Here is a 230686-nt window from a genome sequence, read left to right on the forward strand (position 1 = left end):
GGCCCCCGATTTGCCGGTGGTGGCGATGACGGCGTGGGGCAACGTGCCGCTCACGGTGGAGGCGATGCGTCGCGGAGCGGCGGATTTCGTCGAGAAGCCGTGGGACAACGCACGCCTGCTCAGCGTGCTACGCGCGCAGGTGGCCTTGGCGGATGGCGCGCGCAAACAGCGCCGGCTGGAGGCGGAGAACGCACTCTTGCGCGGCGAGGCGGGCGAGGATTTCATCGCCGAATCGCCGGCGATGCGCCGCGTGCTAGCGCTGGTCGAGCGCATCGCCCCCAGCGACGCCAACGTGCTGGTGCTGGGCGAGAACGGCACTGGCAAGGGCGTGGTCGCGCAGCTGCTGCACCGGCGCTCGACGCGCGCGGCGCACTCGCTGGTCAAGGTGAACATGGGCGGCATCGCCGAGAGCGTGTTCGAGTCGGAAATGTTCGGCCACGTGCGCGGCGCCTACACCGACGCCAAGAGCGAGCGCATCGGCCGCTTCGAACTGGCCGACGGCGGCACGCTGTTCCTCGACGAGGTAGGCAACGTGCCGGCCTCGCAGCAGCCGAAGCTGCTGCGCGTGCTGGAGGATGGCGAGTTCGAGCGGCTGGGTTCCTCGCGTACGCAGAAGATCGACGTGCGGCTGGTTTCGGCCACCAACGCCGACCTGCAGGCGGAGGTTGCCGCGGGCCGCTTCCGCAAGGACCTGCTTTATCGCCTCAACACGCTGGAAGTGCGCCTGCCGCCGCTGCGCGAACGCGCGGAAGACATCTTGCCGCTGGCGCGCGCTTTTCTTGCCCGCAACGCGCACCGCTATGGCCGCGACGGGCTGCGGCTGGCGCCTTCGGCAGAGCGCGCGCTCGCCGGCTGGCGTTGGCCCGGCAACGTGCGCGAGCTGCAGCACCTGATGGAACGCGCCGCGTTGCTCGCCGAGCACGACGAAGTCGGCGCGGCCGCGCTGGCTTTCGGCGAGTCCACCGCCCAGCCGGCGGCGGACCTCGACGGCATGACGCTGGAACAGGCTGAGGCGCATCTGGTGCAGCGCGCGCTGGAGCGTTTCGACGGCAACCTGCAGCGCGCCGCCGACGCGCTGGGGATCACCCGCCAGTCGCTATACCGGCGGCTGGAGAAGCACGACCTGCGCGACGCGGGCGGCGATGCCGACTGAACCCTCAGCATGGCGCGCCGGACGCATGCCGCGCTTCGAGCGGCGCGTGCTGCTCGGCAGTCTGCTGGTGGCGACGCCGGCTTTGCTTGCGGCGCTGGCGCTTGCCGTGGCGTCGTGGGATGCGTCGTTGCGCTGGACCTGCGTCGCCGTCGCCGCGGTGGCCACGCTGCTGCTGGCGCGCGGGCAATACCGGCGCGTGGTGTTCCCGCTGTACACATTGTCTGGCTTGCTGGAAGCCCTGCGCCAGGGCGACTACAGCCTGCGCGGCGTGCAAGGCGGGGTGCTGGGCGATGCGATCTACGACATCAACGCGCTGGCCGAGCGGCTGCAGAAGGAGCGGCTGGAGTTCGAGGAGTCTTCGTACCTGCTCGGCAAGACGCTGGCGGCGCTGGACAGCGCGGTGTTCGTGTTCGACGAGGGGCAGCGGTTGCGCCTGCTCAACCCGGCGGCGCAGCGCCTGCTGGATGCCGAGCGCCATCGCCTGTTCGGCCTGAGCGCTGCGGAACTCGGTCTTGCCGCGTTGCTGGAAGGGCCGGCCGCACGTCTGCTCACGCATGTGTTTCCGGGGCGCAGCGGACGTTTCGAGATCCGTCATGCCGCACTGCGCAGCGGTGGACGGGGCGGCCAGCTGCTGGTGGTCAACGACGTGGGCCGCGTGTTGCGCGAGGAGGAGCGCGCGGCATGGCAGCGCCTGCTGCGCGTGCTCGGTCACGAGGTCAACAATTCGCTGGCGCCGATCCAATCGATGGCCGGCACGTTGGCGACACTGGCCGCGCGCGATCCATTGCCGGAGGACTGGCGCGAGGATTTCCGCGGTGGTCTGGAGCTGATTGGCCACCGTGCCGAGGCGCTGGGGCGCTTCCTCTCCAGCTACAGCCGACTGGCGCGCCTGCCGCCGCCGCAGCCGCGCGCGGTAGAACTGCCCGCGCTGGTGGCCAAGGTGGCGAAGCTGGAGCAACGGCTGGCGATCGTGGTCGAAGCCGGCGAATCGCTGACACTGCAGGCCGATCCCGATCAGCTCGAACAAGCCTTGATCAATTTGCTGCGCAACGCGGTCGAAGCGTCGCTGCCCGACGGTGGCGTGCGGCTGCGTTGGCGGCGCGATGGCGAGAACGCCTGCATCGAGGTGGAAGACGACGGCCCCGGTCCGCCACCCAGCGACAACTTGTTCGTGCCGTTCTTCACCACCAAGCCCGGCGGCTCCGGCATCGGCCTCGCGCTGACACGGCAGATCGCCGAGGCGCACGAGGGCGGGGTGACGCTGGCCGCGCGCGCGGATGCGCGCGGCGCGGTGGCGCGGCTGTGGTTGCCGATGCCCCAGGAGGCGGGGCAGCTTGACGCGTGATGCGTGATGCGTGATGCTTGATGTCGACCGCCGTGAGATACGGTCGTCAGGAGCGTCGATCATGCGTACCACCCTGCAACTGGATGAAGACGTGCTGGCTGCCGCGCGTGCGTTGGCGGAGCAGCAGGGCCGCACCTTGGGCGAGATGGTGTCAGAGCTGGCCCGCAAAGGGCTGGCACCGGCCGTCGCCGCACCGCAATTCCGCAACGGGATCCGCCTGATGCCAGTGCGCCCGGATGCGAAGCCGATGACGCAGGATCAGATCAACGAACTGCGCGACGAGGCGCCATGGTCAGCGTGAGCCGCAAGGCCCGGTCGGAGGTGCGCGAGCCTCGCGCACCCTGGCCCGAAGGGAAAACGACCTGGTTGCTGGACGTCAACGTCCTGCTCGCCTTGCTCGACCCGACGCATGCGCATCACGCGGCGGCGCATGGGTGGTTCGCTACGGCACGCGAGTCCTGGGCCAGCTGCAACCTCACCCAGAACGGCGCACTGCGCATCATGTCGCACCCGCGTTATGGCAACGCGGTCGCCTCCGTCGCGCTCGCCGCAGAACTGCTGGCGGAACTCTGCAGCCAGCCGGGACACGTCCGCTGGTCGGCCGACCTCAGCCTGCTGGATTCGCCGCTCGTCGATCGCACCCGCCTGCTGTCGTCCAGCCAGGTCACCGACACCTATCTGCTGGCTCTCGCCGTGAAGCACGGGGGCCGGCTGGCGACGTTCGACAAGCGTCTGGTGACCAGCGCGGTGCGTGGCGGCGAGGCGGCGCGCTTCGTCATCGAGTAAGCGCAACGGCGGATCGCCGCGCGCTCTCGAGCGTTCCCAATCCTGTCCCGGACTCTTGGCTTCCATGATGGCCGTGCCGCGCGTCGGGCGGCATGACCAGGGCACAGGCACCGATGCCGCATCGGCGCCTGTGCAGTCGATCAGCCGTCCAGTTCCGCCCAGCGCGCGTAAGCGTTTTCCAGCTCCAGCTGCAGCTTCGCCAGCGCCTCGTTGGCTTTGACGATGGCCGTGCTGTCCTGCTGGAAGAAGGTGGGATCGTTCATCGCATCGCCGCGCGCCGCGATGTCGGCTTCGAGCTGCTCGATGCGCGCAGGCAGTTGTTCGAGTTCGCGCTGGTCCTTGTAGCTCAGTTTGCGTTTCGCCTCCGACACAGGCGCCGGTGCGGGCGCCGCGCTCTTTGCAGCAGGGGCGGCGACCGCGACAGTCGAGGCCGGTTTCTGGCGCAGCCAGTCGGTGTAGCCGCCGACGTATTCGCCCACCTTGCCATCGCCTTCCAGCACCAGGGTGCTGGAGACCACGTTGTCGAGGAAGGCGCGGTCGTGCGAGACCAGCAGCAAGGTGCCCTGGTAGTCGGTGAGCAGTTCTTCCAGCAGCTCCAGCGTCTCCACGTCGAGATCGTTGGTGGGTTCGTCCATCACCAGCAGGTTCGACGGCTGCGCGAACAGCTTGGCCAGCAGCAGACGGTTGCGCTCGCCGCCGGAGAGCCGGGTGATCGGCGCGCGCGCGCGTTCGGGCGAGAACAGGAAATCCTGCAGGTAGCCGATGATGTGCTTGCGCTGGCCGTTGAGCTCGATGTACTCGCGCCCTTCGGCGACGTTGTCCAGCGCGTTCTGGGTGTCGTCGAGCTGCAGCCGGTGCTGGTCGAAATAGGCGATCTGGATGCCGGTGCCCAGCGTGGCGCTGCCGTGCCCGGGTTTGAGTTCGCCCAGCATGATCTTGAGCAGGGTGCTCTTGCCGGCGCCGTTGGGGCCGATGATGCCGATGCGGTCGCCGCGCATCACCGTGGTGGTGAGGTCGTCGATCAGTACGCGGCCGCCGTAGGCCTGGCGCACGTGTTCGAGATCGACCACCTTCTTGCCCGAGGCCTGTGCATTGGCGGCGGTCATCTTTACGTTGCCGCCCAGCTCGCGCCGTCGCGCACGCTCCACGCGCAGCGCCTTCAGCGCGCGCACGCGGCCCTCGTTGCGGGTGCGCCGCGCCTTGATGCCCTGGCGGATCCACACTTCTTCCTGCGCCAGCTTCTTGTCGAACAGCGCGTTCGCCTGCGCTTCGGCGTGCAGGCGCTCCTCGCGGCGGCGCAGGTAGTTGTCGTAGTCGCCGGGCCAGTCGGTGAGCTGGCCACGGTCGATCTCCACGATGCGCGTGGCCAGCGCCTGCAGAAAGCTGCGGTCGTGGGTGACGAAGATCAGGCTGCCGTCGAAGGATTTCAGGAAACCTTCCAGCCAATCGATTGCTTCGATGTCGAGATGGTTGGTGGGCTCGTCCAGCAGCAACACGTCGGGTTTGCGCACCAGCGCCTGCGCCAGCAGCACGCGGCGCTTCATGCCGCCGGAGAGCGCGGCGAAATCGGTGTCGGCAGGCAGCTCCAGCCGGGTCAGCACTTCGGTGACGCGGCGGTCGAGATCCCAGCCGTGGCGTGCCTCGATCTGCGCCTGCACTTCGCCCAGCGCGTCGAGATCGCCCTCGTGCAGCACGTGGTGATAGCGCGCCAGCAATTGGCCGAGGTCGCCCAGGCCCTGCGCTACCACGTCGAACACGGTGCCGGCGGTGCCGTGGGGCACTTCCTGCGCCATGCGCGCGATCACGATGCCGTTCTGCACGCGCACCTCGCCGTCGTCCGGCTTGAGCTCGCCGGCGATCAGCTTCATCAGGGTGGATTTGCCTTCGCCGTTGCGACCGACGATGCACACGCGCTCGTTGCGATCGATGGACAGATCGACGTGTTCGAGCAGGAGGGGGCCGCCGATACTGAAATCGACGTGATGGAGTTGGATCAGGGACATGCGCCCATTCTAGCCGGCCATGGCGTGCAGGCGCGCTCCACACCCTGGCGGATGGTGTCAGACAATCCGTTGCAGAACATGGATTTAACGAATTTATTTCAAGTCTTGCCTCTGGATTTCACCGCGACCTTGCGTTAAGGTCGCGACCACGCGGGGTAATGTTGCAGTTTGTTTGCGAGGAATAGTCGGGTGGCCATCGAATCGACGGGGCTGGGGCAGGTACTGGGTCGTCTGCGCGCGATTCTGCTGCTGGTGCTGCTATGCGGCCTCGGCGGTTTCGCCAGTGCGGCGCGCGCCGGTTATGCGGCCATCGTCGTCGACGGCACCAGCGGCCAGGTGTTGCAGCAGGTCAATGCCGACCAGCGCGACTATCCCGCCTCGCTCACCAAGATGATGACGCTCTACCTCACCTTCGAGGGCTTGAAGAGCGGCAAGCTGCGTCTCGACCAGGCGATGCCGGTATCCGCCTGGGCGGCGGGCAAGTCGCCCACCAAGCTGGGCTTGCGCGCTGGCGAGACCGTTTCGGTGCAGGACTGCATCCTCGGCATGATCACCAAGTCGGCCAACGATGCCGCCACCGCGATGGCCGAGGGCCTCGGCGGTAACGAAGGCCACTTCGCCGAGATGATGAACGCGCAGGCCGCGCTGCTTGGCATGAGCGATACGCACTTCGCCAATGCCTCCGGCTTGCCCGATCCGAACAACACGTCGACCGCGCACGATCTGGTGAAGCTGTCGATGGCGCTGTACCGCGACTTCCCGCAGTACGCGCATTTCTTCGCTACCCAGGAGTTCGTGTTCCGCGGCCACATCGTGCGCGGCCACAACCACCTGATGTACCGCTACCCGGGCATGGATGGGCTGAAGACCGGCTTCACCGACGCCTCGGGCTTCAACCTCGCCTCTACCGCGGTGCGCGACGGCCACCGCCTGTTCGCCGTGGTGCTGGGCAGCCGCACTGCGGCAGTGCGCGACAACCTGATGGCGCACCTGCTGGACGATGGCTTCGAGGGGCGCCAGACCCCGCCGATCCTGATCGCCGAGGCCGCTGGTGTGCGTCCTGGCAGCAGGGCTGCCCGCATCCTGGAGGCGATTTCGCCGATCCAGACCGCCGATGCGGATACCGTGCCGGCCTCGCAGCGTCGTCCCGGGGCCAGCCAGCCGCGCCATGGCAAGCGCGCGGTCGTGGCCAGCCGCAGCCACCGCTCGCACCGCACGCGGCATGCCGCCCCACGGCTGGCTGCCCATCATCCGCGGACCAAGAAGACGGTTGTGGTCGCGTCGCGCAGCGACACGGACGGCTAGGCAGCCGCTCCGCCCCATCCCCTTTCCCAGCGCCGCACGGCATGAGCCGTGCCGGCCGGTCCGGCATCGACCGGGCTGATGGCTTATCCTGCGCTGCTGAGACGTGCAGTACGGCTGCTGCGCACGCGTGCAGGGAGCGCGCGGCGCATCTACAGGGGGATCCATGACCGGTCAGCTGACCGACCGCTATCTGCGGGCAAAACACATCGCCATGGGCGTGCTGGAAACCGGCGCGTCAGGGCGCGATGAGGCCATCGCGCGCGAATGCGGCGACGATGATGCGCTGGCGCGCGAAGTGCGCTGGATGATCGCCGCGATCGAACGCAGCCACACCGCCACGCTGCCGCTGTTGCCGGGCGACACGGTCGACCTGAGTGGTCTCGATGCGCGGGCCGATACGCCACGCCGCTACCGCCTGGTACGCCGCGTGGGCGAGGGCGGGATGGGCGTGGTCTATCTGGCCGAGCGCGCGGACGCCGGCTTCGTGCAGCAGGTGGCGCTGAAGGTGCTGGGTGCCGGCGCGGTGGGTTCGCCCACGCTGCTGGAGCGCTTCGCCCGCGAGCGGCAACTGCTGGCGCGGCTGGAACATCCCGGCATCGCCCGCTTGCTCGACGGCGGGGTGCTCTCCGATGGCCAGCCCTTTCTGGCCATGGAATACATCGAGGGCGAGCGCATCGATGCATGGTGCGAGCGCCACGGGCTCGACCTGCGCGAGCGCATCGCGCTATTCCTCAAAGTCTGTGCCGCGGTGGAGTACGCGCATCGCAGCCTGGTGATCCATCGCGACCTCAAGCCCGCCAACATCCTGGTCGACGCGCAAGGCCAGCCCAAGTTGCTGGACTTCGGCATCGCCCGCCTGATCGACGCCGAGGCCGTCGAGACCACGCTCACCATGACCGGCCAGCACGCGCTGACCCTTGCCTACGCCAGCCCCGAGCAGATCGAGCAACAGCCGCTGACCACCGCGGTGGACGTCTACGGGCTGGGCATGGTGCTGTACCAACTGGTGGCAGGGCGGCGTCCCTGGCAGCACATCACCACGCCACACCAGTTGAGCCAGGCGATCGTCACTGGCGAGATCGTGCCGCCCAGCCGCAGCAGCGGGAATCACGACTCCAGCGGCCATGCCGGATCGCCGCGCCGGACGGTGCCCGCGGATATCGACGCGATCGCGCTGAAGGCGTTGCGGCGCCAGGCCGGCGAGCGTTATGCCACCGTCGGCGCGCTCGCCGACGACTTGCGCAACTGGCTGGAGCGGCGGCCGGTGCTGGCGCGGCGGGGGCGCCGTCTGTATCGCCTGCGCCGTTTCCTGCAACGCAACCGCTGGCCACTGACCGCCGCCGCTGCGCTGGTGCTCAGCGTGCTGGCCGGCCTGGCCACGTCGCTGTACTCGCTGCACCAGGCGCGCGTCCAGCAGCGCCTGGCAGAGCAGCGCCGGCAGCAGCTGGAGCGCATGGTGCAGTTCCAGCAATCGATGTACGACAGCGTGGACATCGGCGCGATGGGGCACGCCGTCGTCGCCGCGGCGCAGCAGCAGGTCGGCGCGGCACTGGCATCGGCGTCAGCCGCGCCGGCGGCGGACGGCGTGCTGGTCAAGGCTTTCGCCGGCGTGCAGGCCACCGACATCGCGCGCGAAGCAATGGACGACTACGTGATTGGCCACACCTTGAGTGGCCTCGACGGCGCCTTCCCCGACGCGCCGCTGCTGGATGCCGACCTGCGCCAGTCGCTGGCGCGGGCGCTGCTGGGCATCGGCAGCTACGCGCATGCCGCCGACGAACTGCGCAAGGTGCTGGCGGTCCGTACGAAGCTGCTGCCGGCAGGCGATCGCAGCCAGCTTTCCGTGCGCGTCGACCTGGCGCAGGCGCTGGAGAAGCAGGGGCAGACTGCCGCGGCGGCGGACATGTACGCCCAGGCCGAAAAGCTGGCGCAGGCCGAGTCGCCCACTGACGCGCTGCGGGTCGCGGCCGCATCCGGCGCGGCGCGGATGCTGGGTGAACAAGGTCATCTGCAACAGGCGCTGCAGCAGCAGGACGCGCTCTATGCCGCGCTGAAACCGCGCCTGCCGGCCACCGATCCCGGCCTGATGCAGTTGCAGCGCGACCTGGTGATGACCCTGATCGGGCTAGGCCAGCGCGAACGCGCGTTGCAGCTGACCGAGCCGCTGGTGGCGCTGGAGCGCCGCGCGCTGGGCGCGGAAAACCCGCAAACCCTCGACGCCATGCTGGTCCAGGCCCGGCTGTTGCACTACCGCTACGAGTACGAGCGCTCGCTCGCGCTCGCGCGCCAGGTGGCCGCCGTCCGCGCACGACGCCTGGGCGCGGATCACCCCGACACGCTGGCCGCCGCATTCATGGCCGCCACCGACGAGGTGTATCTGGCGCAGGAGCCGAAGGCTTTTGCAGCGGCTGGCGAGGATTTGCAGCGGGTGATCGACGTGCGTCACCGCGAACTGGGCGGCGACCACCCCGACACCATCGCTGCCGAGACGGTGATGGTGCGGCTGCTGTCCAAGCAGGGCAGTTATGCCAAGGCGCCGGCCGAACAGCGCGCCTATTACGCGCAGGCGATCGCGCTGGAGCGGCAGATCCTCGCCGCCCACGAACACCAACTCGGGCCCGACCATCCCAGTACCTTGATGGCGCTTGGCAGCCTCGCCAGCCTGCTGGACGAGGCCGGCCAATACGAGCCGGCGCTGACCGAGGCCAAGCTGTGCCTCGCCGGCCAGTTGCGCGTGCTGGGACCGCAGCACCCGCTGATTTCCGCCACGCGCACCCTGATCGGCGACATCGAGGACGACGCCCATCACTGGGACGCCTCGCGCGACGCCTACCGGCAGGCGCTGGAACAGCGCGAGCAACTGCTGGGCCTGCGCGATGCGCACACCATCGAAAGCGCCTCGCGGTTGTACTCGGTGCTGGCGAAGCTGCGCGATACCGGCGCGGCGACCGAAGTGCGCCAGCGCTACATGGATCCAGTGATCGCGATGGACCCTAAGACGCTCAACGCTGCCATGCGCAGCGTGCGCGACGAGGCGATCCGCATGCTCAACCCGTAAGCCGGTTTCCCTGCGCCAGCGCCAAACGAAAACGGGCCGCATCATGCGGCCCGTTTCGATTTCGTCCTTTGACGTCGCGCCTGCGGCGCTACGCCAGGGCGTGTGGCGGCGGCTTACTTCAGCTTGGCAGCCTTGCGCAGTGCCTCGGCCTTGTCGGTCTTTTCCCACGAGAACGCGGTGTAGCCCTTGCCGTCCTTGCCCTTGACCTCGACCGGGCTGCGGCCGAAGTGGCCGTAGCTGGCGGTCTGCTGGTACATCGGATGGATCAGGTCGAGCATCTGCAGGATGCCGTACGGGCGCAGGTCGAAGTGCGCGCGGATCAGCTTCTCGATCTTGTCGTCGCTGATCTTGCCGGTACCGAAGGTCGTGACCGAGATCGAGGTCGGGTGCGCCACGCCGATCGCGTAGCTCACCTGCACTTCGCAGCGGTCGGCGATGCCGGCAGCCACGATATTCTTGGCCACGTAGCGCGCAGCGTAGGCGGCCGAGCGGTCCACCTTGGACGGATCCTTGCCCGAGAACGCGCCGCCGCCGTGGCGGGCCCAGCCGCCGTAGGTGTCGACGATGATCTTGCGGCCGGTCAGGCCGCAGTCGCCCACCGGGCCGCCGATCTCGAACTTGCCGGTCGGATTGATGTGGAACTTGGTGCCCTTGTGCAGTAGCTTGGCCGGCAGCACCGGCTTGATGATGTGCTCGCGCACGGCCTCGATCAGATCCTTCTGCTTCACGCCCGGATCGTGCTGGGTGCTGAGCACCACGGCGTCGATCGCGGTGGCTACGCCGTTGTCGTAGCGCAGGGTGACCTGGCTCTTCGCGTCCGGGCGCAGCCACGGCAGCGGCGAGTTCTTCTTCTTGCGGACCTTGGCCTGCTGCTCGACCAGGCGATGCGAATAGTGGATCGCCGCCGGCATGTAGTCCTTGGTTTCGTTGGTGGCGTAGCCGAACATCAGGCCCTGGTCGCCGGCGCCCTGTTCCTCGGGCTTCTTGCGGTCCACGCCCTGGTTGATGTCGGGCGACTGCTTGCCGATCAGGTTCAGCACGCCGCAGGTGGCGCCGTCGAAACCGACGTCGCTGGAGTTGTAGCCGATGTCGAGGATCACCTTGCGGGTGATCGCCTCGAGGTCGATCCAGGCGCTGGTGGTGATTTCGCCGGCGACGATCGCCACGCCGGTCTTGACCATGGTTTCGCAGGCCACGCGGGCGCGCGGATCCTGCGCGAGGATCGCGTCGAGCACGGCGTCGGAGATCTGGTCGGCGACCTTGTCCGGATGGCCTTCGGAGACGGACTCGGAGGTGAACAGGTGGCTGGACATCGCGATTATATCCTCGTGTACGGATAAAGAGATAAAAGAAGCGGCATCATACAACGCCGTCCCGGCTTTTGCAGCCGGCCGAGATTCTGGCGGCCTGCCGGTTAGCTGCGCGTTCAGACGTCCGAATGGCCGGCGGCCCCGCCGCGGAGCCGCCGGCCGGCGGACTCAGGCCATGGTAGGCGCCAGTTCCGCGCGGAGCTGGCGGGCGCAGGCCAGCATGCCGTGCAGCGCCGCTTCCACCTCCGGCCAGCCGCGGGTCTTCAGGCCGCAATCGGGGTTGACCCAGAGCTGGCTGGGCTGCAGCACCTGCAGTGCTTTGCGCAGCAGCTCAAGCATCTCCTCTTGCGTGGGCACGCGCGGCGAATGGATGTCGTACACGCCGGGGCCGATGCCGTTGGGGTAACGAAAGCGCACGAAGGCATCCAGCAGTTCCATCCGTGAGCGGCTGGTCTCGATCGAGATCACGTCGGCATCCATCGCGGCTACCGCCTCGATGATGTCGTTGAACTCGGAGTAGCACATGTGGGTGTGGATCTGGGTGGCGTCGCGCACGCCGCCGGCGGTGATGCGGAAGCATTCCACCGCCCAGGCCAGATAGTTCGGCCAGTCGGCGTGGCGCAGCGGCAGGCCTTCGCGCAGCGCGGGCTCGTCGATCTGGATCACCCGGATGCCGGCCGCCTCGAGGTCGTGCACCTCGTCGCGCAGCGCCAGAGCGATCTGTCGGCACACGGTTTCGCGCGGCAGGTCATCGCGCACGAACGACCACTGCAGCATGGTGACCGGGCCGGTGAGCATGCCCTTCATCGGCCGCCCGGTGAGCGATTGCGCGTAGGTCGACCAGCGCACCGTCATCGGTGCGGGTCGCGCCACATCGCCCCAGATCACCGGCGGCTTCACGCAGCGCGAGCCGTAGCTCTGCACCCAGCCGAGCTTGGTGAACAGGTAGCCGTCCAACTGCTCGCCGAAGTACTCCACCATGTCGTTGCGCTCGGGCTCGCCATGCACCAGCACGTCCAGGCCGATTTCCTCCTGGAAGCGCACCACGCGCTCCACCTCGGCCTGGAGCCGCGCCTCGTAGGCGGCATCGTCCAGTTTGCCGCCACGGTGTGCCGCGCGTGCCTTGCGCAGTTCATCGGTCTGCGGGAACGAGCCGATCGTGGTGGTGGGCAGCGGCGGCAGGGGCAGCGACTCGGTCTGTGCTGTACGCCGCGAAGCATAGGGTGATCGGCGCAACGCCATCTGTGGGCTCAGTTCGCGCAGACGGCCACGCACTGCGGGATTGCGCACACCTGGCTGCTGGGCTTGGCGATCGAGCAGGGCTTGTTGCGCCTGCAGCGCAGCTTCGGCTTCCGTGTGGCCGGCCAGCGCGTCAGCGTAAACACGCAATTCCTCTATCTTCTGCCGTGCGAACGCCATCGTGGCGCCGCGCGCCGGAGCGAGTGCGGTTTCGGCATCGAGATCGATCGGCACGTGCAGCAGCGAGCAGGACGATGCCAGCCACAGCCGCGAGGCGCCCAGGTGTGCGCGTGCCTTGCGCAACAAAGGCAGCACGCGCTCGGGGCGGCTGCGCCACACGTTACGGCCGTCGACGATGCCGGCACTCAGCACGCGATCGGTAGGCAGCGCGCCGAGCACGGCATCGAGCTGCTGTGGCGCGCGCACCAGGTCGACGTGCAGGCCGGCCACCGGCAAACCGGCGGCGAGCGCGAGATTGTCGCCCAGCGCGCCGAAGTAGCTGGCCAGCATGATCTTCGGGCCGCCGGCCTCCGCCAGCGCCGCATAGGCGCGGCGATAGGCGGCGTGATCGTCGGCGTCCTGATCGAGCACCAGGCAGGGCTCGTCCAATTGCACCCAGTCGGCGCCGGCCGCGGCCAGCTGGCGCAGCAGTTCGACGTAGGCAGGCAGCAGGGCGTCGAGCAAGGCCAGCCGGTCGCTGCCGTCCACGGTCTTGGACAGCAGCAGGAACGAAACCGGACCCAGCAGTACCGGCCGTGCGTGGTGGCCCAGCGCCCGGGCCTCGCGGAATTCCGCCAGCGGCTTGTCGCCGACCAGGGCGAAGCGTTGGCCGGCATGCAACTCGGGCACCAGGTAGTGGTAGTTGGTATCGAACCACTTGGTCATTTCCAGCGCGTGCAGGTCGTGGCCGCCGCGCTTGTGGCCGCGGGCCATTGCAAAATAGCCGTCCAGATGGCTTTCGGCGAACACCGGGCGATAGCGCTCGGGAATCGCATCGAACAGCACGGCGGTGTCGAGCACGTGGTCGTACAGGCTGAAGTCGTTGCAGGGCACGACATCGGCGCCGGCGTCGTGGGCGAGCTGCCAATGCCGCGCGCGCAGCGTGCGGGCGGTATCGAGCAGGGCCCCGGCTGGCGTATCGCCTTGCCAGTGGGTTTCCAGTGCACGCTTCAGCTCACGCTTCAGGCCGATGCGCGGAAAACCGAGGTGGGTAACGAGTGACATGGATGATTCCTCTTGCATGAATGGGCAAAGAGGAACGAAGGGTGGTCGGCGTGGCGGCCGGCCGGTGACCTTCGCCCCCGCGGGCGAACCGGCGCGGCCGCGGGCAGGCAGAGCCGGCACAGCCTGGGCGGCTGCGCACGGCTCCGGTGTCTCCCCGCGGAGACGCCAGGTCGGACGGATGCGGCGATGCCGCTTCCGGCCGAGGCAGGTATTCGGGCTCGTGGACAGAGTGCCTACTGTCCGTCGCTTCCCAGATGCGTCGCACCCAGTGCTGGTGACGGAGGTCGTTTCCACATACCGCTGCGGGGCAGCGCCGGATTCGCACCGGCTTCCCTCTTCATTCCATCCTTTCATTCGGATGAAAGGATGGAAACCTCGGCGACGCGCAAATTACGCCTGTCGCCGGGCATCCGTCAACGAACGGATTTGCATAATGCCGGTTCGCATCCGTGGAGCTTTGCTATGAAGCATTCCCTGCGCACAGGCGTCCGCTGGCTGTTGGGTATGGCCTGGTTGCTCGTCGTGTCGGTAGCGGTGGCGGCCGACGGGCATCCGCCCGCGCCCTCGCAGTGGCGCGCCGACATTGACGCCTTCGTGGCGCACGACCGCATCGACCCGCCGCCGCCGCACGGGGTGCTGTTCATCGGCAGCTCGTCCATCCGCTTCTGGACGCCCACGCTGGCCGGTGACTTTCCCGGCGTGCCGGTGATCGACCGCGGCTTCGGCGGCTCGGCCATCGCCGACTCGACCTACTACGCCGACCGCATCGCGGTGCCGTACCACCCCGCGCTGATCGTGATGTACGCAGGAGACAACGACATCGAAGAGGGCTTGTCGCCGCAGCAGGTGGCCGGCGATTTCCGTGCCTTCGTGGCGCGCGTGCGGCGCGATCTGCCGGGTGCGCCGGTGGCCTATATCTCGATCAAGCCCAGCCTGGCGCGCTGGTCGCTGTGGCCGCGGATGCGCGAGGCGAACCAGCTCATCAGGCAATGGGCAGTGACGCAGCGCGACGTGCGCTTCGTGGATGTCGCCTCGCGGATGCTGGATGCGCAGGGCAAACCGCAACCGCAGCTGTTCCGTGCGGACGGCTTGCATATGAGCCCGGCGGGCTATGCGATCTGGATCGCGGCGCTTACGACGGTGTTGGCGGATTACGGTTTCCACGTCGCCGCGCCCGCGGCTCGCGCGCCGGAATAAGCATGCGCCGGTTGCCCTTTCTTCACGCGCCGGGAGCCTTGTCACGCGGCTGACGCGGGAGCGCAACGCGGCCGTCCCGGTAGCCGCGCAATCTTGCGACGGGCCAAGCCGAGGGTCGTCGCCATGCAAGCGATCGAGCAGCGTGTGCAGCAACGCTATCCGCACTGGTTCCGCGGCGGGCGCGGACGTCTGGCCGTGCCGCTGCTGCACGGGCTGGCGCGCTGGTCGGGATTCGACGGCATCGACACCTTCTGCGCCGAGCACGGCCACCTGCGCGGGTTTGCCTTCGTCGAGGCGAGCATGCGGTGGCTGGAAATGCGTTACGACGTCGACACGGACGCGCTGGCGCGGATACCCGCGCAAGGACCGTTGCTGATCGTGGCCAACCATCCGTGCGGCGCGCTCGACGCGCTGACGCTGCTGGACATGGTGGGACGGGTGCGGCGCGACGTGCGCATCGTCGCCAACGAAATGCTGGCGCTGGTGGAACCGCTGGCGGAACTGATGCTGCCGGTGCGCGTGTTCGGCGGCAGCGCCGGCGCGGCCAGCCTGCGCCGGGTGGAACGCGCACTGCGCGACGGGCAGTGCGTGATCGTGTTTCCGGCCGGCGAGGTCTCGCGGCTGGGTCTGCGCGGCGTGAGCGACACGCGCTGGCGCCCCGGCTTCCTGCGCTTCGCGCGCCGTGCGTCGGCACCGGTGTTGCCGGTGCGCATCGAGGCGCGCAATTCGGCGCTGTTTTATGGAGTCTCCGCGCTGTGCCGTCCGGCGTCGACGGCATTGCTGGCACGGGAGATGCTGGCCCGCCGGCATCGGCCGGTGCGCCTGCATGTCGGCGAGCCGATGAGGGTCGTCGACGAGGAGCGCGAACAGGATGCGCTCCGGCGCATCCGCCAGACGCTGCACGCGCTCGGTCGCGGCGAAATGGTGGCCGCGAGCGGTCCCGCGCCGCTGGCGGCGCCGGTCGACGCTGCCGTGCTGGCGGCGGCGGTGACCGCCGCCGAACTGCTCGGCGCTACCAGCGACGGCAAGCAGATCCGCCTCGCCCGCGCCATCGGCGGTTCGCCGCTGCTGCAGGAGATCGGCCGGCTGCGCGAGCTGACCTTCCGCGAGGTGGGCGAGGGCACCGGCCGCAGCCGCGACCTCGACGCCTACGATGCGTACTACGACCACATCCTGGTGTGGGATCCGCAGGCTGCGCGCATCGCTGGCGCTTACCGCGTGATGCGCGGCGCCGAAGCGCTGGCGCGCACGGGGCTGGCCGGCTTGTACACCGCGTCGCTGTTCCGCTACGCGGACGCGGCCGTGCCGCGGTTGGCGGCGGGGCTGGAGCTGGGGCGCAGCTTCGTGGTACCGGACTACTGGGGCAGCCGCAGCCTTGACTACCTGTGGCAGGGTATCGGCGCGTACCTGCAACGCTACCCGGGCGTACGCTACCTGTACGGCGCGGTGTCGATCAGCGCCGCATTGCCGCGCGCGGCGAGCGAACAGATCGTGGCGTATTACCAGCGCTACTACGGCAGCACGCAGCCACTGGCCGATGCCCGCCGACCGTTCGCCTTCGAGTCCGCGGCGACGTCCTTCGACGGGCTCGACGACAACGCCGCACACGACGCGCTGAAGCTGGCGCTGGATCGGCTCGGTGCGTCGGTGCCGATGCTGTACAAGCAGTACACCGAGCTGTGCGAACCCGGCGGGGCGCGCTTCCTCGCCTTCGGCGTGGATCCGGACTTCAGCGGTTCCATCGACGGATTGATCGAGGTGGACCTGGAGCGGCTGCGACCGCGCAAACGCCAGCGCTACCTGGAACGCCGGCAGGACGCGCTGGCATGAAGCGGCCGGCCGCCCCGTCCGAACGGCGGTTGCGGACGGCGTTCATTTCCGACGTGCACCTGGGCACCAAGCACTGCCACGCGGCGGAGCTGGCGGACTTTCTCAACAACCTGCGCTGCCGCCAGTTGTACCTGGTGGGCGACATCGTCGATCTGTGGTGGATGGTGGAGGGGCGCACGCAATGGAACGACGCGCATGCGCGCGTGATCGAGGCGCTGCACGCGTTGCACGCGCGCGGCACGGCGATCGTCTATGTGCCCGGCAACCACGACCGGCCGCTGCGGCGGGTGTGCGGGCTGATGCTGCCCGGCATGCGGGTGCGGCGGCGCGCGGTCCACGTCACCGCCGATGGTCGCCGCCTGCTGGTGACGCACGGCGACGACTACGACAACGTCACCCAGTTCGGCGGCCTGCAGGAGCGCCTGGGCGACTGGCTGTACTACCGCATCCTGACCTGCAACCGCCTGCTCAACCGCGCGCGCCGGCGCGCCGGCTTGCGTTATTGGTCGCTGTCGGAGTTCGTGAAGCGGCGCAGCGGCGCTGCCGAGCGCTACATCGAGCGTTTCGTGCAGGCCGGCCTGGACGATGTCGCGCGGCGCCGGCTCGACGGCATCGTCTGCGGGCACATCCACCGCGCCGGACTGATCCAGCGCGACGGCCTGATCTACGCCAACGACGGCGACTGGGTGGAAAGCCTCACCGTGCTGACCGAGGACATGGACGGCACGTTGCGCTTGCTCGGTCATCGCGGCGAGGTGCAGGCCGAGCTGCCGCCGCGGTTGCGTCTCACGATGGTGGAGTTGCCGCAGGAGCTGGCTGCTTGAACGCTTGTTCGCAATCTACGGGTACTGGGCACCCGTAGATTGCGGACAAGCTCTGGATATCAGGCGGCGAGGCGCTCGCCGGCCGACTGCGCGGCGAAGTAGTCGCGGGTCAGGCGGAGTTGCTCGGTCGCGGTCTCCGCGCGGTTGACCACGCTGCGGAAGGCGGCGTTTTCCGGGCGGTCCTTCGCGTACCAGCCGAGGTGCTTGCGCGCGATGCGCACGCCTCCCTGTTCGCCGTAGAAGGCGTAGAGGTGTTCCAGGTGGCCGAGCAGGATCGCCGCCACTTCGTCCGGTGTCGGTTCGGGCAGCTGCTCGCCGGTGGCGAGAAAGTGGGCGATCTCGCGGAAGATCCATGGCCGGCCTTGGGCGCCGCGGCCGATCATCAGCGCATCGGCGCCGGTGGCGTCCAGCACGTGCCTGGCCTGCCGGGGTGTTGTCACGTCGCCGTTGGCGAACACCGGGATGCGCACGCTGGCCTTCACTGCGGCGATGGTTTCGTATTCCGCTTCGCCCTCGTATTTGTCGGCACGGGTACGCCCGTGCACAGCGAGCGCGGCGATGCCCGCGTCCTCGGCGATGCGCGCGATGCTGAGTGCGTTCTTGTGCTCGCGGTCCCAGCCGGTGCGGATTTTCAGCGTCACCGGCACCGCCACGGCATCGGCCACGGCCTTGCAGATGCGTGCTACCAGGGGCTCGTCCTGCAGCAGGGCGGAGCCGGACCACACGTTGCACACCTTCTTCGCCGGGCAGCCCATGTTGATGTCGATGATCTGCGCGCCGTTGGCCACGTTGAAGCGTGCGGCCTCGGCCAGCATCGCCGGGTCGTAGCCGGCGATCTGCACGCTCACCGGTTCGGGTTCGCCGGCATGGTCCATCCGCCTGAGCGACTTGCGCGTGTGCCACAGGCGCGGGTCGGCGGTGGTCATCTCCGACACGGCCAGGCCGGCGCCCAGCCGCTTGCACAGCAGGCGGAACGGCTTGTCGGTGACGCCGGCCATGGGGGCCAGCACCAGCGGCGGGTCGAGGCGGTAGGGGCCAATCTGCATCCCGCCATTGTAGGCGGAGAGTGTGACCGGCGCCCGGAAAAGCTATGATCGCGACGAGTGGTACTTGACAGGGAATGGGCCTGGGATGCGCAGGGGGCCGTGGCTGGGGTTATTGCTGGCGCTGGTGGCGATGCCGGCCGTCGCGGCATCCATGAATGGATTCCGCGAGCAAGTCGTGGCCGATCCACATGGCCTGATCGCCGCGGTTCGCCAGCAGCTCGACCAAGCGGGTACCACCCTGCAGCCGGCGCGTGAGCGCGAGCTGCTGTGGGGCATGGGCACCGCCGCGATCAACAGCAACGACGATGCCGCGCTGGCCGAGGCCACGTTGCGGCTCGATGGCCTGGCCGCGGTAGCGCACGACCCGGTGGCCGCTGCCGCCGCGGGTTTCCTGCGGGCCCGGCACGACATCGCGAACGGGGTGGGCGACGGCCTAGGCGAGGCGCTGCGGGCTGCCGACAAGGTACTGGGCCACGCCGATCCCGGCATCGCGGCCTGGGCGCGTTTTCAGCTGTGCGATGCCTATGCGCTCGACGAAAAGGCGGCCAAGGCCTTGCCGTTGTGCCATCAGTCGACGGAGGCCTATCGCGCGCTCGGTGACGATTTCGGCATGGGCGATGCCGAGAATGACGAGGGCATCGCCCTGGCGACGCTGGGCCGAGTGGATGACGCGGCCGCAGCCTACGAGCGGGCGCGCCAGTACTACGCCAAGGCCAATGCGGAGCAGCTGGTGGTGATGGTGGGCGACAACCTGGCGAAGATGTATCTGAAACAGGGCCGCGCGGGGGAGGCGCTGGCGTTGTCCCAGGCCTCGCTGAAGCAGGAGCTCGCCGCGGGGCGCATCAGCGATGCGCTGGATTCCAGCACCGACATCGCCATGGCCGAGGCAGCGCTGGGTCGCCATCGCCAGGCCTACACACGGATGCGCGCGGCGGTGGCGCAGGCACGCAGGGCAGGCATCAACGGTCAACTGGTCGACATGCTCAGGACGGAAGGACTCATGGCCGAGCAAGCCGGCGACCTGCGCCAGGCGCTGGCCGACGAACGCGAGGCGGCCAAGCTCTCCAGCAACGTCGATACGCCGGCGCTGCGCGCCATCGAGATTGAACTGGAACAGCGCTATGCCGCGCGCGAAAAGGAACTGCGCATCAGCGAGCTGGAGCACGCCAATGAGCTGAAGGACCTGCAGCTCAAGGCGGCGCAGGCCGATGCGGCGCGCCGCCGCGCGCAGCAGCAACGCCAACGCCTGATCAACGTGACGATCGGGCTGCTGGCCGCGGCGCTGCTGCTGATCGTCGGCCTGCTCGTGCTGCTGTTGCGCGCGCAGCGGCGGCATGCCGCCGAGCTGCAGGCACAGACCTTGCGCGACCCGCTCACCGGCATGGCGAACCGGCGTGCGTTCCAGCAGCGCGCCAACGAATTGCTGGGTCGTGCGCGCGACGCGGCCGCGCCGTTGCACGTGCTGCTGCTGATCGACATCGACCACTTCAAGAGCATCAACGACAGCATCGGGCACCTGCAGGGCGACCGGGTGCTGCGGCTGCTGACCGACTACCTGCGCGCTACCGTCGACGATGCGAGCTTCGTGGCGCGTATCGGTGGCGAGGAGTTCGCCGTGCTGTGTCCGCGGGCCGGGCTGACGGCGGGCCTGCGGCTGGCCGAAACCCTGCGCGCAGGGGCGGCTGGGCTGGCGCTGCCACAGGACCTTCCGGTGACCAGGCTGACGATCAGTATCGGTGTGGCGCAGTTCGATGGTGTGCGCTGCCACGACCTGTCGAGCTGGATGCGTGCCGCCGATCTGGCCTTGTACTCGGCCAAGTCCGGGGGGCGCGATCAAGTGGTGGCGAGCAAGCTGGCCGGCTGACGCAACGGGGCGGCTGGTTCAATGCGAAGGCACGACGCGGCCGGCGGCCGCGGCGTCGTGGCGATGCTTGAACAACGGCACGAACAGCAGCGCCATCACCAGCGCATAGCCGGCGAAGGCCAGCCAGATGCCGTGCCAGTCCTTGCAGATCAGTACGGCGTCGTCGCAGCTGTGGTTGGTGAAGAAGTGGTCGATCACGAAGCCCGCGATCAAGCTGCCCAGTACCGCGCCGACGCCATTGGTCATCAGCATGAACAGACCTTGCGCGCTGGCGCGGATCTTCGGATCGGCCTGGCCCTCGACGAACAGCGAGCCGGAGATGTTGAAGAAGTCGAAGGCCATGCCGTAGACGATGCACGACAACACGATCATCCACAGCCCGCCCATCGGATCGGGATTGCCGAACGCAAACAGGCCGAAGCGCAGCACCCAGGCCAGCATGCTCATCGTCATCACCGCCTTGATGCCGAAGCGCTTCAGGAAGAACGGGATGGTGAGGATGAACGCGGTTTCGGAGAACTGCGAGATCGAGATGATGATGGTCGAGTACTTCACCGTTAGCAGGTTCGCGTACGCCGGCACCTTGACGAAGTCGCTGAGGAAGGCGTCGCCGTAGGCATTGGTGAGCTGCAGCGCAGCGCCCAGCAGCATGGCGAAGACGAAGAACACCGCCATGTTGCGGTTCTTGAACAACACGAACGAGGTGAGGCCGAGGCGGTCCGTCAGGCTGCGGCTGTGCGCGGCGTCGAGCCGGGGCGGGCACTTCGGCAGGGTGAACGCGTACAGGCCCAGCAGCAGCGAGGCGCCGGCGGCTACGTAGAACTGCGCCGGGGAGGCCTTGAAGCCGAGCAGGCTGGTGGTCCAGGTGGCGGCGATGAAGCCCACCGTGCCCCAGACGCGGATCGGCGGATAGGTGCTCACCACGTCCAGCCCTTCCTGCTTCAGCGCGTTGTACGCCACCGTGATGGCGAGCGAGATGGTGGGCATGTAGAAGCACATGTACAGCAACACCACCCAGAACATCTGCTGCGGATCGCCCGCGTGCGGTATCGCGCACAGCATCGCCGCGCCCGCGATCTGGAACAGGCCGTACAGACGTTCCGCGTTGATCCACTTGTCCGCCACGATGCCCGCCAGCGACGGCATGAACAGTGCGGCGATGCCCATGGTCGAGAAGATCGCGCCGAAGCTGGTGCCCGACCAGTGCAGGGTCTGGAACCACCACGTGCCGATGGTCAGCAGCCAGGCACCCCAGATGTAGTACTGGAAGAAGTTCAGAATGACGAGGCGGAGCTTGAGGCTCATGGATGCGGGTTCCCCTGTAGGCCGGGGACGATCCCGTGGCCATGCTGCTTGGAATCGGGCCAGATTAGATGAAGCTCCGGCCGGCCAGCAAGGCACGGTACATCGTGCGGTTGCGGCTAAACTGCGCTTCCGCCGTCCCGTCCGGAGCGTGTCGCATGAGCCTGTTCCTGACCATCGCCGTGGTGCAGCTGATCGCCCTGATGAGTCCGGGTCCGGATTTCTTCTACGTCTCGCAGACCGCGGTGAGCCATTCGCGCCGCGAGGCGCTGGCCGGCGTGCTTGGCATCACGCTGGGCGTGGCGGTGTGGGCTGCGCTGGCGCTGCTCGGCCTGCAGCTGCTGCTGCACCGGCTGCTGTGGCTGGAGCGCGCGATCGCCGTATGCGGCGGCGGTTACCTGTGCTGGATGGGCCTGAAGATGCTGCGTGGCGCATGGGCTTCGCCTTCCGGCGGTGCGCCGGCACATGCGGTAAAGCTGGCCGACGGCCCGTGGCGCGCCATGCGCAACGGCCTGTTCACCAACCTCGCCAACCCCAAGGTGGTGGTGTATTTCGGCAGCATCTTCTCCGCCTTCGTCGGCGATGGCCAGAGTGCCTGGGCACGCTGGGGGCTGTGGCTGATGGTGGTGGCCGAGACGCTGCTGTGGTTCGCCCTGGTGGCCGGTGTGTTCACGCTGCCGGCGATGCGCCGCGGTTACCTGCGCCTGCGCCGCTGGATCGACGGCTGCGCCGGCGCGGTGTTCGTGCTGTTCGGGTTGCACCTGATCTTCGCGCGCCGCGCGGCCTAGCGCAGCGCGAGCTGCACCTGTCTGCGCAATTCCGGCAGCAATGCCGCCTCGAACCAGGGATTGCGCTTCAGCCAGAGCTGGTTGCGCGGACTCGGGTGAGGTAGCGGCAGCACGCCGTGCGCGAGATGTTCGCGCCACGCAAGTACGGTGTCGGTGAGCGTACGTCCGCGTCGCTGGCCGAGCAGGCCGGCTTGTGCGTACTGGCCGATCGCCAGCGTCAGCCTCACTTGCGTCAGTCGCGGCAGCAGATGCGGATGCCAGGCCGGTGCGCATTCGGGGCGCGGCGGCAGATCGCCGCCCTTGCCGGTACCCGGAAAGCAGAAGCCCATAGGCACGATGGCGATCTTGTCGGCGTCGTAAAACACAGGTTTGTCGATGCCCAGCCAGTCACGCAGCCGGTCGCCGCTGACGTCGTTGAAAGGAATGCCGGTGTCGTGCACCTTGCGTCCCGGGGCCTGGCTCACGATCAGCAACCGCGACTGCGGCGACGCCTGCAGCACCGGTCGCGGCCCCAGCGGCAGATGTGCCTCGCACAGGCGGCAGGCGCGGATGCGTATCACCAACTGCTCGAAGGATTCCTGCCTGCTCACGGCAGCAACTTGCCCGGGTTGAGTATGCCGTCCGGATCGAACGCGGCCTTGATGCCGCGCATCAGCCCCAGCGTTTCGCCCGACAGCGCCAGCGGCATGAACTCGCGCTTGGCGATGCCGATGCCGTGTTCGCCCGACAGCGTGCCGTCCAGCGCAATCACCAGCGCAAACAGTTCGGCCAGCGCGGCATGGGCGCGCTCGCGTTCCGCGTCATCGCGTGGCAGCAGGTTCACGTGCAAGTTGCCGTTGCCGGCGTGGCCGAAGCTGACGATGGGTAGCGCATGCTTTGCCGCCAGACGTTTCACGCCATCCACCAGTTCGGGCAGGCGGCTCACCGGCACCACCACATCTTCGTTGATCTTGTGCGGCGACAGCTTGCGTTGCGCCGGCGACAGCGCCTTGCGTGCGGACCACAACGCCTTCGTTTCGGCGGCGGTTTCGGCCACACGCAGTTCGAGCAACCCGTCGCCGCGCGCGGCCTGCGCCACGGCTTCGGCGGAGGCGGGCAAGGCATCCGGCTCGCCATCCACCTCGATCATCAGCAACGCGCCGGCCACCGGCACGCCGGCGTCCGGCGCATGGTCGCGCGCGAGCTTCAGCGCCACATCGTCGATGAATTCCAGTGCGCAGGGCGTGACTGGCTGAGCCATGATCCGTGCCACGGCACGTGCGGCCGCGCCGACATCCGTGTAGGTCGCGCGCAGGGTACGCACGGCGGATGGCTTGGGCGTGAGCTTGAGCGTGGCCTCGGTGATCAGCGCCAGCGTGCCTTCCGATCCGATCAGCAGGCGGGTGAGGTCGTAGCCCGTGGCGCCCTTGCTGGTGTAAGTGCCGCAGCGAAAACCCTCGCCCGTGCCGGCCACCGCGCGCAGTCCCAACGTGTTCTCGCGTGGGCTGCCGTATTTCACCGTGCGCGGCCCGGCGGAGTTGCAGGCCAGGTTGCCGCCGATGCTGCACCACGGCGCGGAAGACGGATCGGGCGGCCAGAAGAAACCGTGCGGTTCGAGCGCCTGCTGCAGATCGCCGTTGAGCACACCCGGTTCCACCACAGCGAGACGGTTGTCGGTGTCGATGCGCAGAATGCGGTTCATCCGCTCGAAACTCGCCACCACGCCACCTGCCACCGGCACCGTGGCGCCGGTGGTGTTGCTGCCGCGGCCGCGCGCCACCAGTGGTACATGGTGCTCGCGACAGGCGCGCACCAGCGCCCCGGCCTGCGCGTGCTCCGTGGGGAACACCACCGCGTCCGGCGACGCGCTGAGCCGCGAGTTGTCGTAGGCGTAGGCGAGGCGTTCGGCCTCGGCGACGGAGAGTGCGTCGTCACGGAAAATGTCGCGCAGCGTGTCGAGCAGGGCGGCGGGCAGGGGCATTCGCGTAGCCTAGCGGATTGCGGCCTCAACCGGCCTCGAACGCACTGCGCAGCCATTGCATGCGCGCATCGATGGCGGGGCCGTCGTAGCTGACCACGTCGAAGCGGCAGGTGCGTTGTGCGTGCTGTGGATGGGCGGCCAGCCACAGCTGCGCGGTGTGGATCAGCTTGTCCCGCTTGCTGCGGGTGACGGAAGCCAGGGCGTCGCCGTGGCCGGCGCGCACGCGATAGCGCACCTCGACGAATACCACGGTGTCGCCGTCCAGCATGACCAGGTCGAGTTCACCGTGGCGGGTGGTGTAATTGCGTGCCAGCAACTTGAGGCCGGCGCGTTCGAGTTCGGCGCCGGCGCGCAGCTCGAAGGCGGCGCCGGTGCTGCGCATCAACCTGCCGAGGAAGCGGGGGCAGGTTGCACGCTGCTGGCCGGTGCGGGCAGATCGTCGACCTGCAGGCTGCCGCCCAGCAGACGGGCGAGGCCGTTCTGGAATTTCGCCCAGATCAGCACGCGACGGATGCGGCCGAACTGGTCGGCGGTGAGCTGGCCGGTGGCGCCGGGCAGGTAGCTGCCGGGATGGTTGCGCAGCCAGTCGAGATAAGGCACCAGGTTCCATGCATCCATGCCGAACGCGAACAGCCGTGCGCTGCCGTCGCGCGCCGCCGGCAACAGCGTGGCGATGTCGTCGTGGTGGGGCAGGCCCGGCTGTGCGTCGAACAGCCACGGCGCGTCGCAGAACTCCACGCCGTTGAGATCGCCGTCGGCGGTGGGGTTGTCGGTGCCGGCGTAGATGTGCGAGGTGCCGAACACCGGCAGCGCGATCCTGGCGATCTGCAGCTGCGGCAGCAACAGCCGCGCCTGGTTGGGGCGCATGCTGATGAAGATGCCGGTATCGTCCACAGTGGCGCCGGTGGCGGTGCCCGTGCTGGCGCCGGCGGCGGGAGCGGAGGCATCGGGCGTGCCGGTGGCCGGCGCGGCGGCGACGGGCAGGTGCAGGCTGGTGATCAGATTTGCGTAGTTCAAGCCATCGGCGGGCAGCGTGGCCATGCCAACGACGCTGCCGCCACGGGCGAGCAGCTCCGCCTTGAACGCGTTGGCCGCGCGTTGGGCGAAGTCGTCGCCGGAAATCACCATATAAGTCTGGTGCAAGCCGCGCTCGATCATGTGATCGGCGGCCTGGGCGCCCTCGGTCTCCGGCAGCAGGCCGAATTCGCTGGCGTCGCTCGCGGGCAGCTGCCTGTTGTCCGGATGGTTCAGCGCCAGCACCGGCACCGGCAGCTTGGGTTGTGCGAACAGTGCGGCCACGGCGCCGCGGGTGAGCGGGCCGACCACCAGTTGCGCGCCGTCGCTCACCGCCTGCTGATAGGCCTTGATCGCGCCGTCGGTGTTGCCTTGCGTGTCGTAGATGCGCACCGAGGCGCGAGGCGCGTGGGTGCGGGCGTCTTCCGCATAGGAGGCAAAGAAACCATCGCGGATGGCGTCGCCGGCGCCCTTGTAGGCGCCACTCACGGGCAGCAGCAGGGCGACGTGGGCGGGCATCTTGTAGCCCTCGCGCACTTCAGCGCCCGCGCCGGGCAACAAGGTGCCCACCGGCTGCTGCAGCGTCGGTGGCGCCTGCGCCACGGTGACGCCGAGCTGGCTCAGTGCTTCGTTGGTCCACGACAACATGGGGTCGCCCGGCTTCATGGCGTCGGCGCGCTGCTTGAGCGAGGCCACGTCGAGCCGGGTCAGTTCGGCGAGGATCTGCTTGCGGTTGTCCGCACGATCCAGCCCCTGCAAATGGTCGTCCATCTGCACGCGCGTGCGGGCGGCGCCCCAGTGGTCGCCGGTGCCGGCCTGCGCGCGGGCGCGCAATTCGAACAGGCGGACCTGCAACTTGTCCGGCACGGCGACCGTGGGCTGGGTGGTGAGCCGCAGCGCAGTCGCGGGATCCTGGTGGCGCAGCGCGAGATCGGCGCGCAGCAGGTCGAAGCGCACGGCATCGTCGCCCTGCAGGTTGTTGCGCTTGATCTGTGCCAGCGCGGGACCGGCGGTCTCGATGCGACCCTCTTCGCGCCAGGCTTCGGCCGCCAGCAGGCGGTAGTGGTCGGCATGGCCGCCGTATTGCCCGGCCAGCGCGAGGTAGGCTTGCGCGGCCTGGTCGAACTCGCCTTGCCGCGCCAGCGATGCGGCGCCGTCAGCCGCGCTGACTTCAGCGGGCGAAGGCTTTGTGTTGCCGGGGACGCAACTGCTCAAGGCCAGCGTGCCCGCGAGCAGCAGGATCGGACCGAGGGCAGGCAGGGATGGCCGGGGGACGGGGCGCAGGCGCATCGGAAGTCTCTTGTCGGTATTCGCGGCGAGTGTGCGCGATGATAGCCGATCGTTTCCGTGACCTGAGGCTGCGTCGTGTTGCCCGGCGCGTCGTCGAATCCGCAGGAGTGTGCGCATGTCATCTGTCCAATCCGGTTGCCTGTGGGTGGTCGCCACGCCGATCGGCCATCGCGACGATTTTTCTGCGCGGGCGATCGCGACACTGCGTGAAGTGGCGGTGATCGCCGCCGAGGACACCCGCCACAGCAAGCCGCTGCTGCTCCACCACAACATCGCCACGCCGTTGATCGCCTTGCATGAGCACAACGAGCGCGAGGTGGTGGAGGGCATCGTGCGGCGGCTGCGGGGCGGCGAGTCGGTGGCGCTGATTTCCGATGCGGGCACGCCGCTGATTTCCGATCCCGGGTTCCGGCTGGTGCGCGCGGCGCGCGCGGCGGGCGTCCGCTGTGCACCGGTGCCGGGCGCCTGCGCGGCGATCGCCGCATTGTCGGTGGCGGGTCTGCCCAGCGACCGCTTCGTGTTCGAAGGTTTCCTTCCGCCGAAATCCGCGGCGCGGCGTGCGCGCCTGCAGGAGCTGGCGGGCGAGCCGCGCACGTTGATCTTCTATGAATCCTCGCACCGTGTCGCCGAGAGCCTGGCCGACATGCGCTCGGTGTTCGGCGACGAGCGCGAGGCAGTGCTGGCGCGCGAACTCACCAAGCTGTTCGAGACGGTGATCGGCGAGCCGCTGGGGCAGCTCGCCGAACGCGTGGCGGGCGATCCCGACCAGCAGCGCGGTGAATGCGTGCTCCTGGTCGCCGGTCGTGGTGAGGAGGCCGATGCGAAGCTCGCCGAAGGCCAGCGCGTGTTCGCGGTCCTGCGCGAGGAGTTGCCGCCGGCCAAGGCGGCCAAGCTCGCCGCGGCGATCACCGGCGCGCCGCGCAAGGAGCTTTACAGGAGTGAATGAAGTGGAACGGGAGAAAGCGCTGTCGCATGCTTTTCTCTCGTTTCTCGCCCCGCTTCACACTAAACTACGCCCTGGAGTCGGCCGGACAGTCGCGTCGCGCGCAAGCGCATCGAGGAAAGTCCGGGCTCCATAGGGCAGAGTGCCAGGTAACGCCTGGGCGGCGCGAGCCGACGGCCAGTGCAACAGAGAGCAGACCGCCGATGGCCCGCAAGGGTACAGGTAAGGGTGAAAGGGTGCGGTAAGAGCGCACCGCGTACGGGGCCAACGTCGTACGGCACGGTAAACCCCACTCGGAGCAAGACCAAATAGGGGAACGATAACGCGGCCCGCGTTGTTCCCGGGTAGGTTGCTGGAGCCAGGCGGCGACGCCTGGCCGAGAGGAATGACTGTCGCGCCGCAAGGCGTACAGAACCCGGCTTACAGGCCGACTCCGCCTTTCCCGTCCATGTCCCGGCGCACGTGTGCGCCGGGACATGTGCCTGTGGCTGGGCATGAGTGGCGAGGTGAACGGAGGTTCATGTCGCTGTCGGCTATGGCGGGCATGGGTGTGGCGATTCTCGCTGGTTGGTGTGCGAGCCGTTCCGCAAAAAATTCCCTGCATTCAAGCACCTTGGGGATGTTCCTCAGAAAGTGCTGGAAACACGGCCACAACTTCGCCTTTCTCCTTGATTCACAAGCAAAAATCCCTTGACAGTCTCAGGGGGCGAGACTATCGTGGTTTTCAGTGTGAAATCGTGGGTTTTCGTGGAGTCTGCTACGTGTTCCAGGGCGAGACCGCCATCACCGTCGACGACAAGGGCCGGCTGGCCATACCGACCGCGTACCGCGAGTTGGTGGCCGATGCCTGCGCGAACCGGCTGGTGGTCACCTACAACCCGTTCGAGCCGGGCTGCCTGTGGCTGTTTCCGCATGCCGAGTGGGAAAAGGTGCGCGACCAGGTCAACGCGTTGTCCAAGGTGGTCAAGGCGCACCGCGACATGCAGATGAAGATCGTCGGCGCCGCCGCGGTGGTGGAGCCTGACGGCGCCGCACGCATCCTGCTGCCGGCCAGCCAGCGCGCCACCACGGGCATCGAGAAGAAGGCGGTTCTGCTGGGCATGGGCAACAAGTTCGAGCTGTGGAGCGAACAAGCCCATCTGGCCAAGATCCGCCAGACCATCGGCGAAGACGAGATCACCAACGACATGGCCGCGCTGCAGCTGTAGTGCGAAGCATGGTTTTGCGGGCGGGTTACGGGACGGGAGATGCGGCATGGCCGAGTTGCGGCACATCCCGGTGATGCTGGATGAAGCGGTGGAGGGCCTTGCCGTGCAGGCAGGCGGGCGTTATCTGGATGGCACCTTCGGACGCGGCGGTCACGCTCGCGCCGTGCTGTCGCGCCTCGGTCCCGGCGGGCGACTGCTGCTGATGGATCGCGACCCGCGGGCCATCGCCACCGCGCAAGCCGGTTTCGCCGACGATCCGCGCGTCTCCATCCGTCACGCCAACTTCTCTTCGCTGGCCGAGTGGGACGAGACTGCCGCCGGCCTCGACGGCGTGTTGCTGGACCTGGGTGTCTCTTCGCCGCAGCTGGACGAAGCTGCGCGCGGTTTCAGCTTCATGGCCGATGCGCCGCTGGATATGCGCATGGACACCACCCAGGGCGAGAGTGCTGCGGATTTCCTCGCGCATGCCACGGAGCGCGAGATCGCCGACGTGCTGTGGCAGTTCGGCGAGGAGCGCTTCAGCCGCAAGATCGCCCGTGCCATCGTCGAGCGCCGTGCGGAACAGCCGCTGGCCCGCACCGGCGAACTGGCCGCGCTGATCGAGCGCGTGGTGGGTCGGCGCGAGCCCGGCAAACACCCTGCCACGCGCAGCTTCCAGGCGTTGCGCATCCGCGTGAACGGTGAGCTGGAATCGGTGCGGCGTGGACTGGACGCCGCGCTGGCGCGACTGAAGCCCGGCGGCCGGCTCGCCGTGATCAGCTTCCACTCGCTGGAAGATCGCATCGTCAAACAGTTCATCCGCGATCATTCCGGCCGCGTGCAGGGCAGTCGACGCGGTCCGCCGCAGGCCGCGGCGCCGGCTGAGCTGACGGCAGTGGGCAAGGCGCAATTTCCCTCCGATGCCGAGCTCGCCGTGAATCCGCGTGCCCGCTCGGCCGTGCTGCGGGTGGCCGAGAAGCTGGAGGCGGGACACGCATGAAGGTGATCCGGGCCATCTTCATGCTCGCGCTGCTGGCTGCCGTGCTGGCCAGCGCGATCAGCGTGGTGTGGGCCCGCCACGAGGGTCGCGTGCTGTTCGTGCAGCTCACTGCGCTGCAGAACCAGCGCGACGACATGAATATCGAATACGGCAAGCTCGAACTGGAGCAGGCCACCTTCGCCGAACCGCGCCGCATCGACGAGGAGGCGCGCCAGCAGCTCGGCATGGTCGATCCGCGCCCGCAAGACATCCGGTTGCTGCGCCGATGAGGTGGCGCGACCGCACCCGTCCGCAGCCGCAGCGCGCCACGCCGTCGCCGAGCCGCCGCCGCGGCGCCGGCCCCAGTGCACGCAAGCGCATGGTGGTGGTGGTAGGCCTGCTCGGCCTGGTCTCGCTGGGCCTGGTGGCGCGCGCGTTCGACCTGCAGGTGGTGCGCAAGCAGTTCTACCAGAAGCAGGGCGACGCGCGTTTCCTGCGCGAAGTGCCGATTCCGGTGTCGCGCGGCACCATCTTCGACCGCAACGGCGAGCCGCTGGCGGTGTCCACGCCGGTCATGTCGATCTGGGCCAATCCTGCAGAGCTGCTGGCGAACGACGACCGTATCCCCGAACTGGCCAAGGCGCTGGGCGGCAATGCGACCGACATCCAGAGCTACCTCGAGCAGCGCGCGAACCGCGAATTCGTCTACCTCCGCCGGCAGATGCCGCCGGAGGCGGCGCAGGCCGTGCTCGACCTCGACATCCCCGGCGTCAACGGCCAGCGGGAATTCAAGCGCTTCTACCCGTCGGGCGAGGTGACCGCGCACATCCTCGGCTTCACCAATATCGACGACCACGGCCAGGAAGGCCTGGAGCTGGCCTACGACGACTGGCTGGCCGGCAAGCCCGGCACCAAGCGCGTGATCCGCGACGGCAAGGGCCACGTGGTGGAGGACCTGGAGCAGGTGCGCGCGCCCAAGCCGGGGCAGAACCTCACGCTGAGCATCGACCGCGGCATCCAGTTCCTCGCCTACAACGAACTGAAGAACACGCTGGACAAGTTCAACGCCGCCTCTGGCGCGATGGTGGTGCTCGACGTGCACACCGGCGAGATCCTGGCGATGGCCAGCCTGCCCACCTACAACCCGAACGCGGTAGCCGGCAGCAAACCGGGGCAGCGGCGCAACCGCGCGGTCACCGACGTGGTCGAGCCGGGCTCCACGATGAAGGCCTTCACGCTGGCGGCCGCGCTGTCCAGCGGCAAGTACACGCCGACCGGCCCGATCATCGATACCGGCAACGGTCACTGGTACTTCTACGGCCACGACATCCGCGACGACGATCCGAACGGCGTGCTTACCCCGACCGGCGTGCTCACCCGCTCCAGCAACGTGGGCGCGGCAAAGATCGCGATGACGCTCGATACCTCGCTGATGTACGACACCTTCCGCGCGTTCGGTTTCGGCAGCAGCACCGAGAGCGGTTTTCCGGGCGAGTCGGCCGGCCTGCTGAAGATCGGGCGCAACTGGCGCCCGCTGGAAAAGGCGATCATGGCCTACGGCTACGGCCTGAACGTCACGCCGCTGCAGCTGGCCAACGCCTACGCCACCATCGCCGACGGCGGCGTGATGCACACGCCCACCTTCATCAAGGGCGACGACAGCCCGGGCAAGCAGATCATTTCGCCGCAGGTGGCGCACGAACTGGTCAGCATGCTGGAGACAGTGACCGGCCCTGGCAGCACCGGCGCGAAGGCGCGCATCGCGAACTACAGCGTGGCGGGCAAGACCGGCACCTCGCACCAGGCGATCGCCGGCGGCTACTCGAAGAACACCTATAACTCGCTGTTCGCCGGCATCGCGCCGGCCAGCAATCCGCGCCTGGTCGGCGTGATCGTGATCAACGGCACCACCAAGGGCGGCTATTTCGGCGGCACCGTGTCGGCGCCGGTGTTCGCCTCGGTGATGGGCGGCGCCCTGCGCCTGCTCGACATTCCGCCGGACAACATCGGCCGTTGGTATGTGGGCGGTCCGCTGCAAGGCAACGGCGGCCTGGTCGGCAACCAGTCGCCGGTCACGCCGGCGGCCAACGACGTGCCGATCAACGAGGCGCCGGTCGACGAGGCGCCGACGGAAGGAGGCCTGCCGTGAGCACGGGCCACCTCGACCAGTTGCTGCTGGGCCTCGCCGACGCGCCGCTGGCCGCGGCGCCGGGCGCGGCGCGCATCGTGGTGTCCGGCCTCACGCTGGATTCGCGCAAGGTTCGCCGCGGCGACGCCTTCGTCGCCCTGCGCGGCACGCAGAGCCATGGCATCCAGTTCGCCGCCACCGCGGTGCAGCGCGGCGCGGCCGTGGTGCTGGCCGAGGCGCCTGCGGTGGAGTGCGCGCCGCTGGACGTGCCGGTGCTGTGGATCGAGGGCTTGCATGATCTGGTCGGCGAGATCGCCGCGCGTTTCCATGGACGGCCGTCCGAAGCATTGCGCGTGATCGGCGTCACCGGCACCAACGGCAAGACTTCCACCGTGCAATTGCTGGCGCAGGCGCTGAGCTTCCTCGGCCATCGCGCCGCGAGCATCGGTACCTTGGGCGCTGGCCTGCACGGCCGGCTGCGTGAGGGTGAGCGCACCACGCCGGATGCGATCAGCGTGCACGGCCTGCTGGCCGAATTCCGCGACGCCGGCGCCACCCACGTGGCGATGGAGGTGTCCTCGCACGCGCTGGAGCAGGGCCGGGTCGGCGCGGTCGACTTCGAGGTCGCCGCTTTCACCAATCTCACCCGCGACCATCTGGACTACCACGGCAGCATGGAGGCCTACGGCGCGGCAAAGGCGAAACTGTTCGCGTGGCCGGGACTGCGCGCCGCGGTCATCAATGGCGACGATGCGTTCGGCGCACAGTTGCTGGAGCAGCTGCCGGCCGCCGTGCGTGCGTTGCGCGTGAGTGCGCGGGGCGACGCCGCGGCGGACGTGGCGGCCAGCGCCGTGGTCAGCTCCGCGGAAGGCCTGGCCTTCGTGCTGCGCACGCCCTGGGGCACGCATACCTTGCGCAGCCATCTGCTGGGACTCTTCAACGTGGCCAACCTGCTCACCGTGGCGGCCTGCCTCGGCGCACTGGACGAGCCGTTCGAGCGCATCGTGGCCGCGTTGGAGAACCTGCAGCCCGTCAACGGTCGCATGAGCCGGCTCGGCGGTCAGCGCGGCCTGCCGCTGGTGGTGGTGGACTACGCACATACGCCCGACGCGCTGGAGCAGGTGCTGAACGCGGTGCGCGCGCACTGCCGCGGGCGGCTGATCTGCGTGTTCGGCTGCGGCGGCGAGCGCGACGCGGGCAAGCGCCCGCTGATGGGCGAGATCGCGGCGAGGCTGGCCGACGTGGCGATCGTCACCGACGACAACCCGCGCGGCGAGAACGGCGACGCCATCGTGGCGCAGATCGTTGCCGGCATGGGCGCGGCGCGCGAATACGGCGTGCAGCGCGACCGCGCCGCCGCGATCGAGCAGGCGCTGGACATGGCGGCGGCCAACGATGTGGTGGTGATCGCCGGCAAGGGTCACGAAACCTACCAAGAGGGCGCGGCCGGCAAGCGCCCGTTCGACGACATGATGGTCGCGCGCGCGGCCCTGGAGCGGCGCGCGTGATGCAGCTGAGCACCATCGCGATGTGGACCCACGGCCGGCTGCTCGGCGACGATGCCGCGGTGGCTGGCGTCGCCATCGACACCCGCAAGCTCAAGGCCGGCGACCTGTTCGCGGCGTTCAAGGGCGAGCGCGTGGATGGCCACGACTATCTGGCCCAGGCTGCCGCTGCCGGCGCTGCCGGTGCGCTGGTTTCGCGCAAGGTGGACAGCCCGCTGCCGCAGGTGCTGGTGGACGACGTGGAGGCGGCGCTGGGCGATCTTGCCAGCGCGATGCGCGCACAGCGTCACGCGCGGGTGATCGGCATTACCGGCTCCAACGGTAAGACCACGGTGAAGACGCTGACGGCGGCGATCCTGTCGCTGCACGGTCGCACCCACGTCAATACCGGCAGCTTCAACAACGAGATCGGCCTGCCGCTGACCCTGCTGGCGATGCCCGAGGATGCCGAATACGCGGTGCTGGAGATGGGCGCCGGCAAGCCCGGCGACATCGCCTATCTCGCCGCCATCGCGCGGCCCGAAATCGGCCTCGTCAACATCATCGCGCCGGCGCACCTTGAGCGCATGGGCAGCGTGGAAGGCGTAGCCGAGACCAAGGGCGCGCTGTACCAGGCGCTGCCCGCGGACGGCGTGGCGGTGATCAATGCGGACGACGCCTTCGCCGGCTTCTTCGCGGGCCTGGCCGGTGCGCGCCGCGTGCTGCGCTTCGGCCTGGAGCACAAGGCCGACGTGGGCGCGGAGATCGTCGAGCAGCGCGCCGACGGTTCGCGGTTCGTGCTGAGTACGCCGGTCGGTGACGTCAAGGTGGAGCTGGCGCTGCCCGGGCGCCACAACGTGGCCAATGCGCTGGCGGCAGCATCCATTGCGCTGGCGCTGGAGGTGCCGCTGGGCACCATCGCGGCGGGGCTGGCGCAGGCCCGCCCGGTAGAGGGACGCCTGCGCCGGGTGACGCTGCCCAGCGGCTGGACGCTGATCGACGACAGCTACAACGCCAACCCCAGCTCGATGGCCGCCGCAATCGACACGCTGGCGCTGGCGACAGGCGAGCGCTGGCTGGTGCTGGGCGACATGGCCGAACTGGGCGCCGACGCCCGCGCGCTGCATGCCGGCGTGGGCGCCAAGGCGCGCGAGTGCGGCATCGAGCGCCTGTTCGCGGTCGGCCCGCTGGGCGAGGCGACGGTAGCGGCATTCGGTGCCGGCGGCGGGCATTTCGCAGACAAGGCCGCACTGGTCGATGCGCTCAAGGCCGGCCTGCATGCCGGCGTGACCTGCCTAGTCAAGGGCTCGCACTCGGCGGGCATGAACGAGGTTGTGAAGGCGCTGGAAGCGGCGACTGGAAAGGAGGGCGCATCCGATGCTGCTTGAACTTGCGGACTGGATGGCGCGGCACTTCACCACGCTGCATCTGTTCCAGTACATCACCTTCCGCACCATCATGGCCGCGCTCACGGCGCTGGCCGTGTCGTTGCTGCTGGGTCCTGCGCTGATCCGCAAGCTGGCCGCGCTGAAGGCGGGACAGGTGGTGCGCAGCGATGGTCCGCAGACGCATCTGTCCAAGGCCGGTACGCCGACCATGGGCGGGGTGATGATCCTGCTTGCAGTGACCGTCGCCACGCTGCTGTGGGCCGACCTGCGCAACCGCTACGTATGGGTGGTGCTGGCGGTGATGCTGGCGTTCGGCGTGATCGGCTTCTACGACGATTACCGCAAGCTGGTGCTGAAGGACAGCCGCGGCCTGGCCTCACGCTGGAAATATTTCTGGCAGTCGGTGTTCGGCCTGTGCGCGGCGCTGTTCCTGTACTTCACCGCGCCGCAGGCGGTAGGCCAGTTGCCGGTGGCGGAGACCGCGCTGTACCTGCCGCTGTTCAAGCACGTGGCGATCCCGCTGGGCGTGTTCTTCGTGGTGGTGGCTTATTTCATCGTCGTGGGCTTCTCCAATGCGGTGAACCTCACCGATGGCCTCGACGGCCTCGCGATCATGCCCACGGTGCTGGTCTCCGGTGCATTGGGCGTGTTCGCCTACCTGGCCGGCAACAAGCTGTTTTCCGAATACCTGGGTATTCCCTCGATTCCCGGCGCGGGCGAGCTGTCGATCTATTGCGGCGCACTGGCCGGCGCGGGTCTGGGGTTCCTGTGGTTCAACACCTATCCGGCGCAGGTGTTCATGGGCGACGTGGGCGCGCTGGCGATCGGCGCCGCACTCGGCTGCATCGCGGTGATCGTGCGCCAGGAGATCGTGCTGCTGGTGATGGGCGGCGTGTTCGTGCTGGAGACCGCCTCGGTGATGATCCAGGTCGCCAGCTTCAAGCTCACCGGCAAGCGCGTGTTCCGCATGGCGCCGATCCACCATCACTTCGAGCTCAAGGGCTGGCCCGAGCCGCGGGTGATCGTGCGCTTCTGGATCATCAGCGTCGTGCTGGTGCTGATCGGTCTCGCCACGTTGAAGGTGCGCTGACATGTTCGGCCTCTTCGGCACATCGCAGGCGATCAAGCGGCAGGGGCCGCGCGGCAGCTACGACCTGTGGCTGCTGATCGCGCTGATCGGGCTGGCCAGCGTCGGCGTGGTGATGGTGACCTCCAGTTCGATCGCGGTGGCCGACAACGGCAAGGACGGCGCGTTCTATTTCCTGAAGAAAGACCTGCTCAATCTCGCGTTCGGCGCGGTGGCGGCCGGCGTGGCGATGCGCACCGAACTGAAGCTGCTCGAGAAGCGCGCGTTTCCGCTGCTGGGGCTGGCGGTCGTCCTGCTGCTGGCGGTGTTCGTGCCGCACCTGGGCATGCGCATCAACGGCGCACACCGCTGGCTGAACCTGGTAGTGACCAGCTTCCAGCCGGTGGAGGCGGTGAAGCTGATTCTGGTGGTGTACCTGGGCAGCTACCTCGTGCGCCACCGCGACAGCATCGAGACGGAATTCCTCGGCCTGATCAAGCCGATTGCGGTAGCCGGCATCATCGTGTTGCTGTTGCTGGCGCAGCCCGACTTCGGCTCGGCCACGCTGGTGATCTCGGTCACCATCGCGATGGTCTGGCTGGGCGGCGCGCGGCCGATCTATCTGTTCGTCATGGGCTTGCCGCTGATGCCGCTGCTGGTGATCGCAGCGACCGGCGAGAGCTACCGCGTGAAGCGCCTCACCTCGTTCATGAACCCGTGGGAGCACCCGTTCACCGACGGCTTCCAGCTCACCCAGTCGCTGATGGCGATCGGCCGCGGCGAGTGGGCCGGCGTGGGGCTGGGTTCCAGCGTGCTGAAACTCTCCTACCTACCCGAGGCGCACACCGACTTCATCTTCGCGGTGATCGGCGAAGAACTGGGCCTGGTCGGCGTCGTGCTGGTGATGGGCTTGTTCGCGCTGGCGGTGGGGCGCGGCCTGTACCTGGGTCTCAAGGGCGTCGAGGTGGGTCAGCGTTTCGCCGGCTATGTCGCGTTCGGCATCTCGCTGATGCTGGCGATGCAGGCGATCGTCTCGGTGGGCGTGAACCTCGGTGCGCTGCCCACCAAGGGGCTTACCTTGCCGCTGATCAGCTACGGCGGTTCGTCGATGGTGCTGACCTGCGCGATGGCCGGCGTGTTGCTGCGCGCTACCTGGGAAATCAACCGGGCGCTGGATGCGCGGCAGATGGCCAAGCGCATGCCGGAGGCGGTGGCCGCCCCCGAAGTGAACGACGCGGCGCGCCCGCGCGAGGTGGCGGTGGCATGAGCGCCGCGCCGCGTCCCGTGCTGATCATGGCCGGCGGTACCGGCGGCCACATCTTCCCCGGCCTCGCCGTGGCCGAGACGCTGCGCGCGCAAGGCGTGCCGGTGGCGTGGCTGGGTGCGGTGGGCGGCATGGAGACGAAGGTGGTGCCGGCGCACGGCATCGAATTGCACGAGATCCGCGTGGGCGGTTTGCGCGGCAAAGGCTGGAAGACGCGCCTCGCCGCACCGTTGATGCTGGCGCATGCGCTGCTGTCCGCGCTCGCCGTGCTGCATCGGCTGAAGCCGCGCAGCGTGTTGTCGATGGGTGGTTACGTGGCCGGGCCTGGTGGCCTGGCTGCGCATCTGCTGCGCCGGCCGCTGCTGGTGCATGAGCAGAATCGCGTGGCCGGGTTCACCAACCGCAAGCTGGCCGCGCATGCGCAGCGTGTGCTGGCCGGTTTCGCCGACGCCTTGCCGAATGCCGAGTGGGTGGGCAATCCGGTGCGTGGCGCGATCGCCGCGCTGGCGCCGCCATCGCAACGCTTCGCAAGCCATGTTGGCCGTGCGCGCCTGCTGGTGTTGGGCGGCAGCCTCGGCGCGCGCGCGCTGAATCTCGCGTTGCCGCAGGCGCTGGCCTTGCTGCCGCCGGAACGCCGCCCGGAGGTGTTGCATCAGTGCGGCAACCGCGGTCTCGACGAGGCGCGCGAGGCATACGCGAAAGCCGGTGTCGAAGCGCAGGTGGTGCCGTTCATCGAGGACATGGCCGGTACCTACGGCTGGGCCGATCTCGCGGTCTGCCGCGCCGGCGCGCTGACCCTGGCCGAACTTACCGCGGCCGGGCTGGGCGCGGTGCTCGTGCCGTTCCCGCACGCGGTGGACGACCACCAGACCCGCAACGCCGAGGCGCTGGTCGCCGCCGGCGCGGCCGAATTGATCCAGGAACGTGATTTGAACATCGAAACACTCGCACAGCGTCTGGATACGCTGCTGTCCGACCGCGCGCAATTGCTCGCCATGGCGGATGCGGCGCGCACGCTGGCCAAGCCCGACGCGGCGACGGTGATCGCGCGCGCCTGCCTGGAGGTGGCCGCATGACGCCCCGCCGGCTGCTCGCGCATGAAGACCTGATGACCACGTTCCGCCGCGTGCATTTCATCGGCATCGGCGGCGTGGGCATGAGCGGCATTGCCGAGGTGCTGCACAACCTGGGCTACGCGGTGTCCGGCTCGGACAAGGCGAACTCGCCCACCGCGCAGCGCCTCGCGCGACTGGGCCTGGTGGTGCACGAAGGCCACGACGCAGCCAACGTGGGCGATGCCGACGTGGTGGTGACCTCCAGTGCGATCAGGCCGGACAATCCCGAACTGCTCGCCGCGCGCGCGGCACGCATCCCGGTGATCCCGCGGGCGGAGATGCTGGGCGAGCTGATGCGCTTCCGCCGCGGCATCGCGATCGCCGGCACGCATGGCAAGACCACGACGACCAGCCTGGTCGCCAGCGTACTGGCCGAGGCGAACTACGACCCGACTTTCGTGATCGGCGGCCAGCTCAACGCGGCCGGCGCCAATGCGCGCCTGGGCACCGGTCAGTACCTGGTGGCGGAAGCCGACGAGTCGGACGGCTCCTTCCTGCTGCTGTCGCCGGTGATCGCTGCGGTCACCAACATCGACGCCGACCATCTGGAGAACTACCACGGCGATTTCGCCGAGGTGAAGAAGGCCTTCGCCGACTTCTTGCACCGCCTGCCGTTCTACGGTCTCGCCGTGTTGTGTGTGGACGATGCGGAAGTGGCGCAGCTGGCGAAGAACACCACGCGCCGCGTGATGACCTACGGCATCGCCACGGCGGACGCGGACGTGCGCGCATCCAACGTGTCGCAGAATGGCTTCGAGATGCACTTCGACCTGCATCTGCCCGGTCGCGCCGAGGCCTTGCCGGTGACGCTGAACCTGCCGGGGCGGCACAACGTGCTGAATGCGCTGGCTGCCGCCAGCATCGGCTGGCAGCTCGGCGTGAGCGCCGAGGCGATCGCGCGCGCACTGGCGAGCTTCCAGGGCGTGGGCCGGCGCTTCCATCGCCGCGGCGAAGTCGCGCTGGACCACGGCACCGCCTTGCTGGTGGACGACTACGGCCACCATCCCAGCGAGCTGGCCGCGGTGTTTGCCGCGGCGCGCGGCGGCTGGCCCGAGCGCCGTCTCGTCGTCGGCTTTCAGCCGCACCGCTACAGCCGCACCCGCGACCTGCTGGACGATTTCGCGAACGTGCTGGCCGAGGCCGACGTGCTGGTGCTCACCGAGGTGTATCCGGCTGGCGAAGCGCCGATCGCCGGCGCCGACGGCCGCGCACTGGCGCGCGCGGTGCGTGCGCGCGGCAAGGTCGATCCGGTGCTGATCGAGCATCCGCGCGAACTCAAGGACACCTTGCCGGCGCTGCTGCGCGACGGCGATCTGCTGCTGCTGCTCGGCGCCGGCGACATCGGCGCGGCGGCGGTGGAACTGGCGCAGCTGGGCCAACTCAAGACCAAGGGCGCCGCGTGATGGCAACGAACTCCGAAATCCGCATCTCCAACCCCGCCGACTTCGGCCGCGTCGCCGTGGTGATGGGCGGCAGTTCGGCCGAGCGCGAGGTGTCGCTCGACTCCGGCCGCAACGTGCTGGCTGCGCTCAAGGCGCGCGGCGTCGATGCGCATGCGATCGACGGTATTCCGGCCTTGCTCGACGCACTGCGCGCCGGCCATTTCGCGCGCGTGTTCAACATCTTGCACGGCCAGCACGGCGGTGGCGAGGACGGCGTGCTGCAAGGTGCGCTGGAATCGCTCAACGTGCCGTATACCGGCTCGGGCGTGCTTGGCTCGGCGTTGTCGATGGACAAGACGCGCTCCAAGCGCGTGTGGCAGTCGTTGGGCCTGCCCACGCCGAAGTTCGTGGCGCTGCCGCGCGGCGGCGATGCTTCGGCCGTGCATGCGGCGGCCCGCGAGATCGGCTTTCCGCTGATCGTGAAGCCGGCCTGCGAAGGCTCCAGCGTGGGCGTCACCCGCGTGTTCGAGGAGGCGCAGCTGGATAGCGCCGTCGAGTTGGCGGCGAAGTACCCCGGCGACCTGCTGATGGAAACCCTGATCGAGGGCGACGAGCTGACCGTCGGCATTCTCGGTCGCGAGGTGTTGCCCTCTATCCACATCGTGCCGAAGGGCGCGTTCTACGACTACAACGCGAAGTACGTCGCCGAGGACACGCAGTACCTGTGCCCCGGACTGGAAGGTGCGGCCGAAGCGGAGCTGCGCACGCTGGCGCTGACTGCGTTCGATGCGCTGGGTTGTGCCGGCTGGGGCCGCGTCGACGTGATGCGTGACCGCCAGGGCCGCAACTGGCTGTTGGAAGTGAACACCGCGCCGGGCATGACTTCGCATTCGCTGGTGCCCAAGGCCGCCCGCGCCGCCGGCGTCGACTACGAGACGTTGTGCTGGCGCGTGCTTGAAACGAGCTTCCGGGGGGATGCATGAGGGGAAGCGCCCGCCTCATTGCCTGGTGCCTGGTCGCCGCCCTGCTGGCGCTGCCCATCGTGGGCGTGCTGAACGGCTGGTTCGCGGCCAACCGCTGGCCGGTGACGCAGCTCACGGTGCAAGGCGAGTTCAGGCACGTGGCCATGGAAGATATCCGTGCCGCCGTGCTGCCGCGGCTGGGCAAGGGCTTCTTCGCGCTGAACCTGGACAACGTGCAACAGGCCGTGGCGGCGCTGCCGTGGGTGGAGTCGGTGGAGGCGCGCAAGCGCTGGCCGGACACCTTGCAGCTGCGCGTGATCGAGCGCCAGCCGTTCGCGCGCTGGAACGAGAAGCAGCTGATCAGCCGTCAGGGCAAGGTATTCGACGCGCCGATCGGCGCCGCCGATGCCGCCACGCTGCCGAATCTGGAGGGGCCGGACGACCGCCTCGCCGAGGTAGTGAGCTTCTACGCCGACGTACGCAAGGCCTTCGCCGGCACGCATCTTTCGATCAACGGCGTGGTGCTCACCGCGCGCGGCAGCTGGAGCGTCACCACGGCGAGCGGCGCCCGCATCGTGGTCGGCGATCGCGATCTGGCTGGTGCGCGGCTGCGCCGCTTCCTCGATGTCTATCCGCAACTGATGGCGGGCCACGGCGACGGTTTCGTCTACGCCGACCTGCGCTACACCAACGGCTTCGCCGTGCGCTGGCCGCAACAGGCGCCCGCCGCCGCAAAAGCAGGAGTCACGCGCCGCTCATGAGGACGCAATGCATATGAAGACGCGCAACGACAAACAGCTGGTGGTCGGCCTCGATATCGGCACCTCCAAGGTGACCGCGATCGTGGGCGAGTACGAGCCGGGCGAGCCGATCACCGTGATCGGCATCGGTACCCATGTGTCGCGCGGCATGCGCAAAGGCATGGTGGTGGACATCGAATCCACCGTGCACTCGATCCAGCGCGCCGTGGAAGAAGCCGAACTGATGGCGGGCTGCGACATCCGCTCGGTGTGCGCCTCGATTTCCGGCAGCCACCTGGAAACCCGCAACTCGCACGGCAACGCGGCGATCCGCGATCGCGAAGTCACGCCCGGCGACCTGGAGCAGGTGCTGGAAGCGGCCAGCGCGGTGGCGATTCCGGCCGACCACAAGGTGCTCTACAAGGAGCCGCAGGAATACCGCATCGACGGCCAGGACGGCATCCGTTCGCCGGTCGGCATGAGCGGCGTGCGGCTGGAGGCGAACGTGCATCTGGTCACCGGCGCGGCGGCTGCGGTGCAGAACATCACCAAGTCGATCCAGCGCTGCGGCTTGTCGGTGGACGAACTGGTGCCGTCGTCGCTGGCCAGCGCGAAGGCCGTGCTCACCGACGACGAACGCGAGCTGGGCGTCTGCCTGGTCGACATCGGCGCCGGCACCACCGACATCGCGATCTACACCCAGGGCTCGATCCGCTACACCGCCTCGCTGCCGATCGGCGGCGACCAGGTCACCGGCGACATTGCCTACGGCGTGCATACGCCGACCGCGCATGCCGAGGAGATCAAGATCAAGTACGCCTGCGCGCAGACCGGGTTGGCGCACGCCGAGGAAACCATCCAGGTGCCCAGCGTCGGCGACCGGCCGCCGCGCCGGCTGGCGCGGCAGGCGCTGGCGCAGAGCGTGCAGGCGCGCTACGAGGAAATCTTCGAGATGGTGCAGGACAGGCTGCGCAGCTCCGGCTACGACAGCCTGGTGGCGGCCGGCGTGGTGCTCACCGGCGGCGCTTCGAAGATGGAAGGCGCGCTGGAGCTGGCCGAGGAGATCTTCCACAAGATGGTGCGCCTCGGCGTGCCGCAGGAAATCAGCGGCCTGGGCGAAGTGATCAGCAGCCCGCTGCACGCCACCGGCGTGGGCTTGCTGCTGCATGGCTCGCGCCACAACGCCCCGGTGCGCGGCGGCAATCCGGCGCTCGGCAATGTCGGCGGCCTGCTCGGCAAGTGGCGCAACTGGCTTACGAAGAACTTCTAACGGGTGCCTCGCGAGATGCGGGACACCCGGCAAACCCATGGATGGGTTGCCCGTGATCAGGCATCTGAATGCCGGATCACGGAGGCCAGTCCGGACATGTGCCGGACTGGCCGACCCGGACGACGGCCAGGACGGCAGTCGTTCGGGCGACGGAATACGGCTGCGCAGGAGGCGCGGCCACGGGCGGAGGGATGTCCGCCCACCACCACGGAAGCGACAGGAGTCGCGCCCGCGGTTACAACGACAACAACTCTGGAGGACGGGAAATGTTCGAGCTGATCGAGAAACTTGCACCAAACGCAGTCATCAAGGTCATCGGCGTGGGCGGCGGCGGCGGCAATGCCGTGGCGCACATGATCAATGCCAACATCGAAGGCGTGGAGTTCATCGTCGCCAACACCGACGCGCAGGCAATGAGCAACTGCAACTCGCGCAGCCATCTGCAGTTGGGCGCGAACGTCACCAAGGGCCTGGGCGCGGGCGCCAACCCCGAGGTCGGCCGCCAGGCCGCGCTGGAGGATCGCGAGCGCATCGAGGCGATGCTGGAAGGCGCCGACATGGTGTTCATCACCGCCGGCATGGGCGGCGGCACCGGCACTGGCGCGGCGCCGGTGGTGGCGCAGCTGGCCAAGGAGAAGGGCATCCTCACGGTGGCGGTGGTCACCAAGCCGTTCCCGTTCGAGGGCCGTCGCCGCATGCAGGTCGCCCAGAAGGGCATCGAGGACCTCAGCCAGCACGTCGACTCGCTGATCACCGTGCCGAACGAGAAGCTGCTCAGCGTGCTGGGCCGCGAGGTCACCCTGATCAATGCGTTCAAGGCCGCCAACAACGTTCTGCAAGGTGCTGTGCAGGGCATCGCCGACCTGATCACCGCCCCCGGCCTGATCAACGTCGACTTCGCCGACGTGCGCACCGTGATGAGCGAGATGGGCCTGGCGATGATGGGCACCGGTACCGCCAGCGGCGACGATCGCGCGCAGGCCGCGGCCGAGGAGGCGATCAAGAACCCGCTGCTGGAGGACGTCAACCTCAACGGCGCCTGCGGCATCCTGGTCAACGTCACCGCTGGTCCCAACCTCACCATGCGCGAGTTCGACGAGATCGGGCGTATCATCCACGACTTCGCCAGCGAAGACGCGACCGTGGTGATCGGCACCTCGCTCGACCCGGAGCTGAAGGACGAGGTGCGCGTCACCGTGGTCGCCACCGGCCTCAACCGCGCCCCTGCTTCGCGCAGCGTGCGCACGGTCGAGCAGAAGCAGGTGGAGATGCGTCAGCGCCCGCGGCCGGTGGTGTTGCGTACCGGCACCGGCAACGAGGTGGTCGACTACGCGCAGCCGGAGTCGGTGATCAGCACCAACCCGCGCAGCGAGGCGCCGGCCAGGAGCCAGGACAACGGTCTGGAATACCTGGATATTCCGGCTTTCCTGCGCCGTCAGGCGGATTGACGTGGCTGGTGCCTGAACCAGGTACCCGTGGCTTGTTAAAGAGGAGTTGAACAAAAGCCTGTCGAACTGGTCATTGCAAACAGCATGAAGGGTGGGTTCGGGTCTAGTGACGCGGCAAAGCGCCGTGGCTGTCAGCGAACGGCCGTTTGGCGCGTTCGAGCCTGAAATCCGCAAGACGATGCGTCAGGAGGACGCATGATCCGTCGCACCGGGCGAAAGCCCGGTATGGCCGATCCGTTACCCCGGTGCCGGAATCCCGTCCCGGCCCGGGGTAGCGTGTCGCCCCCGCGCGCCTGGCGCGCGGAAACATGTTTGCAGCGCATGCCTTCCGGGATGAAGGGGGCATGAAAGTCCGACCAGACTGTACGGTACGGTTTGCTATTGCAGCTGGTTAAAACTGTGTTAGCATCCGACCCCTGATTGGCTGCTACTTGGCAGGTACCAACGACAATGATCAAGCAGCGCACGCTCAAGAACATCATCCGCGCCACCGGCGTGGGCCTGCACACCGGTGACAAGGTGTACATGACCCTGCGCCCCGCGGCGCCCAACACCGGCATCGTGTTCCGCCGCACGGATCTCAATCCGCCGGTGGACATCCGTGCGCGCCAGGACAACGTCGGCGACACCCGTCTTTCCACCACGCTGATGAACGGCGAGGTGCGCGTCGCCACGGTCGAGCACCTGCTCTCGGCGATGGCCGGCCTCGGCATCGACAACGCCTACGTGGACCTGTCGGCACCGGAGGTCCCCATCATGGATGGCAGTGCCGGCCCGTTCGTGTTCTTGCTGCAGTCCGCCGGCATCGAAGAGCAGAACGTGGCCAAGCGCTTCATCCGGATCAAGAAACCGGTGAAGGTGCAAGAAGGCGACAAGTGGGCCAGCTTCGAGCCGTTCGAAGGCTTCAAGGTCGGCTTCTCGATCGAGTTCAACCACCCCATCATCAGCAAACGCACCTCGCGGGCGGAGATCGATTTCTCCACCACCTCGTTCGTGAAGGAAGTGAGCCGCGCGCGCACCTTCGGCTTCATGCGCGACATCGAGATGCTGCGCGAACACAATCTCGCGCTGGGCGGTTCGATGGACAACGCCGTGGTGCTGGACGACTACCGCGTGCTGAACGAGGACGGCCTCCGCTACGAGGACGAGTTCGTCAAGCACAAGATCCTCGACGCGATCGGCGATCTTTACCTGCTCGGCCACAGCCTGATCGGTGCCTACCATGCGCACAAGTCCGGCCACGAGCTCAACAACAAGCTGCTGCGCACCCTGATGGCCGACGCCTCGGCCTGGGAAGAAGTCAGCTACCAGGACGATCCGGCCACCTCGCCGATCTCCTATGCCCACCCCGCCCAGGCGATCTGATCGCCCGAGCTGTCGGCAACAGACAAACGAAGGCCGCCGCATCCAGCATGCGGCGGCCTTTTTGTTTGACGTGCGGCTCAGCGCGTGGGTTTGTCGGATTTGGCCAGCGCGGCCAGGCGGCCGAACAGGTCCTGCCATTCCGGGTCCGAGGCGGCCGCTGCCGCGGCGCGCAGATGGCTGGCGGCTGCGGGCGACAGCGTACGCGTGCGTTCGGGTTCCAGCTCGATCCGCGGCAGTGGGCTCACCTTGATGGCGATAGCCTCGGCGCGGATGTCGAGGTTGCGGGCGGTCGCGAGAATCTGCGCCTGCAGCAGGCGCAGCCGCGTGGCCCAGGCGGGCGTGGTGGCGAGGAACAGCAGCCGGCCGCCACGCAGGTTGGCGAAGCGCACCTGGTCACGCAGCGGCAGCGGCAAGGTCTGGCGCAGCGCGCGATCCAGTGCATCCAGCGCGGCGGCCCGGCCGGCCAGGGTGGCGAAGGATCCGCAGGCGCCAAGCGCTTGCGGGCCGCGGGAACGCGAGGCGGCGCGGGACATGGGCCGGTGGTTCCGGAATGAGGCGATGTACCGATGATACCCGTCGCGAACCGTGTCCGCCGCCCTTGAATCCACGTGTCGGCGTCGCCATGCCGGAAGGTTCCGGGACGATCGCCCTGCGTGCCGCCCGAGCCCGTGTAGTAACATGCCCGTTTGGGTCGCGCCAAGGCGCGCCCCTCTGTCCTCGCCATCCGGAAGATCGATGCTCAATCGTGCCCTCACCAGCATTTTCGGCAGCCGCAACGAGCGCGTGCTGCGCCAGTTGTCGCGGATCGTGGTGCGCATCAACGCGCTGGAACCCGAGTTCGAGAAGCTGAGCGACGAGGCGCTGCGGGGCAAGACCGAAGAATTCAAGCAGCGCGTCGCCGGCGGCGAATCGCTGGACAAGCTGCTGCCCGAGGCATTCGCTGTGGTGCGCGAGGGCGCCAAGCGCGTGCTGGGCATGCGCCACTACGACGTGCAGATGATCGGCGGCATGGTGCTGCACCAGGGCAAGATCGCCGAGATGCGCACCGGCGAGGGCAAGACCCTGGTGGCCACGTTGCCGGTGTACCTCAATGCGCTGGAAGGCAAGGGCGTTCACGTGGTCACCGTGAACGACTACCTGGCCCGCCGCGACGCGGCGCAGATGGGCAAGCTGTACGGCTTCCTCGGCCTGACCACCGACGTGGTGTGGCCGGGCATGGATCATGCCGACAAGCACAAGGCCTACGCGGCCGACATTACCTACGGCACCAACAACGAGTTCGGCTTCGACTACCTGCGCGACAACATGGCGCTCAGCAAGGAGCAGCGCTACCAGCGCGGGCTCAACTACGCCATCGTCGACGAGGTGGACTCGATCCTGATCGACGAGGCGCGCACGCCGCTGATCATCTCCGGCCCGGCCGAGGATTCGCCGCAGCTGTACATCGCGGTGAACAAGATCGTGCCGCGCATGATCCGCCAACAGGAAGAGGACGGCGCCGGCGATTACTGGGTCGACGAGAAGCAGAAGCAGGTGCATCTCTCCGAGGACGGCATGCAGCATGCCGACGAGCTGCTGCGCGAGGTCGGCGTGATCAGCGAGGACAGCGGCCTGTACGACTCCAAGAACCTCGCCGTGGTGCACCACCTGAATGCCGCGCTGCGCGGCAACGCGATCTATCAGCGCGACGTGGATTACATCGTGCGCGACGGCGAAGTCATCATCGTCGACGAGTTCACCGGCCGCACCCTGCCGGGTCGGCGCTGGTCCGACGGCTTGCACCAGGCGGTGGAGGCGAAGGAAGGCGTGCCGATCCAGCGCGAGAACCAGACGCTGGCCACGGTGACGTTCCAGAACCTGTTCCGCATGTACAAGAAGCTGGCCGGCATGACCGGCACGGCCGACACCGAGGCGTTCGAGTTCCAGAGCATCTACGGTCTGGAAGTGGTGGTAATCCCCACCCACAAGCCGATGATCCGCAAGGACAACGCCGACCTGGTGTTCCTGGGCCAGCAGGCCAAGTACAACTCGGTGATCGAAGACATCAAGGATTGCCACAAGCGCGGCCAGCCGGTGCTCGTGGGCACCACCTCGATCGAGGTGTCCGAGCTGCTTTCCGCACAGCTGCGCAAGGCCAAGGTCGAGCACGAGGTGCTGAACGCCAAGCAGCACGAGCGCGAGGCGAACATCGTGGCCCAGGCCGGTCGGCCGGGCCAGGTCACCATCGCCACCAACATGGCCGGCCGCGGCACCGACATCGTGCTCGGCGGCAGCCTGGATGCGGAACTGGCCGCGCTGCCGGCCGACGCCTCCGAGGTCGAGCGCGCCCGCGTCAAGGCCGAGTGGAAGAAGCGGCACGAACAGGTGCTGGCTGCCGGCGGCCTGCACATCATCGGCACCGAACGGCACGAATCGCGCCGCATCGACAACCAGTTGCGTGGCCGCTCCGGCCGCCAGGGCGATCCGGGCTCTTCGCGCTTCTTCCTGTCGCTGGAGGACAACTTGCTGCGCATCTTCGGCGGCGAGGGCCTGATCCGCTGGATGAAGCGCTTCGGCATGAAGGAAGACGACGCGCTCGAAGACAAGATGATCAGCCGCCAGATCGAGAAGGCGCAGCGCAAGGTCGAGCAGCACAACTTCGACATCCGCAAGCACCTGCTCGAGTTCGACGACGTCGCCAACGACCAGCGCAAGGTGATCTACCGCCAGCGTGACGAGTTGCTGGAAGGCGAAGACGTTTCCGCCACCGTGGCCGACATCCGCAGCGACGTGGTCGAGCGCATGGTGCGCGACCATGTGCCGCCCGACAGCATCGACGAGCAGTGGGACATCCCCGGCCTCGACCGCGAACTGGAAGGCAGGTTCGGCCTGTCGCCGGAGCTGCCGCGCTGGCTGGAGCAGCAGTCCGAGATCGACGCGACGATGCTCCTCGAGCACGTGCGCGGCGAGATGGACGGGCTGTTCCAGGCCAAGGAGGCGCAGATCGGCCCCGAAACCATGCGCCAGCTCGAGAAGCACATCATGCTGACCGTGGTCGACAACGCCTGGAAGGAGCACCTGGCGAACATGGACTACCTGCGCCAGGGCATCTACCTGGTGGGTTACGCACAGCAAGACCCCAAGCAGGCGTTCAAACGCGAATCGTTCCGGCTGTTCTCCGACATGCTCGACCGCATCAAGGCCGAAGTGGTGCAGATGCTGGCGCGTATCCGCATCCGCAGCGAAGAGGAAGTGGCTGCGATGGAAGCCGAGCAGCAGCGCCTTGCCGAGCGCCTGCAGCGGCAGATGCTGGCCAGCGGCGGCGGTGCGCCCACCGGCGGCCTCGAAGCCGATCCGGCCAGCGCGACCGGCGGTCTCCAGCTGCATCAGCCAGAGGGGCCGCGCGTGGGCCGCAACGATCCCTGTCCGTGCGGCTCGGGCAAGAAGTACAAGCACTGCCACGGTCAGCTGGCCTGAAGCAGCCCATGAAAAACCCCGCCACGGCGGGGTTTTTCATGGGCAAGTTCAATCGCCGCCGCCAGGCGGCCGCTTGCGGTGCGGCTCGGCGTTCACCGTGATGTAGCGCGGCTCCTCGCTGTCCAGCTGCAGCGCGGTGAGCTGGCCGCCCCATACGCAGCCGGTGTCGATCGCGTACACGCCGAGGCCGGCGAAGCGCCCCAGCGCGGACCAGTGCCCGCAGACGATGCGCGTCTCGCGCCGGCGCATGCCGGGCACCTCGAACCAGGGGTACAGCCCCGGGCGCTGGGTGCCGGGTTCGCCCTTGCCCTCGAAGTCGATGCGGCCGTTGACGTCGCAGTAGCGCATGCGGGTGAGCAGGTTGATCGTGGCGCGGTGGCGATCCAGCCCCTGCAGGCGGCTCGACCAGCTGGCCGGGCGGTTGCCGAACAGGTTCCTGAGGATGCGAGGATGGCGCGGGCTGGAGAGCTCGCGTTCCACTTCCTGCGCCGCGCGCTGGGCCTGGCGCAGCGTCCATGCGGGCGCCAAACCGGCGTGGACCATGGTCCAGCCAAGTTGCTCGTCGTGATGCAGGAGCTTCTGCGAGCGCAACCACTCGAACAGCACGGGTGCGTCGTCGGCGAACAGCACCTCGCGCAGCTCCGGATTCACCTTGGCCTGGGCCTCGGGCTTGCGCAGCGCGATCGCCAGCAGGCTGAGGTCGTGGTTGCCCAGGGTGACGATGCATTGCTCGCGCAAGCCGTGGATCAAGCGCAAGGTGTCCAGCGACTGGCCGCCGCGGTTCACCAGGTCGCCGCAGAACCACAAGCGGTCCGCCGCCGGGTCGAAGCGCAGCTTGTCCAGCAGGCGCTGCAATTCCGGATAGCAGCCCTGCACGTCTCCGATCGCGTAGGTAGCCATCAGCGCCTCGCCATCAGTGCAGCGTGCGCGGGATGGACAGCGTGAACGGTGGGATCGGCGCCTCGAAGCGGGTGCCGTCGTCGGCCAGCATCTGGTAGCTGCCGCCCATCGTGCCGACCGGTGTTTCCAACACCGCGCCGGAGGTGTATTCGAAGTCGTCGCCCGGGCGCATCCACGGCTGTTCGCCCACCACGCCTTCGCCGCGCACTTCCTCCACCTTGCCGTTCGCGTCGGTAATCACCCAGTGCCGGGTCAGCAACTGGGCGGGCACGCTGCCGGCATTGTGCAGGGTAATGGTGTAGGCGAACACGTAGCGGTTGTCGCCGGGGCGGGACTGGTCGGGGACGAAACGGGTGCTGACCTGCACGTCGATCGTGTAGGGATTGTTTTCTCTCATGGGCCGATTGTACGGCCTGGCGCCGACGAACGGTCGCCGCATGCGCCGCGCGCGGATGGATTCAGCGCGCGCCGAGCTGCTTCGCCAGTCGCACGAAATCCCCCGGCGACAGCGTCTCTGCGCGTGCTTTGGGATCGACGTCGGCGCGGCGGATCGCGTCGGCGTCGAGCAGTTGCCGCAGCGCGTTGCCGAGCGTCTTGCGGCGCTGGCCGAAGGCGGCCTTGACCACCGCGTGCAACAACTCGGGATCGGCGTCGTGGCGCTCGTGCGGCGGCAGCGGGATCACCCGCACCACTGCCGAATCCACCTTGGGCGGCGGGCGGAACGCTTCCGGTGGCACCTCGAACAGCGGCACCACCTTGCAGGCCAGCTGCAGCATCACCGACAGGCGGCCGTAGACCTTGCTGCCGGGTTCGGCGGCCATGCGGTCGACGACCTCCTTCTGCAGCATGAAGTGCATGTCCTCGATTGCCGCCGCGTGATCGACGCAATGGAACAGGATCGGGCTGGAGATGTAGTAGGGCAGGTTGCCGGCGATGCGCAGGCGCTCCACGCCATGGCGATGCGCCAATGCCTTGAGGTCCACCTTCAGCACGTCGGCGTGAATGATGGCCAGTTCACCGACGGCGCTCGCGCGCGCCTGCAGCGCCGGTATCAGGTCGGTGTCCAGTTCGATCGCGGTGAGCGAACCTGCGGCCGCCAGCAGCGGCAGCGTGAGCGCGCCTTCGCCGGGACCGATCTCGACCAGGAAATCGCCATCGCGCGGCGCGATCGCGCGCACGATGTCGTCGATGTAGCGGCGGTCGTGCAAGAAGTGCTGGCCGAAGCTTTTCTTGGGGCGGGCAGGGGCGTGGTTCATGGGATCTTTCACAGGATTAGCCCCTCATCCCGTTCCTCTCCACCAGGGGAGAAGACGGATGAGCGTCGCGGCGCGCCACGAGTTCCAATGCCATGGCTGCGGCGGCGATCAGGCTGGCGGGATCGGCGCGGCCACTGCCGGCGAGATCCAGTGCCGTGCCGTGGTCGACCGAGGTGCGGATGAAGGGCAAGCCCAGGGTGAGATTGACGGTGCGGTCGAAGGCTTCGCTTTTCAGTACCGGCAGCGCCTGGTCGTGGTACATCGCCAGCACGGCGTCGTAGCGCGTGCGCTGGGCGGGCACGAAGGCGGTATCGGCGGGCAGCGGGCCGATCAGCTGCATGCCTTCGGCGCGCAGGCTGTCGAGCAGCGGGATGATGGTGTCCAGTTCCTCGCGGCCCAGATGGCCGCCCTCGCCGGCGTGCGGATTCAGGCCGAGTACGGCGATGCGCGGTGCGGCGATGCCGAATTTCGCCCGCAACTCCGCATGCACGATGCGCAACATGCGATCCAGCGCATTGCGGGTGATCGCGGCGGATACGGCGCTCAACGGCAGGTGCGTGGTGGCCAGCGCCACGCGCAGCTCGGGGCTGGCCAGCATCATCACTACGTCGGCACGGGCGCGCTCGGCGAAGAACTCGGTGTGGCCGCTGAAGCGGATACCGGCCTCGTTGATCGAGGCTTTCTGCAGCGGCGCGGTAATCACGGCGGCGTAGCGGCCGGCCATGCAGCCGTCGGCAGCTTCGGCCAGCGTGGCAAGCACGTGCTGCGCGTTGCGCGGGTCGGGTCGGCCGGGGATTTCCGAGATGCCCAGCGGCACGTGGCGCACGCGCAGGCTGCCGGGATCGCGCTGTTCGCGCAGTGTGCTGTCGTCGTCGAACAGCGTCAGGCGCAGGCCGCAGCGCGCCGCAGCGCGTTCGAGCAGGTCGCGATCGGTGATTGCCACCAGATCGGCCGCCAACGGCGTGGCGGCCAGTCGCGCGATCAGTTCCGGACCGACCCCGGCCGGCTCACCAGCGGTGACGGCGAGCCGAGGGAGCGCCATGCCAGTGACTCCCGGTCAGGAGGCTTTCCCGGCGTCGGCCGGCGTGTTGACGTCGTCGCGCAGCGTGGGCACCAGCACGTCGATGTAGGCATTCGCGCGCAGGTCGCGCAGGAAGTCGTCGTAGGCCTGCTCGGCCTTGCGGTTGCCGATCGCCTGGCGCGCCTGGTCGCGTTCCATCTGGGTCGTGAGGTCGCTCTTGCGGGTACCGAGCAGCTGCAGGATGTCCCAGCCGTCGCTGGTCTGGAACGGCTGCGAGACCTGGTTCTCCTTCAGCTGGCCGAGCTGCTGCGCCACGGCGCTGCCCCAGGCCTGCTGCGCAAACCAGCCCATGTCGCCGCCGAGGTTGGCGCTGGTGTCGTCCTTGGAGTTGTCCTTCGCCAGCTTGGCGAAGTCAGCGTGCTTGTTGACGATCTGGTCGTACAGCTCCTGCGCCTTCTGCTGCGCCTGTTCCGGCGTCATCAGTTCGCTGGGCTTGAGCAGGATCTGCCGCGCGTGGTACTCGGTGACGATCTGCTTGGACGGTTCGCGCTGACCGACCAGCTTGAGGATGTGGAAGCCAGTCGGGCCGCGCAGCGCCGAGCTAACGTCGCCGGACTTCATGTTGGCCACGGTGTCGGCGAAGGCCGGCGGGATCTCGTCCATGCGGCGCCAGCCGAGATCGCCGCCGTCCAGCGCGTCGGCCGCGTCGGAGAAGCGGATCGCCGCGGCATTGAAGTCCATGCCGCCCTTGATCGCGTTGATCGCCTGCTCGGCCTTGGTTGCGGCGGCCTGGATCGCGGCGGCGTCGGCACCGCCCGGGATGCTGATCTGGATGTGCGCCAGATGCACTTCGCCGGCCTTGTAGCTGGGGCTGGCGAGCAAGTTGTCGATCTCGCTGTCGGTGACCGACACCGAGTCGTGCACCACGCCTTGGTGAAGCTGCTGAACGGTGAGCTGATCGGCCAGCTGCTGGCGGAAGGCGGCGAAGTCCTCGCCGCTGCGCTGCACTTCGCTACGCAGCTGGTCGGCACTCATCTTGTTCTGCTGGGCCACCTGGGCCACGGCCTGGTCGACCTGGGCATCGGAAACGTGCACGCCCTGGTCGTCGGCCTTCTGCAGCTGCAGCTTCATCAGGATCAGCCGGTCCAGCACCTGCTTCTGCAGCACGTCCAGCGGCGGCAGCTGGCCGGGCTGGCTGGCGTATTGCTGCTGGATCGAGCGCACGGCGTTGTTGAGCTCGCTTTGCAGGATCACGTCCTCGTTCACCACTGCCACGATGCGGTCCAGCGAATTGGACTGGCCGGCAGCCGCAGCGTTGGTGCTGGCGTTGGGCAGCAACTGGGCATGTGCGGGCAGCGCAAGCGCGAGGGCGGGCAGGAGCAGGGCGAGGAATCGCTTCATCAGGGAGCAGCCGGAAAGTGGATACAGCGGTTTATTGATAGCCGAGAATATCACGGCGCAGCAGTGGGTCGATCTGGCCGCCGGTAGAGCCCAGGCCCTTGAAGATCACTTCGAACATGATGGCGTTGTCGCGGTAATTGGTCTGGCCCGCCGTTACGGGCGGGGCGACGCCGTAGTAGCCCTGGTTTACGTAGCTGCGGTCGACCACCCGCAGGGTGACGCAGCAACTGTCGTACTCCACACCGGCCAGCGCCTCGATCGTGCCCTTCAGCGGGTTGACCACGCCCTTGACCGGCTCGGCATACGTCCATGCGCCGACCAGGCGCCAGCGCTCGGACAGCGGGTAGACCGCCGAGACGCTGTATTGTTCCATCAGGCCGTTGCGGTAGCGGTACGAGAAGTTGACCACGCCGTCCAGGCCCAGCCTGCCCTGCAGCTGGAACATAGCCATGTCGTTGTGGTGGGTGTTCGGGTTCCACTGGTAGGAGCTGCTGGCTTTCCAGCGATCGCTCAGCTGCAGGTCCAGTTGGGCCACGTAGGCCGAGCCGGACCAGTCGGTGGCCGAGGACGACGTGTTGGCGCTGTTCGGCATCTGCACCCGTTGCGGGGTGAAATAGCGGATCTGGCCGAAGCTGGCGGACAGCCGCTCCACGCCGCTGTCGTCGAGCAGGCGGGTGGTGATCGCGGCAGTGAGGTTGTTCGCGTTCATCTGGCGATCGGCGCCGGCGAACTGGTTGCTGGAGAACAACTGCCAGTAGTCGAACGACATCGGGCTGCTGTCGAACAGCGGCAGGTTGTTCTGGTTGCGGTAGGGCACGTACAGGTAGTACAGCCGCGGCTCCAGCGTCTGCGTGTAGTCCTGGCCGAACAGCGAGGTGTTGCGATCGAACACCAGGCCGCTGTCGATGCTGGCGATAGGCAGCGAGCGGCTGGGCGACTTCTGCGTGAACGGCGTCGGCGTGCCGCTGCCCAGCAGGCCGTAGAAGCCGTAGTTCTGGTAGCCGCTGCTGAGCTGGTAGTCGGTGTAGCGCCAGGCGACGCGCGGGCGCACGAACCAGGCCGGCGTGCCGAAATCCGCGCCGATCCAGGGCTCGATGTCCTCGCGGCTGCCTTCCACGTAGCCCGGCTTGCGGAACGCCACGAACTGGTTGGTCATGCCGAATTCCAGCCAGCGGTTCAACGGCAGATCGATGTTGAAATTGGCGTACGGCAGCTGCCGGTAGGGCAGCGACGCATCGGTGAGGAACGGGTTCATGTTCTGGTAGGCGGTGCCGCCCACCGAGGCGTTCCACCACTTGCCGCCGCCCGCGATCTGCGCGTTGGAAGTCAGCGTGTAGACCGGGGCCCCGCCCATGTCGTTGCCGAAGTCGTAGTAGAAGTTGCTGTCGGAGCTGCGGTCGATCGAGGTGCTGAAATTCCAGCTCTGCCACAGGTGGGTGGTGTCGGTGAAGGTGACCCGGTAACGCCGCGTGCCCACGGTGTCGGTGGTGGTGCCCGGATCGACGGTGCCGTGGTCGTTCGGCACGTATTGCACATCCAGCGCGCCGCTGCTGCCCGGCACCAGGTAGCGGAACTCGCCGTCCAGCATCGGGCCGCGCGCGGTGTAGATGCGCGGGTCCAGCGTAGCGTCGTAGTTCGGCGCCAGGTTCAGATAGAACGGCGCGCTGAGCATGTAGCCCGAACGGCTGGTGTGGCCGATCGTGGGGTACAGGAAGCCGGTCATGCGCCGGTCGTCCACCGGGAAGCTGAACCAGGGCAGGTAAAGCAGGGGCACGTTGCCGACGCGGAAGGTGGCGTTGCGCGCCACGCCGCGGCCGGTTTCCTCGTCCACCGCGATCGACTTGCCGCGGAACTCCCACAGGTGGTGGCCCACGTCGCAGGTGGAGTAGGTGGCCTGGGTGTAGAGCCGGCGGTCGGCGTCGAACATCTGCGCCTGCTTGGCCTCGCCGTTGCCGCGCGAACTCAGCATCTGGTAGCGCACGTCGTCGGCGATGCCGGTGCTGGCGCTGTCGTTGCCGCGCGCGTGCGTGGCCGCCATCAGCTGGCCGTAGTCCTGGTAGCGCACGTTGCCCCGTGCGTCGTAGTCGGTGGTGTCGTCGTTGTAGTAAACCGTGTCCGCCTGCAGCCGCTGGTCGGCCCGGTCCATGCGGACGTTGCCGGAGAGGTGGTAGACGGTCTGGTCGGAACTGTCGATGTGTTGCGCCCAAACGTAGGTGTTGCTGGTGTCGCGCACGCTGCTGTCGCGGCTCAGCGTGGGATCGTAAAACGCCAGCATCGCGTTCGGGCGGCACATTACATAGTTGTACGGGCGTGGCGGGCAGTGGAAGGAGCCCAGCGGACAGACTTGTTCGCTGCCGTCCAGCGAGGTCTTGCGATGCGGTCCCGTGCCGCCGGCCATGGCGTCGACCGGGCTGCCGACCAGGGCGAGGGCGGCAGCGACCGCCAGCAGGCGTCGGGGAGGGAGCGTGCGCGTCACAATGGAAATCCGGCGGCCGTGAGGCTCGTTAAGCTAGCAGAAAGACCCCAGATCAGGCAGATACGAAACCCACCGGTACGCAACGAAGATTCAGTCATCGACGAATCCGGGCTGCTCAAGAACGAGGCGGAATGGTGCGCTGAGCTCAGTCCCGAGCCGTATGCGGTATGCCGCTGCTCGGCCATCGAACCGTCATTCAGCGGCAAGTGGCATCGCCATCACGCCGCCGGCACCTACGCCAGCAGCGCCTCGACGTGCGCGGCCGCGCTGGCCGCCAGCGCAGCGAGGTCGTAGCCGCCCTCAAGCGTGGACACCAGCCGGCCGTCTGCGTGCTGGTCCGCTACCTCGACCAGCTTCGCGGTGATCCAGGCGTAGTCCTCGCTGCCAAGGCACAGATCGGCCAGCGGGTCGTTCTGGTGGGCATCGAAACCGGCCGAGACCAGCAGCAGCTGCGGCCTGAAGGCGCGCAGGCGTGGCAGCAGGTCGCCTTCCCATAGTTCGCGGAACAGGTAGGGGCCGTCGCCGGCAGACAGGGGCCGGTTGAGGATGTTGCCGACACCGCTTTCATCCGGGCCGCCGCTGCCCGGATACAGCGGCATCTGGTGACTGGAGGCGAACAGCACGCGCGGTTCGCGCCAGAAGATGTCCTGGGTGCCGTTGCCGTGGTGCACATCGAAATCGGCGATCGCCACGCGCTTCAGGCCGTGCGCGGCCAGCGCATGCGCTGCGGCCACCGCTACGTTGTTGAACAGACAGAAGCCCATCGCCTGCCCGTGGGTGGCGTGGTGGCCGGGCGGACGCACCGCGCAGAAGGCGCGCTGGCACTGACCGCCCAGCACGGCATCCACCGCCGCCGTGACGGCTCCCGCTGCGCGCAGCGCGGCCTCGGCAGAGCCGGGTGAAAGTACGGTGTCCTCGTCCAGCCGCTGTATCTCGCCTGCCGGCACGGCGGCAAGCATGCGTTCGACGTGGGCGGCGGTGTGCGCGCGCAGCAACTGCTCGCGGCTGGCGCGAGGCGCCTCCACGCGGTCCAGCGCGGCGTAGCGATCATGGTCCAGTGCGCGCAGCACGGCGGCCAGGCGTGCCGGCGATTCGGGGTGGCCGGGGCCATTGTCGTGTTGCAGACAGGCGGAGTGCGTGTACAGCCGCAGCATGCGGCCCTTCAGCCGGAGGCAGGCTTGCGCCGCCGCTCGTGCTGCCAGAGCACCTCGCCGTGGCCGCCGGCGCGCGCCAGCACCCGGCAGAGCACGAACAGCAGATCGGAGAGGCGGTTGAGGTAGCGCTGTGTCTGTGGTCGCACCTCGGGCTCCACATGGCGCAGCGAGATGACCTCGCGCTCGGCGCGGCGGCACACGGTGCGTGCCAGGTGGCAGCAGGAGGCGGCCATGCCGCCGCCGGGCAGGATGAAATCCTTCAGCGGCGGCAGCGGTTCGTTGAAGGCGTCCAGCACGGTTTCAAGGCGGGCGACGTCGGTGTCCTCGATCATCGCCATGCCGGGAATGCACAGTTCGCCGCCCAGGTCGAAAAGCTCGTGCTGCACCTGGGTCAGCGCCTCGCGTACCGCCTCGTCCACGCCCTCGCAGGCCAGCACCATGCCGATCGTGCTGTTGAGCTCGTCCACGGTGCCGTAGGCGGCCACGCGCGGCGAATCCTTCGGCACGCGCGAACCGTCGCCGAGGCCGGTGGAGCCGTCGTCGCCGGTACGCGTATAGATCTTGGAGAGGCGGTTGCCCACGTTCAGTGCAGGGTATGGCCGCCGCGTTGCGAAGCGCGCGACAGCTGGGTCGCCAGCGCGTGCAGCACCGCACCCAGCGCCACGTAGGCGGCGGTACCGGTCAGGAACGGCAGGTACCAGTCGCCGAGGTTGGCGAACCACGCAGCGACACTGCGCGGCGCCGGCACGCTGGCGCTGATCCAGTAGAAGCTGCCGTTGGAGACCAGGTAGCACAGGCCTTCGGCGACCAGCAGCGCGGCGACCGCGAGGCCCAGCGTGGCGAGGCTGAGGCCTTGCTGGCGCTTCGCCAGCCAGCTGCCGCCCAGCCACAGCGCACCGTACGACGGCACCAGGAACCAGTAGGCCGGCGACACGCAGTAGTGGCTCCAGAAGTCGATGCCCTGGCCGGTGATGACGAGGTAATCCACCAGCACCGCCTCGACCATCAGCAGCGGGAAGGCCCAGCGGCCCTGGCCGCGCAGCCAGAAGCCGGCGAGGAAGAACACGCCCCACGAGGCGTCCCACAGGGCGTGGTGAAGCAGCGAGGGATGGAAGCGGGTGACGCCCATCACCAGGGCCAGACCCAGGAAGATGGCCAGGCGTCGGGTCGTTGTGGTTGCCATGTGTACTCCGTGCAGCGCGGCTGAAAGCAGGCGGGAAGTTTAACGCAAGGCAGCCGCGCCGACGCGCCGGCGCGTATCATCCGGCGCATGAATCTCCCCGCATCCCCTGTCGACGGCGGCGTGCTGATCGTCGGCGGCGGCCTGGTCGGTGCCAGCCTCGCCATCGCGCTGGACGCCGCCGGCGTCGCTGCCACCCTGGTCGAAGCCGCCGCGCCGCGCGCCGACGCCCAGCCCAGCTACGACGAGCGCAACCTCGCGCTGGCCCGCGCCACCATCAACGGCCTCGCCGCCATAGGCGTATGGCCGCATGCGGCAGCGCAGGCCACGCCGATCCGCCACATCCATGTCAGTCGCGCCGGCGAGTTCGGCAGCGCGCGCATCGATGCGGCAAAACATGGCGTCGACGCGCTGGGCTGGACCCTGCCCGCGCGCGAGCTGGGTACGGCCTTGCTGCGCCGGCTGGATGCCTGCACCCGGCTGACCCGGCTCGCCCCTGCGAAACTCGAGTCGCTGGAAGGGCGGGCCGAGGGCTGGCGCGCACGTATCCGCACCGCCGACGGCGAGCGCGTGATCGATGCTGCGCTGTTGGTGGGCGCGGACGGCACGGAATCCTTCGTGCGCGCCCAGCTCGGCATCGATGCCCAGCGCCACGACTACGAACAAGCCCTGTTCGTCGCCACGGTGACGCCGGAGCGCGCCCATGCGAACCGCGCCTTCGAGCGATTCTCCGATGCCGGTCCAGTGGCTCTGCTGCCGTTGGCCGAAGGGCGCTGCGGGCTGGTGCTCACCGTGCCGGCGGAAGCGGCCGATGAGGTCGCCGCGCTGGACGATGCGGGCTTCATCGCGCTGGCACAGTCGCGCCTCGGTTGGCGGCTGGGCCGCCTTTCGCGGCCCGGCAAGCGCCACCCGTACGCCATCCATCGCGTGGCCGCGCAGCGGCTCACCGGCCCGCGCGCGGTGCTGGTGGGCAATGCGGCGCAGACCGTGCATCCGATTGGCGCGCAAGGCTTCAACCTCGGCCTGCGCGATGCGCTGACCCTGGCCGAGCTGGTGGCCGCCGCAGAGGACCCTGGCGCACCGGCGTTGCTGGATCGCTACGCTGCGCGCCGTGCGCCCGATCGCGAAGGCACCATGGCGATGAGCCACAGCCTGGTGCGGCTGGCCTGCCTCGAGCAGCCCTTGCTCGCGCCGCTGCGCTCGCTGGCCTTGCTCGCCCACGACCGCATGGCGCCGCTGCAGAATCGCCTGGCGCGACATGGCATGGGCTTCCGCGGCGAACCGCCGCGCGCGGTGCTGGAGCGGCTGCCATGAGCGTGTCGCATTACACCCATGCGCCGCGCCGTGGCCCGGCGCTGGACATCGCCGTGGTCGGCGGCGGCATGGTGGGCGCCGCCGCGGCTCTGGCGCTGGCCCGGGCCGGTTTCGCCACGGCCTTGCTGGAAGCACGCGCGCCGCAGCCCTGGAACGCCGCCGACGAAGTGGACCTGCGCGTGGTGGGGCTGGCGCCCTCGTCTCTATCCTTGCTGGACGCATTGGGTGTCTGGACATCCATCCGGCACGCCCGCTGCAGTCCGTACACGCACATGCATGTATGGGACGGCGCAAGCGGGGCAGCCATCGATTTCGATGCCGCCGGCGAAGGCCGCGATCTGCTCGGCCATATCGTCGAGAACAACCTGGTGCAATGGACGCTGTGGCAGGCGCTGGAAGCCGCCGGCGTGCGCCGGTTGTGCCCGGCCGAAGTGCGCGGGTTGGATGCCCGCGAGGATCGTGTGACGCTGGAGCTGGCCAGCGGCGAAAGCCTGTCCGCTCGCCTGGTGGTGGCCGCCGACGGCGCCGCCTCGCCGTTGCGCGAGATGGCCGGCATCGCCACTTGCGGCCGCGATTACGCGCAGCGTGCGGTAGTGGCGCATGTGGTCACTGAGCGATCGCACGAACAGACGGCGTGGCAGCGCTTCCTGCCCGGCGGTCCGCTGGCGCTGCTGCCCTTGGTCGACGGGCGAAGCTCCATCGTCTGGTCGCTGCCCGAGGACGAGGCGCAACGCGTGCTGGCGCTGGACGACGCGACGTTCCTGCACGAGCTTGGCGTCGCCAGCGACTTCCGGCTGGGGCGCATCGTGTCCGCCACGAAGCGCGCCGCGTTCCCGCTCAAGCTGCAATTAGCCGAAGGCTACCAGGCGGAACGCTTCGTACTGTTGGGCGACGCCGCCCATGCGGTGCATCCCCTGGCCGGACAGGGTGTGAACCTGGGGCTGCGCGATGTGGCCGAGTTGCGCGACGTGCTGGTCGCTGCACGCGATGCGGGGCGCGATTTCGCTGCTGCGCATGTGTTGCGCCGTTATGCACGCCGGCGCCGTAGCGCCGATACGCTGGATGCACGCGGTTTCGATGCACTGGCGCGCATCTACGCCTGGCAGTCGCCGCCGCTGGTTGTCGCGCGAAGCCTCGGCGTGCGCCTGCTCGACAAGCTGGCGCCGCTCAAGCGACGCATTGCGGAGCATGCGGCCGGGCTTTGAATCCCGTTCTTCAACTCAGGTGTCAGGCATCCGTCAGGAGGATCCGTCATGCGTATCGTTCGATTCTGCAGTGCCGTGTTGCTTTCGGGGTTCGCCTTCGCCGCCCAGGCGACGATGGTGCATCGTCCGGTGGAATGGACGCAGAGCGGCACCCGCTTCCACAGCGTACTGGTCTACGACGACGCCAGCAGCGCCAAGCGCCCGGGTCTGGTGATGGTGCCGAACTGGTACGGCGTGAACGATGCGGCGGTCAAGAAAGCCGAGATGATCGCGGGCAAGGACTACGTGATCCTGCTCACCGACATGTATGGCGCCGACGTGCGTCCGCAGCAGGGCAACGCCGAGCAGGCGCAGGCCGCGGTGAAGCCCTTGTACGCGAACCGCGATTTGATGCGCCAGCGCATCAACGAGGCGCTGGCCCAGCTCAAGGCGCAGGCGAAGAGCGCGCCGATCGACACCGCGAAGCTCGCCGCCATCGGTTTCTGCTTCGGCGGCGCGGCGGTGCTCGATCTTGCGCGCAGCGGTGCCGATATCGCCGCCGTTGCCTCCTTCCATGGCGATCTTTCCACCGATGACCCGTCGCAGGCGAAGCACATCAAGGCGCGTGTTCTGGCGATGAATGGCGCTGACGACAGGGGCACCATGCCCGATGCCGACAAGTTCATGGACGAGATGCGCCAGAGCCCGGCCGACTGGCAGTTCGTGGTGCTGGGCCACGCGGTGCATTGCTTCACCGAGGTGGGCGAGAACTCGCCGGGGTGCAAGTACGACGCGAAGGCGGCGGCACGCTCGTACGGGTTGATGCGTGCGTGGTTGCGGGAGGCGTTTTTGGGGCGCGATTGATCGCGGGCTTTAGCGTTTTGTCTATCCCAGATTCAGAGCGGTTTCGTGCGCCTTTCGGCCCCCGAGTTACTTCTCCTTTGCTTGTCCAAAGGAGAAGTAACCAAGAGGAAACGACACCCCGGTTGGCGCTTGCCGGGCGTCCTGCCCGGCAAGTTCGTGAGGCGGGGACGGGCTTTTCGAGCGGGCTCCTGCCCGCGCGAAAAGGCGTTGCCATCCATGGCAACGCCCGCTGCGCGGCCTGATCGTCCCCGCCTCACCGCCGCCCAGGGGCCCCGGAAAAGCAGGCGTGCTTCCTGCACGCCAGAAGCAACGGCAACGGCAATAGCAAGAACGCCGCGCATTGCGCGGCGTTCTTGCTTTGGGTCTTTACGAAGGTGTGCCCTGGGCGGCTCGGAATCGCTTTGATGCACGCCAGGCCAACACGTGACCACGAGATCGGAAACTCAGCGCCCGGTGACGCGCTCCGCATCCAGTTCGTCCGGCGGTATCACCGGCGCATCCGGATGTGCGTGGGCTTCCAGTTCGGCGGCTTCCACCGACGGCGTACGCCAGCCCGACTTCACGCCCCAGAGGTAGAACACGAAGCCGATCACCGCCACCACCACGAGGTCCCAGCCGTAGGGCAGGTAGCCCTGGCCGCCGAAGGTAGTGCTGCCGGCCCAGGAGACGAGGGCGATCACCGGCAAGTAAGCGACTAGCCACCATGCGCCCTTCATCTGGCGGCCGAAATCGTGCCAGCCGGACTTGGCCTGGTAGTAGAGGTAGATCGGCAGCGCGACGACCATCAGCAGGATGATTTCGCCGGTCAGCGGCCACTTCGCCCAGTACAGCAGCTCGGTGGACATCACGAAGGCGATGCCGGCGAGCACGGGCAGGGCAGCGAGGCGGAAGGGGCGGTACAGGCTGGGTGCGGTGCGGCGCAGGGTCATCGCGCTGACCGGGCCGGTGAGGTAGGAGATGATCGTGGCTACCGAGATCACCGCCGCCAACGTGCCCCAGCCGCGGAACTTGAACAGGAAGAGATAGGACACGGCCAGGTTGAACCACATCGCCGGACGCGGCACGCCCCACTTCGGATGGATGCTGCCGAAGATCCTGGGCAGCGTGCCATTGCGCTCCATGCCGTACAGCATGCGCGCGGTGGTGGCGGTGTAGGTCATGCCGGTGCCGCTGGGGCTGACGAAGGCATCGGCGTACAGCAGGATCGCCAGCCAATTGAGATTGACGATGACGGCCAGCTGCGCGAACGGCGAACTGAAGTCGATGCCGTGCCAGCCGGCCTTGGCGAGAAGGTCGGGCGGCACCGCGCCGAGATAGGCTACCTGCAGAATGATGTAGATGACGGTGGCCAGCGCGATGGAGCCGACGATCGCGACCGGGATGCTCTTGCCCGGGTTGCGCGCTTCGCCGGCCAGGTTCACCGGACTCTGGAAACCATTGAAGCTGAAGACGATGCCCGCGGTTGCCACGGCGGTGAGCACGGCGGCGAAATCGATGGCGTGCGCGTCACCATGCACGCCCACCGAGAAATTCCCGCCATGGAAACCGCTGGCAATCAGTGCGAGGCCGGTGGCGGCCGGCACGATCAGCTTGAACACGGTGATCGCGGTGTTGGAGTGCGCGAACAGCTTCACGCTCCAGAAGTTCAACAGGAAGTAGACCAGCACCAGTGCTGCGGCAATCCACAGGCCAGGCTCGGACAATTCCCCGTGGCCGCCTGGTGCGTGCATGTACAGGTTTTGCGCCCACTGCCACTTCCAGCCGGCCATGTATTGCACCGAGGCCTCGGCTTCCACCGGGATCACCGAGACGATGGCGATCCAGTTGGCCCATGCGCCGATGAAGCCGACCAATGAGCCATGCGAGTAGTGGCTGTAGCGCACCATGCCACCGGACTCGGGGAACATCGAGCCGAGTTCCGCGTAGGTCAGCGCGATCGTCATGATGATCGCCGCGCCCAGCACCCACGCCCAGATGGCTCCCGGCCCCGCCAGGCCCGCCGCGCGCCAGGCGCCGAACAGCCAGCCGGAACCGATGATCGAGCCAAGGCCAGTAAGCATCAGGGCGAACGGGCCGACGTCGCGGCGGATCGAGCTGCTGGAAGACATGGAAACTCCTGAAGCGCGGGCCGCGCATCCCCAAAAGATACCGATGGTTGCAGACTGGGCCGGACCTGTCACCCCGCGAAGGTCATATGCGGCCGTACCCAAAGGTACACGCACCGGCCGCAGGCCGGCATGTTCCGGGCGCGATTTTCCCGGCTTGCGCGCGGCCTGGGGCGGCCGGACCCGGGCGGAATACCCTCCCTGCAAGCGCAGGGAGGGTGGTCGTCAGCACTCGATCACGTTCACCGCAAGGCCGCCGCGGCTGGTTTCCTTGTACTTGTCCTTCATGTCGCGGCCGGTGTCGCGCATGGTCTTGATCACCTTGTCCAGGCTCACCCGGTGCTTGCCGTCGCTCTTCAGCGCCATGCGGCTGGCGTTGATCGCCTTCACCGAACCCATCGCGTTGCGCTCGATGCAGGGAATCTGCACCAGGCCGCCGATCGGGTCGCAGGTGAGACCGAGGTTGTGCTCCATGCCGATTTCGGCAGCGTTTTCCACCTGGTGGATGCTGCCGCCAAGCGCGGCGGTGAGGCCGCCGGCGGCCATCGAGCAGGCCACGCCGACCTCGCCCTGGCAACCCACCTCGGCGCCGGAGATCGAGGCGTTTTCCTTGTAGAGGATGCCGATCGCCGCGGCGGTGAGCAGGTAGTCGATGATGCCGTTCTCGTCGGCCTTGGGGCAGAAGCGCAGGTAGTAGTGGCCCACGGCAGGCACGATGCCGGCGGCGCCGTTGGTGGGCGCGGTGACCACGCGGCCACCGGCGGCGTTCTCCTCGTTCACCGCCAGCGCGTAGAGGTTGACCCAGTCGAGAATGGTCAGCGGATCCCTCAACGCGGCCTCAGGCTGGTTGCGCAGCTCCTCGGCCATCGCCGGCGCGCGGCGCGCCACATGCAGGCCGCCGGGCAATGTACCGGGCGAGCGCAGGCCGCGGGCGACGCAGTCCTGCATCGCCTTCCAGATCGTCAGCAGGCCGGCGCGGGTCTCGGCCTCGGGACGCCATACGCTTTCGTTCGCCATCATCAGTTGCGCGATGGTGAGGTGATGCTTTTCGCACAGCGCCAGCAACTGGTCACCGGTGGAGAACGGATAGGGTTGCTCGGTGGTGTCGGCGACGATGCGGTCTTCCGCCGCCTCGTCTTGGTTCACCACGAAGCCACCGCCCACCGAGTAATAGTCGCGCGTGGCCAGTTCGTTGCCGTCGGCGTCGTAGGCGCTGAAGCGCATGCCGTTGGTGTGGAACGGCAGCTTCTGGCGCTTGTTGAACACCAGGTCGGCCTTCTCGTCGAAGGCGATCTCGCGCTTGCCGAGCAGGCGGATGCGACCGCCGCCGCGGATGCGCTCGAGGATGCCGGGGATCGCGTCGGGGTCCACCGTGTCGGGATGCTGGCCCTCGAAGCCCAGTAGCACCGCCTTGTCGGTGCCGTGGCCGCGGCCGGTCATCGCCAGCGAGCCGTACAGCTCGGCGCGCACGCGCGTCACGCGATCCAGTACGCCCTTTTCCTCCAGCCAGCGCTCGGCGAAGCGCGCCGCGGCGCGCATCGGCCCCACCGTGTGCGAGGAGGACGGCCCGATGCCGATCTTGAACAGGTCGAATACGCTGACGGCCATGGTGCGCTGCGAGTAGGTGAGGGAAGCCGGTATTCTACGCGGGCACTTTCCCATCCGCAGGCGCATGCCCGATCTCGTCCTCTACCAGCGCGACTACTGCCACCTGTGCGACATGGCGCTGGCGGTGCTGGCCGAGGCGCAGGCGCCGGAATTCGACAGCGTGTGGGTGGACGACCGCGTGGAACTGGAGCAGCGTTACGGCACGCGCGTGCCGGTGCTGCGCGATGCGCGCGACGGTCGCGAACTGGACTGGCCGTTCGACGCGGCGGCGGTGCGCGCCTTCCTGTCTGCCGCCTTGTAGGAGCGCACTCCGTGCGCGAATGCCCTGGCGCTTGATCGAGGCCAAAAGCATTCGTGCACAGGATGCGCTCCTACAGGCAGATCATTTCGCCGTCAGCAGCAGATGCGCGTGGACCTTCACGTCGGCGCCGATCACCGAGGTGTCGGCGTAGTCGCCTACGCCCACGCCGAAGTCCAGCCGCTTGAGCGTGCCGTCCACGTCCAGCGTGGCGTTCTTCCCCTGCGGCTTGAAGTCCACGGCGAGGCTCACCGGCTTGGTGACGCCGCGCAAGGTGAGTTTGCCGTCGGCGACGACCTTGCCGCCGACCTGGCGGAAGCCGGTAGTGACGAAGTGCGCCGCGGGGAATTGGGCGACGTTGAAGAAATCCTTGCCCGGCAGCGCGCCCTGCTGGTCCTTGTCGCTCACCGCGACGCTGGCCATGGTCACGTCGACGTCGAACTTCGACTGCGCGAGCTGGGCGGGGTCGTAGCTGATTGCCGCATGCCATTGCTTGAAGCTGCCACTGAAGCTGGTGCCCTGGAAGCTGCCGGTGAAGCCCAGCGTGCTGGCGGGCTGCATGGCGTAATCGGCGGCCAGTACGGCACCGGGGAGGGCGAGCGCCAGCAGTGTCGCGGCGGCGAGGAATCGGATGTTCTTCATGGACGTTCTCCTGCTTGCGTCTTGTCGTTGCGCAGCTTGCCGAACGGCAGCATGCGCCTCAGCACATCGTCACCGTCGAACACGTGGTGCTTGAGCGCGGCACCCACGTGTCCCACCAGTACCAGTACCAGGAACCAGAACAGGTATTCGTGCACCGCATGCGAGAAGTGGCGCAGCGCATCGTCTTTCGCCGCGATGCCCGGCAGGTTGAACAGCTTGAAGAACTGCAGCGGCTTGCCGGTCACCGAGTTGTACCACCAGCCGCTCAGGGGCAGCGCCAGCGCGAGCAGGTACAGCATGGCATGCGTGGCGCGCGCGGCGATCAGCTGCCAGCGCGGCGCTGGTTCCTCGCGCGGACGGCCGTCGGGCCAGCGCCAGGCCAGGCGCAGCAGCATCAGCGCCAGCACGGTGAGGCCGATCGACTTGTGCAGTGCCAGCCAGTTGATCTTCTGCATCGGGTTGCTGGCCAGGTCCATGCACAGGCCGAATACGCCGTTGCCGAGAATGGCCAGCGCCACGATCCAGTGGAAGGACTTGGCGATCGTGCCCCAATGGCGGTCGTCGCTGCGCAGCTTCATGGAGAGTCCTTGGTGGCGGTGGTGCCGGTGGAAGAATGATCGTCGCGGATTGCCTCGAGTTCCATCCACACCGATACGTGATGGCCGATCGAGTCGGAAAACGCGGTGATGCCGAAGTCGGTGCGGTCGAGGCTGGCGGTGGCCGAGAAGCCGGCGACGGTGTGCAGGCCGTACAGCGTGCGGGCTTCGCGGTTGAGGCGGAACGGGATATCGAGCGGACGGCTGACGCCATGCAAGGTCAGCGTGCCGTGCAGCACGCCGTGGCTGGCGTCGGTGCGCTCGACCGAACGGCTGGCGAAATGCGCCTCGCGGTTCTGCGCGCAGTCCAGCAAGGCATGCCCGCAGACGGCCTTGTTCCAGCCGGCGTCGCCCATGTCCACGCCGGCCAGGTCGACGTCGAGCTCCGTGCTGGCGTGGCTCCAGTCGTCCGGATCCAGGCGCAGCCAGCCACGCGCGATGTGCAGCCGCCCGAACGGTCGCGAATAGCCGTTGTGGTCGATGCTGAAGACGATCTGGCTGTGCACGGTGTCGTAGCGATAGTCGTGCGTGCCGGCGAACGCAGCCATGGCCGGCGCGGCCAGCAACAGCAATAACCAGCGTGTGGGGTGTGCCCGGGACATGCGGCGAAGTCTGGACGAACACCGTTCCCCGCGCCAGCGGCGGCACCGGAACGCAGCGTTCGCGTCGGGGATCGATGCGGCCTGTCGTGCCGGCGGCGAAGTCGCGCAGGTAGCACAGTTTTGGCATGATGCGGCGAGGGCAGGGGAATAAGCCAATGTTTGCATCGCTCGTGTTGGGAGCCGTTTTGTCTGTCGCCGCGCCGGTGCCGGGCACCGCTGGTGCGGGCCAGGCAGGCGTCGCAGCCACGGCACCCGCGCCGGCCACCGGCTTGCTGCCCACGCCGCAGTTCAAGCACTTCGACATGAGCGATGGCTTGCCCAGCTCGGCCATCAATGCGGTGGTGCAGGACCAGCGCGGGTTCATGTGGTTCGGCGGTTCCGGCGGCCTGGTGCGCTACGACGGCGTGGAATTCAAGACCTACGCGCACGTGCCGGACGAGGCGAATGCGCTGTCGTCCAACGACATCACCCAGCTGGTATGCGCGACGGACGGCAAGTTGTGGATCGGCACCGGCGACGCCGGGCTGGACCGGCTCGACCCGGCCACGGGCCGCTTCGAGCACTGGCAGCACGATCCCAAAAATCCGGCGAGCCTCTCCAGCGACGTGGTGTCCTCGCTGGCGCAGGACAGCGACGGCAGCCTGTGGGTAGGCACGCGGAACGGCCTCGAACACTTGTCGCAGGATGGCGCCAGGCTGGAGCACGTGGCTTATCTGAAGGCCATCGGCGGCGGCACCGGCAGCAACCGGGACTTGATGGTCGGCGCGCTGAAGGTCGACACCGACGGCACGTTGTGGATCGGTACCTGGTCCGGCCTGCTGTTGAAGCGGCTTCCGGACGGCAGCATCCGGCAGGTCCAGGTGGTGCACGGCGAGGACAAGCCCGACCAGATCTGGCGCATCAACGGCAGCGGCAAGGATCTGCGCATCGGCACGCGGCTCGGCTTGCTGCACGTCGACGGCGATGGCGTGGCGCGGCCGATGTTCGACGCCGCACAGTTGGCGCCGGAGTACGCCTTCGACAGCGCCCGCGACCGCTCCGGTCGCCTGTGGGTCGCCACGCTGCATGGCGTGGTCATGGTCGATCCGCACACCGGCATCCATCGATTCCACAGCCAGCCGCTGGTGCTGGGTGGCCTGCCCGGCGAATGGACCTGGCGCGTCGTCGCCGATCGCGAAGGGGGACTCTGGTTCACCTTCTACGACGGTGGCATCGCGTACCTGGCGCCGGGCTGGGAAGGGTTTTCGCGCTACACGCACATTCCGGACGACCCCAACAGCCTGCGCGACACGCTGGCCTCGGTGGTGGCGCCCAGCGCCGACGGCAAGCTGTGGGTCGGCGAGCGCGGCAAGCTCGACAAGCTGGACCCGGCCACCGGCAAAGTCGAGCACGCGCTCGACGATCTGAAGACCGAAGTGATCTCGATGGCCGAGGCCGGGGACAGCCTGTGGTTCACAGTGCGCGGCGCGCTGCACCGCTACCAGGACGGCAAGGACACCATCGTCGACGGAGACCACAAACAGTTCACCCGGCCCGAGATCCTGGTGAAAGGGGAGGACGGCGCGATCTACGTGACCGTGACGAAGGATGGCGTGGTCCGGATCGATACCCAGACGCTGCAGGCCACCCCGGTGCCGATGCCGGCCGATGCGAAGGACGTCGATGTGCGGCCGTCGGGCCTGGACATGGAGGGCGGCGTGCTCTGGTACGCGAACCACGAAGGATTGATGCGCTGGAATCCGTCCATCCGGCGGATGGAATTCGCGCCCGGCGTGCCGCGTGGCGAAGACATCCTCGCCTTCACTCCGATCGGTTCGACGTTCTGGATGCTGCGCAACGACGGGCTAGAGCATTACCACTGGCAGAATGGCAGCGCCGTCCGCGACCGCCTGGTGGGGGCAGCGCAAGGATGGAAAAGCCCGGTAGTGCTGGGCATGGACGAGGATCGCACGGGGCGCTTGTGGATCTTCGGCCAGACCGGCTTGTGGAGCTTCGATCCGGCCACCGGCAAGTTCAAGCACTACGGCGTGCAAGACGGACTGATCAACAGCGAGTTCATCAATGGCGCCGTGCGGACCGCACCAGACAGTCCGCTCTACGCGCCCACGCAGGGCGGCGTGATCGGCTTCAATCCGCTGCAGCATCGCGATCGGGCCATGGCGCCCCTGCTCGCCGTCGTCGGCATCGACGTGCATGGCAGTCGGGGCGTGCATGCGCTGCCGACCAGTCAGCAAGACATCACGCTGGCCTGGGACGATCGCGATCTGCGCGTCAGTGTACGTGCGCTTTCCTATATCAATCCGCTGGCGAATCGCTATCGCTTCCGGATGGACGGCATGGACGACGGCTGGGTCGACACGGACAACCGTGGCGATCGCGAATTCGTGGGGCTGCGCGCCGGCGACTACACCTTGCACGCCGAGGCGGCCGGTGCCGGCGGGGAGTGGGGCCAGCTGGCGGCGCCGTTGCACATCCACGTACAGGCGCCGCCATGGCAGCGCTGGTGGGCATGGCTGCTGTACGTGCTGGCCGTGGTGGCGACGGTGAGCTGGATCATGTGGGCGTGGCGGCGGCGGCTGGCGCAGCGCCATCGCATCGAACTGATCGAGCAGCGGCGCGCGCTGGCCGAGCAGGCCAGCGCGGCGAAGACACAATTCCTTGCCACGCTCAGCCACGAGATCCGCACGCCGATGACCGGCGTGATGGGCATGGCCGAGCTGCTCCTGAATACGCCGCTCGACGCGCGGCAGCAGGACTACACCAAGGCCATGCAGCGCTCCGGCGGCATGCTGATGAAGTTGCTCAACGATGCGCTGGACTTGGTGCGCATCGACGCTGGCCGGCTGGAGCTGGAGCCGGCTCCGTTCGATCCGCGCCAACTGGTCGAGGACGTGGCGCAACTGGAGCAGGGCCTGGCGTGGAGCAAGGGCCTGCGCTTTGTGGTGGAGATGGCCGACAACCTGCCGGCACAGGCGGTGGGCGACGCGGTGCGCATCAAGCAGGTGCTGCTGAATCTCGCCAACAACGCCTTGAAGTTCACCGAGCACGGCAGTGTCACGCTGCGCGCCACACTCAGCGGTGACAGCCTGCTATTCAGCGTCAGCGACACGGGTCCGGGCATTCCCGAAGGCAGCCAGGCCCGGCTGTTCCAGCGTTTCGAGCAGGAGGAGAGTCCGCAGCGCCGCGCTGGTAGCGGCCTGGGTCTGGCGATCTGCCGCGAACTGGTGGAGATGATGGGCGGCAGCATCGAGCTGCAGTCGCGGCTGGGCCACGGCAGCACCTTCCTGGTGCGGCTGCCCTTGATCGAGGTAGCTGCCGCGCCGGACGAACAGGCGGCGCCTGCGGAAACCGGCGAACGCCACCTGCGCTTGCTGCTGGTGGAGGATGACCCCATCGTCGCGGCCGTCATCACGGGCCTGCTGCAGCAGCAGGGCCATGCGGCCTGTCACGTGGCGAACGGCCTGCTGGCGCTGGCCGAGCTGGACCGGAACCGCTACGACGCGGTACTGCTCGACCTCGACCTGCCCGGTGTGGACGGTTTCCAGGTGGCGCGGCTGATCCGCCAGCGCGAGACGGGGAGGCATCTGCCGATCGTGGCGGTGACGGCGCGCTCGGGCGAAGCGGACGAGGCACATGCGCGCGAGGCCGGCATGGACGGTTTCCTGCGCAAGCCGCTCAGCGGCGAGCAACTGGCGGCGATGCTGGCGCGTGTGTTGCGCGGGGCGGGCGAGCGTGCGGAGGCCGCGGTCAGCTGAGCGCCGCGGCGGGCGTCACATGTCGTTCTTGTGCAGCTCGAAACCGCGCCGTTGGTATTCGCGCCAGCGCAGGCGCGAGCCATCGCGCTCGGCCGGGTCGGCAGCCACCACTTCCAGTACGCGCTCGCAGCGTCCGTCGTGGCAGTTCTCGCGAAGGTTGATCACCAGCGGCCGGTCGGGCGTGTCGATGCCGGGCGGCACGATCAGCACTGCAGTGTCGGCATCGTCGTCATCGCCGGCGAGCTGGTGCGGGATGAATGCATCCTCGTCGAATGCCCACAGCAATTCGTCGAGTTCCTCGGCCTGGGCGTGGTCGCGGGCGAGGATCAGGGTCGGCTGTTGCGACGCAAACGCCCGCTTCGTCAGCTCGCATACCAGCAGCAGCGGCTGCTCGCGGAAGCGTGGCTTGTCGATCAGGTAGAAGTCGGCGCGCATAGGGCAGGGATGAGTGGAGAGGAGCGAAGGAGGGGCGATGGGCATGATGCCTCAAACCATCGCCTCTAGTGCTTCACTTCGCTTCGCTCACTTTTCGCCCCGCTCGATCAGCCACTGCGCCAGCAGCGCCACCGGGCGGCCGGTGGCCAGGCCCTTGCGGCCTTCATCCCATGCGGTGCCGGCGATGTCGAGGTGGGCCCAGCGCAGGCCTTCGGTGAAACGCGACAGGAAGCAGGCGGCGGTGATCGCGCCGGCACTCTTGCCGCCGATGTTGGCGACGTCGGCGAAGCCGGAGTCGAGCTGCACCTGGTAGTCATCCCACAGCGGCATGCGCCAGGCGCGGTCCAAGGTGTGTTCGCCTGCGGCGAGCAGCTCGGCGGCGAGGTCGTCGTGCTTGCTGAACAGACCGCTGGCGTGCTTGCCGAGCGCGATCACGCAGGCACCGGTGAGGGTGGCGGCGTCGATCATCGCCGATGGCTGGAAGGTGCGCGCGGTGTAGGTCAGCGCGTCGCACAGGATCAGGCGGCCTTCGGCGTCGGTATTGAGCACTTCGATGGTCTGGCCGGACAGGCTGGTGAGCACGTCGCCGGGGCGGTAACTGTCGCCATCGGGCATGTTCTCCGCCGCAGGCACCACGCAGACCAGGTTGAGCTTGAGGCCCATCGCCACCGCGGCGATGAAGGCGCCGAGCACGCCGGCTGCGCCGCCCATATCGAACTTCATCTCCTCCATGCCGGGGCCGGGCTTGAGGCTGATGCCGCCGGTATCGAAGGTGATGCCCTTGCCGATGAACGCGTAGGGCGCCGTGCCCTCGGTGCCGCCGTGGTACTGCAGCACGACCAGCTTCGGCTTGTTCGCCGAGCCGCGGCCCACCGCCAGCAGCGAGCCGAAGCCCAGCTTTTCCATCTCGACGTGGTCGAGCACGCTGCAGTCGACCTGCTCGTGCGCCGCGGCGAAGGCCTCGGCCTGACCGGCGATGTACGCAGGCGTGCAGATGTTCGGCGGCAGGTTGGCCAGCTCGCGGGCGAAGCGCACGCCCTCGGCGATGCCGCGTGCCTGCGCCAGGCCTGCTTCCGCTTCGGCGCCGGCAGCGAAGGCCAGCGCGGCCAGCTCCGGCTGCGCGCTCTTTTCGCGCGGCTTGAAGGTGGCGGTGTAGCGGTAGGCGGTGTGGTCGGCGGCCAGCGCCGCGACGCGCACGCGCCAGGCGGCATCATGGCCGGGGACGTCCACCTCGGCGAGGTACGACACTGCCTCGGTGAGCGGCAGCTTGCCCAGCGCGCGTGCGGCCTCGATGGCCACCTTCTGGTAGCGGGCGGCGTCGAAGCCTTTCTGCGTGCCCAGGCCCACCACCAGCACGCGCCTGGCGGCGATGCCGGCCGGTGCGTAGATCAGCGTGGTGCTGCCGGCCTTGCCGCTGATGTCGCCGCTCTCTACCTGGCGCTTGATCGCGCCGCCGATGGCGCCGTCCACGCGGGCGGCAGCGCTGGTCAGCACGCCCTGTTCGTAGACGCCCACCAGCACGCAGGCGGTGTCGGCGGCTTCGGGAGCGGCGGTGGCGAGGCTGAACTGGAGGGTCATCGAGTGTTCCTGCATGGGCGCGGCGAGCGGCGAACCGGCTAGACTGGCGGTTCGCCGGCCGGCCGGGTCGGCGTTGACGGAAGCCCACAAGTTTATCGCATGCTGAGCATTCTCGACCGCTATTTCCTGCGCGAGCTGGCGCAAACCGTGGTTGCCACCGTGGTGGTGCTGATGGTGATCGTCGCGGGCACGGCGTTTGCCACCGTGCTGCAGCAGGTGGCCAAGGGCAGCTTTCCCGCCAGCGTGATGTTCCAGGTGCTGGGTCTGCGCACACTGGGAGGGCTCACCAACATGCTGCCGCTGGCCAGCATGGTCGGCGTGCTGATGGCGCTGGGCCGGATGTACCGCGAGAGCGAGATGCACGTGCTGCTGTCCTCGGGCATGGGGCCGCGGGGCTTGATGCGGCCGACGTCCATCCTCGCCGTGATACTGGTGCTGCTCACCGCGCTGGTTTCGTTGTGGCTGGGGCCGTGGGCATCGGCCACCAGCAACACCTTGGTGGCGGCCGCGAACCGCTCGGTGATCGCCGCCGGCCTCGATGCCGGCCGCTTCACCGAGCTGCCGGGCAAGGGCGGCATCATTTTCACCGACGCATTGAGCCAGGACGGCACCCGACTGGGCCGCAGCTTTGTCTCCACCCAGCGCGCCGGCAGGGACGGCCAGCAGCACATCAAACTGGTCACCGCCGGCAGTGGCGAGCTCTACCAGGAGAGCAACGGCTCCAACCGCTTCATCTCCTTCCACGATGGCTGGCAGTACGACATCCCGCTGGGTGCGGACAACTGGCGGCGCATGCAGTACCAGCGCAACGACTCCTCGCTCTCCAGCGTGACCAGCAACGATGAGGAGGATCCGGCCGAGAGCATGACCACGCTGCAGCTGCTGCGCACCGAAACGCCGGATGCGCGTTCCGAACTGGCTTGGCGCACCAACGCGCCGGCGCTGACCCTGGTGATGCTGATGCTGGCCCTGCCGCTGTCGCGGCAGAGTCCGCGCGAAGCCCGTTACGGACGCCTGATGCTGGCGATGGCGAGCTTCTATCTCTACTACTTGCTGCTGGCGCTGGGTCGCGCACAGATCGGCAAGGGGCATTGGCATCACCAGACGGCGCTGTGGTTGCTGCACCTGGTGATGTTGTCGATCGCTGGCTGGCTGTGGTGGAAGCAGTACTCGCCGCGCAAGCCCGGCAACGACAAGGCGCTGTCCGCATGAGCAGGCTCTCGATCAAGCGCGTCGACCGGCTGGTGGCGCTCAGCGTGCTCGGCGCGCTGATCGGCGTGTGGCTGGTACTCACCGGCTTCGATGCGGTGACGCAGTTCCTGCGCCAGCTCGGCAACATCGGCAAGAACGGCTTCACGCTGACCGACGCCACGGTGTACGTGCTGGTGACCACGCCGCGCCGCGCCTACGAGATGTTCGGCAACGCGGCGCTGATCGGCGGCCTGCTGGGCCTGGGCGGCCTGGCCGCCACCGGCGAGCTCACCGCGCTGCGCGCCTCAGGCATGTCGCGGCTGCGCATCGCTGCCTCGGCCACCGGCGTGATCGCGGTGCTGATCCTGGGCGTGGTGATCCTCGGCGAGACCGCCGCGCCGTGGGGCGATCAGCTCGGCCAGGCCATGCAGCTGCGCCTGAAATCCAACAACATCGGCAGCACCGGCAGCGGCCTGTGGGCCCGCGACGGCGACCGCATCATCAATGCGCGTGGCGGCACCGTGGTGCGCCACGGCGGCGACCACGACACGGTGGCGCTCGCCGACGTGCGTGTGTACACGCTTACCAAGGACGGCCAGCTCAGCCGCTTCGACTGGGCCAAGACCGCCGACCACGACGGCCGCGAATGGGTGCTGCACGACGTGCGCAGCACCACGCTGGACGATACCGGCGTGCACAGCAGTGCCGCGGCCAGCGAGCAGTGGGAGTCCAGCCTCAACCCGCAGGTGCTGGCGCAATCGGTGATCCAGCCGCAATACCTGTCGATGCGCGACCTGCGCCGCAACATGCGTTACCTGGAAAGCAACGGCGAACGCCCAGGCGTCTACGCCGTGGCGTTCTGGACCCGCGCACTGTATGCGCTCAACGTGCTGGTGCTGGTGTTGTGCGCGATGCCGTTCGCTTTTGGCACGATGCGCTCCGGCGGCCTCGGCAAACGCATCTTCATCGGCATGCTGCTGGCGATCACCTGGTACTTCCTGCAGAAGGCGATGGTGAATTTCGGTACCGTTTACGGCTTGCCGCCGCTGCTCGCCAACCTGCTGCCGGCGACCTTGCTGGCGCTGGTGGCCTGGCTGTATTTCCGCAAGCACGCGTGAGGCGGGAGAAGCAATGAACCTGGTCGACCTGCGCAGCGACACCGTGACCAGGCCCACGCCGGCGATGCGCGCCGCCATGCTGGATGCCGAGGTGGGCGACGACGTCTACGGCGAGGACCCCACCGTCAACGCGCTGCAGCAGCGGCTGGCCGGAGATCTGGGTTTCGAGGACGCGCTGTTCGTGCCCAGCGGTACGCAGAGCAACCTGCTGGCGTTGATGAGCCATTGCGAGCGTGGCGACGAATACCTGGTCGGCGCCGATGCGCACACCTACAAGTTCGAGGGCGGCGGCGCGGCGGTGCTGGGCTCGATCCAACCGCAGCCCATCGTGCAGGCCGACGACGGCACGCTGCCGCTTGCGCGCATCGCCGCGGCGATCAAGCCGGTCGATCCGCACTTCGCACGCACGCGCCTGCTGGCGCTGGAGAACACCTGGCACGGCCGCGTACTGCCGCTGGATTACCTGGGCGCCGCGCACGATTTCGCCCGCGAGCGCGGCCTGGCCCTGCATCTGGACGGCGCGCGCCTATACAACGCGGCCGTGGCAAGTGGCGTCGGCGCACGCGCCATTGCCCAGCACTTCGACAGCGTGTCGATCTGCCTGTCCAAGGGCCTGGGAGCGCCGGTGGGATCGGTGCTGGTGGGCTCCGCGCCCTTGATCGAAAAGGCGCGGCGCTGGCGCAAGGTCGCCGGCGGCGGCTGGCGCCAGGCCGGCATGCTTGCCGCCGCGGGCATGCATGCGCTGGACCATCATGTGGCGCGGCTGGCCGACGACCATCGCCGCGCGGCCTACCTCGCCGGTTGCCTGCGCGAGATCGCCGGTGTCGATCTGCTCGGGCAGCACACCAACATGGTATTCGTCGACGTGCCGACCGCGCGCTTGCAGGCGCTGGACGCGCATCTGCGCGCGGTAGGCATCCGCATCAGCATCGGCTACCTGCCCACGTTGCGGTTGGTGACGCACCTGGACGTGGATGACGAAGGTGTCGAGCGGGTGGTGCGCGCGTTCCGCGATTTCTTCGGCAAAGCCTGACGCGGTTCAGGTGTCTTCGCGCCATCCGGTCTGCGACGCCGGTTTGCTAGCATGCGCGCAATGATTTCCAGCGCGCTAGACATCCTCCACAGCGTTTTCGGCTACCCCAGTTTCCGCGGCCAGCAGCAGGCCGTGGTCGAGCACCTGGCCGAGGGCGGCGATGCGCTGGTGCTGATGCCCACCGGCGGCGGCAAGTCGCTGTGCTACCAGATTCCGGCGCTGCTCAGGCAGGGCACCGGCATCGTGGTGTCCCCGCTGATCGCGTTGATGCAGGACCAGGTGGATGCGCTGCGTGCCGCCGGCGTGGCGGCGGCCTATCTCAACTCCAGCCTCGATGCGCAGGCGCAGCGCGAGGTGGAGCGGCAGTTGCTGGCGGGCGAGCTGAACCTGCTCTACGTGGCGCCGGAGCGGCTGCTGACCGGGCGGTTCCTCGGGCTGCTGGAACAGACCGAGGTGGCACTGTTCGCGATCGACGAGGCGCATTGCGTATCGCAGTGGGGCCACGACTTCCGCCCCGAGTACCGCGAACTCACCGTGTTGCACGAGCGTTTTCCGCAGGTGCCGCGCATCGCGCTCACCGCCACCGCCGACCCGCGCACGCGCGAGGAGATCGTGGAGCGCCTGGCGCTGACGGAGGCACGCCAGTTCGTTTCCAGCTTCGACCGGCCGAACATCGGTTATCGCGTGATGCTGAAGCACAACCCGCGCACGCAGTTGATGCAGTTCCTCGACGGCCACCGCGGCGAGGCCGGCATCGTCTACGCGCTCAGCCGCAAGAAGGTGGACGACACCGCCGCATGGCTGGCCGAGGCGGGCATCGAAGCCCTGCCGTACCATGCCGGCCTCGATGCCGCCACGCGCGCGAAGAATCAGCAACGTTTCTTGCGCGAAGACGGCGTGGTGATGGTGGCTACCGTTGCCTTTGGCATGGGCATCGACAAGCCCGACGTGCGCTTCGTGGCGCACCTGGACCTGCCGCGCAGCATGGAGGGCTATTACCAGGAGACCGGTCGCGGCGGCCGCGATGGCCTGCCCGCCGAGGCGTGGATGATCTACGGCCTCGCCGACGTGGTGACGATGAGCCAGATGATCGCGCAGTCCGAATCGGCGGACGAGCGCAAGCGTATCGAACGGCAGAAGCTGGAGTCGCTGCTGGCCTACGCCGAAGCCACCCGCTGCCGCCGCGAGCTGCTGCTGGGCGCGTTCGGCGAGGACTACCACGGTCCCTGCGGCGGCTGCGACAACTGCGTGGAGCCGCCGAAGACGTGGGACGCCACCGTGCCCGCGCAGAAGGCCTTGTCGGCGGTGTACCGCAGCGGGCAGCGTTTCGGCGCCGGCCACGTGATCGACATCTTGCGCGGCGTGGACAACGAGCGCATGGGCCAGCTCGATCACGACAAGCTCAGCACCTTCGGCATCGGCGCCGACATGGACGAAAAAGGCTGGCGCTCGGTGTTCCGCCAGCTGCTCGCTGCTGGCCTGTTGGCTACCGATGCAGAGGGTTACGGCATTTTGCGGCTCACCGTGGCCAGTCGCGACGTGTTGCTCGGCAAGCAGGCGGTGCGTTTGCGCGAGGATGCCAAGCCGGTGCGCTCCGCGCGCCGCCGCCGCGACAGCCAGCTGGTCACCGGCGCCAACCTCGGCATCGAGGCCTACGAGCAGCCGCTGTGGGACGCCTTGCGCGCGCTGCGCACGCAGCTGGCGCGTCAGCAAGGCGTGCCGCCCTACGTGGTGTTCCATGACGCCACGTTGCTGGCCATGCTGCGCGCGATGCCCGCGAACGAAGACGAGCTGGCCCAGGTCAGCGGCGTGGGCGAGGCCAAGCTCAAGCGCTACGGACGCGATTTCCTCGCGGTGATCAACGCGGCGGAGTGAGCCGCCGCGGCGACGCGCTTGTGCCTGTCGCCGGATGCTCTTACAAGGGGAGCCGCACCGCACACGGAAAGCCCACCCGCCGAGGATCGCCCATGCACGAAGCCCCGCTCATCGCCACCCTCGTCAGCGGCATCGTGCTGGCCTTCGTGTTCGCGGCGCTGGCACATCGGCTGAAGCTGCCTGCGCTGGCGGGTTACCTGCTGGCTGGCGTGGTGGTGGGGCCGTTCACGCCGGGCTACGTGGCGGACGGCCACATCGCGCACGAGCTGGCCGAGGTCGGCGTAGTGCTGCTGATGTTCGGCGTGGGCCTGCATTTCTCGTTGAAAGACCTGCTGTCGGTGAAATCCATCGCGATCCCCGGCGCGCTGGGGCAGATGGCGGTCGCCACTGTGCTGGGTCTGTTGCTGGGCTGGGCGATGGGCTGGCCGTTCGCGCAGGGCTTCGTGTTCGGCCTTGCGCTCTCGGTGGCGAGCACCGTGGTGCTGCTGCGCGCGATGGAGGAGCGCCGGCTGATGGAGACCGAGCGCGGCCGCATCGCAGTGGGCTGGCTGATCGTCGAGGATCTGGCGATGGTGTTGGCGCTGGTGCTGTTGCCCGCGGTGGGCGGAGCGCTGGCCACGGGGCAGGGTGTCTCGCTCGGTGCGCTGGCAGGCACCGTGGGCCTGGCGATCGGCAAGGTGGCGCTGTTCGTGGCGCTGATGCTGGTGGTCGGCAAGCGGCTGATTCCATGGATCCTCGCGCGCGTGGCGATCAGCGGTTCGCGCGAACTGTTCCGCCTCGCGGTGCTGGCGATCGCGCTGGGCGTGGCGTTCGGGGTTGCCGGGCTGTTCGGCGTGTCCTTCGAGCTGGGCGCGTTCTTTGCCGGCATGATGATGGGCGAGTCGAAGCTGGCCCACGACGCGGCCGAGGAAACCCTGCCGTTGCGCGACGCGTTCGCAGTGCTGTTCTTCGTTTCCATCGGCATGCTGTTCAACTTCCGCGTGGTGCTCACCGAACCGCTGGTCGTACTGGCAGCGCTGGCGATCATCGTGCTCGGCAAGTCGCTGGCAGCGCTGCTCATCGTGCTGGCGTCGCGGCGGCCGCTGCGCACCGCGCTCACCATCGCGGTGAGCCTGGCGCAGATCGGCGAGTTCTCCTTCATCCTGATCGGCGTAGGCGTGGCCCAGCAGATGGTGTCGAAGGAAGCGCAGGACGTGCTGCTGGCCGCGGCGATCGTATCGATCCTGGTCAATCCGCTGCTGTTCAAGTTGTTCGATCGCGCCAAACCATGGCTGGACGCACGCGAGGCGGCGCAGGCCGCCGCGATCGCACCGCCCGACGAGCCCGCGCCGGAACAGGCCGGCGACCTTGCCGGCCACGTCGTGGTGGTGGGCTATGGCCGGATGGGGCGCTTGCTGTGCGACGAACTGTTGCATCACGGCAGCAGCTTGCTGGTGATGGAGATGGAGCCAGAGCGCGTCAAGGAATTGCGCGCCCAGGGCATCCGCGTGGTGTCTGGCCACGCCGCGCGCGACGAGGCGCTGGCCGCCGCCAATCTCGGCGCCGCCAAGGCCTTGCTGGTGACCGCGCCGGATGCGTTCGAGGCCGGCGAGATCGTGCGCGTGGCGCGCCGGCTCAATCCGCGGCTGTCGATCTATGCCCGCGCCGGCTCCGGCGCTGCCGTTGCGCACCTGCGCGAACAAGGGGCCGACCTGTGTGGTGTCGGGCGAGCGCGAGATGGCGCGCGGCATGCTCGACAACTTGTTCGCGGATGTGGCGGAAGCGGCGCCAGCCACCGCCGCCTGAGCAGTTCAGCCGACCAGCAGCCAGTCCTCGTCATTGATGCTGGCCTGCGCCAGCCGCGCCGGCGGTTCCGCCAGATAGCGCCAGTGCTCCAGTACCACCGGCAGGCGTGCGCGTGGGCAGCTCGTATGCAGGTATGCCAGCGCCGCCGCCACGTCGTCGTGCCGCGCCAGCTCGCAATCCCCCAACAGGCTGCGCCAGCGGCGCCCGTGCCGCACGATGCGGAACAGGCCGAACTTCGAGGGGGCTACGTACTGCGCCGGCATGACCACGATCCTCGAGAGACGAGACGTGCAGTCTGGATCGCGTGCATGGCTCGCCGGTGATCCGCCGGTGGCAGTGGGGTGACAATCGCTGGTCGCCCGGCGGCCAGTGTGGCGGAATTGCGTCGCTGACCGTCGGGCAAGGGGTGGCCGACCGACTTGTATGCCTTGCCGCGGTTTGAACCGTTCCGTGAGGCGAGCCTCCGTGGTTGCGTGCTTGCCGCTTCGCGGCAGTGGGCCCGCAGGGGTAGGCGACCGAATGGCACTGCTTTTGCTTAGCTTGTGTTGACGCTACTGACCCGGGTCCGTTCCGGGCTGGCATGACTCGCGATCCGGTTCTATGCTTTCCCGGCTAGCGCTACGAGGCGACGGCTCAGCGCAGAGACACGATGTAAAGGGTGCGATCTGGTCTTTCAGAGGTCAGGGTCAAGGATCGAGTCAGGGGAACGCAATGCGCGATGGTTCATGGGTGGGGACCCTGCGGCGGCAAGCCTTGGTAGGCGGTGTCTACCTGGCTGCGCTGTTGCTGTTCCGCGCGGTGTCCATCCAGCACTGGTTTCTCCTGACCGGTTTTCACCTCGTGGTGTTGATGCTGGTGCCGTACCGCTACTGGCTGGCGATCTTCATCGGCGATACGGTCTGGCTAGCTTATGTGAGCTACAGCTGCCTCGATCAGTACGGCCTGCTCTGGGCTGCGGTCAACACGATCCCCTCGCTCGCTTACGAGGCCCCCGTGGTGTGGTGGCTCCGCGAGCGTCTGCGGCTGTTCCCGAGCCGGGGGACGGTCAACATGCCGGTCTTCGTGCTGGGTGCGCTGGTCGTTGCCGTGATCGCGACGGCCGAGACCCTGGCGCAGCTGCAAATCACACCGCTACCGGCCGGCTACGTCATCCACTACGGCGCGGCGACGGCGCGCATGGTGCTGGGCAATTTCATGGGCGTGCTGACGGTGGCGCCGATCACGTTGGTGGCCTATCAGAGCTTCGTGGCGGCGGATCTTCGTTGGCGACGCTGGCTCCGTGTCTTGCCGGAAAGCCGTTTCCTGGCGGAGGGCGCGCTGGGGGTGCTTCCGCTTGTCGCCTTCCTGGTCTGGCTGGGTATGCACAATCCCGAGGCCCGCGTCGTGGCGCAGATGGCGATGTTCATGCCGGTCATCTTCATGGCCTTCCGCTACGGCTGGCAGGGGGCGGCGGTGGCCGGCACTCTGGCCAGCCTGGGCATCGTGACGCTGATGCCCGCCACCAATGATCCCGTCACCATGCAGGCCGAGACCCTGGTGGCCATGGCCATTTCGACCATGCTGCTGGTGGGTGCCCGCATGGCGGCGCTGACGGAGCGGGTGGAGCGGGAGCGTTTCGATTCGCGCATGGCCATGGCCTTGGCGCATCGCAACGTCGCCTTGGGGGAGGCCCAGCTGCGAGTCACCGCGCAAGCCCTGGACCAGTTGCGCAACCTGACCCAGGGCGCCTTCAAGCTGATGCTTCGCGAGGAACAGCACCAGCCGCAGCTGGCGACAAACGACACGGTTTACCGCCGGCGCGTCGAGAGCGCCCAAGAGCAGCTTTTCCTGCTGACCGACAGCCTGAATCCCTCCATGCTGCGTGAGAACGGCCTGCCCGGAGCGCTGGTCCATGGCTCACTGGCCCGGACCCTGCACGTGGCCGGCATCAAGTACTGGTGCGACCTGCGCGGGGCGGTCAGCGTGCTGCCGCCGAACATGAACCTGGCTGTCTACCGCGTGGTGTGCGAGGCCATCCTGGAGGCCTGCCTGACGCATGAGCCGTCGGATGTCCTGGTAAAGGTCCGCTGCGGAACCCGCGGCCGGACATGGGCGGTCGTGATGATCGATGTCCGCTGGAACACGGCGCAGCCATCGCACGTGGACTGGATGACCTTGCGGCAACGCCTGCGCATCAGTGCCACGGGGCTGGGGCGCAAGGCCATCGAAGATCGTGCGGCCACCTTCGATGGCCGAGTGCGCGAGCGCGCCATCGGCGATGGCAAGCGGTTGATCGTTTCGTTCCAGGAACCGAACCACCCCCACCTCTGACGCAGGGGTGGTTGCAGACATCACGGGCCGGTAATGCCCTTCATGTTGCAGTCGATCGGGTCCGTGCAAGGCTGCGCGGCGGCCATGGCGTTGAGGCGCACGGTGCCATCGTTCAGTGGTGTGGCCGTTACCGTCGTGGTGCCGTCGGCGTAGACCGTGGCGGGCGTCGCGGCCGCGGCGGCGGTCGTGGATGCGCTGGCCGGCTGGCTGGGCGTGACGACTTGCTGGGCGAAACGGCCGATCGGCAGTGTGATGAACTGGCCGCCTGCGGTGCCGACGCTGCCGAGCACGTTGCCATTCAGATCGTTGACCTGGATGTACTGGACGCCGCCCATGGCGAACACGTACACGTGGAAGTTCGGGTTGGTGCTGACGTCGCTGGCATTCGGCCATGACTGGCCAAGGCCGGTGGCAGGCGTGGCCGCCAGGGCGGTACCGGTGGCGACGGCGATCGATGCAGCGAAAATTGCACGAGTCAACAAGCGCATGATGTTCCCCTTGTGTGTGGTGTGGGCAATGCTTGCCCGGCCGAAAATCTAGCATCCGCGAAAATAGGCAACTGCAAAACGAAACAGGCAACCGTGCTTGCCGTCACGCTTCAGCGAAGATCGTTCGTTGTGGGCCTGTCGCGCGCGTTCCAGCCTGCGCACAGCAAAAAGGGCGGCGACCATGCGGGTCGCCACCCTTCGTGTCTTGTATTCGATGGTGGCCGGGGACGGAATCGAACCGCCGACACGGGGATTTTCAATCCCCTGCTCTACCAACTGAGCTACCCGGCCATGCGCCGCGCCAGCATGGTCGGGCGTGATGCCCGTTGGCGTGGCGTGGAGCCGTGCATTAGACCCAATGCACGGCTTGCCGTCAAGACTCCGGGGCGGGCGGGGTGAAGCCGGAGGCCTGGTCGACGTCGCCGCCGAACAGGAATTTCTCCATCTGCTCGGCGAGGTATTTGCGCGCCTTCGGGTCGAGCGGATTGAGCCGGTATTCGTTGATCAGCATGGTCTGGTGGGCCAGCCATTGCTGCCACGCGGGCTTGGAGATTTCGGCGTAGATGCGCTGGCCCAGCGGCCCGGGCCAGGGCGCGAAGTCGAGGCCCTCGGCATCGATATCGAGCTTGGCGCAGTGGATGGTGCGGCTCATGCGATGGATCCTTCGAGTTGCTGCAACAGCTTGCGCACCGGGGCGGGCAGGCCCAGTGCGGCCAGTTCGCCAGCGCCGCACCAGCGCAGGTCGGGATTATCGGCGATGCCGCGCGGCGCTGTCGCGCCGTCGAACAGCAGCGGCTCGATGCGCAGCTTGTAGTGGCTGAACACGTGGACGAACGACGCCAGCGATTGCGCGTCGTCGATGTGCGCGTGCTGGCGGGCGCGACGCCACGCGGCATCGTGGTCGCCGGCTTCGGGCAGGCTCCACAGGCCGGACCACACACCTTGCGGTCCGCGCCGCTCCAGCAGCACGCGGCCGCGCGCATCGCGCAGCACCAGCATCACCGTTTCGCGCACCGGTATGGTTTTCGCAGGCTTCGCGCCGGGTAGCGCAGCGGTGAGTCCGTCGCGCCGGGCGATGCAGCCCCCGCTCAGCGGGCAGTCCTCGCAGCGCGGCCGCGTGCGGGTGCACACGGTGGCGCCGAGATCCATGATCGCCTGGGTGTAGTCGGCCACGCGCGTGGCCGGCGTATGCGCGTCGGCGTGTTGCCACAACTGTTTTTCTACCGCGCTTTCGCCCGGGTAGCCGTGGATGCCGTGGTAGCGCGTCAGCACGCGCTTCACGTTGCCGTCGAGGATGGGAAAACGCAGGCCGTGCGCCTGGGCGAGGATCGCGCCGGCGGTGGAGCGGCCGATGCCGGGCAGCGCGGCGAGCGCATCGAAGTCGCGCGGCAGTTCGCCGCCGTGGCGCTCCACGCAGAGCTGGGCGGCGCGATGCAGAAAGCGTGCGCGGCGGTAGTAGCCCAGGCCCGACCACAGCGCGAGCACCTGATCCTCGGCAGCGGCGGCGAGTGCGCGCAGGCTGGGCAGGGCGGCGACGAAGCGCTCGAAGTAGCCGACCACGGTGGCGACCTGGGTCTGCTGCAGCATGATCTCCGACAGCCACACGCGGTAGGCGTCGCGCGGATGCTGCCAGGGCAGATCATGGCGGCCGTGGCGATCGAACCAGGCCAGCAAGGCAGCGGCGAACGGCTTCACTTCGACTTGCCGCTCGCGTTGGCGGGCATGGCGGGTTTCGCGGTCGTGGTGGACGGGGCCGGCGCGGCATCGCTGGTCCGCACGCTCAATCCTTCGACGCTGAGGCTGCCGACCTGCAGCTTAGCCATCTGCAGCGTGCCACTGCCGGGCGGCATGTCGGGTTGCGGCCCGGTCTGTTGCCCGGCCGGCGCGTCGAGCGTGCCCCACCAGTGCGCCAGCGCCAGCGGCGGCAGGTGCAGGTCGGCGTGGTTGTTCGGGCCGTCCAGCTTCAGGTGCAGCAGCAGCGGGTTGGTCTGGTCGGCGGGGGTAAGTGCCAGGGCGATGTCGTAGCTGCCGGCGTCGGCCTGGTCGAGCTTGCCGCCGAGCTGGGCGGCTGCATTTGCGGCGCCGTGCCAGCGCGCGCTGCCGCGCAAGGCGAGGGTAGTGCCGCCGCCTTGCGACAGGTGCAGCTGAATGTCGTTCAGTTGCAGCGTGTTGCCTTGCATGTGCGGGGTGGCGGTGAGCCGCAGCTGCAATGGTGCGCCGGCGGCCGTGGTGGCTGACATGCCGAGCGGAAATACCTGGTCGGGCGCGAGCGTGCCCGCCGTCAGTGTCACGTTGTTGAGCAGCAGCTGGTCGCCGCGCATCAGGCTGCCGTGCTCGATGCTGATGCCCGCATCGATGCGCGGGATGGCAGGGGGGCTGCCTTCCGGCTGCGGGGGCAGGGTGGTGAGCCAGTTCTGCAATGCATCCAGATCCACCCGCGGCGCATCGACTTCCATCTGCGAGATCGTGGTGTGGCCGCCGAGCAAGGTGCTCCAGGGCAGCACCAGCCTGCCGCGTGCGGCCAGCAGGATCGGGCTGTCCGCTCCTTCGGCGTTGAGCGTGATGCCGCGCAGGTCCAGCGCCGGGCGCGGAAACAAGGTGGGGCTGGCGGGGCTGGACAGGCTCAGCACCAGGCCGGCTCTCTGCGCCTGGTCCTGCAGCATCGCGGTGAAGCGATCCGGCTGCAGCAGCAGATAGACCACGATCACCACGGCGAGCAGCGCGGCGAGCGCCAACGCTCCTGCGGCCAGCAGCAGTCGTCGCAGTCCACGCGTCATGTCAGCCCTGCTCAGCCATGCCCGGCTGCAGGCAGCAGGCCGTCGACGAAGGCCGCGGCTTCGAACGTGCGCAGGTCGGTAGCGGTTTCGCCAAGGCCCACGAAACGGATCGGCAGACCGAACTCGCGCGCCAGCGCGAACACCACGCCGCCCTTGGCGGTGCCGTCGAGCTTGGTCACCACCAGGCCGGTGACGCCGACGATCTGGCGGAACTGGCGCACCTGGTTCACCGCGTTCTGGCCGGTGGTGCCGTCGATCACCATCAGCACCTCGTGCGGCGCCTCGGGGTCGAGCTTCTTCAGCACGCGGGCGATCTTGCCCAGTTCGTCCATCAGGCCGCCCTGGGTGTGCAGGCGGCCGGCGGTGTCGGCGATCAGCACATCGGCGCCGCGCGAGCGCGCGGCCTGCAGTGCGTCGAAGATCACGCTGGCGGCGTCGGCGTCCTGGCCCTGCGAGATCACCGGCACGGCATTGCGCTCGCCCCAGGTCTTGAGCTGTTCGACGGCAGCGGCGCGGAAGGTGTCGCCGGCGGCCAGCAGCACGCTGTGGCCTTCGTCGCGCCACCGGCGCGCGAGCTTGCCGATGGTGGTGGTCTTGCCCACGCCGTTGATGCCCACGGTGAGCACCACGAAGGGCTTGCGGCCGGCGACGCCCAGCGGCTGCTCCACCGGCTTCAACAGCGCCACCAGCGCCGTGCGCAGCGCATTGCGCAGCGCCGCGGCATCGGCGAACTCGCGCTTGTGCATGCGCGTGCGCAGGTCTTCCACCAGCGCGGTGCTGGCTTCCACGCCGACGTCGGCGGTGATCAAGGTGGTTTCCAGCTCGTCGAGCAGGTCGTCGTCGAGCTTGGGATTGCGCTGGAACAGTGCCCCCAGGCCGCGGCCCAGTGCACTGCCGGCGAGGCGGTCGCGCCAACCGCGCCTGGCGGGTGCTGCCTCGACTGCCTCGGTGGCGACGGGCGCTTCCGCCCCGCCGTCGCGAGGCGTTTCGATGGTCAGCACGGGTATGGGTGCCTCCACCGCCATCGGCGCAGGTGCGGCCGCCTCACGCGACGTATCCGCCAGCGGCGCCTCGGCGGGGGCTGCGGGCGGGGTCCCGACGGGTTTCTTCTTCCAGAAATTGAGCATTGCGGGGGCGATTCAAAGACAATGGGCGGCATGCTAACACCCTCACCCGTACCGGCCGCTGAGCCGCGCCAGGCCACGTGAACGGCCGCCCCGGACGCATCCGCATCATTGGCGGCAGCCTGCGCAACTCGCGGCTGGAGGTGCCCGAACTGCCCGGCCTGCGGCCCACCCCGGAGCGGGTGCGCGAGACCTTGTTCAACTGGCTGGCGCCGATGCTCGCGGGGGCGCGCGTGCTGGACCTGTGCGCAGGCACCGGCGCGCTAGGCATCGAGGCTTTGTCGCGCGGCGCGGCCGGCGCGTGTTTCGTCGAGCCCGAGGCGCGCGCGGCGCGGGCCCTGCGCGACAACCTGGCCAGGCTCAAGGTCACGGCCGGCGAGGTCGCGGCCATCGATGCGCAGGGGTTCCTGAGCGGCACCCCGCGGCCGTTCGACCTGGTGTTCCTCGATCCGCCATTCGCGCTGGACCTGTGGGGCACGCTGGCTGCACGGCTGGAGCAGGGCGGCTGGCTGGCCGGACAGGCATGGATCTATGTGGAATCGCCTCGCGGGCAGCTGCCCGCCGTGCCGGCCGACTGGTCGCCGCATCGGGAAGGACAGGCCGGCGAGGTGCGTTTTGCGCTCTACCGGCGCGCGCTTCCGTTAAGCTAGGCCCGTTTCCGCTGCCTCCCGTATGTCGTGACCAAACCCTTCGGCAATCCCCGCCTGGCCGTGTACCCGGGCACGTTCGATCCGATCACCAACGGCCATGCCGATCTGGTGGCGCGTGCCGCGCCGCTGTTCGATCGGGTGGTGGTGGCGGTGGCCGATAGCTCCAGCAAGGGGCCGGGCTTCAGCCTCAACGAGCGCATCGCGCTGGCGCGCCTCGCGTTGGCCGACCTGCGCAACGTGGAGGTGCGCGGCTTCGACAGCCTGCTGGCCGATTTCGTGGTCGAGATCGGCGCGGGCGTGATCATCCGCGGCCTGCGCGCGGTGTCGGATTTCGAATACGAATTCCAGCTGGCCAGCATGAACCGGCATCTGATCCCGCAGGCGGAGACGCTGTTTCTCACGCCGGCGGAACAATACAGCTTCATTTCCTCGTCGCTGGTGCGCGAGATCGGCCGCCTGGGCGGCGATATCTCCGGTTTCGTGCATCCGGCGGTGCAACAGGCCATGCGTCAGCGCTGGCACAAGGGCCGCAGCAGCGGCCTCCCCAAGCAACCCGAAAAAGAAGGTGACCATCATGCGTAAGTTCGTTCTCATCGCCGCCATCGCGCTGACCGCCGGCCTCGCCTTGGGCGGCTGCTCGAAGGGCCAGGATCAGGACCAGCAGGCCGCGCAGCAGGCCCAGGCGGTCGCCAAGCCCACCAGCATCGCCGACGCCAAGGGCTGGAACGCCTACCTCGGCCAGCTGGTGCAGAAGAACCTGCAGGGCATGGCTGCGCAGGCGCCCTATCCCTACCTGGTGACCCCGGGCCAGACCGCCGACGACAAGGCGCAGAACGACCGCCAGCTGCAGAATGTGCAGGACGCGGTGGCCCGCGGCGTGCTGCCGGGCAACCTGATGGCCTTCGCCGGTCCGGTCTCGGCGACCACCGCCGACCTGGTCGTGGCCGCGTTCAAGGATGCCAAGCCGGGCACGTTCAAGGACGTGATCGTGGTGTTCATCGGCGACAAGGCCGACGAGCAGCGCGTCGCCGGCGTGGTCAACCCCACTGGCGCCACGTTCCGCTTCGTGCAGATGTAATTGAAGAGCGCAGCGGGCGACGGGGGTGCAATGCCCCCGTTTCCCGCCGTGCCGTGTGAACCGATGTCCCTGAAGATCCTCGATACCTGCGTCAACTGCGACGTCTGCGAACCGGTCTGCCCGAACAAGGCGATCTCGCTGGGCGAGGAGTACTACGTGATCGACCCGGCGCTGTGTACCGAATGCGTGGGCCACCACGACGAGCCGCAGTGCGTGGAGGTGTGCCCGGTCGAATGCATCATCGTCGACCCCGGACACACCGAGTCGCGCGAAGCGCTCGAACTCAAGTACCGCCACTTGATGAGCTCAAGCGATGCCGCTTGATGGGCTCAAGCCTTGCCGCTTGATTTAGCAAAGGAGTTCGCCGCATGAAATTCCAGATGCACGGTCGCGTGCTGTTGCTGAGCCTGCTGCTGACCGGCAGTGCGGCCTACGCCGCCGATGGCACGCCGAAGGCCGCGCGGGCCACCGCCACGACGGCGCCGGCTGCGCAGCGCCCCGGCCATGCCGGCATCGCCAGCGCGAACTTCATCGCCACCAACGCCGGTTTCGAGGTGTTGGCCAAGGGCGGCAACGCGTTCGATGCGGCGGTGGCGGTGGCCTCCACGCTGTCGGTGGTGGAGCCGGAGAGCTCGGGCATCGGCGGCGGCTTCATGGCCACGCTGCATATCGCGAAAGACAACCGCAACGTGTTCATCGATGCGCGCGAAATGGCGCCGATGGCGGTGAACCCGAAGGACTACCTCAACCCCGACGGCACGCCGAACCGCGATGCCGCACTGAAAGGCCCGCTCTCCGCCGGCATCCCGGGCGAGCCGGCCGGCCTGGCGCTGCTGGCCAAGCGCTACGGCAAGCTGCCGCTCAGCGTGTCGCTGCAGCCCGCGATCCGCACTGCCCGCGACGGCTTCAAGCCCGATCCGCGCCTGCTGGGGGCGATCAAGGAAGAGCAGAAGAACATCGAACGCTGGCCTGCCTCCGTGGCCAAGTTCCTGCCCGGCGGCAAGCCGCCGGCCGACGGCGAGGTCTGGCGCGATCCGGACCAGGCGCACACCTGGGAGCTGATTGCCGAGAAGGGCGATGCCGGCTTCTATCGCGGCGAAGTGGCGCAGAAGCTGGTGGACGCAGTGCATGCGGCCGGCGGCAACTGGACGCTGCAAGACCTGGCGAACTACCGCGCCAAGGAACGCACGCCCATCGTCGTCGACTACCAGGGCTACCAGATCGTCACCGCGCCGCCGCCGTCTTCGGGCGGTGTGGCGATCGCCGAGATCCTCAACATCCTGCGTGGCTACGACCTCGCGAAGATGGACCAGGCGCATCGCGTGCACTACACCCTTGAGGCGATGCGTCGTGCGTTCCGCGACCACAACGACTACCTCGGCGATCCCGACTTCGTGAAGATGCCGCTGGACATGCTGCTGTCGCCGTACTACGCCGACGGCCTGCGCCAGAGCATCCTGCCCGACCAGGCGACGCCCTCGTCCATGCTGCCGCACGAGTCGGTACGCGACCCGGGCATGCACACCACGCATTTCTCGATCATCGACAAGGACGGCAACATGGTGGGGATCACCTCCACCGTGAACTACGTCCTCGGTTCCACTTTCGTCGCCAAGGGCACCGGCGTGCTGCTCAACGACGAGATGGACGACTTCGCGCTGGTGCCGGACAAGCCCAACGTCTACGGTCTAATCGGCAACAAGGCGAATGCGCCGGAGGGCGGCAAGCGCATGTTGTCCTCGATGTCGCCGAGCCTCGTGGTCGGCAAGGACCGCAGCGCGGTGATCGGTTCGCCCGGCGGCTCCACCATCATCACCCAGGTGCTGGAAGGCATCCTGCACTTCGTCGATGGCGAAAGCGCGCGGCAGGTCGCTGCCGCCAAGCGTTACCACCACCAGTTCCTGCCGGACGTGGTCTACGTGGAAGACGGCGTGTTCGATGCCGCCACCAGCGACACGCTCAAGAAGATGGGCTATGCGCTCAAGCCGCGCGAAGCCTGGGGCTACATGAACGTGGTCACCTGGGACCATCGCGACAACAAGCTCGACGCCGCCAGCGATCCGCGCCGGCCGTCGGGATTGGGCAAGGTGGAGTAACGCGGCACCGTTCGCCCTGAGTGTGGGCGCGTAGCGCTGCAGTCGAAGGGTGCTTCGACTGCGCCCGCGTTCGCAGGCTACGCCCGGCACGAACGGTCGAGGTGGTTCGGTATATCGAGACAGGCAGGTTTCGTGGAATTCTTCTCGCTTCTCGGCAACTCACAGAAACTCGATGGCGGCGCGATGTTCGGCAACGCGCCCAAAGCGATGTGGTCGCGCTGGATCGCGCCGGACGAGCAGAACCGCATTCCGCTGGCCTGCCGCTGCCTGCTGGTGAAGGGGCTTGCGGTGAACGGCGTGCCGGGTTGCAACGTGCTGTTCGAAACCGGGATCGGCGCCTTTTTCGAGCCCGCGCTGCGCGAGCGCTACGGCGTGGTGGAGGATCGCCATGTGTTGCTGGATTCGCTGGCCGGAGCCGGGCTGACGCACGAAGACATCCACGCCGTGGTGCTGTCGCACCTGCATTTCGACCACGCCGGCGGCCTGCTGGCAGCGTGGCAGGAAGGCCAGTCGCCGCGGCTGCTGTTTCCGAACGCCACTTATGTGGTCGGCGCCGCGCACTGGCAGCGTGCGGCGAAGCCGCACCCGCGCGACCGCGCCTCGTTCATCCCCGAGCTGCAGCAGCTGCTGCAGGACAGCGGCCGGCTGGAGCTGGTCGAGGGCGAGCATTCGAAGGCACTGGGCGAGGCGGTGCGCTTCAGTTATTCGGACGGCCACACGCCGGGCCTGATGCTGGCCGAGGTGGGCGGCGTGGTGTTCTGCGCCGACCTGATCCCCGGCCGCGCCTGGGTGCACCTGCCGATCACCATGGGCTACGACCGTTACCCCGAGAAGCTGATCGACGAGAAGCGGGTCTTCCTTGACGACAAGCTGACACGTGGCGTGCGACTGTTCTTCACCCACGACCACGCCTGCGCCGCGGCGCGTGTGCAGCGCGATGAGCGTGGCCGCTACGGCTGCGCGGATGAGCTGCCTGAACTGCACGGGAGCCTGGACTGATGTCCATCGGCCGCCTCACCGTCCTGCACGGCCCGCCGGCTATCGTGGCCGGCGTGGCGTTGCTGGTGCTGGGCATCGTGCTGGCGGCGCTGACCGAGCACAGCGTGTGGAATTACCGGCTTGCGCTGCAACTGCATGGTGGCGGGGTGATCGACCTCGGCCACAGCTTGGAGCCGCAGGATGGCCTGCAGGGCCATATGGTGCGCATCAGCGGCACGCCGCGGGTGGTTGAGGCGCCCTACGATACCGATTTCAACCAGCAGGCGGCCACGCCAGTGCTGGAACGCCACGTGCGGATGTTCCAGTGGCGAGAACTGCGCATCGGCGGTACCACGACCTACGAACTGGATTGGGCGGATACGCCGCAGGACTCCAGCCGTTTCGCGCAGCCGCAGGGCCATGCCAATCCGGGATCGTTTCCGATCGCCGGCAAGCGCTTCGATGCCGGCAGCGTGGAACTGGGCGGCTACAAGCTGGATGCCGCACTGGTACATGCCTTGCCGGACAGCGAGCCGGTCGCGCCGGTCGCGAAGGCGTTGCCGGCGAACCTCGCGGCGAGTTTTTCCCTGCAGGACGGTGCGCTGGTGACCAGCGCCAACCCCGGCAATCCGCGCCTCGGCGACCTGCAGGTGAGCTGGAGCGCAGTACCGCTGCAGGAGGTGACGGTGATCGCGCGTGTCGACGGCGACCGTCTCGTGGCGGTGCCGAACGCGGTCGACGGCGACGGTTACGAAGTGAACGTGGGCGATAGCACGCTGCTGGACATGCGCCCCGACATGGCCGCGGAGCCGGCGCTGATCTGGCCGCGGCGCATCCTCGCCGTGCTGCTGGCGACGCTGGGCATGGGCTTGTTGTTGCGGCAAAAGGATGCGACGCGCATCGACCCGCGGGTGGCACTGGGCGGCGGCCTGCTCGTGGTGGGGGTGTTCGCCGCCATGCCGTGGCTGGGCAGCAGTACGGCGGATGCCACTGCCTGGGCGGTCGTGGCGCTGGCCGGTCTGGCGTTGCTGGTGTGGCACCGTCGCGCGTCGCGCCCACGCTCGCGCCACTGAGTCGCTGATCGCCATCGGCAAAATGTCAGGATCGCGCCCGCGGCGAGCCCGTGGCAACGGCGATCCTGCGCGTCCGCTTCCACGGAGACACTCCATGTCCTTGCGTTTGCTGATCGGCGCTGCCCTGGCGCTGGGTCTGGTCCTGCCGGTGGCTCGTGCGGCGCAAGCCCCGCACGCTATCGAGCACAGCCAGTGGAACGCGCCGCAAAAGCCGTTCCGCATCTACGGCAACGCCTGGTACGTCGGACCGTATGGCCTGTCCTCGATCCTGCTGGATACCGGGCAAGGCCTGGCGCTGTTCGACGGCGACCTGCCCGAGTCCGCGACGCAGATCGAGGCGCACATCCGCGAGCTCGGTTTCCGGGTGCGCGACGTGAAGTGGATCCTCAACTCGCACGCCCACAGCGACCACGCCGGCGGCATCGTCGCGCTGCAGGCCGCCAGCGGCGCACAGGTGCTGGCGAGCGCCGCTGGCAAGCGCGAACTGGAACTGGGTGGCGCCGACCCCGGCGATCCGCAATACGGCTCGGCGCCGCAGTACACGCCCTTGAAGAACGTGCATGTGGTGCGCGACGGCGAAATCCTGCAGCTCGGCCATGTGGCCGTCACTGCGCATTACACGCCCGGCCATACGCCAGGCAGCACTTCCTGGACCTGGGAATCCTGCGCAGGCCGACGCTGCCTGCACATAGCCTACGTCGACAGCCTCAGCGCGATCAGCGCAGACAGCTATCGCTTCACCGATCATCCCGCCTACGTGGGCAGTTTCCGCAAAACCTTCGCCACTGTGGCGGCCTTGCCCTGCGACATCCTGCTGACCCCGCACCCCGATGCCAGCGGCTTCTGGGAAAAAGTGGCGCAGCGCAAATCGTCGACCGACGTGACGCCGCTGGTCGATCCCAAGGCCTGTCGCGATTACGCCGCCGACGCGGCGAAGAGCCTGGATGCGCGCCTGGCGGAAGAGCAGGCCACGAAGCGGTGATTCCAGCAGGGAGAGCCGGCGGACTTCTGCCGCCCGCTCAACGCGCGGATGCGTGTTCCAGCAACCACAGGCCAGCGAACAATTTGGGATCGATGGAATAGCCCTCGGCGGCGCGTGCGAACAGCCAGTCGCCTGCTTCGCCGCGTGGCACTTCGTGCACCACGATGTTCTCGCTGGCGTCGCCGCCGCCCGCACCCACCTTCACCAGGTCGAACGCGCGCACGTAGGCGATCATCTCGGTGCTCATGCCCGCCGAGGACGGACCCTGGTGCAGGAAGGCCACGCGCCCGCAGCGCCAGCCAGTTTCCTCTTCCAGTTCGCGTCGCGCGGCCAGCAGCATGCCCTCGTCTTCCTGCCCGGTGAGATCGCCGATCAAGCCGGCCGGCATCTCGATGGTGCGGGCCTGGATCGCCACGCGGTACTGCTCCACGAACAGCACGCGGTCGTCCGGCGTCACCGCGATCACGATAGCGGCGCCGCCCGGGTTGTTGCGTTCGGCGTATTCCCAGCGGCCGCGCTTGCGCAGGCTCAGCCAGCGGCCCTGGTACAGGGTTTCCTCCGGCGCGCCGGCATCGGTGGGCGCGAGGTGGTCGCGCGGGTCCATCAGAACGTGCGCTGCACCGAGTAGTCCGCCAGCGTAGCCAGCGCATCGCGGTAGGGCGAGGCGGGCAGGGTGGCGAGCGCCTCGTGTGCGGCGGTGGCGTGGGCCACGGCGCGCTCGCGGGTGCGCTCCAGTGCACCCGAGTCGCGGATCGCGGCGATGATGCGGTCCAGCGAATCCAGCCCGCCATGTTCGATGGCGTGGCGCAGCGAGGCGGCCTGTTCCGGCGTGGCCCTCTGCAGCGCGTAGATCAGCGGCAGGGTGGGTTTGCCCTCGGCGAGGTCGTCGCCGATGTTCTTGCCCAAGGTGTCGGCGTCGCTGGTGTAGTCCAGCAAGTCGTCGGCGATCTGGAAGGCGTAGCCCAGCTCCATGCCGTAGCGGCGCAGCGCGGCCACCTGGGCCGCCGGCAGCCCGCCGAGCAGGCCGCCGAGCTCGGTGGCGGCGGCGAACAGCACGGCGGTCTTGCGCTCGATCACCGCGAGGTAGGCGGCCTCGTTCACGTCGGCGTTGCCGATGTTGAGTAGCTGCAGCACCTCGCCCTCGGCGATGGTGTTGGTGGTGTCGGCGAGGATGCGCATCACGCGCATGTCGTCCAGTTCTACCATCAGCTGGAACGAGCGCGAGTAGAGGAAGTCGCCCACCAGCACGCTGGCGGCGTTGCCCCACAGCGCATTGGCGGTCTGGCGGCCGCGGCGCAAGCCGGATTCGTCCACCACGTCGTCGTGCAGCAAGGTGGAGGTGTGGATGAATTCGATCACCGCGGCCAGCTTGACGTGCTGCTCGCCCCGGTAGCCTGCCGCACGCGCGGCCAGCGCATGCAGCATCGGGCGCAGCCGCTTGCCGCCGCCGGCGATGATGTGGTCGGCGATCTGGTTGATCAGCACCACGTCGGAGGCCAGCCGCGTGCGGATCAACTGGTCGATGCGCCGCATGTCGGCGTCGGCGAGCGCACGCACAGCGGCGAAGTCGGCGGGGCGGTTGGCGTCGGCTGGGATCGAGTTCATGGGCAGGCTGTCGGCAGGTCCGCCGATTATAGAGGCAGCCTGCCGCGAACCAGCACACGGAGGGCGATTGCAAGTTGTGATGGCCGGCCCAATGATGGGGCGGCGGCCCGTTGTCGCTGCCGCGGGGATCCGGTCCGATGGCTCACGAAATCATTGCGTTGATCGCCCAGTACGGCCTGCTGCTGGTGTTTCTGAATGTGCTGGCGGCACAGGCGGGCGTGCCAGTGCCGGCAGTGCCCACCCTGGTCGTGGCCGGCGCACTGGCGGCGGGCGACCGCCTGCCACTGGCCGGTATCGTGGCGGCGGCGCTGGCTGGCAGTCTGCTCGGCGACCTGGCCTGGTACCTGGCCGGGCGGCGCTATGGCGCGGGGGTGATGCGCACGCTTTGCCGCGTCTCGCTGTCGCCGGACTCCTGCGTGAAGCAGTCGGAGCTGCGTTTCCACCGCTGGCGCGGCCGGGTGCTGCTGGTCGCCAAGTTCGTGCCGGGGCTGTCGATGCTGGCCCCGCCGCTGGTCGGCGCGATGGGCTTGCCGCCGCGGAACTTCGTACTGCTCGACGGCCTGGGGGCGTTGCTTTGGGCTGGCGTGGCGATCGCGCTCGGCTACGCCTTCGCCGGCGAGATCGACCGCGTACTGGATGCCGTCGCCAATGCCGGCACGGTGGCGATCGAGGTGGCGGCGGCATTGCTCGCGGCCTATGTACTGGTCAAATGGTGGCGACGCGAGCGCCTGCTGCGTTCGCTGCGGATGGCACGCATCGGCGTCGAGGAACTCAGCCGGGCGGTCGCGGCAGGTCGCGCACCCGTGGTGATCGACGTGCGTTCGGCGGTGGCACGGCAACTGGACGACAGGATGATTCCGGACGCCCTGCTCACCGATGTCGAGGGCGTCGTGCAGGCGGTCGTCGCGATACCGTTCGACCGCGAGCTGGTGGTGTATTGCAACTGCCCGAACGAGGTCTCCGCCGCCCATGCGGCGCAGGCGCTGATGGCGCGCGGCTACCGCCGCGTGCGGCCGCTGCAGGGCGGGCTGGATGCCTGGGACGCGGCCGGTTACACGGTGCTGCGGCTGGCGCCGGCGCCGGCGGCGGTAGCGGACAGCCCCGCGCCGACGGTGGTCTGAACGCGCGACTCCCTTCGGCGGAAAATTTACGCGTTCTATACGCGCCGGCCGCGGATCGCTACCCCTTTCATATGCCGCACTGCCTACAGTGCGCGGCGTCGTTTCCATGAGTCGACGCCAATGGATTTCCTCTACCTGCTGTTCCTGTTCGTGCTGAGCGCGGCCGTGCTCGGCTTCCTGCTGGTCTGCGACCGGCTGGGCCCGCGCAAATAACGCGCCTTCGCCCCGACCCCATCACTCGCACCACATTGCGGGAGTGTCTGCATGCATTTCGCCTATGCCATCGCCGCGGTCATCGCGGTGCTGCTGATCGCCTACCTGTGCGTGGCGCTGCTCAAGCCGGAGTGGTTTGAATGACTGCCAACGATCTCACCCAGGTCGGCCTGTACCTGGTCATCCTGTTGCTGCTGCTCAAGCCGATGGGTAGCTACATGACTCAGGTGTTCTCCGATACCCCGAATCGCGTGACGCGCGTCGGCGGCGGCATCGAACGCCTGCTGTATCGTTTCTGCGGTATCCGCAGCGACGAAGACATGAGCTGGAAGCGCTATGCGCTGGCCATGCTGCTGTTCAACGTGCTCGGCCTGCTGCTCGTGTACCTGCTGCAGCGGGTGCAGCTGTGGCTGCCGCTGAACCCGCAGCACTTCGGCAACGTGTCGCCGGATTCGGCGATGAACACCGCGATCAGCTTCGCCACCAACACCAACTGGCAGGGCTACAGCGGCGAGTCGACAATGAGCTACCTGACCCAGATGCTGGGTCTGGCGGTGCAGAACTTCCTCTCGGCGGCGACCGGCATCGCGGTGCTGGTGGCCGTGGTGCGCGGCTTCGTGCGGCGCGGCGCGGAAGCGCTCGGCAACTTCTGGGTCGACCTGACCCGCGCCACGTTGTACGTGCTGCTTCCGCTCTCGCTGGTGATCGCGTTGTTGCTGGCCTCGCAAGGTGTGGTGCAGAACTTCAAACCGTACGTGGACGTGCCGGTCGTGCAGACCAGCAGCTATGCCAATCCGGTGACCGATGCCGCCGGCAACCCCGTCAAGGATGCTTCCGGCAATCCTATGACCAAGCCGGCGCAGCTCGCCACGCAGACCCTGCCGATGGGGCCGGCGGCCTCGCAGGTGGCGATCAAGATGCTTGGCACCAACGGCGGCGGCTTCTTCAATGCGAACTCGGCGCATCCGTACGAAAATCCCACGCCGTTCTCGAACCTCATCGAGATGCTGGCGATCTTCCTGATCCCCGGCGGCTTGTGCGTGATGTTCGGCCAGATGGTCGGCGACCGCCGTCAGGGCTGGGCGATTCTCGCCACGATGCTGGTGATCTTCATCCCGCTGACGGTGGGCCTGGTGGCCGCCGAGCAGGCCGGCAACCCGGCGCTGCATGGCCTGGTGGCGCAGCATGTGGTGGACCAGCATGCCTCCGCGCTGCAGGCCGGCGGCAACATGGAGGGCAAGGAGACCCGCTTCGGCATCGCCGGCAGCAGTCTGTTCGCCGCGATCACCACGGCCGCTTCCTGTGGTGCCGTGAATGCGATGCACGATTCGCTCACGCCGCTGGGCGGGCTGATCCCGATGTGGCTGATCCAGCTGGGCGAGGTGATCTTCGGCGGCGTCGGTTCGGGCCTGTACGGCATGCTCGCCTTCGCCGTGGTGGCGGTGTTCATCGCCGGCCTGATGGTGGGTCGCACGCCGGAGTACCTCGGCAAGAAGATCGAGGCCTACGAGATGAAGATGGCCAGCCTCGCGGTGTTGCTGCCGTGCGCGCTGGTGGTGATCTGCACGGCGGTCGCGGTGATGCTGCCGGCGGGCGTGGCAGGCATCGCCAACCCCGGCGCGCATGGCTTCAGCGAGATTCTCTACGCGGTCAGCTCGGCCTCGAACAACAACGGCAGCGCGTTCGCCGGCCTCTCTGCGAACACGCCGTTCTGGAACGTGCTGCTGGGCGTGTGCATGTTCCTGGCGCGCTTTCCGCTGGCGATCGCGATGCTGGCGATGGCCGGTGCGCTGGCCGCCAAGCGGCACGTTCCGGAATCCGCCGGCACGCTCCCCACGCATACGCCGCTGTTCGTCACGCTGCTGGCCTGCGTGGTGATCGTGGTGGGTGCGCTGACCTTCCTCCCGGCACTGGCACTTGGCCCGATCGCCGAATACCTGATGTCCGCCACGGGGCACTGATCCATGACTTCGACCACTCACGCAGTGCGCGGTTTCGATCGCGAGCTGATCCTCAATGCTGTCGCGGACTCGTTCCGCAAACTGTCGCCGCGGCTGCAGTTCAAGAACCCGGTGATGTTCGTGGTGTTCGTGTGCAGCGTGCTGACCACGCTGCTGTGGGTGCAGGCGCTCGCCGGCCACGGCGAGGCGCCCACCGGCTTCATCTTCTGGGTCAGCGCCTGGCTGTGGTTCACCCTGCTGTTCGCCAATTTCGCCGAGGCGCTGGCGGAAGGGCGCGGCAAGGCGCAGGCTGCCGCGCTGCGCAGCTCGCGCAAGGACGTGATCGCGAAGAAGCTGGCTGGCCCCGACCGCAGTGCGGCGATCACCTTCGCGCCGTCCAGCGAACTGCGTAGCGGCCACCACGTGCTGGTGGAGGCAGGCGAGCAGATCCCCGGCGACGGCGAGGTGGTGATCGGCGCGGCCAGCGTGGACGAGAGTGCGATCACCGGCGAGTCCGCGCCGGTGATCCGCGAGTCCGGTGGCGACCGCAGTGCGGTCACCGGCGGCACCCGCGTGTTGTCGGACTGGCTGGTGGTGCGCATCACCAGCAACCCGGGCGAGAGCTTCCTGGACCGCATGATCGCGATGGTGGAAGGTGCCTCGCGGCGCAAGACGCCGAACGAGATCGCGCTGACCATCTTGCTGGCGAAGTTCACCCTGATCTTCCTGCTCGCCTGCGCCACCTTGCTGCCGTATTCGATCTACAGCGTGCAGGCCGCCGGCGCCGGCAACCCGATCACGCTGACCGTGCTGGTGGCCCTGCTGGTCTGCCTGATCCCCACCACCATCGGCGCGCTGCTGTCGGCGATCGGCATCGCCGGCATGGACCGGATGATCCGCGCCAACGTGATCGCCACCTCCGGTCGCGCGGTGGAGGCGGCGGGCGACGTCGACGTGCTTCTGCTCGACAAGACCGGCACCATCACCCTGGGCAACCGCCAGGCGGTGGCCTTCCATCCGGCACCAGGTATCGACGAGCGGGCGCTCGCCGACGCCGCGCAGCTCGCCTCACTGGCCGACGAAACACCTGAAGGCCGCAGCGTCGTGGTGCTCGCCAAGCAGCGCTTCGGCCTGCGCGAGCGTCACCTCGAGGAAGGGCATGCCGTGTTCGTGCCGTTCACCGCGCAGACCCGCATGAGCGGCGTGGACGTGGATGGCCGTGCTATCCGCAAGGGCGCGCTCGACGCAGTGGAGAAATACCTCGAATCGATCGGCAGCCACCTGCCGGCGCGCGTGAAGCAGATGGCCGAGGAGATCGCACGCCGCGGCGCCACGCCGCTGATCGTGGCCGAAGGTTTCGGCGCACTCGGCGTGATCGAGCTCAAGGACATCGTCAAGGGCGGCATCAAGGAGCGTTTCGCAGAAATGCGCCGGATGGGCATCAAGACCGTGATGATCACCGGCGACAACCCGCTCACGGCGGCGGCGATCGCGGCCGAGGCCGGCGTCGACGACTTTCTCGCCGAGGCCACGCCGGAAGCCAAGCTCAAACTGATCCGCAGCATCCAGGCCGAGAACCGCCTGGTCGCGATGTGCGGCGACGGTACCAACGATGCACCGGCGCTGGCCCAGGCTGACGTGGCGGTGGCGATGAACACCGGCACCCAGGCGGCCAAGGAAGCCGGCAACATGGTCGACCTGGATTCCAACCCGACCAAGCTGATCGAGGTGGTGGAGATCGGCAAGCAGATGCTGATCACCCGCGGCTCGCTGACCACCTTCTCGATCGCCAACGACATCGCCAAGTATTTCGCGATCATCCCGGCCGCGTTCGCCACCACCTACCCGGCGCTCAACACGCTCAACGTAATGCACCTGGCCACGCCGCGCAGCGCGATCCTGTCGGCGGTGATCTTCAACGCGCTGATCATCATCTTCCTGATCCCGCTGGCCCTGAAGGGCGTGAAATACCGCGCGCTGGGCGCCGGTGCGCTGCTGCGGCGCAACCTGCTGGTCTACGGCCTCGGCGGTATCGTCGTGCCGTTCATCGGTATCAAGCTGATCGATATGTTGCTGGTCCTGTGCGGACTGGCCTGAGAGGAGTCTCGTCATGCAAATGCTCAAGCTCTCGCTTTCGCTTCCCGACGAAGCGCATCCGGACATGGAACTGCGCGTGTCCACCAACGACACCGAATACGACGTGGTGATCGCCATGCCGGCGCGTAAGCCGGCCGGGGCCGGCGCACGCGCCGATGCCACCGATGCGGCGAACCGCGAGGAAAACGACTACGTGCTGGGCGGCTACGCCGGCATCTGATGCGATGGCCGCGCTACGGCGGCCCGACGATTCAATCACTACAAGCGAACGGCCGTTGCGGGCCGATGCAACAAGGAACGGTATGTCACACAAGAAGATTCTTCCGCTGGCGTTGATGCTGGCGATGCTGCCGGCGGGACGTGCGCTGGCCGATACGGCCGCGGCCGCCGCGCCGCTGGCCGGCGACCCGCAGAGCGCGGTCGCGGCGCCGACGGCGCCCCAGGCAGAAAGCGGCCATTGTTCTGCAGGTTTCCTGTCGCGCCTGGCGGCGGCGTATCGCGAGGACGCGCAGCCGGCCGACCCGAACGCGCCGGCGCCGAAGCGCCGGGCCATGGACGCACCGCTGGATTCGCCGCCGTTCCCGTCGTCGGAATGGCAGCTCGGTGGCGTGCCGGCGCCCATCGGCGTGCCGGACACCGATTCCACGTACCCGCTGGAAAAGGCGCTGAGCTGCACCAGGCTGGGCCAGTGGATGCAGCGCAACCGCATCGAGGTGTTCGGCTGGATCACGCCTTCGGCGAACCTGAGCACGTCGAGCTTCAGCAACTATCCGCTGTCCTACAACACGCGGCCCAACCGCGCGGAGTTCGACCAGTGGGTGTTCAACCTCACCCGCGTCGAGGACACCGTGCAGACCGACCATGTCGACTGGGGCTTCGACATCTCCAATCTGTACGGCTACGACTACCACTACACCACCATGAAGGGTGTCTTCAGCAACCAGCTGCTGAACAACCCGGCGCCGAACCAGCCGCTCAGCGGCAAGATCTACGGCGAAGACCCGATGCTGTTCTACGGCGACATCTACATCCCGTGGGTAGCCCAGGGCATGGTGGTGCGCGTCGGGCGCTATCTGTCGCTGCCGGACATCGAGGCGCAGTTCTCGCCACAGAACTACCTGATGACACATTCCATTCTGTACACGGTCGATCCGTACACGCAGATGGGCGTGATGACTACCACGCGGCTCAACCAGCAATGGACGCTGCAGCTGGGCGTGAACGCCAGCAACGACACGGCGCCGTGGAATGGCTCGGCGCGTCCCACCTTGCAGGCCTGCGTGCGCTGGGTGTCCGCTAGCAACAACGACATGCTCTATCCCTGCGTCAACAGCCTCAACCATTCCAACTACAACTACAACAACGTGCAGATGTACGTGCTGACCTGGGGCCATCGCTTCAACCAGCGCGTGCATATCCTCACCGAGGCCTACCGCATGTTCGGCCGCAACATCCCCGGCTTCGGTCCCGGCGGCACGCCGGGCGTGGCGGGTTCCTCGCCGCTGTCGGGCACGGCCGGCGCGTTCGGCGTAGTCAACTATCTCAATATCGAACTCAATCCCAGCAACATGCTGTCGATCCGCAACGAGTTCTACAACGACGAGAAGGGCCAGCGCACCGGCTATGCCACGCGCTACAGCAGCCACACCATCGGCCTCACTCACTGGGTCACGCAGGATCTGGAGATCCAGCCGGAGCTGCGCTACGAGCATTCCTATGACGTGAATGCCTATGACGGCGGCAGGAAGGACTATCAGGCCGTCGCCCTCCTCGATGCGATCATCCACTACTGAGGTATCGACCATGGGCAGGATGTTGCGCAACGCTGCGATGCTGTTGTTGCTGATGACGGTGATCGCCGGCATCGCCTATCCGCTGCTGGTTACCGGGCTGGCGCAGGTGATCTTTCCGGTGCAGGCCAACGGCAGTGTGATCGTGAAAGACGGCAAGCCGGCCGGTTCCACGCTGATCGGCCAGGTGTTCACCGCGCCGAAGTACTTCTGGGGACGGCCGTCGGCCACCACCCCGCAGGGTTACAACGGCACCGCCTCCAACGGCTCCAACCTCGGGCCGACCAACCCGGCCCTGGCCGACGCGGCGAAGCAGCGCATCGCCGCGCTGCAGGCGGCCGACCCCGGCAATCATGCGGCGATACCGGTGGACCTGGTCACCGCCTCCGGCAGCGGCCTCGATCCGGAGATCAGCCCGGCGGCGGCGCAGTACCAGGTGGCCCGCGTGGCTGGCGCGCGCGGCTTGCCCGTCTCCGAAGTGCAGGCACTGGTGCTGCGACATACGAATGGCCGCCAATTCGGCGTGCTGGGCGAGCCGCGGGTGAACGTGCTGGAGCTCAACCTGGCGCTGGACGCCTTGCCTGCGCATTGACCGATGGAGCCCGATGATGCCCGGAACGCCCGCTGTCCCCGTGGGTGTGTTCCGGGCATCATGCTGCCTGTGCCGGAACTGACCAAAGCACCCCCAGAGTTGGAGCTGGCGTAAGCGCATGACTGATGCAGCCCGTGACGCCCGTGCCGATGCCTTGCTCGATGCCGTCAACGGCGATCGGCAGCGGCGGCTGAAGATTTTCCTCGGCGCCGCGCCCGGCGTCGGCAAGACCTGGGCGATGCTCTCGGCCGCGCACGAGCTGAAGAAGCAGGGCGTGGACGTGGTGGTGGGGCTGGTGGAGACCCACGGCCGGGTAGAGACGGCGGCACTGCTGGAAGGGCTGGAGGTGTTGCCGCGGCGGCGCGTGAACTACCGCGACCGTGACTTCGAGGAATTCGATCTCGATGCCGCGCTGGCGCGCAAGCCGGCGGTGCTGCTGGTCGACGAGCTGGCGCACACTAATCTTCCCGGCGGCCGCCACGAACGGCGCTGGCAGGATATTGCCGAGCTGCTCGACGCCGGCATCGAGGTCTATACCGCGCTCAACGTGCAGCACCTGGAAAGCCTCAATGATCAGGTGCGGCGCATCACCGGCGTCACCGTGCGCGAACGCGTGCCCGACGCCTTCCTCGACCGTGCACGCGACATCGTGCTGGTGGACCTGCCGCCGCGCGAACTGATCGAGCGGCTCAGGCAGGGCAAGGTCTACGTGCCGGAGACCGCGGCAGCGGCGCTGGATGCCTTCTTTTCGCCCACCAACCTCGCCGCGTTGCGCGAGCTGTCGGTGGACACCGTGGCCGGCCACGTCGAGAGCGACCTGCGCGGCAGCATGCTGGCGCGCGGCGCGGCGATGCCGGTGCGCCGGCGCGTGCTGGCGGCGATCGACGGCCACACGCAGAGCGAATACCTGGTGCGCGTGGCACGGCGCATCGCCGAGCGGCGCGGTGCGCCGTGGAGCGTGGTGTTCGTGGACAGGGGCATGCGGCTGGACGCCGCGCGGCGCGAGCGGCTGGAAAGCGCCTTGCGGCTGGCGCGGCGGCTGGGCGGCGACACGGTGGTGCTGCGCGGCCACACCATCGCCGACGAACTGCTGACCTATGCCGATCGCGAAGGCGTGGGCCAGATCATCCTCGGCCGCACCCGCGAGCGCCTGTTCGCGCGCATGGTGGGCCGCTCGCTCACCCAGCAGCTGCTGCGCCGCGGCGCGCACCTGGAGCTCACCATCATCGCCACGCCGGCCGAACGCGCGGCTTCGCGCCGGCGCCTGCGGCTGGTGCCGCCGGGCGGCTTGGGCCGGCGTGGCGAATACACGTATGCCACGTTGGCCACGCTAGGCGCGCTGCTGCTGGCTTTCGCCGGCGAGCACTACCTGTCGGTGGCGAACCTGTCGCTGATCTTCCTTACCGCGGTGCTGGTGGTGGCGGTGCGCACGCGCATGGCGGTGGCTGTCTACACGGCCATCCTCTGCTTCGTCTCCTACAACTTCTTCTTCGCCCCGCCGGTCTATTCGCTGGAGATCTCCAGCCCCGACGACGTGCTGGCGGTATGCCTGTTTCTGCTTGCCGCGCTGGTGTGCAGCCGGTTGGCCACGCGGCTGGCGCAGCAAGTGGAGTCGCTGCGCGCCGCGCATGTGCAGGCGCGCGCTCTGCTGCTGCTGGGCCAGCGCCTGGCCGCGAGCACCGATGCCGCCGGCATCCGCACGGTAGGCGCGGCGGCGCTGGCGCAGGCCTTGCCTTGCGAGGCGGCGCTGCTGGCGCGCGACGTCGGCAGCGCACTGCAACCGATGGCGGCGGAGCCGCACGATCTGCACTTGCAACCGCAGGACCTGGCCGCCGCCGACTGGTGCGAGCGCCACGCCACGCCGGCTGGCCGCTATACCGACACCTTGAACGCCGCCCCATGCTGGCTGTTGCCGCTGGGCAGCGAGGAACAGCAACTGGGCGTGGCCGCCTTGCGCTTCCCGCCCGATGCGGGCGAACCCGACTCGGATCGCCGCAGTCTGGCGCTGGCGATGGTGCAGGACATCGGCCAGGCGCTGGCCCGCGCACGGCTGGCCGAAGAGCTGGAGGGCGCGCGCGTGCAGGGTGAAACCGAGCGCCTGCGCAGTGCGCTGCTTTCTTCGGTGTCGCACGACCTGCGCTCGCCGCTGTCTTCGATGATCGGCGCGGCCGGCACCCTGGTCGATTACGAGGACAGGCTGCCGCCGGCCGAGCGCCGCGAGCTGCTGGAGGCGATCCTGGGCGAGGGCCAGCGGCTGGATCGCTACATCCAGAACCTGCTGGACATGACCCGGCTCGGCCACGGCACGCTCAAGCTCAACCGTGACTGGGTGGATGCGGCCGAGATCGTGGCCGCCGCGGTGACGCGCCTGCGCAAGCTGTTCCCCTCGGTGCGGGTGGACACCGCCTTGCCGCACGATACCGTGCTGCTCTACGTGCACCCCGCGCTGATCGAGCAAGCGCTGTTCAACATCCTTGAAAACGCCGCGCGCTTCTCACCGCCGGATCAGCCGGTGACGGTGACCGCCCGCGTCGACGGCAGGCGCCTGTTGCTGGAAGTGGGCGACCGCGGGCCCGGCATTCCGGAAGAAGAGCGTGCGCGCATCTTCGACATGTTCTACTCGGTGTCGCGCGGCGATCGCGCCACGCAGGGCACCGGACTGGGGCTGGCGATCTGCCGCGGCATGATCGGCGCGCACGGCGGCAGTGTGGAGGCCTTGCCGCGCGACGGCGGCGGCACCACCATCCGCATCACCTTGTCGCTGCCCGAAGCGCCCGCAAGCCCCGCATGAACACATCTCCCCGCGTGCTGGTGATCGACGACGAGGCGCAGATCCGGCGTTTCCTCGACATCGGCTTGCGCGCCGAGGGTTACCAGGTGTTGCTTGCCGCTACTGCCGCGGAAGGCCTGGCGCAGGCTGCCACCGGCAGTCCGGACCTGGTGATCCTCGACCTCGGCCTGCCCGATCGCGACGGCCACGAGGTGCTGTCCGAACTGCGCCAGTGGAGTCGGGTGCCGGTGCTGATGCTGTCGGTGCGCGACGCCGAGACCGAAAAGGTGCGCGCGCTGGACGCCGGCGCCAACGATTACGTGACCAAGCCCTTCGGCATCCAGGAACTGATGGCGCGGCTGCGTGCGCTGCTGCGCCAGCGTCCGGCCAGCGAACCCGAGGCGCCGCCGCGCTGGGACGATGGCCGGCTCAGCGTGGACCTGCTGCGCCGCGAGGTGCGCCTGGACGGCGCCGAACTCGCGTTGACCCGCAAGGAGTACGCCGTGTTGGCGATGCTGCTGCGCCACGCCGGCCGCGTGGTCACCCAGCCGCAACTGCTGCGCGAGGTATGGGGGCCCAGCCACGTGGGCGACAGCCAGTACCTGCGCATCGTGATCGGCAAGCTGCGCCAGAAGCTGGGCGACGACCCGGCCCAGCCACGCTGGCTGAAGACCGAGCCGGGCGTGGGCTATCGCTTCCTGGGCTGATCGCGCGCCGGTGATTCATGCCTGATGGCGTTTCCTCGGCTGCGCTTCCCGTGCCGCGGCGTCGACCGCGTCCAGGCATTCGCCGAACAGCTGCATCGCTTCGTGCAATTGCGCCTTGGACAGGCCGCAGTAGCCGAGGATCAGGCCCGGCACGGCCGGCGGATTCTGGTAGTGCGGCGCGATGGAGTACAGGCCCAGGCCGCGCTCGTGCGCATCGGCGATCAGCGCGTCGACTTGCGTGTGGTCGTAATCCGGCAGCCAGGCGGTGATGTGCATGCCGGCATGCGCGTCCGCGATCTGTACGCGCTCGCCGGCATACTGCTGCAGTCCGGCGATCAGCTCGCGCCGCCGTGCATTCAATTCCCGGCTCATATAGCGCAGATGGCGCTCGAAGCCGCCGTCCTCCATGAAGTGCGCGAGCGCGGCCTGCTCGATCGCGGGGTTGCCGCGGTCGCACAGGTACTTGGCGTTGATGAAGTCGCCGCACAGCGCTTCTGGCAACACCATGTAGCCGAGCCGCAGCGCGCCGAACATCACCTTGGAGAAGGTGCCGACATAGATCACCCGGTCGTCGGTATCGAGCGAGCGCAGAGCCGGCAGCGGCGGCGAGTCGTAGCGCAGTTCGCCATCGTAGTCGTCCTCCATGATCCAGCAGTTCCTGGTCCGCGCGTAGCGCAGCAGTTCCTGCCGGCGCGACATGGAAAGCGCCGGACCCGCGGGAAACTGGTGGGAAGGGGTGACCATGACCAGGCGCGGCGCCTGCTTCGGCAGGGCGCTGCAGACCAGGCCATCGTGGTCGGTGGGGATGGGCAGCAGCGTCGCGCCGTGGGCGCCGAACTGCTGCCAGGCGCCGAAATAATGCGGCTCCTCGATGGCTACCTCGTCGCCCTCATCCAGCAGCACACGTGCCGCCAGGGCAATCGCCTGCTGGGTGCCGCTGACGATCAACACCTGGTTCGGCGAGGCCCGGACCCCGCGGTGCCGTGCCAGGTAGTCGCAGATCTGCTCGCGCAGGGCCGGCAGTCCCTGGTTGCTGGCGTATTCGAGTTTGGTGCGCGTGGCGGCCCAGGCGAGTTCGCGTCCCCAGATGGCGCCCAGAGTCGGATTCACCTGCGGGCGCCCGTACTGCATGTCCAGGCGCCGGTCCCGATGCCGTGCCGCAATCGACCAGTCCGTCAGCTGCCGCGCCCGTTTCGCGTAGCGCGTGAGTGGAGCGATGGATGGGCTTGACGCTGGTTGCGGCGGCATCGGCTCGGCGCGCGACGTGCTCACGTAGCTGCCGGAGCCCACGCGACCGATGATGTAACCCTCGGCGCGCAACTGCTCATAGGCAGTCAACACCGTGATGCGGGAAAGTCCCAGTTCCTCGGCCAGCACCCGAGTGGGGGGCAGGCGCGCGCCAGCAGCCAGCCGGCCGCTGAGGATGGCCGACTTCAAGGCGCGAGTGAGCTGGCTGTAGTTCGGGCCGTGTCCATCGAGCTCGAGAAACATGGCGTCTCCTGATTGGTTATGGATGCTTCCATGAAATTGGTTATGCGCAGGCGTTACTCCACGCAAGCGTGACGTTTGACGAGTCAAAAATTGAAATGGCGGCGCCCACTTGGGGAAAGGGGGCGGCGGGACTATTCCATTTACCTCGTCCAGGCGTTTCGTCATGTGCCACAAGGCATGGTGAAGTGCTGAATGGCATATACCGATTCGCAAGATATTGCGTCATTGGTCATGCATGGTTCCTATTCATTGGTTCTGTAAAGCCTGCAAATGTTTATTTAGTGTGACCAGATAGCGAGTTTAAATGAATGGCCAGTTCGACATGCTGGTCCGGCAGCGAATGGAGTCGGGCCGCATGAGGCACGTCGTCGGCAGGCTCGCGCGCCACGCAAACCACACACAACAAAAAGATGGGAGCTGGAAGATGCGCGCGAGGTTCTACCCGGAGGAGTTGAAGGATGAGGCCATCCGGCTGGTGGTCAAGCATCGTTTTACCGCGCGGGAAGCGGCGCTGCAGCTGGGTTTGCGCAGCGAGGTCGTGCGGGTGTGGGTGCGCCGGTTCCGCTACGGAAAAGCCCGTTCCGGCGAAGTCGATCATCTGCGTGCCCGCGTGGAAAAGCTTGTGATGGAACGCGACACGCTTGCCAGCATTACCGCACGTCTTCTCACGAAAACGAGTTGATCCGTATAAACGGAAAACGAAACAAGAAAATGCGCGATTACCCGGTTGAGCGGGTTATCCGTTATCGCTTGTGCAAGTGATTTTGAATCACGGGGAATAACTTTATCTGGTCCGCGGGCTTGAATGGCTGGGGCCTTTGTTAATGGCATATGCCGGGGAGTCGCTTAATGAATATCGCAAAACTTCGTAATCCATCGTTGCATGGCGCGCGTCTGCGTCGAACGGCATTGGCATTGGCCATTGCCACTGGCGCGGGAATGAGCGGTCAGGTGCTGGCGCAGGCCACCACCGGCACCATCTTCGGTAGTGCGCCCACCTCCGGTGCCACGGTGCAGGTCACCGGCGGCGCAGGCGTCAACCGCACGGTCTCGGTCGACAGCACGGGTCACTACTCGGTGACGGTGCCGGTCGGCAGCTACACGGTCAACCTGCTGCAGAACGGCACCGTGGTGCAGTCGCACAGCAACGTCAGCCCCGTCGCGGGCGGCGCGTCCGAGGCCGATTTCGCGCAGGCCGGTGGCGACAATGCGAAGTCGTTGGGCACGGTGACGGTGACGGCCAATGCGCTGCCCGCGATCGACGTGACCTCCACCACCCAGAACCTCACCATCACCTCGCAGCAGCTGGCGCAGTTGCCGCTGGCCCGCAGCTCGGCGTCCATCGCCCTGCTGGCGCCGGGTACGGCCGCCGGTGCGGCCATGCTGGGTGGCGGTCCCACCGGTGAAGCGGTGGTTTCGTTCGGTGGTTCCTCCATCGTCGAGAACGCCTACTACATCAACGGTTTCAACACTTCCGATCCGCTGAGCAACACCGGCGGCATCACGCTGCCCTATGGCTCGATCGACCAGCAGCAGACCCTCACCAGCGGTTATGGCGCCCAGTACGGCCGTTCGGCCGGCGGCGTGATCAGCCAGGTGGGCAAGAGCGGCACCAACGACTGGCACTTCGGCGGCCAGGTGTTGTGGGCGCCGACGTTTGCGCGCGAAAGCGCCGTGAACAACTACTGGAACAATCCGCTGAGCACCACGTCAGGGGAAATGTACGGAAATCTCCAGTCGTACAACCGGCGCGAAAACAGCTGGAATACGGTCTACGACGCCTACGTCGGCGGCCCGCTGATCAAGGACACGCTGTTCCTGTTCCTGTCGGCCGAAGCCGACAAGACGCAGGGCCAGGTGATGCAGAGCGTCAATGCCGGCAAGATGTATTACTACAAGAACAGCGATCCCAAGTTCTACGGCAAGCTGGACTGGAACATCAATTCCAGCAACATCCTGTCGTTGACCGGCATCTACAACTCGGCGCAGAACGATCCGAGCCAGTACTACAACTACGACAGCATCGCGCACGCGATCGGTAATTTCGCGAGCCTGGGCCAGCGCAACAAGACGTCCTTCGGCATCTGGGTCGCCAAGTACACGTCGTACATCACCGACAACCTGACGGCGAACCTGATGTTCGGCAAGATGGACGGCAAGTACTACTCGTACCAGCCGCCGTTCCCTGGCTACGACCCCAACCAGACCTATATCGGCAACGGTGGGCAGTTCCAGAACCCGGCGTACCTGTCGTGCGCCAGCTGCTACGTCAACAACTCGAACGTCAACCTGTATCAGAGCAACCCGGGGCACAAGTCGGAAGTACGCAACCTGCGCCTCGACTTCGACTGGAAGCTGGGTAACCACGACATCCAGTTCGGTATCGACAACGACACCGATATCGACAAGGCGGATGGCCAGACGGTGACCGGTCCGGGCTACGCCTGGTACTACGAGCAGGCCGGTTCGCCGACCACCGACGCGGTGGGCGGTCTGGTTGGCCCGGGTACGCCGTGCGTTCCGGTCAATGGCGCGATGACGAAGGGTTGCTACGTCACCAAGTACGTGTTCACCACCAGCGCATCGGTGGAAGTGATGCAGCGTGCGCAGTACATCCAGGACAACTGGCAGGTCACGCCGAACCTCCTGCTCAACATCGGCCTGCGCAACGACCAGTTCACCAACTACAACCCGGCGGGCCAGGCTTACCTGCGTCTGACCAAGCCGCAGTGGGCGCCGCGCGTCGGCTTCAGCTGGGACGTGTTCGGCGACTCCACGCTCAAGGTGTTCGGCAACCTGGGTCGTTACTACCTGGCGATGCCCACCGCCGTCGCGCTGCGCGTGGCCGGCGCCCCGCTGTACACGAACCAGTTCTACACCTACTCGGGCATCAACAGCGACGGTACGCCGATCAACCCGACCCTCATCCCAAACAGCCTCCCGAACAACGTCTACTACGTCAACGGCGAGAACGGGCAGCCGATCGATGCCAAGGTGGCGTCGGCCCAGAATCTGAAGGCTGAATACCAGGATCAGTTCGTCCTGGGCATGCAGCAGCAGATCAACTCGTCGTGGGTGTATGGCGTTACGGGTACGGTCAACAAGATCGGCCGCGCGATCGACGACACGGATGCCGGCGGTCCGGATGCTCCGGCGATCATCGCCGCGGCGGCGGCCCAGGGCATCACCCTCGATCCGACCCTCATCAGCCAGAGCGTGCTGATCAACCCGGGCCAGGCCAATACCTTCGTGATCCCGAACGGCAAGGGCGGCTACTACAACGTGAAGGTCAGCAACGCCCAGCTCGGCATGCCGCAGCTGAAGCGCAAGTACTACTCGGCCGACCTGTACCTGGAGCACCCGTTCGACGGCAAGTGGTGGGCCAAGATCGACTACACCTTCTCGCGCAGCTACGGCAACTACGAAGGTCCGGTGCAGTCCAACATCGGCCAGGGCGGCAGCTCGCAGTCCGGTACGGAGCAGTGGGACTTCCCGCAGATCATGTCGTACTCCAACGGTCTGCTGGCCAACGACCAGAAGCATCAGCTGCGCATCTATGGTTCGTACCAGGTCACGCCGGAATGGAGCGTGGGCGGTACCTACCGCATCGCTTCGGGTACGCCGGCGTCCTGCCTGGGCTTCTACGGGCCGCAGCAGAGCGATCCGGGTGGCACCTACGGCGCTTCGTACCACTGGTGCAACGGCGTGCCGACGCCGGGCGGCACCACGGGCTTCACGCCGTGGACGCATCAGTTGAACCTGCAGGTGGACTACCGTCCGGAATTCGCCAAGCACAAGCTGGACTTCAGCCTGCAGATCCACAACGTGTTCAACGAGCAGAACCCCACGCAGTACTACGCGACCTACAACTCGGGCAACGCGCCCGGTCCGGGTCAGACGGCTGCGTTCGACCCCGGCTATCGTCTGCCTTACGCACTCGAGAACCCGCGTTACCTGCAGTTCGGCATCTCGTACGACTACTGATCGCGACAGCGACTGCAGAGCCCGGAGTTTCGGGCATGAGAACGACAAAGGCCGCCAGGAAACTGGCGGCCTTTGTCGTATGGGTGTCGCCCGACTCGCATGGGTGCCTTGCGTGTGGCCGTGGTGCGGGGATGGGGCTGTTCTGGAATCTGTTGCCCTGGACGAGCGCTCCCCGATCTCCGCCGGCGCGGGGCGGCATCGGCCGACACCAGGCGTCTGAGCGGGATGACGGCAACCGCCGGCCTGCGATGGATGCGTCCGGCCCCCGGCAAGGTATGATGGCCGGCACTTCAACCCCGGCCGCAATCTCACTTCAAGTGCGGCCGGCTCAACCAGGAAACGAATCCATGGCACGCGGTATCAACAAAGTCATTCTTGTCGGCAACCTCGGCAACGATCCGGAGGTGCGCTACACCGGCAGCGGCACCGCCATCGCCACGCTGAGCGTGGCTACTTCCGAAAGCTGGACCGACAAGCAGAGCGGCGAGCGCCAGGAGCGCACCGAGTGGCACCGCGTGAAGATGTTCGGCAAATTGGCCGAGATCGCCGGCGAGTACCTGAAGAAGGGCCGGCAGGTCTATATCGAAGGCTCGCTGCGCACTGAGAAGTACACCGACAAGAGCGGCGTGGAGAAATACTCCACCGACATCGTGGCCAGCGACATGCAGATGCTCGGCGGTCCCGGCGGCGGCGAGGGCGGCAGCGGTGGTGGCGGTGGCTTCCAGCGTGAACGCCCGCAGGGCGGCCAGCGCTCCCAGGGTGGCGGCAACTACGGCGGCGGCGGTGGCTACGGCAACCAGTCGCGCGGCGGCGGCGCGCCGGCACCGGCGGCGCCTGCCAACAACGGCGGCTTCGAGGACGACGATATTCCGTTCTGAGTTCTACCAACGGATTGTCTGTATCATTTTATGACTAAGCCCGCGTATCTGCGGGCTTTTTTTTACACTCGGCGAGGCCGGAAAATGCGTTCGTAGGGAGTCTGTGTGATTGAGCGAACGCGAACACCCCCTCCAGGCACAGGTTCGCGCATAAATGCGCGTCACTTCGACGATCACCCATAGGCAATACCCAGGTGGGTTTCCGCCTGCGCCACTCCTCCGTAATGAAAAGTGGAGTGCTCTGCCACTGTCATAAGATAGAGCGTGCCGGAACCTTGCCCCCCAGGCAGTATCGACGGCATCCAGTCATGGAAGTGGTGCCAAACGTAGCCAGCTGGTGTCTGGTGGTAGCCGCACGCGGCATTCGCAAGAAAGAAATCGCCTGCCCGGGTTCCGGTATAGAAGACTCGAGTCCTGCGCAGAAAGTGGGTCCCCGGATGGAGACCAAGCCTCTGCTGGCCGGCGATGTCGAAAAACTCCATGTAGGGATCGATCTCGCCTGGTGTGAAGTACCTTGCCTTTCTGCGCACTCGCCTGCCGAGCTGGATGTTCTCGCGCTCTATGCCCTGACGTCTAAGGCGATCCTTGAGTACGCGGTTCTTGAAATTCATTACGCCGGTCTTCGAGCGCGTCTGTCGGGCCATCGCGGTTCGTTCCTGATGTGCGGGGGTCGTCCTTTCGGAGGGGACCCGGAACCTACGTCCGGGCGACATTCGGCTTGGTCGAAGGCCGGAATGTCGCTTCCTTTTCTTGACCAATGCGGGAATCTGCGCCCAATCCTGTCAGCGGATGCAGTTCCGTTACGAAAGGTGCGCTGGTTCTGGCTGAAGCGACCTGGTTTTTCCGAGTCAGTCGGTAGTAGAGGTTGCGATGCCCTGCGTGGTCACCGCTTCAACGGGGCCTCGGTGCGGGACTCTCTCAGGCCACCGCCGTCGCCCGGGCCCGGCCCGACTCCGTCATCCATCCCGCGAATCTCCTGCGCCGACAGCACCCGGTTCCATACCTTCAACTCATCCATCGCACCGCGGAATCCGCCGGCCCGGCGCAAGGGGAAGAACAACGTCTGCACCAACCGCTTGTGCTCCTTCTTCTCGCCATTGAATTGGATGTAGGCGTCGTAAAGGTGGTCGTGCAGGACGCCGTTCACGTAGAGATCGGTGCCGCGGCTGGTTCCGGTGATGACGATGTGTGTCCAGGTATTGGCCGGGACGCTGTAGTCGAAGCTGAAATCGTAGCCGTCGCGCGAGAAACCGAGCTTGTCGGTCGCGCCCTGCCTGAGCTTGAGCTGCGAATTGGCGGAGCGGAACAGCATGGCGTCGTCGGCGTTGCGGGACGAGGGATTGATCCAGAACGAGACGGTGTAGTCGTAGCCGATCTCCTCGTACGGCAGGGTGGCGTAGCTGTCCGCGCCGCCGAAACGCAGGCCATGACCCGAGACGCCCTTGCCATAGCCCGATCGATGCAGGCGCACGTTGCGCGAGGGATGGTCGAAGTCGAAGGCGAGGGTGCCGGCTTTCATTCGGCCGCGGAGGTTGAGGCCGGGGCCTTCGCCGACGCCACGGCTCAGCGCGGCGAAGTGTTCGTAGTCCATGTCCGTGTTGGCGCCGTTCCACATCTTCTGCGCCAGCACCTGCAGCGCCGGGAATACCCGGTCGTTGACGTCCTTCTCGCTGATGCCGTTTCCGATGATGTCGTTCCACACCGCGAAGGACCCGCCGACGATGGCCGGATCCCCGGGAAGGAAGCTGACGTTGCCCACCATGTCCGGCGTCCAATCCCTATAGAGCTTCGGAAGATCGAGATAGTCGTTGTAGTAACCGGCCGCGGGGACGATGTAGAGCCAGTCGTCGGGGCTGCTGATCTGCGGATAGCCAAGCTGCTTCATGACCACCGGGTCCGCATAACCGTTGTACCAGGTGTCCATGGTGACGTTGTCCGTGGTCACCGGCGTGGTGCCGCTGGCCCAGGTCAGCGCTCCCCACATGCGGACCTTTTTGCCGTAGCTGCCGACGAATCGGATCATGCGATCGGTGTAGGCGCGAAACGCTTCGGCATCGGCCTTGGCGTACTCGTCGGTGCCGATGTCCACCACCGGGCCGGTGAAGACCGGATGCGGGCCGGCCAGGTATTCCCGGAAGATGTTTTCGACCATGGCGCTGGTCATGCGGTTGTGCAGGTCAAGGTGGTCCAGGCCGAACTTCGCGCTGCCGATATCGGGGCGCGCGCGCGTCAGGGCCAGCGCGTGCGCCGGCGTGTCGATCTCCGGCACGATGCGCACGCTACGGTCCATCGCCATTCGTTGCAGTGCCCGGAATTCCGCCTTTGTGTATGAACCGTCCTTCGCGGTCAGCTGGGGGTAGGTGTCGTTTTCCAGCCGGAATGCGGCATAGACCTCATGCCAGTCCTTGCCGGTGAGCTTCTGCGATCCGTTGTCGTTGAGATGGATCTGGAAGTCGTTCAATTTGTAGTAGGACAGCAGCTTCACGTAGTCGCGCAGAAAGCGCATGCGGAAGAATTTCCTCGCCACGTCCAACACGAGTCCGCGCACCGCGAATTCGGGATAGTCGCGCGCGGTGCCTTGCGGTATGCGCGGCGAGCGCTCCAGCAACTGCAGCAAGGTGCGCGTGCCCCAGAACGCGCCCTGGTAGGCGGTGGCGCTGACGGTGACATCCTTGCCGATGGCCAGGTAGTAGCCCTCCGCGCCAATGGACGCGTCCGGCTGCTTGAGCGAAAGGCGAATGTCTCCGGGGCCGCCGGCGTGGTCGACGATGGACAGCGTGCGGCCGGTGAGCTCGCGCAGGTCCTGTTGCAGGACCTTGGCCAGCTTGAGCAGCTCTGGCCGATGCCCTGCGCCGATGACGATGCGCGACGAGGCGCGAAGGCGGAAATCCCCTTCGCCTCCGTACCATTCCTTCAGCGCAGGAATGACGAACGGCTTCGCGTTGACGCCCGCATCGGCATGGATGCCGGGTGCCACGATGGTCTTCGACAGATCGGCGGCCTTGGTCCCCGGTGTCGAACGCTTGAAGTAGAGCGTCACACTGGTCGCCACCAAGGGAGCGTGCACCGAGCCCGAAGCGTCCACGATGGGAAGGTGATCGCTGCCGGCGAGGCTGAGGGCGCCGTCACTGTCCTGCGTCGTCGTCGCGATTTTGCCGGCCACGATGTGGATGTCAGTGGCGTCCTGTGCGATCGGTGCCGGACGCGGATCGGGGCGCGCAATAACCGGAGCCAAGAGCATCGCAGCCACGAGAAACGCCAGGCCAGTCCATCGCCTTCCGGTATCTGCACATCCCCCTGAGCTGCACGGCATCGCGAACTCCATCAATAAACGAAAGAATTGTCAGGCTGTTTGTTCGCCATTGAAGCATTATCGAAATAAAACGAAAACATCTGTGGCGAAATTCATGGATGGGCGCCCTTCGGGCAGATGCGTTCGCGATACGCCGGTCGGGTCGCTTTCCACGGACGTGCAGCAGGCCCGCCCCCATGACGCAAACGGCCGGCAATCGGATGTATGGCAATCGGATGCATGTCGATACGTGTGTCTACTCGGCCGCACCCAGCGATGCGCTCGATGTGTTGCGGGTCGCCGGGCGGCGCGGCGTTCGAGGTTCCGGCTGGCACCTCGCCATGGTTGATCGTCAAGGTGCTGTGGCGTCGCGGGCGATGGTGAGCCAGGAGGTTGCGCCGCCTCTACCGTGCCAACGGCGTTCGCCCGCGTGCCGTTGGCTGGATTTCACAAGCGGCATGGTCTGATGGGCGGCGCGATTTCCGCCACGGCCACGGATACCCCCATGAATCGTCCGCTCCGCCTGTTTCTCTGCCTGTTCCTGTCGATGCTCGCGACGGTGGCGGCGGCGCAGATCGAGATTCACCCGCTGGCGGAACACGCGCCACCCAAGCCGTCGCCGTTGGGCGCGCGCCAGCTCGGTGCAGACGATGCGGCGGCGTGGCTGGACGGCCTGATGCCGTACGGACTGAAGAAAAACGGCCTTGCCGCCGCGGTGGTGGTGATCGTGAAGGATGGCCAGGTGCTGCTGGCGAAGGGCTACGGCCATGCTGACGTGGCAGCAGGCAAGCCGGTCGATCCGGCTACCACGCTGTTCCGGGTGGGTTCGATCTCCAAGCTGTTCACCTGGACGGCGGTGATGCAGCTGGTGGAGCAGGGCAAGCTCGACCTCGATGCGGACGTGAACCGCTATCTCGATTTCAAGATACCGCCGCGCGACGGCAAGCCGGTGACGTTGCGCGAGCTGATGACGCACACGGCGGGTTTCGAGGAGACGATCAGAAACCTGTTCGCCAGCGATGCGCAGCACTATCTCGGCAACGCGGCGTGGGTGAAGGAGTGGGTGCCCGAACGCGTGTATCCACCAGGCGAGCTGCCTGCGTATTCCAACTACGGCGCGGCGCTGGCGGGCTACATCGTGCAGCGGGTGTCCGGTCAGCCGTTCGACGATTACGTCGAGCAGCACATCCTGCAGCCGCTGGGCATGCAGTACGCCAGTTTCCGCCAGCCGCTGCCACCGGCGTTGGCGCCGCATATGGCGTTGAGCTATGCGGACGCCGACACGCCCCGGCCGTTCGAGCTGGTGAATGCGGCGTCGGCCGGCGCGCTGTCGGCCAGCGGCGAGGCGATGGCGCGCTTCATGCTCGCGCAGCTGCAGGGCGGCAGCTACAACGGCGCGCAGATCCTCTCGCCCACCACGCTGCACCAGACGCAGGACTACAGCCGCGCCGCGGTACCCGGGCTGCGGGCGATGGCACTGGGCTGGTACCACATGGATCGCAACGGCCAGGTCATCCTCGGCCATGCCGGCGACACCCAGTGGTTCCACAGTGAGCTGGCACTGTTCCCGCAGCAAGGCGTGGGCGTGTTCGTCGCCATCGACGGCGACGACGACGGCGGCCTGCGCAAGCAGTTGCTGGACGGCTTCGCCGACCGCTATTTCCCGGCGCCGCCGGAAGTGCCGCAGCCCGCGCTGGCGAGTGCACGCAGCGATGGCGCCTTGTTGGTGGGGCGTTACGCCAGCAGTCGTACCTCGGTGTCGAACTTCATGGCGATGCTCGGCCTGTTCTCGCAGGTACGCATCGCGCAGGATCGCAACGGCGATCTGGTGACCCCGGATTTCCACGATCTCGCGGGCCGGCCGCAGCACTGGCGCGAGGTGGCGCCGTTCCAGTGGCGCGAGGTCGGCGGGCAGGACCGCCTGGGCGCGCTGGTCGAGCATGGCCAGGTGCGCTGGCTGTCGATCGATGCGGTGTCGCCGGTGATGGTGTTCCTGCCGGTGCCGGGCTGGCGCTCGGCGGCGTGGAACCTGCCGTTGCTGGCCGTGATCGTGCTGGTGCTCGCGCTGGCCGCGCTGCTGTGGCCGGTCGCCGCCCTGGTGCGGCGGGCCTGCGGCAAGCCGTTCGCACTGCCGGCCCGGGCGAGGCTCTGGTATCGGCTGAGCCGTGCGGCGGCGATCGTCCAGCTACTGTTCTATGCCGGCTGGCTCTGGGTGCTGCTGCGCCTGCAGGCGGACATTGCGAGCATGACCAGCGGCTTCGACGGCGTCCTGCGCCTGATCCAGTGGCTGGGCCTGCTGGCGGTGGCGGGCATCGCGGCAGCGGCGATGAACGCCTGGCATGCGTGGCGCGTTCCCGGCAGCTGGTGGCGCAAGCTCAACAGCCTCGCCCTGCTGCTGGCCTGCCTGACCACGCTGTGGTTCATCGGCAGCCTGCACCTGCTGGGCCTGCACCTGGACTATTGAGGCCGGTAGGGCGGCAGTTTGTGAGGAGTACGGTTTGGATCGGTTGAAGCCTGTTTCCCGGGACGGCTGATTCCGCGTTTTGCAGTGCGGCATGCACCCTGGCGGCATGGGTGATAGCTTGCGGATGGATCGATCTAAATCGATGGTGGCGCGCGACTGACCTGGCCTCTGAACGGCTGCGGGCAGCCGTCTGCGCGGCTGGCAAAGGTTCCGCCGAGACGAAACCTTTGCCAGCGCCATCGACCGACTGAGACGTGAGGGGAAGGGCGATGGTCAAGCGAAGGACAAGACACCGGCAGGTTTTGCGCGCATCGCGCACCGGTGGTGCAGCGTGAGCGCGCTGCCTGCCGTGACCAGACCGGATCGGAGCCACCGACTCCCCGCGCTGCTTTGCGCCCTGGCCCTGCTGCTGCCGGGCTGGAGCCGCGCCGAGGCGTTGCACACGCAGTCGCTCGATGCCGGCTGGCAATTCCGGCTCGCGCCCGGCGACAGCCATGTCCCGGCTCATCCGCGCGCCGCGCAATGGCTGCCCGCTACCGTGCCAGGCACGGCGCAGACCGACCTGCTGACTGCGAAGCTGGTAGCCGATCCGTTCTGGCGCGACAACGAAGCGAAGATCCAGTGGGTGGGCCTGTCCGACTGGCAGTACCGCAGCAGTTTCATCGTCGACGCAGCCACCTTGGCGCGCAACCATGTGGAGCTGGTGTTCGACGGTCTGGACAGCTTCGCCGACGTCACACTCAACGGCCACAAACTGCTGGCTGCCGACAATATGTTCCGCCGTTGGCGGGTGCCGGCGAAGGCGTGGCTGCACGCGGGGGCGAACACGCTGGAAGTCACGCTGCATTCGCCGATCGCACGCCTGCAGCCGTGGCTGCTGAAGCAGCCGTATGCCTTGCCGGGCGAGTTCGACTCGGCCTTCGGCGACGAGCCGGAGGGCAAGCAGACCGCGAACTACGTGCGCAAGGCCGCCTACCAGTACGGTTGGGATTGGGGCCCGCGCATCGTCACCGTGGGCATCTGGAAGGACGTGAAGCTGGAGAGCTGGGACGCGCTGCGCCTGGCCGGCTTCCATATCGCGCAGCCGAAGGTCACGGCAGACGTCGCGGAATTGCAGGCGCAGCTCGACATCCAGGCTGACGCCGCTGGTGCGGCCACGGCGACGCTGCGCTGGCGCGCGCCGGACGGCACCACGCAGTCGCTGCGGCGCGACATCGCGCTGCAAGCCGGCGACAACCACATCGACCTGCCCTTGCGCATCGACCACCCGCAACGCTGGTGGCCGGTGGGCTACGGTGCGCCGAACCTGTACGACTTCCATGTCGACGTCGCGCTGCACGGCGAGGTCGTGGCCGGCGCAGATCGCGAAACCGGCCTGCGCAGCGTCGAGTTGCGCCGGCAGAAGGACCAGTGGGGCAAGAGCTTCGAATTCGTGGTGAACGGCGTGCCCATCTTCGCCAAGGGCGCCAACGTGATTCCGATGGACAGCTTCCCGAACCGCGTCACCACGGCGCGCATCGACGCGATGCTGCAGTCCGCGCGCGACGCCAACATGAACATGCTGCGCATCTGGGGCGGCGGCTATTACCTGGAGGATGCGTTCTACGCCGAGGCCGACAAGCTAGGCCTGATGGTGTGGCAGGACTTCATGTTCGGCGGTGCGATCACGCCTTACGACAAGGCGTTCCGCGACAACGCGCGCATCGAGGCGACCGAGCAGGTGGATCGTCTGCGCGATCATCCGTCCATCGCCGTGTGGGTCGGCAACAACGAGGTCGAAACCGCTTGGGAGTCCTGGGACACCAGCCTGGACTTCCAGGCCAAGCAGGGGAAGGCCGAGAGTCAGCGCGTCGAGCAGGGCATGCGCGAGCTGTTCGACCACACGCTGCGCGACGTGGTCGCGTCGCGGTCGCCCGAAGTGCCGTACTGGCCGAGCACGCCAAGCAGCGACTACGACGGCAAGGCGAATGTGCTGGACAACGGCGACTACCACTACTGGAACGTCTGGTCGGGCAAGGCGCTGCCGGCCAGCGCGTATCTCGACGTCACGCCGCGTTTCCAGTCCGAATACGGCCTGCAGTCCTTCCCGGCGATGGCGACGCTGCGCAGCGTGCTCGATCCCTCCGACCTTTCCATCGACTCCCCGGTGCTGCGCGCGCACCAGAAATTCGACAAGGGCAAGGGCAACCAGCGTCTGCTGATGTACGTGGAGCGCGAGTACGGCAAGCCGAAGGACTTCGCCTCGCTGGTCTACCTGAGTCAGGTGATGCAGGCCGAGGGCATCCAGCTTGCCGCCGAACACCTGCGCGCCTCGCGGCCGCAGAGCATGGGCTCGATGTACTGGCAGCTCAACGACGTGTGGCCCGGCGCCACCTGGGCCAGCATCGACTACTACGGCCGCTGGAAGGCGCTGCAGTATCACGCGAAGCGTTTCTACGCGCCGCTGCGCGTGGTGGCGATCCGCAAGGGCGGCCATGCGCAGGTGTCGCTGGTATCCGACCGCACCGAGGCGTTCGACGCCGAACTGCGCGTGCGCGTGCTCGACATGGCTGGCAAGACGCTGTGGGAGCGCACGCAGCCCGCGCACGTGGCGGCGCTGGCCAGCACGCCGGCCGGCGATTACACCGACGCACAGCTGCTGCGTGGCGCCGATCCGCGCCACACGGTGGCCGTGTTCGAGCTGCTCGACCACGGCAAGTCGGTCTCGCGCCACCTGCTGTACTTCGACGATGCGAAGAATCTGGCGCTGCCCGACCCTGGCCTGAAGGCGGAGCTTTCCGCCGATGGCCACCGCCTGGTGGTGAGCGCGCAGCATCTCGCGCGCGAAGTGTGGGTGGATTTCGGCGATCTCGATGCGCGCCTGTCCGATAACGCTTTCGACCTGCTACCCGGCGAGTCGGTGACGTTGCATGTCGACAGCGCGGCCGATGCGGCGGCACTGCAGCATGCGCTGACGGTGCGCAGCCTGTATGGCGCTACGGTAGGTACGCCGTGACAAAAGGCCTCGCCAGCGCTGCGGCAATCGCATGGCTGCTGGCGGCGACGGGTGCCGTGGCACAAACGCAGGGCGCCGCGGCGCGCGCGTCGGCGCTGGTGGCGAAGATGGCGCTGGCGGAGAAAGTGTCCCAGCTGCAGAACGACGCGCCGGCGATCCCGCGCCTCGGCATACCGGCCTACGACTGGTGGAACGAGGGCTTGCACGGCCACGCGCGCGACGGCTACGCCACGGTGTTCCCGCAGGCGATCGGCCTGGCCGCAAGCTGGGATGCGCCTCTGTTGCAGGCGGTGGGGACGACGGTGTCGGTCGAGGCGCGTGCCCGCTTCAACGCGACTGGTGCAGGTCATGCGCACGCGCGCTACCAGGGCCTGAGCATCTGGTCGCCGAACATCAACATCGACCGTGACCCGCGCTGGGGCCGCGGCCAGGAAACCTACGGCGAGGACCCCTTCCTCACCGGCAGCCTCGCGGTGGCTTTCGTGCGCGGGGTCCAGGGCGACGATCCGCAGCACCCGCGTGCGATCGCCACGCCCAAGCACTTCGTGGCGCACAGCGGGCCGGAGACCGGACGCGACAGTTTCGACGCCAAGGTGTCGCCGCACGACCTGGAAGACACCTACCTGCCGGCGTTCCGCGCCGCTGTCGCCGAAGGCGGTGCTGGGTCGCTGATGTGCTCCTACAACGCGCTGGACGGCGTACCGATGTGCGCGAATGCGTCGCTGCTGGAAACGCGCCTGCGCAAGGACTGGGGCTTCCAGGGCTACGTGGTGTCCGACTGCGATGCGGTGGGCGATATTTCGTCCTTCCATCACTACAGGCCCGACGACACCCAGGCCGCCGTGGCCGCGCTGCGCGCCGGCACCGATCTCGACTGCGGGCACACCTACGCCAGCCTGGCGGCCGCGGTGCACCAGGGCGCGCTGCCCGAATCCGCGCTGGACGCCGCCCTGGTGCGCTTGTTCGCCGCGCGCTATCGCCTGGGCGAACTCGGTGGCGACGACACGTATGCCCGCCTCGGCGCGGACGACATCGACAACGACGCGCACCGCAAGCTTGCGCTGCGAGCCGCGCAGGAATCGCTGGTGCTGTTGAAGAACGCGCCCGGCACGCTGCCGCTGCGCGGCGGCCTGCGTCTTGCAGTCATCGGCCCCGACGCCGACACCTTGGAGACGCTGGAGGCGAACTATCACGGCACCGCGCGCGCACCGGTGACGCCGCTGCAAGGCCTGCGCACGCGTTTCGGCGCCGGCAGCGTGAGCTACGCGCAAGGCGCTCCGGTGGCCGCCGGCGTACCGGTGCCAGTGCCGGAAACCGCATTGCGCACATTGGATGGCGCGGTCGGCCTGCACGGCGCGTACTACGCGAATGCGGACTTCGCCGGTGCGGCCAGGCTCGCGCGCATTGATCGCATGATCGACTTCGATTGGGACCGCGCTGCGCCTGCCGACGGGCTGGATGCCGACCATTACGCCGTGCGCTGGAGCGGCGAATTGGTGCCGCCGGGAGCGGGCGACTACGTGCTGGCCGTGCACGTGGATCGCTGCTTCGACTGCGCCACCCACGACGCGGTGCGCCTGTTCGTGGACGGCAAGCCGGTGCTCGCGGACGACGGCGACGACACGCACGTGCAGGCGAAGCTGCACTTCGCCGACGACAAGCCACACGCACTGCGGGTGGAACTGGTGCACCGCAGCCGCGACGGCGGCGTGCGCCTGCAATGGCTGGCGCCGCCCGCGGCGCAACTGGCCGAGGCAGACCGTGCGATGCGCGCAGCGGATGCGGTGGTCGCCTTCGTCGGCCTGTCGCCCGACGTGGAAGGCGAGGCCTTGCAGGTCGAAGTGCCCGGCTTTGCGGGTGGCGATCGCACCACGCTCGACTTGCCGGCGCCGCAACGCGCGCTGCTGGAACGCGCCGCGGCATCCGGCAAGCCGCTGGTGGTGGTGCTGATGTCGGGCGGCGCGGTAGGCCTGGATTGGGCGAAGCAGCACGCCGACGCCATCCTCGCGGCCTGGTATCCGGGGCAGGCCGGCGGCACGGCGATTGCGCAGACATTGGCGGGCGACGTGAATCCGGGTGGACGGCTGCCGGTGACGTTCTACCGCTCGGCGCGCGACCTGCCGCCGTTCACCAGTTACGCGATGGCCGGGCGCACCTACCGTTATTTCCGCGGCACGCCGCTGTATCCGTTCGGTCACGGCCTGAGTTACACGCGTTTTACCTACGCCGCACCCAGCGTGTCGACGCGTGCATTGCGGGCCGGCGACACCTTGCAGGTGAGCGTCGAGCTGCGCAACGCCGGCGCGCGCGCGGGCGATGAGGTGGCGCAGGTGTATCTGGATGCGCCGCCATCGCCGTTGGCGCCAAGGCACACGCTGGTCGGTTTCCGGCGCGTGCATCTCGCGCCAGGCGAAAGCCGGCGCGTTAGCTTCGTGCTGTCGCCGCGGCAACTGAGCAGCGTGGACGCGGCGGGCAAGCGCGCCGTCGAACCCGGCCGCTACCTTGTGTTCATCGGCGGCGGCCAGCCTGGCGACGCCGCGGGTGTCGCCTCCACATTCACCATCGACGGCAAAGAGGTGTTGGCGCCATGAACATGGATAGGCTCTCGCGGCGCGACCTGCTCAAGCTGATCGGCGGCGGTGCCGTCGCGCTGGCCTTGCCCGGGTTCGCGGTGGCAGGTACGGCGTCGGCACGGCCCAGCCATCGCCCGGCGCCCGCCAAGCGCAAGTTCAGCAGCGCGGCGGTGGAGGCGGAGATCGCCCGCGTGCAGGCGAAGATCGGCGATCCCGAGCTGGCCTGGCTGTTCGGCAACTGCTACCCGAACACGCTGGACACCACCGTGCAAATGGGCACGCTGCGCGGCAAGCCGGATACCTTCATCGTTACCGGCGACATCGATGCGATGTGGCTGCGCGACTCCTCGGCGCAGGTGTGGCCCTACCTGCCGCTGGCGGCGCGGGACGAATCGCTGCGCCGGCTGTATCGCGGCCTGATCCATCGTCATGCGGCGTGCATCGCCATCGACCCGTATGCCAACGCCTTCCTTCCCGATCCGCAAGGGGGGACGACGCTGGCGTGGGCGCAGCACGACCTCACCGACATGAAGCCCGGCGTGGCCGAGCGCAAGTGGGAGATCGACTCGCTGTGCTGGACGATACGTATCGCCCACGGTTACTGGAAGGCTACCGGCGATCGCCTGCCGTTCGACGACGACTGGCGCGCCGCGATGCACCTGGTGCTGGCGACATTCCGCGCGCAGCAGCGTAAACATGGGCCGGGGCCGTACCACTTCCAGCGTGCTTCGGCCACGCCCACCGAGACGCAGCCGCTTGGCGGTTATGGCAATCCGGTCGATCCGGTGGGCTTGATCTGCTCGATGTTCCGGCCGTCGGACGATGCCTGCACCTATCCGCTGTTCGTGCCGGCCAATGCCTTTGCCGTGGTGTCGCTGCGGCAACTGGCCGAGATGTCGCGTTCGTTGCATGGTGATGCCGCGTTCGCTGCCGACTGCGAGGCGCTGGCTGCCGAGGTGCAGGCTGCGCTGGGACAGCATGCGGTGATGCACGAGGCCGGGGAAGACTTCTGGGCCTACGAGGTGGATGGCTACGGCAATCAGCTGTTCATGGACGACGCCAACGTGCCTAGCCTGCTGTCGCTGCCCTATCTGGGCTTCTGCGCGCGCGACGATGCGCGCTACCGGCGCACCCGCGCCCGCGCATGGGGCGAGCGCAATCCGTATTTCTTCCGCGGCAAGGCGGCGGAAGGCATCGGCGGCCCGCACGAGGGCCTGCGCATGATCTGGCCGATGTCGCTGATGGTGCGCGCGCGCACCAGCGACGACGCTGGCGAGATCCGCCAGTGCCTGCACTGGCTCAAGACCACCCATGCCGGTACCGGCTTCATGCACGAAGCCTTCGATCAGGACGATCCGGCGAAATTCACGCGGCCCTGGTTCGCCTGGGCCAACAGCTTGTTCGGCGAGCTGATCGTCGGGCTGGCCGACCATCACCCCGAACTGCTGCGCTGACAAGCGCATCTCCCTATCCCCGAAGGAGCCCGCGAACATGGTGACCCGTAGACGATTCCTGCAAGGCGCATCGGCATTGACCCTGCTTGGTGGTCTCGATGCGCGTGGCGCGCTGGCCGCGACACACAAGCACGGCGGTGCGGATGCGTTGTCGTTGTCGAGCTTGCCGAAAAACAACGTGTCGAAGTACGTCGACATCTTCGTCGGCACCGGCGGCCACGGCCACACCTATCCCGGCCCCACACTGCCGTGGGGCATGGTGCAGTTGTCGCCCGACACCAACAACTCCGGTTGGGATGCGTGCTCGGGCTACCACCAGGCCGATGGTTCGATCATGGGTTTCTCGCACACCCATCTCAGCGGCACCGGCGGCGCCGACATGATGGACGTGCTGGTGATGCCGGCGCAGGGCGAGGTGCTGCTCGATGCCGGCGATCGTGGCCTGCCCGATCAGCTGTACTACTCCAAGTTCGACGGCGCCGCGCATGGCCCGCACCTTACGGCGAGCGCGGTAGCGCATCCGGGCAAGGGCTATCGCTCAGCTTACGACAAGGGTTCGGAACGGGCGGTGCCGGGTTATTACCGCGTGCGCCTCACCAAGCACGACATCCTCGCCGAACTCACCGCGACCTTGCGCACCGGCCTGCACCGCTACACCTTCAACAAACATGGCCCCGGCCATCTGCTGGTCGATTTCGCACACGGTTACCGGGACAAGCCGGACGTTCCGTGCAAGGTCACCGACGCCGAGCTGCGCCTGATCGGCAACGACACCTTGGTCGGCGGCCGCCGTGTGCACGAATGGGCCGACGGCCGCTACATCTACTTCGCGATGAAGCTGTCGCGGCCGTTCTCGCATGCCGCGCTGTATTCGGACGACAAGCCGCTGCCTGCCGGCGCGACCGAGGCCAAGGGCAACAACCTCAAGGTCGCCCTGCATCTGGACGACGCCGCGAAAGCGCCCTTGCTGGTCAAGGTGGGACTCTCCGCCGTGGACATCGACGGTGCCCTGCGCAATCTCGAGGCGGAGCTGCCTGACTGGGATTTCGAGCGCGTGCAGCGCGCAGCCGCGCAGCAGTGGGAGCAGGAGCTCTCGCGCATCCGCATCGAAAGCGCGTCCAGCGTAGTGCTGAAGACGTTCTACAGCTCGCTTTACCACACGATGGTCGCGCCCACGCTGTTCAGCGACGTCGATGGCCGCTATCGCGGCATGGACCTCAAGGTGCACAGCTTGCCGCAGGGTCAGCACACCTACAGCACGTATTCGCTGTGGGATATCTACCGCGCGCTGCACCCGCTGTACACGCTGTTCCAGCCGGAACGCATCCCGGACTTTGCCAACGACCTGATCCGCCAGGCGAACGAAAGCCCGCAAGGCCCCACGGTGTGGCCGCTGCAAGGCGTGGAAACCGGCACCATGATCGGCTACCACTCCATCGTGCTGCTCGCCGAGGCGCAGGCCAAGGGCTACCCGGGGATCGATTTCGACAAGGCATGGCCGGTCTTCCGCAAGCGTGCCTTCGACGACGATTACCGTGGTCTGCCGGATTACCGCAGGCTTGGCTACATCCCTGCCGACAAGGAGTGGGAGTCGGTCAGCAAGGTGCTGGAGTACTCCTACGACGACTGGGCGATGGCGCGCCTTGCCGATGCCGTGGGGCAGCACGCGGATGCCGAGACGCTGCGCCAGCGCTCGCGCAACTACCGCAACGTGTTCGACACCAAGCTCACCTTCATGCGCCCGCGCGACAGCGCCGGCAAGTGGATCGAACCGTTCGATCCGCGCGAAATGGGGCACTTCAAGAAGTGGCGGGATTTCACCGAATCCAACCCGTGGGAAGCTACGTTCCTCAACCAGCACGACTTGTACGGCTACATGCCGATGTTCGGCGGCGTGGCGGCGTTCGAGCGCAAGCTGGACGAACTCTTCACCACCAGTTCCGAACTGCCTGCCGACGCGCCACCGGACATCGCCGGCATGGTCGGCCAGTACGCGCATGGCAACGAGCCCAGCCATCACGTGGCCTATCTCTACGCCTACACAGGTTCGCACTGGAAGACACAGTCGCGCGTGCGCATGCTGCTGGAAACCATGTACCCGCCGTTGCCTGACGGCATCGCCGGCAACGACGACTGCGGCCAGATGGCGGCGTGGTACGTGCTGGGCGCGCTGGGCCTGTACGCGGTGGATCCGGTGAGCGCCGAGTGGGTGTTCGGCAGCCCGCTGGTGGACCGCGGCGAGGTCGTGGTGGGAGAGGGCAAGAAGCTCGTCGTCGAGACCAGGGGCAATGGCCCGGGCAAGCCCTACATCCAGTCGGTGACGTGGAACGGCAAGCCGTGGTCGAAGAGCTGGATCAGCCATGCGGAAGTCGCCGGCGGCGGCACGCTGGTATTCGAGATGGGCGACAAGCCAAATAAGAAGTTCGGTGCCGCGATGGAAGACCGTCCGCCGTCGTTCGGCCGCCTGGCCGGCAAGGGCGAGGCCTGAGCGATGCGGCGCAAACTGCATAGCCTTGGCCTGCTGCTCGCCTGTGCCTGCGCCAGTCTCGCCACGTACGCAGCGACGCCGGTCGTCGCAGCGGCGCCTTCGCAAGCTGCGCCCACCGAGGCGCAGCGCATGCAGTGGTTCGCGGATGCGAAGTTCGGCATCTTCATCCACTACGGCATCTACGCGGTGGATGGCATCGACGAATCCTGGTCGTTCTTCGACGGCTACGTCAGCTACGACCACTACATGCAGCAGCTCAAGGGCTTCACTGCGGCGGACTATCATCCGCAGGCCTGGGCCGACCTGATCCGCGAGAGCGGCGCGCGCTATGCCGTGCTCACCGCCAAGCACCACGACGGCGTGGCGCTGTGGAACACCGCACAAGGCCTCAACGTGGTGAAGGACACGCCGGCGAAGCGCGACCTGGTCGGGCCGTTCGTGCAGGCGCTGCGCAAGGACGGCGTCAAGGTAGGCCTGTACTTCTCGCTGATCGACTGGTCGTATCCGGACTATCCGGGCTTCACCAAGACCGAGTCGCGCTACGACGCCAAGGCCGATCCCGCGCGCTGGAACCGCTTCGTGAAGTACTACCAGGGCCAGCTGAAGGATTTGTCGCAACGCTACAACCCCGATCTGTACTGGTTCGACGGCGACTGGGAGCACAGTGCCGAAGAGTGGCAGGCGAAGCGGGTGCGCGAGATGCTGCTGGCGCGTAACCCCATGGCCATCGTCAACTCGCGCCTCGCGGGCTACGGCGACTACGCCACGCCGGAGCAGGGCGTGCCGGTTACGCCACCGCCCCAGAAGTACTGGGAGCTGTGCATGACCATGAACAACTCCTGGGGCTGGCAGCCGAACGACACCCACTTCAAGAGCGCCAACCAGCTGATCCGCATCCTCACCGACACCATCGGCATGGGCGGCAACCTGCTACTGGACATCGGCCCGCGCGCCGACGGCACGATCCCGCAGCAGGAGGTCGACACGCTGAAGGAAATCGGCCGTTGGACGCACAAGCATGCGGAAGCGATCTACGGCAGCCAGGCCGGCATCCCCAAGGACTACTACGCCGGCTCCAGCACGCTGTCGAAGGACGGCACCACGCTGTACCTGTTCCTCGATGGCCGGCCGAACGGCCCGGTGCTGGTGAAGGGCTTGGTGAACCGCGTGCTGCACACGCGCGTGGTCGGCAACGGCACCACGCTGGATACCCAGGTGGTGGGCAAGCCCTACTGGAGCCAGGTGCCTGGCCTGCTCTACATCACCGTGCCGCCCGCCGTGCTGGACCCGGAAGTCACCGTGCTGGCGCTCACGCTGGATGGGCCGGTGAAGCTGTTCCATGACGAAGTGAAGCCGATCGAGAGCAACTGACGGCGCCCGATTCCCTGAGCGCGGGGGAGCCGCGCTGCAATGGCCATGTCGCCATATTGCAATGCGGCTTGCATCGTTTATGGGTGAGTGATAGTTTCAAATATGAATCGATCTAAATGACGGCACGGATTTCAGCCGGCGATGGATAGCAGGGGGAAAGCGACTTGGCAGGCGGGATTCCGCAGGCCGCGGAACCAGGATTTCCGCTGCGGTTTGACACGATTCAATTGAGTCGAGGCAACGAATAACGAATCAACCGAGGCTGCACGGGGACAGGGGTGTTCCGTCAGCTGATGCGGCAACGGCCAATACAACAAACATGTTTGAGGGAGGGGTTTCCATGCGTCATGCCATCGCACTGCGTCGCAACGCACTCGTGAGTGCGCTTTCCATCGCCCTGCTGTCGCCAGTGGTCGCCTACGGGCAGACCGCGACCGCATCGGGTGACAACCAGTCCAACGCCCAGCAGGCCACGTCGTCCAGCCAGCAGAAGGCCGTGAACCTGAAAACCGTCACGGTCACCGGCTCGATGATCCCGCGCGTGCAGATCGAGGGCGATGCGCCCGTGGTCACCATCACCGGCGCGCAGATCAAGCAGCAGGGCTTCACCACCATGTGGGAATTCCTGGACTCGCTGCCGCAGATGGGCCCGCAGGTGCAGGATTCCGCTTCGTGGGGTGCCACCGCGGTCAACGCGCGCCCGCTCAACCTGCGCGGCCTGGGTCCCGGCTTCAGCCTGTTGATGATCGACGGCGTCCGCGTGGTGGATTACCCGCAGCCGTTGTACGCGAAAAGCAACTTCCAGAACCCCAGCAACATCCCCACCGGCATGATCGATCGTGTCGAAATCCTCGCCTCCGGCGCCTCGTCGATCTACGGTTCGGACGCGGTGGCTGGCGTGGTCAACGTGATCCTGAAGAAGAACTATCAGGGTGACGAATTGCAGGTGACCGGCGGCGGCGCGCAGCACGGTGGCCGCGCCTATGGCGACGTCAACTTCTTCGGCGGCAAGTCCGGCGAAAACTGGCACATCCTCTACAACGTGGAGAAGTCCAACCGCTCGCCGATGTGGGGCATGGATCGTCCGTACCAGGATTCGGAATCCGATGCGGGTTATGGCTCCTGGAATCCGAATGCCCGCATGTTCGGTTACCCGGACAGCCCCGCGCTCTTCGCGGCGGACGCCAATGGCAATTACATCACGCCGGGTACGAGCAGCATCACGGGGCAGTACACGGGTGCCTGCGGCAACTTCAGCAACTCGCAGCTCTACCATGCGCACAGTGTCAGTACCAATGGCACCCAGGTCACCGGTGTGACCGACCTCGGCTACTACTGCAAGCAGCCCGCCTTGTTCCAGAACTGGGTGCTGACGGGGGGGAGCCGCAGTAACAATGGCTACGTGGCCGGCGAGTACGACTTCAAGAACGGCCTGCAACTCTACGGTTCGGCGGCCCTGTACGACTCGGTGGGCACTTCCAACACCCAGTTGTGGGGCATAGGAACGGGCGGGTTCTACGACCAGACCTCGGGGCAGGTCATCAGCAATGCCGCACGTCAGTTCACCGCGCAGGAAACGGGTACCTCGATGAATACCCATGACCGCGAGCAGAACTGGAATATCACCGCCGGTGTGCGCGGCACCATGTTCGACGGCAACTTCAACTGGGATTTGAGCCTCAACACCCAGAAGTACATCGTGCATGAGGACTACACGGCCTTCAATCAGCAGGCCGCGAACAATTTCTTCCTCGGCCCGCAACTGGGTACCAATGGTGGCATGCCCGTCTACGCGATGAACTGGCAGCAGTGGTGGAGTCCGATCACGCCGCAGCAGTACAGCCAGTTCTCGGTCAATGGACAGGACAGCGCGGCATCGTGGCTGGACCAGGCGCAGTTCCGCATCAACGGCGACCTGTTCAAGTTGCCGTGGGTGGACCAGTCGGTGGGCTGGGCGGCGGTGCTGGAAGCCGCGCACAACGGCTTCCAGCTTTCGCCCGACGCGCGCGCATCGAATTCGGCGACCTTCGTGAATCCGTTCTATTCGGACAACACCGGTGCCGGCAACCGCCAGCGCTACTCGCTGGGCACGGAGTTCCGCGTGCCGATCCTTGATTCGCTGACCTGGACCATCTCTGGCCGCCTGGACAAGTACAACGACCACAGCCGCGCCGACGTGGCCCGCACCTGGGGCACCGGTCTCGAGTGGCGTCCGATCGACAGCTTGCTGATCCGCGGCAGCTACGGCACCAACTTCAAGGCGCCGGACATGCAGGCGGTCTACCAGACCGGCTCCACCGTGCCGGTGGGCATCTATGCGGATAACCTGACCTGCATCAAGGCGCTTCAGGCAGGCGATACCAACAACACGTGGTGCAACCCCAACATCCAGCGTCCGCAGTCGCAGTACTACACGTCGCTGACGGGTGGCAACAAGTTGCTGCTGCCGGAAACCGGTCACTCCTGGACCTACGGTTTCGTGTGGCAGGTGCCGGGCGTCGAGGGCTTGTCGATATCCGCCGACTACTGGCACATGGGCGTGGACAACTCCATCCAGTACCTCGATAACGGCACGGTGCTGAAGGACGAGGCAGGTTGTCTTACCGGCTTGCAGGTCGTGGGCACCAGCACGCTGGAGCCATACACGGCGCATGATCCGGGTTCGGCGTATTGCCAGATGGTGATCGGCATGGTCCAGCGCAATGCGGACGGCACCATCAATACGGTGCACTCCGGCCCGATCAACGAGGCTTCGCTGTACGTGAGCGGCGTGGATGCCTCGCTGGACTACAAGTGGCGCAGCGAGAATTACGGCGACTTCACCACCAGCATCGTCTACACCGACAACCTCTCGTACAAGCAGCGCGTGCTGGCCTCCGATCCGCTGTTGAACACCCGCTACAACAACGCGGCGAGCAGGGTCACGTGGATGGGCACCTGGCACAAGGGTGACTGGAGCGCGTCGATCTCCGGCGTGCGTGTCGGCAGCGTGCGCGCCAACAACTACGGCGGCTGCAACGTGCTGGACAACGGCATCCAGCCGGGCATGGGCACGGCTACCGCGGCCGACGGCACCGTTTACAGCACCGGCGTCTGCACGGTGTCGTACAACGGCGGCACCCAGGTCGTGAACGACACCATGTACACGGGCCGTGTCCCGCCATGGATCACCTGGAACGGCTCGATCGGCTGGCAGATCAACCCGGAGACCAAGGTCACCTTCACGGTGTCCAACATCTTCGACAAGATGGGGGCGATCCCGTACTACTCCGGTGGCTTCGAGTTCGTGCCGACCAACCAGACCGCCGACGAGTACACCGGCCGCGAAATGTTCCTGTCGTTCGATTACAAGTTCGACTGATCCCTCTCAGGTTGAACTTGCCCCACGCCCCGGCTTCGGCCGGGGCGTTCTTTTTTGGGCTTCCGCGAAGGCGGTGCCTGCGATGCCGCGCCGACGCAGGCGCGGTGTCAGTCCGATCTTCCGTGCGCTGAAAAGAAGATGCCCGCTCGCGCGGGCATCGGGTCAGCCGGAATCGGATGCGGCGGGTGTCAGCGGGCGTACACCTGCAGCAGTTCGTAGCACGCGCCCATGGTGTGGTAGTCCACCTTGCCGGCGGGGCTCTTTTCGTCGCTGTATTTGCGGTTATCGACCGTGAGGATGCGATACCAGGCGCCGTACTCGTGGTCGACAAAGTGCTTCCACGAGTAGGCCCACAGCTTGTCGAACCACGTGGCGTAGGCGGCATCGCCGGTGCGTGCGTGGAGCAGGGCGGCGGCGGCGAGCGATTCGGCCTGCACCCAGAAGTACTTATCGTCGTCGCACACACTGCCGTCGGGGGCGAAGCCGTAGCACAGGCCGCCGTGCGTGTCGTCCCAGGCGTGCTTCACCGCGGTGTCGAACAGGTGGCGGGCGGTGGGCACCAGCCAGCTTTCCTCGCGGTTGCGCTCCAGCAGCAGCGATTCGAGGATCAGCAGCAGCTTGGCCCACTCGGTCTGGTGGCCGGGCTGGAAGCCCCAGGGGCGGAACAGGTGCTTCGGATCGTCCTTGTGGTAATCCCAGTCGATGCGCCACTGCGCGTCGTAGTGCTCCCACACCAGGCCGTCGGCCAGTGCGGCCTGGCGGCGCGTCATGTGGTCGGCGAGCGTGAGCGCGCGCTCGAGGTAGCGTGGCTCGTCGCTGGCCTGGTACGCGGCCAGCATCGCCTCGCACATGTGCATGTTGGCGTTCTGGCCACGGTAGCTGCTGAAGTGCCAGTCGGCGTCGGCCTCATCGCGGTACAGGCCGGCTTCGGCATCCCAGAAGCGCTGTTCCAGCAGCTCCCAGGTCTCGTCCATCCACGCGGCGGCTTCGGCGATGCCGGCCTTGCGCGCGCTGGAATAGGCCAGCAGCACGAAGGCGACGCCGTAGGCGTGGTTGGTGCGGTCTTCGGCCTTGCCGTCGCGGATCGTCCACGCGTAGCCGCCGCTCTGCGCATTGCGGTGCACGTCGCGCAGGTAGCGCAGGCCGTGGCGCACGGCATCGCGGTACTCGGCGGCGAGCTTTGCGTCGCCGGCGAACTCGATCGCCGCCATGGCGTAGTTGAAGACGAAGCGCGTGCTGCTCACCAGGTGGCGGTGGTTGCGGTCGTAGATCGTGCCGTCGTCCTTGTAGTAGTGGAAGAAGCCGCCGGCCGGGTCGATCGCGTGCGGGTGATAGAACGCCATGGTGTCGGCGATGTGCCGGCGCAGGAAGGCCGGCGATCGGAAATCCGGCAGGGGTGTGGCGGGAAGGACGGAACTCATGCGTGCGTTTCCATGAAAGCGAGGACTTCTTCGGTATTCGGCAGCGAGGCGAACGAGCCCTGCCGCGTCACCGCCAGCGCGCCGGCGGCGGCGGCGTGGCGCAACAGCGTGTGCAGGCGCGGCAAGGTGGCGACCAAGGTGTCGAGGTCGTCCGGGCCGACTCGCTGCTCGGTCAGCTGCTGCAGCAGGCCGCCGACGAAGGCATCGCCTGCCGCGGTGCTGTCCACGGCGGGCACGCGGTAGGCGGGCAGTTCGCCCTCGGCGTCGGGATGGAACCAGCGCAGCGGGTTCGGGCCGTCGGTGACCACCAGCAGGCGCGTGCGGCCCTGCCACAGGCGTTCCAGCACGGCGTCTTCGCCGTCCACCGCCAGCCAGGCGAATTCCTCGGCGCTGAGCTTCACCAGGTCCGCCAGTTGCAGCGCCGGCCACACCTGGGTGCGTGCATCGGCGTCGCGCGGCCACAGCGCGGGGCGCAGGTTGAGATCGAAGCTGACCAGGGCGCCGGCGACATGGGCGCGGCGCATGCCTTCGCGGGTGGCTTCCGCGGCGGCGGGTTCGGTCATGCTGTTGGAGCAGACATGGAACACCGCGGTGTCGTTGAAGGCGTCGGCGTGGAAGTGCTCGGGCCGGAACAGCAGGTCGGCCGAGGGCGGCCGATAGAAGCTGAAGCTGCGTTCGCCGTGCGCGTCCAGCGCCACGAAGGCCAGCGCGGTGTTCGCCTCGCCGGTGCGCGCCACGTCGCGGGTGCCCACGCCGGCATGGTGCAGGCTGTCCAGCAGCAGGTCGCCGAACAGGTCGGTGCCCAGCATCCCGGCGAAGCGTGCACCACCGCCCAGCTTGGCCACGGCCACCGCCACGTTGGCGGGTGCGCCGCCGGCGAAGGGCACGAAGGCGCGCGGATAGCCGTGCGGGTCGCGGCCCTCGGCATGGAAATCGATCAGTGCTTCACCGAAGCAGAGTACGGAAGGCATGGGGCGGGATCACTTCGGGCTGGTGGCGAGCTCGCGGATCTTCGATCCGCGGCGGCCGTAGAAGACGATGTAGGCGTAGCAAAGCACCGGCAGTACGAAGGCCGGATGGATGCCGATGTGGTCGGCCAGCATGCCCTGCAGTTTCGGGATCACGGCACCGCCGACGATAGCCATCACCAGCAGGCTGGAAGCCTTGTCGGTCAGCGGGCCGAGGCGCTCGATGCCGAGCGCGAAGATGGTCGGGAACATGATCGAGTTGAACAGGCCCACCGCCACGATGCTGTACATCGCCAGGGCGTGGTGGCTGAGCATGCTGGTCAGCACCAACGCACCGGCGATGGCGGCGAACAGCGCCAGCAGCTGGCGCGGATTGAAGCGGGCCAGCAGGAAGGTGCCGACGAAGCGCCCCAGCATCGCGCCGCCCCAGTAGTAGGCCACGTAGTCGGCTGCGTGGGCTTCGCTGATGTTGCCGATTTCCGGCTGCGACAGGTAGCTGATCAGGAAGCTGCCGATGGATACCTCCGCGCCGACATAGCAGAAGATCGCCAGCACCGCGTAGGCGACGTGCGGCACGCGCAGCGCATCCCACAGCGAATGGCTGCCATCGTCGGCAGCCACCTGGCCCAGCCGCGAAGGCAGGCGCACCCACCAGACGAACACCGCCAGCAGCACCAGCAGCGCGGCCAGCACCAGGTAAGGCACCTGCACCAGCTGTGCCTGTTGCACGTGGTAGGCGGCGAGCTGCGCGTCGCTCAGCTTGCCGAGCTGATCCGCGCCGAGGATGGTGCCGAGGATCACCATGCCCCCCAGCTTCGGCCCCAGCGTGGTGCCGAACGAGTTGAGCGTCTGCGCCAGGGTCAGCCGGCTGGACGCGGTGCGCTCCGGCCCGAGCAGGCCGACGTAGGGATTGGCCGCGACCTGCAGTACCGTGATGCCAGTGGCGAGCACAAAGAAGGCCGCGAGGAACAGGTCGTAGTTCCGCCACTGCGCGGCCGGCCAGAACATCGCCGCACCGATACCCGCGATCAGCAGGCCGGTGACCATGCCGAACTTGAAGCCGATCCGTTCCACCAGCTTGCCGGCCGGCAGCGACATCAGGAAGTAGGCGCCGAAGAAGACGAACTGGACCAGCATCGCCTGGGAGTAGTCGAGCGTGAACAGTGCTTTCAGGTGGGGGATCAGCACGTCGTTGAGGCTGGTCAGGAAGCCCCACATGAAGAAGATCAGCGTGCAGGACGCCATCGCCGCCGGGTAATCGGTGAAGCGGCCGTTGCCGGCGCTGTCATTGGCGGCTAGCGAAGGTTGTGGTGCGGAGGCGAAGGCCATGCGGTTCCCCTGGTCGGTGGGCGCGCTCAGGCGCTGGTCGGCGGGCAGCTGCTGGCGCGTACCACCAGTTGCACCGGTGCGATGGTGCGTTCTGGCGTCGCCTGCGGGTCGCGCAGGCGTTGCAGCAGCAGTTCGGCCGCCTGGCGTCCGCGCGCGCGCGGCTTGGAGGCGAGCGTGGTGAGCGGCGGCGCGCTCAAGGCGGCTTCGGCGATATCGTCGAAGCCGGTGACGGCGAAGTCGCGCCCTGGCTGCATGCCGCGCTGGTACAGGCCCAGCATCAGGCCCAGCGCCACCGCGTCGTTGTAGCAGACCGCCGCGGTGGGCGCGGGCGCGTCGAAGAACAGCGCGCCGCATTGTGCTGCCGCGTCCACGCGGTTCGGAGCGCACTCGATGCGCCAGTGCGGCTCGATGGTCAGCCCGGCCGCCCGCATCGCCTCGACATAACCGGCATGGCGCTGCTGGCAGGAGCTGGAGCCCTGGTGGCCGCCGAAGAAGGCGATGCGCTTCTGGCCCAGCGCGATCAGGTGTTCGGTGGCGAGCCGCGCGCCGCGCTGGTTGTCCAGCATCAGCCGGTCCCAGGGCGCCTCGGACGAAGCCTCGCCGGCGAGTTCGCGGTTGAACAGCAGCAGCGGCGTATGCATGCCCACCGTGGCCAGCACCCGCGCAGCGGCGCTGCCCTCGGCAGGCGACAGGATGATGCCGGCCGGGTCGTGTTCAAGCAGCGAGGCGAGCACGGCCTGCTCGCGGGCATTCGATTCGCCGGTGCTGCCCAGCAAGGTGACGTAGCCCGCGCCGCCGAGTGCTTCGTCCACGCCCGTGGCAAACTCGGCGAAGAACGGATTGGCGAGGTCGTTCAGCACCAGCGCGATGCTGGACGAGGTGCGCCGGCGCAGATTGGCCGCAGCCCGGTTGTAGACGTAGCCCTGCCGGCGCAGCTCCTCCTCGACCCGCGCGCGGGTGAGCTTGTTCACCAGCGGGCTGCCGCGCAGCACCAGCGACACGGTGGCGCGCGACACGTCGCAGCCTGCGGCGATGTCGGCGAGGGTGACCTTGCGATTGGCGTGAGGCGTACTGTCCGTGGCCATGCTCGTCGTTATGGGCAATTGGAACGATCAAAATGTACCGGAACCGGGAGTGGGATGGTTCCGCGATGCAACATGCGCGGGCGCGAGGCCCGGTGTTAGCGTCTGCAGCTTGGAACGATCCAAATTTCGACGCAAGGGGAGCCCCCAATGAAACATCATGATCCGCGCGCATGGCAGACGGTTGCACTGGCGGCTTCCCTGGCCCTGCTCTCCACCGGCGCTCTGGCGGCCAATGGCCATGCGGCCGCGGTCGATCCGCGCATCGGCACCGGCGGCGACGGCCACACCTTTCCTGGCGCCACCGTGCCGTTCGGGATGATCCAGCTCTCGCCCGACACCGCGATGCCGGACTTCAAGCACGCCTACAAATGGGCTGCCGGTTACCAGTACGGCGACCCCAGCATCATGGGTTTCTCGCACACGCATTTCTCCGGCTCCGGCCATTCGGACCTGGGCGACGTGCTGGTGATGCCGGTCGCCGGCGACGTGAAGCTGGACCCGGGCGAACCGGACAAACCGGGCAGCGGCTACCGCTCGCGCTTCAGCCACGACAGCGAGGTAGAGCAGGCCGGCTACTACGCGGTGACGCTTTCCGATTACGGTGTGCGCGCCGAACTCACCGCGGGGCGGCGCGTCGGCTGGCATCGCTACACGTTTCCGAAGAACCGGCCCGCGCACGTATTGCTGGACCTGCGTCCCAGCATCTACGACTACTCCGGCAAGGTGCTGTGGTCGCGCCTGCGCGTAGGCGCCGATGGCACCGTCAGCGGCTGCCGCACGACGCGCGGCTGGGCGCCGGGACGCGAGCTGTGCTTCGCGATGCGCTTCTCGCAGCCGATGGTCTCGCGCACGCTGTACGACCGCGAGACGAACGTGGTCTACAAGGGGTTCCAGGGGCCGGGCAACCAGGCCGAGGACCATGACGCCGAGAACGGCCGCGCGCTGGAGGGCGTGTTCGACTTCGGCAAGCTCGACAAGCCGCTGTTGGCGAAGGTGGCGATCTCGCCGGTGAGCGAGGCCAACGCCATCGCCAATCTCGACCAGGACGGCAAGGGCTGGGATTTCGACGCCCGCCGCACCGATGCCACCGCGGCATGGAACAAGGCGCTGTCCGTGATTGACGTGGAGGGTACGCCGGCGCAGCGCACCGGCTTCTATACCTCGCTGTACCACGCGATGCTCGCACCCACGCTGAGCATGGACGTCAACGGCGAATACCGCGGCCCCGACCATCAGGTACACAAGGCCCAGGACAAGCAAGGGGCGTACGACTTCTATTCCAGCTGGTCGATGTGGGACGTCTACCGCGCCGAGGAGCCGCTGATGGTGCTGCTTCGGCCCGACCTCAGCACGCAGTTCATCCGCTCGCTGATCGCCACGCAGCAGGACAGCCCGTTCGGCATGCTGCCGGTATGGGCGTACCAGGGCCTGGAGACCTGGTGCATGACCGGCTACCACGCCGTGGCGATCATCGCCGACGCCTACGTCAAAGGCGTGCGCGGCTACGACGCTAATGCCGCGCTGAAGGCGATGGTGTCCACCGCCACTTACGGCAATTACGGCGACCTCGCCGATTACATGAAGCTCGGCTACGTGCCGATCGACAAGGAAACCGAGGCCGGTTCCAAGACCCAGGAATATGCCTACGACGACTGGGCGGTCGCGCAGATGGCCAAGGCCATGGGCAAGAACGACGTCTATGCCAGCTTCGAAAAACGCGCGGCCAACTGGCGCAACGTGTGGGATCCGCAGACCGGCTTCATGCGCGCCAGGTTGAGCAACGGCCAGTTCCGCACGCCGTTCGATCCCGCTTCCGCCGCCTACGGCAGCGACTACACCGAGGCCAATGCCTGGCAGTACTCCTGGTACGTGCCGCAGGACGTCGCCGGGCTGGTGGCCGCCTACGGCGGCGATGCGAAGTTCGTCGGCAAGCTCGACCAGTTGTTCGACGCCAAGGTCGACCCGGCCATCTTCAAGAACGTGGAGGACATCACCGGCCTGATCGGCTGGTACGCCCACGGCAACGAGCCCAGCCACCACATCGCCTACCTGTACGACTATGCCGGCGCGCCGTGGAAGACGCAGCAGCGGCTGAAGCAGATCATGGACAGCCAGTACCACGTCGGTCCGGATGGCCTGGTCGGCAACGACGACCTCGGCCAGATGTCGGCCTGGTACATCTTCACCGCGCTGGGCTTCTACCCGGTGACGCCGGCCAGCGTCGAATACGCGATCGGCCGGCCGTTCGTGCCGAAGGCGGTGCTGCATCTGCCGAATGGCCACACGTTCACTGTCGTGGCCGAGCACCTGGACGATGCGCATCCTTATGTCGGCCAGGTCACGCTGAACGGCAAGCCGCTGGACCGGGTCTACCTGCGCCACGGCGAGATCCTCGCCGGCGGCGAGCTGCGTTTCGTGATGCAGGCCGAACCGAATCGCCAGTGGGGCGCGGCAGTGTCGGCGCGGCCGGCGGCGATGAGCGCCTACCGGCCGTGAACCGCCGCCTCGCCGGGCTGGTGGCTGGCGGCAAAACCTGCGCAGAATAGCCCGGTGCCCGACACGGCCCGGGCGACGCCGGGCAGGAGCCGCCGATGACGACTGTCCAATGAAAGTCAGGGGTCTGCTGCGCTGGCGTGTCGCCGGTCTGCTGCTCGCGATGGTCGTCATCGTGGCGCTGCCGTATCTCGCCACACGAGTGATGGCCGACGAAACGCAGCAGACCAACCTCTGGCTCAACCATGCCAGCATGGTCAAGGCGGTCACCTACCGCATCGCCTACCTGATCCGCGACAGCGAGGCGGCGTGCTACCGCATCCTGGCCGGCGACGGCGACGCGGCGACCGGGCAGCGTGCCGGCAGCGCCAGGGACCAGGTGCCGGCCCTGCTGGCGCAGTTGCGCACCCTGACCCGCGACAACCCCGACCAGCAGGCGCGCATCGGCGCGCTGGAAAGCGTCACCAACGGCCGCGTCACCCTGGTGGACCAGGCGCTGGCGCGGCTGCGCAAGGGCGACACCGATGGCGCGCGGCAGTCGCTGCGCGACACCGGCGACCTGTTTCACATGCACGTGCTGATCGACGGCATCGCACAGACCGAGGACCGCCTGCTGGCCGACCGCACCCGCGACGTCGTGCAGCAGGTGACCCGCAGCCAGTTCGTGCTCGGGCTCACCGCGCTGGCCCAGCTGGTGCTGCTGATCGTGGTGGTGATTTCCTCCGAACGGCAGATCGGCAAGCGCCAGCTGGCGGAAACCCGCGAAGGCCGCGCGGTGCTCCGCTCGCAGATGATCGTGCAGGCGGTACGCGAGCCGATCGCGCTGTTCGACGAGCAACTGCGCAGCCTGCTGGTGAACGCCGCCTTCAGCGAGCTGTACGGGCTGGACCCGAAGCACCAACGCGCGTTGCCGCTGCCGCAGATCGGCGATGGCGCCTGGAGCGACGGCGCGCTGCTGCAGCGGCTCAACGACGTGCTGCTGCGCAACCGCGAACTGTGGGACTACGAGCTGGTGCAGCGCACCGCCGACGGCGTGGACCGCCACGTGGTGATCAACGCCCGGCGCATCCAGCAGCAGGACAGCGACGCACAGGCGCTGCTGCTGACGGTGAGCGACGTCACCGCGCGCGCATTGGCCGAGCAGAAGGTCAGCGAGCTGAACCATCAGCTGGAAGGCAAGGTGGCGCAGGTTTCCGACGTCAACCGCGAGCTGGAGGCGTTCAGCTACTCCGTCTCGCACGACCTGCGTGCGCCGCTGCGCCACATCGCCGGTTTCGCGCGCAAACTGCGCCAGCACCTGGGCGAACGGGTGGACGACACCGGCAGCCACTACCTCGACGTGATCGGCAACTCGGCGCAGCGCATGGCGCAGCTGATCGATGACTTGCTGGTGTTCTCGCGCCTCGGCCGCGGCGCGCTGCGGCTGCAGCCGGTGGACATGCAGTCGCTGGTCGAAGAGGCGCGTGCACTATGCGAGGCGGAGGGCGCGGACCGGCGCATCGCGTGGTCGATCGCGCCGCTGCCGATCGTGGTGGGCGACGAGAACATGCTGCGCACGGTGTGGCAGAACCTGATAGGCAATGCGGTGAAGTACACCGGCCAGCGCGAGCTCGCGCACATCGCGGTGGACGTACAGCGCAATCGCAACGGCGACTACGAATTCACCGTGAGCGACGACGGCGCCGGCTTCGACATGCAATACGCCGACAAGCTGTTCGGCGTGTTCCAGCGCCTGCATCGCGCCTCGGATTTCCCCGGCAACGGCATCGGTTTGGCGAACGTACGGCGCATCCTCGCCCGCCACGGCGGCCGGGTCTGGGCCGAGTCCGAGCCGGACCGGGGCGCACGCTTCCACTTTTCGCTGCCGGCACGGGACCTGTCCGGCGCATCACCCGAGAGAAGCCCATGATGAATCGCTACATCCGCACCATCCTGCTGGTCGAAGACAGCATGGCCGATGCCGAAATGTCGCTGGACGCGCTGCGCGAAGCCAATCTCGCCAACCCGGTAGTGCATCTCGAGGACGGCGTGGAGTGCATGGACTGGCTGCAGTGCCGCGGCGCGTGGGCCACGCGCGAACCGGGCAATCCCGCGGTGGTGCTGCTGGATATCAAGATGCCGCGCATGGACGGCCTGGAAGTACTCACCCGGATGCGCGCCGACGAAAAGCTGCGGCGCATCCCGGTGGTGATATTGTCCTCCTCGCGAGAGGAAAGCGACCTCGCGCGCAGCTGGGACCTTGGCGTCAATGCCTACGTGATCAAACCGGTGGATGTGGACCAGTTCTTCACCGCGGTACGCACGCTGGGACAGTTCTGGGCGGTGCTGAACCAGGCGCCGGAGCAGGACTGACGCGGCGGCGCCGAGGCGAGGGGAGAACGCATGCACGGTCCGCACGACCACGCGGCGCGCCTGATCCGGGTGTTGCTGGTGGAGGACAACCACAACGACGCCGAACTGGCGCTGGCCGAGCTCGACAACGACGAGCTCGCCCACGACGCGCGCGTGGTCGACAGCGAGGAGGCCTATGTCGTCGCGCTGCACGAGTTCGTGCCCGACATCGTGCTGTCCGACCTCAGCCTGCCGGGGTTCTCCGGGCAGCGCGCGCTGGAACTGCTGCGCCTGCACGACACGGACCTGCCCTTCATCTTCGTTTCCGCCACGCTGGGCGAGGAGGCGGCGATCGAGGCGCTGCACAACGGCGCCACCGACTACATCCTCAAGCAGAATCCCGCGCGCCTCGCCAGCGCGGTGCGGCGCGCACTGGCTGAGGCCGCAGAGCGGCGCGCCAGCCATCGCGCCCAGGCCGAGCTGATCCGCGCACAGCGCTTCGAGAGCCTGGCGATGCTGGCCGGCGGACTCAGCCACGACCTGCGCAACCTGTTGCAGCCGCTGCTGCTGGCGGGCGAAAGCCTGCGCGATCATGCCGACGATCCGCAGCTGGCGCGTCTGGGCGCGCTGGTGCGCGACTGCGGCAAGCGCGGGCTGGACATGGTGCAGTCGATGCTGTCCTTCGCACGGGGCGCGCGGCGCGCCGAGCAGGTGCGCCTGGGAGCGCTGATGGATGCGCTGGGCCTGTTGCTGCAGGGCAGCGTGCCACGCGCGATCGACATGGAAATGGCGGTCGATGCGCCCGAGCTCACGTTCGCCGGCAACCATACCGAGCTGCAGCAGTGCCTGCTCAACCTCTGCCTCAACGCGATCCAGGCGATGCCGGAAGGCGGCCAGCTGCGCATAGAGACGGCGCAGGAACGGCTCGATGCGGAGTTCTTCGTATCTGAGGAACAGCAGCGTCCCGGCCGGCACCTGCGCCTCAGCGTAATCGACAATGGCCCCGGCATGAGCCGCGAAGTGCTGGCGCGGCTGTTCGAACCGTTCTTCACCACCAAGGAAACCGGCACCGGCCTGGGCCTGCTGTCATGCCGGCGCATCGTAGCCAGCCACGGCGGCGTGATGCGGGTGGACAGCGTGACGGGCCACGGCACCCGCTTCGACCTGTACATCCCGCTGCAGGAAGCGGCGGCGGACGCAGCCGAGTCGAACGGCGACGACAACGACAACCTCGAGGGCGCTGCCGAGCAGGTGCTGGTGGTGGCCGAGGCGGCCAGCCAGCTGTCCCTGCTCAGCGACACGCTGGATGCATGGGGCTACCAGGCCCATGCCAGCCAGAGCGGCACCGCCGCGCTGCAGTGGATCGGTGCGCACGGCCTGCCCGACCTGGTGCTGATGGACGCCGACATGAACCTGTTCACCGGCGTGCGCACGCTGGGCGCACTGATCGAGCAGGGCTACACCGGGGCGGTGGTGATGCTGGTACGCCCCGACGCACCACCGAACCTCGGCGAACTGCCGCCGCTGCCGCGCCTGCACGTGCTCGACAAGCCGGTCACCACGCGAACGCTGCTGCGCTCGCTCAGGTTGGCGCTGGTCGACGCTGTGGACTGACCAGCTCAACGCTTGTTTCCTGCCGGAGAGCGCGTGGGATGCCCGCGCGGTGCTGCATTTGCGCGTCTCCCCTCTCCCGCAAGCGGGCGAGGGGAGAAAGCATGGGCCTCTCCCAGTCTTTTCAGGGGGCCGGCGGCGTCAATCGATGCCTAGCTTCTTCAGCTTGTAGCGCAGTGCCCGGAATGTGATACCGAGCTTTTTCGCGGCGGCGGTCTTGTTGTAGCGCGATTCTTCCAGCGCCTTCACGATCGCGCCGCGTTCGAGGTTGCTGATGTAGTCGTCCAGACCGCCGTCGCCAGCTGGGGCCGGCGCTGCTGCTGTCGCGGCCGGTGCCGGCTGACCTGCGCCGGCTGGCGCGGTCTCGGCGCGCGGCATGCGCTGCGGCAGCATCAGGTCGCTGGCGTCGATGTGCTCGCCGTCGCACATCGCGGTGGCGCGCTCGAGGATGTTTTCCAGCTCGCGCACGTTGCCGGGGAAGTCATAGCCTTCCAGCGCCTGCCGCGCCTCGGCCAGCAGCTGGCGCGGGTTGCCGCCGTCCTTGCGCGAGAGGCCTTGCAGAATGAAGCTGGCCAGCAGCGGCACGTCGCCGCGGCGTTCGCGCAGCGGCGGCACGCGCAGCTCGATCACGTTGATGCGGTAGAACAAGTCCTGGCGGAACTGGCCTTGTTCGACCAGGGCGGCGAGGTTCTTGTGTGTGGCAGAGAGGATGCGCACGTCCACCGGCACCTCCTCGCGCGCGCCGATCGGGCGCACCGCCTTCTCCTGGATCGCGCGCAGCAGCTTCACCTGCATGTGCAGCGGCAGCTCCGCCACTTCGTCGAGGAACAGCGTGCCGCCGTGCGCGGCCTGGAACAGGCCTTCCTTGTCGGTGTGCGCGCCGGTGAAGCTGCCCTTCTTGTGGCCGAAGAACTCGCTTTCCATCAGTTCGGACGGGATCGCGCCGCAGTTGACCGGCACGAAGGGGCCTGTGGCGCGCGGACCTTGTTCGTGGATCAGCCGGGCCACCAGTTCCTTGCCCACGCCGGATTCGCCGGCGATGTACACCGGCGCCTGGTTGCGCGCGAGCTTGGCGATGGTGGCGCGCACCATCTGCATCGCCGACGAGTCGCCGATCAAGCGCTCGCCCGCGTTGCCGGCCTTCGCCGCGGCCTTGCCGCTGCGCCGCTCCTCGGCCAGGCGCAGCGCGGTGCGCACCAGCTGGCGCAGCATCTGGATGTCCACCGGTTTGGAGACGAAGTCGAAGGCGCCGGCCTTCAGCGCGTTCACCGCGGCGTCCACGTTGCCGTAGGCAGTGATCATCGCCACCGGCATCTCCGGGTGGTTGGCGGCGATGTGCTCGACGATCTCGTGGCCGGTGCCGTCGGGCAGGCGCATGTCGGTGAAGCAGAGGTCGTAGGCCTTGTCGGCCAGTGAGCGGCGCGCCTCGGCGACGGTGCCCACGGCGTCGACCTGCAAGTCCATCCGCCCCAGCGTGATGGTGAGCAGTTCGCGGATGTCGCGCTCGTCGTCGATGACCAGGACGGTCTGCTGGCTCATGGGCTGTGGCGGTGGTGGCGGGAGTGCGGTGAGGATACCCGCGGCGCCGACGGGGGGCAAAGCGCGGAGCGGGCGGCCGCGTCCCGGCTCAGCGGGCCAGATGGTGGTCGAAGAAGGCGGTGATGGCGGTGTAGGCCTGCTGCGACTCCGGCAGCTCCGGGTCGGAGAAGAACGCGTGCCACATGCCCTCCCATACGCGCAGTTCGGTGGGCACGTCGGCCTGGCGAAGCAGCTCGTTGCTGCGCACCACCGAGCTCAGCGCCATGTCGCGTGTGCCGGTGATCAGCAGCGCGGGCGGGAATTTCGCCAGCAGCGCGGGCGACAGGCCGGGCTGCAGCAACGGGTCGTGCGGGTCCGCGCCGTGGAAATACGGCAGCGCGTCGAGGCCGAGCGGATGCGCCGGTACGCCCTGGCCGTTGAGCAGCGGTGCGACGAAGGACGCGTCGCCGGCAAGGTCCAGCAGCGCGCCGCAGAACATGCCGATGGCGCCGGGTACGGGTAGCCCGTCGTGGATGAAGCGCGCCACCGCCTGGCCGGTGAGAATGCCGCCGGCCGAGCAGCCGTAGATGCCGATCTGTTCCGGGCGATGGGTTTTCAGCAGCTCGCGGTAGACCGTCGCGACGTCCACGCTGGCGGTGGGGTAGCTGTATTCCGGACCCTGCCGGTAGTCCACGCCGATCACCTCGATGCGGCCGAGGCTGGCGATCGGGATGGACTCGACCAGCGCGCCGCTGTGCGCGCCCCACAGGAAGGCGCCGCCGTGCAGGTTCAGCAGCACGCGGCGGCGGTTTTCCGGTGCCACGCCTTGTGCGGGCAGCACCACGTCGGCGCCCACGCCGGCGATCGTCTGGTGGCGTACCTGCACCGGGTAGAGCTTCTCCATGCGCGCGGCACGGTCGCTGTTCATGCGGTCGTAGAAGGCGCGGCTCTCGGCGATCGGCGCGGTGATCGGCGGCGCCTTGGCGCCCGCGGCGAGCATTTTCGGGAAGAACGCGCGCGCCTGCGGCGAGGCGAGCGCGGAGTAGGGCACGCTGGTGGTGGGGGCGGTGACGGTGCCGTCGGGTTTCACCCCGGGCCTGGCGTCCTGCGCAGTGGCGGCCAGGCTGCCGCAAAGCAGCAGGACGATGCACGAAAGATGCCGGTGGCGCATGGCGATGCCTCGCGGGAGCGGGTGGAGTTCACGGTGTCGTGGTCGGCTGGCTTGCGGATTTTCCGGTGCTGCCATCCAGCAGCTGCCGCAGCTTCAGGTACACGCCGTTGGTCCAGCCGAAGCCGATGACGTTGGCGGTGTAGCCCGCGCTCACTTTCACGTCGGCGTTGCCCAGCGTCATGTTGTATTTCTCGCGGATGGTGCCGTCCGCGGCGAGGCTGCGATCGACGGTGGCCATGAACTTGCCGGCGAGGCGGTGCGCGTCGTCGTGGAAGCCATAGGCGTCCAGGCCGGCGATGGCGAGCCAGTTGGTCGGCGCCCAGCCGTAGGGTGCGTCCCACTGCGCGCCGGTGACGTGCGTGCTCATGGCCAGGCCGCCGCGTTGCTCGAACAGCGCGAGCTTGCCGCGCACGGCCTGCGCCTGTGCGGTGGAAGCAGCGCCGGCCCATAGCGGATAGAAGGTGGAGAGGTAGGGATCTCGCGACGGCTTGCCCGCGACGAAGTCGTAGTCCATGTACATGCCCTGCGCAGGCTGCCAAAGGTAGCGGTCCATCGCCGCCTTGCGCGCAGCCGCGGCCTGCGCCCAGCGTGTCGCGTCGGCCGCCTTGCCGAGCGCGGCGGCGAAATCGTGCAGGTCGTGCTCGTAGCGGTAGAGCAGGCTGTTCAGATCCACCGGGGCGTAGTGATGGGTGGCGCCGGCGAACGGGCCGAAGTGGAAGTTCACGTCGAAGCCCGATTCGCGCATCGCGCGATCGCCGAGGTAGTAGTCGGCGGTGAGGCGGTAGCCATCGACCCACGCCTCGGCGCAGGCCTTCGATGCCGCGACGTCGCAGCTGGCGGTTTTCAGGCGCGCCGCTTCGGCGGCATCGGGGTGTTGCGATGCCTTGAGGAGGTAGCCGGGGTCGTCCGCGCGATGCGCCAGCAACCAGCGGATCACGCCCTGGTAATAGCTGGCGTCGTGCGCTTCCAGCACCGGGCCGTGGCCGTAGTCGAAGTAGCGCGCCAGGCCGGTATCGCCGGCGCGGTGTTCGGGGCGCATCCACAGGTCGTGGTTGCGCACCGCCAGCGGATAAGCCTGCGCCAGCCAGGTGCGCTTGTCGGCGTCGTCGCGGAAGCTGGCGGGGGCGTCCAGCAGCGCGGCCATCATCGCGCCGAGGAACGGCGGCTGCGAACGACTGAGGTAGTAGCTGCGGTTGGCGTTGAGCACGCCGCCGTAGTGCTGCACCTCGAACAGTGCGTTGTCCACCATGTCGCGCGCCAGTGCCTCATGGTGATCGGCGAGCAGGCCCAGCTCGATGAAGTAGCTGTCCCAGCCGTACATCTCGTTGAAGAAGCCGCCGGGCACCACATAGGGATGCGGCAGGTAGAGCAGGCCTTGCAGCGGCAGCGTGGCGGGATCGAAATCGCCGAGCTGGCGTATCGCCTGCGGCAGCCGGTGCACTTCGACATGGCAGGCCGCCGCGATGCGCGGAAGCGCGCCCGGCATAGGCAACTGCTGCGGCAGGTAGACGGCGAGTTGCGTGTCGCCCGGCCCCTTGCCGAAGGCGGAGCAGTCGTCCATCCGGCGGGTGAGCGTGGACCAGGCATGGTGGACGTAGTTCAGCGTCTTCGCGGCGTCGGGGGTGGCCGCCGGAGCCTGGGGCGCGGACAGCATCGCAAGCAGCAGGGAGGCAAGGCAGGCGCGGAATTTCATGGCGGAGTATCCCCGGTGGGACGGATGGCGGTTATCGACAAGGCGGCGTTGTCGCCGGGTGGGGGCACCCGGCGGCTGCGCAAGGCGGGGACGGGCGCGCTGCGCTTCATGCGGCGGCTCCCGGTACAAGGTCGAAGGCGACCGTCAGGCGTGCATGGTCGCTGCGGAACGGCACGGTGCCGTGCCAGAGGTAGGACGGGAACAGCACCAGCCGCCCGGGTTCGGGGCGCACGGAATGCTGGGCATGCAGCGGCGGCTGCGTGGCGATGCCGGGCTCGCCGAAGGCGAGGCAGCCGTCCGGCGTAGCGGCGCCGGCCATGCCGTCGGGCAGGTCGACGTAGAAGGCCGAGGAGATCCAGCCGCGCGGATGCACGTGGCTGGCGTGGTAACCGGCGTTGCGCAGTCGTACCGACCAGCTGCCGTTGTAGCGGTAGCGGCCGTGGTTGCGGCGGCGCAGGGCATCGTCGCCGTGGCCGATCTGCGCGAGGTAGTCGTTGATCGGCGCATCGAAGGCCCGGAACAGCGCCTGGATCGCCGGATCGGCGTGACGCGCCAGGTCGCCGGTGGTCTCGGTGCCGTGGCGCAGCGACTGGAACAGCAGTGGATGGCCGTGCGGGTCGTGCAAGCGTTCCAGGCTGCGTTTCAGGTCGGCGAGGAAGCCGGCGAGGTCCGGCCATCCCGGCGGCGCTTGCAGGCGATACGGCCGCACCCGCTGTGGGTAGTCGCAGTAGACGTCGTGGCGCGCGTCGCCGAGCAAGCGCCAGGCGGTGGTCTGCAATGCAATCAGATACTGGTCGTCGGGTGCGCCGGCCAGCAGGATGTCGCAATGCCCGAGGGCATGGCGGGCGTCGCCGACGCCGAGCAGGGCCGCGGCCAGCAGGCTGCGCGCGGCGGTGCTGGCGGGCGACCGCTGCAGCGCGCGTTCCGCCAGGGCGAGCGCGGTGGCGGGTTCGAATTCCAGTGCGGAGAGGCCCGCGCGTACCAGCAGGGCCGGCGCGGCTTGCGCATGTGCGGCGGGAGCCGCGAGACAGGCATAGGCGCCGCGTGCGTCGCCAGCGCCCTGCAGGATGGCGGCCTTGGCGGCAAGCAGCGCGGTGTCGCCGGGGAACCTGCGCAGGGCTTCATCGAGCGTGGTGGTGGCCTGGGCGAGGTCGCCGCTGCGCATCCACACCAGCCGGGCGAGATGGTCGTGCGCCTCGACGTGGCGCGGCTCCAGCCGCAGGCTGTCGCGCAGGGCGGCTTCGGCGTGGGCGAATTCGCCCAGCGCGACCAGGCTGCGTGCGCGGGTGAAGTGGGTGGCGGCGGTCGCGGCGCCGAGCGTCAGCGCACGGGCAGCGGCGCGTTCGGCCTCGACATGCTCGCCGCTCGCGCCGAGCGCGATCGCCAAGGCATGCACGGCGACCGGATCGGTGGGGGCGGCTTCAACCGCGCGACGGTAGAAGCCTGCAGCCTCGTCGCGGCGGCCCAGCGCGGCCAATGCGGCCACATGCTGCGTGGCCAGCTCGGCATCGACCGCTCCGCTGGCGCACAGTGGCGCGAGCAGTGCGAGTGCTTCGGCCGGGCGCTGGCTGTCGTTGCAATGCCGCGCCAGCAGCAATGCGGCACGCGGGAGTTTGGTGGCCGCGCGGCGCAGCAGCGGTTCGGCTTCGCCGGGACGGCCGGCGCCGAGCAGCAGTTCACCGAGGGTGGCGAGCGTGGGCGCCCAGTTCGGATCGAGCGCCAGCGCGTGGCGCAGCAGTGTCTCCGCGCCTTCGGTGTCGCCGAAGCCGGAGTGCAGGCCGCCGAGCAGGCGCAGCGCTTCCACGCAATCCGGATGCGCCGCGACGATGGCTTGCAGCCGGTCGTGGGCGTTGCGCAGGTCGCCGGCTTGCAGCAGCGCGCCGACCTGGCGCATGGCTTCGAGCAGCGGGAGCGTGGCAGTGGACATGGCGTGGGTTGGTGGAACTCGGTTCTATGCTGGCGGTTCCACCCGGTCCGTCAATGTGCGTGTTGCACCAGTGTCGCCTTGCCCGACGCGTCGCGCTCGACCGTGATGTCGTAGCGTTTGCCGCGGAAGCTCACGCCCTTGAGCGTGAGCGACTTCCATGCAGGCGGCAGTACCGGTGCGTAGGCAGGGTCCAGCCCCTTGTCGTCGATGCGCAGGCCGGTGAGGCCGTAGACCAGGCTCTGGATGTAGCCGGCCGAGGTGGCGAGGATGTAGCCGGCGTTGTTGGCCGCGGTCTCGGTGCGCACGTTGAAGGGCGGTTTGAGGAAGCCCACCAGGTTGCGCTGCAGCCATTCGCCGGCGGCCTTGCCGTTGCCGAGCTCCGCCTCGCCCACGGCGAGCATCACCATCATCATCTCGTTCGGGTCGTCGCCGTGGGTCTTCAGCTCGTGCAGCTGGAAGTCGAAGTCGTTGCGGCGCACGGCGTCGCTCATCGGCAGGTCGAGGTTGGGGTACATCAGCCAGGCCAGCGAGGAACCCATCCAGGTGATCTTGTCGTGCGGCACCGAGGGGTCGAAGTCGTAGTGGCGCTGCGCAGCGGCGTCGAACGGGATGTACATCTTGTCGGCGATGCGCGACCACTGCGGGTCGGGCGTGGCGCCGACCTGTTTCGCCGCCGCCACGGCGATGCGCAGCGCCTTCTGTGCGGCGGCATTGGTGAACGCGTCGTTGGGCACGTCGTTGTAGGCCTCGTCGGGCGAGGTGACGTGCAGGATCTCATAGCGGTCGCGCGCCTTGTCGTAGCTGACGCGGCTGGCCCAGAACTCGGCCACGCCCTGGATCACCGGCCAGCCGTACTGTTTCAGCCAGTCCCGGTCGCCGCTGGCCAGCCAGTACTGCCATTGCGCGATCGCGGCATCGGCGTTGACGTGGATCTCGCGGTACACGTCGTAGGCGAAGTGGGGCGTGTTGTCCACGCCGGTCTGCGGATCGGATTCCCACGGATACATCAAGCCCTTCGCGCCGTATTGCCGCGCGCGTTCGCGCGCCGGCTGCATGGTGCGGTGGCGGAACATCGCAATCGGCTTGGCGCGCTCGGGATGCAGCAGCAGCAGCGCGGGGAACACCCACGAGTCGCTGTCCCAGAACGCGTGGCCGGCGTAGTTCGGAGTGAGCGCGCAGGCGCCCATCGGCCAGGCGGTGCCTACGGTGGAGTTCGACAGCAGGTAGTACAGGTCGGAATGCACGGCCTTCTGCACCTGCGGATCGCCGTCGACCACGACGTCGGATTGCCACAGCCGGTGCCACGCGTCCCGGTGTCGCGCGAGCAAGCTGTCGAAGCCGGTCGTGCGCGCCTGCGCGGCGAGGGCAAGGTCGGCCTTCGCGTCGCCGCCCCAATCCTCGCGCGAGATGGCGACGTACTTGGTGAAGGCGTAGCTGTGGCCACGTTCGACGTGCACCGTGAGTTCAAGCGAGAGCTTGTATGGCCCCTTCGACACCGTGGCGCCCTTCACCGCGATGCCGGCCGGCAGTTCGAGCGCAGCGGCCTCGGTCATCGCCAGGCCTTGCTCGGCACGGCCGTCCAGCCACAGCGTCAGCGCCTTCGCGTCGCCGTCGTTGGACACCACCCGGGTGTAGCCGGGATACCACACCGCCGCGCGGTCGGGTGTGGGTACGGGCTTGTTGTCGAGATTCTGCCCGCTGGCGATCACGGCGGCGATCATCTGGTCGCCGTTCATGCTGCCGATCGGGAAGCGCGGCTGGTGTTCCGACCACAGCCGGATCGGGAAGCTGAGTTGCACGTCGCCGTCGAACTGCGGAGTGATGGTGAAGCGGACTGCGGCGAGGTGCGGGTTGGCCTGGCTGACGAAGCTCTGCACCTCGACGCCGGTCGATTTGTTGGCGTAGTCGAATCTGTAGCGGGTGGTGAGCGTGGCGTCGTGCATGTCCAGCGTCTGCGCGTAGCCGCTGAAGATCTTCGCGTCCAGCCGCGTCGCGTTGAGCCAGCCGCCGCCGGGGTTGTAATCGATCTCGTTCCAGCCGGGGATCGCCGCAGGGCGGGCGATGTCGCCCTTGCCGTAGTCCATGAACGCGACCATGTAGCTGCGGCCGGGTTCGGTGCCGCGCGGCGAGGTCATCACGGAGAAGTAGCCGTTCGCCAGATAGCTCGGGAAATAGTTGCCGAAGTTGTCGCTGGTGCCGGTCAGCAGGAAGCTGGGGTCGGTGGCCGCCATCGCTGGCGCGGCGAGCAAGGCCGCGGCGGCGAGGCAGGCGAGGCGGACGAGACAGGCTTTCATGCGTGCTCCGGCAGGGGCTGGGCGTGGATCGGTCGATGCCTGGCGGCGGGATGGTTCATTTGGCGACCAGGCCGATGGCGGTCGGGCCGGTCGGGCCTCTGCGATCTGTTTCGCGCTTGAAGAAGAACAGCGCCAGCAACACCAGGCTCATCGGCAGCAGCGAAAAATAGAACGCGTCGATGCCGTTGGAGCGGGCGAATACGACCGCGGTGATGCGCGAGCCCAGGGTGCCGCCCAGCGCCGAGAAGATCACGATCAGCCCGGTCATCGCCGCGTGCGACGGCTTGGGCAAGGAACTCAGTACCACGGAATTGATCACCGGGTAGATCGGCGCCATCAGCAGCCCGACCAGCGGGAACAGCCAGGCTGCCAGCGGGGCGTTGCGCCAGCTGATGTCTGCGCTCGGCGCCACATCGCGGGCCAATGGCAGGCTCACCAGCACGATCGCCGCCATGCCGACCACGCAAATGTTGAGCAAGGTGTACCAGTGCAGCCGCCGCAGCGCCTGGCCGGCGGCGAGGCGTCCCAGCGCGATCGCGCCGGGCAGGATGCTGGCGAGCTGGATGCTCATCGCGTTCGGCAGCTTCAGGATCTCGTTGTTGAAGGTCGGCAGCCAGGTGGAGAAGCTCTGCTCGATCAGCACGTAGAGGAAGGCCGAGATCAGGAATACGTAGACCAGCGGCCGCACGAACAGCTGCAGCATCTCGACCAGCGAGCCCTTGATGGTCGAGGTGTGTCTGTTGTGCGCCGCCGATTCGTCCATGCGCGAGCTGGCGAGCAGCGCGATCACTACCACGCACAACGCGGCCAGCACCCAGTACACGTTGAGCCACGCCAGGTCGGCTGGCGCGGCATGGTTGATGAACGCGCTGAACAGCCAGTTGCCGGCCAGCACGCCGAGCATGAAGGTGCCCTCGATGGTCGAGGTCAGCCGGCCGTGCGCGGCGCGGTCGCTGGTGAGCAGGCCGATCGACGAATACACGCCGACCTTGGCCAGCGCGAACGAGATGCCGACACAGGTGAACAGCACTTCGGTGGTGCGGAAACCCGGCCACAGCGGCATCAGCACGCAGGCGACGCCGAGCAGCGCCAGCGCCAGGATCATCGCGCGCCGATAGCCGATCAGCGGCAGGAAGGAGGCCGCGCCGAAGGAGACCGCGGCGATGGTGAGGTCTTTGAACAGTTCGAGCAGGCTGGCTTCGGTCTTGCCGACGCCGAAGCTGGCGATCGATTGCAGGATCACCGTGCCCACGCTGTTGAGCAGGATCGCGAAGACCACGTAGGTCAGCGCGAGCGCGGCGATCATGCGGAAACGATTCATGCGCACCTCTGGCGGATGACCCGCGCCGAAAAAGGCGGCCCGGACCGATGTTACGCAATCCGGGCCGCCGCGCGGGGTAAGCGATTACCTCAGAACTGGTATTTCACCTGCAGGTTGTACTCCTTGCCTTCCAGCGGGCGCGCCAGGATCACGCCGGTGGCGCCGGCCGCCGAACCCGCGATGCGCGAGTTCGATTCGGTCAGGCCCAGCGTGTCGGTCACGTTGGAGCCGACCAGGGTGAACAGCCAGTGCGGGCCGTAGTTGTATTGCGCGCCCACGCTGAAGTCGGTGTAGTTGCCCAGCTGCTGCAGGGCGAGCTGGTCCTGGGTGTGGTTGCCCACATACTCCATGGTCACCCACAGGCGCAGGTCGCCATAGGCCGTGGGGAAGCGCAGGGCCGGGGTCAGGCGGACCTGGAACTTCGGCTGGCGCTGCAGCTGCTTGCCCTGGTAGGTGCCGACGAATTCGCCGGTGGGGTTGCCCGGCGTCGGCAGGCCGTAGAACACCGCGTCGCCCTCGAAGTGCGAGTAGTGGCCGTCCATCCAGTCGCCGACTGCGGTGACCGAGAAGATCTGGTCTGGCGTGTTGGCGTGCAGGGTGAAGTTGATACCCTTGGTGTCCGAGCCGTAGGTGGACTTGCTGCCGAACGGCACGCCCAGCAGCGAGGGCTGGTAGCTCAGGCCGTCGAACTGGCGGTGGTAGAACGAGATGTCGGCGTTGAACACAGGGGCCTGGTATTTCCAGCCGACCTCGAAGTTCTGGACCTTCAGCACCGGCAGCGTATCGCCGGTGACGCTGCCGCGCAGATCGTCGAAACCGTTGAAGTGCACGCCCTTGTTGGCACGGGCGTAGACGGCCATGTTGTCCTGGATCTTGTAGGTGACGCCTGCGGTCCACGAGGTGTGGGTCTTGTTGTAGTCGGTGACTGCATAGGTGCCGTTGCACATTGCCACGGCGTTGTCGTAGAGCGTGTTGGGGTTGCCGTCGATATTGACGTTGGAGAGGTTGCACACGGTGTTGCGGGCGTCCTCGTTCTCAAGCCGCGCCGAGGCGTCGAAGATCCACTGGTCGAGCTTCCAGGTGTCGGACAGGTAGAACGCCTTGTTGGTGGCTACGCCGTTCTCGGTGATGTTGTAGCCACCGTTGTAGATCAGGCCCTGGCTGTTGGTGACGTAGTAGGTCTGGCCGCCTTGCACGTAGCTCACCGCGATCGGCGTGGCGTTCGGGGTGTTGGTCATCAGCATCGGGTTACCGAGCGACCAGCGGTCGTTGTCGGTGTAGTGCGCCAGGTACAGGCCGGCGGTCAACGTGTTGCCCTCGAACAGTTCCTTGCTGAGGCGGAAGTCGTTGACCACGCTTTTGAGGTTCTTGTGGATGTGCCACAGCCCCTGGCTGATCACGTCCGCGTTCGGGTCGGTGACGATGCCCGAGCCGTTGGTGTAGCTGGCGGTGTACACAGCCCCGGCGGGGACGGTGTTGCTGGGGTAGGTGCCGGCGGTGTTCTCCCAGCTGCTGAGCGTCTGCGGGTTGCTGCCGGAGAACAGCCCATTGGTATCCATGTTGCCGCCGTCGACCAGGAATTTGTCGCTGACATTCCAGCCGTTGCCGAAGTCCCAGTCGAAGTTGACGCCGAAGAAGCCGAGCTGGGCGCCGCGGCCGTCGGCGAGGTTCACGCTGGTGCCGCCGCCCGGGTAGCTCTCCAGGTAGGTGTGCTGCATCGCGTTGCTGTAGTAGGTGCTGGTCAGCGGATTGAAGCCGGGGTAGGCCGAGAAGATGCCTGAGCGGTCCTGGATCAACGGGATCGGCGTGATGAACTGGTTCTTGTCGTCGAGGCCGCGCGCCCAGAACATCAGCGTGCCGTTGTCCCAGTCCTTGGTCAGCGTGGCGGTGAGCTGGCCGCCCTTGTCGGACGCGTATTGCGGATCGCGCACGCCGTCGGAATCGCGGTAGAAGCCGCCCACGCTGCCGTACCAGCCGTTCTTGCCGATCGGAAAGCCGTAGAAGCCGTCGATGCGCTTGAGGTTTTCCGAACCGTAGGTCACGCCGATGCTGCCCGACGGCGTGTCGGTGCCCTGCTTGAGGATGTAGTTGGAGGTGAGGCCGATCTGGCCGTCGCCGAACACCACCGACGGGCCGCCCTGCAGGATTTCCACGTGGTCGATGGTGTCGTCGAGGCGGAACATCGAGCTCTGCTCGAAGAACGACAGCGACGGCATGCCGTACAGCGGCGTGCCCATGATCTGGTTGGTGTAGAACGGCGCGTCGCCGCCACCCGGGAAGCCGGCGATCTCGATGTTGGCGCCGGTCTCGCCGCCGGTGGATTCGGGCCACACGCCGGGCGAGATCTTCAGCAGGTCGGCGGCGCTGCGCGGATTGGCCTGCTGGATCTGGGCGGAGGTGGCCGTGGTGATCGAATAGCTGGCGTCGATCTTGCGCACGCCTGCAGTACTGGCCGAGCCGGTGACGACGACTTGCTGCAGCGCCTGCACCGACTTGCCGTTCTTCTCCTTGGCGTCGGCCTTCTTCGCGGGGCTGGTGGCGGTCGCCGCCGGCGTGCTGCCGGTGGCCTGGGTCTGGCTGTTGTCCTGGGCCAGCGCGGTGCCGGATCCCAGGGCGGCCGCGATCGCCGCGGACAGCGTCAAGGTGGTGAATAGCCGAGCGCTCATGTTCTGACTCCCCGTCAGTTCGATTGCTATGGTGATGCGGCGTCGGCGCGAGGCCGGGCCGATGGGCCGCTTGTCGTTGTGATCCGGCCGATGTCGAACGCGGCGATGTCCGACAACAGTACGTCCGCATCGGCCAGGGCCTCCGCCCGGCCGATGCCTATCGCCGCCATTCCGGCGGCGTGAATACTGGCGATGCCTGCCGCGGCGTCTTCCACGCCCAGGCAGTCGGCTGGCGCCAGGCCGAGGCCGGCGGCGGCAGCGAGGAAAATTTCCGGATCGGGCTTAGAGCGCGCAATGCGGCCTGCGTCGACCACGTAGTCGAACAGCCCGGCGATGCCCAGCCGTTCGAGCAGTTGCGGCGCGTTGCGGCTGGCCGAGGCCAGCGCGGTCCTCAGCCCGGCGCCACGCACCGACTCCACCGCGTCGCGCGCGCCGGGCAGCAGGTGGCGCGGGTCGAGACGGTCGATCAGTTCGACGTAGCGGGCGTTCTTGCGCGCGGCCAGTTCGGCTTTTTCCGCGTCGCTGTACTGGCGTGGCGCGCGCTCGAGAAGGATCTCCAGCGAGCCCATGCGGTCCACGCCCTTCATGCGTTCGGCGATCACCTCGTCGAACGGCGCATCGATCTCGGCGGCCAGCTGTTGCCACGCCGCACGATGCAGCACGGCGGTATCGGCGAGCACGCCGTCGAGGTCGAAGATCACCCCCTTCACGGCATGCGATGGCGTGGCGGCCTGCGCCAGCTGCAGCGTCTCGCCCCTGCGCAGGTGCTGCGCCTGGCCGCGATGCAGGAATTCCAATGTTTCGCCGTCGACCAGCGTGTAGCGCACGCCGGCGGCATCCACTTCCACGCGCAATTGCGCGTCGCGCCAGCGCAGGCCGAAGCGGTAGCCGCGCCAGGCGTGCGGCAGCTGCGGCGCCAGGGCGGGCCGGCCGCCCTGCACGCGCAGGCCGCCGAAGCCCCAGCTCAGCGCCAGCCAGCTGCCGGCCATCGCCGCCATGTGCAGGCCGTGTCCGGCATTGCCGTGCGAATCGTCCAGGTCCACCCGCAAGGTGTCGAGGAAGTAGCGGTACGCCTGCGCTTCGCGGCCCACCTCGGCGGCGATCACCGCGAAGGTGGAGGCGGACAGCGTGGAGTCGTGCACGGTGACGCCTTCGTAGTAGTCGAAGTTGCGCCGCTTGGCGGCGGCGTCCACGTCCTCGCCGGCCAGCATCAATGCCAGCAGTGTGTCGGCCTGCTTGCACACCTGGTGGCGGTAGATGGTCAGCGGATGCCAGTTCAGCAGCAGCGGCCGCAGCGACGGGTCGCGCATCTGTTCGGGCGTGAGCCGTGGCTTGTCCAGGAAGCCGTCGTCCTGCGGGAAGATGCCCAGCGCGGCGTCGGTCGGCAGGTGCATGGCCTCGGCGGCGCGGCGCCACTGCGCGGGCTCGTCCGCCGCGAGGCCGATGCGCTGCGCCAAGTTGGCGTATTCCATCGGATGCGCGGCGGCCAGCCATTCGACCGTGGCGGCGGCATCGCGCAGGTGCCGCTGCGCCATGCGGTTGGTGTAGTGGTTGTTGTCGACCAGGGCGGAGTATTCGTCCGGACCGGTCACTTCGTGGATGCAGAAGGCGCCGCCGCGGCGCGGGTTGTAGTGGCCGATCCCTAGCCAGATGCGCGCGGTCTCGCACAGCATCTCCGCGCCCATGTCGCGCAGGAAGGCCACGTCGCCGCTGGCGTCCACGTACAGCCGGATCGCCCAGGCGATGGCCGCGTTGATGTGGTACTGCGCGGAGCCGCCGGGAAAGTAGGCCGAGCATTCGTCGCCGGCGATGGTGCGCCAGGGATACAGCGCGCCGCGTGCGTGGTTCAGTTCGCGGGCATGGGCGCGCGCGCGGTCCAGCGTGGCGTGGCGCCAGGCCAGCATGTGCCTTGCCAGCTGCGGCGCCGCCGTGGCCAGCGCGGGCAGCATGAAGGCTTCGGCGTCCCAGAAGCAGTGCCCCTCGTAGCCTTCGCCGGTGAGGCCTTTGGCGGCGACGCTGCCGTGGTCGTCGCGGTTGCCGGACTGGAACAGCTGGAACAGGTTGAAACGCAACGCCTGCTCCACCTCCGGCGCGCCGTCGATGGCGAGATCGGCACTGCGCCACAACGCGGCCAGCTGCCCCGCCTGGCCGGCCAGCAGGGCGGGGAAGCCTGCGTGGCCGGCCGAATCCAGCGCGTCCGTGGCGCTGGACAGCAGGACAGGGTCGATGGCGGAACTGGCCTCGGGCGGCGACCAGGCCCAGGCCGCGAATTTCTCCAGCACCACTTCGGTGCCGGGGGCGAGCTGGCCGGTCCAGGTCTGCGACACGCCGTGCGGCGTGCGCGTCGCGTTCTGGAGAGTTAGTGTGGCGTCGGCCACGCGGTGCGTCTGCGCGCAGACCAGCCGGATGCCGCTGTGCGCGGTGTGCTGGCCGACCCAGGCCAGCGTCGGATCGGCATGTGCGTTATGCAGTTGCAGGCCGCCGCTGAGGTGCGCGCCGATGCGCGGGTCGTCGCCTTGGGCGGCGGCGGTGCGGGCGGTATCGATCGCCGATTCCAGCGTGACTGGGCCGCGATAGTCGATCGAGTGCACCCGGTAGCGGATCGCCAGCAGGCCGGGGCGGTCCAGCGCGACCAGCCGTTCGGCGACGATTTCCAGCGTGCCGCCGCCCGGCGCGCGCCAGCGCAGCGTGCGCCGGTAGCAGCCGTCGCGCAGGTCGAGCCGGCGCTCCAGCGCCAGCCAGTCGCCTTGGTCCAGTCGCACCGGCGTCTCGCCCAGTCGCAGGCGGATGCGGCTGGCGTCGGCCACCGGCACGCGGGTGTCGGTATGGCGGGCAAAGCCGGTGAAGCGCTCGTGGTAGGCGATGGTCGAGCGTTCCCACACGCCGGCGAGGAAGCAGCCATGGCTGGCGCTGTCGTCCTCCTCCAGCCCGCCGCGCACGCCCAGCGAACCGTTGGCGAGGGCGAACAGGCTTTCGTCCTGGGCAAAGCCGCTGCGATCACGGCCGCAGCGGACAAGCTGCCAGGGGTCGGCGGTGCCGGGGGCATGCGGCGCCGTACCCGTATCGACGGGCTGGGCAGGCGAGGCCGCATCATGAGTCTGCACGTAATGATTCCCTTTGCACGGCTGCAATGGGCGCCAGAGCGCGATCCGGCGCCGATTCGCGGGCAGCATACGGGCGAATGATATCGATATCAAGATATCGATATCATTCGACTTGGGCCGGGTCTGGACGATGGATGGGCCGGCCGGCAGCGCATTGAACGCATCGTCACCGCAAGCGACACTGATCCATCGGTTTTTGTCGCCCGCAGCCATCGCCCGGAGGGGTTGTCGCGTGAGTCCCGCCAAGAAGAAGCAGCCCACCGCGGCGCAGTCCGGCCTGACCATGGCGGACCTGGCGAAGCTGGCCGGGGTGTCCAAGATCACCGTGTCGCGTGCGCTGGGCGATAGCCCGCTGGTGACGCCGGAGACGCGCGAGCGCATCCAGGCGCTGGCGCGCAAGCACGGCTACAAGCTGAACGTCAGCGCGCGCAACCTGCGGCTGCGGCGCAGCCACACGGTGGCGGTGATCGTGGAGATGAAGCCGTCCTCGAGCCGCACCATGTGGGATCCCTATCCGCTGTCGTTGCTGGGCGGCATCTCGCAGGAGCTGACCTCGGCCGGCTACAGCGTGCTGCTGACCACCCGCCACGACGCGCCGAACGCGGCGGTGCAGGCCGCCGACGGCCTGATCCTGCTGGGCCAGGGCGTGCACCAGGACGCCGTGAAACTGTACGAGCGCATGGGCTTGCCGATGGTGGTGTGGGGTGCCGAATCGGCACAGGACAGCCACATCGTGGTGGGCAGCGACAACCGCCACAGCGGTGTCAGCGTGGCCGAGCGTTTCCTGTCGATCGGGCGGCGCCATCCGGTGTTCATCGGCAACTCCGACCACCCGGAAATGTCCCAGCGCCTGCATGGTTTCGTCGATGAGCTGGCCGGCCACGGCATCAAGCCGCTGTTGCTGCAGCGGGTGGACTGGACGCTGGAATCGGGCGTCGACGCGGTGCGCTCGCTGGCCAGCCGCAAGGTGCACTTCGACGCGATCTTCGCCTGCAGCGACCTGCTGGCGATGGGCGCGATCCGCGCGCTGGTGGAGCTGGGCTTGTCGGTGCCGAACGACGTGTCGGTAGTGGGCTACGACGACACGCCGCACGGCGCCAGCTTCCTGCCGCCGCTGTCCACGGTGCGGCAGAACTGGCAGGAGGGCGGCGTGCTGCTGGCGCGCAAGGTGCTGGCGCTGATCGAGGGCCAGCCGGTGGCTTCGCAGATGCTGCCGACCAGCCTGATCGTGCGGGCGACCTGAAACGGGAGCGGGGCTCTAGCCCGCGGCCGCCTCGCCGGCCATGCGGTTCATCTGCGGCGTGAGCACCAGCCGGAAGCAGCTGCCGCCGCCAGCCACGCGCACGTACTCCAGCGAGGCCTGGTTCGCTTCGGCCATCTGCCGCGCGAGGTACAAGCCGAGCCCGGTGCCGTATTCGTGGGTGGTGTAGAACGGCTCGAAGATCTGCGCGGCCACCTTCGGCGCGATGCCGGGGCCGCGGTCGGTGACCTCGAGGATGGGTTCGCCGTGTTCGCCGTTGCGCACGATCACGATCACCCGTGCCGGCTCGGCGGGCAGGCGGCCGTAGCGCAGCGCGTTCTGCACCAGGTTCCACATCACCTGCTGCAGCTGTTGCGGGTCCGCCATCGCGGCCACCTCGGCCGCCCCGCCGACGACTACCCGCAAGGTGTCGTTGCCGATGTCGTTGCCGAGCTTGTATTCGTCCACGAAGCTCTGCGCCCAGCGGCCCAGATCCAGCGTTTCCGGCCGCGAACGTTCGCGCCGCGACAGCTGCAGGATGTTCTCGATGATCTCGTTGAGCCGCACGCAGTGGTTGTTGATGATCTCCACCATGCGCTGGTCGGCGCTGTCCATTTTTTCCGACTCGGCGAGCAGCTGCGCCGAGTAGCGGATCGCCGCCAGCGGGTTGCGGATCTCGTGCGCGATCGATGCGGACAACCGGCCCAGCGAGGACAGCGTGAGCTCCTCGGCACGGCGCGACAGCAGCGAGGTGTCGTCGAGGAAGATCAGCACCAGCGAATCGTCGTTCGGCGCGAGGCGGGAGAAGCGCGGCACCACCTCGGGCACGCCATCGGCGAGCTGGGTGGCGGTCTCGTCCAGCTTGCCCGAGGTCATCCAGTGGTACAGCCGGCGCGACAGCTCGGGCGCCAGCCGGCCCAGGTCGCGCTGCTCGGCGCTGGGATTGCCCAGCAGCATCCAGGCCGACTCGTTGATCTGGTGGATGCGGTTGGCGTCGTCCACCAGCAGCACGCCGGTCTTCATGCGGCGGATGATCAGTTCGTTGACCTGCGAGAGGTTGGCCAGGTCGGTGCTGCGCTGTTCGGCCAGCGCTTCGCTGGCGCGCAGCTGGCGGCCGAGCACGTGGCACAGCGTGGTGATCGCGAAATAGGCCAGGCCGAACAGGGCCGATTCCAGCAGGCTGCGCTCGCCATTGCCGCCGCCGGGCTGGGCGAACAAGGCGTGGGCGAGCAGGCCCAGCGTGGCCAGCGCGGCGAAAAAGCTGGACAGCCGCAGCGACAGGATCAGCGCGCCCACGCCGAGATTCACCGCCAGCATCATCGCGATGCCGATGTGGGCGTAGTCGATCGCGCTGAGCGCCAGCACGGCGGCGGCGACGTCCACGGCCAGCCAGATCGATACGGTCACCTTCGCGTAGGGCACGCAGCGCCGGGTCAGCGCCAATGCCGCTATGGCGAACAACAGGTAGGGCAGGGTGACCAGCAAGGCGAGCCGCATCGAACCCAGTGGCTCGCCACCGATCTGCATCGGCGCGAACGCCAGGCCGATGTACAGCAGCGCCTGGACCAGCCGGAAGATGTTGAGGAACAGCATCTCGTGGCGGATCGCCGCCGGAATGGCCCGCTGGGCGTTGAGCTGCGGCAAGACGGGGCTGGACACGTTGGGCGGCACTCCGGGGCGGTCGAGGTCAGTATAGGTGTGCGCTCCCGGAAACTTCGAGGTGCCGGGCAGGGTTCGGGCAGGCCGGCGAGCGGCCGGTTCCATGGCGCTCCAAGGCCGGGGCGGGCGCCCGCGGCCGGGCGGAAAGCCGCTCCCCGGGCCGGTTTCGGGGGCGCCCCTTTCCATCGGGGGCCGCTTCCGCGAAAATAAGCGGCCGTGTTGCGCGGTTTCTGCCCTGTCGAGGCATGCCGCGCACGGCATGCCGGCAGCGCATCGCAACGCCGTCCGACCCCCACAAGCCCGCGCCGCGTCCCTTCCGCGCGAGGCCGTGTTTCCCCGTTCGCTCGAGGCTATCGAATGAATTTCCACGAATACCAGGCCAAAGAACTGTTCGCGCAGTACGGCATCAACGTACCGCCGGGCAAGGTCGCCAACTCCCCCGATGCCGCTGTCGACGCCGCCAAGGCGCTGGGCGGTTCCCAATGGATGGTCAAGGCGCAGATCCACGCAGGTGGCCGCGGCAAGGCCGGCGGCGTGAAGTTCTGCCGCAGCCTCGACGACGTGCGCGCCGCCGCCAAGGGCATGCTGGGCACCAAGATGGAGACCTACCAGTCGGCCGGCCGCGCGCTGCCGGTGAACCTGGTGCTGGTCACCGACGCCACCGACATCGCCAAGGAGCTGTACCTGTCGATCCTGGTGGACCGCGACACCAAGTCCGTCTCCTTCATCGCCTCCAAGCACGGCGGCGTGGACATCGAGCAGGTGGCCAAGGACACCCCCGAGGACATCCACACCATCGTGGTGGACTTCGTCGAAGGCCTGCAGCCCTACCAGTGCCGCAACCTCGGCTTCGCGATGGACCTCAACGCCAAGCAGGTCGGCCAGCTGACCAAGATCATGCTGGGCCTGTACAAGCTGTTCAACGAGAAGGACCTCTCGCTGGTCGAGCTGAACCCGCTCGCCATCCTCGCCGACGGCAGCCTCGCCGCGCTGGACGGCAAGGTGAACTCCGACGACAACGCCGAGTTCCGCCACGCCGACCTGGCCGCGATGCGCGACCTCACCCAGGAAGACGCCGCCGAGGCGGCCGCGGTGCAGAACAACCTCAACTACGTGACGATGGACGGCACCATCGGCTGCATGGTCAACGGCGCGGGCCTGGCCATGGCCACCATGGACGTGATCAAGCTGGCGGGCGGCGAGCCGGCCAACTTCCTCGACGTGGGCGGCGGCGCCACCAAGGAGCGCGTCACCGAGGCGTTCAAGCTGATCACCTCGTCCGACAAGGTCAAGGCCATCCTGGTCAACATCTTCGGCGGCATCGTCCGCTGCGACATGATCGCCGAGGGCATCATCGCCGCGGTGAAGGAAGTGGGCCTGAAGATCCCGGTGGTGGTGCGTCTGCAAGGCACCAACGTGGAACAGGGCCGCGCGCTGCTGGCCAACTCCGGTCTGGCGATCACGCCGGCCGACGATCTCAACGACGCGGCGCAGAAAGCCGTGGCCGCCGCGAAGTGAGGAGCAACTAAGTCATGTCCGTTCTGATCAACAAGAACACCAAGGTGCTGGTGCAGGGCTTCACCGGCCAGCAGGGCACCTTCCACGCACAGCAGGCGATCGACTACGGCACCAAGGTCGTCGGCGGCGTCACCCCCGGCAAGGGCGGCAGCGAGCACATCGGCCTGCCCGTCTTCAACTCGGTGTCCGAGGCCGTCGACGAGACCGGCGCCGACGCGTCGGTGATCTTCGTGCCGCCGCCGTTCGCGGCCGACTCCATCCTGGAAGCCGTGGACGCGGGCATCCGCGTGATCGTGGCGATCACCGAGGGCATCCCGGTGCTGGACATGCTGCGCGTGAAGAACGTGCTGGCGCAGCATCCGGAAACCGTGCTGATCGGGCCGAACTGCCCCGGCGTGATCACCCCGGGCGAGTGCAAGATCGGCATCATGCCGGGCCACATCCACCAGCCGGGCAAGGTCGGCATCGTGTCGCGTTCGGGCACGCTGACCTATGAAGCCGTGTTCCAGACCACCAACGAAGGCCTGGGCCAGTCCACCTGCATCGGCATCGGCGGCGACCCGATCAACGGCCTCAGCTTCATCGACTGCCTCAAGCTGTTCCAGGACGACCCGCAGACCGAAGGCATCATCATGGTCGGCGAGATCGGCGGCAGCGCCGAGGAAGACGCCGCCGAGTTCATCGGCGAGTACGTCAAGAAGCCGGTGGTTTCGTTCATTGCCGGTGCTTCGGCTCCGGCCGGCAAGCGCATGGGCCACGCCGGCGCGATCATCTCCGGCGGCAAGGGCACGGCAGCGGCGAAGTTCGCCGCGCTGGAGAAGGCCGGCGTCACCACGGTGAAGTCGCCTGCCGACCTCGGCAAGACGCTCGCCAAGCTGATGAAGAAGTAATCGGGTCCGTCCGACCGATGCGAGAAGGGCCGCCGTCGTGCGGCCCTTCTTGTTTTCCACGTAGAAAGGTTTTCTACGTAGAAGAGCGGGTGGCGCGGAGGCCTTGCCGGGCCGCGCGCAGCAAGGCGTCGGTGACTTTGGCCAGGGCGGCCGAACGGATCGACCAGTGCTGCCAGTACAGCGGCACGTCCAGCCAGCGCCCGGGCGCGATCGGCTGCACGGTGCCTTGGGCGAGGGGCTGTTCCAGCATGGCCTCCGGTGCCATCGCCCAGCCCAGGCCCAGCGCCGCGCCTTCCACGAAGGCGGTGGAAGAGGGCAGGTAATGCATCGGCGGGGCCAGCCGGGCGTGGGTCACGCTGCGCATGAAGCGCCATTGCAAGGCGTCCTTGCGGTTGAATACCAGCATCGGCGCCGTACCCAGCGAGGCGGCGTCCACGCCCCGGGGAAAATGCCTGGCGACGAAGTCCGGCGAGGCGATCGGCAGGTAGCGCATCACGCCCAGTTTCTTCACCGTGCAGCCCTGCACGGGGCGGGCATCGGCGGTGATCGCGCCGAGTACCGAACCGTCGCGCAGCAGGCGGGTGGAATGATCCTGGTCTTCCACCCGCACGTCGAACAGCAGTCCGTCGCGCTGGTGCGGTTCGACCAGGGCGCCGAGTACCCAGGTGGCGAGCGAATCCGCGTTTACCGCGATCGATACCGTGACCGGCGCGGCGTGCGCGGTCTCGACGGCGAAGTCGCCCAGGATCTCGGCTTCCAGCAGGCGCATCTGCTGCACGCCGCGCAGCAGCCGCTCCCCTGCGGGCGTGGCCCGGCTGGGCGATTGGCGCAGCACCAGCACCTGGCCCAGGCGGTCTTCCAGCGCCTTGATGCGCTGCGAGATCGCCGACGGGGTCAGCGCGAGCCGTCGCGCGGCGCCGTCGAAACTGCCTTCGTCCAGCACGGCAACGAAGGCGGCCAGTTGGGGATTGAGCATGCGCACGGGTGTTTCCTGAATTCAGAAAAACTGAATTGGGTTAAGCAAATATAGTTTTACTGATGCGGACGGCCATACGAAAGTGGGCCTCATCCCGTGAGGTCCCCCATGCTGCCATCCGCTTATTTCGCCGGACTCGGTACCGGCGCCGGCCTGATCGTCGCCATCGGCGCGCAGAATGCCTTCGTCCTGCGCCAGGGGCTGCAGCGCCTGCATGTTGGCGCGGTGGTGCTGGTCTGCGTGCTGGCCGACGTCGTGCTGATCGCGCTAGGCGTGGCTGGCATGGGGCTGGCGGTAAAGCAGCAGCCTGGCTTGCTGCAGCTTCTGCGCTTCGTGGGGGCGGCCTTTCTCGCCGCGTACGGGCTGCTGGCCGCGCGGCGCGCCTGGCGCGGCGAGAGTGGCTTGCGCCCCGCCGATGCAGCGGCGAACGGGCGTGGGCGCACGGTGCTGGCCTGCCTGGGCTTCACCTTGCTCAACCCGCACGTCTACCTGGACACCGTCGTCCTGCTCGGCAGCCTGTCCACCCATTACGACGGCGGCGGCCGGTGGTCGTTCGCGGCGGGGGCGGGCACCGGCAGCCTGTTGTGGTTCACCGCGCTCGGCTACGGTGCGCGCCTGCTGTTGCCGGTATTCCGCAGTCCGGCGGCCTGGCGTGTGTTCGATGTGCTCGTGGCGATCCTGATGTGGGGGCTGGCCGTCGTGTTGCTGTCGCAACCGATGGCCTAGGGCGCAGGAAGCCGGCGAGGCGTGCGGGGACGCTTGTACCGAGGGCGATGCACTACCATTTCGTCCCCGATTCCATCCCTCGAAGAGCTTGATCCATGGCTGTCCTGAGACTGGCGCTGGCGCAGCACGATTTCCCGGTTGGCGCGGTCGCGGCGAATGCCGCGAAGGTGGGCGACCTGATGGCGCAGGCCCGTAGCGGCGGCGCCGAACTCGTACTGTTCCCCGAGTTGACCCTTTCCGGCTATCCGCCCGAAGACCTGCTGTTGCGCCCCAGTTTCCTCGCTGCCTGCCAGCAGGAGCTGGAGGCGTTGGCGGCGGGGACGAACGGCCTGGCCGCGCTGGTGGGCTTCCCGCACAGCGAGGGCGAGGTGTTCAACGCCGCCGCGCTGCTGCGCGATGGGCGCATCGCGCAGATCGCGCACAAGCAGGCGCTGCCCAATTACGGCGTGTTCGACGACAAACGCTACTTCCGCCCCGGTCATGCCAGTGCGGTGACCACGCTGGCCGGCGTGCGCATCGGCCTGCTGATCTGCGAGGACGTGTGGCGCCCCGAGCCGGCCGCCGCCGTGGCGCGCGCCGGCGCCGAACTGATCGTGGTGATCAACGCCTCGCCCTGGGACGACGCCAAGCAGGCCGAACGCGAGGCGGTGCTGGTCGCGCGCGCGCAGGAAACCGGTTGCGCCCTGGTCTATCTCAACCTGGTCGGCGGCCAGGACGAAGTGGTCTACGACGGCGGCTCGCTGCTGGTGAACGGCGACGGCACGATCGCCGCCCGCGCGCCGGCCTTCGTCGACGCGCTGCTGTGGGCCGAGTTCGATCCGGACACGCGCACCTTGCATGCCGACGGCTGGCCGGTGCAGGACGATGCGTGCAGTGAAGCAGTGCTGTACGCCGCGCTAGTGCGCGGCATCCGCGACTACATCGACAAGAACGGCTTCCCCGGCGTGCTGCTGGGCCTGTCCGGCGGCATCGATTCGGCGCTGACCCTGGCGTTGGCGGTGGACGCGCTGGGCGCCGGGCGTGTCACGGCGGTGATGATGCCCACCCGCCACACCTCGCAGCTGTCGCTGGATGGCGCCCGCGTCCAGGCGGAGCGGTTGGGTGTGGACTATCACGTGATCGACATCGAGCCCACCTACCGCTCCTTCCTTGGCGCGCTGGCGCCGGCCTTCGCCGGCAAGGGCGCCGATACCACCGAGGAGAATCTGCAGTCGCGTACCCGCGGCGTGATGCTGATGGCTTTGTCCAACAAGCACGGCAAACTGCTGCTCGCCACCGGCAACAAGAGCGAGATGGCGGTGGGCTACTGCACGCTGTACGGCGACATGTGCGGTGCCTACGCACCGCTCAAGGACGTCTACAAGACCGCGGTGTACCGCTTGGCGCGCTGGCGCAATGCGCAGGCCGGCGGCGAGGAGGCGATCCCGGTGGCGGTGATCGACCGCCCGCCTTCGGCGGAGCTGCGCGACAACCAGACCGACCAGGATTCGCTGCCGCCCTACGAGGTGCTGGACGCGATTCTCGAGCGTTTCATCGAGCGCGAGCAGTCGCAGGCCGAGATCATCGCGGCGGGTTTCGCCGCCGACGTGGTGCACCGCGTGGTGCGGCTGGTGCTGGTCAACGAGTTCAAGCGTCGCCAGTCCGCCCCCGGCCCGCGCGTCACCACCCGCGCGTTCGGGCGCGAGCGGCGTTATCCGATCACCTCGGGCTGGCATTGAATCGCCGCGGGCGCGGCTTGCGGCGGGCATAAAAAAACACCGGGCGAGGCCCGGTGTTTTTTTGGGGTACCGAAGTACTCAGTGGTGTCGCATGAACGGAATCATCTTGCGCCACGTCGCCACCTCGTGCGGCCACTTCGGGTCCTTCAGGTAGGGGTGGTTCGGGTAGTTCAGGGCCAGCACCTGGCGGGTCTGCGCGGCCAGCTTGTCCTGGTCCAGCGCAAGGTAGCTGCGGGTGAGAATGGCCAGGGCGTCGCCGGTCTGCGGCGCCTGCTGGTAGTGTTCGATCACGTACTGGGCGCGGTCGGCGGCGCCGACGTACACGCGGTTGAACAGGTAGAACTCGGCCACGTTGACCTCGTACTGCGCCAGCACGTTGCGCAGGTAGATCATGCGCTGCCGCGCATCGGCCGCGTAAGCGCTGTTCGGGAAGCGGCGCGACAGCTCGGCGAAGTCATCGAAGGACTGCAGGTTGTAGCCCTGGTCGCGGCGCGACTGCGCTTCCTTATCGTGCGAAACGCGGTCCATGAAGCCGGTGGTGCGGTCGAAATTGATCAGGCCGCGCAAGTAATAGGCATAATCCGCATGCTTGTTGGCCGGATAGGTCTTGATGAAGCGGTTGATCGTCGAGTACGCATCGTCCAGCTGGTTGTCCTTGTACTGCGCATAGGTCAGGTCCAGCTGGGCCTGCTCGTTGTAGTCGCCGGACGGGAAGCGGGCGATCAGGCGCTGGTAGGCCTTGATGGCTGCGGTGTAGTCGGCGTTTTCCAGCGAGTTGTGCGCGGTGTTGTACAAGGCTTCCACCGGCATGGTATCGATGTTGTCGTGCTTGTGGCCGAACAGTGAGCAGGCGCTCATGGTCAGCGCCAGCGCGAGCACGGCGAGCGTCCTGAGGCAGAACCGGGTGGTCATCGGCAGCTTGAGCGAGTCGATTGTTGGACGCATGGATAAAGAATTCAGATGTTTGATCGAAAAAGCATGATAGCCGAAACCGGAGCCGCGCCGCGGCATGCCGCCTTCCGCCCTGCGGGAGCCGGCGCATGACCGCGATACGCCATGAAGCCCGGGTGCCGCTGTCCGCGGCCGGACGCAGGTTCGACCAGGCGTTGGCCGAGTTGTTCCCCGACTACTCCCGATCGCGCCTCTCCGCCTGGATCAAGTCCGGCGCGGTCACGCTGGACGGCGCCACGGCGCCGCCGCGCCAGCTGCTGCGCGGGGGCGAGCAGGTGCGGTTGGAAGCCGAGCTGGAGGCCGAGGTGGCGAGCGCCCCGGAGGCCATCGCGCTCGCCATCGTGCACGAGGACGAACACCTGCTGGTGCTGGACAAGCCGGCCGGCCTGGTGGTCCACCCCGGCGCCGGCAACGCCTCGGGCACCCTGCTCAACGCGCTGCTGCACCACGACGCCCGGTTGGCCGAGCTGCCGCGCGCCGGCATCGTGCACCGGCTGGACAAGGACACCTCCGGCCTGATGGTGGTGGCGAAGACCCTGCCTGCGATGACCGCGCTGGTGGATCTGCTGTCGTGCCACGAGGTCGAGCGCCAGTACGAGGCCGTGGTGCTGGGCAGCATGGTCTCCGGCGGCACGGTGGACGCGCCGATCGGCCGCAGCATGGGCGACCGCCTGCGCCAGGCCGTGCGCGACGAGGAGAGCGGCAAGCACGCTGTCACCCATTACCGCCTGCGCGAGCGCTTCCGCGCGCACAGCCTGCTCCAGTGCAACCTGGAGACCGGCCGCACCCACCAGATCCGCGTGCACCTCACCCATATCGGCCACCCGCTGGTGGGCGATCCGCTGTACGGCGGCGGCCTGAAGCTGCCGAAGCGCGCCACGCCGGAGCTGGCCGCGGCGCTGCGCGGCTTCCGCCGCCAGGCGCTGCATGCGGAGCGGCTGGCGTTCGAGCATCCGGTCAGCGGCGAGCCGCTGTCCTTCGCCGTCGAGCGCCCGGCTGACATGACGGCGTTGATTGCCGCGCTGCGCGACGATCTCGCCGCCCACGGGCACGACGACGATTGACCGCAACGGGCGTCGCTCCCCTGCGCGCAGGGGAGCGCGCGGGCCCGAACCACGAAGCGGCACGGCTGTGTGCTGCGGCGCCGGTGTGCGATGCTTGTCGCTTCCCCGCCCCCACCCCCGTCGAAAGACATGACCGATACCTGGATCTTTCCCGACTGGCCGGCGCCGGCGCGCGTGCACGCGGCGGTAAGCACCAGCGAAGGCCCCGGCGTCTCGGCGCCGCCGTTCGGCCGCTTCAACCTCGGCTTGCGCAGCGGCGAATCCGCCGAGGTGGTGGGCAGCAACCGCAGCGTGCTGCAGCAGGCCCTGAACCTGCCCAGCGCACCGCGCTGGTTGCACCAGGTGCACGGCACCACCGTGGCCGAACTCGGTCCGTTGCCCGGGGCCGCCGAACCGCAGGCCGACGCCGCGGTATCGCGCATCCCCGGCACCGTGCTCGCCATCCTCACCGCCGACTGCCTGCCGGTGTTGTTCAGCGCCGACGACGGCGGCGCCATCGGTGCCGCCCATGCGGGTTGGCGCGGCCTGGCCGCGGGCGTGCTGGAAGCCACCATCGAGCAGATGCAGACCTCGCCGTCGCGCCTGATGGCCTGGCTGGGGCCATGCATCGGCGGGCCTTCCTACGAGGTGGGCGACGAGGTGCGCTCGGCCTTCGTGGACCATTCGGCCGGCGCGGCCGCCTGTTTCGTGGCGACGCGGCCGGGGCATTGGCGCTGCGATCTCGCGGCGCTGGCGCGGCAGCGCCTGGCGGCGGCCGGCGTGGCGCGCGTGCATGGGGGCGGGTTCGATACGTTCGCCGATGCGCGGTTCTACTCGTACCGGCGCGAGGGCGCGCGGAGCGGGCGCTTCGCCAGTCTGATCTGGTTGGCGAACAACTGATCGACCCTGCCGCCGGCTGAAGCCTTGACGCCGGCTAGCCGCGCCGCCTGCTTGAATCGCCTGGCGCCGTCCGCATCTCCCTGGCCAGTGGCGGCGCAGCCGCCAAACCTTTGTGGGGATAGCACCGATGCGGATGGACAAACTCACCTCGCGTTTCCAGCAGGCGCTGGCCGACGCGCAGTCGCTGGCCGTCGGCCGCGACAACAACATGCTCGAACCCGTGCACGTGATGGCGGCGCTGCTGGCGCAGCAAGGCGGTTCGACCGCGCCGCTGCTCACCCACGCGGGCGTCAACGTGCCGGCCTTGCGCCAGCGCGTGAACGAGCTGCTCGATCGCCTGCCCAAGGTCAGCGGGCAGGAGGGCAACCTCAACGTAGGCAACGAGCTCAATCGCCTGCTCAACCTCACCGACAAGCTGGCGCAGCAGCGCGGCGACCAGTTCATCGCCAGCGAGTTGTTCGTGCTGGCGGCGCTGGAGGATAAGGGCGAGCTGGGCGCGGCGCTGAAGGCGGCCGGCGCCACCAAGGCGAAGCTGGAAGCCGCCATCGAGCAGGTGCGCGGCGGCGAGAAAGTGCAGAGCGAGAACGCCGAAGACCAGCGCCAGGCGCTGCAGAAATACTGCATCGACCTCACCGAGCGCGCCGAGTCGGGCAAGCTCGATCCGGTGATCGGCCGCGATGAGGAAATCCGCCGCACCATCCAGGTGCTGCAGCGGCGCACCAAGAACAATCCGGTACTGATCGGCGAGCCCGGCGTGGGCAAGACCGCCATCGTGGAAGGTCTGGCCCAGCGCATCGTGAAGGGCGAGGTGCCGGAAGGCCTGCGCGACCGCCGCGTGCTGGCGCTGGACATGGGTGCCCTGATCGCCGGCGCGAAGTTTCGCGGCGAGTTCGAGGAACGGCTGAAGGCCGTGCTCAACGACCTCGCCAAGAACGAGGGCCAAATCATCTTGTTCATCGATGAGTTGCACACCATGGTTGGCGCCGGCAAGGGCGAGGGCGCGATGGACGCCGGCAACATGCTCAAGCCCGCGTTGGCGCGTGGCGAGCTGCACTGCATCGGCGCCACTACGCTGGACGAGTACCGCCAGTACATCGAGAAGGACGCCGCGCTGGAGCGCCGTTTCCAGAAGGTGTACGTGGGCGAGCCCTCGGTGGAGGACACCATCGCGATCCTGCGCGGCCTGAAGGAACGCTACGCCGTGCATCACGGCGTGGAGATAACCGATCCCGCCATCGTGGCCGCGGCCACGCTGTCGAACCGCTACATCCCCGACCGCCAGCTGCCCGACAAGGCCATCGACCTGATGGACGAAGCGGCCTCGCGCATCCGCATGGAGATCGACTCCAAGCCCGAGGAACTGGACCGCCTCGAGCGCCGGCTGATCCAGCTGAAGATCCAGCGCGAGATGCTGAAGAAGGAAAAAGACAGCGAGTCGAAGCAGCGCCTCGCCGACCTGGAGACCGACATCGCCAAGCTGGAGCGCGAGTTCTCCGACTTGAACGAGGTGTGGAAGTCGGAGAAGGCCGCGCTGCAGGGCACCACGAAGGTGAAGGAGCAGATCGAGCAGGCGCGGCTGGAGCTGGACGCGGCACAGCGCCGGCAGGACTACGCCAAGATGAGCGAGATCCAGTACGGGAAGCTGCCGGAACTGGAGAAGCAGCTCGCCGCCGCGCAGGCCGCCGAGCAGAAGGGCGAGTTCAAGCTGGTGCAGGACAAGGTCACTGCCGAAGAGATCGCCGAAGTGGTGGCGCGCTGGACCGGCATCCCGGTGTCGAAGATGCTCGAAGGCGAGCGCGAGAAGCTGCTGCACATGGAGGACGAGCTGCACAAGCGCGTGGTGGGTCAGGACGAGGCGGTGCGTGCGGTATCCGACGCGGTGCGCCGCGCGCGCGCGGGCCTGTCCGATCCGAACCGGCCCAGCGGCTCGTTCCTGTTCCTCGGCCCCACCGGCGTGGGCAAGACCGAGCTGTGCAAGGCGCTGGCCGAGTTCCTGTTCGACACCCAGGACGCGATGGTGCGCATCGACATGAGCGAGTTCATGGAGAAGCACGCCGTGAGCCGCCTGATCGGCGCGCCTCCGGGCTACGTGGGTTACGAAGAGGGCGGCTATCTCACCGAGGCGGTGCGTCGCCGCCCGTACAGCGTGATCCTGCTGGACGAGGTGGAGAAGGCGCATCCGGACGTGTTCAACATCCTGCTGCAGGTGCTGGACGACGGCCGCCTCACCGACGGCCAGGGCCGCACGGTGGACTTCCGCAACACCGTGATCGTGATGACCTCCAACCTCGGCTCGCAGCTGATCCAGGAGCAGGCGGGCGATTCGGAGGCGGACTACATGCAAATGAAGGCCGCGGTGCTCGGCGTGGTGCAGGCGCATTTCCGTCCCGAGTTCATCAACCGCCTCGACGAGCTGGTGGTGTTCCGCCCGCTGGAAAAGAAGCAGATCCGCCGCATCGCGCTGATCCAGCTCACGGCGCTGGAAAAGCGCCTCGCCGAGCGCCAGCTGAAACTGGAGATCAGCGAGAAGGCGCTGGACCTGCTCGGCAACGTCGGCTTCGATCCGGTGTACGGCGCGCGGCCGCTGAAGCGTGCGATCCAGCAGCAGCTGGAGAATCCGTTGGCCAGGGAAATCCTCGAAGGCCGCTATGCGCCGGGCAGCACCATCGCGGTGGATGCCAAGGGTGGCCACTTGGCGTTCGATGCGACATGAGCGACGCGCGTCGGCCGGGGCAGTATCAGGTCGACGCGCCGCCGGCGCGCCACGCAGTGCTGGAGGTGCTGGGGCTGCGCTGCGAAGTGCTGCACGCCGCGTTCGGTGCGCAACGCTTCGAGCGCCACTACCACGATGGCTTCTCGATTGGCGTTGTCACTGCCGGCGCCAACGTGTTCGATTACCGCCGGCGGCGCGTGGAGGTGCCTCGTGGCGCGCTGTGCCTGGCCGAGCCTGGCGAGGTGCACGATGGCGGCCTTGCGCGGATGGCCTGGTCTTACCTCGACGTGCAACTGCCTGCGGCCCTGCTGCGTGAACTGGCACGGGACGTGGAGCTGGACGGCGTGCCGTCGTTCGCCGCGGGCGGCTTTGACGATCCGTCATGCGCCAGGGAACTGGTCCACTGGCTGCAGCTCTGTCTCCATCCGCGACACGACGTGATGGCCTGCGAGGAAGCTGCCGTGCAGGCACTGACGCGACTGATCCTGCGCCATGCGGAAGGTGTCGCGCGCTTGCGTCTTCCGCCGGACGACCGGGTGGCGCGCCTGGCGCTGGAACTGCTGCACGACACGCCGCATGCGCCGGTGGCGCTGGAGACGCTCGCTGCGCAGGCCGGGGCCAGCCGCTACCGGGTGATCCGCGCAGTGAGCGCGGCCACCGGCCTTCCGCCGCATGCCTATCACCTGCAGTTGCGGCTGCAGCGTGCGCGCGACCTGATCCTCGTCGGCCTGCCGATCGCGCAGGCCGCGGCGGCGACCGGTTTCGCCGACCAGGCCCATCTCACCCGCGCGATGCGCGCCCGCGCCGGCCTGACGCCGGGCATGTTGCGGGTGCGATGATCCGCGCAGCCGTTTCTGCCGCATCGTCGGGTTCCGGTGCCACGCGGATGACGTTCACCAGTACCGCTGCCACCACGAGGGCCGTGCCGGCCCATTGCGCCGCATGCAGCCGTTCGCCCAGCAACAGCGCCGAGAGCAGCAAGGCGGTCGGCGGCGCCAGCGCGGTGAACGGTGCCGCCTGCACACCGCTGAGTCGCGCCGCACCGCGGTACCACAGCCAATAACCGATCGCGGTAGGTCCCAGCGCATACCATGCCACCGCCAGCAGGGCGGTTGGCGACCACGCCGGTGCCGGCTGGCCGGCAAGCTCCAGCAGCGCCGGCGGCAGCGCCAGCAGCAGGCCGAACCCGCTCATCAGCGTGGCCTGCGCCAGCGGGGCGATGGGCGTGCGCAGCCGCTTGTTGAGCAGTAGGAACAGAGCCTCGCAAGCCACCGCCGCCAGCACCAGGGCATCGCCGAGCAGCGCGCGCGCCGAGGGCAAGCCCGTGCCAGCTTGCAGCGCGGTCAACAACACGCCAATGGTGGCGAGGGCGATCGCCAGCAGGTTGCGCGGACGCAAGTGCTCGCGGAGCAACAGCACCGACAGCACACCAACCGCCGCCGGCAGGGCTCCCAGGAGCACGCCCGCGTCGGCGGCTGGCGTCAGTTTGAGCCCGGCCAGCAGAAAGACGGTGTAGCCCGTGCTGCCGGCGGCCGCCTGCACCACCAGCAAGCCCAGCGTGCGTGCGTCGAGTCGCGGCCAGCGTACGCCGCCCAGTTGCGTCGCCAGCGCCAGCAGTGGCGTGGCCAGCGCAAAGCGCAGCGCGGTGGCGAGGAACGGCGGCAACCCGTCCACGACGAGCTTGCCAGCGACCACGGTGCTGCCCACGGTGAGCATGGCCAGCGCGAGGCAGAGCCGGGCGGAACGTTGGGGTGAGGTGGTTGTCATGCGGGCCTCCGGTTGCGGGAGGCCGCAGTGTCGAAGCCCGCGTGCGCGGCGTATTGAACGAAATTGCATCAGGTCCGGCGCCAACGAAAACCCCGGCTCGCGCCGGGGTCTCGTGCCGCGTGTCGCTTGTTGGGGGTCGCCCTTACCAGCTGTAGCGCACCTTGCCGTAGACGTAGGCGCCGTTGTAGCCGAACGGCGAGAACGTGGAGTAGGGCAGGGTGCCGTTGTTGGTGTTGTTGGCGATGTTCTTGTCCGGATGGGTGTCGGCGGCGTCGTCCACGCCCACGGTGAAAGTCCAGCTCTGCCAGCGGTAGCTGCCGGACAGGTCGAGCAGCCACTTCGGGGTGAAGGTCTGGTCGACCACGCCCTTTCCCGGGTTGTAGCTGGCCAGGCTGCTCACGTAGCTGGTGTAGCGGCCGTAGCGGGTCAGCGTGCCGTTGAAGCTCCAGTTGCCGATGCTGTACTGCTCGCCAAGGATCAGCTTGCTGCGCGGCGTGGAGTTGGCGAGGTAGCCCTGGATGTCCTGGCGGTTGAGGCGCACGAAGTTGACGCCGAGGTTGTTGAGCACCGCCGGGTTGGGTTTGACGCTGGTCACCTTGTTCTGGTTGTAGTTGGCGCTCAGCGTGGTGGTGAAGGTGCCGATATCGCCGAGGTCCTTCACCCAGGTGCCGACGAAGTCCACGCCGCGCGTGCGCGTATCGCCCGCGTTGGTGAAGTAGTTGACGCTGCTGTAGTTGAGGTTGGTGACGCCATTGGCCGCCAGGTAGCGGGTCACGGCCGGCGAGGTGGTGGAGATGGCGCCCGACAAGGCGATGCGGTTATCGATGTAGATCTGATAGACGTCGACGCTGAGGTTCAGCGTGTCGGTGGGGTTCCACACCGCGCCGAGGGTGTAGTTGCGCGACTTCTCCGGCTTCAGCGCTTCGGCACCGAGCAGCTGGGCGATCTGGCTGCCCACCGGCACCAGGCCGCTGTTGTAGATGCCGGCCGGCAGGCCTGCCGAGTTGCCGCTGGCGAAGAACAGCGAGGAGGTCTGCGAGAAGTATTCCTGCCCCAGCGACGGTGCGCGGAAGCCGGTGCCTGCGGTGCCGCGCAGGGCGAAGCTGTCGGTGAAGTCGTAGCGCAGCGACAGCGAGCCCGAGGTAGTGTTGCCGAAGTCGGAATAGTCCTCGTGGCGCACCGCCACCGAGGCGCCGAGCTTGTCGGTGAGATTGGTTTCGAGGTCGACGTATTCGGCCACGTCGTGGCGTGCGGCATTCACGGCGTTGACGGGCTGCCAGCCGGCGAAGCCCTGTGCGCCGCCGGAGGTGCCCGAGGTGCCCACGTACCAGGAGGGCAGGTCGCCCGGGCTGATCTGGTAGCTCTGCCGCAGGTACTCGGTGCCGAAGGCCACGGTCAGCGGATTCGGCAACCAGCCCGGGCTGAAGTCCTTGGCGATATCGATGTCGAACGACTGCTGGTTGGCCTTGAGGATGCCGTCGTGGAACACCGTGGGCGAGTAGCCGAAGTCGTGGAAGAAGGCGAAGTTCATGCTGTCCTGCGTCTCGTAGGCGACGCGGTTGCCGCCCGCATTGGCCGAGACGTCCCAGCGCCAGCCGTCCACCGTGCCGCGCACGCCGGCGACCAGTGACTGGTCGGAGGAGTCGGCGTTCTCCAGCGGCAGGAAGCCGTCCGGATACATCGACGCCATCAGCGGGCTCTTCGGCGAGGGCGAGTTCAAGCCGTAGCGGAAGAACGCCGGCGAGATGCTGTTGCGGCGGCCGTAGTGGCCGAAGGCGTAGAACTGCACGTCGGGCGTGATGTCGTACTGCGTGTTCAGCAGCACGTTGTTGCTGTGCACCCAGGGGTCGCCCTGGCGGAAGTTCACGCCCAGCGCCTGCCAGGCCGGCGAGCGGTTGTCCGGGCCGGCGCGGTTGGTGTTGTCCTCGTTGCCGCTTTCGACCGCAAGGCGCAGCCAGCCGGCGTCGCCGCCGAGCGGGATGCCGAAGTTGGCCGAGCCCAGCCACTGCCGGCCGTCGCCGGCGGAGTACTGTCCGCCGCTCACTTCCACGTCGCCGCCCTTGGCGCCCTTCTTGAGGATGATGTTGATCACGCCGGCGATGGCGTCGGAGCCGTATTGGGCGGAAGCGCCGTCGCGCAGCACCTCGATGTGGTCGATGGCCGACAACGGGATGGTGTTGAGGTCCACCGGCTGCGAGCCGCGCCCGATCACACCGTTGTTGAGCAGGATCGCACCGGGATGCCAGCGCTTGCCGTTCACCAGCACCAGCACCTGGTCGGGCGACAGGCCGCGCAGCTGCGCCGGGCGCTGGGTGTCGGCGGTGTCCGCGGCCGCCGGGCGCGGGAAGTTCAGCGAGGGAATGATGCGCGCCAGCGCGGTGGGCAGGTCGGTGGTGCCGGTCTGCTGCAGCACCTGGGCGGAGACCACGTCGATCGGCGTCAGCGCACTGCTTTCGGTGCGGCTGGCGGAGCGGGTGCCGGTGACGATCACCGTCTGCAGCTGCTTGGGCTTGGCGGTGGCGTTGCCGCTGCCGCTGCCGGCGGTGTTGTCCTGGGCGGCGGCGGAAGTGCTGGCGAGCGCCAGCAGCACGCCTGCAGCCAGCGTGGAAAGGAGCAGGGTGTGGTGCGGCTTGTTCATGGTGTCTCCCTGGGCAAATGGTTGTGCATCGCAACAATTGCAGGCTAGTGGCGAGACTTCCATTCGTCAATAGCCGTATAGACGTCCAAATGAAAAAGCATGCGTGTTCTGGGGCGCGTCGCCTGGCGGCCTGGAATCCCCTGATGGGCAGCCTGCCGCGACTCGTGCCTGCCTGTCCATGCGCCACTTGGCGCATTGAAAAGCGGAGGCCTGGCCCGAATAATGGGATGCTGCCGCGTCGCCTGCCCGATCCTGGTGCGACGGCCCGGCAGTTCCGGAGTACCCATGCCCATCTACGAATTCGAATGCAGCCAGTGCGGTCACCGTTTCGATCGCCTGCAGAAACTGTCCGACGCCGATCCCACCGATTGCCCCGAATGTGGCGCGCCCAGGGTTCAGCGCCGCGTGAGCGCGCCCTCGTTCCGGCTGGCCGGCGGCGGCTGGTACGAGACCGACTTCAAGAAGGACGGCGACAAGAAGCGCAACCTGGCCGGCGACGGCAGCGCTGCGCCGGCCCCCGCTCCGGCCTCGGCACCATCGCCCGCCCCAGCCCCCGCCGCAGCGCCTGCCGCCGGTTCCTCCGCGGGCAGCGGGTCAAGCTGAATCGCTGCGTGCCGCGCTGACTGCCGCGTGCTACCCGCCTGACGGCGGCTGGGCTACCTTGGCGTCACCGTCACTGTCAGGGAAGGGCTGTCATGCAAACCACGCTCAAGATCGTGTTGGCTGCCGGCGTGATGCTGGTCGCCGGGGGCCTCGCTCCGCGCGGCGCGCAGGCCCAGGGTTACGGCGATCGCGACCGCGACCGCGGCCAGAACCAGGAGGTCTATTGCGCCAGCAACGACTCCCGCGGCTCGCGTTGCCAGATGCCGTGGCGCGATTCGGTGCTGTCGCAGCAGATGTCCAAGGCCTCCTGCATCGAGGGGCAGACCTGGGGCAGCGACCCTTACAGTGTCTGGATCAAGGGCGGCTGCCGCGGCAACTTCCGCAATGCACGGGGCTGGGACCGTCCCGGCTATGGCGGCGGCCCGGGCGGCCAGGAAGTCTATTGCGCCAGCAACGACAATCGCGGCACGCGCTGCCAGATGCCGTGGCGCTACTCGGTGCTGTCGCGGCAGATGTCGGACGCGGCCTGCATCGAGGGCCGTACCTGGGGTAGCGATCCTTACAGCGTATGGGTGAAGGGCGGATGCCGGGCCCAGTTCCGCGATGCCCGGGGCGGGCGGCCGCGCTGGTAGTCCGCCGTCGCCGGCCGATGCGGGCGGGATGCTAATATTCCGGGTCTTTCCTCCCGTTCCCCAAGGGCCGCGGCCCGGAGTTCCAAGCGCATGCGCACGCATTTCTGCGGCCTCATCGACGAGTCGCTGCTCGGCCAGACCGTCACCTTGTGCGGCTGGGTCAACAAGATCCGCCTGCAGGCCCACGTGGCCTTCGTCGACCTGCGCGACCACGAGGGCCTGGCGCAGGTGGTGGTGGAGCGCGAGAACGCCGATGCGTTCGCGGTGGCCGGCGAGCTGGGCTACGAGTATTGCGTGCGTGTCACCGGCACCTTGCGCAAGCGCTTGTCGGTGAACGACAAGCTGCGCACGGGCACAGTGGAGGTGCTGGCGGACAAGGTGGAGATCCTCAACGCCGCGAAGGACTTGCCGTTCGCGCTGCACGAGAATCCGAACGAGGACATGCGGATGACCTACCGCTACCTCGACCTGCGCCGTCCCGACATGCAGGCGATGATGCGCAAGCGCATCAAGCTGGTGCAGGCGCTGCGCCGTTACCTCGACGCGCGCGGTTTCCAGGACATTGAGACGCCGATCCTCACCAAGGCCACGCCGGAAGGCGCGCGCGACTACCTGGTGCCCAGCCGCGTGCATCCGGGCCAGTTCTACGCGCTGCCGCAGTCGCCGCAGCTGTTCAAGCAGATCCTGATGATGGCGGGCTTCGACCGCTACTACCAGATCGCCCGCTGTTTCCGCGACGAAGACCTGCGCGCCGACCGCCAGCCGGAATTCACCCAGCTCGACCTCGAATTCGCCTTCGTCGAAGAGAGCGACGTGCAGGACTTCGTCGAAACGATGATCCGCCACGTGTTCAAGGAAGTGCAGGGCGTGGAACTAGCCCAGACCTTCCCGCGCATGACCTGGGCCGAGGCGATGCGCCGCTACGGCTCCGACAAGCCCGACCTGCGCATCGCGCTGGAGCTGGTGGACGTGGCCGAGGCGCTGAAGCACGTGGAGTTCAAGGTGTTCGCCGAGCCGGCCAACGATCCGGCTGGCCGCGTGGCCGCGCTGCGCGTGCCGGGCGGCGCGGCGCTCTCGCGCAAGGAGATCGACGGTCTCGCCGAATACGTCGCCAAGTACGGTGCCAAGGGCCTGGCCTGGATCAAGGTCGAGGACCTCGCCAAGGGCCGCGAAGGCGTGAACTCGCCGGTGGCGAAGTTCCTCGACGACGCGGCGCTGGACGCCGTGCTCAAGGCCACGGGCGCCGAATCCGGCGACATCGTGTTCGTGGGCGCGGGCAAGTGGAAGGCCGTCACCGACTTCATGGGCGCGCTGCGCCTCAAGGTCGGCAAGGATCGCGGCCTGGTCGCGGATGGCTGGTACCCGTTGTGGGTCACCGACTTCCCGATGTTCGAGTACGACGAGGAGGAGCAGCGCTACGTGGCCTTGCACCACCCGTTCACCGCGCCGAAGATCGACGACATCGCCGACCTGCGCAGCCATGCCGCCACCGCGGTGAGCCGCGGCTACGACATGGTGCTCAACGGCAACGAGATCGGCGGCGGTTCGATCCGCATCCATCGCCCCGAGATGCAGAGCGCCGTGTTCGAGCTGCTCGGCATCGGCGCGGAAGAGGCCGAGATGAAGTTCGGCTTCCTGCTCAAGGCGCTGAAGTTCGGCGCGCCGCCGCACGGCGGCCTGGCCTTCGGCATCGACCGCATCGCCGCGCTGATGGCCGGCACTGAGTCGATCCGCGACGTGATCGCCTTCCCCAAGACCACCAGCGCGCAGGACTTGATGACCGACGCGCCGTCGATGGTGTCCGAGCCGCAGCTCAAGGAACTGCATGTGCGGATTGCTGCGGCGGACAAGTTGCACGGTTGATCCGTCGCAGGCCAGGAGTGGCCGGTTTTGTGACGGGCGGGGTGGCGCCATCGTGGCGAACCTGCCTACCGTTCCAATCAGCTTTTCCGGGCATTTCCGCGCATGACCGAACATGTGATCCTGCTGCATGGCCTGTGGATGCGCGGCTTCGCGCTGGGCATGCTGCACCGGCGACTGATCGCCGATGGCTACCGTGTGCATCGCTTCGATTACCTGAGCGTGGCCTCGTCGCAGCAGCGCATCCTCGCGCGGCTGCAGACGCTGATGGGCGAGTACGCGCCCGATGCGGTGCACCTGGTGGGACACAGCCTGGGTGGCCTGCTGGCGTTGCGCGCATGCCTCGACGGCGGAACCCTGCCGTCGGGGCGCGTGGTTTGCATCGGTTCGCCGCTCAAGGGCAGCGCGGCGGCACGTGCCTTCGCCGCCTGGGGGCGTGGCGGCGAGGTGCTGCTAGGGCATAACCGCAGTTTGCTGGAGCAGGGTTTCGAGCGCTGGGACGGTCCGCGCGAAGTCGGCGTGATCGCCGGTCGCCTGCCGCTGGGGCTGGGGGCGATGCTGGGCCAGCTGGCCGGCGAGCACGACGGCACGGTGGCGGTGGAAGAAACCCGGTTGCCCGGCGTGGCCGATCACTGCGTGGTCGAGGCCAACCACACCGGCCTGCTTTTTTCGCAGGACGTGGCGCAACGGGTGGATGCCTTCCTGCGGCACGGGCGGTTCGGACCGGCTCCGAGGCCGCACACTGGCGGCGGCGAGCCCGACTTGCAGTAAAATCGCCCGCTTGTCCTTTTCGAGCAGGTCCGGGTGTCGCCATGGGTAGAGGTCCGTCCATTGAAGGCCGCAAGAATGCCGAGGACGCCAAGCGCGCCAAGGTGTTCACCAAGCTGATCCGCGAGATCACCGTCGCCACCCGTGCCGGCGTGGCCGATCCCGCCAGCAATCCGCGCCTGCGCGCCGCGGTGGACAAGGCGCTGGCCGCCAACATGACCAAGGACACCATCGAGCGTGCGATCAAGCGCGGCTCGGGCGCCGATGGCGCCGGTGAGGAAATGCGTTACGAAGGCTACGGTCCGGGCGGTATCGCGGTGATCATCGATTGCTTCACCGACAATCCGGTGCGCACCGTGGCCGATGTGCGCCACGCGCTGACCAAGCACGGCGGCAACCTGGGCACCTCGGGCTCGGTGGCCTTCCAGTTCACCCGCTGCGGCGAGCTGGTGTTCGCCACCGGCGGCGACGCAGCGAAAGAAGAAAAGGTGTTGGAGGCCGCGCTGGAAGCCGGCGCCGACGACGTGGTCAACGAGCACGGCGAGAGCACCGTGCTGTGCGCACCCGAGCATTTCGAAGCGGTGCAGCAGGCGTTGGCCGCGGCCGGTCTGGAGTCCGAGCACGCCGGCGTGAGCATGCGTCCGAACAACCGCACCGCGGTGAGCGGCGAGGCGCTGGAAGCGCTCACCGCGATGCTCGACAAGCTCGACGCGCTGGACGACGTGAGCGAGGTGTACCACAACGCCTTGCTGCCGGCCGAGGCGGGCGCGTAAGCGGCTACGCGCCGCTTGCCGCTCGCACTCCTGCGATGACCCGCATCCTTGGCATCGACCCGGGCAGCCAGCGTACCGGCGTGGGCATCATCGACGTCGATGCGGCCGGCAAGCTCACGCATGTGTTCCACGGCGCCTTGGCGGTGGCTGGCGAAGCCAGCTTCCCGCTGCGCCTGAAACGCATTTTTGACGAACTCAATGACATCATCGCCGCCCATGGTCCGGACGAGTGCGGCATCGAGCGCGTGTTCATGGCGCGCAACGCCGATTCGGCGTTGAAGCTGGGACAGGCGAGAGGGGCCGCGATTTGCGCGGTGGTGAGCCGGGGAATCGCGGTGCACGAATACGCAGCGACGGAAGTAAAGCAGGCGGTGGTCGGCAGCGGCCGCGGCGACAAGGCCCAGGTGCAGCACATGATCGGCGTGCTGCTGGGACTGAAGGGTCCGATGCAGGCCGATGCCGCGGATGCCCTGGCGATCGCGGTGGCGCATGCGCACACTCGTGCCAGCCTCGAACGAGTGGGCATTCCGCGTGCGGCCTGGAGGCGGCGGCGATGATCGGTCGCCTGCGCGGCATCCTGGTATCGAAGCAGCCGCCGTGGCTGCTGGTGGAAGTCGGTGGCGTCGGCTACGAGCTCGAAGCGCCGATGTCGACCATCTACGATCTGCCGGGGCTGGGCAAGGAAGTGATCCTGCTCACCCACTACGCGCAGAAGGAAGACAGCGTGGCGCTGTACGGCTTCCTGCAGGAGGCCGAGCGGGCGCTGTTCCGCAACCTGCAGAAGGTCAGCGGGATCGGCGCGAAGATCGCGCTGGCGGTGCTGTCCGGCGTGTCGACCAACGATTTCGCGCGCCTGGTGCATGCCGGCGACGTGGTGGCGCTGACCAAGATTCCCGGCATCGGCAAGAAGACCGCCGAGCGCATCGTGGTGGAGTTGCGCGACCGCGTGGACGGCATGGCCGTGAGTTTGCCGGGCGCCACGGCGGCCGGCGCGCCGCCCGACGCGGCCGGCGAGGCCACCGTGGCCTTGCAGCAACTCGGTTACAAGCCCGCCGAAGTCACGCGGCTGGTACAGAAGGTCGCCACTGACGGCGACAGCGCCGAAACCATCATCCGCAAGGCGCTGCGCGCCGCGCTGGGGAGCTGAATCAAGTGAGCCATACCGTAGCCGGCGGCGACGCCGCGGAGACCAAGCGGCGCCTCGCCGCGCTGGCGCTTGGTGCCATGGGCGTGGTGTACGGCGACATCGGCACCAGCCCGCTGTACACCTTGCAGACCACGCTGAGCCATGACGGCCTGCATCCCACCCAGGAAAGTATCTACGGCGTGCTGTCGCTGATTTTCTGGGCGCAGATCCTGGTGGTGTCGCTGAAGTACGTGGTGTTCATCATGCGCGCCGACAACAAGGGCGAGGGCGGCATCATGGCGCTGATGGCGCTGGCCCAGCGCAGTGTGCGCGAGCAGCCCAAGTTGCGCTGGGTGCTGGTGATCCTCGGCATCTTCGGCGCGGCGCTATTCTACGGCGACGGCGTGGTCACGCCGGCGATCTCGGTGTTGTCGGCGGTCGAGGGCGTGAAGGTGGCCGCGCCGGGCCTGGGCAAGTGGGTGGTGCCGATCACCGTGGTGGTGTTGTTCCTGCTGTTCCTGCTGCAGAGACATGGCACCGAACGCGTGGGCAAGCTGTTCGGTCCGGTGATGCTGGTCTGGTTCGTGGTGATCGCACTGCTCGGCGTGAACATGATCGTGCGCCACCCGCAGGTGTTGTACGCGGTACTCCCCATCTATGGAGTGAAATTCTTCCTCAGCCACGGACTACAGGCCTTCATCGCGCTGGGTGGCGTGGTGCTGGCACTGACCGGTGCCGAGGCGCTGTATGCGGACATGGGGCATTTCGGCAAGAAGCCGATCCGCATGGCCTGGTTCAGCTTCGTGCTGCCGGCGCTGCTGCTGAACTATTTCGGCCAGGGTGCGCTGCTGCTGATGCACCCGGAGGCGATAGACAACCCGTTCTTCAAGCTGGCGCCCACGCTGCTGCTGTACCCGATGATCGGGCTGGCTACCGTGGCTACGGTGATCGCCTCGCAGTCGGTGATCTCGGGCGCGTTCTCGATGACCCGCGAGGCGATGTCGCTGGGTTATTCGATGCGCATGCCCGTCGTGCACACCTCGCGGGAGATGTCGGGCCAGATCTTCGTGCCCTGGGTCAATTATTTCCTGTTGCTGATGGTGCTGTTCGCCGTGTTGCACTTCGGCAGCTCCGAACGCCTGAGCGCGGCCTACGGCATCGCCGTGACCGGCACCATGGCGATCACCACCATCCTCGCCCTGATCGTGGCGCGCCACCAATGGGGCTGGAAAATGCCGGCGGTGGTCGCGGCAGGCGGGCTGTTCCTGGTGATCGACTTGTCGTTCTTCAGCGCGAACCTGATCAAGATCGAGTACGGCGGCTGGTTCCCGCTGGTGCTGGGCCTGGCGGTGTTCACCTGGATGACCACCTGGCGCCGCGGCCGCGAGCTGGTGGTGCGCGAGATCAAGCAAGGCGGCCTGGCGCTGGCGCCGTTCATCGCCGCTATGCGCGAGCATCCGCCGCTGCGCGTGCCGGGCACGGCGGTGTTCCTCACCGCGAACCAGCACGCAGTGCCGCATGCATTGCTGCACAACCTCAAGCACAACAAGGTGCTGCACGAGCGCAACGTGCTGCTGACGGTGGAGATGCTGGAGTCGCCGGTGGCGGAGGCCGAGGAGCGCATCCACATCGACGCGACGGGCGACGAGTTCTACGGCATCGCGCTGCGCTTTGGCTTCGCCGAGGATCCGAACGTACCGCTGGCGCTGTCGCAGTGCGCGCGCGGCGGCCTCGGGTTCGACATGATGGACACCACCTTCTTCCTGTCGCGCGAGAACATCGTGGCCGACAAGCGCCGCCCGGGCATGGCGCTGTGGCGCGACAAGCTGTTCGTCTTCATGGCGCGCAACGCGCTGCCCGCCACGGCGTATTTCCAGATTCCCGGCAATCGCTTGATAGAACTCGGCGCGCAGGTGGAAATCTAGCGGGCCATGGATGGCCCGCACGTCAGCCGATCACTCCGTGATCGGCTGACGGAGCCCCGGTGGGGCAGGACTGCCCGGCAAGGGCACGAAAAGCACGGCGGCTCTTGCTCTCGATGGCGGTCCCATCGAAGCGCTCGACCCGCCATAATGTCCCCATGACCGACTCCCGCATCATCACCCCCGTCTCCCAGCTCGACGACGAGGCGCTGGAGGCGACGATCCGTCCGCGCCGTTTCGCCGAGTACCTTGGCCAGCAGGCGGTGCGCGAGCAGCTGGAGATCTACATCGAGGCCGCCCGGAAAAGGGGAGGCGCGCTGGACCACGTGCTGATCTTCGGCCCGCCGGGCCTCGGCAAGACCACGCTCAGCCACGTCATCGCCAACGAGCTGGGCGTGAACCTGCGTTCCACCTCCGGCCCGGTGCTGGAGCGCGCCGGCGACCTCGCCGCGCTGCTCACCAACCTGCAGCCCAATGACGTGCTGTTCGTGGACGAGATCCACCGGCTGTCGCCCGCGGTGGAAGAGGTGCTCTATCCGGCGATGGAGGACTTCCAGATCGACATCATGATCGGCGAGGGCCCGGCCGCGCGCTCGATCAAGCTCGACCTGCCGCCGTTCACCCTGATCGGCGCCACTACCCGCGCCGGCATGCTCACCGCGCCCTTGCGCGACCGCTTCGGCATCGTGCAGCGGCTGGAGTTCTACACCGCCGACGAGCTCACCGCGATCGTGCGCCGCGCCGCGAAGATCCTCGGCATCGCCTGCGAGATCGACGGCGCGCAAGAGATCGCGCGCCGTTCGCGCGGCACCCCGCGCATCGCCAACCGGCTGCTGCGCCGCGTACGCGACTACGCCGAGGTACGCGCGGGCGGCCAGATCACCCTAGCCGCGGCACAGGCCGCGCTGGACATGCTGAAGATCGATCCGGACGGCCTCGACGAGCTGGACCGCCGCATGCTCGGCACCATCATCGAGAGCTTCGACGGCGGCCCGGTGGGCGTGGAGTCGCTGGCCGCGGCGCTCAGCGAGGACCGCGGCACGCTGGAAGACGTGGTCGAGCCCTACCTGATCCAGCAGGGTTTCCTGGTGCGTACCGCGCGCGGCCGCATGGCCAGCGCGCGGGCCTGGCGCCACCTGGGCCTGAACCCGCCGCCGCGCCAGCCGCAGGCGGCCGACCTGTTCGCCGGGGATGCCCTCGATGGCTGAGCGCGAGCCCTTCCGCTGGCCGGTGCGGGTGTACTGGGAAGATACCGATGCCGGCGGCGTGGTCTACCACGCCAGCTACCTGCGCTTCCTCGAGCGGGCGCGTACCGAATGGCTGCGCGCGCTCGGCATTGGCCAGATGGCGTTCAAAGAGACCACCGGACTGGCCTTCCTGGTGCGCGAAATGCAGCTGGATTTCCTGCGCGCCGCCCTGCTGGACGATGAACTGTCGGTGACGGTGGCTGTCAAGGAACGGCGTGCAGCCAGTATCCTGTTCGGCCAGACGATCGAGCGGACCGACGGTGCCTGCCTGGTCCGCGCCGATGTGCGCGTGGCCTGCGTGGACACCCGGCGCATGCGCGCCGTGGCGATACCCGCCGACCTGATCCTAGAACCTTCCCCCTGATCACACTGCCTGTGCGGAGTACCCCAAGCCCATGAACGGCGGACTTAACGTTTTCGAACTGATCGCCAATTCCAGCTATCCGGTGAAGGGTGTGCTGCTGATCCTGATGATCTTCTCCTTCATGTCGTGGGTGATCATCATCCGCAAGTACGGCCAGACCAAGGCCGCGATGGAGAACGCAGAGGGCTTCGAGGAGCGTTTCTGGTCCGGCGGCGATCTGGCCCAGCTGTTCCGCGAGGTGAGCCACCGTGGCGCCGAGGGCGGCCTGGAAACCATCTTCGAGTCGGGCTTCCGCGAATTCGCCCGCCAGCGCCAGCGCAAGACGCTTGACGCCCGTGGCGTGATCGAGGGTTCCGAGCGCGCGATGCAGGTTGCCAGCACCCGCGAGATCGGCGTGCTGGAGCGCAGCCTGGAATTCCTCGCCAACGTCGGCTCGATCAGCCCCTACGTGGGCCTGTTCGGCACCGTGTGGGGCATCATGGGCGCGTTCCAGGGCCTGGGCGACATGAAGGACGTCACCATCGCCGTAGTTGCGCCGCACATTTCCGAGGCGCTGATCGCCACCGCGATGGGCTTGTTCGCGGCGATCCCCGCGCAGTGGGCCTACAACCGCTACGCCACCAAGGTGGAGCGCATCGCCTCGCGCTACGACGTGTTCCAGGAGGAGTTCTCCTCCGTGCTGCAGCGGCAGATCCAGTCCGACGACGCGGCCTGAGCGGAGCCCTGTCATGCGCAACGCGAAGCGCCAGCGGCGCTACAAGCTGAAATCCGAGATCAACGTCGTTCCCTACATCGACGTGATGCTGGTGCTGTTGATCATCTTCATGGTCACCACGCCGATGCTCAACTCCAACGTGGACGTGAACCTGCCGCAGGCCAATGCCAAGGCGTTGCAGGGCAAGAAGGATTCCCTGGTCATCCAGGTGGCGAAGGACGGCCAGCTCTCCCTCGTGCTGGGCAACGGCAAGCCGGAGCCGGTGGACGAGGCCGGGCTGCAGGTCAAGGTCAAGGCCTTCATGGACGCCAACCCGCAACTCAGCGTGCTGGTGGCCGGCGACACCGGCGGCAACTACGGCGGCGTGTACAAGGTGCTGGCGGACCTGCAGCAGGCGGGCGTGGACAAGGTCGGCCTGATGAGCACGCCTGGCGACAGCTCCGGCCAGGGTCAGGGGTCCCATGGACGACCGTAAGGCGATTCCGCGGGCAGTGGTGCTGTCCGCCCTGCTGCACCTGGGCATCGTGGCGTTCCTGTTCCTCGCGGTGCTGCCGTGCGCCAGCTACGAGGGGTTCTTCAACGCGCTGCACCTGCCGGCGTGGCTGAACCCGATCACCTGCTCGCGCCCGCTGGAGCTCAAGGGGCCGGTGATCGAGGCCACCCTGATCGGTCCCACCGGCAGCCCGCCGCCCAAGTCGGTGAAGGCCAAGCCGATCCCCAACACCGTGCCGCCGCCGCCGGCCGTGCCGCCACCCCCGCCGCCGCCGGTGGTGCAGCCCAAGGTCGCGCCGCTGCCGCCGCCGCCCGAGCATCCTGACATCAAGGACCAGGAGCGCGTGGTCGAGCAGGGCCTGCAGCAGGCCGAGGAAAAAAAGGTGCAGGAGGAGAAGCAGCGCCAGCGCCAGGCCGAACTGGACGCCCAGGCTGCCGCCAAGAAGAAGCAGGATGAGCTGAAGAAGATCGACGACTTGTTCGCGAAGATGGATGCCGCCTCGGCGCGGACCAAGCAGGCCGACAGCAAGGCCAAGCAGGCCAAGCAGCAGCTGGCCGACCTCAAGAATGCCCAGGACAACGGTCAGGCCGACCTGCCCAATGCCGCGCAACAGCAGACCGGCAACAATGCCCAGAACAGCAATCTCTCCGACGAATATGCGGCCGCCATTCAGAATGCGGTCACGCCGAATTGGTTAAGGCCGGATAACATGCCGGGTGCTCCATGCAAGGTCCATATCGTGCAGTTGCCGGGCGGTGACGTGATGAGTGCTACCGTCGACCCCAGCTGCCCCTACGACGACGTGGGCAAGCGTTCGGTAGAGAACGCGATCCTCCGCACCAAGACCTTGCCGTACAAGGGTTTCGAGAGCGTGTTCCAGCGCAACCTGACCTTCACCTTCACGCCGCAGGGATGAGCCCGATGCGCAAATCGAATCCGCTGTACGCCCTCGTCCTGCTGCTCGTGACGGCGCTGTTCGCCGGACCGGCAGCCGCCCAGTCTTCCGGACTCGACATCCAGATCGTCGGTGGTGTGAAGACCGCCACCCCGATCGCCGTGGTGCCGTTTGCCCAGCCCGGCGTGGCGCCGCTGCCCACCGACGTGGCCGACGTGATCCGCAACGATCTCAACCGCAGCGGCAAGTTCCGCTCGCTGGCCAAGAGCGACATCGTGGAGTTCCCGGCCAAGGGCGCGGATATCAAGTTCGCCACCTGGCGCCTGCTCAAGCAGGACTTCATCACGGTGGGCAGCATCAGCGACGCCGGCGGCGGCATGCTGAAGATCAACTACGAGCTGTGGGACGTGAACAAGCAGCAGAACCTGCTGGCACAGTCCTACACTGCGCCGGCGGGCGACCTGCGCGGCGTGTCGCACCAGATCGCCGACGCGATCTACCAGAAGATCACCGGCGTGCGCGGCGCGTTCTGGACGCGCATCGCCTATATCACCCAGGTGGGCCTGGGCAACAACACCAACTATTCGCTGGTGGTGGCCGATTCGGATGGCTACAACCCGCAGGTGGTGGCGCGTTCGCATGAATCGCTGATGTCGCCGGCGTGGTCGCCGGACGGCAAGAAGATCGCCTACGTCTCCTTCGAGAGCGGCAATTCGCAGATCTACGTGCAAGACCTGACCACCGGTGCCCGCCAACTGGTGGAATCGCACGCCAAGGGCATCAACGGCGCGCCGGCGTGGTCGCCGGACGGCCGGAGGCTGGCGGTGGCGCTCTCCTATGTGGGCAACCTCGAGCTGTTCGTGCTGGATCTGGGTTCCCGCCAGGAGACCCGGCTGACCCACAACCTTGCGATCGACACCGAGCCGGTGTGGTCGGCGGACGGCCAGTCCATCTATTTCACCTCGGACCGTTCCGGCCGCGCCCAGATCTACAAGATCCCGGCCGGCGGCGGCACGGGCGATCGCGTCAGCTTCCAGGGTCAGTCCAATTCCAACGCCGATATCAGCTACGACGGCAAGGAACTGGCCATGGTCCAGGGCAACGGCAACGTGTTCCGCATCGCGGTGATGGACCTGGGCCTGGGCGGGCAGGTGCATTATCTTTCGCCCGGTCCGCTGGATTTCGGCCCCAGCTGGGCGCCGAACGCCAGCATGCTGCTGTACGGCGCTACTGAAGGTCCGCGCGGTGTGCTGTATGCTACGTCAGCCGACGGCATGGTGCGCCAGCGTCTCGCGCTTGCCAACGGCAGCGTGAGTGATCCTGCTTGGGGACCATATCGACAGCAATAATTGTTTCGTACTGTCGCATTCGCGTGCGGCGGTCGATGCCGGGGACGGCCCGCGAGGGTCGCGCCCGGCGTGTTTTGCCGGCCGTAACGCCTTCGCGCGCCAGGGTCAGCCATTGGAGGCGCGCATCACACGCCGTTGATCTTGCAGTACCAGAATAAATAACAGCCGGCCCACCGGCGATTTCGTCCCGTAACCAGTCCGTCACTGTATGCCGGAACTCAACACGTTTGAAGGAACGTCACCATGAATAAGACCGTTCGCGTCGCCCTGGTCGCCCTGCTTTGCGTTGGCGCGGCCGCCTGTTCCAAGAAGCAGGAAACCAAGCCGCAGGCTGTCCAGCCGGAGCAGCAGGCTCAGACCGAAGTGCCCTCCACCAACGGCAAGTACACGCCGGCCGACCTGAACACCGATGCCTGCCTGCGTCAGCGCGTCGTGTACTTCGACTTCGACAAGACCGAGATCAAGCCGGAGTTCCAGCAGATCATGGCTTGCCACGCCAAGTACCTGCAGGACCGCCCGATGGCGCAGATGCGTCTGGAAGGCAACACCGACGAGCGCGGTTCCAAGGAATACAACCTGGGCCTGGGCGAGCGTCGTGCGAACGCGGTCTCCAGCGCGCTGCAGGCCAATGGCGGTTCCGCCAGCCAGGTCAGCGTGATCTCCTACGGCAAGGAAAAGCCGGTGTGCCGCGAGCACAATGAGGATTGCTGGAGCAAGAACCGTCGCGTCGAGATCGTCTACACGGCCGAGTAAGCGATGAAGCATCTGGCCAGCAAAACTGCAGCCAGGATCGGCATGGCGGGCGCAATCGCGTCCGCCATGCTTTTCGTGCTGCCGGTGTTCGCGCAGGACTCGCGCCTGAGTCTCGCGGACCGCGTCTCCCTGCTTGAGCAGCGGGCGCAGAACAAGGACCAGAGCAGCGTGCAGATGGTCAACCAGCTGCAGCAGATGCAATCGCAACTGCAGCAGATGCAAGGCCAGATCGAGGAATTGCAGCACCAGCTGCAGCAGCTCCAGGACAAGAGCAAGGATCAGTACATCGACCTCGACTCCCGCATGGGACGACTCGAGGGCGCCAGCAAGACGGGCGCGGCGCCGGCCTCCGGCGGCAGCGCACCGGCCACGGCAGCCGCCGCCACGGGCGCGGCCGCCGCAGGCACCGCCGCGGCAGGCAATGCGCCGGGCAACACGGCTCCGCCGGCAGCGGACACCAAGGCGCCGCCGGCCAAGGGCGGCAAGCCGCTTTCCGCCGCCGACAACGCCGCGGCGCAGGCTGCCTACGACGCGGCCTTCAAGACCTTGCGCGGTGGCGACTATGTCGGCGCCTCGCGCCAGTTCCGCACCTTCATCGAGAAGTACCCGGACCATTCGCTCACCCCGAACGCCTTCTATTGGCTGGGCGAGTCGTACTACGTCACCACCAACTACCCGGTGGCGCTGCAGGCCTTCCAGCATCTGCTGAGCCAGTTCCCGCAGAGCGAGAAGGCGCCCGACGCGCTGCTCAAGGTCGGCTACTGCCAGCTCGAACTGAAGCAGGCGCCGGCCGCCAAGGCCACGCTCGAGTCCGTGGTCAGCAAATACCCCAGTTCCAAGGCTGCCAGCCTGGCGAAGGAGCGGCTGCGCCGCATCCAGACCACGGCCGGTTGAGGGTCGTGCGGTGAGCGAAGCCAGCACCAGCGCGGTTGACGCCGCGTCCCCGGTCGCCGCCGAGCGGCTGCGCATCACCGAGATCTTCCATTCGATCCAGGGCGAAGCCGACGCGATCGGCTGGCGCACCGTGTTCGTGCGCCTCACCGGCTGCCCGCTGCGCTGCGTCTGGTGCGATACCGAGTACTCGTTCCACGGCGGCCAGTGGCACGCCATCGACGCCATCCTGGCCGAGGTCGCCAGCCACGGCGCCCGGCATGTCTGCGTCACCGGCGGCGAACCGCTGGCGCAGAAGCGCTGCCTGGTCCTGCTGCAGCGTCTGTGCGACGCCGGCTACGAGGTCTCGCTGGAAACCTCCGGCGCGCTCGACGTGGCCGCGGTCGACCCGCGCGTGCGCAAGGTGATGGATCTGAAGGCGCCGGACTCCGGCGAAAGTGCGCGCAACCTGTGGTCCAACCTGGATCATCTGCTGCCGCACGACCAGGTGAAGATCGTGATCGCGAGCCGCGCCGACTACGAGTGGGCACGCGGCGTGGTGGCTGAGCACGCGCTGGAGCAGCGTTGCATGGTGCTGTTCTCGCCGGTCTGGGGCAAGGTCGAACCGCGCGAACTGGCCGAATGGATCATCGCCGACAAGCTCCCGGTACGCTTCCAACTGCAGCTGCACAAGCTGCTGTGGAACGACGCGCGAGGAAAATAGAGCGGGGGTGGCTGAAACGCGTCGCGCACTCTCGCTGCACCCGCTCCTGTTTCAATCGCTGTGGCCTGTGTCGCCGCATGCGCTTTCCCGGCCGGTGACCGGCCGTACTTCAGTGGATGAACGCCATGTCTGAAACATCTCCCCGCAAGGCCGTCGTGCTCGTCTCCGGCGGCATGGATTCGGCCGTCACCATCGCCATCGCGCGCGAACAGGGCTACCAGGTGCATGCGCTGAGCGTGGCCTATGGCCAACGCCACAGCTCCGAGCTGGAAGCCTCCGAACGCGTATCGAAGATGCTCGGCGCGGTCGAGCACAAGACCGTGCAGGTCGACCTGCGCAGCATCGGAGGCTCGGCGCTCACCGCAGACATAGCCGTGCCGCTGGACGACGACGCGCACGACGGCGACGGCCACATCCCGGTGACCTACGTGCCGGCGCGAAACACCATCATGTTGTCGATCGCGCTGGGCTGGGCCGAGGTGCTGGGTTCCACCGATATCTGGTGCGGCGTCAACGCGGTGGACTATTCGGGCTATCCCGATTGCCGGCCCGCCTTCATCGAGGCCTACGAGCAGCTCGCCAACGTGGCCACCAAGGCGGGTGTGGAGGGTGCGGGCATCCGCATCCACGCGCCGCTGATGGCGATGAGCAAGGCCGACATCGCGCGCGAAGGCGCGCGGCTGGGCGTGGATTTTTCCGCCACGGTGAGCTGCTACCAGGCCGACGCCCAAGGCCGCGCCTGCGGCCACTGCGACGCCTGCCGCCTGCGTGCGCAGGGCTTCCGCGAGGCGGGCCTGCCTGATCCCACGCATTACGTCTGAGCCGACTTTTGCTTGTGCGTATGCGGCGCAATCCCTAAAATCGCCAGTCCACTTGCATGACGGGTCGTTAGCTCAGTTGGTAGAGCACTGGACTTTTAATCCATTGGTCCCGGGTTCGAGTCCCGGACGACCCACCAATCCAGAGCGCCCGCCGGGCGTTCTTTTTTTGTCTGGAACGGGCGGCCGCGGGTAGCCGCCCGTTCCATTCCCGCGAGCGGCAACAGCCGCGAAATCTCAGTGCGAACCGACCACCAGCGCGGTGAAATCCTTCACCGGGGCATGACGCGGCGCGGGTGCAGCGGTCACCAGCCATACGCGGTGGGTGGACTCGTCCAGCGCCATGGTGCGGGCGCCGGCCTGGGTGGGCACGTTCGTCACTACGCTGTAGTGGTTGGCGTCGTCCTCGTGCACGATGGTCAGCGTGCCGTCGTGGTTCGAGCTGTAGGCCAGTCGGGTGCTGGGATCGAAGCCGGCGGCGTCCGGGCCGTCGCCGATGGCCACGGTGGCGACCTGGTGGCCGTCGTCGGCGTCGGTGACCACCATGAGCTTGTTGTCGCAGACCGAAAACAGGCGGCGGGACTGCGCGTCGAGGGCCAGGCCGCTCGGCGAATCGCAGGGCGCGAGCTTCCACACGGCATCGGCTTTGTTCGCCTTCGTATCGATGCGCACCAGTTCGCTCTTGTCCTCGATGTTGGCGTACACGTGGCCGCGGCCGTCGCTGACCGCGAATTCGGGCTTGCCGGGCAGGGCGATCTCGGCGATCGCCTTGTCGCTGGCCGGATCGATCACGCTGGCGTCGCCGCTGTGGCCGTTCATGGTCAGCACGTGGCCGCTGGCCGGGTCGAACACGATGGCGTCAGGCCCCTGGCCGCCGACCGGGATCGTGCGCAAGTCCTTCAGCGTATCCAGGTCGATCACGTGGACGCCGTTGGCGGTGCCGTCGCTGACGTAGCCGTGGCGCAGCTTCTGCACCAGCGCGATGCCGTGGACGTGCTGCATGCCGGGAATCTCGCCGGCCAGCTTGCCGTTGCGGGTGTCCACCGCCATCACGCGGTCGTTGCGGGCGATCAGCAGGTGATGCGCGGCCGGGTCGATGGTGAGGTAGTCCCAGCCGCCGCTGCCGCCCAGCGGATAGTGTTCCAGTACGGCGTAGTGCGGCATGGCAGTGGGTGCGGTCGCGGCAGCGGCGCTGCCGACGGCGGCGAGTGACAGCAGCAGGGCGAAGGACTTCATGGCTTGCTCCGGCGGGTGGGTAAGCGTGATTCGCGCAAGCATGCGCGCCGGATGATTAGCAAACGCTGTGGCCGCTCAGCAGGTCAAGCCGCGCGCTGCCGCATGGCGGCCATGCGAGGGCAACCCGGGCTACGCGGAGACATTGAACAGGCTCTTAGTCCTGCGTGGGCGGCGGAAGGTGCCGCCAGCGCCGGGTGAGGCGCTCGATCAGCAGCGGCAGCAGCGCGAGCAGGGCGAGGGCGCCCATCGGCAGCAGCACCGAGGCGTGCAGCAGCAGCCCTGCGTCGAGCGCACCGTCATGGCCCAGCGCCTCGCCCAGTCCCGCGCCGATCGAGCATTCGAACACCAGCGACACGGTACCGCCCAGCCAGCTGGCGCCGAGGAACAACCACATCGGGCAGCGCAGCCAGGCCAGCCCCACGGTGACGGCGCCAAACGGCATCACAGGCACGAAGCGCAGGAACAAGGTGTAGCTCACCGGATGGCGTTCGAAGCCATGGTGCAGCCGGGCCGCGAACGGCGGTGGCGGGCGCGTGCCGGCGCCGAAGGCGTAGCGGCTGGCCAGGTAGAGGATCAGCGAACCCAGGGTCAGCCCGGCCGAGGAGCACAGGGTGCCGTCGACCACGCCGAAGGCGAAGCCGCCGGCCAGGATGATCACGATGGTGCCCGGGATGCCGGTGGACATCGCCAGCGTGAGCAGGCCGATGAAGGCCAGCCGGCTCAGCCAGGGGTGTTCGGCGATGTGCGCGTGCAGCTCGTGCTGGTGGGCGACCAGGTGTTGCGGGCTGAACCGGTCCAATGCGCCCGACGCATACAGCACGATCCCCGCGAGCAGCAGCAGGAGCAGCGGTAGCGCGGCACGCAGGCGTTTCAATACGATGCGCCGCGGGCGCCGTAGTCGGCGAGGACGCTGCGCGCCTGGTCGCGCAGGATGTCGCGGCGCACGGCGATGCCGCGGCGCGCGAGCTCGCCGATCCAGTCGGCGGGCAGCGGGCCTTCGTCGAATTCGGTGAGTTCCTCGACGTCCTCGGCGCGTGCGCCGACCAGCAGCTCGTCCACGCCGGCCCACACCGTGGCGCCGTAGCACTGGCAGCAGGGCTGGGCGCTGGTGGCCAGCGTGTAGCGGCCGCCGTCGGCGTTGAGGCGGAAGCTGGCCAGGCGCTGCTGCGCGCTCATGTAGGCCATCATCTCGGCGTGCGCCACCGAACAGGTCTGCGGCACCACGCGGTTCACGCCCACCGACACCACGCGGCCTTCCGCGTTGAACACCGCGGCGCCGAACGGGCCGCCCGGGCCATGTTCGATGTTGCGGCGGGAGAGCGCGATGGCCAGGCCCACGCGCTCCTCGTCACTGGCGTAGCGGCGGCTGTCGTCGACCATCTCTGCAACCCAGGGTGGCAGGGTAAGGTGGATCTGCATCGGCAGGAACATCGTGCCTCAGCCTTGTTTCGACCAGGTGTCACGCAGCGTTACGACGCGATTGAATACGGGCGCCTCGGCGCGGTGGTCGACGCGGTCGGCCACGTAATAGCCCAGCCGCTCGAACTGGTAGCGCTGCTCCGGCTCCGCCTGCGCGGCGGCGGGCTCGATCCAGCCCTGCACCACGCGCTTGGCATCGGGATTGATATGCGCGGTCCACGGCCGGCCATCGTCCTCGGCGTCCGGCGCGGGCACGTTGAACAGGCGGTCGTAGATGCGCACTTCGGCGGCGACGGCGTGCGGCGCGCTGACCCAGTGGATGGTGCCCTTCACCTTGCGGTCGGCGCCGGGCAAGCCGCTACGGGATTCGGGATCGAGCGTGCAGCGCAGCTCGGCGACGTTGCCGGCGCCGTCCTTCAGCACCTCTTCGCATTTCACGATGCCCACGCCGCGCAGGCGCACTTCGCCGCCAGGCACGAGGCGCTTCCAGCCCTTGGGCGGCACCTCGGCGAAATCCTCGCGCTCGATCCACAGCTCGCGCGCGAACGGTACTTCGCGCGAACCGAAGCTTTCGTCCTTGGGATGGTTGGCGAAGACCAGCGTTTCGGCGTGGCCTTCGGGCAGGTTGGTGATGACCAGCTTCAACGGATCGAGCACGGCCATGCGGCGCGGCGCGGCGGCGTCGAGATCCTCGCGCACGCAGTTCTCGAGGATCGCGTAGTCGATTACGCTGTTCTGCTTGGAAACGCCCACGCGCTCGACCAGCAGGCGGATGCCGGCCGCGGTGAAGCCGCGCCGGCGCAGGCCGCGCAAGGTGTTCATGCGCGGGTCGTCCCAGCCCTCCACGAAGCCCTCGTTCACCAGCTGCGCGAGCTTGCGCTTGCTGGTGATGCAGTAGCTGAGGTTGAGGCGGGAGAACTCGATCTGGCGCGGCTTGGCGGGCTTCGCCTCCAGCCCCGCGGCGACCACCGACTGCCACAGCTCGGGATGGTTCGGCAGGTCGACCTTGTCCACGCACCAGTCGTACAGCGGGCGATGGTCCTCGAATTCCAGCGTGCACAGCGAGTGGGTGATGCCTTCCATCGCGTCGGAGAGCGCATGCGCGAAGTCGTACATCGGGTAGATCGGCCAGGCGTCGCCGGTGTTCTGGTGGGTGACCTTGCGGATGCGGTACAGCGCCGGGTCGCGCAGGTTGATGTTGCCCGCGGCCATGTCGATCTTCGCGCGCAAGGTGCGGCTGCCGTCGGCGAACTCGCCTGCGCGCATGCGCTGGAACAGGTCGAGGTTCTCCGCGACGGAACGGTCGCGATGGGGCGAGTTGCGGCCCGGCTCGGTGAGCGTGCCGCGGTATTCGCGCATCTCTTCGGCGCTGAGGTCGTCCACATAGGCCAGGCCGTCACCGATCAGCTTGAGCGCGGCGCGGTACAACACGTCGAAATAGTCCGAGGCGTGGCGCAGCGTGTGCCAGTCGTAGCCCAGCCAGCGCACGTCGTCCTTGATGCCCTGGACGAATTCCGGATCTTCCTTGCCGGGATTGGTGTCGTCCAGGCGCAGGTTGCACCAGCCGCTGAACTCGCGGGCGATGCCGAAGCTCAGGCAGATCGCCTTGGCGTGGCCGATGTGCAGGTAACCGTTCGGCTCGGGCGGGAAGCGCGTATGGACGGCGACGTGTTTGCCCGCGGCCAGGTCCTCTCGGACGATCTGGCGGATGAAATCGCGCGGGCCCTCGGCCGTCGCGACGGCGGTGGTGGACACGGCGGGGCTGGACGGACTCGACATCGGGCACGACTCGCGTAGGTAACGGAACCTGTGGAGTTTACCTTGTCCCCGCCGGCGACCGAAGGCGCGGGCGCGGGGCGAGTCAATGCGCCGAGACTCAATGCTCCACGACTGCCGGCGAGCTGGCGCAGACCTGGTTGCGGCCCTGCGCCTTGGCCAGGTACAGCGCGACGTCGGCCTGCTTGATCCAGGCTTCCACGTTGGGGTGCCGCGGCCCGACCTCCGCCACGCCGAGGCTGAGGGTGCATGGTTGCATCGGGGCGTCTTCGGCGGCCCAGACCAGTTCGACCTGCTGGCGGATCCGTTCGGCCACTTCGCGGGCGCGTTCCAGGCCGGTTTCCGGCAGCACCACGCCGAATTCGTCGCCGCCGAGACGGCCCGGGGTGTCCACGCTGCGGAGGTTCTCGCGCAGCACTCCGGCCAGCTCCTGCAGCAAGGTGTCGCCGGCAGCGTGGCCGTGGCGGTCGTTGACCAGCTTGAAGCCGTCGATGTCGAGCAGGATCAACGTGGCCGGCCGCTGGTTGCGCAGGTAACGATGCATTTCCCGCGCGGCCGTTTCCAGCCAGTGCGCGCGGTTGGCGAGCCCGGTGAGCGTGTCGGTGCGGTTGAGCTGTTCCAGCAGGCGGTTCTGCTGGCGGATGCGGCGGCCGAACTTGTAGTTCACCGTGCTCAGCCAGACCGGGTAGATCGCCATCATCGGGATGCAGGCGACGATGTCGAGCATGTCGCTGCTCGGCTGCCAGGCGAAGCCGGTCAGCCAGGCGACCAGAACGCAGGACGCGACTTGCAGCAGCAGCGCGCGGACCAGCACCCGCCAGCCGCCGGCACTGATGCGGTCCATCGCCATCATCGAGACCAGCATGGCGCAGGGCAGCAGGTTGAACCGCATCGTCGCGATCCAGGCGCCCAGCATGACCGAGTCGGCCATCAGGTTGAACTGTTCGTGCCGCACCGGCCGGACCGCGCGCACGGCGTGCAGCCAGGCCAGGTGGGGCCACAGCAGGCCGTTGGCGAACAGCAGCGACCACAGCCACAGCGGCGCCTGCTGCTGGTAGAGCACCGCGGCCACCGGCAGCATGCCCAATCCCAGCCCCAGCGTGCGCAGACGATGGGCCAGGCTCACGAACTTCAAGCCTTCGTCGCGCTTGCCCATTGGATGTCCCGGCCCCCGTATCGCCCTGCGGCGCACCGGCGCCGCTGGCACGACGATAGAGCAGATCGCCGCCGTCCCGCCACTGGCGGTGCCCCGGGGCTTGCCGGCGGCACGCGGCGGGACTAGCTTGCCGTCATGCACACCGTCTACCGCGCCGAAAACCTGTTCGACGCGCATCTGGTCAAGGATGCGCTGGAACATGCGCAGATCCCCGCCTTCATCGCCGGCGAGTACCTCACCGGCGGGGTGGGCCAGTTGCCGGCGCTGGACTATCTCGCGGTGATGGTGCCGGACTCCAGCGTGGCGACCGCCGAGGGCATCGTGCACGATGTCGAGGCGCAACTGGCCGAGGCACGCGAGGCCATGCGCGAGCTTGGCGCCGATGACGCGCCGGACGGCCCGCTGGCCGCGCCCTGCTGAGCCGTATCCCCCGCTGACGTATCTGCTTCCGTGCTGCGCCGCGTCCGGCATCGCGGCGCGCCCTGTTTCGACGATGGAGAACACGATGCACGCTTTCGCCGACCTGATCCGCACCGTGCCGGACTTTCCCCAGCCCGGCGTGCTGTTCCGCGACATCACCCCGCTGCTGGCCGATGCCTCCGGCTTCGCCGATTGCATCGCCGCGCTGGCCGCGCCGTGGCGGGATGCCGGCGTGCAGGCCGTGTGCGGCATCGAGGCGCGCGGCTTTATCTTCGGTGCCGCGCTGGCGCAGGCGCTGGGCGCGGGCTTCGTGCCGCTGCGCAAGCCGGGCAAGCTGCCGCCGCCGGTGCTGGCGGTCGACTATCAGCTGGAATACGGCAGCGACCGGCTGGAGGCAGGCAGCGGTGCGCTGAAACCCGGCGAGCGTGTGCTGCTGGTGGACGACGTACTTGCCACCGGCGGCACCCTGGTCGCGGCGCGGGCGCTGGTCGGGCGTTTCGGCGCCGAGCTTGCAGGCGCGGCGGTGATCATCGAGCTGGAGGCGCTGCGCGGGCGTGAGCGCTGGATCGACGGTCAACCGCTGCGCGCATTGTTGCGTTACTGAGCCGCCGGCAACCGTGCCGACGGCGCACCAGGAGTACTGCGGATCATGATCGGCATCGGTGCGTGGAAGCAGCGCATGCCCCCGCGCGACGAGGCCTTGCCCGGGCGCGAACAAGCGTTGCTGCCGACGCGGACGCACCACGTGCTTGGCCGCTCGCTGCTGGTGGCGGACCACCCCGGCATGGCGCGGATCTGGTTCGGCATGGGCTGCTTCTGGGGCGCCGAGCACACCTTCTGGAACCTGCCCGGTGTGGTGAGCACGGCGGCTGGCTACGCCGGCGGCTACACGCCCAATCCCAGCTATCGCGAAGTGTGCGGCGGCATGACCGGGCACGCCGAGGTGGTGCAGGTGATCTACGACCCGGCGCGGACTTCGCTGGACGAACTGCTCAAGGTGTTCTGGGAGAGCCACGATCCCACCCAGGGCATGCGCCAGGGCAACGACGTCGGCACGCAGTACCGTTCGGCGATCTACGCAGCCGACGTGACCCAGCTCGCCGCCGCCGAGGCGTCCGCCCGGCGTTACTTGGTGGCGCTGGAGCACGCCGGGCTGGAAGGGATCACCACCGAGATCGCGCTGGCCGGCCCGTTCTACTACGCCGAGGACGAGCACCAGCAGTATCTGTCGAAACATCCCGACGGCTATTGCGGCCTGGGCGGCACGGGTGTGAGCTGCCCGGTCGGGCTTGCGCCGAAGAGCTGAGAGCCTGAAGCCTGAGCCTCAGTCGAAGTCCGCGGCCAGCGTGCCGCATTGTTCGGGCGTGAGGATCGCCTCCACCGGCATCGCCGGCAGGCTGCACGCCAGCGTCACGGGTGCTCCGGCCTTCCATGCGGCGATGCGCGCCTCGTCTAGCGGAAAGCGCAGGAAATGCACCGCGGCGGTCTTCTCGTCGTTGCTGCGCTCCATGTCTTCGTCGGCCACCGCGATGGACGGCGCGTGGCCGTGCACGGTCAGCGCGATCGCATGCTCGATGCCGCGCAGTCGCATCAGCTCGCGCTTGCGCAGCTCCACGTCGTCGTACTCGATCAGCAGCGTGGCCTTGAGATTGTCGCCGTCGGGGATCAGCGGGTTGTAGGCGTCCAGTTCGTCCTGGATGCCGGCGGGTTCGAAGATGCGCTCGATGCGCAGCATCTCCTGCACCTGGTACTGGATGCTCAGGCGATCCTCGAAGATCAGCGTGAGGTGCCCACCCAGGTGCACGGTGCGTCGCTTCTTGTGCGCCATTACGCTGGCGCGGAATTCGGCGCGTTCCATCGCGTAGTTTTCCAGGCTGAGCAGGTCGCCGCGTTCGAGCTTGTCCATGGGAGTTCCCCGGTTTGCTTTTTGTCCCTCTCCCTGTGGGAGAGGGTACCCGAAGGGCGGGTGAGGGTGGGGCGGAGCGAGGCGTTGCCGGTTTTGCTGAACCTCACCCCCAACCCCTCTCCCGGCGGGAGAGCGGCTTCAAATGCCATAGGCCTTGCGCAACAGGCTGAGCGGGTGCTCGGCCTGCGGCTGGTCGCCCAGGCCGTGCGCGATATGGCCGCCGGCCATCGGGCAGTCGCTGGTGAAATGCGCGGGTTCGGCCTGCGCCACGCGGTTTTCCACCGGCTTGGCCAGCTTGCGCGACAGGGCGTAGGTCTTGTGCTTCACGCCATAGGTGCCGTCGTGGCCGGAGCAGCGCTCGATGGTGAGCACCTCGGTATCGGGCACCAGCTGCAGGATCTCGCGCGTCTTCGGGCCGATCTTCTGCACCCGCTGGTGGCAGGGCACCTGCCAGGCGACCTTGCCCAGCGAGGTCTTGAAGTCGGTCTTGAGCAGGCCGGCCCGGTGGCGTTCGGCGAGGTATTCGAACGGGTCGAAGAAGCGTCCGCGCACCAGGGCCACGTCGGCGTCATCGGGGAACATCAGCGGCAGTTCCTGCTTGAACATCAGCACGCAGGAGGGGATCGCCGCGGTGAAGTCCCAGCCCTCGCGCGCCATCTTCGCCAGCACCGGGATGTTGCGCTCCTTGTACTTGCGCACGGTGTCGAGGTCACCCAGCTCCAGCTTGGGCATGCCGCAGCAGCTTTCCCGTTCGACCAGCCGGTGCGGGATGATGTTGTGCGCGAGCACCGCGGCGAGGTCCTCCACGGCGCCCGGCTCGGAGTGGTCGCAGTAGCAGGTGGCAAAGATGGCGAGCTTGCCACTCGTGCGACCGGCCGGCACCGCATCGCCGTGACCGTCGAGCTTCTTCAGACGCTTGCGCGCGGTGGGCGCGTGGTACTCGGGGACGCGGGCCTGCGCATCCACGCCCAGCGTCTTCTCAAGCAGCTTGCGCGCGACCATGTTGCGGTTGGCGGCGTTGACCACTTCGACCACCACCGGAATCGAGGCCAGCTTGCCCACCGCGCGGGTATTGGAGAGGACTCGCGCCGACAGCGGCGCGCCATGCTCGCGGAAGTCGACCGCCTTGGCGCGCAACATCAGGTGCGGGAAATCCACGTTCCACGGATGCGGCGGCGTGTAGGGGCATTTGGTCTGGTAGCAGAGGTCGCACAGGTAGCACTGCTCGACCACCTTGGGGTAGTCGGCCTTGGCCACGCCGTCGATCTCCATCGTCTTCGACGCGTCGATCAGGTCGAACAAGGTGGGGAAGGCGTGGCATAGGCTCACGCAGCGGCGGCAGCCATGGCAGATGTTGAACACGCGCTCCAGTTCCGCGTCCAGTGCGGCCCGGTCCCAGAATGCGGGATCGTCCTGGCCCAGCGGGTGGCGGATAGGCGCTTCGAGGTTGCCTTCGCGGCTGCTGTCGACCGGTTCCGACATGGGCGTCTCCGTGGGCGCCGCGGCGCCCATGACCTTGCGATGGCCATGCCGGCAGCCCGCAGGCTGCCGGCAGGCGACTCAGCCCAGTTCGCCCAGCGCCTTGGTGAAGCGGTTGGCGTGCGAGCGTTCGGCCTTGGCGAGGGTCTCGAACCAGTCGGCGACTTCGTCGAAGCCTTCATCGCGTGCAGTCTTGGCCATGCCCGGGTACATGTCGGTGTACTCGTGGGTCTCGCCGGCAATCGCGCTCTTCAGGTTGGCGTGGGTCTCGCCGAACGGCAGGCCGGTGGCCGGGTCGCCGCACTGTTCGAGGTATTCGAGATGGCCGTGGGCGTGGCCGGTCTCGCCTTCCGCGGTCGAGCGGAACACGGCGGAGACGTCGTTGTAGCCCTCCACGTCCGCCTTGGCGGCGAAGTAGAGGTAACGGCGGTTGGCCATGGATTCGCCGGCAAACGCGTCTTTCAGACTCTGCTCGGTCTTCGAGCCTTTCAGCTTGCTCATGACATCACCTCGTGGCGTCGGGCTGGGAGGGGGATGCGGGAGCGGCCTCTTGGGGGTCGCGGCTAGTCGAGCCTAACGCCGCCACAGGCTTCGTTGAAATTGATTGTGTTTATCAGGACGATCGTTGCCGACTATCGCGACGGGGCCTGGCGCATGCATTCGCGGCAGGGCCTGCATGATCGCCGGGATCGCGCCGGCGGCCGGTTTGTTCTTCCATGCCGGGGGCGGGCCACCGCTGTCGATGCGCACGGATGGCTACGGCGGGTCGGGCGAGGCCGCAATGGCTTGTGCGCCGGATCCGCCGACCGAGGTGACATAGAACAGTTCGCAGGCGCCGGCGCCGGTGTCGTCGCGGGTGAGCGACGTGCGCCAGTGCCAGCCATCCTTGCGGTCGGCGTCCACGAGAAAGCCGTCTAGCGCCACCACTTGCCCCACGCGCACGCGCTCCAGTGCGCGGTGCACGCCTGCATCGGCGGGGATCAGGTGCATGTTGGCGCTGTGCGTTTCGATCTCGCGGCGCGGTATCGGAAACTGCTGCACGTGCCAGTAGTAGAAGCGGCCGGACTGCGAGATGTCGATGTCCTTCAGCACCGCGCTGTCAGACATGCGGCCCCAGCCCAGCGCGAAGTCCTCCGGCACCAGCGCTGCGCCAGCGTCGAAACGATAGTGTTCGGTGGACAGCACGCGCGCGACGAGGTCGAATTTCGCGCGCGGGGTGAGTACGAAGTCGCCGAAGCGGATGGGTTCCACCGGCTCGTCCAGCGCCGTCTGCGCGGGCTCGTCCGGCGCCAGCTCGCCCGGTCCCGGGTGCAGCGGCCGCGTGTGCCACCACGACCAGCCGCCCCAGAGCGCAAGCAGCAGGAGGGCGATGAGCCAGGGGCGGCGCATCATCAGGCGGACGCGGGGCGCTTTGCGTTTGCGGGTGCGAGCACGTCGCTCGGATCGAGCAAGCCCTCCGGCAATTCGCGGAACACACCGGCGAGCTGCTTGAGGAAGCCGCCCATCGCAGAACTCTTGCGCCACAGCATGGCGATGCGCCGGCTCGGCGGGTGGCTGCCGCGGAATTCGATCAGCTGCACGTTCGGCGCCTGCGCCACCGGCGGTTTCACCGCCAGCGTGGGCAGCAGAGTGATGCCCACGTCGGCGGCCACCATCTGGCGCAGCGTCTCCAGGCTGGTGGCGCGGAAGCCGCTCTTCTCGCCCGCGCCGGCAAGGTGGCAGACCTCCAGTGCCTGGTCGCGCAGGCAGTGGCCGTCTTCCAGCAGCAACAGGCTCTGGTCGCCGAGGTCGGCCAGTTTCAGCGAGGGGCGGCGCGCCAGCGGATGCGACTGCGGCACCGCGAGCAGGAAGGGCTCCTCGAACAGGAATTCCGCGTGCAAGCTGTCGTCGTGCACCGGCAGGGCGAGGATGCCGGCGTCGAGCCTGCCCTCGCGCAGGCGGCGCAGCACTTCCTCGGTCTTTTCCTCCACCAGCAGCAGTTCCAGCCGCGGGAAGCGCTGGCGCACCAACGGCACCACATGCGGCAGCAGATAGGGGCCGAGCGTGGGGAAGATGCCCAGCCGCACCGTGCCGGACTCGGGGTCCAGCGTGCGCCGCGCGATGCCCTTGATCTGCTCCACCTCGTTCAGCACGTCGCGTGCGCGCGCCACGATCTCGCGACCTACGTCGGTGAGCAGCACCTTGCGCGGCGTGCGTTCGACCAGCGCCACGCCCAGCTCCTCCTCCAGCTTCTTGATCTGGGTGGACAGCGTGGGCTGGCTGACGAAGCAGGCTTCCGCCGCACGGCCGAAATGCCGCTGTTCGGCGAGAGCCACCAGGTAATGCAGGTCGCGCAGGTTCATGGCATGCCTACCGATAGAGCAGGTCTATGGAGGACATGTTAGCCATTGGCAGGGCGTGTGCAAGCACCCACGGTCGGCCACCGCCACCATGCCTTGTGGCACTGTGTGGGAAGTCATGTGCCGCCTAGCGTGGCGGGTTCCTGTAAACGTTCGGGGAAACTGTTATGCGTCGCCACATCCGTCCTCTTCTGTTCACTGCGCTGGCCGCCAGCTGCGGCATGGCGTTCGCCGCCGGCGCCGACCAGGCGCCCAAGGGCCGCCTGCCGTCCTGGGCGGTGCCGCAGTCCTACCAGATCGCCTTCAAGGTGGATCCGGCGCAGGCCGATTTCTCCGGCACCACCACGATCAAGGTGAAGCTGGCCAAGGCCTCCGACCATGTGTGGCTGGACGGTGCCGAGCTGAAAGTGTCCAAGGTGACGGTCACCGACGCCGCGGGCAAGACGCACGATGCGAAGTACGTGGAAGCCGACCCCAAGGCCGGCGTGGTGCGCGTGGACTTCGGCAGCACGCTGCAGCCCGGCGAGATCGCGCTGAGGTTCGAGTACACCGCACCGCTCAATGCGCAGTTGCAAGGCCTGTACAAGGTCAGCGCCAAGGGCCAGCCCTACGCGATGACGCAGATGGAGCCGATCAGCGCGCGCTTCGCGTTCCCGAGCTTCGACGAACCCGGTTTCAAGACGCCGTTCGACATTTCCATCACGCTGCCTGACAACCAGGTCGCGGTGGCGAACACGCAGCAAGTGAGCGAGAAGCCCGCCGGTCAGGGCTGGAAGACGGTGACCTTCGCACCGACCTTGCCGCTGCCCACCTATCTGGTGGCCTTTGGCGTCGGTCCGTGGGACATCACCCCGACCGCGGAAATCTCGCCCAACGCCTACCGCAGCAAGCCGCTGCCGCTGCGCGGCATCGCCGCCGCCGGCGAAGCGCACCGCATGAGCCACGTGATCTCCGAGACGCCGAGCATCGTCCATGCGCTGGAGAACTACTACGGCTTCGGCTACCCGTGGGACAAGCTGGACGTGCTCGCCGCGCCGGACTTCTCCGCCGGCGCGATGGAGAACGCGGGCCTGGTCACCTTCCGCGACTGGCTGCTGCTGCTCGACAAGGATTCGCCGGCGCGCAACGTGCGCGGCTCGTTCAACGTCACCGCGCACGAGCTGGCCCACCAGTGGACCGGTGACGCCGTGACGCTGGCCTGGTGGAACGACATCTGGCTCAACGAAGCCTTCGCCACCTGGATGCAGGAAAAGGTCACCGAGGAAGTCCATCCCGAATACCGCGCCGACCTCGACCGCGTGCGCGGCGCGCAGGGCGCGATGGCCAACGACAGCCTGGTCAGCGCGCGCAAGATCCGCCAGCCGATCACAGGCAACGGCGACATCGAAACGGCCTTCGACGGCATCACCTACCAGAAGGGTGCCTCGGTGATCGGCATGTTCGAGAACTACGTGGGCGAGCAGACCTTCCAGAAGGGCATGCGCGCCTACATCCAGGCACACAAGTTCGGCAACGCGGAAGCGGACGACCTGGTCGGCGCGATCGCGACGGCGGCAGGCAAGGGCGACGCGTTCAAGCACGCGTTCAAGAGCTTCCTCGACCAGTCCGGCGTGCCTTACGTGCAGACGAAGCTGGTGCAGAAGGACGGCAAGACCGTGCTGGAGCTGAAGCAGAGCCGCTACCTGCCGCTGGGCAGCCGCGGCGATAGCCAGCGCATCTGGGGCGTGCCGGTGTGCGTGCGCTACGGCACCGCCGACGGCAGCAAGGTGGCGTGCGAGATGCTGGACAAGGCCACCGGCTCGGTGACGCTCGCCGACGCCAGCAAGCCGACCTGGGTGATGCCGAACGCGAACGCCGCCGGCTACTACCGCTTCAGCCTCGACAAGAGTGAGCTTGCTGCGCTGGTGAAGCAGGTCGCCAAGCTCAGCGACACCGAACAGCTGGCCTATGCCGACGCGATCGGCGCCAGCTTCCAGCACGGCGACCTCGATGCCGGCCAGGTGCTCGCCGCACTGCAGCCGCTGACCACGTCCAAGACACCCCAGGTGTTCACCGCGCCGCTGAACGAGGCGAGCTGGATCTATCACCACGTGGCGAAGACCGACGCCCAGCGCGCGCGCATCACCGACTGGGTCAAGGCCGCCTACCTGCCGAAGCTGGAATCGCTGGGCTACCAGCGCAAGCCGGGTGAATCGGAGGACGATTCCCTGCTGCGCAGCACGCTGGCCGGCGAACTGGCCCTCGACTACAAGCTGCCCGCCGTGCGTGCGGCTCTGCTCCAGCAGGGCGAGGCGGCATTGAAGAAGAAGGCCGACGGTCGCCTCGACCTCACCGCTGCCAACCCCGACCTGCTCGGCGACGCGCTGGGCGTGGCGGTGCAGACGCAGGGCAAGCCCGCGGTGGACGCGCTGATCGCCGAGCTGCCGCAGACCAGCGATCCGGCGTTGCGCAACGGCATTCTCGGCGGCCTCGCCGGCGTCGAGGATCCCGCGCTCACCGAGCAGGTGCGCGACTTCGCGCTGAGCAAGCCGGTCAAGGTGGGCGAGATGGCCTCGCTGCTGCGTGCCGGCCGCGATACCGAAGCCCAGCGCAATGCGATGTGGACCTGGTTCACCGGCCACTACCCGCAGATCCTCAAGCGCACCGGCAGCTTCGCCGGCGGCTACCTGCCGATGCTGGCCGCGGGCGGCAGCTGCTCCACCGCCGAGGCGCAGCGCGTGCAGGCGTTCTTCAAGTCGCGCATGGACGATGCCGCCGGCATCGCCCGCGGCCTGGCGCAGACCACCGAGTCGATCGAACTGTGCTCGGCGCTGCAGGCCAAGCAGGATCCGGCCTCGATCCTGCGCTGACCGTCCCGGCAGCTGCACCGGCAAGCCCCGCTTCGGCGGGGCTTGTCGTTTATGGGGACGGGGCGCCCTGTCGTAGCATGGGCGCGCAATCCGGCGTGCCGGCATCGCACACAGGGGGACGGATGGTCGAGCTGGAAATCCAGGCGCTCGCGTTGCAACGCGAAGGCCTGCTCATCGAAATCGGCCGCCTGGTCGGCAGCTGCGGCTTCACTCTGCTGCGGCAGCGCCTGGTGCAAGACCCGCACGGCACCTTGCTGACCATGGCGGTGCGCGGTTCATGGTTCAAGAAACGGGCCTTGCGCAGCGCGCTGGAGGCTTGCGATCGCCTGGTCAACTTCGAGCTGCTGCCCTCGGCAGATGGCGAGCTGCGGCCGCATTTCGCCGCCACGCGCAAGGTCACCAGCGGCTACGTGCCGCCGCCGTCACCGCCAACGGCGACGGCGGATGCTTCGACCGGAGGCGCAGATGGCGCCAATGCAGTAGCGGTGGATGTCGGTGCTGCGCCGCCCGCTGCGGCGGACGCACCATCGCCGGCTGCTCCGGAGGTGTTTGAGGATTTCATCGCTGCCCGCGAACCGGCGCCACCGCCTGCACCGACGCCGGCGGAACCCGTGATCGAACCGTTCGTCGACGTGCCCGTGCTGGAAGCAGACGTGCCGGCTGTCGAGCGGGCGCTGACCACACTGGAACACGACTACCCGCGCATCGTGCCGCGTCTGCTGGCGCTGGATCGCGCGGTCGCCGCCGGCGCGCGCGAATCCTCGCTGCAGCTGGCGGGGCAGCGTGTCGGCGCGTGGCTGTTCGCGCGCGAGTACGCGCTGGACACCGGGCTGGAGCTGGGGGCAGCGCTCACTTCCATTGCCGCGCCGGCCCTGCATGCATTCGCCGAGGTCGACCTGCAAGGCAGCCAGCTGCACATCCGGCACAGTCCGCTGTGCGCCGTGGATGGCCGCTCCGGCTGCAGTTTCTTCGGTGGTTTTCTCGAAGGCTTGCTGGGTCCGGCGATCGCGCCCGGCGGCATGTCGATCTTTCCCGTCTGCTGCCGCAGCTGCGGTGCGGACGAATGCGTGCTGGCGGTTTCGGAATGAGCTGTTGCAGTTGCAAGTGAGTACGCCATAGCCGTTGCTTCCCGCGGGCGGCCGTGTCGCCGCCATGTTCCACTTACACTGTGCCGACAGCGCGGCATACAGGGAGAAACGCATGCTTGCTCGACTCACCGGATTGTTGGGCCTGTGGCTGCTGCTGGCCGCGCCGTTGCCGGCGCAGGACGTGCCGCCACCCCTGCGCGACTGGCAAGGCTGGGTGTTGCACGACGAACCGCAGCATGCCTGCCCCTTTTTGGCCAACCAGCAGCCGGACGAGGACAGCTACCAGTGCGCCTGGCCTGGCCGCCTGACGCTGGATGCCGGCAAGGACGGTGCGCGCTTCGGCCTGGACGTGCACGTGGACGCGCCGGGTTGGGTGGCGCTGCCGGGCGACGAACACGCCTGGCCGCAGTCGGTGACCGTGAACAACCAGCCCGCCGTGGTGCTGCAGCACGACGATCAGCCGATGCTGTGGCTGCTGCCCGGCGACTATCAGTTGCGCGGCACGCTGCCGTGGGAAGAGCGCCCGGCGCGCCTGCGAGTGCCGACGGAAATCGGTCTGGTCGCGTTGAGTCTGGATGGCGCGGCGGTAACGCGCGTCGAACGCAACGGCAACGAACTCACGCTCGGCGAGGCTGCCGCCGCACAACGCACTGCCGATGCCTTGTCGTTGCGCGTCTACCGCGAACTGGCCGACGGCCTGCCCGCCATGCTGCAGACGCAACTGCAACTCGACGTGGCCGGCAGCGCCCGCGAAGTCGTGCTTGGCCCGGCCTTGCCCAGCCGCTTCGTCGCCGCCGCGCTCGACGGCGACCTGCCTGCGCGACTGGAAAGCGATGGCCGCCTGCGCGTGCAACTGCGGCCGGGACACTGGCTGCTGAACTTGAGTGCGCGTGCCACCGCACCGCTGGAAAAAGTGGCGCTGAAGCTGCCTCCGGCGCCATGGCCGCGGCAGGAAACCTGGAGCTATCGCGACGATGCCACGTTGCGCGGCAGTCGCGCGGAAGGGCAGGGCATCGATGCTGCGCAGGCCGGCGTGCCGGACGATTGGAGCGATTTGCCGGCGTTCGCGCTGGGTGACGATGCAGGCCTGACCATCGTCGCCGGCGCGCGCGGCGACGAAGGCGGCAAGGGCGACCAGATCCGCCTGCAGCGCGAGATATGGCTGGATTTCGACGGCGGCGGCTTGCGCGCGGCCGACCATCTCAGCGGCGACCTGCGCCACCACCAGCGACTGGACGCGACCGCGCCGTGGCAACTGCAACGCGCCAGCGAGGGCGGCAAGCCCTTGCTGGTCAGCAAGGGCAGCGAGGGCCACAGCGGCGTCGAGCTGCGCACGCGCAAGCTCGACCTGGATGCCGGCCTGCGCCTGCCCGTGCATGGCAGCGCGATCCCCAGTTCCGGCTGGCAACTGCCGCTGGAAGGCATCGAGGCGAGGCTGCATTTGCCGTTCGGTTATCGCCTGATCGCGGCGCCCGGTGCGGATCGCGCGCCGGATACCTGGGTCGCGCAATGGAGCCTGCTCGATCTGTTCGTGCTCGCGTTGATCGCCTTGCTGGCCGGTCGCCTGCTCGGCTGGCGCTGGGGCTTGCTGGCGGCGCTGTATCTCGCGCTGGGCCGCCACGAGGCCGGCGCGCCGTTGTGGACGTTGGCCGTGGTGTTGTTGCTGGCGTTGCTGCTGCGTGCGCTGCCGGAGGGGCGGCTGCGCGCCGTGGTGCGCGGCACCGCCATCGCGGTGTTCGCACTGGCGGTGCTGTGGAGCCTGCCGTTTGCCGTGCGGGAGTTGCAGTACGCCTTGCATCCGCAGTTGGAGGGTTCTTCAGGGGCGCGCGTCGTGGAGGCGCAGTTTGTCGAGCCGTACGCCGCAGTGCAGCCACCGCCGAAGGTCATCAGGCAAGTGGCACCGCCTCCGGTGGAAGAAGCTCCCGTTCCGGCTGCGATGCCCCAGCCACCACCACCACCCGCCCCGTCGGCACCGCCATCGCTGCGCATGGGGGCGGCAAGGGTTAGCGGGCTTGCATCCATCACCGTGACTGCCAATGCGCTGCAAAGCCCGGGCCTCAGCGACTTCGACAGCCGCAGCACGATCCAGGCCGGTGCGGGCACGCCGGGCTGGGACCAGGACAATGACTACCAGCTCGGCTGGTCCGGCCCGGTAGGTGCGGATCAGACCACGCGCCTGCTGATCGCACCGCGCTGGCTGGTGCGCCTGCTGCGGGTGGCGATGATCGCCTTGCTGGTGGCCTTGCTCGCCAAGCTGATCGCCAGCCTGCGTCCCTGGCGCCTGCCTTGGCCGGCCGCACGCGGCGCCAGTGCGGCCGCTGCGTTGCTGCTCGCGATCGCGCTGCTGCCTTCGGCCTCGCATGCGCAGAGCTTGCCCAATCAGCAAATGCTGGATCAGTTGAAGGCCCGTCTTACCGAGGCGCCCAAGTGCGCACCCGACTGCGCCACCGTGGCGCAGGCGCAGTTGCAGGCCAGCGGCGACACGCTGGACCTGGCGCTGGAGGTGCACGCCGGCGCCGCCGTGGCCTTGCCATTGCCGCAGCCCGACGACGCGCTGCAACTGCTCGATGCCAGCGTGGACGGCCATCCCGCGGCACTGGCCCGCAACGATGACGATGCGCTGCTGCGTCTCGATCGCGGCGTACACCGCGTCGGCCTGCATTACCGCATCGGCACGGCGGACAGCGCCAGCCTGCGCTTCGCGCTGCGCCCGCAACGCGTGGCGTTCAGCGGGCAGGGCTGGTCGCTGGATGGCGTGGACGGCGGGCGCATGCTGGGCGACAGCCTCGCACTGCAGCGCGTGCGCGTGGCCGATCACGGCGGACCGGCGGTGGCCGCGCAGGATTTCCCGCCCTACGTGCAGCTGACGCGTCGCCTGCTGCTGGGCGTGGACTGGCAGGTGGAGAACACGGTCGAACGCATCGCGCCGGCGAATGGCGGTTTCAGCCTCAGCCTGCCGCTGTTGCCCGGTGAGCATCCGCAAGGCGACGGCGTGCTGGTGAAGAACGGCCGCATCGACGTCACCTTCAACGCGGGCAGCCATCAGGTGAGGTGGACCAGCCGGCTGGATCACGCGGCCACGCTGTCGCTCGCGGCGCCGGCGCTGGGCGAGCGTGCCGAGGTATGGGAAGTCGTCGCCGCGCCGATGTGGCATGTCGACGCGCAAGGCGTGCCGACCAGCGCCAGCGCCGCCGGCCTGCGCTTCCAGCCGTTGCCCGGCGAAACCCTGCAACTCGGCTTCAGCCAACCGGCCGCGATCGACGGCGGCAGCCTCGCTTTCGACAACGTCGGCGTGCACAGCGAGGTGGGTGAACGCAGCACGGAAACCAGGCTCGTGCTCAAGGCGCGCAGCACGCGCGGCGGCGAACACGCGATCGGCTTGCCGGCCGGCGCGGAGTTGCTGGAAGCGAGCCGCGACGGCGAACCGGTGAGCCTCGCTGTGCGCAACGGCAAGCTCGGCCTGCCGCTGCTGCCCGGCGCGCACGACTACGCCGTGCGCTTGCGCGAACCGCATGGCATGGCGGTGCGCGTCGCGACCTCGTCGTTCGCACTGGAGGCGCCGGTAGCGAACATCAGCAGCGAACTCGACCTGCCGCAGGATCGCTGGGTAGTGTGGACCTGGGGACCGACCACCGGCCCGGCGGTGTTGTACTGGTCGCAGCTGGCGATGCTGCTGCTCGCCGCATGGCTGCTCGCCCGCTACGCGCCTGCACCGTTGCGCTTCCGCCATTGGCTGCTGCTGGGGCTGGGCTTCTCCGCCTTCGCATGGGGCGCGTTCGCGCTGGTGGTGGCGTGGCTGATCCTGACCGGCCTGCGCGCGCGCTGGGCGCCTGCGGAACAACTGCCGGCGACCCGCTTCAACCTCGCGCAACTCGGCCTCGCCTTGCTCACGGTGCTGGCATTGGGCGTGCTGGTGGCGGCCGTGCCCAAAGGCTTGCTCGGCGTGCCCGACATGCATGTGGCCGGCAACGGCTCCGACGCTTGGCAACTGCGCTGGTTCGCCGATCAGAGCAGCGGTGCGCTGCCTGCCGGCGGCGTGATCAGCGTATCGCTGTGGTTCTACAAACTGGCCATGCTGGCCTGGGCGCTGTGGCTGGCCTTCTCCCTGATCGGCTGGCTGCAATGGGCTTTCGCGGCATGGACGCAGGGCGGTTATTGGCGCAGGCGCGAACCGAAGCCGGTGGTGCCGCCACCGCCGCTGCCAGCCGCGAAAGAGGAGTCGCCGCGTGCCTGACGTGCGGACCATGCTGGCCTCCGCCAGCGCGCGGCTGGGCGAGCGCGCCGACGCCGAGGCGTTGCTGCTGCACGTGCTCGGTCGGCCGCGCAGCTGGCTGTTCGCGCATGCCGACGACCCGCTGGATACGGACGTCCAGACGGTTTTCGAGGCGCTGGTCGCACGCCGCGAGGCCGGCGAGCCGGTGGCCTACCTCACCGGTCGCCGTGGCTTCTGGACACTGGAGCTGGCGGTGACGCCGGCCACGCTGATCCCGCGCCCGGAAACCGAGTTGCTGGTGGAGCTGGCGCTGGAGCGCTTGCCGCAAGACGCCGCGGCCCGCATGGCCGACCTCGGCACCGGCAGCGGCGCCATCGCGTTGGCCATCGCCAGCGAGCGGCCGCACGCGCAGGTGCTGGCGACGGACGCCAGCGCGGATGCGTTGGCGGTCGCGCGGCGCAACGCGCAGCAGCTGGGCATCGGCAACGTGCGCTTTGCGCAGGGCGACTGGCTGGCGCCACTGGCGGACGGGCGTTTCGCGCTGATCGTTTCCAATCCGCCCTACATCGAGGCGGCCGATCCGCATCTCGCGCAAGGCGATCTGCGTTTCGAACCGGCTGCGGCGCTGGCTTCCGGCGCCGATGGCCTGGACGATATCCGCCGCATCGTCGCCGGCGCGCCCGCGCACCTCGATGCGGGAGGCTGGTTGCTGTTCGAGCACGGCTGGAACCAGGGCGACGCCGTCCGCGCGCTGCTGCGCGCAGCGGGCTATGCGCAAGTGTTCACCGCGCAGGATCTGGAAGCGCGCGACCGGGTGAGCGGCGGGCGCTGGCAGTCCGCATGAACGACGACGCCCCGCCGTAGCGGGGCGTCGTCGCATGGCAGGAGCATCGGCTCAGCCCGCGCTGGCGATGTTGCTGCCGGCCAGTTGCGGGAAGCGCGCGTGGATCGCGCGGCGGATGCCGGGCAGGTCGAGGCCGGCCATCGAGAGCACTTCCTCGCGGCTGCCGTGTTCGAGGTAGGCGTCGGGTAGACCCAGGTGCAGGATCGGCTTCACGATGCCGTGCGCAGCGAGGCACTCCGCCACGGCGGAACCGGCGCCACCGGCGATCGCATTGTCTTCCAGGGTGACGAAGGCGTCGTGGGTCTTCGCCAGTTCCACGATCAGCGCCTCGTCCAGCGGCTTCACGAAGCGCATGTTGACCAGGCTGGCGTCGAGCTCGCCGGCGATCACCCCGGCAGGCGCCAGCATCGCGCCGAAGCTGAGCAGGGCGAGGCCGCGGCCGCGGCGGCGCAGTTCGGCCTTGCCGATCGGCAAGGTGTCGAGTTCCGGCCGGATGGCAATGCCGGGGCCGGTGCCGCGCGGGTAGCGGACCGCGGCGGGACCGGCGTACTGGAAGCCGGTGCTGAGCATCTGCCGGCATTCGTTTTCGTCGGCCGGCGCCATGATCACCATGTTCGGCAGGCAGCGCAGGAAGCTGAGATCGAAGCTGCCCGCGTGGGTGGCGCCATCCGGGCCAACCACGCCGGCGCGGTCGATCGCGAAGGTGACGTCGAGGTTCTGCAGCGCCACGTCGTGGATCGCCTGGTCATAGGCGCGCTGCAAGAAGGTGGAGTAGATCGCCACCACCGGCTTGGCGCCTTCGCAGGCCATGCCCGCGGCCAGCGTCACCGCGTGCTGCTCGGCGATCGCCACGTCGAAGTAGCGCTCGGGATATTCCTTGGAGAAGCGCACCAGGCCGGAGCCTTCGCGCATCGCGGGCGTGATGCCGAGCAGGCGCCCGTCGGCGGCGGCCTGGTCGCACAGCCAGTCGCTGAAGATGTCGGTGTAGGTGGGCTTGGCGGGCGAGGCCTTCTTCGCCAGGCCGGCCTCGGGATCGAACGGGCCGACCGCGTGGTACTCGATCTGCGCCTGCTCGGCCGGGGCGTAGCCCTTGCCCTTGGTGGTGACCACGTGCAGCAGCTGCGGGCCGGGCAGGTTCTTCACCGTGCGCAGCGCGGCCAGCAGCTGCGGGATGTTGTGGCCGTCGATCGGGCCGGTGTAGTGGAAGCCCAGCTCCTCGAACAGCGTGGAGGGCACGAACATGCCCTTGGCGTGTTCCTCCCAGCGCTTGAAGAAACGGCCGGCGAAGGACTGCTTGGGGATCGCACGCTTGGCGCGTTCGCGCATGGCGTTGAGCCGGCGGCTGGCCAGCGCGCGCGACATGATCTTGGTCATCGCGCCCACGTTCTCGCTGATCGACATGCCGTTGTCGTTGAACACCACCAGCATGTTCGGCTCGACGTCGCCGCCGTGGTTCAGCGCCTCGAACGCCATGCCGGCGGTCATCGCGCCGTCGCCGATCACCGCCACGACCTTGCGCGGATCGCCCTTGCGCTGCGCGGCGATCGCCATACCCAGCGCGGCCGAGATCGAGGTGGACGAATGGCCCACGCCGAAGGTGTCGTATTCGCTTTCCTCGCGGCGCGGGAACGGGGCTAGGCCGTCCTTCTTCTTGATCGTGGTGATGCGTTCGCGGCGGCCGGTGAGAATCTTGTGCGGGTAGCACTGGTGGCCCACGTCCCATACCAGTCGATCGGTGGGCGTGTCGAATACGTGGTGCAGCGCCACGGTGAGTTCCACCACGCCCAGACCCGCCCCGAAGTGGCCGCCGGAACTGGCCACCGCCTCGATCAGGTACTGGCGCAGCTCGTCCGCGACGGCGGGCAGCTCCTCGTCGGGAACGCGGCGCAGGTCGGCCGGCGCCTCGATGGCCGCCAGGTGGGGGTAGCGTGCAGGATCTTTCATCCGCCTATTGTTGAACCAGCGGCGGGGCGGGGCAAGGGCGCCGGGCTGGCCGGGGTATGACAGGTTCAGCTCATCGCCTGGCGCCGGTCGCGCGGCAGGTGGCTGACCAGGAATTCCATCTGGTCGGCCAGGATGTTGCGGTTGGACAGGATCAGGTGCTCGACCCAGCTGGGGCGATAGGGCACGGCCAGCAGCGGCATGTGCGCCTGCTGCGGGGTGCGGCTGCCCTTCCTGAGATTGCAGGCGAGACAGGCGCTGACCACGTTCTCCCACTCGTCGCGGCCGCCTTTGGACACCGGCTGCACGTGGTCGCGGGTCAGTTCGCCGCGGTTGAAGTGCTCGCCGCAGTACAGGCACAGGTGGCGGTCGCGGGCGAACAGCGCGCTGTTGGTGAGCGCGGGGGCGGGGTCGATCGCATGCTCGTGGCAGTGGCCGGTGCTGGCCACGATGGGGTGCAGCTCAAGCTGGCTCTGCGCGCCGAGCGCACGGTTGTGGCCGCCGTGCACGGTGAGGCAGGGATCGCCCAGCGTCCAGGCCACCGCGCCGCGCACATAGAGGCACACGGCGTCCTGCCAGCTGATCCAGTCCAGGATGCGGCCGGCGGCGTCCAGTGACAGCACGCGGGTCGAACAGAGGTCGGCCCGGTTCGTGACTTCCATCAGCATGCGGTTCGTCCTTCCTCATCAGAAAGAGCGGTGCAGCGGCGCCCGGATGCACCGCAGCATAGAACACTTTTGTGGCAAAACGCATGCGAAAAGCTTTGCGGTCAAGCAGATAGGTCCCGGGTCCGGGGATTCGCGGACGGGCCCGGGCGCTGATATAGTGATCGTTCATCTGTAGACCCGACGCCGGGTTTGGGAGGGGAAGCCGCTAGTGGCAACCCCGGCACGGCGGGGCAGAGGTAAAAACGTGGCTGAAGTGATCTTCTACGAGCGCCCGGTGCCGCTCAATCGCAACGAACACAAGGATCTGCGCCTGAAGCCGATCCCGAACATGAAGTTCGCGCTGGATGCTCATTCGGTGCCGCTGACGGGCGTGGAGTTCGGTCTGGCCGCGCGCGACTTGCCGATCGTGTTCGCCGGCAACGACCTCAGCGACGCCGGTCCGGTGGCGCTGCTGGGCCTGCGCCAGAGCGAGAACCTGTTCGTCGACGCCAACGGCCAGTGGGCGCCGAACGTCTACATCCCCGCCTTTGTGCGCCGCTACCCGTTCGTGCTGGCCGAGAAGCCGGCCGGGCAGGAAGGCGACGACTTCGCCGTGTTCCTCGACGAAGGCTACGAGGGTTTCAACACCACCGAGGGCGACCGCCTCTTCAACGAAGACGGCAGCGACACCGAAGTGCTGACCCGCGCCGTGGGCTTCCTCGGCGAGTTCCAGCAGCACGTGACGCGCACCCGCTGGTTCGTGGAGCAGCTGCGCAAGCACAACCTGCTTGAACCGCGCAACATGAGCCTGCGCAAGGGCTCGCCGGACAACCCGGAAGGCCACGTGATCAACCTCAACGGCTTGTTCGTGGTCAACGAAGAGAAGCTGCGCCAGCTCGACGAAAAGACCACCCACGAGTTCCTCCGCGAAGGCATCCTCGGCTGGGTCTATGCGCACCTGATGTCGATGAACAACATCGACCGTCTGGGCCAGCGCCTGGGCGAGCGCGAGGACAGCGAGGCGGGCGCTTCCAGGAACTGAGGCATCGATGAGGCGATGCTCCGGGCATCGCTTCGACAGGCGCCGCGACGGTCTCCGTCGCGGCGTTTTTTTTGCGATCGTCCTTGATCGCGAAGATCGAACGGGCGGCCATCCATGGCCGCACTTTTCCATGGGCGGCGCTAGACGGGATCAGTGCGCCACCACCGGCAACGCGATATAGCTGGCCTGGTCCGGCGCGTGGTAGACGCGCTGGGTAGCCTTCACGTAATCCGCCGGACTGGCCAGGAAGATGTTGGGCACGAAGGTCTGCGGATTGCGGTCGTACAGCGGGAACCAGCTCGACTGCACCTGTACCATGATGCGGTGGCCGGGCAGGAACACGTGGTTGGCGGCGGGCAGGTCGAAGCGATAGGCCAGCGGCTGGTTGGCGGCGATGGCTTCGGGTTTGTCGTAGCCGCTGCGGTAGCGGCCGCGGAAGATGTCCATCGCCACCGCGAGCTGGTAGCCGCCCATCGCCGGCTGCTCGGCCACCTGGTCGGGGTAGACGTCGATCAGCTTCACCACCCAGTCGCTGTCGCTGCCGCTGGTGGAGGCGACCAGGTGCACCTCGGGCACGCCGGCGATGGTGAGCGGCCGATCCAGCGGCGCCGTTTCGTAGCTGAGCACATCGGTGCGACCGGACGCCTCGCGCTGGTCGTCCACCAGCCATTCGGACCAGGTGAGGCCGTTGTCATAGCCGACCGGCTGGATCGGCCGCGCGCGGAACGGCACCGGATGCGCGGGATCGGAGACATACTCGTCATAAGCGTTGCCGTTCGCGGGCGCGTCGAAGCCGAGCCGCATGCCGGCTTGCAGGTACAGTGCGCGGCTCTTGCCGGGGCAGTTGCCGTCGCAGGACAACGGCCAGCGGTCCAGTCGCTGCCACTGGTTGGTGCCGGTCTGGAAGGCAGTGACCGGGGCGAGGTCCGCCTTCGGCGCGCCGTCCTTGAGGTGTTGCGCCAGGAACGGACGCAGGATGTGCTGGCGGAAGTATTTCGCGGTGTCGCTGCCGAAGCGGACCGCGCCCAGCGAGCTGCCTTCCTCGATCTCCTGGCCGTGGTGCCACGGGCCCATCACCAGCTTCACCATGCTGCCGGTGGTGTCCTTCGGCTTGATCGCGCGGTACACGGCCAGGTCGCCGTAGATGTCTTCCTGGTCCCACAGGCTGTGCACCAGCATCACCGGCACGGTGAGCGGCTGCGCGGCGAGCAGCTTGTCCATCGCCTGCTGCTGCCAGAACGCGTCGTAGGCGGGGTGGGCAAGGATCTTGTTCCAGAAGCCGAGCTGCTGCATGCCGTAGGCCTCGCCCATCGCGCCGGCCGAGCCGTAGTGCATGAACAAGTCGTACTCGTCGTGGAAGCTGGTCCACCACTTGGCGGTGTTGTCGCGGGTGGCTTCCTGCTCGTAGATGTAGCTCAAGTTCTGTTCGCGGAAAGCGCCGTGGTGAAACCAGTCGTCGCCCATCCATCCGTCCACCATCGGGTTCATCGGCACCGCGGCTTTCAGGGCGGGGTGCGGATGCACCAGCGACATCAGCGGCTCGAAGCCGTCGTAGGAGATGCCGATGGTGGCGACGCGACCGTTCGTCTCCGGGATGTGCTGCACCAGCCAGTCGATGGTGTCGTATGTATCGGTGGCGTCGTCCACCGGCGTGGGGTTGAGCGGGCCGTGCACCGGCCGGTTCATCACGTAGTCGCCTTCGGAGCCGTACTTGCCGCGGATGTCCTGGATCACCCGGATGTAGCCGTCCTCCACGATCACGTCGGCGGCGTTGTCGTAACCCTGCAGCAGCGGTTCGAGGTGGCCGCTCATGGCATTGTGGGTGAGCTGGTGGGCGTCGTAAGGCGTGCGCGTGAGCACGATGCCGGCATGCTTCGCGCCCCTGGGAACCAGGATCACCGTGTTGAGCTTCACGCCGTCGCGCATCGGGATCATCACGTCGCGCTCGACGTAGTCGAAGCTGCCGCTGGCCGGCTTGAAGCTGGCCGGCGTCTCGCTGGGATAGCCGGGATATTTGGCCTGCGGCGCGTCCGTGGCCGGCAGGGCGCCGCTGGCGGCGAGCAGGAAGGCGAGCAGCGCGGGCTTGAGTCCCGTGGCGAGGCGGCGCGAAGGCATGGTGGTCGGACCCCTGGATGGAAGCAGCCGCCCCAGCTTACCGCGACGCAACCCCGTGTCGTCATGAGCCCGGAGCCGCCACGATAAGAAAGGCCTAAGCGCCCCCCGCCAAGCTGTGAGGATGATCCTTCATGCGTGCCTGCGCCCATCCCTTCGCGCCAGCCTGCTTGCCGCGGCAACGCTGCTGTGCGGTTGCGCCACCTACCACGCCTTGCCGCTTGGCCATGGCGAAGGCGCCGCCAGCGCCGAACGGCTGAGCGTGCCGGCCAGCACAATGCCGCTGCCGGAACTGGCGAGCCACCGCTTCGATCCCGCCGACGGCCTGGATGTCACCGAGGTGGCGATGCTGGCCGTGGCGAACAGTCCCGACCTCAAGGTGCAGCGCGATGCGCTGGGCGTCGCGCGCGCGCAGGCTTTCGCCGCAGGCCTGCTGCCCGATCCGCAGCTGAGTTTCGGCGAGGATTTCCCGCAGCACTCCAGCGACGGCTCCACCACGGCCTACAACCTCGGCATCAGCGCGGACGTGAGCGCCTTGCTGCTGCGTTCCACGCGCAAGCGTGCGGCGAACGCGCAGGCCGAACAGGTGAACCTCGACCTGCTGTGGGCGGAGTGGCAGACCATCGCGCAGGCGCGGCTGCTGTTCGAACAGGTACAGAGCCTGCGCGCGCAACAGGTCGGGCTGGACGCCGAGCTGCGCGCGCTGGCGCCGGTGGACCAGGCGGTGCAGGCGGCGCTGCACGCGGGCAACCTCAGTTACGACGGCGCCAGCGCCGGACTCAACGCGATGGCCGATGCGCGCCAGCGCGCGGCCGACAACGCGGTGGCCTTGCACCAGGCCGAAAGCGACCTGCGCCAGCTGCTGGGCCTGGCGCCCACCGCGCCGCTGGACCTGGTAGGCGCGCCGTACCAGGTCGATCCCGACGTCACCCAACTGCAGGCGGCGCTGGCCGACCTGCCGCGTCGCCGTCCCGACTTGCTGGCGCTGCAGGCGGGCTACCGCGCGCAGGAGGCGCAACTGCGCGGCGCCATCCTCGCGCAGTTCCCGGCGATCACCCTTGGCCTGGACCATGCACGCGACAATACCGGCATCAAGTCCAGCGGCTTCACCATCGGCATCACGCTGCCGCTGTTCGACCGCAACCGCGGCAATATCGCGATCGAGAAGGCCACCCGCCAGCAGCTGAAGGACGACTACGAGGCGCGCCTGCTGGCCACGCGCAACGACATGCAGCGCCTCGCGGCCGACTTGCAGACGCTGGATGCCCGGCAGGCGACCCAGGTCGCGCACGCGCAACGGCTCGATGCGGCGCGCGACGCTGCCGAACAGGCCTGGAATAAAGGCCTACTCGATTGGCCCACCTATCTCTCGATCCGCGCCAATGCGCTGGCCGCCGACAGCGACCTGCTCACGCTGCGGCAGGCGCGGGCCACTGCGGCGATCGCGCTGGAGGCCTTGCTGGGCCGCACGGATTTCGTCATGCAACGGATGTCCAAACGATGAAACGAAACTTGCTTGCGCGCTGCGCCGCGCTGGCCTTCACGGCCTTGCTGCTGGCCGCCTGCGCCAAGGGCGGCGACGACGATGATCATGCCGACGACGCCAAGGGCGTGGCGTTGGTCACCACCGCGATGCCGGTGCAACGCAGCTTCCACGACAACGTGGCGGCCTGGGGCAGCGCGGTGGCCGATCCGCATCGCGCGCGGGCGATCAGCTTCGCGCACGGCGGCCAGGTGGTCGCGCTGCAAGTGAGCGCGGGCCAGACGGTCAGGCGCGGCCAGCCGCTGCTGCTCGTGGCGCCCGATCCGACGGCGCATAGCGCGTACCAGCAGGCACAGAGCGCGCTGACCCTGGCCGACGGGGAACTCAAGCGCACCGAACAGCTGGCCGCGCAACACCTGGCCACCGCCTCGCAACTGGCCGCGGCGCGCAAGGCACTGGCCGATGCGCAGGCCACGCTGGCGGCGCAGCGTGCGCTAGGCGGCGGCGCGGCACAGGAAACCGTGGCCGCGCCGGACGACGGCGTGGTCACCGTCTTGTCGGTGGCACTGGGCGACCGCTTCGCTGCCAACGCGCCGCTGCTCGGTTTCATGCCTGCGCACGCGTTGATCGCCGAACTGGGCGTGCAGCCGGATGCCGGCGCGCAGCTGCGCGTGGGCTTGCCGGTGTCCATGCACGGCGTGTACGGCGACGGCAAGGCCTTCGACGGCAAGCTGGTGATGGTGGGGCGCGCGATCGATCCGCAAACCCACCTGCTGCCGGTGCAGGCGCAACTCCCCGCAGAGGCCGACGCGGAATTGGCCGCCGGTGCCGCACTGCAGGCCAGCATCCAGAGCGGCAACTACACCGCCTGGGCGGTGCCGCGCGCCGCCGTGCTGCATGACGAGCAAGGCGACTACCTGTACCAGGCCGACCACGACAAGGCGCATCGCGTGGAAGTCACGCTGCGCCAGCCGGCCGGTGACACCGTGGGTGTGCTCGGCAAGCTCGACGCGAAACTGCCGGTGATCGTGCAAGGCGCCTACGAAGTGGACGACGGCGCCGCCGTGCGCCAGGGCGACAGCGCGGCCGGCAGCGAGCCGAAGCCGTGACGGCCGTACCGATGACGATCACCCAGTGGATGCATCGGCACCGGCGTTCGCTGCTGTTCCTCGCGCTCATCCTCGCCATCGGCGGCATCGCCGGCGCGTTCAACCTGCCGGTCTCGCTGTTCCCCAATGTCTCGTTCCCGCGCGTGCGGGTGACGCTGGATGCCGGCGACCAGCCTGCCGCCCAGATGGTGGTGAGCGTGACCCGGCCGGTGGAGGAGGCGATCCGCCGCGTGCGCGGCGTGCGCGAGGTGCGTTCCACCACCAGCCGCGGCAGCGCCGAGATCAATATCGGCTTCGACTGGGGCGCGGACATGGGGCGCGCCCTGCTCGACGTCGACGCCGCGATCGGCGAGACCTTGCCGAGCCTTCCGCCTGGTCTGGACGTGGAGGCGATCCGGCTCGATCCGACGGTGTTCCCGATCCTCGCCTACAGCCTGCGTTCCGACACGCTCACGCCTGCCGAACTGCACGATATCGCCGAGTTCCAGCTGCGCCCGCTGCTGTCCGGCGTGACCGGCGTGGCCCAGGTGGACGTGCAAGGCGGCGACGTGGCCGAGTTCCACGTGGACGCGGATGCGGCCAGGCTGCGCGCGCAGGGCCTGACATTGGCCGATCTCGAGCATGCGGTGGCCAGCGCCGCCACCATCCAGTCGATGGGCCGGCTGCAGGATCACTACAAGCTCTATCTACTGCTGGCCAACAACCAGCCAGCCAGCGCCACGGCACTGGGCGATATCGTGCTGCGTGCCGACGCGCACGGCGTGCTGCGCCTCAGGGATGTGGCCACGGTGGGCATGAGCCACCAGCCGCAGTGGGTGCGTACCACCGCTGATGGCCGAGACGCCGTCCTGATGCAGGTGTTCCAGCAGCCCGACGGTAACAGCGTGCAGATCGCCCGTGACGTGAAGCAGCGCCTGGCCGACTACCAGCGGCAGGCGCCGAAGGGCTTGCACATCGCCAACTGGTACGACCAGACCCAGCTGGTGCTGGGCGCCGCCGGCAGCGTGCGCGATGCGATCCTGATCGGCATCGTGCTGGCGGGGCTGGTGCTGTTCGTGTTCCTGCGCAACGCCCGCGTGATTCTGGTGGCGTTGATCGTGGTGCCGGCCACGCTGGCCATCACCGTGCTGCTGCTCGACCTGCTGCACATGAGCTTCAACATGATGACGCTGGGCGGCATGGCCGCCGCGGTGGGTCTGTTGATCGACGACGTGATCGTGATGCTGGAGCACATCATGCGCCGGCTGCACGGCGGCACCGGGCCGAACACGCCGTCCAAAGTCAGTGAGCGCATCGCGGGTGCGGCTTGGGAATTCACCCGCCCGCTCACCGGCTCCAGCGCGGCCACGGTGGTGATCTTCCTGCCGCTGGCCTTCCTCACCGGCGTCACCGGCGCGTTCTTCAAGGCGTTGTCGCTGACCATGGCCAGCGCGCTGGTGATCTCCTATCTGCTGACCTGGGTGGCGGTGCCGCTGCTGGCCGAGTGGCTGATCGACGAGCGCCATGCCGTGGAGCATCCGCCGGGCCGCGTTTCGCAGCGCCTGCTGGCGGGCTACGAGCGTACGCTGGGGCGCCTGCTGCAGCGGCCTGTGCTGGTGCTGGTCGGCGTGGTTCCGCTGTTGCTGGCCGGCGTGCTGGCGTACGGGCAGGTGGGCAGCGGCTTCATGCCGAAGATGGACGAAGGCGGCTTCACGCTCGATTACCTTTCGCCGCCCGGCACCTCGCTGGACGAGACGGATCGCCTGCTGCAGCAGGCCGAAAAGATCATCCGCGCCAATCCCTACGTGGATACCTACTCGCGGCGCACCGGCCTGCAGCTGGGCGGTGGCCTCACCGAGGCGAACACCGGCGACTTCTTCGTGCGCCTGAAGAACGGCTCGCGGCCTTCCACCGCCGACGTGATGGAGCAGATCCGCCAGCAGATCGCGGCGCAGGTGCCCGGTCTCGACGTCGACGTCGCGCAGTTGATGGAAGACCTGATCGGCGACCTCACCGAGGTACCGCAACCGATCGAGATCAAGCTGTACGGCGACGACGAGGCGCAGCTCGATACCACCGCCAAGAACGTGGCCGCGGCGATCGCCAAGGTCAACGGCGTGGCCGAAGTGCGCAACGGCATCAATCCCGCCGGCGACGCGCTGGACGTGCATGTCGACCCGGTCAAGGCCGGCTTGCTCGGGCTGGACCCGGTGGCGGTGGCGCAGCAGGTGTCCGACGCGGCAGCCGGCAACGTGGCAGCGCAACTGCCGCAGGGGCCGAAGATGATCGGCGTGCGCGTGTGGTTGCCGCCGGTGTCGCGCGCGCAGCTGGAGCAGCTGCAGGCGCTGCCGATCCGTGCCGCCGACGGCCATGTGGTGCCCTTGTCCGAACTCGCCACGATCCAGGCAGTGCAGGGCCAGCCGGAAATCAATCGCGACAACCTGAAGCGCATGGTGGCGGTGACCGCGCGTATCGTGGGCCGCGACCTCGGCTCCACCGCGGCCGACGTGAAGCAGGTATTGGCCAAGCCCGGCCTGCTGCCGGCCGGCATGTACCACGAGCTGGGCGGCTTGTACGCGCAGCAGCAGATCGCCTTCCACGACCTCAGCATCGTGATGCTGGCGGCGATCGCGCTGGTGTTCACTCTGCTGCTGTTTCTCTACGAGAGCTTCCGCGTGGCGCTGGCGATCATGGTGGCGCCGCTGCTGGCGCTGGCGGCGGTATTCGTGGGGCTGTGGGTCACCGGCATCGAGCTCAACATCTCGGCGATGATGGGCATGACGATGATCGTGGGCATCGTCACCGAGCTGGCGATCTTCTATTTCACTGAGATGACCGATGCCGAGCGGCGCATGCCGTTGCGCGAGGCGCTGCTGTATGCCGGCCACCACCGCATGCGGCCGATCCTGATGTCCACCATCGCCGCGATTCTCACCTTGCTGCCGCTGGCGCTGGCCATCGGCCAGGGTTCGCAGATGCAGCAGCCGCTGGCGGTGGCGATCATCGCCGGCATGCTGGTACAGGTGCCGCTGGTGCTGCTGGTGATGCCGGTGATTTACGCGGTGCTGCGTCAATCAAAAGGCACGCCGCCGGTGAGCGCCGGGTCGCTCCCGGCAACCGATCGCTGAAGCCGCGGACCCACCGGCGCCCTCACACCCTCTCCCGCTTGCGGGAGAGGGTTGGCGAGAGGGAACACTCCGTGCGCAGCCCCGCTGAAACCGCGCTGCAAGCCTGGTCGCCTCATGGAATACTCCAGCTGCCGTCCGTCATCGCGGAGTCCCCCCATGTCCCATCACGGCAGTTGTCACTGCGGGCGCATTGCATTCGAGGTCGAAGGCGAGTTCGATACGGTGATGGAGTGCAATTGCTCGCACTGCAGCCGCAAGGGCTACCTGCTGTGGTTCGTGCCGCGCGAGCACTTGCACCTGCGCATGCCGGAAGCGGAGATGGCGAGCTATCGTTTCAACAAGCACGTGATCGACCATCGCTTCTGCCCGCACTGCGGTTGCGCACCGTTCGGTATGGGCCATGGCCCGGACGGCAAGCCGATGGCGGCGATCAACGTGCGCTGTCTCGAAGACGTGGCGCTGGACACGCTCAAGCGTGTGCCGTTCGACGGCCGCAGCCGCTGAGCCTCGGCTTTGCTTAGCCGGAGCGTAAGAACGACCTAAGTGCCGTGGCATAGTGTGCGCACATTGCCCGCGATGCAGGCGTTGCGCGGCAATCCACGCCACCTCCCAAGGAGCAGACCATGCGCAAGTCCGTCGTTCTCACCTTGTCGTTCGCCCTGTGCGGCCTCGCCTTCGTTGTACAGGCGGAAACACCTTCCCAGCTGGCGGCACAGGCCAAAATCAGCATGAGCCAGGCGCGCAAGATCGCGTTGCAGGCAGTCCCGGGCAAGGTGGTCAAGCAGGAGCTGGAAAAGGAAGCCGGCGGCAGCGGTCTGCGTTACTCGTTCGACATCAAGGCCGGCAAGGACACCCGCGAAGTGGGCGTGGACGCGAAGACCGGCAAGCTGCTGGAAAACTCGCTGGACAACAACGACGCGGACTGATCGCGCGCCGATGCCGTACTGGGCGGCATCGGCCTTTCGTGTGCCATGTTCAGCGCAGCGGTTTCGCCAGCCGCAGCAAGTCCGCGCCGAAGCCCGCCGCTTCGTACACCTTGCGCGCGCGCTCGTTGCCGGGGAACACCGCCAGCGTCACCAGCTGGCACTGATGCTCGCGCGCCCATTGCTCGGCATGCGCCAGCAAGGCCTGGCCCACGCCGCGGCCCTCGTGCGCAGGCACCACCGCGAGGTCGGAGATATGGCAGTTGCTGCGCCCGGTGAAGAAATCCTCGGTGCGCTGCAGATGGATGAAGCCCACCCGCGTGCCGTCGGCATCCTCGGCCACGAACAGATGGCTGTTCGCCGGCTGGTCCTCCAGGTGGCGCAGCAGTTCGTCGCGGATGCCTTCGATGCATTCGTGCCGCCGCCGCCAGGTCGGCAGCGGGAAATCCACGAAGCGCGGCACCAGGGCCAGGATGAAATCGTCGTCGTCTTCGGCCAGACGGATCAGCAGTGACGGGTTGCTCATGGTCGTCGTGATTGCGGGGGTGGGCAGGGCGTCGGGAGGTGTTTCTTTGCTTGCCCGACCTGCCGGTTCTACACCGTCGCGGCGCGAGGCGAAAGTGCGCTGCGCCGGTCGGCGCAGCGGCTATAGTGCGGGCTTCGTGCTCCACGTGCACCCACGTCCGGGAAACCGCATGCCCGCCACCCGTATCCGCCTGCAGGCCGGCGACGACGCCACCCTCGCGCAGGGCATCGCCGCGATCCAGAACGAAATGAAGTTGCCGACGGCGTTCCCGCCCGAGGTCGAAGCCGAGGCCAGGCAGGCAGCCGCGCAGCCGCGCTTGCCCGATCTCGATCGCACCGACATCCCGTTGGTCACCATCGATCCGCCCGGTTCGATGGACCTGGACCAGGCCTTGCACTTCGAACGGCGCGATGGCGGTGGTTACCGCGTGCATTACGCGATCGCCGACGTGGCCGCCTTCGTGGCACCGGGCGCCGCGGTGGATGCGGAAGCGCACCGCCGCGGCGAGACCTTGTACGGTGCCGATTCGCGCATCCCCTTGCATCCGACGGAGCTGTCCGAAGGTGCGGCTTCGCTGTTGCCGGACCAGCTGCGGCCCGCACTGCTGTGGACGATCGATCTGGATGCCAGCGGCGAGATCGCCGCCATCGACGTGCGCCGCGCCCGGGTGAAAAGCCGCGCACGGCTCGACTACGCCGGCGTGCAGCAGCAGCTCGATGCCGGTACCGCCGATCCGCTGTGGACCTTGCTGCGCGAAGTGGGCGAACTGCGCCAGCAACGCGAACAGGCGCGCGGCGGCGTCAGCCTCGCCTTGCCCGAGCAGGAAATCAGCGTGGTGGACGGCCAGTGGCAACTGGCGTATCGCGCCAATCATCCGGACGAGGACTGGAACGCGCAGATCTCGCTGCTCACCGGCATGGCGGCGGCGCAGCTGATGGTGAAAGGCAAGGTGGGCATCCTGCGCACGCTGCCGCCACCGCAGCCGCAGGACATCGCGCGGCTCAAGCGCACGGCGCAGGCGCTGGCGATCGCCTGGCCGGACGGGCAGAGCTACCCCGATTTCATCCGCTCGCTCGATCCCGCACAGGACACCCACGTCGCGATGCTCACCGCGTGCACCACCGTGTTGCGCGGCGCAGGCTACGTGGCCTTCGACGGCGCGCTGCCGGCGCAGCCGATGCAATCCGCGGTGGCAGCGGAATACGCACACGCCACCGCGCCGCTGCGCCGGCTGGTGGATCGCTATGTCGGCGAGGTCTGCGTGGCGCTGTGCGCGAACCAGCCGGTGCCGGACTGGGCGCGTGCCGCGCTGCCCGGGTTACCCGACCTGATGGCCGAGGCGGATCGCCGCGCCAAGCACTACGAGCGCCAGGTGATCGACCTGGTCGAAGCGGTGCTGCTGGCGCCGCGCGTGGGCGACACCTTCCAGGGCGCCATCGTCGAGGCCAACGGCGTGGAGCATGACCGCGGCAATGGCCACGGCAATGTAAGTGCCAGTGCTGGTGCCGGCGCTGCGCACAGCGGCGTGGTGATGCTGCGCGATCCCGCGATCGAGGCGCGCGTCACTTCCGCAGCGCCGTTGCCGCTGGGGCAGGAGGTAACGGTGCGGCTGGCCGAGGCCGATCCGCAGAAGCGGGTGGTGCGCTTCGAGCTGGTAGTTTGAGAGTTCGCGCTCAATCCGCTCCCGGCGCGCGTATCGCCTGCGAGAAATCCTGGTCCGGCCGGCTGGCGCGGGCATGCTCGGTGATGCGGGCATGCGCGTTCCATTCGTCCAGCGTGAGGCGGTGATCGAGTGCGCCGATCTTGTAGAGGTAGCCGGGCAGGTAGCCGGTGAGCAGCAGACGCAGGTCCAGCGGCAGGCCGGGGTCGAGATGGCGCGCCATGCGATACACCACCGTGCTGCAGTTCGAGGTGACGGTGTTGTAGAACGCGGGTTGGACGGCCAGCTGGTTCGCGGTGTGCACGTAGGACACGAACAGCGCACGCATCGTCTCGCGGCTGATCGCCAGCGGATAGAGGTAGTCGTCCTCGCCGCGCACGTTGGTGCGTACGCGGATCAGGTCGCTTTCCGGCGCGGCGATCAGGATCGCCTCGAAGTCCTTGAAGAAGCCGCCGATCGAAGAGAACTGCTGGCCGCGCCGCTTGCGGACTTCCACCGAGAACACCAGGTGGCGGCCATCGTCGAAGCCGAACGAGACCATCGCGTGGGCGATCGCCTTGCTGCCCCAGTGCGACAGCACGGCGTCGGCGGAGACCAGGTGGTCGAGGTCGTAGCTCTGCGTTTCCCAGCGCGCGTCGTAGTCGTTGTCGCTGCGCCAGACGAAATCGCGCACGTTGTGCAAGGTGACCACGTTGCCGTGCACCTCGCCGCCAAGCAGGCGCGCGACATCGTCGGACCAGGCGCGGTCATTGCGGGGCATGATGGCGGACCACCACGTCAGCAGCAGCGCGTACATCAGCACGTAGGCACCCAGCGGCCACCACGCGCGGCGCAGCATCGCCACGGCGGCCAAGCCCAGCGCCGCGCCGGCCCACAGCGCAGCGCCCAAGGTGCGCATGGCGACGCCGCCGGGCAGTTGATACCACAGCGCCAGCGCGCCCCAGGTGCCGGAGGCGAAGGCAAGCAGCGCGCCCAGCAGCAGGGCCAGGCCCCGTCCCAT

179 protein-coding genes, 2 tRNA genes, 1 other RNA gene, 1 pseudogene and 1 riboswitch (2 of these 184 cut by a window edge) are annotated in these 230686 nt (G+C 67.9%); of the genes and pseudogenes, 113 read left to right on the forward strand and 70 right to left on the reverse strand.

Annotated elements, in window-relative coordinates; translation table 11 throughout:
• The 4 genes from ISP14_RS03175 to ISP14_RS03190 form a co-directional block, all read left to right on the forward strand.
• Positions 1-1153 carry the 3' portion of a sigma-54-dependent transcriptional regulator gene (locus ISP14_RS03175; protein ID WP_404536224.1) on the forward strand. It extends 239 nt beyond the left edge of the window, so only the last 1153 of its 1392 coding nucleotides appear in the window; its start codon lies off the left edge, out of view; its stop codon occupies positions 1151-1153.
• Positions 1143-2498 (forward strand): sensor histidine kinase, encoded by a 1356-nt coding sequence (locus ISP14_RS03180; protein WP_404536225.1) that lies wholly within the window; start codon positions 1143-1145, stop codon positions 2496-2498. The genes ISP14_RS03175 and ISP14_RS03180 overlap by 11 nt, the downstream gene beginning before the upstream one ends.
• A gap of 61 nt (positions 2499-2559) precedes the next feature.
• Positions 2560-2799, forward strand: a complete 240-nt coding sequence (locus ISP14_RS03185; protein ID WP_404536226.1) for a hypothetical protein — start codon at positions 2560-2562, stop codon at positions 2797-2799.
• Positions 2787-3284, forward strand: coding sequence for a TA system VapC family ribonuclease toxin (locus tag ISP14_RS03190; RefSeq protein WP_404536227.1), 498 nt, complete (start codon positions 2787-2789; stop codon positions 3282-3284). The genes ISP14_RS03185 and ISP14_RS03190 overlap by 13 nt, the downstream gene beginning before the upstream one ends.
• Positions 3285-3424: 140 nt before the next feature.
• Here the strand turns inward: ISP14_RS03190 and ISP14_RS03195 are convergent, their stop codons facing one another.
• Positions 3425-5287 (reverse strand): ATP-binding cassette domain-containing protein, encoded by a 1863-nt coding sequence (locus ISP14_RS03195; RefSeq protein WP_404536229.1) that lies wholly within the window; start codon positions 5285-5287, stop codon positions 3425-3427.
• Between the two features lie 189 nt (positions 5288-5476).
• Here ISP14_RS03195 and ISP14_RS03200 point away from each other — a divergent pair, with 189 nt between their 5' ends.
• Entirely contained in the window at positions 5477-6592 is a 1116-nt protein-coding gene (locus ISP14_RS03200; RefSeq protein WP_404536230.1) for a D-alanyl-D-alanine carboxypeptidase family protein, read from the forward strand.
• Between the two features lie 163 nt (positions 6593-6755).
• A complete protein-coding gene (locus tag ISP14_RS03205; protein ID WP_404536231.1) occupies positions 6756-9650 on the forward strand; it encodes a serine/threonine-protein kinase in 2895 nt (964 codons plus the stop codon).
• Between the two features lie 113 nt (positions 9651-9763).
• On the opposite strand, the gene metK is transcribed toward ISP14_RS03205, so the two are convergent.
• Together metK and metE are read right to left on the reverse strand one after the other, a co-directional pair.
• Positions 9764-10963, reverse strand: a complete 1200-nt coding sequence (gene metK, locus ISP14_RS03210) for a methionine adenosyltransferase (protein WP_404536233.1) — start codon at positions 10961-10963, stop codon at positions 9764-9766.
• 165 nt (positions 10964-11128) lie between these two features.
• Positions 11129-13423 carry a 5-methyltetrahydropteroyltriglutamate--homocysteine S-methyltransferase gene (gene metE / locus ISP14_RS03215; protein ID WP_404536235.1) on the reverse strand — a complete coding sequence of 765 codons (2295 nt, stop codon included), beginning with the start codon at positions 13421-13423 and terminating at the stop codon, positions 11129-11131.
• Positions 13424-13609: 186 nt separating this feature from the next.
• Positions 13610-13816, reverse strand: a riboswitch (cobalamin riboswitch).
• A gap of 69 nt (positions 13817-13885) precedes the next feature.
• Here metE and ISP14_RS03220 point away from each other — a divergent pair.
• The 3 genes from ISP14_RS03220 (at position 13886) to ISP14_RS03230 (ending at position 17274) form a co-directional block, all read left to right on the forward strand.
• Positions 13886-14620, forward strand: coding sequence for an SGNH/GDSL hydrolase family protein (locus ISP14_RS03220; protein WP_404536236.1), 735 nt, complete (start codon positions 13886-13888; stop codon positions 14618-14620).
• 123 nt (positions 14621-14743) lie between these two features.
• A complete protein-coding gene (locus ISP14_RS03225; protein WP_404536237.1) occupies positions 14744-16450 on the forward strand; it encodes a lysophospholipid acyltransferase family protein in 1707 nt (568 codons plus the stop codon).
• A complete protein-coding gene (locus ISP14_RS03230) occupies positions 16447-17274 on the forward strand; it encodes a UDP-2,3-diacylglucosamine diphosphatase (RefSeq protein ID WP_404536238.1) in 828 nt (275 codons plus the stop codon). The genes ISP14_RS03225 and ISP14_RS03230 overlap by 4 nt, the downstream gene beginning before the upstream one ends.
• Before the next feature lie 59 nt (positions 17275-17333).
• Here the strand turns inward: ISP14_RS03230 and dusB are convergent, their stop codons facing one another.
• A complete protein-coding gene (dusB, locus tag ISP14_RS03235; protein ID WP_404536239.1) occupies positions 17334-18320 on the reverse strand; it encodes a tRNA dihydrouridine synthase DusB in 987 nt (328 codons plus the stop codon).
• A gap of 85 nt (positions 18321-18405) precedes the next feature.
• Here dusB and ISP14_RS03240 point away from each other — a divergent pair, with 85 nt between their 5' ends.
• Complete coding sequence (locus tag ISP14_RS03240) at positions 18406-20184, forward strand: GGDEF domain-containing protein (RefSeq protein WP_404536240.1); 1779 nt, start codon at positions 18406-18408, stop codon at positions 20182-20184.
• An 18-nt stretch (positions 20185-20202) separates the two neighbouring features.
• On the opposite strand, the gene ISP14_RS03245 is transcribed toward ISP14_RS03240, so the two are convergent.
• Complete coding sequence (locus ISP14_RS03245) at positions 20203-21489, reverse strand: nucleoside permease (RefSeq protein WP_404536241.1); 1287 nt, start codon at positions 21487-21489, stop codon at positions 20203-20205.
• A gap of 155 nt (positions 21490-21644) precedes the next feature.
• Between ISP14_RS03245 and ISP14_RS03250 the strand changes: the two genes are divergently transcribed.
• Positions 21645-22274, forward strand: coding sequence for a homoserine/threonine efflux transporter (locus ISP14_RS03250; RefSeq protein ID WP_404536243.1), 630 nt, complete (start codon positions 21645-21647; stop codon positions 22272-22274).
• On the opposite strand, the gene ISP14_RS03255 is transcribed toward ISP14_RS03250, so the two are convergent.
• The 4 genes from ISP14_RS03255 to ISP14_RS03270 are packed head-to-tail and all read right to left on the reverse strand — an operon-like array spanning position 22271 to position 26538.
• Positions 22271-22864, reverse strand: coding sequence for a uracil-DNA glycosylase family protein (locus tag ISP14_RS03255; protein ID WP_404536245.1), 594 nt, complete (start codon positions 22862-22864; stop codon positions 22271-22273). The genes ISP14_RS03250 and ISP14_RS03255 overlap by 4 nt on opposite strands.
• Positions 22861-24234: an FAD-binding oxidoreductase gene (locus ISP14_RS03260; protein WP_404536246.1), complete on the reverse strand. Its 1374-nt coding sequence runs from the start codon at positions 24232-24234 to the stop codon at positions 22861-22863. Before ISP14_RS03260 ends, ISP14_RS03255 begins: the two co-directional genes overlap by 4 nt.
• 25 nt (positions 24235-24259) lie before the next feature.
• Positions 24260-24616 carry a YraN family protein gene (locus ISP14_RS03265; protein ID WP_404536248.1) on the reverse strand — a complete coding sequence of 119 codons (357 nt, stop codon included), beginning with the start codon at positions 24614-24616 and terminating at the stop codon, positions 24260-24262.
• A complete protein-coding gene (locus tag ISP14_RS03270) occupies positions 24616-26538 on the reverse strand; it encodes a penicillin-binding protein activator (protein WP_404536249.1) in 1923 nt (640 codons plus the stop codon). Before ISP14_RS03270 ends, ISP14_RS03265 begins: the two co-directional genes overlap by 1 nt.
• Positions 26539-26653: 115 nt before the next feature.
• Here ISP14_RS03270 and rsmI point away from each other — a divergent pair, with 115 nt between their 5' ends.
• The 17 genes from rsmI (at position 26654) to lpxC (ending at position 45259) form a co-directional block, all read left to right on the forward strand.
• Positions 26654-27484 (forward strand): 16S rRNA (cytidine(1402)-2'-O)-methyltransferase, encoded by an 831-nt coding sequence (gene rsmI, locus ISP14_RS03275; protein ID WP_404536250.1) that lies wholly within the window; start codon positions 26654-26656, stop codon positions 27482-27484.
• 73 nt (positions 27485-27557) lie between these two features.
• Positions 27558-27920: RNase P RNA component class A (gene rnpB / locus ISP14_RS03280), an RNA gene on the forward strand.
• Between the two features lie 322 nt (positions 27921-28242).
• Positions 28243-28689 carry a division/cell wall cluster transcriptional repressor MraZ gene (gene mraZ, locus ISP14_RS03285; RefSeq protein ID WP_404537111.1) on the forward strand — a complete coding sequence of 149 codons (447 nt, stop codon included), beginning with the start codon at positions 28243-28245 and terminating at the stop codon, positions 28687-28689.
• A 46-nt stretch (positions 28690-28735) separates the two neighbouring features.
• Positions 28736-29668, forward strand: coding sequence for a 16S rRNA (cytosine(1402)-N(4))-methyltransferase RsmH (gene rsmH, locus ISP14_RS03290; RefSeq protein WP_404536251.1), 933 nt, complete (start codon positions 28736-28738; stop codon positions 29666-29668).
• Between the two features lie 5 nt (positions 29669-29673).
• Positions 29674-29937, forward strand: coding sequence for a cell division protein FtsL (gene ftsL, locus ISP14_RS03295; RefSeq protein ID WP_404537113.1), 264 nt, complete (start codon positions 29674-29676; stop codon positions 29935-29937).
• Positions 29934-31796 (forward strand): peptidoglycan D,D-transpeptidase FtsI family protein, encoded by a 1863-nt coding sequence (locus ISP14_RS03300; protein WP_404536252.1) that lies wholly within the window; start codon positions 29934-29936, stop codon positions 31794-31796. Before ftsL ends, ISP14_RS03300 begins: the two co-directional genes overlap by 4 nt.
• Entirely contained in the window at positions 31793-33283 is a 1491-nt protein-coding gene (locus ISP14_RS03305; protein ID WP_404536254.1) for a UDP-N-acetylmuramoyl-L-alanyl-D-glutamate--2,6-diaminopimelate ligase, read from the forward strand. Before ISP14_RS03300 ends, ISP14_RS03305 begins: the two co-directional genes overlap by 4 nt.
• Positions 33280-34647, forward strand: coding sequence for a UDP-N-acetylmuramoyl-tripeptide--D-alanyl-D-alanine ligase (locus ISP14_RS03310; RefSeq protein ID WP_404536255.1), 1368 nt, complete (start codon positions 33280-33282; stop codon positions 34645-34647). The genes ISP14_RS03305 and ISP14_RS03310 overlap by 4 nt, the downstream gene beginning before the upstream one ends.
• A complete protein-coding gene (mraY, locus tag ISP14_RS03315; RefSeq protein WP_404536256.1) occupies positions 34637-35737 on the forward strand; it encodes a phospho-N-acetylmuramoyl-pentapeptide-transferase in 1101 nt (366 codons plus the stop codon). Before ISP14_RS03310 ends, mraY begins: the two co-directional genes overlap by 11 nt.
• A gap of 1 nt (position 35738) precedes the next feature.
• Positions 35739-36980, forward strand: a complete 1242-nt coding sequence (ftsW, locus tag ISP14_RS03320; RefSeq protein ID WP_404536257.1) for a putative lipid II flippase FtsW — start codon at positions 35739-35741, stop codon at positions 36978-36980.
• A complete protein-coding gene (gene murG, locus ISP14_RS03325; protein WP_404536258.1) occupies positions 36977-38053 on the forward strand; it encodes an undecaprenyldiphospho-muramoylpentapeptide beta-N-acetylglucosaminyltransferase in 1077 nt (358 codons plus the stop codon). Before ftsW ends, murG begins: the two co-directional genes overlap by 4 nt.
• A complete protein-coding gene (gene murC, locus ISP14_RS03330) occupies positions 38050-39495 on the forward strand; it encodes a UDP-N-acetylmuramate--L-alanine ligase (RefSeq protein ID WP_404536259.1) in 1446 nt (481 codons plus the stop codon). Before murG ends, murC begins: the two co-directional genes overlap by 4 nt.
• Positions 39495-40457, forward strand: a complete 963-nt coding sequence (locus tag ISP14_RS03335) for a D-alanine--D-alanine ligase (RefSeq protein WP_404536260.1) — start codon at positions 39495-39497, stop codon at positions 40455-40457. Before murC ends, ISP14_RS03335 begins: the two co-directional genes overlap by 1 nt.
• Positions 40454-41197: a cell division protein FtsQ/DivIB gene (locus tag ISP14_RS03340; protein WP_404536262.1), complete on the forward strand. Its 744-nt coding sequence runs from the start codon at positions 40454-40456 to the stop codon at positions 41195-41197. Before ISP14_RS03335 ends, ISP14_RS03340 begins: the two co-directional genes overlap by 4 nt.
• Before the next feature lie 13 nt (positions 41198-41210).
• Entirely contained in the window at positions 41211-42446 is a 1236-nt protein-coding gene (gene ftsA, locus ISP14_RS03345) for a cell division protein FtsA (protein ID WP_404536264.1), read from the forward strand.
• Between the two features lie 266 nt (positions 42447-42712).
• Complete coding sequence (gene ftsZ, locus ISP14_RS03350) at positions 42713-43894, forward strand: cell division protein FtsZ (protein WP_404536265.1); 1182 nt, start codon at positions 42713-42715, stop codon at positions 43892-43894.
• 450 nt (positions 43895-44344) lie between these two features.
• Complete coding sequence (lpxC, locus tag ISP14_RS03355; RefSeq protein ID WP_367845904.1) at positions 44345-45259, forward strand: UDP-3-O-acyl-N-acetylglucosamine deacetylase; 915 nt, start codon at positions 44345-44347, stop codon at positions 45257-45259.
• A 77-nt stretch (positions 45260-45336) separates the two neighbouring features.
• Here lpxC and ISP14_RS03360 read toward each other — a convergent pair whose 3' ends face one another.
• Positions 45337-45792: a DciA family protein gene (locus ISP14_RS03360; protein ID WP_404536267.1), complete on the reverse strand. Its 456-nt coding sequence runs from the start codon at positions 45790-45792 to the stop codon at positions 45337-45339.
• A 202-nt stretch (positions 45793-45994) separates the two neighbouring features.
• Here ISP14_RS03360 and secA point away from each other — a divergent pair, with 202 nt between their 5' ends.
• Entirely contained in the window at positions 45995-48715 is a 2721-nt protein-coding gene (gene secA, locus ISP14_RS03365; protein ID WP_404536268.1) for a preprotein translocase subunit SecA, read from the forward strand.
• 48 nt (positions 48716-48763) lie between these two features.
• Here secA and ISP14_RS03370 read toward each other — a convergent pair whose 3' ends face one another.
• The 9 genes from ISP14_RS03370 to ISP14_RS03410 form a co-directional block, all read right to left on the reverse strand.
• Complete coding sequence (locus tag ISP14_RS03370) at positions 48764-49615, reverse strand: symmetrical bis(5'-nucleosyl)-tetraphosphatase (protein ID WP_404536269.1); 852 nt, start codon at positions 49613-49615, stop codon at positions 48764-48766.
• Positions 49616-49628: 13 nt separating this feature from the next.
• Positions 49629-50012, reverse strand: a complete 384-nt coding sequence (gene apaG / locus ISP14_RS03375) for a Co2+/Mg2+ efflux protein ApaG (RefSeq protein ID WP_404536271.1) — start codon at positions 50010-50012, stop codon at positions 49629-49631.
• A gap of 61 nt (positions 50013-50073) precedes the next feature.
• The gene (rsmA, locus tag ISP14_RS03380; protein ID WP_404536273.1) at positions 50074-50871 is read right to left on the reverse strand and encodes a 16S rRNA (adenine(1518)-N(6)/adenine(1519)-N(6))-dimethyltransferase RsmA; all 798 of its coding nucleotides are present in this window, start codon (positions 50869-50871) and stop codon (positions 50074-50076) included.
• A 16-nt stretch (positions 50872-50887) separates the two neighbouring features.
• Positions 50888-51913, reverse strand: coding sequence for a 4-hydroxythreonine-4-phosphate dehydrogenase PdxA (pdxA, locus tag ISP14_RS03385; RefSeq protein WP_404536275.1), 1026 nt, complete (start codon positions 51911-51913; stop codon positions 50888-50890).
• Positions 51914-51928: 15 nt separating this feature from the next.
• On the reverse strand, positions 51929-53293 hold the full coding sequence (locus ISP14_RS03390) for a peptidylprolyl isomerase (protein ID WP_404536276.1): 1365 nt from the start codon (positions 53291-53293) through the stop codon (positions 51929-51931).
• A 31-nt stretch (positions 53294-53324) separates the two neighbouring features.
• Entirely contained in the window at positions 53325-55769 is a 2445-nt protein-coding gene (locus tag ISP14_RS03395) for an LPS-assembly protein LptD (protein WP_404536278.1), read from the reverse strand.
• Positions 55770-56002: 233 nt separating this feature from the next.
• The gene (locus tag ISP14_RS03400) at positions 56003-56923 is read right to left on the reverse strand and encodes a histone deacetylase family protein (protein WP_404536279.1); all 921 of its coding nucleotides are present in this window, start codon (positions 56921-56923) and stop codon (positions 56003-56005) included.
• An 8-nt stretch (positions 56924-56931) separates the two neighbouring features.
• Positions 56932-57504, reverse strand: a complete 573-nt coding sequence (locus ISP14_RS03405) for a cob(I)yrinic acid a,c-diamide adenosyltransferase (RefSeq protein ID WP_404536280.1) — start codon at positions 57502-57504, stop codon at positions 56932-56934.
• Positions 57505-57506: 2 nt separating this feature from the next.
• The gene (locus ISP14_RS03410; RefSeq protein WP_404536281.1) at positions 57507-58106 is read right to left on the reverse strand and encodes a hypothetical protein; all 600 of its coding nucleotides are present in this window, start codon (positions 58104-58106) and stop codon (positions 57507-57509) included.
• Positions 58107-58193: 87 nt separating this feature from the next.
• Here ISP14_RS03410 and ubiH point away from each other — a divergent pair, with 87 nt between their 5' ends.
• The 3 genes from ubiH to ISP14_RS03425 are packed head-to-tail and all read left to right on the forward strand — an operon-like array spanning position 58194 to position 61465.
• A complete protein-coding gene (gene ubiH, locus ISP14_RS03415; protein ID WP_404536282.1) occupies positions 58194-59417 on the forward strand; it encodes a 2-octaprenyl-6-methoxyphenyl hydroxylase in 1224 nt (407 codons plus the stop codon).
• On the forward strand, positions 59414-60622 hold the full coding sequence (locus ISP14_RS03420; protein WP_404536283.1) for a UbiH/UbiF/VisC/COQ6 family ubiquinone biosynthesis hydroxylase: 1209 nt from the start codon (positions 59414-59416) through the stop codon (positions 60620-60622). The genes ubiH and ISP14_RS03420 overlap by 4 nt, the downstream gene beginning before the upstream one ends.
• A gap of 48 nt (positions 60623-60670) precedes the next feature.
• The gene (locus ISP14_RS03425; RefSeq protein ID WP_404536284.1) at positions 60671-61465 is read left to right on the forward strand and encodes a dienelactone hydrolase family protein; all 795 of its coding nucleotides are present in this window, start codon (positions 60671-60673) and stop codon (positions 61463-61465) included.
• Between the two features lie 443 nt (positions 61466-61908).
• On the opposite strand, the gene ISP14_RS03430 is transcribed toward ISP14_RS03425, so the two are convergent.
• Together ISP14_RS03430 and ISP14_RS03435 are read right to left on the reverse strand one after the other, a co-directional pair.
• Positions 61909-63573: an APC family permease gene (locus ISP14_RS03430; protein WP_404536285.1), complete on the reverse strand. Its 1665-nt coding sequence runs from the start codon at positions 63571-63573 to the stop codon at positions 61909-61911.
• Positions 63574-63795: 222 nt separating this feature from the next.
• The gene (locus ISP14_RS03435) at positions 63796-65178 is read right to left on the reverse strand and encodes an L-serine ammonia-lyase (protein ID WP_404536286.1); all 1383 of its coding nucleotides are present in this window, start codon (positions 65176-65178) and stop codon (positions 63796-63798) included.
• 64 nt (positions 65179-65242) lie between these two features.
• On the opposite strand from ISP14_RS03435, the gene ISP14_RS03440 reads away from it, so the two are divergent.
• A complete protein-coding gene (locus tag ISP14_RS03440; RefSeq protein WP_404536288.1) occupies positions 65243-65479 on the forward strand; it encodes a glutaredoxin family protein in 237 nt (78 codons plus the stop codon).
• An 81-nt stretch (positions 65480-65560) separates the two neighbouring features.
• On the opposite strand, the gene ISP14_RS03445 is transcribed toward ISP14_RS03440, so the two are convergent.
• The 3 genes from ISP14_RS03445 to ISP14_RS03455 are packed head-to-tail and all read right to left on the reverse strand — an operon-like array spanning position 65561 to position 67316.
• On the reverse strand, positions 65561-66118 hold the full coding sequence (locus ISP14_RS03445; protein WP_404536289.1) for a YceI family protein: 558 nt from the start codon (positions 66116-66118) through the stop codon (positions 65561-65563).
• Positions 66115-66696, reverse strand: a complete 582-nt coding sequence (locus ISP14_RS03450) for a cytochrome b (RefSeq protein WP_404536290.1) — start codon at positions 66694-66696, stop codon at positions 66115-66117. Before ISP14_RS03450 ends, ISP14_RS03445 begins: the two co-directional genes overlap by 4 nt.
• Entirely contained in the window at positions 66693-67316 is a 624-nt protein-coding gene (locus ISP14_RS03455; RefSeq protein ID WP_404536291.1) for a YceI family protein, read from the reverse strand. The genes ISP14_RS03450 and ISP14_RS03455 overlap by 4 nt, the downstream gene beginning before the upstream one ends.
• Before the next feature lie 155 nt (positions 67317-67471).
• Here ISP14_RS03455 and ISP14_RS03460 point away from each other — a divergent pair, with 155 nt between their 5' ends.
• On the forward strand, positions 67472-71071 hold the full coding sequence (locus tag ISP14_RS03460) for a hybrid sensor histidine kinase/response regulator (RefSeq protein ID WP_404536293.1): 3600 nt from the start codon (positions 67472-67474) through the stop codon (positions 71069-71071).
• 15 nt (positions 71072-71086) lie between these two features.
• Here ISP14_RS03460 and ISP14_RS03465 read toward each other — a convergent pair whose 3' ends face one another.
• Positions 71087-71506, reverse strand: coding sequence for a DNA polymerase III subunit chi (locus ISP14_RS03465; protein WP_404537115.1), 420 nt, complete (start codon positions 71504-71506; stop codon positions 71087-71089).
• Between the two features lie 87 nt (positions 71507-71593).
• On the reverse strand, positions 71594-73084 hold the full coding sequence (locus tag ISP14_RS03470) for a leucyl aminopeptidase (protein WP_404536295.1): 1491 nt from the start codon (positions 73082-73084) through the stop codon (positions 71594-71596).
• Positions 73085-73183: 99 nt separating this feature from the next.
• Between ISP14_RS03470 and lptF the strand changes: the two genes are divergently transcribed.
• The 5 genes and pseudogenes from lptF (at position 73184) to ybaL (ending at position 80086) form a co-directional block, all read left to right on the forward strand.
• Entirely contained in the window at positions 73184-74296 is a 1113-nt protein-coding gene (lptF, locus tag ISP14_RS03475; protein ID WP_404536296.1) for an LPS export ABC transporter permease LptF, read from the forward strand.
• Positions 74293-75393, forward strand: coding sequence for an LPS export ABC transporter permease LptG (gene lptG / locus ISP14_RS03480; protein ID WP_404536297.1), 1101 nt, complete (start codon positions 74293-74295; stop codon positions 75391-75393). Before lptF ends, lptG begins: the two co-directional genes overlap by 4 nt.
• 13 nt (positions 75394-75406) lie before the next feature.
• Entirely contained in the window at positions 75407-76426 is a 1020-nt protein-coding gene (ltaE, locus tag ISP14_RS03485) for a low-specificity L-threonine aldolase (protein ID WP_404536298.1), read from the forward strand.
• Positions 76427-76486: 60 nt separating this feature from the next.
• A complete protein-coding gene (recQ, locus tag ISP14_RS03490) occupies positions 76487-78301 on the forward strand; it encodes a DNA helicase RecQ (protein WP_404537117.1) in 1815 nt (604 codons plus the stop codon).
• 92 nt (positions 78302-78393) lie between these two features.
• Positions 78394-80086 (forward strand): annotated as a pseudogene (gene ybaL, locus ISP14_RS03495) (YbaL family putative K(+) efflux transporter).
• A 5-nt stretch (positions 80087-80091) separates the two neighbouring features.
• On the opposite strand, the gene ISP14_RS18725 reads toward ybaL, so the two are convergent.
• The gene (locus tag ISP14_RS18725; RefSeq protein ID WP_449757831.1) at positions 80092-80349 is read right to left on the reverse strand and encodes a hypothetical protein; all 258 of its coding nucleotides are present in this window, start codon (positions 80347-80349) and stop codon (positions 80092-80094) included.
• 448 nt (positions 80350-80797) lie between these two features.
• Between ISP14_RS18725 and ISP14_RS03500 the strand changes: the two genes are divergently transcribed.
• On the forward strand, positions 80798-82396 hold the full coding sequence (locus ISP14_RS03500) for an MASE1 domain-containing protein (protein ID WP_404536300.1): 1599 nt from the start codon (positions 80798-80800) through the stop codon (positions 82394-82396).
• A 20-nt stretch (positions 82397-82416) separates the two neighbouring features.
• On the opposite strand, the gene ISP14_RS03505 is transcribed toward ISP14_RS03500, so the two are convergent.
• The 6 genes from ISP14_RS03505 to ftsY all read right to left on the reverse strand — a co-directional run bounded on the left by ISP14_RS03505 (position 82417) and on the right by ftsY (position 86788).
• Positions 82417-82884, reverse strand: coding sequence for a hypothetical protein (locus ISP14_RS03505; RefSeq protein ID WP_404536301.1), 468 nt, complete (start codon positions 82882-82884; stop codon positions 82417-82419).
• A 215-nt stretch (positions 82885-83099) separates the two neighbouring features.
• Positions 83100-83175: transfer RNA gene (locus ISP14_RS03510), tRNA-Phe, on the reverse strand.
• An 82-nt stretch (positions 83176-83257) separates the two neighbouring features.
• Positions 83258-83536, reverse strand: coding sequence for an oxidative damage protection protein (locus ISP14_RS03515; protein WP_404536302.1), 279 nt, complete (start codon positions 83534-83536; stop codon positions 83258-83260).
• Complete coding sequence (gene mutY / locus ISP14_RS03520; protein WP_404536304.1) at positions 83533-84579, reverse strand: A/G-specific adenine glycosylase; 1047 nt, start codon at positions 84577-84579, stop codon at positions 83533-83535. Before mutY ends, ISP14_RS03515 begins: the two co-directional genes overlap by 4 nt.
• A complete protein-coding gene (locus ISP14_RS03525; RefSeq protein ID WP_404536306.1) occupies positions 84576-85661 on the reverse strand; it encodes an AsmA family protein in 1086 nt (361 codons plus the stop codon). The genes mutY and ISP14_RS03525 overlap by 4 nt, the downstream gene beginning before the upstream one ends.
• An 11-nt stretch (positions 85662-85672) precedes the next feature.
• Complete coding sequence (ftsY, locus tag ISP14_RS03530) at positions 85673-86788, reverse strand: signal recognition particle-docking protein FtsY (RefSeq protein ID WP_404536307.1); 1116 nt, start codon at positions 86786-86788, stop codon at positions 85673-85675.
• Between the two features lie 77 nt (positions 86789-86865).
• On the opposite strand from ftsY, the gene rsmD reads away from it, so the two are divergent.
• From rsmD to bla, 8 genes are all read left to right on the forward strand, one after another.
• A complete protein-coding gene (rsmD, locus tag ISP14_RS03535) occupies positions 86866-87435 on the forward strand; it encodes a 16S rRNA (guanine(966)-N(2))-methyltransferase RsmD (RefSeq protein WP_404536308.1) in 570 nt (189 codons plus the stop codon).
• A 27-nt stretch (positions 87436-87462) separates the two neighbouring features.
• Entirely contained in the window at positions 87463-88017 is a 555-nt protein-coding gene (gene coaD / locus ISP14_RS03540; RefSeq protein ID WP_404536309.1) for a pantetheine-phosphate adenylyltransferase, read from the forward strand.
• Positions 88010-88513 (forward strand): hypothetical protein, encoded by a 504-nt coding sequence (locus tag ISP14_RS03545; RefSeq protein WP_404536310.1) that lies wholly within the window; start codon positions 88010-88012, stop codon positions 88511-88513. The genes coaD and ISP14_RS03545 overlap by 8 nt, the downstream gene beginning before the upstream one ends.
• Before the next feature lie 63 nt (positions 88514-88576).
• Positions 88577-88837: a YfhL family 4Fe-4S dicluster ferredoxin gene (locus tag ISP14_RS03550; RefSeq protein WP_404536311.1), complete on the forward strand. Its 261-nt coding sequence runs from the start codon at positions 88577-88579 to the stop codon at positions 88835-88837.
• 44 nt (positions 88838-88881) lie between these two features.
• Positions 88882-90609, forward strand: coding sequence for a gamma-glutamyltransferase (gene ggt, locus ISP14_RS03555; RefSeq protein WP_404536312.1), 1728 nt, complete (start codon positions 88882-88884; stop codon positions 90607-90609).
• A gap of 132 nt (positions 90610-90741) precedes the next feature.
• Positions 90742-91608, forward strand: coding sequence for an MBL fold metallo-hydrolase (locus ISP14_RS03560; RefSeq protein ID WP_404536314.1), 867 nt, complete (start codon positions 90742-90744; stop codon positions 91606-91608).
• Positions 91608-92660: a TMEM43 family protein gene (locus tag ISP14_RS03565; protein WP_404536315.1), complete on the forward strand. Its 1053-nt coding sequence runs from the start codon at positions 91608-91610 to the stop codon at positions 92658-92660. Before ISP14_RS03560 ends, ISP14_RS03565 begins: the two co-directional genes overlap by 1 nt.
• A 94-nt stretch (positions 92661-92754) precedes the next feature.
• Entirely contained in the window at positions 92755-93642 is an 888-nt protein-coding gene (gene bla, locus ISP14_RS03570) for a subclass B3 metallo-beta-lactamase (RefSeq protein WP_404536317.1), read from the forward strand.
• A 37-nt stretch (positions 93643-93679) separates the two neighbouring features.
• Here bla and ISP14_RS03575 read toward each other — a convergent pair whose 3' ends face one another.
• Positions 93680-94246, reverse strand: coding sequence for an NUDIX hydrolase (locus tag ISP14_RS03575; RefSeq protein WP_404536319.1), 567 nt, complete (start codon positions 94244-94246; stop codon positions 93680-93682).
• The gene (locus ISP14_RS03580; protein WP_404536320.1) at positions 94246-95247 is read right to left on the reverse strand and encodes a polyprenyl synthetase family protein; all 1002 of its coding nucleotides are present in this window, start codon (positions 95245-95247) and stop codon (positions 94246-94248) included. Before ISP14_RS03580 ends, ISP14_RS03575 begins: the two co-directional genes overlap by 1 nt.
• Positions 95248-95396: 149 nt before the next feature.
• Between ISP14_RS03580 and ISP14_RS03585 the strand changes: the two genes are divergently transcribed.
• From ISP14_RS03585 to ISP14_RS03625, 9 genes are all read left to right on the forward strand, one after another.
• On the forward strand, positions 95397-96368 hold the full coding sequence (locus ISP14_RS03585) for a VTT domain-containing protein (protein ID WP_404537118.1): 972 nt from the start codon (positions 95397-95399) through the stop codon (positions 96366-96368).
• 264 nt (positions 96369-96632) lie between these two features.
• Positions 96633-96725 carry a K(+)-transporting ATPase subunit F gene (kdpF, locus tag ISP14_RS03590; RefSeq protein ID WP_181300560.1) on the forward strand — a complete coding sequence of 31 codons (93 nt, stop codon included), beginning with the start codon at positions 96633-96635 and terminating at the stop codon, positions 96723-96725.
• Positions 96722-98542: a potassium-transporting ATPase subunit KdpA gene (kdpA, locus tag ISP14_RS03595; protein ID WP_404536321.1), complete on the forward strand. Its 1821-nt coding sequence runs from the start codon at positions 96722-96724 to the stop codon at positions 98540-98542. Before kdpF ends, kdpA begins: the two co-directional genes overlap by 4 nt.
• Before the next feature lie 3 nt (positions 98543-98545).
• A complete protein-coding gene (kdpB, locus tag ISP14_RS03600; RefSeq protein ID WP_404536322.1) occupies positions 98546-100618 on the forward strand; it encodes a potassium-transporting ATPase subunit KdpB in 2073 nt (690 codons plus the stop codon).
• Positions 100619-100631: 13 nt separating this feature from the next.
• Complete coding sequence (locus ISP14_RS03605) at positions 100632-100838, forward strand: hypothetical protein (RefSeq protein ID WP_404536324.1); 207 nt, start codon at positions 100632-100634, stop codon at positions 100836-100838.
• An 82-nt stretch (positions 100839-100920) separates the two neighbouring features.
• A complete protein-coding gene (locus ISP14_RS03610; RefSeq protein WP_404536326.1) occupies positions 100921-102411 on the forward strand; it encodes an outer membrane beta-barrel protein in 1491 nt (496 codons plus the stop codon).
• A gap of 10 nt (positions 102412-102421) precedes the next feature.
• Positions 102422-103000, forward strand: a complete 579-nt coding sequence (gene kdpC / locus ISP14_RS03615; RefSeq protein WP_404536328.1) for a potassium-transporting ATPase subunit KdpC — start codon at positions 102422-102424, stop codon at positions 102998-103000.
• A 118-nt stretch (positions 103001-103118) separates the two neighbouring features.
• Positions 103119-105791, forward strand: a complete 2673-nt coding sequence (locus ISP14_RS03620; RefSeq protein WP_404536330.1) for an ATP-binding protein — start codon at positions 103119-103121, stop codon at positions 105789-105791.
• Complete coding sequence (locus ISP14_RS03625; RefSeq protein ID WP_404536332.1) at positions 105788-106477, forward strand: response regulator; 690 nt, start codon at positions 105788-105790, stop codon at positions 106475-106477. The genes ISP14_RS03620 and ISP14_RS03625 overlap by 4 nt, the downstream gene beginning before the upstream one ends.
• A 15-nt stretch (positions 106478-106492) precedes the next feature.
• Here the strand turns inward: ISP14_RS03625 and pdxR are convergent, their stop codons facing one another.
• On the reverse strand, positions 106493-107968 hold the full coding sequence (pdxR, locus tag ISP14_RS03630) for a MocR-like pyridoxine biosynthesis transcription factor PdxR (RefSeq protein ID WP_404536334.1): 1476 nt from the start codon (positions 107966-107968) through the stop codon (positions 106493-106495).
• Positions 107969-108272: 304 nt separating this feature from the next.
• Here pdxR and ISP14_RS03635 point away from each other — a divergent pair, with 304 nt between their 5' ends.
• The 3 genes from ISP14_RS03635 to ssb all read left to right on the forward strand — a co-directional run bounded on the left by ISP14_RS03635 (position 108273) and on the right by ssb (position 112830).
• A complete protein-coding gene (locus ISP14_RS03635; RefSeq protein WP_404536336.1) occupies positions 108273-108650 on the forward strand; it encodes a transposase in 378 nt (125 codons plus the stop codon).
• A 257-nt stretch (positions 108651-108907) separates the two neighbouring features.
• Positions 108908-111952 carry a TonB-dependent receptor gene (locus ISP14_RS03640; RefSeq protein WP_404536338.1) on the forward strand — a complete coding sequence of 1015 codons (3045 nt, stop codon included), beginning with the start codon at positions 108908-108910 and terminating at the stop codon, positions 111950-111952.
• Between the two features lie 347 nt (positions 111953-112299).
• Positions 112300-112830, forward strand: coding sequence for a single-stranded DNA-binding protein (gene ssb, locus ISP14_RS03645; RefSeq protein ID WP_404536340.1), 531 nt, complete (start codon positions 112300-112302; stop codon positions 112828-112830).
• Between the two features lie 173 nt (positions 112831-113003).
• On the opposite strand, the gene ISP14_RS03650 is transcribed toward ssb, so the two are convergent.
• Together ISP14_RS03650 and ISP14_RS03655 are read right to left on the reverse strand one after the other, a co-directional pair.
• Positions 113004-113441, reverse strand: a complete 438-nt coding sequence (locus tag ISP14_RS03650; RefSeq protein ID WP_404536342.1) for a hypothetical protein — start codon at positions 113439-113441, stop codon at positions 113004-113006.
• 272 nt (positions 113442-113713) lie between these two features.
• Entirely contained in the window at positions 113714-116071 is a 2358-nt protein-coding gene (locus ISP14_RS03655) for a family 20 glycosylhydrolase (RefSeq protein WP_404537120.1), read from the reverse strand.
• 556 nt (positions 116072-116627) lie between these two features.
• On the opposite strand from ISP14_RS03655, the gene ISP14_RS03660 reads away from it, so the two are divergent.
• From ISP14_RS03660 to ISP14_RS03690, 7 genes are all read left to right on the forward strand, one after another.
• Entirely contained in the window at positions 116628-118586 is a 1959-nt protein-coding gene (locus ISP14_RS03660; RefSeq protein ID WP_404536344.1) for a serine hydrolase domain-containing protein, read from the forward strand.
• A 349-nt stretch (positions 118587-118935) separates the two neighbouring features.
• Positions 118936-121581, forward strand: coding sequence for a beta-mannosidase (locus ISP14_RS03665; RefSeq protein ID WP_404537122.1), 2646 nt, complete (start codon positions 118936-118938; stop codon positions 121579-121581).
• Positions 121578-124172 (forward strand): glycoside hydrolase family 3 protein, encoded by a 2595-nt coding sequence (locus ISP14_RS03670; RefSeq protein WP_404536346.1) that lies wholly within the window; start codon positions 121578-121580, stop codon positions 124170-124172. Before ISP14_RS03665 ends, ISP14_RS03670 begins: the two co-directional genes overlap by 4 nt.
• Positions 124169-125608, forward strand: coding sequence for a glycoside hydrolase family 125 protein (locus tag ISP14_RS03675; protein ID WP_404536348.1), 1440 nt, complete (start codon positions 124169-124171; stop codon positions 125606-125608). Before ISP14_RS03670 ends, ISP14_RS03675 begins: the two co-directional genes overlap by 4 nt.
• 37 nt (positions 125609-125645) lie before the next feature.
• The gene (locus ISP14_RS03680; RefSeq protein WP_404536350.1) at positions 125646-128096 is read left to right on the forward strand and encodes a GH92 family glycosyl hydrolase; all 2451 of its coding nucleotides are present in this window, start codon (positions 125646-125648) and stop codon (positions 128094-128096) included.
• 3 nt (positions 128097-128099) lie between these two features.
• Entirely contained in the window at positions 128100-129467 is a 1368-nt protein-coding gene (locus ISP14_RS03685; protein ID WP_404536352.1) for an alpha-L-fucosidase, read from the forward strand.
• A 340-nt stretch (positions 129468-129807) separates the two neighbouring features.
• Complete coding sequence (locus ISP14_RS03690) at positions 129808-132828, forward strand: TonB-dependent receptor plug domain-containing protein (protein WP_404536354.1); 3021 nt, start codon at positions 129808-129810, stop codon at positions 132826-132828.
• 188 nt (positions 132829-133016) lie between these two features.
• Here the strand turns inward: ISP14_RS03690 and ISP14_RS03695 are convergent, their stop codons facing one another.
• From ISP14_RS03695 to ISP14_RS03710, 4 genes are read right to left on the reverse strand one after another with little or no spacing between them, the layout of a single operon-like run.
• Complete coding sequence (locus ISP14_RS03695; RefSeq protein ID WP_404536356.1) at positions 133017-134249, reverse strand: AGE family epimerase/isomerase; 1233 nt, start codon at positions 134247-134249, stop codon at positions 133017-133019.
• The gene (locus tag ISP14_RS03700) at positions 134246-135220 is read right to left on the reverse strand and encodes a carbohydrate kinase family protein (protein ID WP_404536358.1); all 975 of its coding nucleotides are present in this window, start codon (positions 135218-135220) and stop codon (positions 134246-134248) included. Before ISP14_RS03700 ends, ISP14_RS03695 begins: the two co-directional genes overlap by 4 nt.
• A 9-nt stretch (positions 135221-135229) precedes the next feature.
• Complete coding sequence (fucP, locus tag ISP14_RS03705; RefSeq protein ID WP_404536360.1) at positions 135230-136546, reverse strand: L-fucose:H+ symporter permease; 1317 nt, start codon at positions 136544-136546, stop codon at positions 135230-135232.
• A gap of 26 nt (positions 136547-136572) precedes the next feature.
• A complete protein-coding gene (locus ISP14_RS03710) occupies positions 136573-137631 on the reverse strand; it encodes a LacI family DNA-binding transcriptional regulator (protein ID WP_404536362.1) in 1059 nt (352 codons plus the stop codon).
• A 147-nt stretch (positions 137632-137778) separates the two neighbouring features.
• Here ISP14_RS03710 and ISP14_RS03715 point away from each other — a divergent pair, with 147 nt between their 5' ends.
• The 4 genes from ISP14_RS03715 (at position 137779) to ISP14_RS03730 (ending at position 144069) form a co-directional block, all read left to right on the forward strand.
• Positions 137779-140127, forward strand: a complete 2349-nt coding sequence (locus ISP14_RS03715) for a GH92 family glycosyl hydrolase (RefSeq protein WP_404536364.1) — start codon at positions 137779-137781, stop codon at positions 140125-140127.
• Positions 140128-140236: 109 nt separating this feature from the next.
• Positions 140237-142033: a sensor histidine kinase gene (locus ISP14_RS03720; RefSeq protein WP_404536366.1), complete on the forward strand. Its 1797-nt coding sequence runs from the start codon at positions 140237-140239 to the stop codon at positions 142031-142033.
• Positions 142030-142476, forward strand: coding sequence for a response regulator (locus ISP14_RS03725; RefSeq protein ID WP_404536368.1), 447 nt, complete (start codon positions 142030-142032; stop codon positions 142474-142476). The genes ISP14_RS03720 and ISP14_RS03725 overlap by 4 nt, the downstream gene beginning before the upstream one ends.
• Positions 142477-142506: 30 nt before the next feature.
• Complete coding sequence (locus ISP14_RS03730; protein WP_404536370.1) at positions 142507-144069, forward strand: response regulator; 1563 nt, start codon at positions 142507-142509, stop codon at positions 144067-144069.
• Between the two features lie 138 nt (positions 144070-144207).
• On the opposite strand, the gene ISP14_RS03735 is transcribed toward ISP14_RS03730, so the two are convergent.
• The 8 genes from ISP14_RS03735 to pgmB form a co-directional block, all read right to left on the reverse strand.
• On the reverse strand, positions 144208-145605 hold the full coding sequence (locus tag ISP14_RS03735; RefSeq protein WP_404536373.1) for a sigma-54-dependent transcriptional regulator: 1398 nt from the start codon (positions 145603-145605) through the stop codon (positions 144208-144210).
• A gap of 88 nt (positions 145606-145693) precedes the next feature.
• A complete protein-coding gene (locus tag ISP14_RS03740; protein ID WP_404536375.1) occupies positions 145694-146755 on the reverse strand; it encodes an alpha/beta hydrolase in 1062 nt (353 codons plus the stop codon).
• Positions 146756-146783: 28 nt separating this feature from the next.
• The gene (locus tag ISP14_RS03745; protein WP_404536377.1) at positions 146784-148448 is read right to left on the reverse strand and encodes a trehalase family glycosidase; all 1665 of its coding nucleotides are present in this window, start codon (positions 148446-148448) and stop codon (positions 146784-146786) included.
• Positions 148449-148554: 106 nt separating this feature from the next.
• A complete protein-coding gene (locus ISP14_RS03750) occupies positions 148555-150375 on the reverse strand; it encodes a putative 2OG-Fe(II) oxygenase (protein WP_404536379.1) in 1821 nt (606 codons plus the stop codon).
• A gap of 50 nt (positions 150376-150425) precedes the next feature.
• Positions 150426-152669: a glycosyl hydrolase family 95 catalytic domain-containing protein gene (locus tag ISP14_RS03755; protein ID WP_404536381.1), complete on the reverse strand. Its 2244-nt coding sequence runs from the start codon at positions 152667-152669 to the stop codon at positions 150426-150428.
• Positions 152670-152724: 55 nt separating this feature from the next.
• Positions 152725-153990: an MFS transporter gene (locus ISP14_RS03760; protein ID WP_404536384.1), complete on the reverse strand. Its 1266-nt coding sequence runs from the start codon at positions 153988-153990 to the stop codon at positions 152725-152727.
• A gap of 89 nt (positions 153991-154079) precedes the next feature.
• Positions 154080-156656, reverse strand: a complete 2577-nt coding sequence (locus ISP14_RS03765) for a TonB-dependent receptor (protein ID WP_404536385.1) — start codon at positions 156654-156656, stop codon at positions 154080-154082.
• A 26-nt stretch (positions 156657-156682) separates the two neighbouring features.
• Complete coding sequence (gene pgmB, locus ISP14_RS03770) at positions 156683-159760, reverse strand: beta-phosphoglucomutase (protein WP_449757832.1); 3078 nt, start codon at positions 159758-159760, stop codon at positions 156683-156685.
• A 283-nt stretch (positions 159761-160043) separates the two neighbouring features.
• On the opposite strand from pgmB, the gene ISP14_RS03775 reads away from it, so the two are divergent.
• On the forward strand, positions 160044-161003 hold the full coding sequence (locus tag ISP14_RS03775) for a LacI family DNA-binding transcriptional regulator (protein WP_404537124.1): 960 nt from the start codon (positions 160044-160046) through the stop codon (positions 161001-161003).
• Positions 161004-161018: 15 nt separating this feature from the next.
• Here ISP14_RS03775 and ISP14_RS03780 read toward each other — a convergent pair whose 3' ends face one another.
• Positions 161019-162593, reverse strand: a complete 1575-nt coding sequence (locus tag ISP14_RS03780) for a sensor histidine kinase (protein WP_404537125.1) — start codon at positions 162591-162593, stop codon at positions 161019-161021.
• 423 nt (positions 162594-163016) lie between these two features.
• On the opposite strand from ISP14_RS03780, the gene sucC reads away from it, so the two are divergent.
• The gene (gene sucC / locus ISP14_RS03785; protein WP_404536387.1) at positions 163017-164177 is read left to right on the forward strand and encodes an ADP-forming succinate--CoA ligase subunit beta; all 1161 of its coding nucleotides are present in this window, start codon (positions 163017-163019) and stop codon (positions 164175-164177) included.
• Positions 164178-164191: 14 nt separating this feature from the next.
• On the forward strand, positions 164192-165067 hold the full coding sequence (gene sucD / locus ISP14_RS03790; RefSeq protein WP_192163173.1) for a succinate--CoA ligase subunit alpha: 876 nt from the start codon (positions 164192-164194) through the stop codon (positions 165065-165067).
• Between the two features lie 73 nt (positions 165068-165140).
• Here sucD and ISP14_RS03795 read toward each other — a convergent pair whose 3' ends face one another.
• Entirely contained in the window at positions 165141-166049 is a 909-nt protein-coding gene (locus tag ISP14_RS03795; protein ID WP_404536389.1) for a LysR family transcriptional regulator ArgP, read from the reverse strand.
• Positions 166050-166151: 102 nt separating this feature from the next.
• On the opposite strand from ISP14_RS03795, the gene ISP14_RS03800 reads away from it, so the two are divergent.
• A complete protein-coding gene (locus ISP14_RS03800) occupies positions 166152-166769 on the forward strand; it encodes a LysE/ArgO family amino acid transporter (protein ID WP_404536390.1) in 618 nt (205 codons plus the stop codon).
• 95 nt (positions 166770-166864) lie between these two features.
• On the forward strand, positions 166865-168487 hold the full coding sequence (locus tag ISP14_RS03805; protein ID WP_404536391.1) for an NAD+ synthase: 1623 nt from the start codon (positions 166865-166867) through the stop codon (positions 168485-168487).
• A gap of 78 nt (positions 168488-168565) precedes the next feature.
• Here the strand turns inward: ISP14_RS03805 and ISP14_RS03810 are convergent, their stop codons facing one another.
• A complete protein-coding gene (locus ISP14_RS03810; protein ID WP_404536392.1) occupies positions 168566-169432 on the reverse strand; it encodes an outer membrane protein assembly factor BamD in 867 nt (288 codons plus the stop codon).
• A gap of 95 nt (positions 169433-169527) precedes the next feature.
• Here ISP14_RS03810 and rluD point away from each other — a divergent pair, with 95 nt between their 5' ends.
• The 4 genes from rluD (at position 169528) to ISP14_RS03830 (ending at position 174933) form a co-directional block, all read left to right on the forward strand.
• A complete protein-coding gene (gene rluD / locus ISP14_RS03815) occupies positions 169528-170502 on the forward strand; it encodes a 23S rRNA pseudouridine(1911/1915/1917) synthase RluD (protein ID WP_404536393.1) in 975 nt (324 codons plus the stop codon).
• Positions 170503-170631: 129 nt separating this feature from the next.
• Complete coding sequence (gene pgeF, locus ISP14_RS03820) at positions 170632-171381, forward strand: peptidoglycan editing factor PgeF (protein ID WP_404536395.1); 750 nt, start codon at positions 170632-170634, stop codon at positions 171379-171381.
• Positions 171382-171508: 127 nt separating this feature from the next.
• Positions 171509-174094, forward strand: coding sequence for an ATP-dependent chaperone ClpB (gene clpB / locus ISP14_RS03825; protein ID WP_404536397.1), 2586 nt, complete (start codon positions 171509-171511; stop codon positions 174092-174094).
• Positions 174091-174933, forward strand: coding sequence for an AraC family transcriptional regulator (locus ISP14_RS03830; RefSeq protein WP_404536399.1), 843 nt, complete (start codon positions 174091-174093; stop codon positions 174931-174933). Before clpB ends, ISP14_RS03830 begins: the two co-directional genes overlap by 4 nt.
• On the opposite strand, the gene ISP14_RS03835 is transcribed toward ISP14_RS03830, so the two are convergent.
• Together ISP14_RS03835 and ISP14_RS03840 are read right to left on the reverse strand one after the other, a co-directional pair.
• A complete protein-coding gene (locus ISP14_RS03835; RefSeq protein ID WP_404536401.1) occupies positions 174875-175861 on the reverse strand; it encodes a DMT family transporter in 987 nt (328 codons plus the stop codon). The genes ISP14_RS03830 and ISP14_RS03835 overlap by 59 nt on opposite strands.
• Before the next feature lie 142 nt (positions 175862-176003).
• Positions 176004-178499 (reverse strand): TonB-dependent receptor plug domain-containing protein, encoded by a 2496-nt coding sequence (locus ISP14_RS03840; protein ID WP_404536402.1) that lies wholly within the window; start codon positions 178497-178499, stop codon positions 176004-176006.
• Positions 178500-178784: 285 nt separating this feature from the next.
• On the opposite strand from ISP14_RS03840, the gene ISP14_RS03845 reads away from it, so the two are divergent.
• The 19 genes from ISP14_RS03845 (at position 178785) to ISP14_RS03935 (ending at position 194551) form a co-directional block, all read left to right on the forward strand.
• Positions 178785-179102, forward strand: a complete 318-nt coding sequence (locus ISP14_RS03845) for an FmdB family zinc ribbon protein (protein WP_404536403.1) — start codon at positions 178785-178787, stop codon at positions 179100-179102.
• Positions 179103-179194: 92 nt separating this feature from the next.
• Complete coding sequence (locus ISP14_RS03850) at positions 179195-179734, forward strand: DUF3011 domain-containing protein (protein ID WP_404536404.1); 540 nt, start codon at positions 179195-179197, stop codon at positions 179732-179734.
• A 90-nt stretch (positions 179735-179824) separates the two neighbouring features.
• Positions 179825-181597, forward strand: coding sequence for an aspartate--tRNA ligase (aspS, locus tag ISP14_RS03855; protein ID WP_404536405.1), 1773 nt, complete (start codon positions 179825-179827; stop codon positions 181595-181597).
• A gap of 102 nt (positions 181598-181699) precedes the next feature.
• On the forward strand, positions 181700-182365 hold the full coding sequence (locus tag ISP14_RS03860; protein WP_404536406.1) for an esterase/lipase family protein: 666 nt from the start codon (positions 181700-181702) through the stop codon (positions 182363-182365).
• Positions 182366-182406: 41 nt separating this feature from the next.
• A complete protein-coding gene (locus tag ISP14_RS03865; protein WP_404536407.1) occupies positions 182407-183135 on the forward strand; it encodes a YebC/PmpR family DNA-binding transcriptional regulator in 729 nt (242 codons plus the stop codon).
• A 35-nt stretch (positions 183136-183170) separates the two neighbouring features.
• On the forward strand, positions 183171-183692 hold the full coding sequence (gene ruvC / locus ISP14_RS03870) for a crossover junction endodeoxyribonuclease RuvC (protein WP_404536408.1): 522 nt from the start codon (positions 183171-183173) through the stop codon (positions 183690-183692).
• On the forward strand, positions 183689-184282 hold the full coding sequence (gene ruvA / locus ISP14_RS03875; RefSeq protein ID WP_404536409.1) for a Holliday junction branch migration protein RuvA: 594 nt from the start codon (positions 183689-183691) through the stop codon (positions 184280-184282). The genes ruvC and ruvA overlap by 4 nt, the downstream gene beginning before the upstream one ends.
• 5 nt (positions 184283-184287) lie before the next feature.
• Positions 184288-186186 carry a potassium transporter Kup gene (locus ISP14_RS03880; protein ID WP_404536410.1) on the forward strand — a complete coding sequence of 633 codons (1899 nt, stop codon included), beginning with the start codon at positions 184288-184290 and terminating at the stop codon, positions 186184-186186.
• Between the two features lie 155 nt (positions 186187-186341).
• Positions 186342-187391 carry a Holliday junction branch migration DNA helicase RuvB gene (ruvB, locus tag ISP14_RS03885; RefSeq protein WP_404536411.1) on the forward strand — a complete coding sequence of 350 codons (1050 nt, stop codon included), beginning with the start codon at positions 186342-186344 and terminating at the stop codon, positions 187389-187391.
• The gene (gene ybgC, locus ISP14_RS03890) at positions 187384-187794 is read left to right on the forward strand and encodes a tol-pal system-associated acyl-CoA thioesterase (protein WP_404536412.1); all 411 of its coding nucleotides are present in this window, start codon (positions 187384-187386) and stop codon (positions 187792-187794) included. The genes ruvB and ybgC overlap by 8 nt, the downstream gene beginning before the upstream one ends.
• 31 nt (positions 187795-187825) lie before the next feature.
• On the forward strand, positions 187826-188509 hold the full coding sequence (gene tolQ / locus ISP14_RS03895; RefSeq protein WP_404536414.1) for a protein TolQ: 684 nt from the start codon (positions 187826-187828) through the stop codon (positions 188507-188509).
• A 13-nt stretch (positions 188510-188522) separates the two neighbouring features.
• Positions 188523-188984 carry a protein TolR gene (gene tolR / locus ISP14_RS03900; protein ID WP_404536415.1) on the forward strand — a complete coding sequence of 154 codons (462 nt, stop codon included), beginning with the start codon at positions 188523-188525 and terminating at the stop codon, positions 188982-188984.
• Entirely contained in the window at positions 188971-189918 is a 948-nt protein-coding gene (gene tolA, locus ISP14_RS03905) for a cell envelope integrity protein TolA (protein ID WP_404536416.1), read from the forward strand. The genes tolR and tolA overlap by 14 nt, the downstream gene beginning before the upstream one ends.
• Before the next feature lie 5 nt (positions 189919-189923).
• On the forward strand, positions 189924-191246 hold the full coding sequence (gene tolB, locus ISP14_RS03910; RefSeq protein ID WP_404536417.1) for a Tol-Pal system beta propeller repeat protein TolB: 1323 nt from the start codon (positions 189924-189926) through the stop codon (positions 191244-191246).
• Positions 191247-191489: 243 nt separating this feature from the next.
• A complete protein-coding gene (gene pal / locus ISP14_RS03915) occupies positions 191490-191999 on the forward strand; it encodes a peptidoglycan-associated lipoprotein Pal (protein WP_404536418.1) in 510 nt (169 codons plus the stop codon).
• 42 nt (positions 192000-192041) lie between these two features.
• Positions 192042-192893, forward strand: a complete 852-nt coding sequence (ybgF, locus tag ISP14_RS03920) for a tol-pal system protein YbgF (protein WP_404536419.1) — start codon at positions 192042-192044, stop codon at positions 192891-192893.
• A 10-nt stretch (positions 192894-192903) separates the two neighbouring features.
• Positions 192904-193593 carry a 7-carboxy-7-deazaguanine synthase QueE gene (gene queE, locus ISP14_RS03925; RefSeq protein WP_404536420.1) on the forward strand — a complete coding sequence of 230 codons (690 nt, stop codon included), beginning with the start codon at positions 192904-192906 and terminating at the stop codon, positions 193591-193593.
• Positions 193594-193718: 125 nt separating this feature from the next.
• Positions 193719-194414 (forward strand): 7-cyano-7-deazaguanine synthase QueC, encoded by a 696-nt coding sequence (gene queC, locus ISP14_RS03930; protein WP_404536421.1) that lies wholly within the window; start codon positions 193719-193721, stop codon positions 194412-194414.
• A gap of 61 nt (positions 194415-194475) precedes the next feature.
• A tRNA-Lys gene (locus ISP14_RS03935) sits at positions 194476-194551 on the forward strand.
• Between the two features lie 97 nt (positions 194552-194648).
• On the opposite strand, the gene ISP14_RS03940 is transcribed toward ISP14_RS03935, so the two are convergent.
• The 5 genes from ISP14_RS03940 to ISP14_RS03960 form a co-directional block, all read right to left on the reverse strand.
• On the reverse strand, positions 194649-195647 hold the full coding sequence (locus tag ISP14_RS03940) for a YncE family protein (protein ID WP_404536423.1): 999 nt from the start codon (positions 195645-195647) through the stop codon (positions 194649-194651).
• A gap of 154 nt (positions 195648-195801) precedes the next feature.
• Positions 195802-196521, reverse strand: a complete 720-nt coding sequence (locus tag ISP14_RS03945; RefSeq protein ID WP_404536425.1) for a TVP38/TMEM64 family protein — start codon at positions 196519-196521, stop codon at positions 195802-195804.
• Positions 196518-197078 (reverse strand): deaminase, encoded by a 561-nt coding sequence (locus ISP14_RS03950; protein WP_404536426.1) that lies wholly within the window; start codon positions 197076-197078, stop codon positions 196518-196520. The genes ISP14_RS03945 and ISP14_RS03950 overlap by 4 nt, the downstream gene beginning before the upstream one ends.
• Before the next feature lie 6 nt (positions 197079-197084).
• Positions 197085-198845, reverse strand: coding sequence for a glutamine--tRNA ligase/YqeY domain fusion protein (locus ISP14_RS03955; protein WP_404536427.1), 1761 nt, complete (start codon positions 198843-198845; stop codon positions 197085-197087).
• A gap of 97 nt (positions 198846-198942) precedes the next feature.
• Positions 198943-199998 (reverse strand): diguanylate cyclase, encoded by a 1056-nt coding sequence (locus tag ISP14_RS03960; RefSeq protein WP_404536428.1) that lies wholly within the window; start codon positions 199996-199998, stop codon positions 198943-198945.
• A 135-nt stretch (positions 199999-200133) separates the two neighbouring features.
• On the opposite strand from ISP14_RS03960, the gene ISP14_RS03965 reads away from it, so the two are divergent.
• The 3 genes from ISP14_RS03965 to msrA all read left to right on the forward strand — a co-directional run bounded on the left by ISP14_RS03965 (position 200134) and on the right by msrA (position 201724).
• Positions 200134-200418 (forward strand): putative signal transducing protein, encoded by a 285-nt coding sequence (locus ISP14_RS03965; protein WP_404536429.1) that lies wholly within the window; start codon positions 200134-200136, stop codon positions 200416-200418.
• An 85-nt stretch (positions 200419-200503) separates the two neighbouring features.
• Complete coding sequence (locus ISP14_RS03970) at positions 200504-201022, forward strand: adenine phosphoribosyltransferase (RefSeq protein WP_404536430.1); 519 nt, start codon at positions 200504-200506, stop codon at positions 201020-201022.
• 45 nt (positions 201023-201067) lie between these two features.
• On the forward strand, positions 201068-201724 hold the full coding sequence (msrA, locus tag ISP14_RS03975; RefSeq protein WP_404536431.1) for a peptide-methionine (S)-S-oxide reductase MsrA: 657 nt from the start codon (positions 201068-201070) through the stop codon (positions 201722-201724).
• 18 nt (positions 201725-201742) lie between these two features.
• Here msrA and ISP14_RS03980 read toward each other — a convergent pair whose 3' ends face one another.
• The 5 genes from ISP14_RS03980 to oxyR all read right to left on the reverse strand — a co-directional run bounded on the left by ISP14_RS03980 (position 201743) and on the right by oxyR (position 206145).
• Positions 201743-202324 carry a DUF3501 family protein gene (locus tag ISP14_RS03980; RefSeq protein WP_404536432.1) on the reverse strand — a complete coding sequence of 194 codons (582 nt, stop codon included), beginning with the start codon at positions 202322-202324 and terminating at the stop codon, positions 201743-201745.
• A gap of 138 nt (positions 202325-202462) precedes the next feature.
• Entirely contained in the window at positions 202463-203806 is a 1344-nt protein-coding gene (locus ISP14_RS03985) for a (Fe-S)-binding protein (protein WP_404536433.1), read from the reverse strand.
• 78 nt (positions 203807-203884) lie between these two features.
• Positions 203885-204304 carry a rubrerythrin family protein gene (locus tag ISP14_RS03990; protein ID WP_404536434.1) on the reverse strand — a complete coding sequence of 140 codons (420 nt, stop codon included), beginning with the start codon at positions 204302-204304 and terminating at the stop codon, positions 203885-203887.
• Between the two features lie 255 nt (positions 204305-204559).
• A complete protein-coding gene (locus ISP14_RS03995) occupies positions 204560-205195 on the reverse strand; it encodes a hypothetical protein (protein ID WP_404536435.1) in 636 nt (211 codons plus the stop codon).
• Positions 205195-206145 carry a DNA-binding transcriptional regulator OxyR gene (gene oxyR, locus ISP14_RS04000; RefSeq protein ID WP_404536436.1) on the reverse strand — a complete coding sequence of 317 codons (951 nt, stop codon included), beginning with the start codon at positions 206143-206145 and terminating at the stop codon, positions 205195-205197. The genes ISP14_RS03995 and oxyR overlap by 1 nt, the downstream gene beginning before the upstream one ends.
• 164 nt (positions 206146-206309) lie before the next feature.
• Here oxyR and ISP14_RS04005 point away from each other — a divergent pair, with 164 nt between their 5' ends.
• The 4 genes from ISP14_RS04005 (at position 206310) to prmC (ending at position 215136) form a co-directional block, all read left to right on the forward strand.
• Entirely contained in the window at positions 206310-208991 is a 2682-nt protein-coding gene (locus ISP14_RS04005) for a M1 family metallopeptidase (protein ID WP_404536437.1), read from the forward strand.
• Between the two features lie 77 nt (positions 208992-209068).
• Positions 209069-210079, forward strand: a complete 1011-nt coding sequence (locus ISP14_RS04010; RefSeq protein WP_404536439.1) for a hypothetical protein — start codon at positions 209069-209071, stop codon at positions 210077-210079.
• A gap of 112 nt (positions 210080-210191) precedes the next feature.
• Positions 210192-214313 (forward strand): hypothetical protein, encoded by a 4122-nt coding sequence (locus ISP14_RS04015; protein WP_404536440.1) that lies wholly within the window; start codon positions 210192-210194, stop codon positions 214311-214313.
• A 10-nt stretch (positions 214314-214323) separates the two neighbouring features.
• Entirely contained in the window at positions 214324-215136 is an 813-nt protein-coding gene (gene prmC / locus ISP14_RS04020) for a peptide chain release factor N(5)-glutamine methyltransferase (protein WP_404537126.1), read from the forward strand.
• A 51-nt stretch (positions 215137-215187) separates the two neighbouring features.
• Here prmC and dxs read toward each other — a convergent pair whose 3' ends face one another.
• Both dxs and ISP14_RS04030 read right to left on the reverse strand, forming a co-directional pair.
• The gene (gene dxs, locus ISP14_RS04025; protein WP_404536441.1) at positions 215188-217080 is read right to left on the reverse strand and encodes a 1-deoxy-D-xylulose-5-phosphate synthase; all 1893 of its coding nucleotides are present in this window, start codon (positions 217078-217080) and stop codon (positions 215188-215190) included.
• A 65-nt stretch (positions 217081-217145) separates the two neighbouring features.
• Positions 217146-217745 carry an HNH endonuclease gene (locus tag ISP14_RS04030; RefSeq protein WP_404536443.1) on the reverse strand — a complete coding sequence of 200 codons (600 nt, stop codon included), beginning with the start codon at positions 217743-217745 and terminating at the stop codon, positions 217146-217148.
• A 244-nt stretch (positions 217746-217989) separates the two neighbouring features.
• Between ISP14_RS04030 and ISP14_RS04035 the strand changes: the two genes are divergently transcribed.
• On the forward strand, positions 217990-218766 hold the full coding sequence (locus ISP14_RS04035; RefSeq protein ID WP_404536444.1) for a SapC family protein: 777 nt from the start codon (positions 217990-217992) through the stop codon (positions 218764-218766).
• A 150-nt stretch (positions 218767-218916) separates the two neighbouring features.
• Here ISP14_RS04035 and ISP14_RS04040 read toward each other — a convergent pair whose 3' ends face one another.
• Entirely contained in the window at positions 218917-220881 is a 1965-nt protein-coding gene (locus ISP14_RS04040) for a CocE/NonD family hydrolase (RefSeq protein ID WP_404536445.1), read from the reverse strand.
• Between the two features lie 121 nt (positions 220882-221002).
• On the opposite strand from ISP14_RS04040, the gene ISP14_RS04045 reads away from it, so the two are divergent.
• The 5 genes from ISP14_RS04045 (at position 221003) to ISP14_RS04065 (ending at position 227503) form a co-directional block, all read left to right on the forward strand.
• Positions 221003-222382: a TolC family protein gene (locus tag ISP14_RS04045; protein ID WP_404536446.1), complete on the forward strand. Its 1380-nt coding sequence runs from the start codon at positions 221003-221005 to the stop codon at positions 222380-222382.
• Positions 222379-223470, forward strand: coding sequence for an efflux RND transporter periplasmic adaptor subunit (locus ISP14_RS04050; protein ID WP_404536447.1), 1092 nt, complete (start codon positions 222379-222381; stop codon positions 223468-223470). The genes ISP14_RS04045 and ISP14_RS04050 overlap by 4 nt, the downstream gene beginning before the upstream one ends.
• 11 nt (positions 223471-223481) lie before the next feature.
• Positions 223482-226577 carry an efflux RND transporter permease subunit gene (locus tag ISP14_RS04055; protein WP_404537128.1) on the forward strand — a complete coding sequence of 1032 codons (3096 nt, stop codon included), beginning with the start codon at positions 223482-223484 and terminating at the stop codon, positions 226575-226577.
• A 156-nt stretch (positions 226578-226733) separates the two neighbouring features.
• Complete coding sequence (locus ISP14_RS04060; RefSeq protein ID WP_404536448.1) at positions 226734-227081, forward strand: GFA family protein; 348 nt, start codon at positions 226734-226736, stop codon at positions 227079-227081.
• Positions 227082-227200: 119 nt separating this feature from the next.
• A complete protein-coding gene (locus tag ISP14_RS04065) occupies positions 227201-227503 on the forward strand; it encodes a PepSY domain-containing protein (protein ID WP_404536449.1) in 303 nt (100 codons plus the stop codon).
• 49 nt (positions 227504-227552) lie between these two features.
• Here the strand turns inward: ISP14_RS04065 and ISP14_RS04070 are convergent, their stop codons facing one another.
• Positions 227553-228026, reverse strand: coding sequence for a GNAT family N-acetyltransferase (locus tag ISP14_RS04070; protein ID WP_404536451.1), 474 nt, complete (start codon positions 228024-228026; stop codon positions 227553-227555).
• A gap of 169 nt (positions 228027-228195) precedes the next feature.
• On the opposite strand from ISP14_RS04070, the gene ISP14_RS04075 reads away from it, so the two are divergent.
• Positions 228196-229689, forward strand: coding sequence for an RNB domain-containing ribonuclease (locus ISP14_RS04075; protein ID WP_404536452.1), 1494 nt, complete (start codon positions 228196-228198; stop codon positions 229687-229689).
• Positions 229690-229699: 10 nt separating this feature from the next.
• Here the strand turns inward: ISP14_RS04075 and ISP14_RS04080 are convergent, their stop codons facing one another.
• On the reverse strand, positions 229700-230686 hold the 3' portion of the coding sequence (locus tag ISP14_RS04080) for an Lnb N-terminal periplasmic domain-containing protein (RefSeq protein WP_404536453.1). Its footprint extends 21 nt past the window's final position; the window shows 987 of its 1008 coding nt (coding positions 22-1008); the start codon falls outside the window, past its right edge; its stop codon occupies positions 229700-229702.

The sequence above is a fragment of the Dyella agri genome (assembly GCF_044904705.1).
Classification (GTDB): Bacteria; Pseudomonadota; Gammaproteobacteria; order Xanthomonadales; family Rhodanobacteraceae; genus Rhodanobacter_A; species Rhodanobacter_A agri.

Coding starts and splice junctions, on each gene's coding strand:
- ISP14_RS03730 (WP_404536370.1), top strand. CDS start 142,507: ATGCACGGTCCGCACGACCACGCGGCGCGCCTGATCCGGGTGTTGCTG.
- ISP14_RS03740 (WP_404536375.1), bottom strand. CDS start 146,755: ATGCGCCACCGGCATCTTTCGTGCATCGTCCTGCTGCTTTGCGGCAGC.
- ISP14_RS03525 (WP_404536306.1), bottom strand. CDS start 85,661: ATGACGCGTGGACTGCGACGACTGCTGCTGGCCGCAGGAGCGTTGGCG.
- ISP14_RS04030 (WP_404536443.1), bottom strand. CDS start 217,745: ATGCTGATGGAAGTCACGAACCGGGCCGACCTCTGTTCGACCCGCGTG.
- ISP14_RS04065 (WP_404536449.1), top strand. CDS start 227,201: ATGCGCAAGTCCGTCGTTCTCACCTTGTCGTTCGCCCTGTGCGGCCTC.
- ISP14_RS03725 (WP_404536368.1), top strand. CDS start 142,030: ATGATGAATCGCTACATCCGCACCATCCTGCTGGTCGAAGACAGCATG.
- ISP14_RS03980 (WP_404536432.1), bottom strand. CDS start 202,324: ATGGACAAGCTCGAACGCGGCGACCTGCTCAGCCTGGAAAACTACGCG.
- murG (WP_404536258.1), top strand. CDS start 36,977: ATGAGCGCCGCGCCGCGTCCCGTGCTGATCATGGCCGGCGGTACCGGC.
- ISP14_RS03955 (WP_404536427.1), bottom strand. CDS start 198,845: ATGTCGAGTCCGTCCAGCCCCGCCGTGTCCACCACCGCCGTCGCGACG.
- ISP14_RS03205 (WP_404536231.1), top strand. CDS start 6,756: ATGACCGGTCAGCTGACCGACCGCTATCTGCGGGCAAAACACATCGCC.
- ISP14_RS03505 (WP_404536301.1), bottom strand. CDS start 82,884: ATGCGCTTGTTGACTCGTGCAATTTTCGCTGCATCGATCGCCGTCGCC.
- apaG (WP_404536271.1), bottom strand. CDS start 50,012: ATGAGAGAAAACAATCCCTACACGATCGACGTGCAGGTCAGCACCCGT.
- recQ (WP_404537117.1), top strand. CDS start 76,487: ATGATTTCCAGCGCGCTAGACATCCTCCACAGCGTTTTCGGCTACCCC.
- metE (WP_404536235.1), bottom strand. CDS start 13,423: ATGTCACTCGTTACCCACCTCGGTTTTCCGCGCATCGGCCTGAAGCGT.
- queC (WP_404536421.1), top strand. CDS start 193,719: ATGTCTGAAACATCTCCCCGCAAGGCCGTCGTGCTCGTCTCCGGCGGC.
- lpxC (WP_367845904.1), top strand. CDS start 44,345: ATGATCAAGCAGCGCACGCTCAAGAACATCATCCGCGCCACCGGCGTG.
- ISP14_RS03805 (WP_404536391.1), top strand. CDS start 166,865: ATGGCTGTCCTGAGACTGGCGCTGGCGCAGCACGATTTCCCGGTTGGC.
- ISP14_RS04075 (WP_404536452.1), top strand. CDS start 228,196: ATGCCCGCCACCCGTATCCGCCTGCAGGCCGGCGACGACGCCACCCTC.
- murC (WP_404536259.1), top strand. CDS start 38,050: ATGACGCCCCGCCGGCTGCTCGCGCATGAAGACCTGATGACCACGTTC.
- ISP14_RS03710 (WP_404536362.1), bottom strand. CDS start 137,631: ATGGCCACGGACAGTACGCCTCACGCCAATCGCAAGGTCACCCTCGCC.
- ISP14_RS03970 (WP_404536430.1), top strand. CDS start 200,504: ATGCACGCTTTCGCCGACCTGATCCGCACCGTGCCGGACTTTCCCCAG.
- ftsW (WP_404536257.1), top strand. CDS start 35,739: ATGTTCGGCCTCTTCGGCACATCGCAGGCGATCAAGCGGCAGGGGCCG.
- ISP14_RS03230 (WP_404536238.1), top strand. CDS start 16,447: ATGAAGCGGCCGGCCGCCCCGTCCGAACGGCGGTTGCGGACGGCGTTC.
- ISP14_RS03735 (WP_404536373.1), bottom strand. CDS start 145,605: ATGAGCCAGCAGACCGTCCTGGTCATCGACGACGAGCGCGACATCCGC.
- ISP14_RS03455 (WP_404536291.1), bottom strand. CDS start 67,316: ATGTCCCGGGCACACCCCACACGCTGGTTATTGCTGTTGCTGGCCGCG.
- dusB (WP_404536239.1), bottom strand. CDS start 18,320: ATGCAGATTGGCCCCTACCGCCTCGACCCGCCGCTGGTGCTGGCCCCC.
- ISP14_RS03300 (WP_404536252.1), top strand. CDS start 29,934: ATGAGGTGGCGCGACCGCACCCGTCCGCAGCCGCAGCGCGCCACGCCG.
- ISP14_RS03545 (WP_404536310.1), top strand. CDS start 88,010: ATGCGTAAGTTCGTTCTCATCGCCGCCATCGCGCTGACCGCCGGCCTC.
- ISP14_RS03840 (WP_404536402.1), bottom strand. CDS start 178,499: ATGAACAAGCCGCACCACACCCTGCTCCTTTCCACGCTGGCTGCAGGC.
- ruvC (WP_404536408.1), top strand. CDS start 183,171: ATGACCCGCATCCTTGGCATCGACCCGGGCAGCCAGCGTACCGGCGTG.
- ISP14_RS03720 (WP_404536366.1), top strand. CDS start 140,237: ATGAAAGTCAGGGGTCTGCTGCGCTGGCGTGTCGCCGGTCTGCTGCTC.
- ISP14_RS03765 (WP_404536385.1), bottom strand. CDS start 156,656: ATGAGCGCTCGGCTATTCACCACCTTGACGCTGTCCGCGGCGATCGCG.
- pdxR (WP_404536334.1), bottom strand. CDS start 107,968: ATGTTTCTCGAGCTCGATGGACACGGCCCGAACTACAGCCAGCTCACT.
- ISP14_RS03640 (WP_404536338.1), top strand. CDS start 108,908: ATGAGCGGTCAGGTGCTGGCGCAGGCCACCACCGGCACCATCTTCGGT.
- ISP14_RS03470 (WP_404536295.1), bottom strand. CDS start 73,084: ATGACCCTCCAGTTCAGCCTCGCCACCGCCGCTCCCGAAGCCGCCGAC.
- ISP14_RS03675 (WP_404536348.1), top strand. CDS start 124,169: ATGAACATGGATAGGCTCTCGCGGCGCGACCTGCTCAAGCTGATCGGC.
- rluD (WP_404536393.1), top strand. CDS start 169,528: ATGACCGCGATACGCCATGAAGCCCGGGTGCCGCTGTCCGCGGCCGGA.
- ISP14_RS04055 (WP_404537128.1), top strand. CDS start 223,482: ATGACGATCACCCAGTGGATGCATCGGCACCGGCGTTCGCTGCTGTTC.
- rsmI (WP_404536250.1), top strand. CDS start 26,654: ATGTCATCTGTCCAATCCGGTTGCCTGTGGGTGGTCGCCACGCCGATC.
- ISP14_RS03265 (WP_404536248.1), bottom strand. CDS start 24,616: ATGCGCAGCACCGGCGCCGCCTTCGAGCTGCGCGCCGGCGCCGAACTC.
- pdxA (WP_404536275.1), bottom strand. CDS start 51,913: ATGGCGCTCCCTCGGCTCGCCGTCACCGCTGGTGAGCCGGCCGGGGTC.
- lptG (WP_404536297.1), top strand. CDS start 74,293: ATGAGCAGGCTCTCGATCAAGCGCGTCGACCGGCTGGTGGCGCTCAGC.
- ISP14_RS03960 (WP_404536428.1), bottom strand. CDS start 199,998: ATGGGCAAGCGCGACGAAGGCTTGAAGTTCGTGAGCCTGGCCCATCGT.
- ISP14_RS04070 (WP_404536451.1), bottom strand. CDS start 228,026: ATGAGCAACCCGTCACTGCTGATCCGTCTGGCCGAAGACGACGACGAT.
- ISP14_RS03240 (WP_404536240.1), top strand. CDS start 18,406: ATGCGCAGGGGGCCGTGGCTGGGGTTATTGCTGGCGCTGGTGGCGATG.
- lptF (WP_404536296.1), top strand. CDS start 73,184: ATGCTGAGCATTCTCGACCGCTATTTCCTGCGCGAGCTGGCGCAAACC.
- ISP14_RS03180 (WP_404536225.1), top strand. CDS start 1,143: ATGCCGACTGAACCCTCAGCATGGCGCGCCGGACGCATGCCGCGCTTC.
- metK (WP_404536233.1), bottom strand. CDS start 10,963: ATGTCCAGCCACCTGTTCACCTCCGAGTCCGTCTCCGAAGGCCATCCG.
- ISP14_RS03800 (WP_404536390.1), top strand. CDS start 166,152: ATGCTGCCATCCGCTTATTTCGCCGGACTCGGTACCGGCGCCGGCCTG.
- tolQ (WP_404536414.1), top strand. CDS start 187,826: ATGAACGGCGGACTTAACGTTTTCGAACTGATCGCCAATTCCAGCTAT.
- oxyR (WP_404536436.1), bottom strand. CDS start 206,145: ATGAACCTGCGCGACCTGCATTACCTGGTGGCTCTCGCCGAACAGCGG.
- ISP14_RS03370 (WP_404536269.1), bottom strand. CDS start 49,615: ATGGCTACCTACGCGATCGGAGACGTGCAGGGCTGCTATCCGGAATTG.
- ftsA (WP_404536264.1), top strand. CDS start 41,211: ATGAAGACGCGCAACGACAAACAGCTGGTGGTCGGCCTCGATATCGGC.
- ruvA (WP_404536409.1), top strand. CDS start 183,689: ATGATCGGTCGCCTGCGCGGCATCCTGGTATCGAAGCAGCCGCCGTGG.
- ISP14_RS03225 (WP_404536237.1), top strand. CDS start 14,744: ATGCAAGCGATCGAGCAGCGTGTGCAGCAACGCTATCCGCACTGGTTC.
- ISP14_RS03635 (WP_404536336.1), top strand. CDS start 108,273: ATGAATGGCCAGTTCGACATGCTGGTCCGGCAGCGAATGGAGTCGGGC.
- ISP14_RS03715 (WP_404536364.1), top strand. CDS start 137,779: ATGAAACATCATGATCCGCGCGCATGGCAGACGGTTGCACTGGCGGCT.
- kdpC (WP_404536328.1), top strand. CDS start 102,422: ATGGGCAGGATGTTGCGCAACGCTGCGATGCTGTTGTTGCTGATGACG.
- ISP14_RS03580 (WP_404536320.1), bottom strand. CDS start 95,247: ATGAACTCGATCCCAGCCGACGCCAACCGCCCCGCCGACTTCGCCGCT.
- ISP14_RS03410 (WP_404536281.1), bottom strand. CDS start 58,106: ATGGCAACCACAACGACCCGACGCCTGGCCATCTTCCTGGGTCTGGCC.
- kdpA (WP_404536321.1), top strand. CDS start 96,722: ATGACTGCCAACGATCTCACCCAGGTCGGCCTGTACCTGGTCATCCTG.
- ISP14_RS03425 (WP_404536284.1), top strand. CDS start 60,671: ATGCGTATCGTTCGATTCTGCAGTGCCGTGTTGCTTTCGGGGTTCGCC.
- ISP14_RS03625 (WP_404536332.1), top strand. CDS start 105,788: ATGAACACATCTCCCCGCGTGCTGGTGATCGACGACGAGGCGCAGATC.
- ISP14_RS03750 (WP_404536379.1), bottom strand. CDS start 150,375: ATGTCCACTGCCACGCTCCCGCTGCTCGAAGCCATGCGCCAGGTCGGC.
- dxs (WP_404536441.1), bottom strand. CDS start 217,080: ATGAAAGATCCTGCACGCTACCCCCACCTGGCGGCCATCGAGGCGCCG.
- ISP14_RS03605 (WP_404536324.1), top strand. CDS start 100,632: ATGCAAATGCTCAAGCTCTCGCTTTCGCTTCCCGACGAAGCGCATCCG.
- ISP14_RS03450 (WP_404536290.1), bottom strand. CDS start 66,696: ATGAAGCTGCGCAGCGACGACCGCCATTGGGGCACGATCGCCAAGTCC.
- ISP14_RS03550 (WP_404536311.1), top strand. CDS start 88,577: ATGTCCCTGAAGATCCTCGATACCTGCGTCAACTGCGACGTCTGCGAA.
- pal (WP_404536418.1), top strand. CDS start 191,490: ATGAATAAGACCGTTCGCGTCGCCCTGGTCGCCCTGCTTTGCGTTGGC.
- ISP14_RS03755 (WP_404536381.1), bottom strand. CDS start 152,669: ATGAAAGCCTGTCTCGTCCGCCTCGCCTGCCTCGCCGCCGCGGCCTTG.
- ISP14_RS03985 (WP_404536433.1), bottom strand. CDS start 203,806: ATGTCGGAACCGGTCGACAGCAGCCGCGAAGGCAACCTCGAAGCGCCT.
- ggt (WP_404536312.1), top strand. CDS start 88,882: ATGAAATTCCAGATGCACGGTCGCGTGCTGTTGCTGAGCCTGCTGCTG.
- ISP14_RS03465 (WP_404537115.1), bottom strand. CDS start 71,506: ATGCGCGCCGACTTCTACCTGATCGACAAGCCACGCTTCCGCGAGCAG.
- ISP14_RS03680 (WP_404536350.1), top strand. CDS start 125,646: ATGGTGACCCGTAGACGATTCCTGCAAGGCGCATCGGCATTGACCCTG.
- ISP14_RS03860 (WP_404536406.1), top strand. CDS start 181,700: ATGACCGAACATGTGATCCTGCTGCATGGCCTGTGGATGCGCGGCTTC.
- ISP14_RS03835 (WP_404536401.1), bottom strand. CDS start 175,861: ATGACAACCACCTCACCCCAACGTTCCGCCCGGCTCTGCCTCGCGCTG.
- ISP14_RS03660 (WP_404536344.1), top strand. CDS start 116,628: ATGAATCGTCCGCTCCGCCTGTTTCTCTGCCTGTTCCTGTCGATGCTC.
- clpB (WP_404536397.1), top strand. CDS start 171,509: ATGCGGATGGACAAACTCACCTCGCGTTTCCAGCAGGCGCTGGCCGAC.
- ISP14_RS03760 (WP_404536384.1), bottom strand. CDS start 153,990: ATGAATCGTTTCCGCATGATCGCCGCGCTCGCGCTGACCTACGTGGTC.
- ISP14_RS04005 (WP_404536437.1), top strand. CDS start 206,310: ATGCGTCGCCACATCCGTCCTCTTCTGTTCACTGCGCTGGCCGCCAGC.
- ybgC (WP_404536412.1), top strand. CDS start 187,384: ATGGCTGAGCGCGAGCCCTTCCGCTGGCCGGTGCGGGTGTACTGGGAA.
- ybgF (WP_404536419.1), top strand. CDS start 192,042: ATGGCGGGCGCAATCGCGTCCGCCATGCTTTTCGTGCTGCCGGTGTTC.
- ISP14_RS03260 (WP_404536246.1), bottom strand. CDS start 24,234: ATGCCCCTGCCCGCCGCCCTGCTCGACACGCTGCGCGACATTTTCCGT.
- rsmH (WP_404536251.1), top strand. CDS start 28,736: ATGGCCGAGTTGCGGCACATCCCGGTGATGCTGGATGAAGCGGTGGAG.
- ISP14_RS03340 (WP_404536262.1), top strand. CDS start 40,454: ATGAGGGGAAGCGCCCGCCTCATTGCCTGGTGCCTGGTCGCCGCCCTG.
- ISP14_RS03445 (WP_404536289.1), bottom strand. CDS start 66,118: ATGAAGAACATCCGATTCCTCGCCGCCGCGACACTGCTGGCGCTCGCC.
- ISP14_RS03940 (WP_404536423.1), bottom strand. CDS start 195,647: ATGAAGTCCTTCGCCCTGCTGCTGTCACTCGCCGCCGTCGGCAGCGCC.
- ISP14_RS03780 (WP_404537125.1), bottom strand. CDS start 162,593: ATGCTGTTCCTCAACATCTTCCGGCTGGTCCAGGCGCTGCTGTACATC.
- ISP14_RS03610 (WP_404536326.1), top strand. CDS start 100,921: ATGTCACACAAGAAGATTCTTCCGCTGGCGTTGATGCTGGCGATGCTG.
- ISP14_RS03245 (WP_404536241.1), bottom strand. CDS start 21,489: ATGAGCCTCAAGCTCCGCCTCGTCATTCTGAACTTCTTCCAGTACTAC.
- ISP14_RS04060 (WP_404536448.1), top strand. CDS start 226,734: ATGTCCCATCACGGCAGTTGTCACTGCGGGCGCATTGCATTCGAGGTC.
- ISP14_RS03195 (WP_404536229.1), bottom strand. CDS start 5,287: ATGTCCCTGATCCAACTCCATCACGTCGATTTCAGTATCGGCGGCCCC.
- ISP14_RS03850 (WP_404536404.1), top strand. CDS start 179,195: ATGCAAACCACGCTCAAGATCGTGTTGGCTGCCGGCGTGATGCTGGTC.
- ISP14_RS03845 (WP_404536403.1), top strand. CDS start 178,785: ATGCCCATCTACGAATTCGAATGCAGCCAGTGCGGTCACCGTTTCGAT.
- ISP14_RS03700 (WP_404536358.1), bottom strand. CDS start 135,220: ATGCCTTCCGTACTCTGCTTCGGTGAAGCACTGATCGATTTCCATGCC.
- tolR (WP_404536415.1), top strand. CDS start 188,523: ATGCGCAACGCGAAGCGCCAGCGGCGCTACAAGCTGAAATCCGAGATC.
- ISP14_RS04040 (WP_404536445.1), bottom strand. CDS start 220,881: ATGCCTTCGCGCCGCCTCGCCACGGGACTCAAGCCCGCGCTGCTCGCC.
- ISP14_RS03400 (WP_404536279.1), bottom strand. CDS start 56,923: ATGCTGCGGCTGTACACGCACTCCGCCTGTCTGCAACACGACAATGGC.
- ISP14_RS03500 (WP_404536300.1), top strand. CDS start 80,798: ATGCGCGATGGTTCATGGGTGGGGACCCTGCGGCGGCAAGCCTTGGTA.
- ISP14_RS03270 (WP_404536249.1), bottom strand. CDS start 26,538: ATGCGCCTGCGCCCCGTCCCCCGGCCATCCCTGCCTGCCCTCGGTCCG.
- ISP14_RS03575 (WP_404536319.1), bottom strand. CDS start 94,246: ATGGACCCGCGCGACCACCTCGCGCCCACCGATGCCGGCGCGCCGGAG.
- ISP14_RS03430 (WP_404536285.1), bottom strand. CDS start 63,573: ATGTCTTCCAGCAGCTCGATCCGCCGCGACGTCGGCCCGTTCGCCCTG.
- ISP14_RS03830 (WP_404536399.1), top strand. CDS start 174,091: ATGAGCGACGCGCGTCGGCCGGGGCAGTATCAGGTCGACGCGCCGCCG.
- ISP14_RS18725 (WP_449757831.1), bottom strand. CDS start 80,349: ATGCCGGCGCAGTACGTAGCCCCCTCGAAGTTCGGCCTGTTCCGCATC.
- ISP14_RS03185 (WP_404536226.1), top strand. CDS start 2,560: ATGCGTACCACCCTGCAACTGGATGAAGACGTGCTGGCTGCCGCGCGT.
- ISP14_RS03685 (WP_404536352.1), top strand. CDS start 128,100: ATGCGGCGCAAACTGCATAGCCTTGGCCTGCTGCTCGCCTGTGCCTGC.
- aspS (WP_404536405.1), top strand. CDS start 179,825: ATGCGCACGCATTTCTGCGGCCTCATCGACGAGTCGCTGCTCGGCCAG.
- ISP14_RS03390 (WP_404536276.1), bottom strand. CDS start 53,293: ATGAAGCGATTCCTCGCCCTGCTCCTGCCCGCCCTCGCGCTTGCGCTG.
- ISP14_RS03420 (WP_404536283.1), top strand. CDS start 59,414: ATGAGCGTGTCGCATTACACCCATGCGCCGCGCCGTGGCCCGGCGCTG.
- ISP14_RS03220 (WP_404536236.1), top strand. CDS start 13,886: ATGAAGCATTCCCTGCGCACAGGCGTCCGCTGGCTGTTGGGTATGGCC.
- ISP14_RS03650 (WP_404536342.1), bottom strand. CDS start 113,441: ATGAATTTCAAGAACCGCGTACTCAAGGATCGCCTTAGACGTCAGGGC.
- kdpB (WP_404536322.1), top strand. CDS start 98,546: ATGACTTCGACCACTCACGCAGTGCGCGGTTTCGATCGCGAGCTGATC.
- ISP14_RS03990 (WP_404536434.1), bottom strand. CDS start 204,304: ATGAGCAAGCTGAAAGGCTCGAAGACCGAGCAGAGTCTGAAAGACGCG.
- ISP14_RS03950 (WP_404536426.1), bottom strand. CDS start 197,078: ATGTTCCTGCCGATGCAGATCCACCTTACCCTGCCACCCTGGGTTGCA.
- ISP14_RS04010 (WP_404536439.1), top strand. CDS start 209,069: ATGGGCGCGCAATCCGGCGTGCCGGCATCGCACACAGGGGGACGGATG.
- ubiH (WP_404536282.1), top strand. CDS start 58,194: ATGAATCTCCCCGCATCCCCTGTCGACGGCGGCGTGCTGATCGTCGGC.
- secA (WP_404536268.1), top strand. CDS start 45,995: ATGCTCAATCGTGCCCTCACCAGCATTTTCGGCAGCCGCAACGAGCGC.
- ISP14_RS03995 (WP_404536435.1), bottom strand. CDS start 205,195: ATGATGCGCCGCCCCTGGCTCATCGCCCTCCTGCTGCTTGCGCTCTGG.
- ISP14_RS03435 (WP_404536286.1), bottom strand. CDS start 65,178: ATGGCCGTCAGCGTATTCGACCTGTTCAAGATCGGCATCGGGCCGTCC.
- ISP14_RS03745 (WP_404536377.1), bottom strand. CDS start 148,448: ATGAAATTCCGCGCCTGCCTTGCCTCCCTGCTGCTTGCGATGCTGTCC.
- ISP14_RS03695 (WP_404536356.1), bottom strand. CDS start 134,249: ATGAGTTCCGTCCTTCCCGCCACACCCCTGCCGGATTTCCGATCGCCG.
- ISP14_RS03460 (WP_404536293.1), top strand. CDS start 67,472: ATGTTTGCATCGCTCGTGTTGGGAGCCGTTTTGTCTGTCGCCGCGCCG.
- ftsZ (WP_404536265.1), top strand. CDS start 42,713: ATGTTCGAGCTGATCGAGAAACTTGCACCAAACGCAGTCATCAAGGTC.
- tolA (WP_404536416.1), top strand. CDS start 188,971: ATGGACGACCGTAAGGCGATTCCGCGGGCAGTGGTGCTGTCCGCCCTG.
- ssb (WP_404536340.1), top strand. CDS start 112,300: ATGGCACGCGGTATCAACAAAGTCATTCTTGTCGGCAACCTCGGCAAC.
- ISP14_RS03190 (WP_404536227.1), top strand. CDS start 2,787: ATGGTCAGCGTGAGCCGCAAGGCCCGGTCGGAGGTGCGCGAGCCTCGC.
- ISP14_RS03620 (WP_404536330.1), top strand. CDS start 103,119: ATGACTGATGCAGCCCGTGACGCCCGTGCCGATGCCTTGCTCGATGCC.
- ISP14_RS03655 (WP_404537120.1), bottom strand. CDS start 116,071: ATGCTCTTGGCTCCGGTTATTGCGCGCCCCGATCCGCGTCCGGCACCG.
- ISP14_RS03335 (WP_404536260.1), top strand. CDS start 39,495: ATGGCAACGAACTCCGAAATCCGCATCTCCAACCCCGCCGACTTCGGC.
- ftsY (WP_404536307.1), bottom strand. CDS start 86,788: ATGCTCAATTTCTGGAAGAAGAAACCCGTCGGGACCCCGCCCGCAGCC.
- ruvB (WP_404536411.1), top strand. CDS start 186,342: ATGACCGACTCCCGCATCATCACCCCCGTCTCCCAGCTCGACGACGAG.
- ISP14_RS03360 (WP_404536267.1), bottom strand. CDS start 45,792: ATGTCCCGCGCCGCCTCGCGTTCCCGCGGCCCGCAAGCGCTTGGCGCC.
- ISP14_RS04015 (WP_404536440.1), top strand. CDS start 210,192: ATGCTTGCTCGACTCACCGGATTGTTGGGCCTGTGGCTGCTGCTGGCC.
- msrA (WP_404536431.1), top strand. CDS start 201,068: ATGATCGGCATCGGTGCGTGGAAGCAGCGCATGCCCCCGCGCGACGAG.
- ISP14_RS03440 (WP_404536288.1), top strand. CDS start 65,243: ATGCCCGATCTCGTCCTCTACCAGCGCGACTACTGCCACCTGTGCGAC.
- rsmA (WP_404536273.1), bottom strand. CDS start 50,871: ATGAACCACGCCCCTGCCCGCCCCAAGAAAAGCTTCGGCCAGCACTTC.
- ISP14_RS03810 (WP_404536392.1), bottom strand. CDS start 169,432: ATGCGTCCAACAATCGACTCGCTCAAGCTGCCGATGACCACCCGGTTC.
- ISP14_RS03690 (WP_404536354.1), top strand. CDS start 129,808: ATGCGTCATGCCATCGCACTGCGTCGCAACGCACTCGTGAGTGCGCTT.
- bla (WP_404536317.1), top strand. CDS start 92,755: ATGTCCTTGCGTTTGCTGATCGGCGCTGCCCTGGCGCTGGGTCTGGTC.
- ISP14_RS03775 (WP_404537124.1), top strand. CDS start 160,044: ATGGCGGACCTGGCGAAGCTGGCCGGGGTGTCCAAGATCACCGTGTCG.
- sucC (WP_404536387.1), top strand. CDS start 163,017: ATGAATTTCCACGAATACCAGGCCAAAGAACTGTTCGCGCAGTACGGC.
- ISP14_RS04050 (WP_404536447.1), top strand. CDS start 222,379: ATGAAACGAAACTTGCTTGCGCGCTGCGCCGCGCTGGCCTTCACGGCC.
- pgeF (WP_404536395.1), top strand. CDS start 170,632: ATGACCGATACCTGGATCTTTCCCGACTGGCCGGCGCCGGCGCGCGTG.
- ISP14_RS03865 (WP_404536407.1), top strand. CDS start 182,407: ATGGGTAGAGGTCCGTCCATTGAAGGCCGCAAGAATGCCGAGGACGCC.
- ISP14_RS04045 (WP_404536446.1), top strand. CDS start 221,003: ATGATCCTTCATGCGTGCCTGCGCCCATCCCTTCGCGCCAGCCTGCTT.
- mraY (WP_404536256.1), top strand. CDS start 34,637: ATGCTGCTTGAACTTGCGGACTGGATGGCGCGGCACTTCACCACGCTG.
- ISP14_RS03515 (WP_404536302.1), bottom strand. CDS start 83,536: ATGAGCCGCACCATCCACTGCGCCAAGCTCGATATCGATGCCGAGGGC.
- ISP14_RS03565 (WP_404536315.1), top strand. CDS start 91,608: ATGTCCATCGGCCGCCTCACCGTCCTGCACGGCCCGCCGGCTATCGTG.
- prmC (WP_404537126.1), top strand. CDS start 214,324: ATGCTGGCCTCCGCCAGCGCGCGGCTGGGCGAGCGCGCCGACGCCGAG.
- ISP14_RS03965 (WP_404536429.1), top strand. CDS start 200,134: ATGCACACCGTCTACCGCGCCGAAAACCTGTTCGACGCGCATCTGGTC.
- fucP (WP_404536360.1), bottom strand. CDS start 136,546: ATGGCCTTCGCCTCCGCACCACAACCTTCGCTAGCCGCCAATGACAGC.
- kdpF (WP_181300560.1), top strand. CDS start 96,633: ATGCATTTCGCCTATGCCATCGCCGCGGTCATCGCGGTGCTGCTGATC.
- tolB (WP_404536417.1), top strand. CDS start 189,924: ATGCGCAAATCGAATCCGCTGTACGCCCTCGTCCTGCTGCTCGTGACG.
- ltaE (WP_404536298.1), top strand. CDS start 75,407: ATGAACCTGGTCGACCTGCGCAGCGACACCGTGACCAGGCCCACGCCG.
- sucD (WP_192163173.1), top strand. CDS start 164,192: ATGTCCGTTCTGATCAACAAGAACACCAAGGTGCTGGTGCAGGGCTTC.
- ISP14_RS03250 (WP_404536243.1), top strand. CDS start 21,645: ATGAGCCTGTTCCTGACCATCGCCGTGGTGCAGCTGATCGCCCTGATG.